The following is a 225269-nucleotide window of genomic DNA, read 5'->3' as shown; positions in this document are numbered from 1 at the left end:
CCCGGGCGCGATCCGCGACCTCTACCGGACCGGCCACCAGAACCTCGAGGGCCGGGCGGTCTTCACCCGGGGTCCCGAGGGTGAGCCGGACGCGGCGGTCACGCAGGTGAACGACCCGCGGGGCGCGAACCAGGCAGAGATCCAGCGGCTGGTGTCGAAGGGGTACCTGATCCGGACCCGGTCGGACGAGCCGATGGCAACGATCCGCGACAAGGACTACGGCCGGCTCGGGATCGCCCTGGCCAGTGGTGCGCAGGTCGTGACGACGGACTGGCCGGTCGCCGGCATGGCCGCGCGGTACGACAGCGACTTCGTCGCCAAGCTGCCCGGGCACACCGCTGTACGATGCAACCCTGTGACAGCACCAAAGTGGTGCCATGGAGATGTCGTCGGAAGGTGATCTGAGTATGTCGGAGCACGTGGTTGACGTGAGCTGGAGCCGTGGTGAGCACGAGTTCACCTATGACACCTACGACCGCGACCACGAGTGGCGCTTCGACGGCGGCATCACGGTGCCGGGCTCGGCGAACCCGAAGTACCTGGGCAACCCGGGCCCGGTCGACCCGGAGGAAGCGTTCGTGGCGGCGCTGTCGTCCTGCCACATGCTGACGTTCCTGGCGATCGCGGCCCGGAAGCGGATGGTGGTCGACGCGTACGACGACCACGCCGTCGGCGTGATGGCGAAGAACGCCGCCGGCCGGCTGGCGATCACCGAAGTGACGCTGAACCCGAAGATCGTCTGGAACGGCGCCGAGCCGGACGCCGAGACGCTCGAGCGGATCCACCATCTCGCGCACCAGGAGTGTTTCATCGCGAACTCGGTCACCACCGAGATCACTGTTGCTACCAGCAAATAAAACCACCCGCCGACCGGCCTGAACCTCGCGCAAACGGTGTCAGGACGGTCGGCGGGTGGTCTGGTGCACCTCTGTGGCGGTGCACCGGTAACGGATCCGGCGGCGCCTCGCACGAGGGCGCCTCTGCGTTTGATGTGCGACTTCCGTGCGGTCTGGCTCGGTGGGCCAGACCGTCCGGGTGCGCCGCCCGGGTCCGTTCGTCCGGCTGGCGCCTTACTGCTCGGCGGCGGCGTCGGTCCGGTCGTCTGTGGTCTGGGTGCTGTCGACGGCCAACAGGTCCTCGAGCTGGCGGACCTGCTCGGTGGCCATCGTGCTCATCAGTCGGTGGATCGTCATGCCAGTGAGACGCCCGGGGCCCGAAGGTATGACGGGAATCCGCGTTGTGACCTGAGTCACTACGTCTCGTCGAGTCCGTCCAGCCGCAGTGGGACGAGTTTCCGGGCGTCGTCGTACGACGTCCCGGTCAGTTCGAGCAGGTCGATGATCGTGGAGCGGAGCTGACCGAGGACGACGACCGCGGACAGTCCGATCGGCAGCGGCATCTCCGCCGTACGACGGCCGAGCTCGCCCAGCACGCGGTGCGCCGCGACGTCGGCGGCCGGTTCGAACAGGGACTCGCCGATCAGACGGGTGCCGTCGGCGAGGCGTTCGAGCAGCATCGGGAACTCGTCGGGCATCCGCTCGTCGCGCCACACCGACACCGCGCACCGGCGTACCAGGACCCGCGTGTTCCGGATCGCCCGGTCCAGCGGTACGACGAGATCGGCGATCTCCTGGACCCGCCCGCGGTGCCGGCGGCGGAACGGGGACAGCCGGACGACCGCGACCCCTTCCTCGGCGGCGCTGCGGAGGTCGTCGAGCCGGGACTCGCTCGCGCGGGCGCGGCGGAGCGCGTCGGTGACGGCCTCCTCGTCACGTTCGCGCAGGCCGTCGGCGGTCTCGACCAGGATCTCGGCCAGCTCGTTCAGGACGCCCGCCGCCTGCTGCCGAGGGCGTCTGATGGCCGCGGCCGGAGCGATCGTTGCGGCCGCCAGCGCGACCAGCCCGCCGAGCGCCGCGTCCTGCCAGCGGCTGAAGCCGGCGCCGGGGTTGGGCAGCAGCGTGGTGACGATCGCGGCCTGGACGCCGGCCTGGGTGGTCATCAGGTTGCCGGCGCCGAGCAGTACGGCGACGCTCATCGCGAGCGCGATCACGAAGATCAGCTGGGTGATGCCGGTGCCGAAAGCCTTGACGAACAGGTCGCCGACGCCGACCCCGACCGCCACCCCGACCATCACCTCGGCGACCCGGCGGAGGCGCTGGCCGAAGCTGAATCCGAGGCAGACCATCGCGGCGACCGGCGCGAAGAACGGCTGCTTGTGGCCGACGACGTACCGCGCGATCGCCCACGCCACCCCGGCCGCGAGCGCGCACTGGGCGATGAAGAAGGCCCGGCTGCGCCAGCGTTCGATCCGCCGGTGGATCGAGGCACGGGACCGCCGTGCGGCCTGCGGCGCGATGTCGTCGCGCAGCTCCCGCAACTGGTCCAACGTCAGCCTGACCGGATCCACGGGCCCCATTCTGCGCGATGGGTGCGCCAGCTTGATTCATCGGCGCTCTGCGGTTCACTGTTGCCTCATGACCGACAAGAACCGCGAGGACTACGGCAGCTACTCCGTCGACGACGAGGATCAGCTGCAGCCGGGTGACACCCTCAACGACCGTGGCGTGGACGACCTGCTCGACGAGGGGTACTCGCCGCCGGAGAAGTGGTCCGCGGGCGAAGGCTTCGGTACGACGGCCGACGAGGCGCTGCAGGGCGAGACACTGGACCAGCGGATCGCGCAGGAGGACCCGGACCCCGACCCGTACGCCGAAGAAAGTGAGGACGTCGGCGGCCCGCAGGTCGGCACCGAACGCTCCGGTCGCCTGGTCGCCTCCGACGAGGGCGCGCGCAGCGACGACGACAGCGAGCTGTACGCCGAGGACGTCGGCATCGACGGCGCCGCGGCCGGCGCGGAGGAAGCCGCCGTACACGTCGTCGACGAAGAGTTCGAACTCGAGGACGACGACGAGACGGATCTCGAGACCTACCGCGACGTCGACCTGGGAGACGTCGGCGACCTGGAGGACTGACCGCTACCTGCGGGTGACGAGGATCTCGGCGCCGTGGCGGGGGACCAGGGTGACGTTCTTGGCCTGGGCGGGTTCGGGTTTGGGGTGTGGGGCCTGGAAGTTGTAGGTGGCGAGGGCGGCGCGGAGGATCTCGGTGCCTTCCATCAGGGAGAAGCCGGCGCCGATGCACCGCCGGGCCCCGCCGCCGAACGGCATCCAGGTGCCGGGCGCGGGCGGATCGTCGGACAGGAAGCGTTGCGGGCGGAACTGCTGTGGCTGCGGGAAGTGTTCCGCATCCCGGTGGACCAGGCCGATCGCGGCCATGATGGTCGTGCCCCGGGGAAGCCGGTAGCCGGCGACGTCGGTGGTCTCGGTGAGGCGCCGGCCGACCTGGTAGACGACCGGGTGCAGCCGCAGTGCTTCCTTGAGGATCGCCTCGAGTTCGTCGTCGGAGCCGGCGTCGGCGGCGCGTTGACCGAACTCCAGATCCGCCGGGCGGCGCGCCAGCTCGTGGAACGCCCACGCCAGGGCGGTGGCCGTCGTCTCGTGCCCGGCCAGCAGCAGCGTCACCAGCTGATCCCGCAGCTCCACGTCCGACCAGTTGCCTGCGGCAAGCAACCGCGAGAGTACGTCGGTGCGCCCGGCGAACGTCTCGCGCCGGGCGGCGATCTCATCGTACAGGATCTCGTCGACCTGCTGCTGCGTGTCCAGGTACGTCTTCCACGGCCGCACCCGGAGCAGCGGCGGGTAGAACCCGCCGAGCATGATCACCGGCGACACCGACACGATCTTGTCCATCAACGGCCGCAGGGTGTTCAGCCGGTCGACGTCGGTGACGCCGAAGACCACCTGCAGGATGATCTCCAGCGTCAGGTTCCGCATCCGGTGATGCACCTTGAACGGCTTCCCGACCGGCCACTTCGCGACCTCGGCCTGGGCGAGTTCGAGCACCATCGCGGCGTACCCGCGCAGCGCCGCACCGGAGAACGCGGGCATCAGCTGCTTCCGCATCCGCACGTGGTCCTCGTCGTCGAGCAGCAGCAGCGAGTGCGAACCCATGATCGGCTCGAGCACCGTGTTCCCCTCGCCGGCGTGCATCACCGACGGCGGGCTGCCGAACACCTCCCGGATGTGATCGGGCCGGCTCAGGACGACGCACACGCGGCTCGACGGCACCAGGCGGATCGTGAACACGTCGCCGTACTTGTCCCGCATCCGCGGGAAGAACGTCCTGCGGTGACTCGCGAACAGCACGGTCTGCGCGAGGGTCGGCAGCTTCGGCCCGGGCGGCAGTGTGCGGGCCGTCTGCCGGTCGAGCGTCCGGGAACCGAGCAAAGGTGTCGGAGCCATACCGTTCACGCTACGTCAGCCGGGTGAACCGTTGTCGATCTCTGGGCGTCGAACGCGACAAGCGCTGCGACGATCCTCGGCAGCTGGTCGTCGCGGACCGGATCGAGCCCGGTCAGGCGGCCGACCTGACGGAGCCGGTAGTCGACGGTGTTCGCGTGAATGTGCAGGTCGGCCGCGGTCTGTCGCCGGTTGCGCGCGTTCCCGAGGTAGCACCGCAGCGTCGCCATCAGGTCGTCGCGGTCCGCCACCACGGAGCGCAGTACGTCGACCTCCGCACCCCGAGCATCGGCCACGACGCCTGCGCCCCCATCACCCAGCGCTGGCTCGAGGGCCTCATCCCGACCTCGGCAGCCGCCCCGCTCCACCCCAGCGCCCGCGGCATGCAGGCGTTCGGCGAGCTGGTCGCCGCCGCAGCCCACTGAGTCCCCATTTCCCTGGCCCACCCATCAAATCGGGGGTTCCGGACCCATTCTCAGGGTCAGGAACCCCCGATTTGCCTGGCAGGCCAGGCAAATTCCTGGGTCTGCCAGGCAAATGGGACGGCCCGCCCAGGGGGGATGGGCGGGCCGTCGGGGGGGGCGGGCGTCAGGAACGCTTGAAGCGCAGCGTCAGGATCTGGAAGGGGCGGAGTTCGAAGGTGACTCCGTTGTCCTGCAGCTCCCGGTCCGCCAGGCGCCGCTCGAGCAGGTCGACCTCGGTCACCGACGCCGCCGCGAAGGACGGCGTGACGGTGGCGCGGGAGCGGCCGCCGCTGGACTCGTACAGCCGGACGACCACGTCGCCGGACTCGTCGTCGGCCAGCTTGAGCGCCTCGACGATCACGTTGTCGTTGTCGATGGCAACGATCGGCTCGACGCCCGCGGCGCCGCTGACGACCCGCTCCGGCAGGTTGATCCGGTAGCCCTCCTCGATCGCCTCCGGGATCCCGGCGCCGACCACCAGCGCGTGGTTCACGGTGTGCACGCCCTGGTCGGTCAACGGGTCGGGGAACCGCGGCGCCCGGATCAGCGAGGTGCGGATGGTGGTCGTCGTACCGCCGTCCTCCCGCGCGGTCCGGTTGATGTCGTGGCCGTACGTCGAGTCGTTGACCACGGCAACGCCGTACCCGGGCTCGCCGACGTGCACCCAGCGGTGCGCCGCGATCTCGAACTTCGCCGCGTCCCACGAGGTGTTCTGGTGGGTCGGCCGGAAGATGTGCCCGAACTGCGTCTCGGACGCCGACCGGTCCGCGTGCACGTCGACCGGGTACGCCGCCTTCAGGAACTTCTCCGCCTCGTGCCAGTCCATCTCGGTCTCGATGTCGACCCGCTTCGTGCCCGGGCGGACCCGCAGCGTCTGGGTCACCGTGGACCGGTTGAAGGACCGCTTCACGACCACGGTCGCGACCCCGTCCGCGGTGCTGAAGTCGACGCTGTCGACCTCGGTCACGTCCCGGACGTTGTTCTTGTAGAACGAGTCGACGTCCCACGCGTCCCAGTGGTTCGGGGTGTCCACGTGCAGCTGCAGAAGGTTGCCGACGGCACCCGGTGCGATGACCTCGCGCTGCGCCTCGACGTCGTACAGCGAGGTGATCAGGCCGCGCTCGTCGACGGTGACCCGGATCAGGCCGTTGTCCAGGACACCGTTCTCGACCGTGACGGCCTGGCCCTCGACGGCCGCGACGCCCGCGCCGAGACCGGCGACACCGCTGCGGCCGTGCGGAGCGGCGTTGAAGACGATCTGCTCCGAACCCTCGCCGGCCAGCGCCTGCTGCGCCTTGGCGATGATCGCGTTCAGCTCCTCGGCGACCCGGGCGTACGTCGCCTCCGCCTCGCGGTGCACCCACGAGATCGAGGAACCCGGCAGGATGTCGTGGAACTGGTGCAGCAGCGCGACCTTCCACAGCCGGTCGAGGTCGTCGTACGGGTACGTGTCGAGCTTGCCGGCGACGACGGCCGCCGCGCTCCACAGCTCGGCCTCGCGGAGCAGGTGCTCGCTGCGCCGGTTGCCCTGCTTGGTCTTCGCCTGCGAGGTGTACGTCGCCCGGTGGATCTCCAGGTAGAGCTCACCGGACCAGACCGGCGCGTGCTCGCGGTACTCGTCCTCGGCGGCGGCGAAGAACTCGGTCGGGGACTCGATGGTCACCTTCGGCGAGGACTCCAGGTTCGCCACCCGGCGCGCGGTCGCGACGAACTCACGGGTGGGGCCGCCACCGCCGTCGCCGTACCCGAACGGGACCAGCGACCGGGTCGCGGCGCCGTTCTCCTGGAAGTTCCGCTGCGCGTGCGCGAGCTCGCGACCGGACAGGTCCGAGTTGTAGGTGTCGATCGGCGGGAAGTGGGTGAACACCCGGGTGCCGTCGAGACCCTCCCACCAGAAGGTGTGGTGCGGGAACTTGTTCTCCTTGTTCCAGGAGATCTTCTGGGTCAGGAACCACTTCGAGCCGGACAGCTTCACCAGTTGCGGCAGCGCCGCGGTGTAGCCGAACGAGTCCGGCAGCCAGACCTCCTGGGTGTCGATGCCGTACTCGTCCAGGAAGAACCGCTTGCCGTGCACGAACTGCCGGGCCAGCGCCTCGCTGCCGGGCAGGTTGGTGTCGGACTCGACCCACATGCCGCCCACCGGAACGATGGTGCCCTCGGCAACGGCCTTCTTCAGCCGCTCCCAGACCTCCGGGTAGTTGTCCTTCACCCAGGCGTGCTGCTGGGCCTGCGAGAACGCGAAGACCAGCTCCGGGTACTCCTCGGCCAGGGTGGCAACGTTGGACACCGTCCGGGCCACCTTGCGGCGGGTCTCCCGGAGCGGCCAGAGCCAGGCCGAGTCGATGTGCGCGTGCCCGACCGCGGACAGCTGGTGCGCGCTCGCGTGCGCCGGCCGGCTCAGTACGTCGGTCAGCTGGGTGCGGGCGTCCGCGGCGGTGCCGGCCACGTTCTCGTAGTCGAGCGCGTCCAGCGAACGGCTGAGCGCCCGCAGGATCTCCTTGCGGCGCGGGTCCTGCAGCGACAGCTCACGCTGCAGGCCGTCGAGCGCCTCGAGGTCCAGGATCAGGTCCCACACCTCGGCGTTGAACACGGCCAGGTCGGCGCGGGTGAGCTGGTAGATCGGGGTCTCACCGAGCTTGGCGCCGATGTCGACCTTCGCGTAGGCGTTGTCGAGCGGGATCTCCGGGTTCGCGGCGCCCTCGACGTAGAACTCGATCCGGTCGCCGGGCGAGGCCGCCGAACCGTCCGGGCCGAGGATCGACAGCGGGGCGTAGGTCTGCCGCGGGTGCAGACCCTTCATCGGCCGGCCGGACGTGGTGTGCACCAGGCCCTCCGCGGAGAACCCGGGGCCGCCGCTGAAGCCGAGGTCGATGACCGCCTCGATCTCGCGGCCGGCCCACTCGGCCGGCACCTGACCGCTGAACTTGAACCACGCGGTGCCCCAGGCGGGACCCCACGGCAGCCCGATCTCGGCCGGTTCGTAGGTCTGGGCGAGCGCCTCGGCGGGGGACACCGGCTCACCGGGTGCGTGCCACACCTCGATGTCCAGCGGGACCGCCGCGCCGTAGATCGCGGGGCGGAGCCGCTCCCGCAGGGCGCGCTGCAGCCGCTCCTCGATGAGTTGACGGTCGTCGTGCACGAAATCAGCCTCCGGGAAAATGATCCTCACGCGGCCGATAGGACCGCACCGATGACAACGCTGTCACACCGACCCCGGATGCGTCCAGACGCAGTTTGTCTCTTGCTGTGTGAATCTCTGTCAGTAGCGGTTGGATTGCGGGGCGCCGACACGGCTACCCCCGAGGCCTCATTGTTGTCTAGGTTGTCTGCATGGATCGCCCCCGCCTGCTGCCCCCTGCCCGGCCGACTGGGATGACACGGACCGGAATGACGCGGCGCAGCGTGCTCGGCCTCGGTGCCGCCGCCGCGTCCGGACTGCTGCTGCCCGGCTGCTCGCGCGGCCGCGCGGACGAACCGGCGCCCTCGGAGGCCGCGGTGTTCTCGACCGGGAACCTGAACGGTGTCTACAACAAGTTCGGTACGGCGCTCAGCGCACTGGTCAGCGAGGTCACCGGCATGGAGCTGAAGCCGATCGTCAGCGACGGGTCGGTGGACAACCTGATCAAGGTCGCCCACCGACCCGTCGCTCAGGCCGACCTCGGATTCTGTACGTCGGACTCCGCGCTCGCGGCGTACGAGGGCACCGGCGACTTCAGCACCGGCCCGCTGCGGTTCTCGGCACTCGCCCGCGTCTACGACAACTACGTGCACGTCGTCGTACCGATGGCGTCGAAGGCGAAGAGCCTCGACGACCTGTTCCCGAGCAAGGCCGACCCGACGCGGAAGATGGTCGTCGGTGTCGGCCCGAAGGACTCCGGGACCGAGATCGTCGCGAACCTGATCCTGAACAAGGCCAAGGCCGACCTGATCCAGAAGAACCCGGACCTGGACCCGGCCAAGGTCGACGTGATCCGGAAGAACCTGTCCCTCGAGCAGATGGCCGCTGCCGTGCAACCCCGCGGCACCGCCACCAAGGGTTCGATCGACGCGTTCATCTGGAGCGGCGGCGTCCCGACCGATCCGATTGCCGCCCTGCAGAAGAGCATCGGGTTCCGGCTGCTGGACATCGGCGCGGTCGCGCAGGACATCGCGCTGAAGGAGTTCGGCGGCTTCCTGGTGTCCGCGATCCCGCCGTCGCAGTACGGTCTGGCCAGCTCGGTGCCGACGCTCGCGGTCCCGAACCTTCTGATCGCGAAGGCGAACCTGTCGGACTCCTGGGCGTGGTGGACGGTGAACACCCTGTTCCGCCGGCAGAACGACCTGATCCCGAAGCACCCCGAAGCCGGTGCGCTCGACCCCCGCTCGGCGATCGCCACCATGCCGGTCCCGCTGCACCCCGCCGCGGAACGCTGGTACCGCCAGAATCACATCTGAGCGGTACTGCGCACCAGCTCAGACGTCGTAGTCGTCGATCAGGGGGACGCGGACCTCGATGACGAGGCCGCCGCCGATCGGCGGGCGGGCGACCACACGGCCACCGACCCGGGCCGCCTCGGAGCGGACGATCGCCAGGCCGAGACCGGTACCCGGCATCTCCCGGTGGTGCGCGCTGCGCCAGAACCGCTCGCCGACCTTCTTCAGGTCCCGGGAGCCGAGCCCCAGACCGTGGTCGCGCACCGACATCACCACCTCGGTGCCGTCCCGGGTGACCGAGACCTCCACCGGCGGAGCGCCGTACTTCGACGCGTTGTCGAGCAGTACGTCGAGGATGTCGTCGACCTCGAGCTCCGGCGCGACCCCGCCCGGAACCATCTCGCCGATGATCAGCTCCAGGTCGTCGGCGGAGTACACGGCCTTCCAGCCGACCAGGCGCTCCTTCACCGCCTGGGCGAGGTCCAGCGGCTCCTCGTTGCCCTCGGCATCGGCCGACGGGCGGTCGGAGCCGGCCAGCCGGGACAGCCGCTGGACGATCCGGCCGAGCCGGTCGATGTCGCTGAGCGCGAACCGCGCGGTCGGCGACAGCCGGGACAGGCCCTCGATGTGGATCCGGGCCGACGTCAGCGGCGTCCGCAGCTGGTGCGACGCGTCCGCGACGAACTCGCGCTCACGCTGCCGTGCCTGATGCAGGCTCAGCGCCATCGAGTTGAAGCTGTCGCCCAGCCGGCGCAGCTCCGGCGCACGACCGTCGGTCGAGACTCTGGTGTCGAGCGCGCCGCGGGTGATCTGGTGGGTGGCGTTGTCGAGGTCCTGCAGCGGCCGCAGCACCCAGCGGGTGATCGGCCGGACGATACCGATGATGATCGCGCCGATGCTGATCAGCAGGCCGCCGAGGAGCAGCAGCAGACCGCGCTGCACCTGGTCGCGGGCATTGTCCGTCGGCACCCGCAGTACGGCGGCACCGAGCACGCTGCCGTTGTTGACGACCGGGCGGGCCACGATCATCTCGCCGGAGGCCCACGGCCACAGCGCCGGCGGCTCGGGTGGGAGGCGCCCGGCCAGTGTGCTGTGCAGGGCGGTCGCGATGTCGTCCTCCTTCACGTCCACACCGGAAACCGAGGTGGCGATGACGCGGGAGTCGACGTCGACGACGAAGACAGGGGTGTTGTAGAGCTCCTGGTACCGGACCGCGAGCTCACGCAGGTTCGCGATGTCGCCGGTCTGCAGCGGGGACTCGGCCATCGCGGCGAACCAGTCCGCGTCGTTGCTGCGGGACAGGAAGAGCGTGCGCGAGTTGCTCGTGGCGATGAAGTTCGCCAGCGGGATCACAGCGACGATCGCCAGCGCGACGACCATCGGGACGAGGGACTGCAGCAGTCGACGGCGCAACGGTCAGTCCGAACCCAGGCGGTAGCCGACGCCGCGGATGGTCTGCACCAGTTCGGGCCGGCCGAGCTTGGCGCGCAGGCTCGCGACGTGCACGTCCATGGTGCGCGACGACGCCTCGAAGACCGACTGCCAGGCGTACAGCGCGACCTGTTCACGGGGAACCACCCGGCCGTGGTGAGCGGCCAGCACTGCGAGCACGTCGAACTCCTTGCGGGTCAGACTGATGGGCTTGTCCGCCACCTGAACCGTCCGGGCCTCGATGTCCACGGTCAGGTCGCCGACGGTCACCCGGGGGCGGGGCTGCAAGAGACCGGTACGCCGTAGTACAGCATCGATGCGGGCCAGGAGCTCGGATATCGCGAACGGTTTCACCACGTAGTCGTCGGCGCCGCTGCGCAGGCCGCGTACGCGGTCGGCCGCCTCGCCGCGCGCGGTCACCGCGATCACCGGTACGTCGGACACCGTGCGGATCTGCCGGCACACGTTGATGCCGTCCCCGTCAGGCAGTCCGAGGTCCAGCAGAACCAGGTCGCCGGGATCCGCCGCCAAGGCGTCCGCGGCCGTGCGGACGTGCGTCACCATCAGGCCGTACCGCCGCAAAGCAGGTATCAGGGCATTGGCGATATCGAGATCGTCCTCGACCAGCAGAATCCGTACCGCGCCACTCATGCGGTGATCGTAGGCCAGGTCACGACCCGATGTGTCAGATCTTGGTAAAGACGTAATCACGCGACTCCACGCAGTGTTCGGCAACATTAGCCTTCCGGACACAGGAGGGAACCGGTCGATGACTGTCGGTGCTGGCGGGGGCGGCGTAACCGTGCCCTCTGAGGAAGAACTGGCCGAGTACGAGCAGGAACGCCCCGCTCGGCGGCTTCGGCCTGCCCTGGATCTGGTCATTTCGGTCTGGTGCGCAATCATCAGCGTCGGCGTCCTAGCGCAAGTGTTTGTCCCACTACCACAGGGCACGCAGTTCTACTTGGTGATCTTTCTCGCAGCGGTTCTGCCGATGACGTTGCTGTGTTACCGCGGTTTTCGCGTGCCCGCGTTCATCAATCCGTTCAAGGCGCGGTCGCACGACGACCCGGGCGTGGCGGACTGGATCCTGGCGCTCGTCGCGCTGGCGGTGTGCGTCTACCCGCTCTTCGACTTCGACGGCTTTCTCGAACGCAGCCAGGTTCCGACCACAGCGGATGTCGTGGCGGGCGCGCTCCTGCTGATCCTGTTGCTCGAAGCGTGCCGACGTACCACCGGCTGGGTGTTGCCGGTGATCAGCCTGGTGTTCATCGCCTACGCGTACTACGGCGGATTCCTGCCCCAGACCTGGTTGCTCTCCCACAAGGGCTTCGACTTCGACGCGATCATCGCGCAGTTCACGATGGGTACGGCGGGGTTCTACGGGACGCCGTTGGCGGTCGCGGCGTCGTACATCGTGCTCTTCACCATCTACGGCGCGGTGCTCGACTACTCGGGCGCGGGCAAGTTCTTCATCGACCTGTCGTTCGCCGCCTTCAAACGCAGCCGGACGGCGCCCGGTCGTACGGTCACGATGGCAGGCTTCCTGCTCGGTAGCGTCTCGGGCTCGGGTACGGCGACCGCGGTGTCGCTCGGCACCGTGTCGTGGCCGATCCTGCGCCGGGCCGGGTACCCGGCCGAACCGGCAGGCGGAATGCTCGCCGCGTCAGGTATCGGCGCGATCCTGTCCCCGCCCACCCTCGGCGCGGCCGCGTTCATCATCGCGGAGCTCCTGCAGGTCTCGTACCTGAAGGTCCTCGGGTACGCCGTGATCCCGACGATCCTGTACTACCTGGGCATCCTGCTCGCGATCGAGATCGACGCCCGCAAGCACGGGACGACGTCGGGGGAGACCTCTCAGCAGTCCGCGTGGCGGTTGCTGCTGCGGTTCGGGTACCACTTCCTGTCGTTGTTCGTGATCATCGCGTTCATGGCGGTCGACGTACCGCCGTTCAAGGCCGTGGTCTACGCGGTGATCATCCAGTTCGGGTTGTCGTTCCTGGACCGTGAGCACCGGCTGACCGGGAAGCGGTTGTTCAAGGCGCTTGCCCAGGGCACCCGTTCGGTGCTGCCGGTGGCGGCGACCTGCGCGACCGCGGGCGTGATCGTCGCGGTCACTACGCAGACCGGTCTCGGGCTGAACATGGCGGACATCATCGTCAACGGGGCGCGTGGGCTGTCCGACAACCACACGGTGGTGCTGATCCTGACCGTGGTGCTGTCCGGGTTCGCCGTCCTGCTCCTCGGGCTCGCGGTGCCGGTGACCGCGTCGTTCATCATCGCGGCGGTGATCATTTCGCCGGCGCTGGAGAACCTCGGGGTGGCGAAGGCCGAGTCGTACATGTTCATCTTCTACTACGCCGTCCTGTCCGAGGTGTCGCCGCCGACCGCGCTGGCCGCGGTGGCGACCGCCGCGATCACCGGCGGCAAGGTGATGCCGACGATGTGGCAGGCGTGGAAGTACACGCTGCCGGCGTTCCTGGTGCCGTTCGCGTTCGTGCTCACCGACAACGGCGCGCACCTGCTCGGGCAGGGATCGTTCGTCGGCATGGTGTGGACCACGGTGGTGTCGATGCTGGCCGTGGCCGCGCTCGCCGTGGTCACCGGCGGCTGGGTGTTCGTCCGGGCGACCTGGCTCGAGCGGGCGATCTGCGTACCGGCCGCCGCGCTGCTGCTCTACCTCGCGCCCGTAACCATCACCGCCGGAATCTGTTTGCTACTTGTTGCCGTCGTCATCAATCTGGTCCGGCGGCAACGCCAGACCTCTGCCGAGGAAGGAACCCTTGCCTCATGAGACTCCGTCGCCTCCCCACCGCCGCGGTGGCGCTTGTTGCCCTCGTCTCGCTCGCTGCCTGTGGCGGCCAGCGGGAACCGTCCGGCTCCGGAACGGAATCCGGTGGCCGGCTGACGATTGCCACCGGCAACACGACGGGGGTGTACTACCAGCTCGGTGGTGCGCTGGCCTCGGTGATCTCGCAGAAGATGTCGGGTTATCGGGCGACGGCCAGCGAGACCGGTGCCTCGGTGCAGAACATCCAGGGCCTGGTCGGCGGGAACTACGACATCGCGTTCTCGCTCGGTGACTCGGCGGCGGACGCGGTGAACGGCGTGAACAGCTTCAAGGCCAAGCAGGACGTGGTCGCGCTCACCCGGCTGTACAACAACTACACGCAGGTCGCCGTACGGACGTCGGCAGGAATCAACTCGATCGCGGACCTGAAGGGCAAGCGGGTCTCCACCGGTTCGCCGAACTCCGGCACCGAGGTGATCGCGCGCCGGCTGATCGAGGCGGCCGGACTCGACCCGGCCACCGACGTCACCGCGCAACGGCTCGGGCTGCCGGAGTCGGTGGACGCGATGAAGTCCGGGTCGATCGACGCTCTGGTCTGGTCCGGTGGGTTGCCGACCGGCGGCATCACCGACCTGTTCACCAGCCTGGGCAAGGGCGTCAAGCTCTTGCCGATCGCGGATCTGCTGCCGAAAATGCAGGAGAAGTACGGCTCGATCTACTCGCAGGCACCGATCCCGGCGGCGACGTACAAGCAGCCGGCCGACGTGGCGACGATCATCGTGCCGAACGTGCTGCTGGTCCGCAAGGACATGAAGGACGAGCTCGCGGAGCAGCTCACGAAGGTCGTCTACGACAACATGGACGCGCTGGTCGCGGTGAACGCAGCCGCCAAGGGCATCAAGCTGGAGAACGCCGAGAAGACCGATCCGGTGCCGCTGCACCCCGGCGCGAAGAAAGCGATCGACGGCCTGAGATGACTACAAGCTGGGTACCGGTAGCTGTTGCGGCGACCCAGCTCACAGACCGTCCTCCCCCGCACACCAGGCGCAGCGGGGGAGGACGCAGGGCCCCGGATCCGCACACCAGGCGCAGCGGCGACGGGACCCGCACGCCGGCTCCCACAACCAGGCGCAGTGAGAGCCGGCAGACCGGGCCCGGTCTCGGCGGAGGCATCCGCCGGGGCCGGGCCTCTTTTCGTCCAGTTCGTCCCGTCCAGTGCGGTCTGTCTAGTGCGGTTCTTCCTCGTGCGGCATCGGGGTGCCGTACAGGTAGTGGGAGAGCGCGGAGTCGCGCTTCGGGTGCGCGTGGTACTTGCTCGGCACGACGCGTCCTTCGGCGCTGTCCCAGGCGGTGTCGGCCATCCGCCACATGCGGTGCGCCAGCCGCCCGGCCTTGCCGGTGTGCGGGGAGTACGGGTGCGCCCTGGTCGGCGCTACCTCCTCCGCCTCCAGCAGGTCCTCGGTCAGCGTGTTCACGTCCGGGTCATCGAGCTGCTCCGAGATCTGCCGGCTGTACGTCGTCTCGATCGTCTCGTGCTCGCCCAGCAGCCGGTCGATCTGCTGCCACAGGTCGTCGTGGTGGAGATCCACGAACCGGCTGTCGCCGTACTGCCGTCCTTTGAGGAAGCGCAGTGAGCGCTCCAGTTCCTTCGCGTTGCCGACGTACCTGGTGACCAGGTCACTCCCGTCGGGGAGCTGGCGGACGTGCGGGAGGAGCACGTCCTCGGCCGCGGCCAGATGCTGGGCCGCGATCGCGTAGAACCAGTCCGTCTGATGCCGGTGTTCAGGATGCGCAGCGTCCGGATGGTGAGCCGGCTCGGCCAGCTCCCGAATCCGTGCGTGTTCGTAGGTCAGGGCCATTTCGAGCGTCGAAGCGGTCATCTCAACCACCTCCAGGAGGTCTCTTCCCAGCGTGTGCCCATCCCACCCGAACCGCAACCGTTCCACCCCGCTCCGTAATCATCCCGTCTCGCGCCGGTACCGTTTCGCGCTGCCGTCTGCCGCTGCCCTGCCGTCTGTCACTGGAGTCTGTCGCGGGCGGCAACTGGCGTCTGTCGCGGTCGGCAAAGGGAAACGCCCGTCGCACGTGGGTGCGGCGGGCGTTTCGTGAGGCGTGGCTGTCAGGCGTCAGAGCTCTTCTTCCACAAGTTGATGCCGGCTTCCACGGCGTCGGCGTCGATCGCCTTGAGTTCCTCATCGGTGAACCCGAGGTTGCGCACGGTGGCGAGGTTGTCCTCGAGCTGCGCGACGCTGGAGGCGCCGATCAGCGCGCTGGTGACGCGGTCGTCGCGGAGGGTCCAGGCGAGCGCGAGCTGGGCGACGGACTGACCGCGCTCCTTCGCGATCTCGCTCAGCGCGCGGACGTGCTTGAGCGTGTCCTCGGTCAGCGAGTCCGGGTTGAGCGACTTGCCCTGCGCCGCGCGCGAGTCGGACGGAATGCCGCCCAGGTACCGGTCCGTGAGCACGCCCTGCGCCAGCGGCGAGAACGCGATCACCCCGACGCCGAGCTCACCCACCGCGTCCAGCAGGTCCTCCTCGATCCACCGGTTCAGCATCGAGTACGACGGCTGGTGGATGAGCAGCGGCGTACCGAGCTCCTGCAGGATCCGCGCCGCCTCCCGGGTCCGGTCCGCCGAGTACGACGAGATGCCGGCGTACAGCGCCTTGCCCGAACGGACCGCCGCGTCGAGCGCGCCCATCGTCTCCTCGAGCGGCGTGTCCGGGTCGAACCGGTGCGAGTAGAAGATGTCGACGTAGTCCAGGCCCATCCGGCTCAGCGACTGGTCGAGCGAGGCGAGCAGGTACTTCCGCGAGCCGCCGCCCTGACCGTACGGCCCCGGCCACATGTCGTACCCGGCCTTGGTCGAGATGATCAGCTCGTCGCGGTACCGGGTGAAGTCGCGCGCGAAGTGCGTCCCGAAGTTGGTCTCGGCCGACCCGTACGGCGGGCCGTAGTTGTTCGCCAGGTCGAAGTGCGTGACGCCGAGGTCGAACGCCCGCCGCAGGATGTCCCGCTGCGTCGTGAACGGCTTGTCGTCGCCGAAGTTGTGCCACAGCCCGAGCGAGATCGCCGGGAGTTGCAGTCCACTCCGGCCCGTCCGCCGGTAGGTCATCTGATCGTCGTACCGGCCCGCAGCCGCCTCGTAGTCAGTCACGGAACCCCAGTCTGCCTCATGTCACAACAAGTGCAAACCCCCTTGTTTTCAAGCAGAAACCGCATCACTGACTTCAAGAACCCCGCCTTCTTGATCGCTAGGGCGCGTCTCCTAGGTGAGTCCGGACCATGGCGCCGGTGGAGCGGTGGTGAAGAAGTGCAGGATGTTGAGCAAGCGGCTGGTGGTGGGAGCTGTCCAGTGACGTTGGCCGGGCCAAGGAGCGGCGGGGAGTTTGCCGAGACCCCAGGACAGGTGGAACCAGAGGACAGCCGCGGCAAGCTCCTCCTCGGACTCTGGTGACTGGGAGTGCCGAAGGTAGTCCGGAAGCAGCGCGGCGACCTGGGTCAGGGGGAGCTTGGCGAAGTCCATCGCCCGTGGCGCCCAGGCCGCGTCGCCCCAGTCGATGAGCGCGCGGAGGTCCCCGTCCGGCCCGGCGAGAAGGTTGTGAGCGGCAACATCTCCGTGGATCAGCACCTTCGGCCTGCTCCCGTCGATGCGCTCCGCAAGCCGCGTGAACCACCCGGTCAGCCAACTCGCCGTCCCCGGATCGACGTACCCACCCTCGGCGAGCTCCTCGATAGTCCGCCACGGATCCCCCCACCCGTCCTCACCCATCCCGGAGAGGTCCAGCGCGGAGAGGTCCCGGGCTGGCAGGTCCTGCGCCGGGAGGTCCTGCGCCGGGAGGTCCTGCGCTGAGAGGTCCAGCGCTGAGAGGTCCAGCGCCGGTGGTTTGCCCTTCGCGTCGGCTGGCTTCGCGTGGCTCGGGGCGGATCCTGGACCTCGCTCGAGTTGGTGGAGGCGGGCGAGTTGCTCGGCGAGTCCGGTGGGGAGCTCGGTGGGCTCGGTGCCGTGGACCCGCTCCATCAACGCGTACGGCGCAGCGATCAGGCGGCCGCTGTCGTCGTACTCCACGATCGCGGGTGTCAGCACCCCGACGGACCGGGCGGCCGGCACGACGTGGGTCTCCTTCAGCAGGTCGGCCTCGAACCCGGGCCGGCAAACCCGCAGGAACAGGTCGTCCCCGAGCACGAAGCCCCGGTTGGCCACCCCGCCGGCGACCTCCTTCAGCTCACCGGGGTCGACGCCGTGACGCCGCGCCACAGCGGTCACTTGGTCCAGGAAATCGAGCTCTGCAGCCAATCCACATCTCCGTCGTCCGCGCGAACCGCCGCCCGGATCCGCGAGGCGGGGTACGGCGGCATCCACCGAGTTTGATGTACTTCGGGCGTGCGTGTCGATGTGAATCCGGAGACCGTCGGGCGACGGGAGTTCTATGCGTTGCTGAACTCGGTGGTCGTGCCGCGCCCGATCGCCTGGGTGTCGAGCCGATCGGCCGACGGCGTGCTGAACCTGGCGCCGCACTCGTTCTTCACCGTCGCGTCCGTGCAGCCGCCGATGGTGCAGTTCACCTCGGTGGGGCGCAAGGACAGCCTGAACAACGTCGAGGCGACCGGCGAGTTCGTGGTGAACTTCGCCGCCGAGCACCTCTACGAACAGGTCAACGCGTCCGGGACGAACTTCCCGGCGGAGGTCTCCGAGTTCGAGGCGATCGGGGTGACGACCGAGCCGTCCCGGACGGTCGCCGTACCGCGGGTCGCGGAGTCGCCGGTCGCGATCGAGTGCACGCTGCACACCACCCTCGAACTCGGTGACTGCACCCTCGTTATCGGTCAGGTCCGGCACATCGCGATCGACGCCGCAGTGCTGGACGACGGCCACCCGGATGTCCGGCGCCTGCGCCCGCTCGCCCGGCTCGGCAAGGACGAGTGGTCCACCATCGGCGAGGTCCGCTCGATCTCCCGCATCCGCTACTCCGACTGGCCCGGGCATTTCACACCTCCTGGTGACTAGTCGTCCTGGTGAGTAGGTCCTGGTAGTTGCTCCGGGCATCTGTCATCGGCGGGACTCGGCTGTTGCCTCCCGCGTCGCGAGGAGCTTGGTGAGGGTCTCGAGCTCGGGGGACAACCGCAGTGGTGTGTGGTCGGGTAGTGCGGTCGTGGCGGAGTGCCAGGTGAAGTCGGGAGTCACCAGGTAGACGTCCGGCGACAGCGGGCCGGGATCATGGGCGTGGCAGCGGGCGGCGACATTCAGCAGGACGCCTAGTGCCGGGATGACGGTCAGGCCCTCGATCACATGGAGCAGCAACGTGTCCCGGGCCGGCACTGCGGCGAGCACACCGTATGGCGCGTGCTCGACGTGTAAGGACTTACGCAGGACGGTGTCGAGGACGAGCGCGCGGGAGGCCGCGAATGCTGTCCCGGAGACGAAGGCGATGCGGAGGTCGTCGTGATCGACGTACTCGACCTGGTCCTCGAGGCGGCGGAGGTTGGCGAGGCCGAAGCGTTCGGCGTCCGACCAGGTGAGGCCCAGGTCGGCCGGCTCGAGGTACATGGTCACGATGCCGTCGGTCTCCGCGGACGGGACGGAGATCAGGCCGGGGAGGAAATCGGGGCGGTCCGCGGTCCAGTCGGGCGGTAGGGCGTCGCGAGGGACGAGCCGCTGGATCAGCTCGCGCTCGGGGTCGTGCGGTGGATCGGGTGGACCTTGGCGGAGCTGGTCCAGGAGTTGGCGGAAGTGTTCCTCGACGAGCAGCGGCCAGCGGTCCTCGTCGAAGTGGGCGAGGATGCGCGCGAGATTGCTGAGTCCGAGCACCGGTTTGCCGGCGGAGCTGTCGGTGGGCACGAGCGCGGCACCGCCCTGGTAGCTGACGGCGAGACCGAGGTCGGCGGCCGTGCGCAGCGCGAGGTGCACGAGCCGATCGGCCTGCCGCCTGGACAGCGGCGGCAGCACCAAGTCGGGAGAGCTGGAGTGAGGGGAGTTGTTGCCTTGGGCATGTTCGGTGGTGTCGATGGGCATCGTCGGTCCTCCTTGTCGGCAGAGAAAGTACGAGGATCGGCCCGTCTCCGAGCACGCCAATCCGAACCTGTGGACAAGTGGGACTCTCGTGATGGCCGCCCGCGGCTGAAGTCACCCGGCAGACAGGAGCTGGCCGGCGCCCAGGCAGAACGCGACCAACACCGCGGGCAACAAGACCGGTTATCCCCTCGCGTTGGGGGTTCTCCCCTGGTGTACGAGCAGAGAACCCACAACACGAGGGGATAACCCGCGCTGTGACTGGGCTCCGACGCCGGGGTCGGAGTGGATCAGGTGCGGCCGGCGGGTGGCAGTGGCGCAGGTAGCGGTGTCCGTCGAGTCGTGGGTTTTGGCGGTCAGGAGCAGCCTCGATCCACGACTCGCGGTTTCGAGGGGCAACCAAACGCCACGACTCGGCGTGAGACCGCACGGGCGGCGGGAGCTGTCGTGGCGGGGAAAGGAATCGTCGCTATGTGCAATTTTGTTTCCCCGCTCTTTGCGTCGGCTCGGTTCGGGCAGGAATCCCCGGAAGGTGGTAGCCGTCACCCACACATCGGGCCGGGCGCCACAAGTGGCGGGATACGCTGCCGCAGACCCAGCCGGAGTGACTCAAGGAGTTGTATGACCAGCAGCCGGTCGGCGCGGCCGACCTCGGAGACGCGGCTGTCGCTGTCGCACATCACCGCGCAGAACGAGACGAACCTGCTCGGCACCGTGCACGGCGGCGTGATCATGACGCTGGTCGACTCGGTCGCCGGCGTGGTCGCGGCGCGGCACTCCGGCGGGCCTGCGGTCACCGCGTCGATGGACGAGATGGTGTTCCTGGTTCCGGTGCGGGTCGGTGATGTCGTGCACTTCAGCGCGCAGGTGAACTGGACCGGTCGGAGCTCGATGGAGGTCGGCGTACGGATCACCGCCGATCGGTGGGACGCGGTCGGTCCGCAGGTGCACGTTGCGTCGGCGTACCTGGTGTTCGTGGCGGTCGACGAGGACGGGAAGCCGCGGCAGGTGCCGCAGGCGGTTCCGGAGACGGACGAGGACCGCCGGCGGTTGCGCGAGGCCGAGATCCGCCGAAGTCACCGGCTGGCCCGCCGAGCAGCGATCATCGCCTCCCGCGAGGAGGCTGCACACGAGGAGGCTGCGCACGAAGAGGCTGCGGCAGCGGCTGAGGGTGGTGGGCGGTGACGGTCGTCGGTAGTGCCCGGCGGAATCCGTCGGCGGTGCTGCTGATCGTGCAGTTGCTCGGTGTGCTGATCTATCCCGCGATGGAAGGGTCACGCTCCGGCCGCGTCGCGTTCGAGATCCTCGGCATCGTCGTACTCGTGCTCGCGGTCTTCTCCGTCCGCGCGACCCCAGGACTCACCTGGGTCAGCGTCTGCCTGGGCCTCCCGGCGGTGGCGCTGTCGTTGGTCGACGCGTTCAACCCGACCGAACCGGTCGTCGCGATCTCCGGCGCGCTGCATGCGGCCTTCTACTTCTACGCGGCGTACTGCCTGCTCCGCTACATGCTGTCCGACCATGAGGTCAGCGTCGACGAACTCTTCGCGGCCGGTGCCACTTTCACCTTGGTGGCTTGGGGTTTCGCCTACCTGTACGTGTTCGTCCAGGTCCTCGTCCCCGGCAGCTTCACCGCAGCCGTTGACCCAGCCAACGATCGCACCTGGATGGAACTGCTGTTCCTGAGCTTCACCACACTGTCCAGCACCGGCCTGAGCGACATCGTCCCGATCACGTCCTGGGGACGCTCGGTCGTGATGCTCGAACAGCTCGCCGGCCTCGGGTACGTCGCCATGGTCGTGTCCCGCCTCGTCGGCCTGACGATCGCCAAGCGGAGCAACACCTAGACCCGGGGCCACCCGGCCAGCAGATCCGCGGCCGCCCGGGCCGCGACCTCCGGCGCCGAGGTCATCGCCGCGACCCGGTAACTGACCAGTGCGCCCTCGTGAAGCAACAGCAGCCGATCGGCCAACTCACCCGCGTCCGCGAGTCCCGCCGCCTGCGCCTGCGCCTCGAACTCGGACCGCATCCACCGCTTCTGGCCGACGATCACCGGCATCGCCGGGTGGTCCGGCGCGGCCAGCTCCACGCTCGCGTTGATGAATCCGCACCCGTTGCGCGATCCGGCCAGCCAGTCCGTCAGCGCGGCGAACAGCACCAGGATCACCGCCTCGGGCGTGGCCGGCTTCCGCGCGGCCAGCTGTTCGTCCAGGAACAGGTGCCAGGTCCGGTCCCGCTGCTCCAGGTACGCCGCGATCAGCCGATCCTTCGACCCGAACCGGTCGTACAGCGTTTTCTTCGTCACGTCCGCCGCCGCGGCGATCGCATCGACGCCGACGGTCCGGATCCCCTGCTCGTAGAACAGCGTCGACGCGGCCGCGAGGATGCGCTCGCCGGCCGGGGTCAGCCGGGGCGCCGCACGGACCTCGCGGTCCACGATCAGTCTCACCTGTTGGTCGAGCATACTGACAGTATACCGACCGGTGTGGTTACCGTCTTCCATGACCACGCACAAGGCGCTCACGCTGGCTGCCGGAACCGGGTTCGTCGTGTTCTGGAGCTGCGGCTTCATCGGTGCGCGCTGGGGGACGCAGTACACGAACGCGTTCGACCTGCTCGCCTGGCGATTCCTCGTCGCGGGCGCGATCGCCGCTGTGGTGCTGGCGATCCGGCGGCCGCGGATCTCCCGCCGGGACCTCGTGAGCCAGGTGTGGATGGCGGTCCTCACCCAGTTCGTCTACCTGGGCCTGATCTTCACCGGTATCGACCACGGCATCACGGCCGGTGTCACCGCGCTGATCGGATCGCTCCAGCCGATCCTGATCGCGACCGTCGCCGGGCCGCTGCTCGGCGAACGCGTCAGCCACCGCCAATGGCTCGGACTGCTCCTCGGTCTGGTCGGCGTCGGTCTGGTTGTGGCCGACGACCTCGGGGCCGGCCACGGTTCACCGCTCCTCTTCCTGATCCCGGTCGGCGGTCTCCTCGGACTGGTAGCGGGGACCTGTCTTGATCGCCATCGAAAGCCGGCGACGACCTCGCTGGACGCGCTGGCAGTCCAGAGCCTCGTGTCGGCAGTCCTGTTCACCGCGTTGGCCGCGTCGACCCATCGCCTCACCGTGCCCGAGCAGCCGGGCTTCTACGGCGCAGTCGTCTGGCTGGTGCTGCTGGCAACCGGCGGCGGCTGGGGGCTGTACCTGGTCAACCTCAAACTCTCCGGCGCAACGCGCATCAGTTCACTGCTCTATCTGGTGCCGCCGACCACGATGGTGTTCGCGTTCCTGCTGTTCCACGAGACGATCGGCGCGCTCGCCGTCGTCGGCATGCTGGTGTGTGCTGCCGCCGTACTGCTGATCCGGATCGGTGAACAAGTACGCTGCGGGAATGGCGGAACCCCGGTGGCTGAACCAGACAGAGGCGCAGGCCTGGCGTGCGTACATCGCGGCGCAGCGCGTAGTGAGCAGCCGGATCGAGCAGCAATTGCAGCGCGACGCCGGAATTCCGCACACGTACTACGAGATTCTCGTCCGGCTGTCCGAGGCGCCTGCCAACCGGCTGCGGATGAGTGAACTCGCGGTCGCCACGCAGGGCTCCCGCAGCCGGCTCTCGCACGCGGTCAACCGGCTCGAGCAGAACGGCTGGGTGAAGCGCGAGGGCATCGAGTCCGACCGCCGCGGCCAGGTCGCGATCCTCACCGAACTCGGCCGGCAGAAGCTGGTCGAGACGGCCCCCGGTCATGTCGAGGAGGTCCGCAAGTCGATCTTCGACGCACTCAGCCCCGAGCAGGTCGAGCAGCTGTACGACGTCTGCGCGACACTGGCCCGGCATTCCGGTGACACCATCGACCGCGCGGCGTGGGAGCGAAACTGAGATGAGGCGTCCGGTCGCGCTGATCGCGCTGACTGCCCTCGCTGTGACCGGCTGTGGTGACAGTGGCTCCCCGACCGCGGGACCGAGCACCGTGCCGTCGTCCTCGATCCCGGTGACCGACGGCCCGAGCTCCCCGGCGACCACACCAACCGATACGCCCACCGACACGCCGAGCGAGACCCCGGCCGAGCCGCCGACCTCGAAACCGCCGACCAGCGCGGCGGGCTGTGTCGACCAGAAGCTGCAGGCCCTGACGCTGCGGGAGAAGGCCGCACAGCTCATCATGACCGGGATCAACTCCAGCGGCATGACGTCCGCCCAGCGGGCCGTCGTACAGGAGCAGAAGTCCGGCAGCGTGTTCCTGATCGGCAACGGCGGCAGCCTCTCGCACACTCGTACGGCGATGGCCGACGTGAACACGGCCGCGACCCTGAAGGGCGTCCGCCCGTTGATCGCCGCGGACCAGGAGGGCGGCCAGATCCAGCGCCTCAAGGGCCCCGGCTTCGACCGGATCCCGGCGGCCACGGTGCAGGGCACCTGGTCGAGTTCCAAGCTCACCGCACAGGCCCAGGAGTGGGGCAGCCAGCTCAAGCAGGCCGGCGTCAACGTCGACCTCGCGCCGGTCGCCGACGTCGTACCCAGCTCGCTCAAGTCGCAGAACGCACCGATCGGCCAGCTGGATCGCGAGTACGGCGATACGCCGGAGGAGGCCGGTCAGGGAGTACGGGCCTTCGTCCAAGGCATGCGCAACGCGGGCATCGCGACGTCGGTCAAGCACTTCCCGGGGCTCGGGCGCGTGCGCGGCAACACCGACTTCTCCTCCGGGGTCGTCGACAACGTCACCGTCCGCGGCGACGCCGACCTGCAGCCGTTCACCGACGGGATCAAGGCCGGTACGTCGATGGTGATGATCTCGACGGTGACGTACACGAAGATCGATCCGAAGAACCGCGCGGTGTTCTCGCCGACCGTCATCCAGGGCATGGTGCGTGGCGATCTGGGCTGGCGTGGGGTCGTGATCACCGACGACGTGGGCGCCGCGGCGGAGGTTGCCGCGGTGCCGGCCGGCGACCGCGCGACCCGGTTCGTGGCGGCCGGTGGCGACATCGTCATCAACGCGAAGGCCGGGCTGACCGCGGAGATGGTGGCCGCGCTGGTCGCCAAGGCGCAGCAGGACAAGTCCTTCGCCGCGCAGCTGACGAGTAGCGTGCGCCGTGTGCTGACACTCAAACAGGACCACGGACTGGTGAGCTGCGGATGACCGAGGAGGAGCCCGACTACCGGTTCACCCTGGCGAACGAACGCACCTACCTGGCCTACCTGCGGACCTCCCTCGCCTGTTACGCCGGCGGGCTGTCCGCGGTCCAGTTCCTCGATCTCGGACCGGACCGCTGGCCGGCCCGGGTGATCGGCATCGTCCTGGTGATCGCCGGGATCGTCACGACCGCCGGTGCGTTCCGGCGCTGGCAGCTCAACCTGACCGCGATCCGTCGCGGCGGCGCGCTCCCGGTGACCAGGCTCCCGCTGATGCTCGGAGCAACGATCGGCGTGATCGGTCTGATCGGCCTGCTGTTCTCGCTCTGGCGGTGAGTGTGGCGATGAGCACACCGGATCCAGGCCGCCAGCCGGAGCGGACCCTGCTCGCGTGGCGGCGTACGGCGCTCGGCCTGATCGCGAACGGTGTCCTACTGCTTGCCTCCGGCCACGGTTCGTCGGACGTCCGGACCGGTCTCGGGATCGTCGTTCTCGTGCTGTCGATGGGCTGCTGGGCGGCGGTGAGCGCCGTCTACCGCCGTACCAAGGGCGGTGCGGTGCATGCCCTCGGCCACCAGAACGTGCTCCGGACCGCGGCCGGTCTGGTGCTCGTGGTCGGGCTCTTCGACCTGTACGCCGTGATAACACGCTGAAACCGATCAGTTACCGACCGTGCGCGCCTGAAAACGCGATTTACCGCGACGCGCTACGTTGATCGGGGCGGATGCCGCGTCAACCGGTGGTTCCCCCTAGCATGTTCACGGTTTGTCCCTCGTTCATCCGGAGCTTGAAGTGCCGTTACGTCTGCGTCCGAACGACCCGACGTTCTACGACCTTTTCACCGAGTCCGCCAACCACCTCGTGGAGGGATCGCGGATCCTGGCGGAGCTGCTCGGCAGTACGGCGGGGACCGGACTGTCCTCGAGCCATCAGATCGCCGCCCAGATGAAGGACGCGGAACACGCGGCCGACGAGACCACCCACTCGATCATTCGCCGGGTGAACTCGACCTTCGTCACCCCGTTCGACCGTGAGGACATCTACCGGCTGGCCTCCGATCTGGACGACGTCATGGACTTCATGGAAGAGGCGGTCGACACGATCCACCTCTTCAACCTGGAGAAGCTGCCGGAGGAGATCGCCGAGCAGATCGAGGTACTCCAGCGGGCCGCGCAGTTGACCGCCGAGACAATGCCCCGGCTGCGGACCATGAAGGACCTGGCCGAGTACTGGATCGAGATCAACCGCCTGGAGAACACCGGTGACGCGGTGCACCGGCGGCTGGTCGCGAAGCTGTTCAGCGGTGAGTACGAGGCGCTGACGGTGATGAAGCTCAAGACCGTGGTCGACCTGCTGGAGGCCGCGATCGACGCGTTCGAGCACGTCGCCAACACGGTCGAACAGATCGCCGTCAAGGAGAGCTGAGCGTGGAGCTCACGCTCGTCATCGCCGTCGTCGTCATCGCGCTGGCCTTCGACTACACCAACGGCTTCCACGACGCCGCCAACGCGATCGCGACGTCGGTGTCGACCCGCGCGCTGACCCCGCGGGTGGCGCTGGTGATGGCCGCGGTGATGAACTTCCTCGGCGCGTTCCTCGGCACCGAGGTGGCCGAGACCGTCGGCAAGGGCATCATCAACACCCCGGCCGGGCAACACGGTCTGGTGGTCGTGATCGCGGCCCTGATCGGTGCCATCACCTGGAACCTGATCACCTGGTACTTCGGTCTGCCCAGCTCCTCGTCGCACGCGCTGATCGGCGGTCTGGTCGGCGCCGGCCTGGCCTCGAGCAGCGTCGTGCTGTGGTCCGGCATCGTCGACAAGGTCGTCATCCCGATGGTGCTGTCGCCCGCGGTCGGTTTCGTCGGCGCGTTCCTGCTGATGACCGCGATCCTGTGGATCTTCCGGAACCGCAACCCCGGCAAGACCACGCGCGGGTTCCGGCTGGCGCAGTCGCTGTCGGCCGCCGCGATGGCGCTCGGGCACGGCCTCCAGGACGCTCAGAAGACGATGGGCGTCATCTTCCTGGCGCTGCTCACCACGGGCCACGCGGATGCCGGCGACGGCATCCCGACCTGGGTGAAGCTGTCCGCCGCGACCGCGATCTCGCTCGGCACGTACTCCGGCGGCTGGCGGATCATGCGGACGCTCGGCCGCCGGATCATCCACCTGGACCCGGCCCGCGGGTTCGCGTCCGAGGCGGTCGCCGCCACCGTGCTGTACGTGATGGCGATCGGCCTGCACGCCCCGGTCTCCACCACCCACACGATCACCTCCGCGGTGATGGGCGCCGGCGCCACCAAGCGCCTGTCCGCCGTCCGCTGGGGTGTCGCCAAGGGCATTGTCACGGCGTGGATCCTGACCATCCCCGCCGCCGGCATCGTCGCGGCCGGCGTGTACGGAGTAGCCCACCTGATCCTCGAGTAAGGTCCCGAACCGGTTCATTTCGAGTTCACTCACCCGACCTACGGTCGATCGACGCTGCTGATCGTCCGCCTAGGGAAGTGGTCGCTATGGACCTTTCGTTCCTCGTCGTCGTGGTGATCATCACCGCGCTGGTGTTCGACTTCACCAACGGGTTCCACGACACCGCCAACGCGATGGCGACGTCGATCGCCACCGGTGCCCTGAGACCGAAGATCGCGGTCGCACTGTCCGCCGTCCTGAACCTGGTCGGCGCCTTCATCTCGACCGAGGTGGCCAAGACGATCTCCAGCGGCATCGTCGACGATGCCAAGGTGACCGTGCCGGTGATCTTCGGCGGGCTCGTCGGAGCGATCCTCTGGAACCTGCTGACCTGGTACCTCGGCCTGCCGAGCTCCTCGTCGCACGCGCTGTTCGGCGGCCTGATCGGCGCCACCTGGATCGCGTCCGGGAGCAGCGCCGTACATTTCGGCACCGTGGTCCAGAAGATCATCGTCCCGGCGATCGCGGCCCCGATCGTGGCCGGTGTGATCGCGCTGCTCGGGACCTTCCTGGCCTACAAGATCACCGCGCGGGCGCGGAAGAAGTCGGTCGACGACGGCTTCCGGTTCGGGCAGATCGCGTCCGCGTCGCTGGTCTCGCTCGCGCACGGCACCGGTGACGCGCAGAAGACGATGGGCGTCATCACGCTGGTGCTGATCACCTCCGGCAGCCTCGCCTCCGGGTCCCGCCCGCCGCTGTGGGTGATCCTGGCGGCCGGCCTGGCGATCGCGGCCGGCACCTACCTGGGCGGTTGGCGGATCATCCGGACGATGGGCAAGGGCCTGGCCGAGATCGAGTCGCCGCAGGGCTTTTCCGCGGAGACGAGCTCGACCGCCGTGCTGCTGGCCTCCTCGCACCTGGGCTTCCCGCTGTCCACCACCCAGGTCTGCTCCGGCAGCATCCTCGGCGCCGGCCTCGGCAAGCGGCTGGCCGAGGTGCGCTGGACGGTCGCCGGCCGGATGGCCGTGGCCTGGCTGCTGACGCTGCCGGCTGCTGCGATCGTCGGTGCGCTGGCCGGTCGGGTCGCCGACTCCGGCAACCTCGGTGTGGTCATCATCGCGGTCCTTGCGGTCGCGGCCGGTGGCGGAATCTACGCCGCGTCCCGGCGTCGCCCGGTGACGTCGGAGAACGTGAACGAGTACCCGAGCTCCACCACCCCGTCCACCACCGCTGCGGCGGCCTGAGAGGAGTACGGCGATGCACATCAACTGGAGTGCCCTCGGTGAGGTCGCACTGGTCAGCCTGCTCTTCGGCGTCGGCCTGGCGGTGCTGTTCGCGCTCGGTGTGACCGCGATGTCCCGGCGAGCCGTGGCGATCGACGAGAAGCGGCAGCCGTCCTTCGTGGACACAGGTGCGGCTGCACTGTGTTTCGCAGCCTGCCTGGCGGCAGTGCTCTACGGGCTGTACCTGATCATCCCGCAGTTCCACTGAGCTGTACGACGGGCGGTCTGGCGGCTGCCCGCCGTACAGCGGTCTCTAGCGGTTCCAGCGCCGTACAGACTTGGCCACGTCCTTGGCGCGGATGGAGCCGAGGTTGTACTCCCAGGCGGCCAGAAGGCGGTCGCCGAGGACCTCCGCGTCCAGGTATGTGCGTGGGCGGACAGCGACCGCCCAGGTGGCCGCGGCCGCGTGGCCCTGCTGGTGGAGCAGGTGGTCGACGGTCGCCTCGATGCGGTTCGACTGGTCGCCGCCGAGGCCGTCCGTGGCCCACTCCTGCAGGATCCGCGCGTCGTCGGCCGTCATCCGGGCCAGGTAGGTCAGCGGACCGCGCCAGAAGCCCTTGCGGCCGATGCTGTCCAGCGACTCGAGCGGGAACCAGCCGTTCTGGTTGCGCCGGCCGTTCACCGCGGACTCGATCTCCCGGGCACGCTCCGCGGACAGTCCCCGGGTCGCCCAGTCGACGAAGAACGCCCCGGCGTCCGGGATGTGCTCGGCCACGTGCGGCGCAGGCGTCAGCGCCCCCGGGTCGAACAGGTGCAGCTCTTCCGGTGAATCGAACAAAACCATCCCCGCCCGCTCTCGTACGCGAGCCACCGCAGCCGCCCGCCGCACAGGGACCCCCCAGGTTCCTGTTCTGTCAACGAAAGACTTCGTACCCTCGTACCGGGTCGAGGGTCAAGGTCTGGTCCGGTTACTGACGTTTGGCTGCCCGCCGGGCGAGCTCCTCCAGGTCCAGCTGTTGGGCCTCTTCGGGAGTCGGCGCGCTGCCGCCGTACGCGGCCGGCAGCCACCAGGCCCCGGCCGGTTGCTCGGGATAGGAACGGATCGTCTCGTCCAGCATCCCCGACATCGTGGACCGCAGGTGCGTGGTCGCCTCGGTCGGGTCGTCGTCGGGTGTCACCGTGATCGGCGCGCCGATGCTGATCGAGATCGGCCGGTGCCGGGTGAAGTCCCGCGGGTGGTCCTTGGTGAACATCCGCTGCGTGCCCCACAGGATCATCGGCAGCACCGGTACGCCGGCCTCCGCCGCCATCCGCACCGTGCCGGACTTGAACTCCTTGAGCTCGAACGACCGGCTGATCGTCGCCTCCGGGAACACGCCGACCAGCTCGCCGGCCGCCAGGTGGTCCAGGGCCTGCTGGTACGACGCGGCGCCCGCCTCCCGGTCGACCGGGATGTGGTGCATCCCGCGCATCAACGGACCGGAGTACCGGTTGCGGAACAGCACCTCTTTCGCCATGAACCGGACGAGCCGCTTGGCCGGCAGGGCGCCGTACCCGCCCAGGATGAAGTCGACGTAGCTGATGTGGTTGATCGCGATCAGCGCCCCGCCGGTGCGCGGCACGTGCTCGGTCCCGGTACGCCGGATCTTCAGGTCCAGCACCGTGAACGCGGTCTTCGCGAAGGCGACGACGGGCGGATAGACGAGGTCTCGCATCTCTAGAACTTACAGGCCCCGTCCAGAGCATGGCCTAGGGTGTGCGATGACAACTGGAGATCGCGGGAGCTCGCACCGTAGTGGGCTGAGAGGGCGGCTGGGCCAGTGAATCAAACACTGGGAACCCGGCGCCGCCGACCGCCGAACCTGTCCGGGTAATTCCGGCGTAGGGAGCAGCAGCATGGTGAATGTCAGCACGATCCGTCCGGCCGTCACCACGGGCCCGATCTCGGGCTCGGAGAAGATTTATCGCGGAGAGCTCGGGGTACCGGCGCGCCGCGTGAATCTCACCAACGGCGAGCACTTCGACCTGTACGACACGTCCGGTCCGTACACCGACGCGTCGGCGCAGATCGACGTCCAGGCCGGTCTGCCCGCGTTGCGGCGCGAGTGGATCGCCGGGCGTGAGTCACGGACCCAGCTCGGGCACGCGCGGGCCGGGGAGATCACCGAGGAGATGCGGTACGTCGCCTTGCGGGAAGGGCTCGATCCGGAGTTCGTCCGGGCGGAGGTGGCGCGCGGGCGTGCCGTGATCCCGGCGAACCGGCGGCACCCGGAGAGCGAGCCGATGATCATCGGGAAGAAGTTCCTGGTGAAGGTGAACGCGAACATCGGCAACTCCGCCGTCAGCAGTTCGGTCGAGGAAGAGGTGGAGAAACTCGTCTGGGCGACCCGGTGGGGCGCGGACACCGTGATGGACCTGTCCACCGGGAAGAACATCCACGAGACGCGGGAGTGGATCCTGCGGAACTCGCCGGTGCCGATCGGGACGGTGCCGTTGTACCAGGCGCTGGAGAAGGTGAAGGGCGATCCGGCGGCGCTGTCGTGGGAGGTGTACCGCGACACCGTGATCGAGCAGTGCGAGCAGGGTGTGGACTACATGACCGTGCACGCCGGCGTACTGCTGCGGTATGTGCCGCTGACCGCGCGACGGATCACCGGGATCGTGTCGCGGGGCGGGTCGATCATGGCCGCGTGGTGCCTGGCCCACCACCAGGAGTCCTTCCTCTACACGCATTTCGCGGAGCTGTGCGAGATTCTCCGCGAGTACGACGTGACGTTCTCGCTTGGGGACGGACTGCGGCCGGGATGTATCGCCGACGCGAACGACGAGGCGCAGTTCGCCGAGCTGCGGACGCTGGGGGAGCTGACGCGGATCGCCTGGGAGCACGACGTACAGGTGATGATCGAAGGCCCCGGACATGTGCCGATGCACAAGATCGCGGAGAACGTCCGGCTCGAGGAGGAGCTGTGCGGGGAGGCGCCGTTCTACACCTTGGGGCCGTTGGCAACCGATGTGGCACCGGCCTACGACCACATCACGTCGGCGATCGGCGCGGCCCAGATCGGCTGGCTGGGTACGGCGATGCTCTGCTACGTCACGCCCAAGGAGCACCTTGGTCTGCCCGATCGTGACGACGTGAAGACCGGCGTGATCACGTACAAGATCGCGGCCCACGCGGCCGATCTGGCCAAGGGGCACCCGGGCGCGCAGGACTGGGACGACACGTTGTCCAAGGCAAGGTTCGAGTTCCGCTGGGAGGATCAGTTCAACCTCTCGCTGGATCCGGACACCGCCCGGTCCTTCCACGACGAGACGTTGCCGGCCGAGCCCGCGAAGACCGCGCACTTCTGCTCGATGTGCGGCCCGAAGTTCTGCTCGATGCGGATCACCGCCGACATCCGCGCGTACGCCGAGGAACACGGCCTGACCTCCACCGACGCCATCGAGGCCGGCTTCGCCGAGATGTCGGAGACGTTCAAGGCCGGCGACCAGAAGCTCTACCTGCCGATCACGGACTGAGTCGGTGCCCGTCCGGCCCGGCGTGCGCCGCACTCCGGGCCGGATACGGGGAGTAACTGGCTGAACCGATTCAGGTTTTGGCCTTCACTCTACGTGAATAAGACTGTAGCCTTAATCCCGTTCGGAAGGAGGTGCAGGGCAATGGTCTTCGTTCTCACGGTAGATCAGCGCGGCAGCCGAAGCACGAGCGATCTCGTACCTGAGCTACTCAACTCCCTGAACCGCCGGCCGCGGCGGGCCGGACTGCTGCGGAAGTTCGAGCGGACCGCCGGCGACGAGGTGCAGGGCGTGCTGTCCGAGGCCCGGCCGACCGTCGACGTGATCGTCGAGCTGCTCCGGTCGGACAATTGGTACGTCGGACTCGGCGTCGGTGAGGTCACCGAGCCGCTGCCACGCAGCACCCGGGCCGGAAGCGGCGACGCGTACGTGTTCGCGCGGGAGGCGGTCACGCGGGCGAAGTCCAGCCCGCACCACGTGAACGTGGTCGGAGCCGACCCGCGGCGAGCAGAGCAGGTGGAGACGGTGCTGTGGCTGATGGCGTCCGTGCTGCGGCGCCGCAGTGACCGTGGCTGGGCAGTGGCGGACCTGTTGGGCGAAGGACTCACAAGGCGGGAGATCGGCGTGAAGCTCGGCATCAGCCAGTCGGCGGTGACGCAACGGGCCCAGGCCGCGGGCTTCGCCGAGGAACAGCGCGGACGGGTGCTGGCCGCGGACCTCCTCGGCGCCGGGGCTGCTGCGTGACGGCGCTGGTCCTGTCGCTGACCGGTGCCGCACTGGTCCTCGCCGTACTCGCGTGGGTGCCCAGGTCGTCGGGCTCCAACCTCGAGATCGTCATCAGTGCAGTCATGCTGGCTTGTCTGACCGCAGTCGGCGTGCTGCTGCTCGCCGGGCACGGGGTGTCCGGCTGGGCCGAGCGCTGGTGGAACGTGCTGCTCCTACTGGCTGGAGCGTTGGCAGTCACCGGTGGCGGGCCGTTGACGACCTCAGTGATGGCTCTGGCCGACCGGAGGAGCACACGCGCCCAGTCGACGCAGAAGGCCGGTGAGGTACTGCGTGGCGGCGCTCTGATCGGTGCCCTCGAGCGAATGGCCATCTACGCTTCGCTGGTCGCCGGCTGGCCGGAAGGCATCGCTGTGGTGCTGGCGATCAAGGGACTGGCCAGGTACCCGGAGCTTCGGAGCCCGGACCAGCCTGCCTCGGTCACGCCACAAGCCGTTGCCGAACGCTTCATCATCGGCACCTTCAGCAGCGTGCTGTGGGCAGTGGCCTGCGCCGGTCTTCTACGTTCGCACTGACGTCAGGTGCGCACCACGTAGGTGTTCATGACCTTGTCGTGCCACGTCTGCTTCTGGTCGTCCCACAGGGGCCACAGGACGTTCAGGAAGCAGGCGTTGTTGAAGATGCCGCTGAGGAAGTCGCGGAGGAAGGACCGGCCGGCGCCGATCGGCTCTCCGGTCACGGCGTCGACCAGCTTGATGTGCAGCGCGCTCTTGCCCACGCTCCGGCCGGTGCGTCCCTGCCGGAAGACCCGGTTCCACAGGCTGAGCGCGATGGTGGCGACGAGGCACACTAGGAAGAGGATGATCGCCCACCACTGCGGATTGTCGTACGGGTAAGGGTTGTCGCGGCGCGCGACGACGTTCGCGATCAGAGCGCCGTACCCGATCAGGAGCGGCCCCAGCACGATCAGGCTGTCGATAAGCGACGCAGCGACCCGAGGGCCCCAGTCGGCCAGGGGAGGCATCGGAGCGCCGTAGCCGTAGCCGTAGGGCTGCTGGCCGTATCCCGAGCCGTAAGGCTGCCCGTAGCCCGGCCCGTACGGCGCCTGCTGAGGATGCTGCTGCGGGTGCTGTGGCTGCTGACCGTACCCGTACCCCGGCTGCTGACCGTATCCGTACCCCGGTTGCGCGTCTCCGTACGGCCGGTCCTGTGGCCGGTTGTCGTCGGGCGGCGTCGGCGTGCTCATCGGAATCAGTCTCCCAGTCGATCGATGCAATCAGTATCGGGGTTACCGTTGCTCCGTGACCTTCGCGGTGATGTCCCGTCCACAAGGACCGGTGAAGCCTGTCGATCGCCGCGTCTGGGGCCTCGCCGGAGTGGGGATCGGTGGCTTCGCGCTGGCCGGGATCTACCGGCTGTCCGGCCTCGGCATCCCGTGCCCGCTGCACACGCTCACGGGTCTCGACTGCCCGTTCTGCGGCGCGACCAGAATGGCCGCGGCACTCCTTGACGGCGATCTGAACGCCGCTTGGCACTTCAACGCCGCGATCCTGATCCTCGGCCCACTCATTGGTGTTGCCATCGGCTACGAGGTTGTCGCCTGGTCGCTGTCCCGTGCCGGCTGGCTCAGCCTGCCACGGCCGCGCCTCAGCCCACGGGCGGTCGCAATCCTCACGAAGGTTGCTCTGGGCGCCTTGCTGATCTTCGGCGTACTACGGAACTTCTGAACGCCGGCTACCTGATCAGGCCGGCGCGCTGCCACGCGGCCTGCACGAAGGGCGGGACGACGAGATCGATCCGCCGGCCGAAGGCGACGTGGTTCAACATGACGTCGAACCAGACCGGCCGCGGCACCCGCAGCTTGTACTGAGTGTCCCCGTAGGCGAGGACGGTCCCGTCATGCTCGGTCCACATGCGGGTCACGGCAGCCAGGCCGAAATCCTGCTGGCCGTAGCGGTTGAGCAGCACCACCCGGTGCCGCGTCAGGACCGCCGTACCGTTGTCGATGGTGCGCCACTGCGCGGCCGCCGCGTAGCCGTCGGAGTTCCCGAAGGCGAGCCGGACGCCGTCGAACCGTTGCACCTCGCAAGGTTCGACCGCGTGGGCGGCCTCGCCGGGTTCCAGCGGTACGGGCGGCGGGAGAGGCTGCAGCTGAACACCCTGGCCCAATGCGCTCCACAGATTCCACGCATCCCACCAGTCCTGCTCAAACGGATTCAGCACAGCCCCTCCCCAATCCTCAGCTGACTACCGAAGCCCGATCACCAGCGTGTTGGCGGCCTTGTCGTGCCAGCCCTGCACCCGGCCGGAGCTGTCGAACAGCGGCGACAGGTAGACGAGCAGCGCACCGACGTAGCAGAGGAACGAGCCGATCATCGGCAGCAGCCAGCGCATGAAGGCCGGACCGAAGCCGGGGACCTGACCGTCCGCGGAGCGAACGACCTTGATGCCCATGACCATCTTGCCGACCGTCTGGCCCTTGAACGCCGTCAGCAGCAACTCGTACAGCACCGTGATCAGTACCGAGATGCCGAGGAAGGCGAAGAACCCGCCCAGAATGCCGGCGGTCTCGCCGTCGGAGACGGTGCCGTCGTTCGTCGCCGCAGCGGTACCGCCGATGAAGACGAAGTACAGGATGCCGACGATCGCGTACAGGATGACACTGTCGATGATGCGCGCGAGCGCACGCGATCCGATCGTCGCCACCTTCACGGTGCCCATGCCCGGGATCTGCACGAGGCCGCTCTGGGCCTGCGCCACCTGGCCGTAGTCAGGACCCTGCGGGTAGCCGCCGGGCTGACCGTAGCCGGCCTGAGCCGGCTGCTGGCCGTACTGGGGCTGGCCGTAACCCGGCTGCTGGGCGTACTGCGGCTGGCCGTAGCCAGGCTGGCCACCCTGACCGGGCTGCTGGCCGTAACCCGGCTGACCAGGCTGTCCGCCCGGCTGGCCCGGCTGCTGGCCGTACTGACCCGGAGCGCCGTAACCAGGCTGCCCCGGCTGACCGGGCGGTGTCGCACCGGGGTTGCCGTACGGGTTCTGTCCGGGGCCTTGGGCGCCCTGTCCATAGGACGGCTGCCCACCCGGCGCGCCCGGTCCCTGGTTCCGGCCGTCCTCCGGTCCGGTGCCCGGGGGGAGGTTCTGGTCGCTCACGATGGTCCTTTCGTCACAGTTCACCCGCGTTTACTGGGCAAAGGCTAGCGGTCGGAGGGCCACTCGGGTGGGCACGGCAGACGCGAAACGCCGATCTGTGGACAGTTGCACCAATTGACACCAAATACAGCTGCGGACCGGCGAATCGCCGGCCCGCAGCTGTGGATAACTCGTACGACGGACTAGCCGAAGCGGCCGGTGATGTAGTCCTCGGTGGCCTTCTCGGCCGGATTGGAGAAGATCTGCTTGGTCGGGGCCATCTCGATCAGCCGGCCGGGCTTGCCGGTCGCGGCCAGGTTGAAGAAGGCCGTCTGGTCCGAAACCCGTGCCGCCTGCTGCATGTTGTGCGTGACGATGACGACAGTGAAACGGTCCTTGAGCTTCTCGATCAGGTCCTCGATCGCCAGCGTGGAGATCGGGTCCAGGGCCGAGCAGGGTTCGTCCATCAGGATCACCTCGGGCTCGACCGCGATCGCCCGGGCGATGCACAGCCGCTGCTGCTGACCGCCGGAAAGGCCCGCGCCCGGCTTGTCCAGGCGGTCCTTGACCTCGTTCCACAGGTTGGCGCCGTGCAAGGACTTCTCGACCACCTCGGTGAGCTTCTTCTTGTCCTTGACGCCGTTCAGCTTCAGGCCGGACGCGACGTTGTCGAAGATCGACATCGTCGGGAACGGGTTCGGCCGCTGGAACACCATGCCGACAACCCGCCGGACCGCCACCGGATCGATGCCGGAGGCATACAGATCCTGCTGGTCCAGCATCACCTTGCCCTCGACGCGGGCGCCGGGGATCACCTCGTGCATCCGGTTCAAGGTGCGCAGGAACGTGGACTTGCCGCAGCCGGACGGGCCGATGAACGCGGTGACCGAGCGGGGCTCGACTGTCATCGACACGTCCTCGACGGCCTTGAAGTCGCCGTAGTAGACGTTGAGGCCGCTGACCTCGATGCGCTTCGCCATATCGACTCAGAACCTCTCGACTATTTCGACTTGATGGTGCTGAACCGGGCGATCAGCCGGGCCAGCAGGTTGAGGGCAAGAACCAGCAGGATCAGGGTGAGCGCCGCCGCCCAGACCCGGTCCGCGGCATTCGGCAGCGCCAGCTCGGTACGGTCCTGGTTGATCATCGTCGGCAGCGCACCCATGAAGCCGTTGAACGGGTTCAGGTTGATGTTCTTGGAGTAGCCGACCAGGATCAGCAGCGGCGCGGTCTCACCCATCACCCGGGCCAGACCGAGCATCACGCCGGTGATGATGCCGCCGAACGCCGTCGGTACGACGACCTTCAGGATCGTCTTCCACTTCGGTACGCCGAGCGCGTACGACGCCTCACGTAACTCGTCCGGCACGAGTTTCAGCATCTCCTCGGTGGACCGCAGTACGACGGGAAGCATCAGCAGCACCAGCGACAGCGACACCGCGAACCCGACCCGGTTGAAGCCGAACACCGTGATCCAGACCGCGTAGACGAACAGCGCGGCGACGATCGACGGCACACCGGTGAGGATGTCGATCATGAAGCTGACGACCTTGGCGGCCCGGGTGCCCTTGCCGTACTCGACCAGGTAGACCGCGCCGAGGATCGCGATCGGGACCGCGACCAGCGCGGTGATCAACGCCATGATCAGCGTGCCCATGATCGCGTGGTACGCGCCGCCGCCGGCCCGCCGGACCGTGATGCCACGCTGCGACTGGCTCCACCAGTCCGCGCTCAGCAGCAGGTGATAACCCTTGCTGACCACGGTCCACAGGATCCACAGCAGCGGGATCATCGCGACCGCGAAGGCCAGCACGATCAGCACGGTGGCCAGCGTGTTCTTGAAGGCCCGGGCGCCGGACTTCCCGGTCAGGTCCAGGACCTTCCCGTCGTACGCCGGCGTGTTCTCTGCGATCGCGGTCATGCGGAGGCTCCTTCCGCTGCTCTCGTGCGGCGGTTGCGGCGGGGGCGCTTGGTACCGGGCGTGCTGCGGTCGACGATGATCCGGGCCGCAGAGTTGACCAGGAAGGTGACGACGAACAGCACCAGGCCGGCCGCGATGTACGCGCCGGTCTTCTCCGGCGAGTCGAACTCGGCGGCGTTGTTGGCGATCTTCGACGCGAACGTCTCGCCACCGGCGAAGATCGACGAGTTCCACGGGTCGTTGCCGTTCGGCACCGACAGGATGATCAGTACGGCGACGGTTTCACCGAGCGCCCGGCCGAGACCGAGCATCGAGGCGCTGACCACACCGGAACGCCCGTACGGCAGCACCGACAGCCGGATCATCTCCCAGCGGGTCGCGCCGAGCGCCAGCGCGCCTTCGCGGTGCGTGGTCGGCGTCTGCGCGAAGATCTCCCGGCTGATCGCGGTGACCACCGGAAGGATCATGATCGCCAGCACCACCGACGCGGTGAAGACCACGCCGACGTTGTCGCCCGGCGGCTTCTCGAACAGCGGGATCCAGCCGAGCGCCGTGGACAGGCCGTTGATCACGGGGCGCAGGATCGGGGCGAAGAACAGGATGCCCCACAGGCCGTAGATGATCGACGGTACGGCGGCCAGCAGGTCGACCGCGTGCGCCACCGGTGCGGCCAGCCGTTTCGGGGCGTAGTACGTGACGAACAGCGCGACGCCGATCGCGATCGGGACCGCGATGAGCATCGCGATGATCGAGCTGATCACGGTGGTGTAGAAGAGCGCCGCGATGCCGAACCGCGGCTGGTCGCCGCCCGGCTCCCAGATCCGGGAGAACAAGAAGTTGCTCTTGTCATCGACCAGCGCCGGAATCGCCAGCGCCAGCAGGAAGATGCCGACGAACGCGACGATCAGGACCACCAGGCCGCCGGACCCGCGGGCGAGCCCACCGAACAGCCGGTCACCGAGATGACCGACCGGGCCGAGGTCGAGCTTGCCGTCGGTCTCGGTCGTGGCCGTCGTACCCGCAGCCTCGACGCCGGACTCGGTCATCACCTCGGCGGCCGGTTGCGCGGCCTCGTGGTCAGCGTGTTCGGAGGCCAGGCCGCCGAACTGCGGGGTCGTGCCGGCGTCCTCGTGGACCAGATCCTCGATCTTCGGTTCTTCGGCGGCTGTGCCGTCCGGCCGGTCGGGCGGTGCCGTGCCGTCTGGACTACTCATTTCGATGCTGCTCCAAGCGCCTGAGTCGTGATGTCACGTCTGGGTCTGACGAGGCGAGCCCCGGCGTCCTCCGATGACTCGGGTCGGCCGGGGCTCGCATCAGTACTGCGTCTCGGTCAGCTGATCGCCTGGATGGCGGCCTCGACCTTGGTCTGGATCTCGGCCGGGAGCGGCGCGTAGTTCAGGTCGGTCAGCGACGCCTGGCCGTCCTTGCTGACGAAGTAGCTCAGGAAGCTCTTCACCAGCGCGGTCTTCTCGGCCGGAAGGCCCTTGGTGCAGGCGATTTCGTAGGTGACCAGGATGATCGGGTACGCACCCGGGGCCTTGGTCGCGTAGTCCAGCTTCAGGGCCAGGTCGGACCCGGTGCCGGCCGGCTTCGCGGCGGCCAGCGCCTTGCCGGCGGAGTCGGCGGACAGCTCGATCGGGGTGCCCGAACCGGTCTCGATCTGGGCGACGCCGAGCTTGTTGTCGACGGCGTACGACCACTCGACGTACGTGATCGAGTTCTTGCTGCTCTTCACGCCCTCGGCGACACCGGCCGACTTCTCCTTGCCGGCGCCGGTGCCGGTCCACTTCTTGGCCGGCTCACCGGTCCAGGCGCCGCCACCGGCCGCCTTCAGGTACTTGGTGAAGTTCTCGGTGGTGCCGGACTCGTCGGAACGGAAGAACACCGAGATCGGTGCCGACGGCAACGTGACGCCCGCGTTCAGCTTGGCGATCGCCGGGTCGTTCCAGGTCTTGATCGTGCCCTGGAAGATCTTCGCGGCGGTCGGGCCGTCGAGGACCAGCTTGGTCACACCGTCGACGTTGTAGGCGATCGCGACCGGGCCGATGACCATCGGCAGGTCGACGGCCGCGTTACCCGCGCAGCGCTTCGTGGCGGCGGTCATCTCGTCCGGCTTCAGGGCCGAGTCGGAGCCGGCGAAGTCGACCTGGCTCGCGTTGAACTGCTTGATACCCGCGCCGGAGCCGGTCGGGTTGTAGTTCACCGTGACGTCGGCGCACTTCTCGTTGTACTTGCTGATGACTTCCTCGATGGCGTTCTTCTGCGCCGAGGAACCTTCGGCGTTCAGAGTGCCCTTCGGGCACTCGGCGCCGGCGGACGACGTCGAGGAGTCGGGGCTCGACGAACCGGCCGGCTCGGGGTCACTGCCACAGGCACTCAGGGCGAGGACGCCGAGGGAGGCCACGGCGACGGAGCCGACGCGGAACAGGCGATTGACGGACACGAGAGTGTTGCCCTTCTGCGGGAATCAGACTTCTGAACTTCCACAGACGTTAGGGAGACCAGATGACCGACCGGTCCGTCACCGGTGAACGAGCGGTGAACGGTTCCGGTAGCGTGCGCGACGCCTGGCGTGCCGACAGGCAGCCATTAGGTGAACTGAGTTAAGAGCCGTCACTCTCCGTCGATATAAACGGCTGTTTGCTCACGTTTCGGTAACGCACAGCGCACCATTAACGTGAACGGTAGTACCTCGGCGTGCCATCCGGCGACGCGGACGTCAGCTGGAGAAGTCCTCCGGGGCAACGCCGTCGAGGAACTGCCGGAAGCGTTCCAGCTCGGCCTGTTCCTCCTCGGGGGTCGCGACGCCGGCTTCTCGCAGTACCTCTTCGGTGCAGCGGATCGGCGTACCGAGGCGGACCGCGAGCGCGACCGAGTCGCTCGGGCGGGCGGAGACCCGGGCGCCGTTGGCCAGCACGAGTTCGGCGTAGAACACGGCGTCGCGCAGCTCGACGATCTCGACGGCTTCGATGTGGACGCCGAACGCCTCGATCAGGTCGCGCATCAGGTCATGGGTGAGCGGCCGCGACGGACGCAGGCCCTGTTCCTCGTAGGCGATCGCGGTCGCCTCGACCGAGCCGATGGAGATCGGCAGGTAGCGGTAGCCCTCGGTCTCGCGCAGCATCATCACCGGGGCCCGGTTGGGCGATTCCATCCGGATCCCGATCAGTGTCAGTTCTCGCATCATCGTCATGGTGCGCCCCGAACCTCTCCTCAGACCGGCACCCGGTGGGGCGCCGGTTCCTCGGGTAGGAACATACCCGTCACCTCCAGTGTCACCCGGCCACCCCGTCGGCTGTGCCTTGATCGTCACCGAGCCGTGTCGCGGCGGCTACGGTGCGCTGAATCGTTCGTGCACCAGGCGGCCGTCGGCCAGCCGGTGTGCGACCAGAAACGCACCTGTGGAGAACTTGCCGACCTTCAGGCCCAGCTCCCGCGCCAGCGCCGGCAGGACCGGCCGGTGCGAGCAGACGACCGTCACCTTGCCCGGCTTCCACACCCGCTCCGCCAGGCCGCGCAGTCCGTCCGGGTCGGCGTCGTACCCGCGTTCGGAGATCTCCGGCCACAGGTGGATGTGCCGATCGATAGAGGCGGCGTACGGCGTGACTGTCGCGACACACCGCTCCGCGTCGCTGCTGATGATCCGGTTGGCGCCCAGTGCGGCCAGTACGCCGATCAGTCGCTGCGCAACCGCCGTACCGTCGCTGGTGAGTGGACGGAGCGTGTCCTTGCCGTCCCAGTCCTTCCGCTTCACAGCCTCCGCATGCCGCACCACGACCACGGTGGCGACGACCGGCGCCTCACGGTCCAGTGCGTCCAGGATGTCCACGTCACGCGGGTAGCTGAGCTGGCCGCGGGCCTTGTCGACCGGGAGCCAGCTGATCTGGTCCACCTCGTCGTTCGGCTCGAACTCGCTGCCGTTGACCGGTACGGCGGACCAGTAGTGCACCAGCTTCTCGGTGGTCCCGCCGTTCTTGCGGATCGGGTACCGCTGCACGCCCAGGGGAGGGCCGAGGACGACCTGTAGTCCGGTCTCCTCCTCGATCTCCCGCCGCGCACCGAGCAGCACGTGCTCGTGCGCGTTGAGCTTGCCCTTCGGCAGGGACCAGTCGTCGTACCGGGGACGGTGCACCAGCAGCACCTGCCGGGTGCCGCTGCGCTCTCGCCACACAACACCACCCGCGGCGATGACGGTCGCCGGGTTGCTCATGGACTCACCCTAAGACGTGACTAACTGATCGGTTCGGACGCCCGCCGTCGGCCGCGGGTTGCTATCAGCCGCTCCTGCATGTCCCGCAGCGGCTCACCGTCCGGCCCATTGAGCCGGGCCTGCCACGTGTCGTCCGCCTGCAGCCACCAGGAGCCGGTGCCGTCGTCCAGCGCCAGGTCGAACATCTCACCGAGCTCGTTGACGTGGTCCTGCTGCTTCAGCTGCACCAGCACCTCCACCCGGCGGTCCAGGTTGCGGTGCATCAGGTCGGCCGAGCCGATCCACACCTCCGGCTCACCACCGTTCTCGAACAGGAACACCCGGCTGTGCTCGAGGAACCGGCCCAGGATGCTGCGGACCTGGATGTTCTCCGACAGACCGGGTACGCCGGGCCGGATCGTGCAGATGCCCCGGATCCACAGGTCAACGGGTACGCCGGCCTGTGACGCCCGGTAGAGCGCGTCGCACAGGGCTTCGTCGACCAGGCTGTTCACCTTGATCCGGATCCGCGCCGGGCGGCCGGCGTGATGGTGCTGCACCTCGCGGTCGATCCGCTCGACGAGCCCCCGCCGTACCGACTGGGGAGCGACCAGGATCCGCCGGTACCCGGCGCTGCGACCGAAGCCGGACAGGTGGTTGAAGAGCAGTGCGACGTCCTCGGTGACCACCTTGTCGCTCGTCAGCAGACCCAGGTCCTCGTAGAGCCGGGCCGTCTTCGGGTGGTAGTTGCCGGTGCCGATGTGCGCGTAGCGGCGCAGACCGTCCGGCTCATCACGGACGACCAGCGACAGCTTGCAGTGCGTCTTGAGGCCGATCACGCCGTACACGACGTGGCAGCCGGCATGCTCGAGCTGACGGGCCCACTTGATGTTCGCCTGCTCGTCGAAGCGCGCCTGGATCTCTACCAGGACCAGCACCTGCTTACCCGACTCGGCGGCGTCGATGAGCGCGTCGACGATCGGGGAGTCACCACTGGTCCGGTACAGCGTCTGCTTGATCGCCAGCACGTGCGGGTCCGCGGCCGCCTGCTCGATGAAGCGCTGGACGCTGGTGGAGAACGAGTCGTACGGGTGGTGGACGAGCACGTCGCGCTGCTTGAGTGCGTGGAACATGTCCGCCGGGTTGGAGGTCTCCACCTCGGCCAGGTGCGGATGCGTCGACGGCACGAACGCGGGGTACTTCAGCTCGGCCCGGTCCAGGCTGGCGATGGTGAACAGACCACGCAGGTCCAGCGGGCCCGGCAGCTCGAACACCTCCGCCTCGGTGACGCCCAGCTCGGACAGCAGCAGCGCCTTCACCTGCGGGTCGATCGACTCCTCCACCTCGAGCCGGACCGGCGGACCGAACCGGCGGCGCAGCAGCTCCTTCTCGAGCGCGGCCAGCAGGTTCTCGGCGTCGTCCTCCTCGACCTCGAGGTCCTCGTTGCGGGTCACCCGGAACGTGTGGTGCTGGGTGACCTCCATCCCCGGGAACAGCTGGCCGAGGTGGGTGGCGATGACGTCCTCGAGCGGCACGAACCGGCCCTCGGCGACCTTCACGAACCGCGGCAGCAGCGGCGGCACCTTCACCCGGGCGAAGTGCTCACCGCCGGACTCCGGGTTGCGGACCACGACCGCGAGATTCAGGCTCAGGCCGGAGATGTACGGGAACGGGTGCGACGGGTCGACCGCCAGCGGGGTCAGGACCGGGAACACACGGTCCCGGAAGAACCGGGTCATGTCCTCGCGCTCGCCGTGCTCCAGCTCGTCCCAGCGCAGAATGTCGATGCCCTGCTCGGTCAACGCCGGCTGCACCGACTTCCGCCACGTCTCCGCCTGCCGGTCCATCAGCTCCCGGCTCCTCGCCAGGCTGCGGTCGAGAACCTCGCGGGGGAGCAGGCCGCTGGCCGCCTTCACCGCGACCCCGGCCGCGATCCGGCGCTTCAGACCCGCGACCCGGACCATGTAGAACTCGTCCAGGTTGCTGGCGAAGATGGCGAGGAACTTGGCCCGCTCGAGCAGTGGGATCCGTTCGTTCTCGGCGAGCTCCAGGACCCGCTGGTTGAACGCGAGCCAGCTCAGCTCCCGGTCGGAGAACCGGTCCGCGGGGAGGTCACCGGCCGCACTGATGTCGTACGGCGGTTCAACGTCGTACTCCCTGTTGTGCGATGCCAGCAAATCTCCAGCCACACCGCTCAGCATCCCACCCTTTGGTGAACAACGGGTAGCCGTCCGCGCGTTGCCTGATGTGACGTTTTCGTTGCCCGGCGACCGCTTCCCGGAGCCGTTCTCACTCGCTGCTTGCTAGCCGGTTGCTAGCGTCACCTCTTGTGAACCTACGACTGGACTCGGTACTGCGTGACGCGGTGACCGCCGTACAAGCGAACGCCCTCAACCCGCTGTACGCGCTGCCCGCCGCCGTCCGCCGACGGCTGGCCGGCGCCCCGATCCAGATCGACGGCAACACCCTCGACCCCGACATCCAACTGCTCCTGCGGGTCGACAACCTGTTGCCGCATACAACCAAAACCGACGCCGCGACCGCCCGGACGCACTTCCGCAACCTCTGCAAACTGATCACAGGCACCCCCGCCGAGTTACTCCGAGTAACCGACTTGACCGTCCGCGGTGCCGTGGGGCAACTGGGCGCCCGCCTCTACATCCCGCGTGGGGACGCAGGCCGTGGGCTGCTGGTGTACTTCCACGGAGGCGGCTGGGTGGTCGGCGACCTCGGCACCCACGACGCACTCTGCCGCGCGATCGCCGCCGACTCCGGCGTACGGGTCCTGTCCGTCGACTACCGCCTCGCCCCCGAAGCCCCCGCCCCGACCGCAGCCGAGGACGCCATCGCCGCGTTCACCTGGGCCGTCGACCACGCCGAGGACCTAGGCGCGGATCCCGCCCTGGTCGCCGTCGGCGGCGACAGCGCAGGCGGCAACCTGGCCGCCGTCGTCGCCCAGCAGACCGTCCGCCGCGGCCTCCCACAGCCGGCCCTCCAGGTCCTGCTCTACCCAGCCGTCGACCTGGTCGCCCGCCGCCCCAGCCGAGACCTGTTCTCCGAGGGCTTCATCCTCACCGAGGCCGACATCATCTGGTACCGCGACCTCTACACCCCCGACCCGACACTCCGCCCCGACCCGATCGTCTCCCCCCTCCGCGCCGAAGACCTCACCGGCCTCCCACCCACCTACCTCACCACCGCCGGCTTCGACCCCCTCCGAGACGAAGGCGTCGAATACGCCGAGGCCCTAACCACCGCCGGCAACCCCCTGACCCACATCCGCCACAACTCCCTCCCCCACGGCCACGCCAACCTCCTAACCGTCCCCGGCGCCACCCGAGAGGCCCACACCCACCTAACCAACCACCTAAGAGCAACGCTGCATTAGCAACCTGTGGACAACCGGCCCGCTGCCGAGCAGTCGCGCCCCCTGAGCCGGGTTGGGGAGGATTTCCTACCCAAATCAGGCAGAAATCCTCCCCAACCCGCCATGGGGTGGTCTAATCCGAGACCGGCGCCACGTAGTCCTCACCCGAATCTCATTGTGCGACCAGACTCATCGCGGCCATGGTCCATGACCCCTGTTGATCGATGAGCGTGAATTCGCGCTTGTACTTCTGTGCTGTGCTCGTCACGGGTTTTGCCGACGGGGTGTCCTTCGAGGTGTACGCGCCGATCGTCACGAGTGCGTATCCGCCTACACGTCCGCCTTCTCCACGGAAAAGGTCCGGTACGTCGTTGACGCGTTCGAAGTACTCCCCGGTCAGGCCTCCGTTTGCGGCGTTGACCTTCGCCACGTAGTTCGCATAGGCCTTGCATTGTTTACAGATTGTCGCGGTGACGGACATCATCGGCGCGACGTCACCCGTTTTCGAGGCGTAGTTCATGAGGCTGACGTAGTACCGCACGAAGGCCCCGCCCGCGGACAAACTCAGGCCTACGGCCGCGCTCGGTCGCTGGAGTACGTCGGCCGTAGTTGTTGAGGGTGTCGGCAGTGAAGTTGTTTGAGGTGCGTTCCTGGATGTCGATACCGACGGTGGGGCCGCGTTGGGGCTGCCCGCCTCGGGGCCCTCCTGACCGCAGGAAGTCAGCAGTGTGATGGTGACCAGGCAGGCCAGGAGGGCACCGGGTCGCCCGTTGCGGTGTGCCACGAGTGTCAGCCCTCCGTAGTTGACGCGATCGTAACGACCGGGACGACTTCGCGGATTGGTGTGGAGTGGCGGTGTCGGCGATGGGTCCGGTGCCGTTCATCGATACCGCTGTCGCCCTTCTTCGTCTCACCTACGACGACGGCAGGGCCGACGTCATTGCTTCTTGAGCTCCATTTCGTACATAACCCAATTTCCGCCCTGCGGGGACAATGCGAACTCTCGGGTGTACTTCGCGGCTTTTAGGCTGATCGGGGTGGCACTCTTCGAGTGCCGGCTGACATAGGCGCCGACGACCACGGCGGCTGAACCGCCCAAGCGTCCGCTCTCGCCACGGTACAGTTCTGGGACGTCGGTGACCTTCTCGAGGTAGTCGCCTTTGAGTAGACCGTTAGCGGCGTTTGCCTTAGTTACGAACTTCGCATATGACTTGCAATTCTCGCAGCCTGCCTCGCTCTCAGCGAGCATCGGCGAGGTATCGCCTGTCGCAGCAGTGTAATTCAGCAAGTCGCTGTAATAGCGAACGAACTGGTCGGCCGCCGCGAGCGTGAGTCCCTTGGCGCCCGTGGGGCGCTCGGGTGGCTCGCTCGCGGCCGTCGATGGAGTCGGCTTGGAGGGTGGCTGACTCGCTATGCCCGTCGATGTGTCTGCGGCCGTGGCCGTCGGCGGGACTGTGTTGGGGCGGCCTGCTTCGGAGCTGCCTTGGCCGCAGGAGGCTAGTAGTGCGACGGTGCTTAGGCAGGCCAGGAATGGGCCAGTCGGCCGGTTGCGGCGTGTCACGTGTTCAGCTCTCCGGGTTGACGATCTAACAGGCCGGTCGGGCAGGGTTCGGTGTCAAGAGCTGCAGATCGGCGTCCGAGGTCATGGGGCGATTCGCCCCTGCTGCTGGTGGCTTCCCTCGGGGGACCGAGATCAGCGGTCTGGGTCTACGAGGACGGGGACGGCTTCGCGGACTTGGAGAGGGGTGGCAGGGCCGGTGATGGGGACGGTGCCGTCGATGTACTGCCAGCCGGTGTCGGCGACGTTGAAGCGGGCGGCGTAGTTGGTTGTCAACGTGAGGCTGACGGCGCCGCGCTTCATGTACTTGTGGGTGATGTCCTTCGACGGGTACGGCTTGCCGGGCGTGCTCGTGGTGAGCGCCGGGCTACCGTCCCCGAAGCGCCAGGTGTAGCTGATCGGCGTCGCCTCGACGACCACCGGGAATCCGAGCAACGTGACGGTGGTAGTCGACACCTTGCTGTCATCTGTGTAGACGATGGTGTCCAGATTCACCAGCGTCCGCCCGTTCGGCTGCACCTTGACCGAGAGCCCTGGGAACATGACGTTCTTGGTTTCCGAACGCACCTGCCCCCAGGTGATGTCCTCAGGCCGCGGACGCACCACCTCAGGCGGCGTCGTGGTTTCCGTGATCTTTCGGCCAACGCCACCAGGGTGGCACCGATTCGGACCAGGCACAGTCCCGTCCGTCTGCACGCGACCACAGATACCGAGGTTCATTCGGATCTCTCGCCGAGAGTCGACGCTCTGCGGCTTGCGGAACCGCGTTGGCTTCGCGGATTTGGTGGCCGCCTTAGGGGTCCGTGTGTTCGCTGAGCCCTTCCGCTCCTGGCGACCGCGCTGCGTGGTCGACGCCTTCACCGTGCCGCCCCAGCGTCGGGGTTTTCCGGTTACCTTCGGGACGGGCTTCGACGATGCTTCGGCCACAGGTGCGGCTGGAGTCGCGTTTGCCGCGTTCACGTCAACGGCGAGCATCAGCGTCGCGGAAACGCCGGCGGTCAGGGCCAGCGTCGCGAGAGACGCGCACGCACAGCGGACAAGATCCGGATTCATCTATTTGATTTCCATCTCGTACATCACCCAGTTCCCGCCGCTTGGCGACAGGGTGAACTCCATCGTCCCCGTGTCGCCTCCCTGGGGAACGGGGGACGCGCTAGGTGAATCCCTCTCGGTGAATGTCCCCGACTTGAGGATCGCCGAGCCGCCGAGTCGTCCGGAACTGCCTCGAAAGATCTCTTTGACGTCTATGAGGCGATCTCTGTAGTCGCCTTCAAGGGTGCCGTTCTTGACGTTGATCTTCTGGACGTAATCTGCGACGGCTTTGCAACCGATACAACCCTTGTCGCTCGCCGTGAGGAGTGGGCCGGAGTCGCCTGTTCCGTAAGAATAGTTGAGCAGATCTACGTAATATCCGATGAAGGCTTCGCCAGCAGCGAGGCTTGCCCCGGCCGCGGCCTGCGGACGCCCGGGCGGGGCCGTAGGCAGATTTGCTGCAGGTGTGCCGACAGTGTTGCTTGGGCCGGAGGTCGCCGACGTCTCGTTCGTGGGGACCGTTGACGTGGCCGTTGGTGGGGCCGTGTTGGGGTGGCCTGCTTCGGGGCTGCCTTGGCCGCAGGAAGCGAGTAGCGCGGTGGCGCTTAGGCAGGCCAGGAGTGTGATGGTTGGCCTGTTGCGGTGTGTCACGTGTGTCAGCCCTCCGTAGTTGACACGATCGTAACGGCGGGGTGGGGCTGGGTTCGATGTCAAAAGATGCAGTTGTGGATAACGGGGTTGAGGGCCAGGAGCCGCCCGGCTGGGGGGTTAGAGGCTCGGACGGCTCCTGGTTGATGGTGTGACGGGGCTGGGTGGGGTTTATGACGTGGAGTGAGCGGGTGGCTTCGTTGTGATGTCGTTCACAGGGAGTGCCGAGGCTGGCTGACGTGTGAGGGGTGTCAACTGGAGGGCGACGGGTTGCGTGCTCCGGTTGGTGCGGTTCTGGGGGCTTGGGCGGCGGTGTGGTGGCTGGAGACCTGGTATTTCAGGTCTCGCGGCACCAGTTCCTGTCTCAGGCCCCCGCAACACTGCCTGTCTCAGGCCCGCAACACTGCCTGTCTCAGGCCCTGCAGCCTCGTGGCTCGGGTTAGGCGGGGGCGTATTGGACGTCCAGGGCTGCGGTGGTGAAGGCGAGGGATTTGTAGAGGGCTCGGGCTGGGGTGTTGGTGCCGTCTACGTAGAGGACGATCTCGTCGAGGTTGCGGGTGGTTTGTAGGTGGTGGAGGCCTTGGAGGGTTAGGGCCTTGCCTAGGCCTAGGCCCTGGTGGGTGGGGGCGACACCTACTACATAGACCTCGCCTACGCCGTCCTCGACCTTGGTCCAGTGGAAGCCGGCGACCGCTCCGGTGGTGGAGTCGACGGCCAGGAAGAAGCCGTTGGGGTCGAACCACGGTTGCTGGAGGCGTTCGGCCAGGTCGGCGGTGGTCCAGCTGCCCTGCTCGGGGTGGTCGGCGAAGGCGGCCGCGTTGACCTTCAGCCAGGCGGCGTCGTCCTGTCCGGGGACGAACGTGCGTACGGCGATGCCGTCGGGCCACACCGGATCAGGCAACGAGGCCCTGGTACGGCGGAGGAAGTAGAGCTCCCGGGTGACCTCGAGGTTGAGGCGGTGGGCCAGATCGTCGGAGCCGGGCAGGCGGCCGTGGGCCCAGACGCGGGTACGGGCGCCGCCGTGGTCGAGGAGGATGCGGAGGAGCGCCGTACCGAAGCCTTGGCGGCGGGCGGACGGGGCGACGAAGAGTTCGGCGGAACCGTCGGGGGACAGGGCGCCGTACCCGACCAGATTGCGGGCGCTCTGCAGGCCGCTGACCTCGATGGTGCCCGGATCGCCTTCGTAGGCGAGGACGTGGACGTCGCCGGGGTGTTCGCCGTCGAGGTGCAGGAGGGTGCGTTCGGAGAGCGGGTTGACGCCGTCGCTGTGTGCTGCGGCGCGGGCGAGTTCCGTGACGGCGGCGGCAGTGGCCGAGGGCAACGGTGAGGGAACGGCTTCGAGGGTCACCTGAATACCGTAAAAGGTCCGGTTGAGTTCACGCTCAGGTCCTGGCGAGGGCGCGTCGTCACGGGTAACTTTCGCGGAACCGCGGAGGATTTCGCGGCACCGCAACAGCGGTGACCGAGATGACGGAGAAGAGATGGCCATCACAGGACGAGGCAGGGCACGGTTGGGGGGACGGCGGGCGGTCGGACTGCTCGTCACCGGGACGGCCGTGGCGCTCGCGTTGGCCGCGGGGGGATCCGTGAGCCAGGCCGGAGCCGCGACACAGGACGCGACTCAGGGCACGGCGACTCAGGACACAGCGACGCAGGCGAAGAAGCCGAAGCCGACGCACACACAGATCCAGCTGCTCGCGATCAACGACTTCCACGGCAACCTGGAGCCCGCGACGGGGTCCAGCGGCAACATCAACGGCATCCCGGCGGGCGGCGCGGCGTACCTCGCCACTCATCTGAAGGACCTCCGGGCCGCCGCGAAGGCGAAGGGCCAGGACACGGTCACGGTCGCCGCCGGTGACCTGATCGGCGCCTCGCCGCTGCTGTCGGCCGCGTTCCACGACGAGCCGACGATCGAAGCGCTGAACGGGATGGGACTCGAGGCTGCGTCGGTGGGCAACCACGAGTTCGACGAGGGCTGGCACGAGCTGCTCCGGATGCAGACCGGCGGCTGCCTGCCGGACGGCGACGGGGCGAACAACCAGAACTCCTGCCCGGACGCGGCGCACCCGTTCGAGGGCGCGAAGTTCAAGTACCTCTCCGCGAACGTGTTCTTCGAGAACACCCGCAAGACCCTGTTCGCGCCGTACACGATCAAGACCTTCAAGGACGGCAAGAAGGTCGGCTTCATCGGTATGACGCTGGAGAACACGCCGAACATCGTCACCAAGTCCGGCGTCGAGGGGCTGACCTTCAAGGACGAGGTCGACACCGCGAACGCGCTGGTCCCGGTGCTGCAGAAGAAGGGTGTGGAGTCGATCGTCGTGCTGCTGCACGAGGGCGGTTTCCCGGCCGACCCGAAGGCGTACAACAGCTGCCCGGGCATCTCCGGCCCGATCATGGACATCAACGCCAACCTGAACCCGGCGATCGACGCGATCATCTCCGGCCACACCCACCAGGGGTACAACTGCTCGCTGCCGGACAAGGCCGGTAAGCCGCGGCTCGTCACCAGCGCCTCGTCGTTCGGCCGGCTCGTGACCGACGTCCGGTTGAGCATCGACAACGCGACCGGCGACGTCGACCGGGTGAACACGCTGGCGAACAACCAGATCATCACCCAGGACGTCGTGCAGGACCCGAAGACCGCGGCCCTGATCGCGAAGTACAAGGCCCTGGTCGCCCCGATCGAGAACAAGGTGATCGGGCACATCACCACCCCGTCGGTGGTGCGGACACCTGACGATTCGCTCGAGTCGCCACTGGGCAACCTGATCGCCGACGCGCAGCTGGCCGATCCGAGCGTCGTGACCGGTGGGAAGACACCGGTCGTGGCCTTCATGAACCCGGGCGGCATCCGCGCCGACCTGGCGTCCAACGCCGGTGAGGTCACCTTCGGGAAGGCCTTCACCGTGCAGCCGTTCAACAACTTCCTGGTCTCGATGGACATGACCGGGACGCAGATCAAGGCCCTGCTGGAGCAGCAGTTCTCCGGGGTGAACGGCCCGGACGCACCGAAGTTCAAGGTGCTCCAGGTCGCGGGCATCACCTACACCTGGAACCCGGCCGCCGCGGCGGGCTCGAAGGTGGTGGCCGGCTCGATCAAGATCGGCGGGCAGCCGCTGGTCGACGGTACGACGTACCGCATCGTCACGAACAACTTCCTGTCGGACGGCGGCGACGGCTTCCCGGCCTTCACCACCGCGACGAACAAGTTCTTCGGTGGCCTGGACATCGATGCGTTCGCCAACTACCTGACCGCGCACGACCCGTACACGCCGGTCGCGACCGACCGCATCTCCGTCGGTTCCTGACCGCAACGGCCGACTGAACGAGAGCCGGTACGTCGCCTCACAGGCGGCGTACCGGCTTTTTCTTCTGGTCAGTGATCCTGGTACCTTGCGTACTCAGGCACTTACGGAAGGTGAGCGATGTCGCACGTTGCTCCGACCTCGCACCGGCGGGCTCCCAGGGCTTCGCATCGCGGGCATCGCAGCGCGGACGGGCCGGTGCAGATCACCAGCTGGCTCGGGTTGACGGTGGCGTTCGTCGTGGGGCTGCTTCTCACGGCGCAGTCGCACATCGGCGTTCACGCAGCCGGGGTCACCCTGCTGGTGATGCTGGTGCCGGTCACCGTCGGGGTGTTCGTGGCGGCGTTCCGGCAGGGCGTCGGGTCCTGGAAGGCGGCCGTGGTCACGGCGGCCGCGCTGGCCTTCACCCTGCTGAAGTTCTTCTTCTGAGAACTCAGGAGTTCACGTCGGCGGTTTCGCGCGCGGCGGGCGCCGGCGGGACCACGAAGCGGTAGCCGACGTTCCGGACGGTGCCGATCAGGGCCTCGTGCTCGGGGCCGAGCTTGGCGCGCAGGCGCCGTACGTGCACGTCGACCGTCCGCGTACCGCCGAAGTAGTCGTAGCCCCAGACCTCCTGGAGCAGCTGCTCCCGCGTGAACACCCGGCCCGGGTGCTGCGCGAGGAACTTGAAGAGCTCGAACTCCTTGTACGTCAGGTCGAGCGCGCGGCCGTTGAGCTTCGCGGTGTACGACGCCTCGTCGATCACGACGTCGCCGCTGCGGATCAGCGTGGACTCGGGCTCGTCGTTGCGGGTCGCGGCGAGGCGGCCGATGACGAGCCGCAGCCGGGCCTCGATCTCGGCCGGGCCGGCGGTGTCGAGCAGCACGTCGTCCGCGCCCCAGTCGGCGTTGACCGCGGTCAGGCCGCCCTCGGTGACGACCAGGATCAGCGGTACGTCGATACCGGTCGTGCGGATCAGCCGGGAGGCGCTCCGGACCGCGACCAGGTCGCGGCGGGCGTCGAGCAGCACGGCGTCGGCGTCCGGGGCATCGACCAGCGCGGAGACCTCCGCGGGGAGGATGCGGATCTGGTGGGGGAGCAGGGCGAGCGACGGCAGGACCTCGGTGGAGGCCTGCAGGGCGTTCGTCAGCAGAAGCAACGTGCTCACGCCGTCTCCTTGTGCTGATCATCGGATCCAGTGGTCGCGATCCGGGCCTCGTGCACGGCAGGCCCCGGCGGCGTCGTTGCCGGGGGCCTGGGACACACTGGGTCTAACAGCAAGCTGACATAATAGCCGAGACTTAACCGATTAGTGAGGCGCGGACCAGATGCCGGAAGTGACCATCAGGTACTTCGCTGCCGCACGCTCGGCCGCCGGGGAGTCGTCGGCGACCGCCGAGGCGGGCTCGATCCGCGACCTGGTCACGACCGTTTCGACCGATCGGCCGGAGTTGGCGCGGGTGCTGTCGATCTGCACGTTCCTCCTGGACGGCGAGCGCGCCGAACCGGGCACACCGCTCACCCAGGGCGCGCTCGTCGACGCCCTCCCACCCTTCGCAGGCGGCTGACCAGCACCAGGCTCGAGGACTCCTCGCCGGGTACATTCGTCGCCGTGGCGATGGAGTCGGGGACGCTGCTCACTACGGTGGGTCGCGCGGGGGTCCTGTTCGGGAAGGCGTGGCCGCGCCTTCTGGCGGTGTTTCTGGTCGCACAGCTGGCGCACCGAGGCCTGCAATGGGTAGCGGTCCAGGCAGGCGCCAGAGCTGAGGCGGCCGGCATCGCCGTACTGGCGCTGCTCGTGGTCGTCTCGCTGGCGATGTACGTGACCATGTTCCTGGTCCTCCGCGGCGAGCTGCCGTTCCACCGCAGGGCAGTTGCCGAGGGCATGCTTGCCCCGGACGGTGTGGAACCCGGCCGTGAACACCGGGCGCTCGACGCGCTCGCTGCGGCGCTCCTCCCGTTCCTGGCCTTCTACGCCGCGTACAAGTTCCTGCAGAACGAGGCGCTCGACTACGAGTACCAACTGGCCGTCCACAAGGTCAACGAGACAGTGGCCACCGTCCTGGGCGGCGGTACGGTTCCGCAGCCGTCGGAGGGTTTGCAGTCGCTGTCCACCTGGTTGTTCCTCGGCCTGGGCGTCACGGCGTACCTGCTCCGCTTCGCGTTCAAGAAGTGGCGGAAGGACAAGGAAGGCCCGGTCCGCAAGCTGTTCGTCACGTACCTCGAGGCGCTGTGGATCTTCGTCGTCGCGTACCAGGCCACGTCGGTGATCCCGCCGCCGATGACCTGGCTGAAGGAGCGCCAGGTCTGGCAGTGGCTGCACGACGGGTACACGTGGGTGCTCGACCACGTGCTGGGCGTCAACCAGGTCCGTGAGGTGTGGGACGCGGTCACCGGGTTCCTCACCGCCGGTATCGCGGACCTCTGGGACGCCGCGGTGCTCCCGCTGATGTGGATCACCATGACCGCGATCATCTACGGCCGCGTCGTGCAGAAGCTCGACAAACCGCGCTGGCGGTTCGACCGCATCACGCACCGCTGGCAGCAGACGCCGCGGATCGTCCGGGTCGCCGGGAACTCGGTCATGGCCGACTGGAAGGACCGCTGGACCCCTGTCCTGGAGGCGTTCCGGCTGGTGATCCGCTCCGGCCTGCGGCCGATGCTCGGGTACTTCCTGGCGTGGGCGGTCGTCACGTTCGCCGCGAGCGCCGTCTGGATCGCCCTGAAGGTGTGGGTCCTCGGACCGCACACGCTGCAGTTCTGGATGGTCATCGACGAGCCGCTGAACCTGATCACCGACGGCCTGAAGATCATGCTGCAGGTCAGTCTGCTCGCCGCCGCCTACGACCGGATGATCGGCGGCCTGGCCGGCTACCTGACCCCGCGGACCCGTGCGGTGCACGAGCAGTCGGCCGGCGACCACGGTGTCACCGATCTCAGCGCCGCTACCTCGGGAATGCCAGGTACTGAGGCAGCCTCGTCGCCCAGGTGATCGTCGGCTGCACGCTGCCGGCGACGGACGACGGTACGACGAACACCGCGACCGTCTCGAACGGCTTCCCGGCCACCGGCTTCAGGTAGTACGGCGCTGCTGTGCCACGCCAGCTCGACGGCTTGTCGTCGGAGCCGCCGCTGCACCCGGTCGGACGGTCCTGGTAGTCGTCCGCGATCGCGTCCTCGTCCCAGATCCGGCCGTCCGGCGCCCGCAGATGGACACGGCAGCCGCCGAGCCCTTCGAGCGCGGACAGGTTGTCCACCTGCAGCCGGAAGTACACCCGGACCCGCGTGGTCCCTTCGGGCAGCGCGTCCTGTTCAAGGCCCTTCTCGGACGGCTGCGGGCTCTCCTCGACGTTGGCGGCGTACCAAGTGGCCCCGTTGTACGACGTACCGCCCGCCGACACCGTGACGGGATCGCGGGGCTCGTCGTTGTACCAGGACTTGTGGTCGCTGCGCGTGGTCCACCACCCGGCGAGCGGGATCGCCACCACCAGCGTCGCGAGCGCGGCCGTGTTCTTCCGGAACCAGCCGCGGCGGGCCCGGCGCGCGCCTCTCACGTTTCGCTCGCAGCCGTCAGGGTCACGACGTCTTCGAGCGTTGGCTCGTCCCCGAGTGGCACGGTGACCTGGGGCTCGAGGTCGTTCAGGATCGACTTCTCCATCACCAGAAAAGTTGCCCCGGGCACCTTGTCGGCCGGCATCTCGACCACGAACGAGCCGCGGACCGGAATGTCCGGCGCGAACTCGGTCCCGGTCAGGTCAACCCGGTCGAGACCGCTGCGGTTGGAGCCGAGGTACGTGATGCCGTCGGCGGACCGGATCCGGACGTCGAAGATGTGCATCGGCTCCCGTTTGGCGGTGACGCTGGCGTCGACGACCACGAAGGCGGTCAACGAGTCGCGGTCCGGCGTGGACCGCGGGATCCGGAGCTTCTTCCCGACCCGTACGTCGTCGACGGTCAGGTCGAAGCGCGGCGTCTGCACCGCGCGCCCGACGATGCCCTTCACCGAGGTCGGCTGCTGGATGTCCTTCTGCGTCGGCGTGAACCGGTAGAGACCGACGATCGCAACCAGTACGGCGAGGGTGAGACCAACGTTGAGCAGCTTCCGCCCGCTCATTTGGTGTTGTCCTTCACCTTGACCGTGCTGTCCGCGGCGATCTTGTCCGGGAGCCACTTCTCGTGGTGGTCGAGGATCGACTCGTCCTCGTGCTCGTAGCCCTGCACGGTCAGCTTGACCTCGGTCGGGAACTGGCTCGCCTTCGGCAGCTTCCACACGTACGCGATGTCCTCGGCGGCGTCCGGGGTGAGCACCGGGTTCATCGTCGCGTCGCGGAGGTTCGTGGTGCCGAGCGGCGGGTCGGTGTCTTTCACGCCGGGCACGCCGATCAGCCGGATCAGGTCCGACGGCGGTGTCGTGCCGGTGTCGTCGGTGACCTTGAGCTTGGTCACGACCCCGATCAGCACTCCGCCGTCGTCCGGGGTGAACAGTGGCTTCAGGTCCTTCACGGTGACGACCCGCTGGACGGTCACCTCGAACTGGCCGGCGTCGATCGCCGTACCGGCCTCCACCTGCGGAGTCTCGTCGCCGGCCTTCTTCAGCCCGCCGAAGGCCGCCGAGACCACCAGCAGTACGGCGCCGGCGCTGATCGCCCACGTCCGGACCGAGCGGCCCCGCACCTTGAGATCCTGGAACTCCGGGAGCTCCTCCGGCTCCGTCCCCCCGCTCCCCGTTTCCTGCACGCGGGCAAGCGTATCCAGCCAGAGGGCCGTGTGTAGGGGTGTCCCTAGTCGTCCGGTCGTCCGCGGAGCCGCTTCGTCTCGCCGCGGCGCTTCTTGGCGTCCAGCCGGCGTCGTACGGACCCCTTGCTCGGCTTCGTCGGGCGCCGCTTCCGGGGCGGCGGAGCGATTGCCTCCCGGATCAGCACGGCCAGCCGTTCCCGCGCGGCCTCCCGGTTGCGCCACTGCGACTTGTACTCCGACGCGGCGATCGTCACCACCCCGTCGACCAGCCGCGACTGGAGCCGCTCCAGCGCGCGAGTCTTCAGTACGTCGCTCAACGCCGACGTACCGGCCACGTCGAAGCTCAGCTCGACCCGGCTGTCCGTGGTGTTCACGGACTGCCCGCCCGGACCGCTCGACCGTGAGAACCGCCACGTCAACTCCGCCTCGGGAATCACCACCCCCGACCGCACGGTCACTCCACTCTCCACAGCTCTATTAGGGCATGACTCGCGATCCCACGCCTACTGCGCGGCACTCGGCACGGCACCTCGCCGCACGGGTGCAAAGGCCACGATGCTCCGCATCGAGACCTTCGCCCCCGCACGCCGAGGCACCGCACCGAGCACCTGCTCGCGACGGCGTGGGATCGCGAGTCATGCCCGACCGGAGCACAATCACCAGATGGATGCCTGCGTCTTCTGCGGCCTGATCTCCGCCGACTCGGCCCGCTGGATCGCCAAGGAGGACGCGGCTGTCGCGTTTCTCCCGCTGCCCGCTGAGGAGATCGCCCCGGGGCACACACTGGTGGTGCCGCGACGTCACACCACCGCAGGTCTCCTGGACGCGCAGCCGGGTGACCTGGCGCTGGTGATGGACCTGGCGCAGCGCATCGCGCAGAAGATGGTGGCGAGGCTCGGGGCGACCGGTGTGTGCCTGCTGAACGCCAGTGGGCCCGGCTCCGGCCGCAGCGTCGACCATCTCCACCTGCACGTGGTCCCTCGGTACCCGGGGGACGGCGACGACTGCCTGCCCTGGCCGACCGGGCGTTCGGGCCACCGCCTCGCTGTGGATCCGCAGGTGCTTCTCAGCACGTGAAACGGCCGGTTGAATTGTGAACGGGGCGTCGTACCGTGGGTAGCTGTGAGCCTGGGGCTGTGGGTACTCGTCGCGGCGGTAGTAGCCGGCGTGGGGCTCAGTGTGCTCAAGGCGTGGGTCGACGGGCGGTTTCGCGGGAAGAGCGAGGACGACGTGGAGCGGGTGACGGCCGCTGAGTTGGGCGGGGAGCTGGGCGAGCGGGCAACACTGCTGCAGTTCTCGTCGGCGTTCTGTGCGCCGTGCCGGGTCACTCGGCGGACGCTGGCCGAGGTCGAGGGCATGGTCGACGGCGTGCGCCACGTGGAGCTGGACGCCGAGTCCCACCTGGAGCTGGTACGCCGGCTGGACATCCTGCGTACGCCGACCACGCTGGTGCTCGACAGCACCGGAGCAGTGGTGAAGCGCGCCAGCGGAGCGCCGCGGAAGCCGGACGTGATTGCCGCGCTGGCCGTCGCGATCGACCGCCAACCGAGCTGACAGCGTCCGGTACGCGCTACCGGATGGCCAATGAACCGGGACTTAGGCAAGACTCTCCCGGTGAGCTCCCAAGTAGCAGGTTGGTACGACGACCCTGAGGACCCGACCCAGCAGCGGTACTGGGACGGCAGCGCCTGGACGGATCAGCGCCGGCCGCAGGAGGGCCCACCCCCGTTCCAGGGGCAGTTCGGCCAGTCGAAGACGCAGGACTTCCCGAAGTACGGGCAGACCGCGGAGCACGGACAGGTGTACGGCGGTGGCGGACCGGCTCAGCCGGCCTCGCAGTTCGGCCAGCAGCCCCCGCAACAGGGCGGCTACCCGGCGTACCCGCAGAGCGGCCAGGGCTTCGCCTACCAGGGGCAGGGGCCCGGAACCACTCCGGACGGTCAGGTGCTCTCCGGCTGGTGGCGCCGTGCCTTCGCGCGCATCCTGGACGGGATCATCGCCTGGTTCCTCGCGCTGCCGCTGACCGGGTACTTCTACTACCAGTCCAGCAAAGTGATGAACTCGTGGATCGAGGACGTCCTGGACGCCGCCCGTGCCGGTAGTTCGACCCCGGTCTCGATGCCGCCCGAGGTGTTCAAGTGGGCCATCCCGGCGTCCCTGCTGGGGGCACTGGTCATGTTCGTGTACGAGTACCTGTTCCTGGTCGCGAAGGGCCGCACGCCCGGCAAGATGGCGACCGGGATCGCGGTCCGGCTGCGGGACGTTCCGGGCAAGCCGCCGCGCGGCGCCGTGGCGAAGCGCTGTGGTCTCGACCTGGTGCTGAACATGGCCGGCTCGATCCCGGTCGTCGGCCTCTTCGCCTCCCTGGCGCTGCTGCTCAACTACCTCTGGCCGCTCTGGGACGACAAGAAGCAGGCGCTGCACGACAAGGTCGCCGGCACCAACGTGGTTCGCGTCTGAATAACCACCGGCTGTCCACAATTTGATCAGTTGTCTCACGGGATGGGACCACGGGTGGCGTGCCCGCCCAGGTTCCGTAGTCTCGTTGCGTGGTTTACACGACATGGCTGACGAAGCGACGGGCAGTGGACAACTGCCGCGTCCGCTCTTCGCTGTGTCGTCGCCGCTGACCAGGCGGCGTCCAGAGCGCTGCGGAACCGGTCGCTGAGCACGGTTCCGCGTACGTCGCCTCCCCGCACACCCGGGCGGGTTCCGGCTCGACATCCTCCTTCACCGGGAGTCGTCATGTCCGAACAACAGGCGGCACAGCAGGTCGATCCGCGCGGTCTCCGGTTCGCAGCCGGCGTGACCACGGTCGTCCTGGCGCTGACGCTCGTACTGAACAGCCCCTGGCCGCTCGCGGTACAAGCTGTGGTGTTCGCGATCTCGGTCGCGTTCGGCGTGAGCGCGTCGCCGTACGGGTTGCTGTTCAAGCGGCTGGTCCGGCCCCGGCTGGGCCCGCCGAAGGAGCTGGAGGACGCGGCCCCGCCGCGGTTCGCCCAGCTGGTCGGCCTCGTCTTCGCGGTCGTCGGTCTGATCGGGTACCTGACCGGCGTCACCGTCCTGGGAGTGGTCGCCACCGGATTCGCCCTGGTCGCCGCGTTCGTGAACGCGGCGGTCGGGCTCTGCCTCGGCTGCGAGGCCTATCTGCTGATCCACCGCATTCGTACGCCAACCACCGCTACCAACTGAGAGGCAGCACACATGAGCAGGGAATCCGCGCTCGTCTCGGCCGACTGGGTCGAAGAGCACAAGAACGACGCCGGTGTCGTCCTGATCGAGGTCGACGAAGACGTCTCGGCGTACGACGCCGGCCACATCGCCGGTGCGATCAAGATCGACTGGCAGGACGATCTGCAGGACCCGGTCCGTCGCGACTTCGTCAGCAAGGAGCAGTTCGAGGCGCTGCTGTCCGACCGCGGCGTGAAGAACGACGACACGGTCGTGCTGTACGGCGGCAACAACAACTGGTTCGCGGCGTACGCGTACTGGTACTTCAAGCTCTATGGCCACGGTGACGTCCGCCTGCTCGACGGCGGCCGCAAGCGCTGGGAGCTGGACAGCCGTGAGCTGACCGACGAGGTCGTCAAGCGCGAGGCCACCGAGTACTCCGCGCAGCCGCAGAACCTGGAGATCCGCGCCTTCCGCGACGAGGTCAAGGACGCGATCGGCGTGAAGAACCTGGTCGACGTGCGCAGCCCCGACGAGTACGCCGGCCGGCTGCTCGCCCCGGCCCACCTGCCGCAGGAGCAGGCGCAGCGGGCGGGTCACATCCCGACCGCGGCCAGCATCCCGTGGAGCAAGGCGGCCAACGACGACGGCACGTTCCGCGCCGACGACGAGCTGAAGACCCTGTACGCCGACGCCGGTGTGGACTTCGGCAAGGACACCATCGCGTACTGCCGGATCGGCGAGCGCTCGGCGCACACCTGGTTCGTGCTGCACGAGATCCTCGGCCAGGCGAACGTGAAGAACTACGACGGATCCTGGACCGAGTGGGGTTCGCTGGTCGGCGTACCCGTTGCTCTCGGCGACGAGCCCGGAAAGGCCTGACACATGTGCGGAGCGAAGCAGGGCGGCCTCGACCTCAAGGGTGTCGACGTCGACAAGGAGGCCGTGATCCAGGGCCAGGTGCTGCGCGGCGAGGAGCCGGTCGGCGGCGCGTACGTGCGGCTGCTGGACTCCACTGGTGAGTTCACGGCCGAGGTGCCGACCTCGGCGACCGGGCACTTCCGGTTCTTCGCGGCGCCGGGCAGCTGGACGCTGCGCACGCTGGCCCCGAAGGCCGACCCGGTCGACCGTCAGGTGGTCGCGCAGTACGGCGAGGTTGCGGAAGTGGCCGTCACCGTCTGACCAGTCGTTCGTTACTGATGGTGCCACCACCACCCGACGGTGGCCCACCCTGAAGTAAGCACCGAGGGGCCCGGACCTTGCGCGTCCGGGCCCTTTGGCATGCCCGAAATCGCTTACCGGGCAGGGGTTCCGGGTCATCGCAGCCGAGTTACGGGTGCGAGCCGGAAATCTCGTGGAGCGAGCGGCAATGTAACGGTTCGGTCTCGGAGCGCGGTCAGCTCGTCACCTACCGCAATCGGCTGAGTTGTGTCTGTGTCCTGACCCGCACTTCGGGTCACGTCATCACTCAGGGAGGAGGGGTCAATGCGACCCCGCATCGGATACAAGAAGCTCGCCGCCGTCGGAGTTGCGGCGGTTGTCGGCGTGGCTTCTACGATTGCGCTGACGTCGGGTTCCGCGTCCGCCTCGCCGGTTTTCGGCTACAGCGGCTACGCGTACGGGACCGATGTTCAATCCGGGCTGGCGAACAGTGGCCCGCAGGTGATCAGCAAGTTCGGTTGCACCACGGACGCCAACAAGGCTGACAAGAACGACATCGCCACGGCGAACGTGAACGGGCAGGCGATCGCGCGTTCGGTCAAGACCGACACGCACGGCTTCAACAACGCCAGCGGTACCGGCGTCACCAGCACCGCGGTGGCCGCCGACGTCCGCGTCGGCACCCTGCTCACGCTGACCGGCGTGAAGACCACCACCACGTCGAAGTACTCGAAGGGCAAGCTGTCCTACACCGGCAGCACCACCTTCGCGGGCGTGCGGATCGGCGCGATCTCGGTGCCGTCGCTGCTGAACCCGAAGCCGAACACCAAGGTCGCCGTACCGGGCCTGGGCTACATCGTGCTGAACCGTGTCGGCGGCGTGAAGACCGCGTCCGGCATCTACTCGTACGCGCAGGCGGTCGTGCTGCACGCGACGGTGAAGAACCAGTACATCCCGCAGGGCGTCGACGTCGCGGTGCTGAAGACCCGCGCCGAGATCTCGAAGCCGGCGACCGCGCTGGTCATCGGTGACGCCTACGGCACCAAGGCCACGGCCGACAAGCTGGTCGTCTCCGACGCCACGTCGCTTCAGACCACCTGCCAGGGCACTGAGGGCAAGACGGTCCGGGTCGCGGTCGGCGAGCTGAACATCCCGAAGGTCGCCTACGTCGGCGGTGTCTACACCACCAAGAACGGCGCCATCGGCGAGGGTAAGTCCTACATCAACTTCACCTCGCACGTCGCGGGCGTGAAGGTCGGCTCGCTGTCCGTCGGCGCCATCGAGTCCTCGGCCTCCGCGTGGAAGACCAAGGACGGCAAGGGCGGCGTGAGCTCGTCCTCGACGATCGCCTCCATCAAGGTCGGCGGCAAGTCGTACGCCGTCCCGACCGGCGAGAACAAGACCCTGGACATCCCGGGTGTTGCTCGCCTGACCTTCAACCAGGTCCTGCGGCAGAAGCGCTACATCTCGGTGAACGCGCTGGTCGTCGACGTCTACAGCCTGAACACCAAGGTTGTCGTCGGTCACTCGGCCGCCGGCGTCGTCAGCTGATCGCAGCAGACACTCTCTGAGTCGAACCTCATAGACCCAGAACCCCCGGCCCCCGGATCCCGCACGGATCCGGGGGCCGGTCTGTTTGCGGGTGAGGCGTTGACTCGCTCGGCCGGGCGTGCACAGGCTGGCCGAAGCGTCCTGGGGCGTGGGTGACGCCAAGCAGGAGGGGGAGTCATGTCCCGCATCACACGTTCGATTGCATTGCTGGCGGCCGTGCTGGGCAGTTGTCTTGTCGCGGCCGAGCCGGCACAGGCCGCACCGCCGGTTGTACCCAACGGTGAGCCGTTCGAGATCTTGTCGCCCGCCGGGGAGTACTGCTCGTTCGCACTCCGGATCTTCGGCGACAGTGCTGCAGTCGTCCGGCCCGGATCGCCGAACGGCGATCTGATCATCACCGGTGCGCTCGCACTGACGGCGACGAACCTCGCCTCCGGTGAGTCGCGCAGCTACAACGTGTCCGGGCCGACGTTCATCGATGCCCAGACCGGTCTTCAGGTGTACGTCGGGCCCGCACTGATCGGGCAACCGGCCAGTGTGAACACCGACGACACGTTCCTGATCATCACGCGGGGCCGCTGGACCTTCGACCCATCGACGACCGCCCACACTTTCAGAGGCAAGATCGCGCACGACATCTGCGCGGAGCTTGCCTGACACCGGGCAGTCTCTAGCGGTCGCGTCAGGTGTCGAGGATCAGGGTCACCGGGCCGTCGTTGGTGAGGGTGACGTCCATGTGGGCTCCGAAGATGCCTCGTTCTACCTTGGCGCCGAGGGATTCGAGGGCGGTGCAGAAGGAGTTGTAGAGGGGTTCGGAGACGGGGCCGGGGGCGGCGGCGTTCCAGGAGGGGCGCCGGCCCTTGCGGGTGTCGGCGTACAGGGTGAACTGGCTGATGGCGAGGATCGGGGCCTGTTCGTCGGCGGCGGAGCGTTCGTCGTGGAGGATGCGGAGGGTCCAGATCTTCGCGGCCAGCGCGGCGGCCTTCTCGGGGGTGTCGTCGTGGGTGACGCCGAGCAGGACCAGTAGCCCGGGCCCGTCGATCGCCCCGACCACCTCCCCGTCCACGGTGACCGACGCCTGACTGACTCGCTGTACTACGGCTCTCATGGGAAACATCCTCTCGTGCGGGAGATCGTCCGGTCATCGAACCCTCCGACCGGCAAATATCCGTTTCGGGGCGCGATCTGGCAGGATTCGTCCATGGCGTCGACTCTGATCACTGTTGCTCCCACCGGTGCCGAGACCGCGAAGGCGGACTACCCGGCGTTGCCGACCACGCTCGACGAGCTGGTCGAGACGGCGAAGCGCTGCGAGGCCGCGGGAGCGGCGATGATCCATATCCACATCCGCGACGGTGAGCACAAGCCGACGCTGGACCTCGGCCGGCTGACGGACACCGTTGCGGCGGTCCGGGAGAACACCGCGCTGATCGTGCAGCTCTCGACGGGCGGTGCCGTCACCGACCCGTACGAGGATCGTCTGCGAGTGCTGGACGCCGTACCCGACTCCTGCTCGCTGACCATGGGCACGGTCAACTTCGGCGACGACGTGTTCATGAACCCGTGGCCGTTCGTGACGCAGCTCTTCCAGCTCACCCAGGAGCGCGAGGTCGTTCCGGAGTTCGAGCTGTTCGACCTCGGTCACGTCGCCGCACTGCACCGGCTCCTCGACAAGTACGGCCTGCCGTACGGCGGTCGCGTGCACTGCGATCTGGTGATGGGCGTCCCCGGCGGCATGCCCGGTACGGCGGACGCACTCGTCGCCGCCGTCAACGCGCTCCCCGACGCCGTCACGTCCTGGTCCGCCACCGGCATCGGCCGTACGTCGTTGACGGTCGCGCTGGCCGCACTGTCGAAGGGCGGCAACCTCCGCGTCGGCATGGAGGACACGCTGACACTGGCGAAGGGCCACCCGGTCACGCACAACGCCGAGCTCGTCGAACGCGCCGCCGCGCTGGCAACCCTCGCTCAGCGGCCGCCGATGTCCCCTGACGAGGCCCGCGACCTCCTGAACGTGAAGCGCTGAACCAGGTAGCCGGCCACGCCGCCCGCGATGATCGTTGCCTCCAGCAATAGCCAGTCGCGGAGGTAGTCGCGGGGGAGCACGGTCGGGTTCACACCCTTGCCCTGTCGCAGGAGCAACGGCAGCGCGATCAGGGTGGTGATCCCGACGTACAGCATCGTCGTCCGCACTGCGCCGACAGCGCGGTGCCGATCGGGCCGGGCCGACCAGCGAGCGACGATCCAGCCGACCCCGATGGTCAGCGGCACGAGGAAGAAGTCGTCAGCCACCACGGCCCCACCCAGCCAGATCGGCAGCCGAATCAGCGCTGGTGGGTCCAGGGTGCTGAGCAGCAGCCAGAGTCCCCACAGTCCGAGGCCGACGCCGGCGACGGCCAACCCGATCCGTGTCTTCACGAGATGACCTCCAGCCGGTGGACCCACTTGGTCTGCAGGACCCCGGGACGGTTGGGCGCGATGATGCGGGCGGGGAAGCCGTGGTCCAGCGCAAGCTCGCCGCCGTTCAACCGGAGCGCCAGCAGCGTCAGCGGATCAGCGGCGAAATCCGGCGGCAGCTCACTCGTCGCATAGAACCCGCCCTTCTCCATCGAGACGACCCGAACTCGTGACTGCATCGAGGCGCCGCAGAGTTCGAGCAGATCCCGGATTCGGACGCCCTCCCACCGAGCGCCCTGACTCCAGCCCTCGACACAGGCGATCGGCAGCTCGGAGCGGCTCTGCGGCAGCGCCCGTAACTCGTCCAGCGTGTAGGACAGCTGCTGCGGTCCCATGATCATGAAGCGCCAGTTCTCGTCGATTCCGGTGACGCCGGCCGCTTCCGCCGTACGGTTCACCGGCAGGCCTTGTGGTCCGATGTTCGGCTTCCGCGGCGCCAGTACGGCGACGGGACCGAAAGCCGGGGCCGATTGCCCGACCGACGTGATGCCGACGAGCGTCGCGGCGCCGGCCACGGTCCGGAACAGCCCGCGCCGGGTCAGCCCGGTGATTGCCGGCGGCAAAGAGTCCGGCACCTTCTCGGCCGTCCGCCGCCAGTTCGCCCGGATCAACGGGAGCTTGACGGCAAGGTGGACCAGCAGGGCGCCGACGATGATCCACGCCAGCGCGTAGTGCGTCTGCCGGAACGGGAACGGCCAGGGGTACCACTGCAGGGTGTTCAGGAACCCGATGAACAGCTCGAGAGCCATCGCCGAAACCAGCACCAGGATCGACGCGCGCTCCAGCAGCGTCCCGAGCGCCTGCCGGGTCGGCGGCCACGGCAGCTTCGCGAACAGCTTCGGATAGACCGTCCACAGCTTCGCCAGCAGCAACGGGACAGCCACGGTCCCGCTCAGCACGTGCAGCCCCTGAGTCACGCGGTACAGGGAGGCCGGCCGGCTGGGGATCGGCAGCCAGCTCGGGGTGTCCTGGAGGAAGTGGCTGTAGAGGCCGGTGAAGAAGCAGATCGTTACGGCGGTCGCGAGCCAGCGGCCGACGACCGTCGCCACCCGCGGGTGGTGCAGCGGCGACGGGAACGCTTTCTCCGTCGGAGGGGCCGGGAGCTTCATGTTTCTACTACAACTCAGCTGGAGACGTGTGTACGGCGTACTTCGGTTACTGCTCGCGAACGGCGTACCCGGAACCAGTTATCCACAGGTCTGCGTCTGTACCCCAGTTGGTGGCACCGGTCGGGGCATACTCTGGGCAAACTTGACGGAAGGAGTGTGGCGGAGTGAAGACGCAGGAGCGGTCGTTCGACGATGACGAGCGGGCGATGGCCGATCTGGCCGAGGTCGTCGACTGGCGACCGATCTGGGGGCCGCCGGCCACCGGCATGGACGCGATCCGTGCCCTGGTCAACCGCGTCACCGACGCCACCGGCTGGCTTCCCTGGGCGCCCGGCAACATCGATCCCGATCGGTACACCTGGGGCCTGGTCACCCAGCGCGAGACGGTGATGCTCGTGCTGCCGGACGCCGTGCTGCCGGAGTCGCCGCGGAGCGGCTGGTCGGCGTTCGAGATCGGCGCGTCGGAGCTGCCGCAGGCCGAGGAAGGCCTCGACGCGCACTGGCCCGGCCAGCTCGAGATCGCCCGCCGCTACTGGGGCCCGCCGGTGTACGTCGGTCCGGGCGACGACCTGCGCATTCCGCCGGAATGGCGCGGCCGCCGGCGGCACTTGGCGGTCTGGCTGCGGCCGGGAGCCGAGTTCCACCTGTATGCGTCCCAGCCGGGGCCGGAGGACACTGCGGTCGGGTTCGGATATTCCGTCTATGCCAGCGAGGTGGCCTGATGGCTGAGGAACTTGAAGCGGAAGACCTCCTGCGGATCCTGGTCAGTGAGTTCAGGCGCCTCAAGAGCATGGGGCAGAACCTCTGGAACCGCCTGACTTCGCAGCAGCGGCGCCGGGCGGGGATCGAGCGGGGAATCCTCCAGGACCGCTGGGGCCCCGAGCGTGACTCGAACGTCGACGTGCGCGATCGCACCGCGCAACTGGAGCGCGACGCCGCGCAGGCCGAGGCACAGGTCCAAGATCTCAGGTCGGAGAACGAGAACCTGCGCGGCGACGTCGACAGGTTGCGCCGGGATCAGGACCAGGACCTGAACAACGACCGCGACCGGGACGGGATCGACGACAGAGACATCAGGGAACTGTCCGACGTCGACAACGACCGCATTCCCGATCAGCGGGAGAACGACGTCCAGAACGACCAGCAGAACGAGAACGACCGCGCCCTGGACGAGGCGGACCAGCGGCGGCAGGACGAGCAGGCGCGGGCGGACGACGAGCGGCGGAAGCGGGAAGAGCAGGACAGCCAGAAGGACCGCGAGGACGGCATCGACCCGGTCACCGCCGGGACGGCTGTCGGTGCGGCGGCTGCGGCCGACGAGATCGCCGACGAGCAGGACGAACGGAACCCCGAGGATCGGCAGGAGGACGCCGAGGCGGACCAGGAGTCGACGGTCGACGCGGACAGCACCGTGGACGACCCGTCGGCCGAGGCGGACAACGAACTCCAGACGGAGCCTGCCGCGGAGCAGGAGGGCGTCAACCCGTACGTGGCCGAAGAGGGTGCGCTCGACCCGAACGACCGACTCAACGAGAACGACGGTCAGCAGACGGATCCCGCGCTCGACGCCGACGGCGAGCCGAAGATCGACGCGGACAACGCGGTAAATGACCCGACGGCCGAGGCGGACAACGCGCTGGAAGACCCGTCGGTGGATGCGGACAGCGCGGTGGAAGACCCGTCGGCCGAGGCGGACAACGTGCGCCAGACGGAGCCTGCCGCGGAGCAGGAGGGCGTCAACCCGTACGTGGCCGAGGAGGGTGCGCTCGACAACGACGAGCGGTTCCAGCAGAACAACGTCGAGCAGCAGGACTCCGCGCTCGACGGGGACGAGGTGGACAGCTCGGAGCTGGACGACTCGGGGCTGGACGCGAACGACGGGCAGCACACCGACGTCACCGCGGAGCAGGAGGGCGTCAACCCGTACGTCGCCGAGGAGACCGGCGTCGACAACGATCTGCAGAACGACGGCACCAACCTGGGACAGGACGGCCAACAGGCCGACCCGCAGCAGGTGGACTCACCGCAGGTCGACGGGCAACAGGTCGACGCCCAGCAGGTGAACGGCCAGCAGGTTGACGCTCAGCAGGTCGACAACCAGCAGGTCGACGCGCAGCAGGTGAACGGCCAGGAGGTTGACGCTCAGCAGGTTGAGGCGCCGCAGGCTGATGCGCAGCAGGTGCAGGCTTCTGGGCAGGGCGTGGAGGCGGGTCAGGACGGCGCGCAGCCTCCGCAGCCGAAGGGGCCGAACACGCAGCAGATCGCCAACGCCTCGCAGAATGCCGTCGACGAGACCGCGGGACTTGGTCAGGAGGACGGCCAGAGCCCGGGCAGCCAAACCGAGGGCCCTTCGACCAGCCAAGCGCAGGGCACGCAGTGGCGTCCGCCGGAGCAGGCGGCCGAGGACCCAGCGATCGCCGAGGCACGAGCCACCCAGGGAAACAAGCAGCAGAGTGGTCCCGGCAAGGAGCTCCCGCCCGACGAGAGAGCGCAGTTCGACCACACTCGGGGAGACCAGGAGCCTCTCAGCAAGGTCAAGGTCGACAGCGCAGGTGTCGCAACCAATGATCGCCCCGGCACCCCGGCCGCACAGCGCGGCCAGGACCGCAACCGTGGCCAAGGCAACGACGGCCGAGGCGACGACGGCGGCCGCGGACGCTAACCACTGTCTACAACAACCAACAGCACGGTCCGCGGGCTTTCGGAGCCGCGGACCGTGCTGTTGGTAGGACCGTGCTGTCAGTAGACGATTGCTTGGGTGTTCTCGGTGAGGATTTCTTCGGTGAAGGCGGGGGCGCCGGCTATGCGGGTGCCGGGACGGAGGTCCGGTTCGGTGAGGTCGCGGCGCTTGGCGCACTGGGTGCAGACGGTGAGTTGACCACCTTCGAGGACCGCAGTGAGCAGGTCGGCGAGCGGTGCCGCGTGCGGGAGTTCGAAGGCCTCCGCGCGCCCGGGTACGGCGAACCAGACGGCCTCACCGGTGAGCCACAGGGAGACCGTGGCACCGGCCGCGACGGCGGTGGCGGCGACGGTGAAGGCCTGGTTGGCGCGCTCGGGTTCCTCGGCGCCTGCGGTCAGTTTGATCACCAGCGTGCGGGACATCACGCCACCGTAGCCGAAACCGCCGTACCCATCCTCTAGACTGACCAACGTGCTGCACGTCGTCTTCACCACGCTGCTGGTCCTGGTCTGTGTGTTCATGGGCTGGTTCTCGGCGTTCGTCGTCTACCGGCTGTATCGCGGCCGTAGTGCGAACTGAGTGACCTCATGGTGTTCGAGATTCCGCAGGACCTGCACCCGGATGTGATGCCGCTCGCGTGGCTGCTCGGTCGCTGGGAGGGCCGCGGGCACGGTGACTACCCGACCATCGAGAAGTTCGAGTTCGGGCAGCAGATCGACTTCACCCACAACGGCAAGCCGTACCTGCACTATGTCAGCCAGACGTTCGTGGTCGGCGAGGACGGCACCAAGGAGCGTCCGCTCGCCGTCGAGACCGGGTTCTGGCGCCCGCAGCCGGACAACAAGATCGAGGTCATCCTCGCCCACCCGACCGGCTTCGCCGAGATCTGGTACGGCGACATCGACGGCGCGAAGATCGAGCTGCAGACCGATGTGGTGGCCCGCACCGTCACGGCGAAGGAAGTCACCGCCGGCCACCGCCTCTACGGTCTCGTCAACGGCGAGCTCCTGTGGGCCTACGACATGGCCGCCGAAGGCCAGTCCCTGCAGCCCCACCTCTGGGCAACCCTCATCCGGTCCTAGACGCGAAGTTCGAGGCGGATCCAGAACGGTTCGTCCCGGTCGACGGTCTTCCGGCAGAAGCCCGGGCCAGGGAGCTGACCTGGGCTTCTGCCGCTGTCCTGTGCTCAGACCTTGGGGTGGCCCGGGGTGATCCGCGTCGCGACCGAGGTCCAGCTGATGACGTCGCCGCTCTTGATCGGCATCGGGTCACCGTCGCCGTTGAGCGGTGCCGTCACCGTAGCGACCTCACGAAGACCGATGAACTGGCCTGTCTTCGAGTCGATGATCAGCTCCTTGCGGATACCCCACAGCTCCACCAGGCCGATCGCCCGGCCGGCCTTCCCGTCCAGGTTCACCGCATCCGGAAGGAGCTGGATGCCGTGGATACCGCGCAGTGCCTTGTACAGCGTGGCCCGCTGCTCCGACGTCGCGAACCCGGACACCAGGATGCTCCCGGCGCGCTCGAACGCCCGGTAGTCGCCCTGCGCCGGAGCATTGCCCAGCCCCGGCCAGGAGTGGTCGTTCTTCCGCAGCGCCGCGAGCAAGGCGGCCGGGTCCCGGGGCAGCCGGGCGATGAAGTCGGCCGACGGGCTGATCCAGCCGGCCTTGCAGCTGCTCGTCGTGCCCTTCGTCTGCACCATGATTCCACCGCCGGTCATGACGGCGCAGGCGTCCGCGGTCTTGATCTTCTGCGGCTTGATGTTCAGTGGGTCGATCCGGTGCCAGAGCTGCTCGGCGACCTTGCTGGAGAACTCCTGCTTGGCGCCGAGCACCGAGATCGCGGTGAACGGCGGCGTTTGGCTGGACGGGACCCACCAGTCGCTGACCGACAGGCGAGTGCCGTGGTACGCGTTGCGCGGACCGAAGTTCCATCCTTCCTGGCTCCGCTGGGTGACCTGCCGGTACTGGCCGGCCGGGATCGGTGCGTCCGGGGCACTGGTCGACTGGTCGGCGGCGGTCGCCAGGAACGTGCCGGCGTCGGCTATCGCGCCAGGCGCCACCGTCCCGTCGGTCTTGGTGACGACGTCGTTGACGAGGAAGCCGACGGCCAGCGTTCCGGCGAGGGCACCCGCGAGCACCATCCGGCGGCGTCCGGTGGAGCGGCGCTCGGCAGGCTGCGGGGTCAGCACCCGCTGACGGGCGCGGGCGAGGGCCAGCGGGGTGGCCGGCGGTACGTCGTCGTTCAGGCGCTTGAGTGCGTCGATCTCGGTCATGAGCGGTTCTCCTGGAAGTCTGAGCCGAGCGCCGCGCGCAGGACTCGACGGGCACGGTGCAGGCGGGACGCAACCGTCCCGGCGGGGATTTTCAGGGCGGCGGCGATCTCGGGATAGCTGAGGTCTTCCCAGGCGTAGAGCAGGAGGACATCCCGGTCGGTCTGCCGGAGGCCGGCCAGTACGCCGGCCAGGGCGCGTGAGGTCGTCTCCGCGTCGACCCGGTCGACGACCTCGGCGGAGAGCGTGTCCGCGCCGGCCGGCGCGGCGCCCGGGTCGGAGCGCGAGTACGCCCGGTACTGGCGTATCTCGTCGCGTCGTCGGCGGCGGATCAGATTGGTCGCGATGCCGTACAACCACGGCAACGGACCGGACGGTGACTCACGGTAGCTGTCTCGACGCTCGAACGCGATCAGGAACGTCTGAGCGACCAAGTCGTCCGCCTCGCCGGTACCGAGTCGGCGAGCGATGTACCGGTGGATCGCGGGAGCGTGCAGGTCGAACAGCACCGCGAAATCTTCCGGCGTCTGACCGCTCGCGGCCGGCCCCGGAGCTGGTATCCCGTCCGGTATCGAGGGCGGGCTATGGATCTCAGGTATGCGTTCGCGACTGAGCGACGCTGTCCGCGGTGGGTTCATACCTGCTATTGCCCGATTCCCTTGCAGCGCTTCTCAGAAAATCCGGTCCAGGTCGACCTGGGCTGATCTGCACCCGCGGCCAGCCGTTTGCGCGGCTCACCGAGCTCGTCCGAACTCTACTTGCCGAAACGGCTCGTCGTAGTGCGAGGTGAGCGATACCACTGTGCAAGCGGTCAGCTCTCGGACACCCAGGAGTACTCGACTTTCGGGCGGCCGCTGCGGCCGTCGTAGCGTTGGGTTCGGAGGGCTTGGCCCTGGTCGGCGAGGTGTTCCAGGTAGCGGCGGGCGGTGATCCGCGAGGTGCCGAGCGATGCCGCCACCTCCTCCGCGGTCCAGCCCTCGCGGTCGGCGAGGAGCTGTACGACGCGGTCGAGCACACCGCCGGCGAGACCCTTCGGCACCGACGAGACTGTTGCTGGATGCAACAGCCGGTCCACCTCGTCCTGGTCCGCGACGACCTGGCCGGCTTCGGCGGCGCGGCGCTGGCGGGCGTACGCCGACATCCGGTCGCGCAATGTCTCGAACGCGAACGGCTTCAGCACGTACTGAACGACCCCGATCCGCGCGGCTGCCTGCACTGCCGCGACCTCGCGCGCCGACGTCACCGCGACCACGTCCGTTTGGTTGCCGAGAGCCCGCATCCGGCGGACGATGTCCAGCCCGTGCCCGTCGGGCAGATGCATGTCGAGCAGTACGACGTCGACGTTGCCCCGCGCAAGCACCTGCAGCGCACGCCCCGCAGTACCAGCGATTCCGACGCACGTGAAGCCGGGTAGGCGTTCGACGTACGTGCGATGCGCCTCCGCGGCGACGGGGTCGTCCTCGACGACGAGTACGCGTAGGTCAGGCACTCGCGCCCACCGCCCGCGGCAACCGCACCCGCACGGTCAGCGCCGGTACTTCGTCCAGCTCGGAATCCGGATCGACCATCAGCGAACCCTGCCACCGCTCGACGGTGCTCCGCACCAGCACGAGCCCCAGCCCGTGCCCCGGCTCGGCCTTCGTCGTCCACCCGCGCTCGAACATGTGCGCCAACTCCACCGCCCCCAACTCGGCACCCGTGTTCGTCACGATCAGGTCCACGGCGTCCGCGGTCGTCGCCGCCCGGAACTCCACCTTCCGCGGCGCCGGACCGCCCCGCGCGGCCTCGATCGCGTTGTCCAGCAGGTTCCCGACCACGGTCACCACATCCTGCGCCGGCAGCCGCGTGTTCAGTGTCTCGTGCCCGAGATCGAGGGTCAGTACGACGCCACGCTCCTGGGCCTGCGACAGCTTCGCCAGCAGCAGCGACGCCAGTACGGGATCGCCGACCGTGCCGACGACCCGATCCGTCATCGCCTGTGCGAACTGCAGCTCCGACACCGCGAACTCCCGTGCCCGTTCCGGCTTCCCGATCTCGATCAGGCTGACCACGGTGTGCAGCCGATTCGACGCCTCATGATTCTGTGCCTGCAGCGATTCCGCCAAACTCCGTACGGCGTCCAGCTCGCCGAGCAGCCGTTGCAACTGGGTGTGGTCTCGCAGCGTGACGATCCGCCCGCGTCCGGATGGCTGCTGGTTCACGACCACGACTCCGCGCGCGCCGAGGTGCAGCTCGTCGTACGCCGTCCGCCCTGTCGCCAGCAACTCGGCCAGTGGTGCGCCGAGGCGGAGCTCCTCCAACGGCGTACCGGGAACAACGGAGCGCAACCCGAGAAGGGCCAGCGCCTCGTCGTTCGCGAGCTGTACCCGGCCGTCGAGGTCCAGCAGGATCAGCCCTTCGCGCGCCGCGTGCAGTACGCCCTCGTAGAAGTCGAGCATCCGGGCCAGCGACTGCGTTCCGACGCCGCGCGTGGCCCGCCGTACCCGCCAGGTGACGAGTGCGTTGCCGGCGATCGCGACCCCGAGCATCAGGCTGGCGATGCCGAGCATCGAGCGCAGGTCCAGCCGGACCAGCTCCGACCAGCTCGGTGCGGCCAGGCCGGTCGCCGCCGCGTCCCGCAGCGCCTGCGCCCGCGATCGGCTGATCATCACGATCCATGCCATCGCGATCAGGACCAGGACCGTGACCGTCTGTATCCAGAGCACCTGGCGGCGCAGCTCCCACGGCCGGCCCCTCATGAACACATCCAACTCCGCATGCCGAACAGTTTGCCCCTAGTTTGCGCAGCGAACGATATGAACGAAATGCGCGCTTCTCCTGTGCGTCACGTCACAGTTACCCAAAACCCCCTCCGCCAGGCCGATAAGGGAGTCCCACCAATGTCGAGCCCGACCGAACCCCGCCCGACTCCGGTCCGCAACGACCGGACCCATTTCCTCTACATCGCCGTCATCGTCGCCGTCCTGCTCGGCATCGGTGTCGGATTCCTGTTCCCCGATTTCGCGGTCGAGCTGAAACCGCTCGGCACCGGCTTCGTGAACTTGATCAAGATGCTGATCAGCCCGATCATCTTCTGCACCCTGGTGCTCGGCATCGGCTCGGTCCGGCAGGCAGCCAGCGTCGGCAAGGTCGGCGGTCTCGCGCTCGTCTACTTCCTGGTGATGTCGACGGTCGCGCTCGCCATCGGCCTGCTGGTCGGCAACATCGTGCAGCCGGGCTCGGGCCTGAACCTGACCGACAAGCTCCGCGAGGCCGGCCAGAAGCAGGCCGCCGGCGCGCACGAGACCACGACGGACTTCATCCTCGGCATCATCCCGAAGTCGCTGCTGTCCTCGCTGACCGAGGGCGAGGTGCTGCAGACCGTGCTGGTCGCGCTGCTCGTCGGGTTCGCGCTGCAGTCCATGGGCTCCGTGGGCCAGCCGATCCTGACCGGCATCGGTCACATCCAGCGGCTGGTGTTCAAGATCCTGTCGATGATCATGTGGGCGGCGCCGGTCGGCGCGTTCGGTGCGATCGCGGCCGTCGTCGGCGCGACCGGCTGGGACGCCTTGGTCAGTCTCGGCAAGATCATGCTGGCCTTCTACATCACGTGTCTGCTCTTCGTGATCGTTGTCCTGGGCACCATTCTTCGGCTGGTCGCCGGGGTCTCGATCTTCCAGCTGCTCCGCTATCTCGGCCGCGAGTTCCTGCTGATCGTGTCCAGCTCGTCGTCGGAGACCGCCCTGCCCCGGCTGATCGGCAAGATGGAGCATCTCGGCGTCGACAAGTCCGTCGTCGGAATCACCGTCCCGACCGGGTACTCGTTCAACCTCGACGGTACGGCGATCTATCTGACGATGGCGTCGCTGTTCATCGCGGAGGCGATGGATACGCCGTTCTCGCTCGGCCAGCAGATCTCTCTGCTGCTGTTCATGATCGTCGCGTCGAAGGGCGCCGCCGGTGTCACCGGTGCGGGTCTGGCGACGTTGGCCGGCGGTCTGCAATCGCACCGGCCGGAGCTGGTCGACGGCGTCGGTCTGATCGTCGGCATCGACCGGTTCATGTCCGAGGCCCGGGCGCTGACGAACTTCGCCGGCAACGCGGTCGCGACCGTCCTGGTCGGGCACTGGGTCGGCGAGTTCGACAAGGACCAGGCCGAGCAGGTGTTCGCCGGCAACGACCCGTTCGACGAGGTCGCCTTCGCCGCCGGTGACACCCACGCCGGCGACGTCCCGGCCGCCGTCACGAGCAGCCCCGTCGACGCCCGAACCACCGACGTCTGAACCACCTTCCCACCCCTCAGGCGCTGCCCGCCGGACCACAGACCGGCGGGCAGCGCTGTGCTACTTCCCGTCCAGTAGTTCGATGACGGGGGCGAAGTCCTCGAGGTAGCCGGAGTTGACGCTGATGTAGCTGGCGCCGATCTGGTCGCGGCGGCGCAGGAGTTCGTCGGCCATCTCCTGCGGAGTGCCGCGGAGCAGCATCAACGAGTCCATCGCCTCGAGTTGGTCGGGGTCGACGCCGGACGCACGCTTGGTCCAGGGCGGCAGCGGGCGGGTGCCGGCGGCGAGCAGGTTCATCGCGAGCTCGATGTCGTCGGCGCGAGACCCGGCCAGGTCCCGCAGCTGACGAGCCACCGCCGCGACCTCCTCGCGAGGAGTGGTCGCGTCTTTGGCCAGCGAGACGATGTCGGCCCGCTCGGCCGCAAGCGCGAGTGCCTTCGGTCCACCGGCGGCCAGCATGATCGGCGTACGGCGTTCGCCGTCGAGCTCGCGCAGCAGGTCGAGGGTCTCGATGACCTGCTCCCGCCGCTCCCGAGCCGTTCCCCACCGCAGGCCGATCTCGGCCGTCTGCTGCTCCGCGACGGGACGCCCGGTGCCGATGCCGAACTCGAACCGCCCATCGGTGAGCACGGTCAGCGTGTGCGCCTCCCAGGCGGTCTGTCGCGGCGTCCGCAGTGGCGCGGCCGCGACGAAGGTGCCGACCCGGATGTCGGCGACCGCGGCCGCCATCGCCAGCGAGGAGAACGGCGCGGGGAGCTGTAGTCCGTCCGGCATCAGCACGGTCTGGAACCCAAGCTCCGCCGCCTGCCGGACCGTCTTCACCCACTCCTCACCGGTCGTCGGACTTCCCGCCACACCGAACCGGAACTGCCTCGCGTTCATCGCCCTGCTCCCTCCGTCGTTTGATGACTCCAGACTGGTCGTAGACGGGGTCTGTCCACATCCCACGAGGGGAGGCGTTCGCCGTACGCCGACCGACGTACTCTGGTGACATGTCACGCATGCGCAGCCCCCTGCTGGACCGGCCCGGCGCGGTAGAGGCCGACGGACTCGACGCTGGCGTCGCCGCGCACTACGGCTCCGACCTGCGCGAGCAGCGAGCCCTGCTCGCGGGTGAGGCGTTCGTCGATCTGTCGCACCGCGACGTGGTCACGATCACCGGCCCGGACCGGTTGACCTGGCTGCACGCACTGACCACGCAGTACTTCGAAGGCCTCAAACCCGGTACGTCGACGACCGCGCTGCTGCTGTCTCCGACCGGGCATGTCGAGCACGTGATGTACGGCGTCGACGACGGCGAGACGTTCTGGCTGCACACCGAGCCGGGCGCGGCGGCCGCGTTGGTGGAGTGGCTGCAGAAGATGGTGTTCATGTCCCGCGTCGAGATCGCGGACGTGACCGACGACTACGCGATCATCTGGCGTCCGGGAGCCGCTTCGGGCGAGCACCTGACGCGTAGCGGCGATGACTCGCTGGGTGGGCACGAGGTGTTCCTGCCGCGTGCCGAGCTGGCTGGGCTGGAGGGCGCCGCGGCCGGGATCTGGGCGTACGAGGCGCTCCGGATCGAGGCGGGTTCGCCGCGGTTCGGGCTCGACACGGACGAGCGCGCGATCCCGAACGAGCTCGGTTGGCTCGGCGTCGGCGTACATCTGGACAAGGGCTGCTACCGCGGCCAGGAGACCGTCGCGCGGGTCCACAACCTCGGCCGCCCGCCGCGCCGCATCGTCCGCCTGCTGCTCGACGGTTCCGTCGACCACCTGCCGGCGCACGGGTACGTCGTCCGCGCGGGGGAGAAGCAGGTCGGCATCATCGGCTCCGCGGCCCGTCACCACGAGCTCGGCCCGATCGCTCTCGCCCTGATCAAGCGCAACGTCGACCCCGGCGCCGTACTGGAAATCGTGGCCGAAGATCAGCCCACAGTGACCGCGACCCAGGACCTCCTGGTCGACCCCGAGGTCGGCCTGCACGTCCGCTCCCGGCTGTGAAGCCGCGACGCTAGACGGGCGAGCGCAGGCGACGGCCGGGCGGCGGGACGCTGGCAGGGCTGGCCAGGCCTAGAGTGCAAAGGAACCGTTCGAGACTGAACGCAGCCATGCCCAGGGCGACCGGGTTGCCGGGAACCCGGGAAGCCTCGACGGTGAGGTTGGGGAGGGATCCCGGCAGGACGTGATCCGGCAGCTCTGTGCGGACCGCGGGGATCAGCCAGTCGCCCAAGGCCGCAGTGGTCCACCCGGTCAGCGTGATGTTCGCGATGTTCAACAGGTTCACCAGGTCGCCGAGCGACGCCGCCAGGTAGTGAGAGGTACGACGGGCAAGCTCGGCCAGCGCACTGTCACCGTGCGCCAGCCCTTCGGCCACGGCGTCCACGAACCCGCGCTGCTGCGGCTCCCGCAGCGCGGAATGAACCTCGTCGATCTCTGACAGCGTGGTCTGCAGTCCGTGCACGCCCAGGTACGCCTCGACGCAGCCGAGCCGGCCGCACCGGCAGGGCCGGCCGTCCAGCTGGAGCAAGGTATGTCCCCACTCGCCCGCGTTGTTCGCCTCGCCGCGGAGCAAGGACCTGTCGATCACGATGCCGGCGCCGACCCCGGTGCCGAGATTGACCACCGCCATGCTCTTGGTCACCCGGCCGACGCCGAACCACAGTTCCGACAACGCGACGGCCTTGAGCGGGTTGTCGACGTACACCGGCAGGCCGAGGCGTTCCTCGAGCAGCGCCTCGATCGTGACGTCGTGCCAGTCCCAGTTCGGCGCGAAGACCGAAACTCCGGCGTCCGGCCGAACCTGGCCGGGCATGCTCACGCCAGCCCCGATGATCTGATCGCGCCCGATGCCGGCGGCCCCGATCGCCGCGTCGACAGCGCGGACGATGCCGTCGACGACGTACTCCGGACCGCTCTGGTGCTCGTCGAGTACGACCTGGCTCTGTGCGAGCGGCTGGAGCGTGACGTCGTACACGGTCGCGTCGACATACGTCTCGGCCACGTCGATTCCGAGGATGCGGCCGCGGTCGGGGTCGATGGTCAGCCGCTCGTACGGGCGGCCGACCGTGTTCTGCTCGACCGTCGCGATCCGCAGCACCCCCTCGGCGAGGAACTGTGTGACGAGGGTGGCGACGGTCGCCGGACTCAGCCCGGTGTGCCGGGAGATCTCCTGCCTGGTCGAAGGCCCCAGGGCGAACAGGGCGTGCAACACCTCGAACCGGCTCTCGTTGCGCAGGTCACGAGACGTCTGCCGCGGCACGTTCATCCCCCTAAGTGCTCTCGATCCGTACTGTCCGAAGCTCCGGCCTGGCCGGTCCGTCGACGCCCCGCACCAGCAGCGTCAGCCCGGACCATCCCGGCGGGATCCACAGTACGTCTGGATCGCCGCCGGAGAACGCCGGTCGGTCACCGAGCCAGACGCGTCCGAGACACTCCCCGGCGGCCCAGCCGGTGATCCGGATCTGAGTCCCTTCCGGCCGCACCAGCAACCCATTCTCCAACGTTGGAAGCTCCACGTCGAGCCAGGCCTCCTCGCCCGGCGCGAGGGTCAACGGGAGCTCGATCCCGGGTCCGGACTCGCGGCGGAGCGCGAACGCGGTCAGCAGTTCGTCGTCCTGTACGGCGCAGGTCCAGTCGCGGATCGGGTCCAGTACGAGCAACTCGGCGCGGAGGCCGCCGCCGCTCGGATTGTGCGGAACCGTGACCGAGATCTGCTTGGTCCCCGCGGGCAGGATCACCCACGGGTCCTCGGAGTGGACGGTGCGTGGCTGACCGTCGTCCACCGTCACGGCGACGGGCTCGCGAACGCCTTCCAGATGCAGGGCGGTCGGCGTTTCGGTGTCGAGGTGGCGCGTGTACGTGATCGGCGTACCGACGCGGGTGCTGCTCCAGCCGGTGAGGCTCCGCAGCGGGGCCGGGTCGCCGGCCCAGTGCCCGTCGACCGTCCAGAGCGCGGAGATGTCCTGCGCCTCGACGACGTTCCACAGCGATCCGAGGCCGCGCAGCGCGCCGAGCCGCAGGGACGGCAGCCGAGTGTCGTCGAAGTTCGCGTGGCCCCAGATCTCGACGGTTGCCTGGATCTGTCCGGTGAGCCCGCGGACGTCGATGCGTTCCGTCGCACCGAAGCCCGCCAGCGTGTGGACGCGACCGCCGATCGACAGGTCCACGATGTCGGCGGCGCCCACGAGCAACAGCTCGCCGGTCAGATCGGTGGTCGTCGTGTAGGTTCCGCGCCCTCGGTAGACGCCGAGGGATTCCAGCGTCGGCGGCAGCTCGTGGGTACCCGCCGGCGTCGAGGGTGCGGCCGACGTACGTCGCCGGATGGTCCCTTGTGCCGCATCGCCGACCTCTGGGGCGTCGACCTCCGGTGGCGGCTCCACGGTGACCACGACACCTTCGACGATCCGCGACGACCCGACCGGGACCTCCTCCGTGGTGTTGCCGATGGCAACAGTCACCGGCACGGAGGAGCAGAACAGCAGGCCCTGCTTCGTATCCATCAGGTCGGCGGACGCCAGCCGGAGCGTGGTGTCGCCGAGCGGCAGATCGAGCAGCATCAGCGGGCACGAGTCCGCCGCCACCGCGACCGGGACACCTTCGACGATCGCCTGTCCGTCCTCGGCGCCGAGGTTCGGTACGGCGACCAGTCGGCCACCGCCCTCCAGGTCCAGCACCGAGTGCGACGAGCTGGTCGGAAAGTCGGTGGTCACCGTGATCGGCTCACCCAGCGTCGCTGACGCCAGCCGTGGGCCGAGGGCCTCCAGCACCCAGGCCAGCGCCTGCGCCTGCGCGAACTCCGGCCGCTCCGCTCCTGTGGACGACACGTATCCACCGAAGTCGTAGCCGTGGCTCATGAAGTTCCCGGGCCGGCCCCAGTTCCCGCTCGACGGGGTGTAGCCGAAATTCCATCCCGACGACTGCAGGTAGGGCGCGATCAGAGACGCGCCACTCGCCAGCAGGCGCCGCAGCGTCCGGTGCCGCCGGTTCGTCTCGGTGATCAGTAGCGGCAGCCCTCGATCAGCGAGCAGCCGCGCGTACCGCCGTACCTCTTCCTCGATGAAAGGCGAATCGTCGTCGGGGTAGAAGTTGCACGCCGGTACGACGCCCTCCACGTCGCCGGTGGCGCCGAAGACATCTCCTTGCCCGGAGCAAGCAACCAGCGGTACGTCGAGATTGTGCGCAATCGCCTGGTTCCGCAACGCGGTCAGGTATCCGGGCCGGTCCTCGCAGTCGAAGAAGTCGAGCTCGTTCTCCAACTGGACCATGACGACGGCACCACCTACGCCGTACTGACGCGCAGCAAGGATCGGCAGGACCTGATCGAACCAGTCCGTCACCTGAGCGAGGAACCGCGGCTCGTTCTGCCGGACGCGCAGCGCGGGGTCCAGCCCCAGCCACGCCGGCAGCGCGCCGCCGTCCCACTCCGAGCAGATGTACGGACCGGGCCGGGCGATGACGTGCAGGCCGACCTCGAACGCGAGATCCAGGAACGCGGCGACGTCACGGCGGCCCTCGAACGACCAGCGCCCCGGGGAGAGTTCGTGAAAGTTCCACGGCAGGTACACGTCGACACACGTGTACCCGGACCGGCGAACCTGCTCGAGCCGCTCCCGCCACTGCTCCGTCGGCAACCGGAAGTAGAACAGCGACGCGCACAACAGCACTCGCGGCTCGCCATCTATCCGGATCCCTCGCGCGTCCATTTCGACTGTCACTTGACCCCCGCACTCCCGCCGCTGATGTCCATCTCGTACAGGTACCGCTGGCCCAGGTAGTACACCAGGATCATCGGCAAGGTGAGCAGGATCGACCCCACCATCACCAGGTTCCACGGTGGTGCCTGCAGTGCTTGCGACGTACTGGTGATGTACTGCACGCCCAGCGCGAGCGGCATCTTGGTCTCGTCGTTGAGGTAGATCAACGGGCCCATGAAGTCACCCCAGGTCGCGGTCAGGGTGAAGATCCCGATCGCGATCAGCACCGGGCTGAGCATCGGCAACATGATCCGGCGGTAGATGCCGAAGAAGCCGAGGCCGTCCACCATCGCGGCCTCGTCGATCTCGCTCGGCAGCCGGGACACGAACTGCCGGACCAGGAAGACGTTGAACGCGTTGGAGAAGAAGTTCGGCACGATCAGCGGCAGGAACGTGTTCACCCAGCCGAGTTCCTTGAACAGGATGAACTGCGGGATCATCGTGATCTGCGCCGGGATCATCATGGTCGCCAGCACGATGATGAACAGCGCGTTCTTGCCCGGCGCCCGCAACCGTGCGAACGCGTAACCGACCAGCCCGCTGGACAGCATCTGCCCGATCACCGCGCCGGTCGAGATGATCACCGAGTTCAGCAGGAAGCGCTGCATCGGCAGGTCGGTGCTGAACACCCGGGTGAAGTTGTCCCAGTGGAACTCGCGGGGGAGGATCGTGAAGGTGTTCGCGTTGACGGTCTGGTCGCTGGACAGCGCGATCGACACCACGAACACCAGCGGTACGCACAGCACCGCCGACACGATGATCAACGTGGCATAGGTGAACGGCGTCGCCCGGAACACGCCCATCACCCGATCGCGGCTCGGGGTCCGCTCCGGTCCCGGCTGCGGCTCCTGCTGCGGTGGTGCGGCTGCGGAGATAACGGTGGCCATCACTTCACCTCGGTCTCGTAGAACACCCAGCGCCGGGCGGTGCGGAAGGCGAGCAGCGTGAACACCAGGATGACGGCGAACAACAACCACGAGAGCGCCGACGCGTAACCCATGTGGTAGAAGGAGAACGCCTCGTTGAACAGCAGCGGAACCATCATCTGGCTGGCGTTGTCCGGCCCGCCCTTGGTCAGGATGTAGACCTGGGAGAACACCTGGAACGCCCCGATCAGCCCCATGATCAGGTTGAAGAAGATGATCGGGGTCAGCTGCGGGAAGGTGATGCTCCAGAACTGCCGGAACGGTCCCGCGCCGTCGACCTCGGCCGCTTCGTAGAGCTCCCGTGGAATGCCCTTCATGGCCGCGAGCAACAGGACGGTCGCGCCGCCGGCACCCCAGACGGACAGCAGGATCAGCGCGGGTTTCACCCAGATCGACTCCAGCAGCCACGACGGGCCCGGGATGCTGAACACCCCGAGCACGTCGTTGAGCGGACCCGACGGCGCCAGCACCATCTTGAAGATCATCGCCGTCGCGACCAGCGGCACCAGCGTCGGCAGGTAGATCAGCGTCCGGAACACCTTGCGGAGGCGAACCTGCTTGTTCAGCAGGTTCGCCAGCCACAGGCCGATCCCGAGGCCGAGCGGCACCGAGATCGCGGCGTAGAAGAACGTGTTCCACAACGCCTTCCAGAACACCGGATCCTCGGTCAGCAGCCGGGTGTAGTTCTCCAGCCCGACGAACTTCGGCGGGGTGAAGGAGTCCCAGTCGGTCAGTGAGATGTAGACCGACGCGATCATCGGCCCGAGCAGGAACACGACGAACCCGATGATCCACGGCGACGCGAACAGGTAGAACCACAACGCCTCGCGGCGGCGTAGCTTCGACATCAGGCCGGCTTGACGATGGACTCGAGTCGCTTCTGGACCGCGGTCAGCGCGGTGCGCGCGTCCTGCTTGCCCAGCCAGAAGTCGGCCAGCCCGTCGTCGAACGCCTTCTGCATCTCGTTCCAGGCCGGGATGAACGGTGCCCGGTAGACGAAGTCGCTGGACTCGCCGAACACGTTCATGTTGACCGGCTTGGTCATCCAGGCCGGTTTCAGGAACGCCTGGCTCTTCTGCACCTCGATGTTGGCCGGAACGTCCTGGCCGGTGGCGATGATCTGCTGCTGCGCCTCCGGCGAGGTGAAGAAGTCGATCGCCTTGAGGGCGGCATCCGGGTTCTTCGCCGTCCGGGAGACCGCCAGGCCGCTGCCGAACGCGGTCACTGCCTGCTGCTTGCCCTTCCACAGCGGCGCGATGTCCCACTCGATCTTGCTCTTGGCCAGACCACCGATCGCCCAGAAGCCGGTGGTGTTCACCGCGACCTTGCCGTTGGCGAACGCCGCGTCACCGCCGACGTCGGCGCCCATGTCGGCGTACTGCTTCGGGGTCGGGACCACGCCGTGCTTGAACACCAGGTCGCCGGTCCACTGCAACGCCTCGATCACCTCGTCGGTGGCGACCGCGGGCTTGCCGCTGTCGTCGATGATCTTGCCGCCGTTCTGGTACACGAAGCTCCACCACTGGGCCCACCAGCCGCCGCCGGAATAGCCCCACTGCTTGCCCGGAACGGTCAGCTCCTTGAACGCGCTGAGCGTGTCGTCCCAGGTCCAGTCCGCGGTCGGCGCCTTGATGCCCTTGGCATCGAACAGCGTCTTGTTGTAGTACACGATCATCGCGCCGGAGCGGTCCGGGATCGCGTAGACCTTGTCCTGGTAGGAGTACAGCTTGCCGATCGAGCCGAACCGCTTCTCCAGGTCGATCCCGGCCTTCGACGCCAGGTCGTCCAGCGGCAGGAGCTGGTTCTTGCTCGAGTAGACGTTGACGCTCTCGGCCACCTGCATGATGTCGGGGCCCTTGCCGCCGGCAATCATCGTCTGGACCTTCTGCGCGTACCCGTCGCCCGGGATCAGCTGGAGCGTCACCTTCAGCTCCGGGAACTTCTTGACCAGCAGGTCGATCCGCTTCTGGTACGCCGTCTTGTCGGCGTCTCCGCCCCACACCGCCATCACCAGGTTGGCGGCGGTGGCGTTACCCGACGTAGCGCCCTTGTCGTCATTGTCCGAACCGCACGCGGTGAGCGTGATGACACCCGCGGCCAGACTCATCCCGAGAAATCCCCGCCGCGAAACCTGCGCCTTGTCCATCGCCATCGCGCTGACCTTCCCGTGCGTGTTGAACCCTGAGGATTTGTGTTCATCCCTGAGGGTTTGGGTGGCGGTTAAACTAACCATTGGAATAATCGTTGGCAAGACCTAGGTCGCCGAAAAGCCAAACCGTGACCACCCCGACCGCTGGTCTCACGGTGCCGTGCGCGGGCCTGTGAGGGGAATCATTCGCAACACGGCGTTTTGCACCTGTACAGTTCAGCCGTGACCGAACCTGTGATCCTGGCCGACGTCGTCCGTAGCGACTTCGTCGAAGGCCACCACCGCGGCTCCGTCGTGGTGACCAACCCCGACGGCACCGTCGAGTGGTCCGCCGGCATCGTGGACCAGCCGATGTTCCCGCGCTCGTCCAACAAGCCCATGCAGGCCCTCGGCATGCTCCGCAACGGCCTCCCGCTGACCGACAAGCTGCTCGCGCTCGCGGGTGCGTCGCACTCCGGCGAGCAGTTCCACGTGGACGGCGTACGGGAGATCCTCGCGACGGCCGGCCTCGACGAGACCGCGCTGCAGACGCCGGTCGCGTACCCGCTGGACGACGACACCCGGGATGCCTGGGTCAAGGCCGGCCACGGCAAGGAGCGGATCGTGATGAACTGCTCCGGCAAGCACGCCGCGATGCTGCTGACCTGCACGCTCAACGACTGGGACCTCGAGACCTACCGCTCGCCGGATCACCCGCTGCAGAAGGAGATCCGCACCGCGATCGAGGACGTGGCGGGCGAGAAGGTCTCGTACGTCGCGATCGACGGCTGCGGCGCGCCGATCTTTGCGCTCACGCTCTCCGGCCTGGCCCGGTCGTTCGGCCTGTTCGCGGCTGCGGCCACGGACACCCAGGAGGGTCGGATCGCCCAGGCATTCCGCGCGTACCCCGAGTACGCCAGTGGGAGTACGCGCGACGAGGCCGAGCTGATGCGAGCGGTCAACGGCCTGTTCTGCAAGGCCGGCGCCGAGGGTGTGTACGCCGTCGGTCTCGCGGACGGCACCGGGATCGCTCTGAAGCTCGAGGACGGTACGCCGCGCGCCCGCAAGGTCGTGATGGCGGCGACTCTCCAGCGTCTCGGCATCACGAACGGGACGATCGAGAACCACCTCCACTTCGACCTCACCGGCGGCGACAACGTGGTCGGCGCAGTCCGGCCGCACGCACCGACCTTCAGCTGACCAGCGGGTGGGTCGGCGTGACTGCGCGGGTGTGGACTACGACGTCGAACCAGTCGGCGAGGCTGTCGCCGGTCAGGTAGGACGACGGGCCGGCGTCTGGGAAGCCGCGGGTCTTGGTGGTCTGGCGTAACCACGCCCGGACCGCTGCGGGCTGCGGGTGCGTGCGGAGGTCGAGCATGAAGTTGTCCAGGCCTGTCGCCGTCAGTTGGTGCTCGAACCAGTCGGCCGGTGCGGTCGGCAGCGTGAGCGAGCCGAGCGACGTACCGTGGTCGAACGTGCAGCCGATGGAGCGGTAGCGGTCGCCGTACCAAGCGCGGAGGTACGAGCCGGCGCTCCGGAAGGCGACGGGTGGTTCGCTGACCCGCAGGTGCGGAGCGTTGGCGGTGTGCGCGCTGGCCGCCCAGTAGATCACCTTGTTGCGGGTGAAGCTGTGCCACCAGCGGACGTTCTCCGCGGCGCGGGCATCGCGGTACACCCAGTTCTGGTCCTCCGGCAGGCTGAACGCCGTGTAGAACGAGCGGATCTGGCGCGCGTGGTGCTCGGTGATCGCGTAGTCGCGGTCGTTCGGCCGGTGCGGTAGGTCGCGCACCAGCGAGTAGACGGCGCGGGCCTTGGCTACGTACGGCGCTTTGTCCTTGACCTCCTGCCAGTACCACCGGACGTACGCGCCCATGTCGTCGGTGGTCGGGCGGATCGGGTCCAGACTGCGGTGGAGCTCGGCCAGCCGGTGCGGTACGCGGCGGGCGACGTACTCGGCGACGGCGTCGTACGAGATACGCCGGGTCGCGAAGTACTCCGAACCGGCGAACCGGACCTTGTCGCGATGCGTGGCGTTGTACGCGCGGAGGTACTCGAAGAGCTCGGCGTTCTCGTGCGTGCGGGCCTCGGTGCTCAGCTGACCCATCAACGCGTACAGGTCGCCGCAGCCGGTCAGGACGTAGTCGTTCAACTGGGTGCCGAGCGACCAGTCGTCCTCGAACGCGATCGCGCGGAAGCCGTGGTGCTCGACGAGATTCCGGATGATGCGGAGCTTGAGCTGGGTGATCTCGGCGGTCGCGTGGACAGCCTCACCGAGACCGACGATCTGCGCGTTGCCCGGCTTCAGGTCGGTGATCGGCCTGGCGTTCTGGGAGATCCAGCGGGTGATCGGGTCGTCGGTTGCGGAGGCGGTTGTGCTGCCCAGGCCGGCTGCGGCGATGCCCATCGCCGAGCCGGCCAGCAGCGTTCTGCGAGAGATGGTTTCCATGCGATCTCACCCTGTCGTCCAGGCTCGGTCCGGGCATCCTCCAGCGGAGGGCTTCGGAGATACGCCGTCTGTCGTACGCGCTTGGCCGTCTGCGTTCCTAGGGTGAAAGGCATGGACGAGGCGATCGTGATCGGGGCCGGGATCGGTGGGGTCGCAGCTGCCGCGGCGTTGGGACGGGCCGGGTGGCGCGTGCGCGTGTTGGAGAGTGCCCCGGAGCTGGGGGAGGTCGGCGCGGGCCTCGTGGTGACCGTCAACGGACAACGGGCGGCCGAGGAGCTCGGCGCCGCGGAGCGGATCCGGCGGAGCGGGTACGTCGTACGCGCGGCCGGGACCCGGCGGTGGGACGGGAAATGGTTGCTCAAGGCACCTGATAGTGGTGGCACCGGGATGATCGGGATCCACCGGCAGCGGCTGCACCAGGCGCTGGTCGAGGCGCAGGACGCCGATCTCGTGACCGGTGCTCGCGTCAGTGCGGTCGAACCGGGGGCGGCGGGTGGTGAGCGGGCCCGCGTGACGTGGGAGTCGGCGGACGGTACACACAGTGCGCGGGCCGATCTGGTGGTCGCCGCGGACGGGATCCGCAGTACGACCAGAAGCGCCTTGTTTTCCACGGCCCTGCGCTACAGCGGCTTCAGTTGCTGGCGTGCGGCGACACCGGGCACCACGGTCGACAACCGGTTCGCGATGACGTGGGGGCCGAACGCCGAGTTCGGGGCGCTGCGGATCAGCACCGACGAGGTCTACTGGTACGGGTACGTCGCGATGCCGAGCGGCCGACCGATCGAGGACGAGGTACGGGCGGTCCGCGAGTACTTCGCCGCGTGGGCTCCCGACGTACGGGCGCTGACCGAGGCGACGGACGAGGTGATCCGGCACGACGTGTGGGTGCTGGATCGGCCGTTGCCGCGGTACACGGTCGGGCGGACCGTGCTGATCGGGGACGCGGCGCATCCGATGCTGCCGACGCTCGGGCAGGGCGCGAACTCGGCACTCGAGGACGCGGTGACGCTCGGGCTGGTGATTCCTGCCGGTGGCGAGTTGGCGGCCGGGCTACGGGAGTACGAGTCGCAGCGGTACCGACGTACCCAACGGATCGTCAGCCGGTCGGCGTGGATGGGGCGGACCGGGGCAGAGGTCGGTCCGCGTGGTCAGTGGCTGCGGAACGCGATGTTGCGGATCACTCCGCCGCGGGCGGCGCTCAGGAACGGTACGCGGATCTTCGACTGGACCCCGCCCGGGTCATTTGGCACGCAAGCGGTCGACCGCGGGTGACACGATCGGGAGCGGTACGGTCGGTGCGGGCAGGTCGTAACCGGCGTACAGGCGGGTACGGATCGCTTCCAGGGGGAAGGTCTCGCGGTAGATCGCGAGCTTGACGGTCACCCCTTCCAAGGTTGCTCTGAGCAACATCTCCTCGACGGCCGGGTCGGCGGCGCCGCGGGCCGCGAACACGTCCCGGATCGCGTCCTCGACCAGCGAGAGGCGGGCGGACTTGGCCTGCTCGACGCGGGCGAACACGTCGTGGGTGGTCGGCTGCATCATCAGCGTGATCGCCAGCCGCTGGATCGGGAGCGTGGTCGCGGCCGCCATCAGGGCGCCATCGATGATGCCGGCCAGCCGTTCGTCCGGAGTTCCCGGGATGTTCAGAATCCCCGCGATGCCGTCCAGCCAGCGGTCCAGGAGTTCGGCCGCCAGTTGCTCCTTGGTGGCGAAGTAGTACGAGACCAGGCCGCGGGAGACGCCCGCGGCGGCGGTGATGTCGGAGATCGACGCGGCCTCGTAGCCCTTGGCGGCGAAGGTCTCCAGCGCCGCGGCCAGGATGCGTTCGCGGGAGCGCTCCCGCAGTTCCTGGTTGGCGGTCGCCGATCGCGGCACGGATTTCCCTTCGGGACGGAGTCCATGACACCGCCGGTCAAAGCCTGAAGCGCCGGGCGACCCCTACTCCTTGTGCCCGGCGCCTCGGGCTGACCCCCCGTGGTTTCGGCCCCTCCCCAGGCGCCTCCTATAGACTGGACGTCCAGTCAACAAACGTCAAGAGCCTTCCCGTTTTCTGGACACGAGCGGTGACGGGTAGAATGAAAGGGCTGCGCCCTGTGTCGAGTGGCACGTGAAACCAGCCGTAGCCACCGCCTACACACCCTCTGATGACTGGAGCGCTCCTTCATGCCTGTCCGTAACGACCTGCGCAACGTCGCGATCGTGGCCCACGTCGACCACGGGAAGACCACCCTCGTCGACGCGATGCTGTGGCAGTCCGGCGCCTTCGGAGCCCATCAGCACGTGGATGAGCGGGCGATGGACTCCGGCGACCTGGAACGTGAGAAGGGCATCACGATCCTCGCCAAGAACACCGCCGTACGGCACAAGATGGCCAACGGCGAGCAGATGACGCTCAACATCATCGACACCCCCGGTCACGCCGACTTCGGTGGCGAGGTCGAGCGCGGCCTGTCGATGGTGGACGCGATCGTGCTGCTGGTGGACGCCTCCGAGGGCCCGCTGCCGCAGACCCGGTTCGTGCTCCGCAAGGCGCTGGCGCGGCAGATGCCGGTCATCCTGGTGGTGAACAAGGTCGACCGCCCCGACGCCCGGATCTCCGAGGTCGTCGACGAGACGTACGAGCTGTTCCTGGACCTGCTCGACCACGACGCCGACCAGTCCGCCCTGGACTTCCCGGTCGTCTACGCCTCGGCCCGGGCCGGTCGCGCCTCGCTGAACCAGCCCGCCGACGGCGGTATGCCGGACTCCGAGGACCTCGAGCCGCTGTTCGAGACGATCCTGAACAACGTGCCGGCCCCGGAGTACACCGAGGACGCGCCGCTGCAGGCGCACGTCACCAACCTGGACGCCTCGCCGTTCCTCGGCCGGCTCGCGCTGGTCCGCGTGCACGAAGGCACCCTGAAGAAGGGCGCGCAGGTCGCCTGGTGCCGCCACGACGGCTCGATCCAGAAGGTCAAGATCACCGAACTGCTGGTCACCGAGGCGCTCGAGCGCGTCCCCGGCGACTCGGCCGGCCCGGGTGACATCGTCGCGATCGCGGGTATCCCGGAGATCATGATCGGCGACACCCTGACCGACCCGGAGAACCCCAAGCCGCTGCCGCTGATCACCGTGGACGAGCCGGCCATCTCGATGACGATCGGCACCAACACCTCGCCGCTGGCCGGCCGCACCAAGGGCACCAAGGTGACCGCGCGGCTGGTCAAGGACCGGCTCGACCGCGAGCTGGTCGGCAACGTGTCGCTGAAGGTGCTCCCGACCGAGCGCCCGGACGCGTGGGAGGTGCAGGGCCGTGGTGAGCTGGCGCTGGCCATCCTGGTCGAGCAGATGCGCCGCGAGGGCTACGAGCTGACCGTCGGCAAGCCACAGGTGGTCACCCGCGAGATCGACGGCAAGCGGCACGAGCCGGTCGAGCGGCTGACGATCGACTGCCCGGAGGAGTACCTCGGCACGGTCACCCAGCTGCTCGCGGTCCGGAAGGGCCGGATGGAGCAGATGACCAACCATGGCACCGGCTGGGTCCGGATGGAGTTCCTGGTCCCGGCCCGCGGCCTGATCGGGTTCCGCACCGAGTTCCTCACCGACACCCGCGGTACGGGGATCGCGCACCACGTCTTCGAGGGGTACGAGCCGTGGTTCGGCGAGCTGCGCACGCGGCCGTCCGGTTCGCTCGTGTCCGACCGGTCCGGCGCGGCCACGTCGTACGCGATGATCAACCTGCAGGAGCGCGGCACCATGTTCGTGGAGCCGACCACCGAGGTGTACGAGGGCATGATCGTCGGCGAGAACTCGCGCTCTGACGACATGGACGTCAACATCACCAAGGAAAAGAAGATGACGAACGTCCGCTCGAACGCGGACGAGTTCGAGAAGCTGGTGCCGGCCCGCAAGCTGTCGCTGGAGCAGTCGCTGGAGTTCTGCCGTGAGGACGAGTGCGTGGAGGTCACGCCGGACGCGATCCGGATGCGCAAGGTCGCTCTCACCCAGATCGAGCGCGCCAAGCTCGGCCGCAAGTCGAAGAGCTGATGGTCGACCGGGCGGCGGTAGACGGGCTCTTCCCGGCGGATCTTCCGGAGCCGGGGCACTGGGAAGAGCGGTATCCGGCGCGAGAGCTGCCGGAGGGAGCGAAGGTCACGCGGATCGGCCCGTCGCCGACCGGGTTCATCCACATCGGCGGCATCTACGTCGGGATGATCGACCGGGACGTCGCGACGGACTCCGGCGGCGTGTACCTGGTGCGGATCGAGGACACCGACCAGGCGCGTGAGGTCGAGGGGGCGCTGGAGCAGTTCGACCGCGCCTTCGACTACTTCCACATCAGCGCGGACGAGGACCGAAACCGTGGTTCGTACGGTCCGTACGTGCAGTCCGAGCGCGAGCAGATCTACCTGACCTACGTGCGGCACCTGCTCCGGCAGGGCAAGGCGTACCTGTGCTTCGCGACGAAGGACGAGCTCGCCGACATCACCTCCCGCCAGCAGGCGTCGAAGGTCCCGACCGGGTACTACGGCAAGTGGGCGATCTGGCGCGACGCCGACCCGTCCGCCGTCGCCGCGAAGCTCGCCGAGGGTGCGCCGTACGTCGTGCGCTTCCGGACGCCTGATGACGCCGACGGGCAGCGGACCAGCTTCGTCGACGCGATCCGCGGCCGGCTCGAGCACGAGGCGAACCGCAACGACGCGGTGATCCTGAAGTCCTCGGACCAGTCGCCGCGACTTCCGACGTACCACTTCGCGCACGCGGTCGACGACCACCTGATGCGGGTGAACCTGGTGATCCGCGGCGACGAGTGGATCTCCTCGGTGCCGCTGCATCAGCAGCTGTTCGCGGCGCTCGAGTTCGAGCCGATCACCTACGCGCACATCGCGCCGCTGATGAAGCAGATCCCGGGCGGGAAGCGGAAGCTGTCGAAGCGCAAGGATCCCGAGGCGGGCGTCGACTTCTACATCGGCGCGGGCTACCCGGCCGACGCGGTCCTGTACTACCTGCGCGGCCTGGCCAACGGCCGGCTCGCGGAGCTGCCGCTGGCCGAGGCGCTGACGACGCCGCTCGACCTGAGCCTGTGCGGGGTCGCCGGTCCGTTGGTCGACCTGGTGAAGCTCGAGGACATCAGCGCCGACCACATCGCGACGCTGAGCGGACAGCAGATCCTCGACGCAGTGCGCGCCTGGGCCGTCGAGTACGACGCGGAACTCGTTCCCGTGCTCGACAACGAGAAGGACCTGGCGCTGCGGGCGTTGGCGGTCGAGCGTGACGGCGTCGAGAACCCGCGCAAGGACCTGCGCAAGTGGTCGGATTTCCGGCCGGCATACGGCTTCTTCTTCACCGAGCTGTTCGTCCCGGTGGACGGTCCGGCCGACGAGCGGCTGGCTCCGCTCGGTGTCGCGGCAGATGTCGTCACCGCGTTCGCGGCGGATCTCGTCGCGAACTACGAGCATCTCGACGACCCGCAGGAGTGGTTCGACCAGATCCGTACTCTGGCCGGCAAGCATCGGTTCGCGCCGAACGCCAAGGAGTACAAGAAAGATCCGGACGCGTACGTCGGCTCGATCCGCGAGGCCTCGCAGCTCGTGCGGGTCGCGATCACCGGCGCCACCCGCAGCCCCGATCTGCACGCGACCGCGCAGGCGCTGGGTGCTGACGAGGTACTGCGCCGGCTGCGGGCGCTCTCCTAGGGCACGAACTGGAAACGGTGGTTCACGGAGCGTGCCCCGGGCTCTCTCGGTGTGATACACCATTTCTCGGCCAGTGGTGAGGCCAGTGGTCGGGGGGTCAGTGGTGGGGAAAGAAAGTTTTGATTCGTTACCAACCAGACGTGAAGTAGCGACGTCTGTCTTGTGGAAGCACTCTTTGGGGGAAGGACAAGGGAAACATGGGCATTCTGCGTAAGTTCGGCGCTACCCTGACGGCCGCCGCGTTCGTGGGCGTTGGCGCACTGTCGGCGACCACTTCGGCCGAGGCCGCGCCTCAGGTTGCGGCGTCGGCGCAGAAGTCGACGACGGCACCGGCTCCGCACGGTCTGCCGCCGAAGGCCGCAGCGGCGAAGCCGAAGGCGACCTCGAACAGCAAGCTGATCGCCAAGTACCGCATCGACCGCAGGTGCATCACCAAGGGTCGCGTGCTGTGCATCAACAAGAAGACCCGCAAGCTGGTCTACATGGTGAACGGCAAGCCGGTGCAGGTGATGGACGTCCGGTTCGGCTCCAGCCGGACCCCGACGCGTAACGGCGTCTTCCGCATCTACCGCAAGTCGAAGAACCACGTGTCGTCGCTGTACCACACCAAGATGCCGTACGCGATGTTCTTCAGCGGCGGCCAGGCGGTGCACTACTCGTCGGACTTCAAGGCCCGCGGCTACAACGGCGCCTCGCACGGCTGCGCGAACATCCGCGACAAGAAGAAGATCGCCTGGGTCTTCTCCCGGGTGAAGGTCGGCGACAGGGTCGTCGTCTACAGCAAGTGAGCTGACGTTCGGGCAGCGGCCGGGGAGCTACTCCCCGGCCGCTGTCGCGTTCCGGAACGCCTTGTACAGCCGCGGTTCCACCAGACAGAAGGTGCCCTTGGTGACGTTGGTCGGCGTACGGCGCAACGTCCTGACGGCGATGTCCGCGGCGGACTGTGCGGGCCACCCGTAGATGCCGGCGGAGACCGCGGGCAGCGTCATCGTGTGTACGCCGAGCTCGTCCGCGATCCGCAACGCGTTGCGGTAGCAGGACTCGAGCAGCGCCGGATCCCGTTGCCCGGCGTTGTAGTTCGGCCCGACCACGTGGATCACGTACGTCGCCGGTAGCGCGCCGGCCGTGGTCCACACCGCCGTACCCGTGGGAGTGCCGTTCGGGTACCGCTCGATGAGCTCCGCGAGGATCTCCGGGCCACCCGCCCGATGAATCGCACCATCGACGCCACCCCCACCACGCAACGCGTGGTGAGCAGCGTTCACGATCGCGTCCGCGGGCACCGTGGTGATGTCCGCCGTGCTGAGTGCGATCTCGATGGTGTTCTCCTTCAGCAGGTCGGGATCCAGTCGAGGAGGGCGGCGGCGATCGCGGGGGCCGAGTCCTCGGGCAGGAAATGCAGTCCGGGGACGGTGACCTCCCGTTGGTTCGGCCAGCGCCGGCACAGCTCGCGCAGCGGTCCGGTGAGGAGCGCACCCGGATCTCCGTTGATGAACAGCTTCGGTACCCGCGACTCTGCCATCCATGCCGCGTTGGCCGCGACGATGTCGTGCACGTCCGCCGGAGTTCCGTCGATCGGGATCTCGCGCGCCCACGTCAGCATCGGCCGCCGACGCTCCCCGGGCTCGACGAACGGAGCCCGGTACGCCGTCAGCTCGGCGTCTGTCAGCCTGCGCATCGTGCCGCTCGGGAGGACCAGGTCGATGAAGACATTCTCCTCCAGCACGAGCTGCTCACCCTCCGGGCTGCGGAGCCGACGGAACAGCTCAGGAGCTGGTGCGTTCGGGCTGTCCCAGGTGACGGGACTGACGAGTGTCTCCAGGTAGGCGATCCCGTTGACGGCATCGGGATGCCGGCGGGCCCAGTCCGTCGCCAGGACCCCACCCCAGTCGTGACCGACGAGGATCACGTCGCTGGTCAGGTCGAGCGCCTCGAAGAACTTGTCGACGTACCGCCTGTGGTCGACGAACCGGTAACTGTTGCCGGTCGACGGACCCGATGCGCCCATCCCGGCCAGGTCCGGTGCGATGCAGCGGGCGATCGCCGAGACCGGGCCGAGGACGTCACGCCACAGGTACGACGATGTCGGATTGCCGTGCAGGAACACGACCGGCGGGCCGCTGCCCGCCTCGCGATAGGCGATCCGGGCGCCTGCCTCGGCTGATCGTTGAACGATCGGCATCCAGGGTTCCTCCGGTACGCTGAGCCAACCAGATGGCCGGTGAGGACGTCCTACAAGTGTAGGGACGGGGTCTATCCAAAGGGGTCTCGATGCGCGGGCTGTTAATTCGCAAGTTGTTGAGCGGGCTGGTTGCCGGGGGCGCGGTTGCTGCACTCCTGAGTACCGGAACGAGCGCGACCGCGGCCCCGCAGGACCTGAAGACGGTGCCGTTCGAGGTGAGCGGGGAGCTGCCGATCTACCCGAAGGCGCTGTGGAAGAACGGCTCCAGCGGGACGAACGTCCGCAAGGTCGAGGCGCGGCTTGTGCAGCTGAAGCTGCTCGAGAAGCGCTACCTGGACAATGAGTTCGGGACCATGACCCGGTCCGCGGTGAAGAAGTTCCAGAAGTCGAAGGGGATTCCCCAGCTCGGGTACGTCGACCAGAACACCTGGGATCAACTGGCGAAGGTCACCCACGAGCCGACCCAGACCGAGCTGTACCCGCCGGTGCCGGTGGTGAACGGCAAGAAGCTCGACGCGCGCTGCGCGACCGGTGTGGCGCTGTGCATCGACAAGAGCACCCGCAAGCTGCGGTACGTCGTCGACGGTGTGGTGAAGATGCAGCTGGACGTCCGGTTCGGCGCGGTCAAGACCGCGACCCGGGAGGGCAGCTTCACGGTCGGCTGGAAGAGCCGGAACCACGTCTCGAAGCTGTACGACTCGAAGATGCCGTACGCGATGTTCTTCAGCGGCGGCCAGGCGGTGCACTACTCGTCGGACTTCGCGGCCCGCGGCTACAACGGCGCCTCGCACGGCTGCGTCAACGTCCGCGACCTGGCCAAGATCAAAATCCTCTTCGACCAGATCCACGTCGGCGACAAGGTCATCGTCTACCGCTCGTAGCTACAGCTGCCGGTTACAAGGGGTGAGTTACAGCGGGCGGGGGCCTCTGCGGCGGCGGACGCCCCAGCCGCCTCGGCCGCGGCCGGTGGCGGCGCGTAGAGCGGGGCGGGCGTCCACGAGGTACACGGCGGACGCGACGATGCCGATCAGGCCGAAGAAGCTCAGCCAGCCCTGGAAGATCTGACTCAGCGAGAACACGACCAGGATCAGCACCCAGCCGGGCTTGGTGAGCTTGTCGGCGGCGATGAACACCGCCCGTGGCCGGAAGACCGCGTCGGCGAGCGCGACCAGCTTGATCGCAAGCAGCACCCACCAGATGACCGACAGCGGATCGTCGAACCCGGGGATCAGGCTCCGGAAGGTGATCATGCTACGAGCCTAACGGACAGACCGGGCGGCCACCTCTGCTCAGTCGCAGCTGTGGACCGCCCGGTCGCAGGATTCACCCGGAGGTGGGTGAATCGTCACCGTCTGTGGTGGCCAGGAAGATCAGTCGCCGACCTTGTCGGCCGCGGCCTCGGCGGCCTTGGTGGCGGCCTTCGCGGTCTTGCGGGCGCTGGTCGCGGTCGCCTTGACGTTGCGGGTCGCGCTCGTGGCGGTCTTCTTCGCGGTGGTGCGGGTGGCCTTGGCCTTGCTCACCGTGGTCTTTGCGGTGCTGACCAGGTCCTCGGTCGCCTGCTGGTGGCGGATCCGCTCGACCAGGTCCTTGCCGCGGCCGGCCAGGTCCTCGTAGGTCTCCTCGGCCTGGCCGAGGACGGTGGTGAAACCGGCCTGCGCGGACTTCGGCAGCTCGCGGAGCTTGGCCGGGGCGGTGCGCGCATCGGCGACGATCGCCTCGAAGCGCTTGGCCAGCTCGGCCTGCGCCTTGGTCAGCTCCTTGGTGAGCTCGGTCTGCAGGTTCTTCTGGTCGATCTTCGCGAACCGGGCGGTCACGTCCTCGCCGACGGCGCGGACCTTCTCGACCGCGAGGTCGCCGGCGCCGGCGATCGCGTAGAACGGGGTAACAGGCGTACGGGTAGCCATCAGGCTTCTCCTCGTGGTGTTTTCAGCAGGTTCAGTCGGTGCTGCGCTTGCGAGCCGTGGGCTTCTTCGCTGGGGGCTCTTCAGGGGTGTTCTCGCGGACGAACGACGTGTAGACGTCCAGCAGGACGCGCTTCTGGCGCTCGGTCAGTGCGGGGTCGAGCAGGACGGCGTCGACCACGCCCGTGCCCTGCCGGCCACCTTCGGCGTCGTCGTCCGGATCGAGGATGCCGGCCCGTACGTAGAGGGTCTCCGCGGAGATCCGCAACGCCTTCGCGAGCTGCTGCAGTACGTCGGCCGACGGTTTCCGCAGGCCGCGCTCGATCTGGCTGAGATACGGGTTCGACACTCCGGCCAGGTCGGACAACTGCCGCAACGACAGCTGGGCGTGCCGCCGCTGCTCGGCGAGGTACTCCCCGACGGAGCCCACCGCCCCAGCTGCGCGATCACTCAACTTGGCCATGCCCCCAGTGTGCTAGCAAGCTGCTTGCAATTGCAAGCACCAACCCCGTGAGCCGCCTCACTCACAGCGAACGTCCGAAGAAGTGTGGGCGCACCCACACTTCTTCGGACGTTGGCGAATCAGGACTCGCGGTGGACCTTGTGCTGGGCTGCTTGGGCGCGGGGGCGGACCGTGATGCGGTCGAGGTTCACGTGGGCGGGGCGGGTGGCGACGTACGCGACGATGTCGGCGATGTCGTCGGCGGTGAGCGGTTCGCGGACACCGGCGTACACGGCGTCGGCCTTGGACTGGTCGCCGTTGAAGCGGGTCAGGGCGAAGCCTTCGCTCTGGACCATGCCCGGCGCGATCTCGGTGACCCGGACCGGCTGGTCCCACAGCTCCAGACGGAGCGTGTCGACGACCGCCTTCGCGCCGTGCTTCGCGGCGACGTACCCGCCGCCGCCCTCGTACGCGACCTGGCCGGCCGTCGATCCCATCACGATGATCGTGCCGCGCCCGGCGATCAGTGCCGGAAGCAACGACTTGGTGACCGCGGCGACCGCGATCACGTTCACCTCGTACATCCGCCGCCAGGCGTCCAGATCGGCGTCGGCCACCGGCTCCAGGCCGAACGCGCCGCCGGCGTTGTTCAGCAGCACCTGAAGTTCGTCCCCGACCGCCGCGGTCAGTGCGGCGACGTCCTCGGCGGACGTTACGTCGCACTGCACCGCGCGGCCGTCGATCTCCTTGGCCAGCGCCTCGATCCGGTCCAGCCGCCGCGCGGCGCAGATCACCTCGAACCCCGCACGGGCGAGGTACCGCGCCGACGCGGCCCCGATCCCACTGCTAGCACCCGTCACCACGGCCAGAGGACGATCGCTCGAAGTCATACTCCAAGTTTCTCAAAGCCCTCGGCGCGCTCGGCGGGCCGTCTCACGTCCGCCTGCCGCCGAGCGGCCGCGACCACCCCGAAGAGCGCAGCCAGGCTCACCGCCAGGAACCCACCCAGCATGCCCAGCGTCTGTACGTCGGGGTGGATCAGCGCCTGCCCGCGGAACGCCTGGACAGTGACCGTGATCATCACGCCGGTGTACCCGAAGGCCGCGACGCCGACCAGGCGGTGGCGGACGCGCTCCGGCCGCAGCCATTCGACCCGCGCGGTGAGGAGGCTCAGCGCGAGGACCGTGAGCAGCAGGAAGTGGATCGCGTGCAGCCCGACAAAGTGCGGGATCCGCAGGTCGCCGCCGACTGTGCTCCAGTTCGTCAACGGCATCCCGGGACCACCCGCCTCGACGCCGATGCCGTGGCTGCCGGCCAGCGTGACCGGGTGCCCGTACGCGTCCGTGACGTCCTGCCGCTGACCCTGCGAGCCGACCAGGTAGAAGGCGAGCGCCATACCGGCGACCGCCAGCCCGAGGCCGACCCGGATCGCCCGGTTCAGCGGGGCGTCGCCGATCCGCTGGAACAGCAGCATGATCGCGACCACCAGACTGGCCCCGAACAGCCCCATGACGCCCGACATGAAGACCTTCTGCCCGACCTGGTTGAACGTGTCGGAGTTGTCGTTGAAGTGGCTGAACGTCCCCCGCGCGGCCTGTACGGCGATGAACCCGACGTCGACGATCCCGGTGATCGCGAACGCGGTCCCGGTCCACCAGCCGAAGCGTTTCGCCTTGCGCAGCTTGGAAAGCAGCCACGCGAGCGTCGCGCCGTACAGGACGAACGACAGGCCGAACTTGAACGGCTTGAGCCACACGGACTCGTTGAGGATCTCGCGGCCGTCGACCGCGAGACCGATGCCGGCGGTCAGGACGAGACCGGACATGGCGAGCACCATCAGCATCAGCGGGCGATGCCAGGACCTGACTTCTTCGAGGACTGTACGCATGTCCTCAATGCTTTCGGCGGACGGCCCGGACCACAGTGGGCCGAGTCCGCCAATGGGGGTGGAGGTAGACCCACCAAACGTCACGCCTGGCGGGTCGGCAGCGCGATGATCTGGCGCAGATTCAGCTCCCGCCGGCGGCTCACCGCGAACGTCACGAGGTCGGCGATGTCGTCCGCGTGCAACGGCCCGATCTGTTCGTTCATCGAGGCGATCAGGTCCTGTCCCGGGCTGTCCAGGTGCGTCGCCAGTTCGGTGTCCGTCAGCCCGGGCTCGATGTTCGTCACGCGGACGTCGTACGGCGAGAGGTCGGCGCGCAGCGATGCGGACAGATGGGTCAGCGCCGCCTTCGTCGCGCCGTAGACGGCGTACCCGGGGAAGACGACGTGCGCCCCGATCGACGAGATGTTCACCAGGTCGGCGGTCCGGCCGGCGCCGGCTGCCGCGATCAGGTCGGGCGTGAACGCCTGGACCAGTCGCAGTACGCCGGTCAGGTTGGTGTCGATCATCCGGGTCCAGTCGTCGAGCCGCCCGTCGGCGATCGGCGCGGCCAGCATCACGCCCGCGGCGTTCACGACCAGGTCGACGGTGCCGAGCCGCTCGTGGATCCGTGCGACTCCGGCGTCCACCGAGTCCTGCGACGTGACGTCCAGGCCGACGCCGAAGGTCCGCGGTCCGAGCTTGCCGGCCAGGTCGTCGAGGCGGTCCTGCCGCCGTGCGACCAGCGCGACCGCGGCGCCGGCCTCGGCCAGTTGGGTGGCGATCGCGGCTCCGATACCGCTCGCGGCGCCGGTGACGACAGCATTGCGAATCTGTAGATCAGTCATGTCACCGATCCTGGAGCGGTCGCGGCGGCTTACCCAGGTGTCTGCTGAGCCTGGTTCTGGCAGGACCAGGTTGCGGTTCGGGCCGGCCTGGATACTGGAGGGCATGGATCGTCGCGCGGAGCTGACCGAGTTCCTCACCTCGCGCCGGGCGCGGGTGCGGCCCGAGGACCTCGGCATCAAGGTGTACGGCGGGCGACGCCGAGTCCCCGGACTGCGCCGCGAGGAGCTCGCCCAGGCGGCCGGCGTCAGCGCCGACTACTACGTCCGCCTCGAACAAGGCCGCGCCGATAACGTCTCGCAGGAGATCCTGGACGCCGTCGCCGATGTCCTCAAGTTGACCGAGGACGAGCAGAAACACCTTGCCCTGTTGGCGAAACCGGCTCGTCGGCGGACCAAACGGCGTACGACGCAGCGGATGCGACCCGGCCTGCAACGGCTGCTCGACTCGATGACCGACGTACCGGCGTTCGTCCTCGGCCGTCGGATGGACGTCCTGGGGTGGAACCGGCTCGCCGCGGCCCTGATCGCGGACTTCGACACCTTGGACCTCAAGGACCGCAACATCCCGCGGATGGTCTTCCTCGATCCGGCGTCGCGCGACTTCTACCCGGACTGGGAGTCGGTCGCGGAGGAGACCGTCGGCTACCTGCGGATGTACGCCGGCCGCTACCCGGACGACCCGGAGCTCGCCGAGCTGATCGGGGAACTGTCCATCCACAGTCCGGAGTTCCGCGTGCTTTGGGCCCGGTACGACGTGAAGGACAAGACCTTCGGGACGAAGACGCAGCACCACTCGCTCGTGGGCGACATCACCGTGGGGTACGAGACCCTGCAGCCTCCCGGCGAGCCGGACCAACTGCTGGTCACCTACACCGTGGAGCCCGGGTCGCCGTCCGAGCAGAATCTGCGGCTGCTGGCCAGCTGGACGGCTGCGGATAGGGAGAAGTCCCGATTCCCGGCCGAAGCCCCAGAGTTACCCTGACGTCGTGAACAAACCCCTCCGGCGGGTCGCGATGATCAGCCTGCACACGTCACCACTCGACCAGCCGGGGACCGGGGACGCCGGCGGGATGAACGTGTACGTCGTGGAGCTGTCCAAGCAGCTGGCCGGCCTGGGGATCGAGGTCGACGTCTTCACCCGGGCGACGGCGTCGGTGCTGCCGGCCCGGGTCGAGCTGATGCCCGGCGTGATGGTCCGCAACGTCGCCGCCGGCCCGTACGAGGGCCTGACGAAGAACGAGCTCCCGGCCCAGTTGTGCACGTTCGCCCGCGCCGTCCTGCGCGCCGAGGCGATCCACGAGCCCGGCTGGTACGACGTGATCCACTCGCATTACTGGTTGTCCGGACAGGTCGGCCTGCTCGCCCGTGATCGTTGGGCGGTCCCACTGGTCCACACCATGCACACGATGGCCAAGGTGAAGAACGCCAGCCTCGCGGACGACGACGTACCCGAGCCGCCCGCGCGGCTGATCGGTGAGGAGCAGGTCGTCGAGGCCGCGGATCGCCTGCTGGCCAACACCGACGACGAGGCCCGCGAACTGATCGACCTGTACGGCGCCCAGCCGGCGAAGGTCGGTGTGGTGAATCCGGGGGTGGATCTGGAGCTGTTCAGCCCGGGCTCGCGGATGGCCGCGCGACAGGCGGTGGGGTTGCCGGCCGATGCCGTCGTACTGGCATTCGTCGGCCGGATCCAGCCGTTGAAGGCGCCCGATCTGCTGCTCCGGGCGGCGGCGCGGATGGTCGAACGGGATCCGTCGCTGCGGTCGCGGCTGGTGGTCGCGATCATCGGCGGGCCGTCGGGCAACGGCATGGAGCACCCCGAGTCGCACGCCGAGCTGGCGAGGGCGCTCGGGATCGACGACGTGACCCGGTTCGTGAAGCCGATGGAACGCGCGCGGCTGGCCGACTGGTACCGCGCGGCGTCCGTCGTGTGTGTTCCGTCGTACTCGGAGTCCTTCGGGCTCGTCGCGCTGGAGGCCCAGGCCTGCGGCACGCCGGTGGTCGCGGCGGCCGTCGGCGGCCTGAGTACGGCGGTGCTGGACGGGCGGACCGGGTTCCTCGTGCGCGGGCACGGGGTGGACGACTTCGCCGACGCGCTGGCGCGGATCGCGACGGATCCGGCCGTCCGCGAGAGCATGAGCCACGCGGCGGTCGGGCACGCACGGGGATTCGGCTGGGAGCTGACCGCCCGGAAGACGCTGGCGGCGTACCGGACCGCAGCGGAGACGATGGCGACCGAAGTGTCCAGTGTGTGGTGACGCTTGACGCTATCGGTGCCCAGGCACGCACCTCGCGGCACTTGGCCAGCGCCCACGATGCTCCGCATCGAGGCCACTGACCAAGCACCCCGATGCACGCACCTGGACACCGCTATCGTTCAAGCGTCACCACACACTGGACACACATCGCCGCGGAGGTAGCCGGGTGAGAGTTTCTGCGGCGGACGTGATCCGCCAGGTGCTGACCGAGAACGAGCTCGAGTTCACCGAGAGTGAGCCGGGCGTCTTCAGCGCGGACCTGCCGGGGGAGCGGAAGCTGAAGACCACGGTGTCGCTGACGGTCGGCGCGCAGGCGGTCCAGGTGCACGCGTTCGTCGCGCGGCACCCGGACGAGAACCACGCGGCCGTGTACCGGTGGCTGCTCGAGCGGAACCTGAAGATGTACGGCGTCGCGTTCGCCGTCGACCATCTGGGCGACATCCACCTGGACGGGCGGGTCCCGATGCACGCCATCACACCTGGTGAGGTCGATCGGTTGCTCGGGGCGGTGCTGGAATACGCCGACTCGTCATTCAACACGATCCTCGAAATGGGGTTCGCGTCGTCGATCCGCAAGGAGTACGAGTGGCGGATCTCCCGGGGCGAGTCCACCCGAAACCTGGACGCGTTCAAGGGCTGGCTGGAGCCTCGATAACATGCGGGTATGACCTATCGCCTGATCCTGCTCCGCCACGGCCACAGCGACTGGAACGCCAAGAACCTGTTCACCGGCTGGGTCGACGTCGACCTGAACGCCCAGGGCGTCGAGGAGGCGGTCCGCGGTGGCCAACTGCTGCTCGAGCGCGGGCTGCTGCCCGAAGTACTGCACACCTCGGTGCTGCGCCGCGCCATCCGGACCGCGAACATCGCGCTGGAGGAGGCCGGGCGCCAGTGGATCGACGTACGGCGCTCCTGGCGGCTGAACGAGCGGCACTACGGCGGCCTGCAGGGCAAGGACAAGAAGCAGACCCTGGAAGAGCTCGGCGAGGAGCAGTTCATGCTGTTCCGCCGCTCGTACGACACCCCGCCGCCGGCGATCGAGCGCGGCTCGGAGTACGACCAGGCCAGCGACCCGCGGTACGCCGCCCTCCCGCCGGAGCTGCTGCCCGCGACCGAGTGCCTCAAGGACGTCGTCGAGCGGATGCTTCCCTACTGGTACGACGCGATCGTGCCGGACCTGCGCGCCGGGAAGACCGTCCTGGTCACCGCCCACGGCAACTCGCTCCGCGCCCTGGTCAAGCACCTCGACAACCTCGACGAGCAGACCATCGTGGGCCTCAACATCCCCACCGGCATCCCCCTCTACTACGAACTCGACGAAAACTTCCAGCCGCTGACCCCCGGCGGCGAATACCTAGACCCCCAAGCAGCCAAAGACGCCATAGAAGCCGTCAAAAACCAGGGCCGCTAACCCCCTACCCCGCACGCCCCACCTCCAACGGAGCCAGCTGGAGCTGCGCCTGAACCACGCGCCTCCAGCGCGGCCGGCTGCCGGCTTCACCGCCGCGCGGACTCGGGCTGTTGAGCGCACGTCCTGGCGCGGCAGCCGGCGCGGCGGCGTGGTTGAACAGGTTATTTGCTGTTCAAGCCCCCGCTTTCCTGGGAGTCGGCCGAGGCTGGGCGCGGATCGTGCGACGAGCGCAACTCCAGCGAGACCAGCTGGAGTTGCGCCGGAAGGACGCGCCTTCGGCGCAGCTGCCTGTTGCCGGCTTCGCCGGGCGCGGAGTGGGCTGTTGGGCGCAGGTCCTGGCGGGGGAGCCGGCGTGGCGGTGGGGTTGAACAGGTTATTTGTTGTTCAAGCCCACAGTTTCCCGGGTGTTGGCCGCGGCCGGCGCGGATCGTGCGACAGGCACGCGCGGCGCAGAGTGGGCCGTTGGGCGCGTGCCCTGGTGCGGTGGCCGGTGTGGCGGTGGGGTTGAACAGGTTATTTGTTGTGCAAGCCCACGGGTTCCTGGGCGTCGGCCGAGGTGGGCTCGGATCGGGCAACGAGCACGCGTTCAGGTGAGATCAGCTGCAGTTGCGCTGAAAGGTCACGCCTTCGGCGCGGCTGCCTGTTGCCGGCTTCGCCGGGCGCGGACTGTGCAACGAGCGCACGCTGCGGCGGGATCAGCCGTAGTTGCGTCTGAAGGACACGCCTGCGGCGCGGCTGGCTGTTGGCGGCTTCGCCGGGGGCGGAGTGGGCTGTTGGGCGCACGTTCTGGTGGGGTGGCCGGTGTGGTGGTGGGGTTGGACAGGTTATTTGCTGTTCACGCCCACGTGTTCCTTGGCGCACGTCCGACTTGTGACCGGGGGAGCCGTCAGGTTGGCGTCGGCGGGTTCTCGAGGGGTGGGGTTTCGAGGTTCAGGGTGCGGAGGTGGGCTAGTTGCGCTTGTAGGTCGGGGCTTTGGGCGACGATCTCCGGACTGCCCTCTAGGAGGGCGAGCTCGGTTCTGCGCAGGTTTCTCAGGTGCTGCTCGACCGCGTCGAGGTGTGCGAGCAGCTCAGGGCCGGTCATGCCTGACACGTCGGCGTTGACCAGTTGGTTGGTCACAGATTCGTCCACGGCACGGAAGCTACCGGAACGCGCCGCGCACAGACAGTCCGGACCGCCAGGCCATCACAATTGGTCCTCGCGGCGCCGCCGCCGCTGGCCGCCCCTCGAACACCGCGATTGTGATGGCCTGGGGATCCGCAACCTCCGGCCCCGGGGAACAAAAAGAAGCCCTCGGCAACCAGTTGGTTGCCGAGGGCTATGAAAGGGTCAGTTGCCGTTGGGGTTGGGGGTGGAGGCGCCGGCGCCGGAGCCGGCGGCGGTGCCGCCGATGGCTACTGGGAGTTCGCCGGTGACGAGGTAGACGACGCGGCGGGCCATGGCGACCGCGTGGTCGGAGATGCGCTCGTAGTAGCGGCTGAGGAGTGCCATGTCGACGGCGACCTCGACGCCGTGCGGCCAGTGCTCGTCCATCATCAGGCGGAACTGGTTCGAGCGCAGCTTGTCCATCTCGTCGTCGCTGGCCTCGAGCCGTCCGGCGGCGTCGACGTCGCGGGTCGCGATCACGTCGCCGGCGGCGTCGACCATCTTGCCGGCCACGGATCCCATCGACTCGATCACGTCGTGCAGCTCGGCCGGGATCGCCGGCGCCGGGTAGCGCATCCGGGCGATCTTCGACACGTGCGCGGCCAGGTCGCCCATCCGCTCGAGGTCGGCGACCATCCGCAGCGCGGCGACCAGCATCCGCAGCTCGTTGGCGACCGGCGACTGCCGTGCCATCAGTTCGAAGACCTTCTCCTCGACGCCCTCACCGGCGGCATCGAGCTGGATGTCGGCCGCGATGACCTCTTCGGCCTTGCGGATGTCCGCCTCCAGCAGGGCCGACGTCGACCGGCGTACGGCGGTGGACACCGTCCGCGTCATCCGCTCCAGCTCGGCGAGGATGTCGTCGAGCTGCTCGTGGTACGTGTCACGCATGGTGTTCGAATCCGATCTGTGGTGTCCGGTGCCGCGGCGAGGCACCACCTGGGTGCCTGCCCACCGGCGACCGTATGCCGTCGAGGTTGCCGGACGGCGACGAGTGGTGAACGACCGATGAACAGTTAGGTCGTGTCCCGGTCATCCGGTGCTCATTCGGTCTTTCCCTGCTGGTCGCCCGCGTAGCATCGTTGCCGTGGACCCCACGCTGGCTGCGGTGCTGGGCGGCGTCATCGGCGCGGCCCTGGCCCTGCTTTCGCTCGGCGCGATGATGCTCTCCGAGCGGGCCCAGCGCAAGATCCCGGAGTCCCCGGAGCCCGCCGTGCCGTCGGGTGTTGCCACGGTGCTGTCGGTACTGCGGTCCTCGGCGGTCGTGATGGGCCCCGAGGACCAGGTGCTGCAGGCCAGCGCCCCGGCGCACGTGCTCGGCATCGTCCGCGGTGAGCGGCTCGTGGTCGACGACATCCTGACCATGGTCCGCCAGGTCCGCCGCGACGGCGAGATCCGCCAGCAGGACCTGGAGATCGTCCGGGGCCGGCTCGGCGCCACGCAGTACGTCAGCGCCCGGGTGGCGCCGCTGGGCAGTCAACTCGTGCTGGTGCTGGTCGAGGACCGCACCCGCGAGCGCCGCCTGGACGCGATCCGGCGGGACTTCACCGTCAACATCAGCCACGAGCTGAAGACCCCGGTCGGCGCGCTGATCCTGCTCGCCGACGCGGTCTCGGAGGCCTCCGACGACCCGGAGGTGGTGCAGCGGTTCTCGGACCGGATGCGGATCGAGGCGTCCCGGCTGAGTCGGCTGGTCAAGGAAATCATCGAGTTGTCCCGGCTGCAGGGCGACGACCCGCTGGAGAACCCGGGCCCGGTCGACATCAACGGGGTCATCGAGACCGCGGTGGATCGCTGCCGGATCGACGCCGAGGACCGCGACATCAAGATCGTGGTGAAGACCGAGCCCGAGCTCGAGGTCCTCGGCAGCGAGGACCAGCTGGCGATGGCGATCGGCAACCTGGTCGAGAACGCCATCAACTACAGCCCGGACGGCACCCGGGTCGCGGTCGCCGCGCACCCGATCGGGGACCTGGTCGAGGTCACCGTGTCCGACCAGGGCGTAGGCATCCCGAGCAGCGACCTGGAACGCGTCTTCGAGCGCTTCTACCGGGTCGACCGGGCCCGCAGCCGGGAGACCGGCGGCACCGGTCTCGGCCTCTCGATCGTCAAGCACATCGCCTCGATCCACGGCGGCGACGTGCGGGTCTGGAGTGTCGAGGGCCAAGGTTCCACCTTCACCGTGAGACTCCCGCTGCGGCTCGAACCCGCAGTGGGTCAGACCGACTCCGCCAGCCAGGAGGAGGCGGCCGTAAACCTGACGCCTACCCCGTCAGGTCAGATCGCAAAGGAGACAGCTTCGTGACCCGAGTGCTGGTCGTCGAAGACGAAGAGAGCTACAGCGACGCGCTGTCGTACGTGCTGCGCAAGGAAGGGTTCGAGGTCGCCGTCGCGGAGACCGGGCCCGATGCGCTGGACGAGTACGACCGCGCCGGTGCGGACATCGTCCTGCTCGACCTGATGCTGCCGGGTCTGTCCGGCACGGAGGTCTGCCGGGCGCTCCGCAGCCGGGGCAACGTCCCGGTGATCATCGTCAGTGCCAAGGACACCGAGGTCGACAAGGTCGTCGGGCTCGAGCTCGGCGCGGACGACTACGTGACCAAGCCCTACAGTCCGCGGGAGCTGCTGGCCCGTGTCCGCGCCGTACTGCGTCGCGGTCAGGACGTCGAGCTGCTGCCCGACACCCTCGAGGCCGGCCCGGTCCGGATGGACGTCGAGCGGCACGTGGTGACGGTGTCCGGGACCGAGATCCGGCTCCCGCTGAAGGAGTTCGAGCTGCTCGAGATGCTGCTGCGGAACACCGGCCGGGTGCTCACCCGCGGTCAGCTGATCGACCGGATCTGGGGCGCCGACTACGTGGGCGACACCAAGACCCTGGACGTGCACGTGAAGCGGCTGCGTTCCAAGCTCGAGAAGGATCCGTCGAATCCTGCCCATCTGGTCACGGTGCGTGGACTCGGCTACAAGTTCGAGTCCTGAGTCACACCCCCGCAGGTCGCGACGGCCGGTGGGGTTAGCTTAGGCTCTCCTTAGTTGAGGCAATTGGTCTAAGGAGAGTTCACCATGTCCTGGTCCCGTACGCGGGTCGTCAGTGCGGTTACCGCCGTACTGCTCGCCACGACCACGCTGGCCGCCTGCGGCAGTGACGGCGACAAGCAGGCCGAGAGTTCGGCCGGCACGGCGTCGTCCGGGTTCCCGGTCACGCTGAAGAACACGTTCGGCGACACGACGATCACCAAGAAGCCGGAGCGGATCGTCACGCTCGGCTGGAACGCCCAGGACGTGGTCTACGCGCTCGGCGAGACCCCGGTCGGGATGCCGAAGGTCACCTACGGCCCGACCGCCGACGGTGTCACCGCGTGGGACGCGGACAAGTTCGACAAGTCGAAGACGACGTTGCTGGACACCGGCGACAAGTACCCGTTCGAGAAGATCGCGGCGCTGAAGCCGGACGTCATCCTGGCCCCGTACGAGGGCTTCGACGAGGCGACGTACAAGACCCTGAGCGGGATCGCGCCGACCGTCGCGTACCCGGGGGCGCCGTGGCAGACCACCTGGCAGGACCAGACCCTGCTGGTCGGCGAGGCGCTCGGCAAGAAGGCCGACGCGGAGAAGCTGATCACCGGGATCTCGGACAAGATCAAGCAGGTCGCGGCCGAGCACCCCGAGTTCAAGGACAAGACCATCACGGTCGGCTCGTTCGGCGCCGAGAACTACGTCTACATGCCGGGTGACCCGCGGGTGCAGATCCTGAACGAGATGGGCTTCAAGAACGCGCCGGGGGTGGAGGCCCTGGAGAAGACCAACACCAAGAAGGAGTTCTCGCTGACGATCAGCAAGGAGAAGGTCGCGGACGTCGACGCCGACGTGCTGGTCGCGTACGTCGACGGGATCGGGACTCAGAAGTTCCTGGCCGACCCGGTCTACTCGTCGCTGAAGGCGGTCAAGAGCGGCGGTGTGTATGCGATGCAGGACCAGCAGGTGATCTCCGGAATGAGCGCGGTGAGCGTGCTGAGCGTCCCGTGGGTGCTCGACAAGGTGCTCCCGGGCCTCTCGAAGGCTGCCTCCGCGAGCAAGGGCTGAGAGCCGGTACGGCGAGCCACGGCCACTGGCTCGCCGTACCAAGCAGAACGGGCCGTCCCGCGCCGGGGCGGCCCGTTCTGTCGTTCAGGGGATTACTCGCCTGCCACCGGGGACGGCGTGTAGTGGTCCTCGGTGAGGACCGGGATGTAGGCGGAGACCGGCGCCGCGGTGCCGAAGGTGATGGTCACGTTGACCATCTGGCCGGGCTTCGCGCCAGTCACGATGATCGCCGGACCGGCCTCCTCGGCGCCCGGGGTCGGGGCCGTCGGGGTCTCGGTCGGGGCCGGGCTCGGCGTCGTGCTCGGGGTGGTCTCGGCGGCCGGTGCCTCGGTGCCCGAGCCCGGCAGGACGAGCGCGGTGTGCGGCTCCAGATCGAGGGGCTCGGTGAGCCCGGTGAACTTGACCTCGCCCGGCTGGTCGGAGCCGGCCTGACCGTCCGCCGTCCCGGGCGCGGCCTGCAGGATGCTGACCAGGGTCTCCGGGGCGTCGCCGTCGTTGACGATCACGCTGTGCAGTTCGCCCTTGCCGTCGGCATCGGCCAGCACCAGCATGTTGCGGACCTTCAGCTGGCCGGACTCGATGTTGGTCCCCTCGGCGGCCTGGTACGGCTGCAGGGTCGGCGCGGAGAAGCTCGCGCTGCACGCCGCCAGCGCGATACTGAGAGTGGCGGCGGCACTCGCCAGCGCGGTACGCCGGGCGAACCGCGAGGACAACGTGATCGGCACTGGAATCCCTCTCGTGCAAGCTGTTTCGACCTGTCGCCGCACCTTTGTGCGGCAACTGTGGACACCGTCAGGCAGCGGCCTCCGGCGCCCCACAGCGTAGCCCTCGGGGTCGGCAAGGCGGACGCCGGGATGCCGCCGGAGCGATGTCCAGAGCAACGGTGCGCGCGCGCACGAGGCATGCGATTGAGCGTTTGTCAAGGCAGGAAATGGGCCCTGACCAGCGCAAACGCCCCAACCGGACCACCGACCGCGTGGTAGGATAGGACTCGGAAAGGGGCACGTGACATATGACTTTCACAGTCGGCGAGACGGTTGTTTACCCCAACCATGGTGCGGCCGTCATCGAGGACATCGAGACCCGTCAGATCAAAGGTGAGGACAAGACCTATCTGGTCTTGAGGATCGTCGCTCAGAACGACCTGGTCGTCCGGGTCCCCGCGTGCAACCTCGATCTTGTCGGCGTGCGTGACGTCGTGGATCAGGCTGGCCTGGAGCGCGTCTTCGACGTGCTGCGAGCTCCGCACACGGAGGAGCCGACCAACTGGTCGCGACGCTACAAGGCGAACCTGGAGAAACTGCACTCCGGTGACGTGCTGAAGGTGGCAGAGGTCGTCCGCGACCTGTGGCGCCGTGAGCGTGACCGCGGTCTGTCCGCCGGTGAGAAGCGGATGCTGGCGAAGGCTCGCCAGATCCTGGTCTCCGAGCTGGCCCTGGCCGAGCACACCAACGAGGACAAGGCCGAGGCCATCCTCGACGAGGTTCTCGCTTCCTGAAGCAGCCTGCATGAGTAGCGCGGTCGTGATTCCCGCGGCCGGGCTAGGGCTGCGACTGGGTGGTGAGACCCCGAAGGCATTTCGAGAGGTCGGTGGCGACTCGCTGTTGGTCCACGCGGTGCGTGGGCTGAAGGCAGCGACCGCCGCCGACCTCGTTTGTTTTGTGGTCGCCGTACCGCCCGGCTCCGAGGAGACGGTCGGCAAGGAGCTCACGCCGTACGTCGGGGACGCGCAGCTGATCGTGGTGGCCGGCGGTGCGGAGCGGCCTGCCTCGGTGCGGGCGGCGCTGGACGTGGTGCCGGTCGACGGGATCGACTGCATCCTGGTCCACGACGCGGCGCGGGCGTTCGTCCCGGCCGCTGCGATCGAGCGCGTGGTGGCGGCGGTGCGAGCCGGCGCCGAGGCCGTCGTACCGGTGGTGCCGGTGACGGACACGATCAAGCGGGTCGGGCCGACCGGCGATGTCGTCGACACGCCCGATCGGTCGACGCTGGTCGCCGTACAGACGCCGCAAGGGTTCGCTCCCGACGTACTGCGGCGCGCGCATGCGGCCGGTGCCGACGCGGGCGTGACCGATGACGCGATGATGTGTGAGCGGCTCGGGGTGACGGTGCGGACGGTCGAGGGTTCGCCGGACGCGTTCAAGGTGACCCGGCCGCAGGACCTGCTGCTCGCCGAGGCGCTGCTGGCGGAGCGGAGGATCTCGTGAAGGTTCCACGGGTCGGCAACGGCATCGACGTACACCCGCTGGAGGAAGGCCGCCCGATGTGGCTGGCCGGCCTGCACTGGCCGGAGGAGCCCGCTGGGTTATCAGGGCATTCCGACGGCGACGCGGCCGCGCACGCGATCTGTACGGCATTGCTCACCGCCGCGAAGCTGGGTGATCTGGGTTCGAACTTCGGCACCGCCGAGCCCGAGTGGGCCGGTGCGGCCGGGGTCGCGCTGGTGGCAGAGGCCGCGCGCCGGGTGCGGGCCGCCGGGTTCGAGATCGGGAACGTCGCGGTGCAGATCGTCTGCAACCGCCCACGGATCGGCGCCCGCCGTGAGGAGGCGGAGAAGGTCCTCTCCGCCGCCTGCGACGCCGAGGTTTCGGTGAGCGCCGCAACAACTGACGGCCTCGGCTTCCCCGGCCGCGGCGAAGGCATCGCCGCGATCGCCACCGCCCTCATCTACTGACCCACCCCTCTTTGAGCCCCCACCAACCATCCGCCTCGTCTTTGAGCACCCACCAACCGTTTTTCGGTCCGATTTATGGTTGGTCGGGGCCCAAAGACGTCACTGGATCCGGGGAGAAGCGCGCTGCGCGGGGGTCGAGTTCGTTGCCGAGGCGCTGGGTGAGTAGGCCGTAGAGCTCGGGGCGGCGGCCGCGGAGCCAGCGGCGGCCGGTTGCCAACGGCACCAACTCCAGGTCGAGGTCGCCGATCACCACAGCCTCGGCGGGGACCGGCGTCTCCGCGACGATGCGGCCGTACGGGTCGAGGATCATCGCGTTGCCGGTGCGGAGTTCGTCGTCGTCCCGGCCGACGCCGTTGCTGAACAGGACGAACATCCCGTTGTCGTGCGCCCGCGCCGGCAACCACCGCATCAACCATCCCCGCCCGCTCGGCCCGTTGAAGGCCTCCTCGATCGCCGCGCGGTCCCCGCTGGTCCACACCTCGAGCGGGATCGGTTTCATCCCGTGCGGGCTGCGCGAGTTCGTCCCGCCGGTCTGGTGCGGCGCGATCAGGACCGTTGCACCGAGCAACGCGGTGATCCGGACGTTCTCCACCAGGTTGTTGTCCCAGCAGATCAGCACCCCGGCCCGGAAACCCCACGGCGTATCGAACACCGTGTACGACGATCCGCTCGCGATCTCCTCGTGCTCGAACGCATGGAGCTTCCGGTGCACGTGGACGGTCCCGTCCGGCAGGCAGACGGCGTACGCGTTATAGAGCGTGCCGTCGACACCGGCCTCGAGGAACCCGACCCCGATCCCGGCCGCCAGTTCCTTGGCGAGAGCAACGACCTGGCTGACCAGCGGTCCGTCGGCCGGCTGGGCGAGCTCGTGCAACCGTGCGGGAGTGTGCCGCCGGAGATGCCAGTAGCCGAGCAAGCACATCTCCGGGAACACGACCAGCCGAGCACCGTCGCGGACTGTCTGCCGGGCGAGCCGATCGACCATCGCGAGATTGGCGTCGGGCTGGTCAGGGGTCGGCTCGAACTGGACCACGGCGGCGCGGAAGGACGTCATACGACCATCGAAACGCCGAGGCACCTATGACGTCCAATAGCGGTTCGTGGCGATTCCATATCCTGGGGTTATGGATCTCCGTTTGCTTCGGGCGTTCGTCACGGTGGCCAGACTGCGGAACTTCGGGGCCGCGGCCGCGGAGTTGTCGACCAGTCAGCCCGCGCTGACCAAGCAGATCCAGGTGCTGGAGCGCCGGGTCGGCTCGGTGCTGTTCAGTCGCGGCAGGCACGGCGCGCGGCTGACGTCGGCCGGGGAACTGTTGCTTCCTGACGCTCTGGAGTTGCTGGAGCGGTCCGAGGCCTTCGAGCGACGGGCCGTCCAGGTGGCGTCCGGGACCGAGGGATCGCTGGCGATCGGGTTCGGGTTGTCGGGGATCGAGCTGGCGCCGCGGGCGGTGGCGCTGTTCCGGAGCCGGTGGCCAGGAGTGACGATCTCGCTCGAGGACATGTCGTCGGCGGTGCAGTGCGAACGCCTGCTGGCGGGGAGCCTGCAGATCGGATTCGTACGGTTGCCGGTGCCGGTCGGCCTCGAGCACCTCCGGTTACGACGGGACCGCCTCACCCTCGCCGTACCGGCCGATCAGCAGTTGCCGCGTGATCTGGTCGGCTGGATCGACGCCCGGCCGCTGGTCCGTCTGACACCGGACCGCGGGCCGGGGCTGACCGCCCAGATCAACACGCTGTACGCCGAACTTGGTTGCCACCCGCAAATACTCCAGGAGGCCGGGGACCTGCAGACCGTCCTCGCCCTGACCGCAGCCGGAGCCGGGCCGGCCGTCGTACCGCAGACCGCCCAACGGATCGCGCCGCCCGAGGTCCGCCTGGTCCCGCTCCCCGGCCGCGCCTCCACCTGGTGGACCGGCACCGCCTGGGCCACCAGAACCCCGCTCACCGAACGCTTCGTAAAAGCCGCCGCCGAGGTAGCACGCACCGGCTGATCAGCGGCGTCTGGGGAGGGGTGGGAGTTCGTAGGAGTCCAGCCAAGCGGCGAACAGGTGGCGTAGTGCCTCTTCGTCGGGGCTGAAGGTGGTGGCGAGGGCGATGAAGTCGGCGGTGGTGACCGACCCGTGCCGGTGCGTCTTGGTCCAGGTACGGAGGAGGTCGAAGAACGCGTCGTTGCCGAGGTGCTTGCGCAGGACGTGCAGGGTGACCGCGCCGCGCTTGTAGAGGCGGTCGTCGAACATCAGGTCCGGGCCGGGGTCCGACAGCATCAGGTTCTGCGGCAGGCCCTTCAGCCGCGTGTGTGCCTTGGCCGCCTGCTGGTCGGCGGTGAGGCCGCGTGACTCCTCCGACCACAGCCACTCGGAGTAGCAGGCGAAGCCCTCGTTCAGCCAGATGTGCTGCCAGTTCGCCGGAGTCAGGCTGTTCCCGAACCACTGGTGCGCGAGTTCGTGCGCGACCAGCCGCTCGGACCCGTTCCGGCCGTCGACGTGGTTGCTGCCGAACACCGAGATGCCCTGCGCCTCGAGCGGGATCTCCAGCGGGTCGTCGGTCACAACGACCGTGTACCCGCCGAACGGGTACGGCCCGAACTGCTTGCAGAACAGCTTCATCATGTCCTGCTGGCGCCCGAAGTCGTGCCGGAACTCGCGGCTCCGCCCGGCCGGCAGCACGCCGCGGATCGTCACGGGCGATGCGGCCAGGTCCACCTCGTCGTACCGCCCGATCTGCACGGTCGCGAGGTACGTCGCCATCGGCGCGGCCTGGTCGAACACCCACGTCGTACGGCTCGCCTTCACCCGGCGCGACACCAGCCGCCCGTTCGCGACGACCTGGTACGGCGAGTCCGTGGTGATCGAGATCCGGTAGTGCGCCTTGTCGCCGGGGTGGTCGTTGCACGGGAACCAGGTGGCCGCACCGCTCGGCTGGCTGGCGACGATCACACCCTCGGTGAGCTCTTCCCAGCCGAGCTCGCCCCACGGGCTGTCCTCGGGCCTCGGGTTCCCGTTGTACTGGACGTCGACCGAGAACTCGGCGCCGTCCGGGATCGTCGATGCCGGGGTGATGTGCAGCTTGCCGCCGCGATGGACGTACCGCTGCGGCCGGCGGCCGTTCACCGACACCTTCGACACCCGGAGCCCGGACAGGTCGAGGCTGAAGCGTGACAGCGCTTGGGCGGCGAACGCCGTGATTGTCGCCTTGCCGGTCAGCCGGTTGCTGCTGACCCGGTAGTCGAGGTCCAGCTCGTACGACTCGACCTTGTAGTCGATGCTTCCGTGGCTGGGCACATAGGGGTCAACCATCAGCCCTGCCAGGGACCGATCGGGTTCCCCGCCCAGCGCGTACCCGCAGGCACACCTTCACCACGCATCACGAGAGACACCGGCCCGATGGTAGCTCCTGCTCCTACCTCGGCCGCCGGGAGGACGATGCCGTGCGGGCCGAGGGTTGCCCCGGCCCCGAAGGTGACTGTGTTCATGGAGAGAACTCGATCATGAAATAGGTGCGTTTGCAGCACGCAACCGCGATTCACCGTGGCACCGTCGCCCAGGGTGACCAGATCCGCTTCCGGTAACCAGTACGTCTCGCACCAGACGCCCTTGCCGATCTTCGCTCCGAGTGACCGCAGCCAGAGCGTGAGGACCGGCGTACCGGCGGCGGCGTTCGCGAACCAGGGCGCGGCGACCAGCTCGACGAAGCTGTCGACCACCTCGTTGCGCCAGACGAACGAGCTCCACAGCGGATACTCGACGGCTCTCGTCCGGCCCACGATGACCCATTTGGCGACCGTCGCCATCCCGCCCGCGACGGCGCCGGCAGCGAGGATGACCGCGCCGGACAGCAGCATGGTCCACCACGGGCCGAGCCAGAGGTCGAGCGCCTGCAGCGCGAACAGCACGCCGAGGGCGATCAGCACCGTGCACATCATCGGGACGAACCGGCACAGCTCGACCAGCGCGCGGGCGACCTTGAGCTTGTACGGCGGGTTGAACGTGCGGCTCTGATCACCCGAGACGGCCTGGCGGCGGAGCTTCACGGGCGGTGAGCCGAGCCACGACGTACCGGCCTTGGATTTCTTCGGGGCCGCGGACAGCACCGCGACCAGGCCGTTCTTCGGAACGCTCCGCCCCGGCGCGGTCATCCCGGAGTTGCCGAGGAAGGCGCGCTTGCCGACCTTCGCACCGGCCACGTGCAGCCAGCCGCCGCCGAGCTCGTACGACGCGATCATCGTGTCGTCGGCCAGGAACGCGCCCTCGCCGACGGTGGTCATCTTCGGCAGCAGCAGGACCGTCGACGCCTCGACGTCGCGGCCGATCTTGGCGCCCAGGGCGCGCAGCCACCACGGGGTCAGCAGGCTCGCGTACAGCGGGAACAGCAGGGTGCGCGCGGAGTCGAGCAGCCGCTCGGTCGCCCAGACCTGCCACCCGATCCGGCTGCGGACCGGGAAGTGGCCGGGCTTGATCCCGATGCCGAGGAGCCGTACGCCGATCAGCGTGAGGATCGCGATGGTGGCGAACCCGACCAGCGTCATCAACGGGATCGCGGCCAGCGCGTGCAGCGCCGCGTCCGGCAGCGTCTGGGTGCCACGCACTGCGTACCCGAGGACGACGAACGCCGCGGCGGCCCCAGCGACCGGGATCAGGGACATCAGTGCGGACTGGGCGCCGTACGCCGCAACCCACCACGGAGCGCGCGCGGGACGGTGGTCCGGCCACGGGTGCCGCGCACGGCCGAGCCTCGCCGCTGGCGACCCGGACCAGCGCTCGTTTTCGGGGACCCTGCCGGAGACGGCCGAGCCGGCCATGATCTCGGCGCTCCGGCCGATCTCCGCGCCGGGGAGCAGCGTGCTGCGGGAGCCGACGACCGCGTCGGGGCCGACGGAGATCTGTCCGACGTGCAACCGGTCGCCGTCGATCCAGTAGCCGGCCAGGTCGACCTCGGGCTCGATCGAGGCGCCGCGTCCCATGGTGAGCATCCCTGTCACCGGCGGCAGCGTGTGCAGGTCGACGCCCCGGCCGATCTTCGCGCCGAGCGCGCGGGCGTAGTACGCGATCCAGGGTGCGCCCGCCAGGTTGGCGGCGCCGGCCGCGTCGGCGAGGTTCTCGGCGGCCCACAGCCGGACGTGGACGCTGCCGCCGCGCGGGTACGTTCCCGGTTTCAGGCCGCGCAGCAGAGTGCGGGCGCCGACGACCGCGATGCCCATCCGGCCCGCCGGGCTGATCAGGATCAGCCAGCCGGCCAGGATCCACCACCAGGACACGGTCCGCGCCCACGGGAGCGGCTCGATCAGCGCGGCGAGGAGGTTGTTCAACGTGAAGACGTAGACCAGCCAGCGGACGCCGACGACGGTCTGCAGGATCAGTGTCATCGCGGTCTGCAGGAGTTGCGTGCTCTTCGGGGTCGGCCGGATCTCCCGGAGCTCGGCCGGTTCGAGGGCTGCGGGCTTGAAGTCGTCGAGCCGCTCGGCGAGCGCGCCGAGCCGCGGGTACTCGTAGATGTCGCCGACCGTGACGTCCGGGAACCGCTCGCGGAGCGCGGAGACCAACTGGGCCGCGGCGAGGCTCCCGCCGCCGTGCAGGAAGAAGTCGTTGTCGGGCCCGGTGACCTTGGCGCCGAGGATCTTCGTCCAGCGTTCGGCCAGCCAGCCCGCGGTCCCGTCCAGTTCGGCGGCCGGGCCGTCGCTGTCCATTCCGGGCAGCGGCCAGGGGAGTGCGTTGCGGTCGACCTTGCCGGAGGTCCGGGTCGGCAGCGTGTCGACGACCGCCAGCAGCGGTACGAGCGCGGCGGGCAGTGCCTCGCGGAGTCGCTCGGTGGCCTTGGCCGTCTCGAAGCCCTCCGGGTCGTCCGGTACGACGTACCCGACGAGGAGCTGATTGCCCGCGGCGCTGTTGCGTACGGCGGCCGCGGCGCCGGAGACACCCGGGAGGGCCTGCAGCGCGGCGTCGACCTCGCCGAGCTCGATCCGGCGGCCGCCGAGCTTGACCTGCTCGTCGGCGCGGCCCTGGAACAGCAGGCCCAACGGGTCGGACCGCACCAGGTCGCCGCTGCGGTACGCGCGGTCCCAGCCGAGGGTCGGCATCGGGGCGAACTTCTCGGCGTCCTTGACCGGGTCGAGGTACCGGGCCAGGCCGACGCCGCCGATGATCAGTTCACCGATCTCGCCGTCGGCGACTTCGTTGCCTGCGGCATCTACAACGGCGAGGTCCCAGCCGTCCAGCGGGAGACCGATCCGGACCGGGCCTTCGCCGGTGAGCTGTGCGGCGCACGCGACGACGGTGGCCTCGGTCGGCCCGTAGGTGTTCCAGACCTCGCGGCCCTCGATCGCAAGGCGTTCGGCCAGTTCCGGCGGGCAGGCCTCGCCGCCGAAGATCAGCAGCCGAACCTGGTCGAGGGCGTCCGACGGCCAGAGCGCGGCCAGCGTCGGCACGGTCGAGACGATAGTGATGCCCTGGGCAACCAACCACGGGCCGAGGTCCATACCGGTGCGAACCAGCGAACGTGGTGCAGGCACGAGGCAGGCGCCGTGCCGCCAGGCCAGCCACATCTCCTCGCAGGACGCGTCGAACGCGACGGACAGGCCGGCCAGGACCCGGTCGTCGGGCCCGATCGGCTCGTCCTGAAGGAACAGACGGGCCTCGGCGTCGACGAACGCGGCCGCCGATCGGTGTGTGACGGCGACACCTTTCGGTACGCCGGTCGAGCCCGAGGTGAAGATGATCCACGCGTCGTCGGTCGGCTCCGGGCCGGTGGTGCCGCGCGGGGAGTTCGTCGTACTGGTGGTGTCCATGCGGGCCGAGTACGGGTAGTCGAAGGCGCCGTTGGCCGCGTCGTTGTCGGACATCGGCGCCTGTTGCGGGCGGGTGACGGTGAGCTCGAGTTCGTCGCCGACCGTGGCCGCGACGGCCGCCTCACCGAAGACGAGTTCGGCGCGCTCCTCCGGGTCGTCGGCGTCGACCGGGACGTACGCCGCACCCGCCTGCAGGGTGCCGAGAATCGCGACGTACAGATCGTTGTGCCCGGAGGAAATCCGGATCCCGACCCGATCGCCGGGCCCGATGCCGGCCGCGTTCAACCGGCCGGCGAACTTGGTCGTCTGCACCAGCAGCTCGCGATAACTCAGGCTGACGCTGCCGTCGTCCAGTGCCGGTTCGTCCGCATACATGGCGGCCGTGTCCTCGAGGACATCGACCAGCGTCCGCGAGGGCGTCACCAGGTCCCCGCGTCGCAACGTCACGGGCGGATAATACGCCGCCTGGTTGCCGCTTGGATAACCCGAAGCAAACACGTGGGTGCACCCATCAACCGCTTGTTCACACCCAGTGCGCGTCCGCGGCGAAGGTCTCGAAGGAACGGGCGGGGCGGCCGAGCGCTTGCTGTACGCCGGTCGTCGGACCGGAGGCGGTCCGCGATGCGACGGCCGGTGGTTCCGGTACCGCCGAGGCCTTCAGCGCTGCCTTCAAACGCACCTACCGACAGTCACCGACGACCTGGCGCCGGGCGATCACACGGGAACGTTGATTGAGTTGTCGCGGGTGAGGAGTTTGGTCATGTCGGCGACGGTAAGTCTGGTCGCCGGGGACCCCTCCCGAACTCAGTCCAGTACGTCGAGATCCGCCGGGACCAGCGTGGTTGTCAGCAGCAGCTCCCGGAACATGTTGTCGTTCAGCGCGTTGCCGACCGGCTCACCGACCTCCTCACGAGTCAGCCCGGGTACGCCGTCCCGCGACAGCCGACTGCGGACGTTCGAGACCAGATGCTCGACTCGCTTGGCGGTCCAGCCCTCAGTCGGCTGTAGCTCGGCCAGCTGGTCCGCGGCCTGTCGCCATGACAGCGGCAGCGGGTGCAGGTCGTGCAGCAGGTACCGCTGGCCGACCACGATCAACGCCAGCTTCTCAGCCGGTGAGAGCCGCCAGATGCGCGGTGGGTGCGTTGACTCACGCGGCCGCGGTACGGGGCGAGTGCCGCTGTCGCCGACGACGTACACCTCCAGGAGGTGCTCGCGTCCGCTGGAGCCCTGTACGAAGAGCGGTGTGTAACCGGCCGCGAGAGGTATCGGGTCCTCGCCGGCGAACAGCGCCCGCTGATGTGGGAACCGCACGGGCAGCCGACCGGTCACGGCGACGTTCCACTGGCCGCCGCGGTAGCTGATCGAGCCGTGCATCCGGCTGACGCGCGGATCGTCCTCACCGATGCAGACGTGCACCTCGGGACGGTTCCGTCCGAACAGGATCGTCCGGTGTGCCCCGGCGTCGACGCTGACGCCACCTGCGACGCTCAGCACGAAGATGGTGCCCGGCTGGGCGTCAGGTACGCCGCGTGCCAGGCTGGTCTGGTTCGGGGGGAGACGCTCCATGTCAGGCCTTCGGCAGCTTCGCAGCGACTGCCTGACCGAGCTTCGTGGCCAGTCCGCACAATGTGGTCTGCGTACCTGGCCCTCTCGCGATGACCGTCACCAACTCGACGGTATCGGCGTACTGCCGGAACACGATCAGCGCCGCACAGGTCCCTGGACCGTCGTCCTCGCTCGAGATGAACGCGGACCGGCCGGACATCGTCACCGGACGCCCGTCCGACGCGTCGAGCGGCTGGTCCCGGTCGAACCGCACATCTACCGACAGATCGCTGGTCGTACTCTCCCAACCGCACGACCACCCGCCGAACGACGTGTCCGGATGCTTCGCGTCCACCGCGGGGATCAGCTCGAGCGCCTGGTTGTCCAGCAGTGTGCAGGCGTCGAGATGCGCCAGCGACGCGGCCGGCAACGGCTGCGTACGGCGGGGGATCGGCCCGGCCTTCAAAACACCGATCGCCTTCTGCGTAACGGCTTCCGCCATCGCACACACGTCCATCCCGGACCCGTCGGTGTGCCGGGCCTCGACAACTACGTGCGTACCGTCCGACAGCACGAGTACGCGCTCGCAGTCGCCGTCCCCGGCCCTCGCACGGACGACCTTGTTCAGGTTGCCGGTGAGCTTCTCCACCGCACCCTGAGGCAGTTCGTTGTCTGCTTCGTCGAGTTCCGCCCGTACGTCGACCTGCTGGCCGCCGCTGCCGTTCACCACCACGTCACACCGGTCGAAGTTCCCGTACGCCGGTTCCAGCGTCGCGTCCCCGAACTTGCTCAACGACGCCTCGTCGATCAACGCACAGGGGTCCGCCGTCAACGGATCACCTACCGGACCGGCAACAGCCGTCGTGGGCGCGGCCGACGGCTCGGAAGGTCCTGATACCGCCCGTCCGATCAGCACACCCAGTACGGCGACCACTGCAACGCCGGCAGCCGCCACCGGGATCACCCAGCGCTTGCGTCGCCTGCTTGCGGGTGCGGCCGCCGTACCGCCGAGCTCGTTCACGACCTCAGCGACCGACGGACGGTCACCTGGTTCGACAGCGAGCATCCGCGTGATCAGGGGCGTCAGCTCGCCACCGCGTCGCAGCGGCTCCAGTTCACCGCGTGCGGCGCGCCGCAGTACCGCCAGCGGGTTCGGGTCGTCGCCGAACGGCGAGTGGCCCTCCAGCGCCGTGTAGAGCACCGCGCCCAACGAGAACACGTCGGACGCGGTCGTCGGTTCGTTGCCGTTGGCCACTTCCGGTGCGAGGTGGGCCGGCGTACCGACCGTCGAGCTGTCCGTCAGCGTCGCCTCGGCCCACAGTCGCCGCGAGATGCCGAAGTCCGCGAGCTTCGCCGTACCGTCCGCAGTGACCAGGATGTTGGCCGGCTTGAGGTCCCGGTGGATGATGCCCGCCGCGTGCACAGCCTGCAGCGCGGACGCGATCTGTACGCCGATCCGCGCGACCTGGTCGGGTGGCAGCTTGCCCAGTTCGTCCAGGCTCCGCGACGGTAGGTACTCCAGGACCAGCCAGTGCTCGTCCCCGTCCGTCACCACGTCGAAGATCGTCACCACGTGCGGGTCGTGCAGCCGGGCACCGGTCCGCGCCTCACGGCGCAGCCGGCGCCCGTCCGGGTCGTCCACACCGGGGTGCGCGCGTTTCAGCGCGACCACGCGGTCCAGTTGCTGATCGTGGGCACGCCAGACCGAGCCCATACCGCCCGAGCCGAGCGGTTCCCCCAACAGGTAGCGGCCCCCGATCAGCCGGGCCGTCACTTCACCAGATCCGCCGACACCGCGAAGGTGTCACAGGCCTTGTTCTCGCCGATGTTGAAGCCGTTCTGGATCCAGAAGCCCTGGCTGGTCGCCAGACCGTGCGTCCGCTCGTCCTCCGGCGTGTCAGCCGACTCACCGAAGCTGTTGCTCGACTGCTCCTTGAACTCACCCAGCCGATTCGTCAGCGGGTACGACTTCGCCACGGCCTTGCTGAACACGCCGGCGAAGCAGGAGGCCTGCAACTCGTTGCGGCGCGAACTCTCGAGCTTCTGCTCCGGGTGGTCCTGCAGGTAGACGGCACGTGCGTAGAACAGTCCGCTGACACCCTGGACGTGGTGGCCGTACTCGTGCGCGATCGTCATCAGATACGCCAGGTCGTGGGCCGGACCGAAGGCCCGGTTCATCTGCTTCACGTCGACGTACATCACCTGGTTGCCGTAGCAGTAGAACGCCAGTACCCGTCCGGACAGCGGCTGGAAGTTGCCGCACGCGGTCGTCACCGGCTGGTCGAACACAACCAGGCCCGGGTCCGGCTTCTCCTCGCCGAGCTCCTTGAAGATCGGGCGCCACGCGTCGTTCAGGCACTTGAAGAGCCGCTGGTAGTAGACCTTCTGCGACGCCAGGCTGCCGCTGCCGAGATTGGCAGCCGGGCAGTTCTGCCCCGGCAGCGGACCGGTGCGGTAGACGTCGGCGTTCAGCAGGAAGTCCTCGGCGGTGCCCTTCTCGGGGTTGGTCGTCGGCGTCGGCACGATCGACGGACCGGTCACCTTGGGCTCGGCCGTGTTCTCGGTGCTGTTGGAGCCCAGCAGCGCGGCCACCACGGCCACGGACACGCCGATGAAGGTCAGGAAGATGAAGCTCACCAGGACCAGTCGCAGCGCCCCGCCCCGCTTCCGCGGCGGCTGGAACCCGTTGAACTGGCCCGGACCGCCGTAGTACGGCTGGAACTGACCTGGGTACGGCTGGCCCTGGTACTGCGGAGCGGGGTATTGCTGGCCCGGGTACGGCGTACCTTGCATCGGACCCTGTGGGTACTGACCCTGCTGCGGCGGCCACGGCGCGGCCTGCGGCGGCGGCAACACACCAGGCGGCGGGCCGAGTGGCCGGCCCTGCGGTGCGCCCTGCGGCGGGCCGCCGTACCCGTACGGGCTGCTCACAGGTCTGGCCTCCATGTGGTCGGGTCACGCGGTCGGTCGAGTTCGCTGCACGAACCGGCACGAGACTACTCTCGACCCATGTCACTGAAGCGCCGCCTCCTCCCGGCTGCCCTGCTGATGTCCCTGACCGCCCCGTTGTTCGTTGCCTTGAGCACTGTGGCTGCCGAGGCGGTGGCCCCGATGGCAGGGGACCAGATCACCGCGTACTCCGCGGACGCGACGCTCACGAAGGACGGTGAGCTACAGGTCAAGGAGACGGTCGACCTGACCGCAGGCGGTACGACGTTCAGCCGCACGCTGACGACCCGGGTCCGCTCGGACGCCGAGCGGGACCGCACGTACGAGCTGAAGGACGTGTCCGCGACGGTGAACGGACAGCCCGCCCAGGGCTTCCAGAACGAGAGCACCGACGACGGCCGCAAGCTGACGCTGAACGTGTCCGGGCAGTCGAAGGTCGTCTACAGCTACACCGTGGACAACGTGGTCGCCGACTCGACCGAGGGCCGCCAGGTGAGCTGGCCGATCGTGCAGGGCTTCTCCCCGTCGATCCCGAAGGCGACCCTGAGCATCGGCGTCCCCTTCGCGACCTGGGTGACCTGCTTCGCCGGCCGCACCGGCTCGAGCCTTCCGTGTACGTCGTCGCAGCTGGGCGAGTCGGCTGCGCTGGAGATCGAGCAGAACGGCGTACCCGCTGGTGGCCGGGTGACGTTCCTGACCGGGCTGAGCGACCAGGCGACCGTGCAGGCGAACGCGCAGTACTCCACCCGCTGGACGCTCGGGAGGGCGTTCACGGTCGACAAGACCACCGTCGGGCTGGCAGTGATCGTGTTCGGGCTCGGACTGCTCGGTGCAGTTGGCCTGTGGTTCTTCCGCGGCCGGGACGCCGCGAAGGTCGGCGAGGGCGCACCGGAGCGGCCGGTGCTCGACGGCGCCGACGGCCCGCAGTTCGCCGCTCCGGACGGCATCCGGCCCGGCCAGGTCGGCACCGTGGTGGACGAGACGGCCGACGTCGTCGACATCACCGCGACCCTGCTGGACCTTGCCGTGCGCAACTACCTGACGATCGTCGAGCAGCCGCGCGACTCGCACTTCGGCAAGCTCGACTGGGAGCTGCAGCGGCTGCACCCGGGCGGTCCGGAGCTGCTGGCGTACGAGAAGGCCTTGCTGGACGCGGTGTTCGCTGACGGCGACTCGGTGCTCGTCTCCGCGCTCGGCCCGTCGCTGCGGCCGCGGCTCAACCTGGTTCGCGAGCAGCTGTACTCCGACGTCGTCACGCAGGGCTGGTTCAACAACCGTCCGGACGCGGTCCGGAACCGGTGGACCACCGCAGGTGTGGTGCTGCTCGGTGCGGGCGTCGTACTGACCATCGTGCTCGCGATCGTCAGCAAGTTCGCCCTGGTCGGTTTCGCGGTCATGGCGGCCGGTCTGGTGCTCGCACTCGTCGGACAGGCCGCACCGGCCCGCACCGCGCGTGGTGCCGCCGTACTGGGCCGGGTGGCCGGTCTGCAGCACTACCTGGCCAACGAGACCTCGTCCGACCTACCGCAGAGCCACCGGCTCGAGTTCGCGTCCCGCTGCCTGCCGTACGCCGCTGTGCTCGGGCTGACCGAGAAGTGGGCCCTGGAGATCGCCGCGACCGATGACGACGACGACCCCGACGCCGGCATCGGCTGGTACTCCGGTCCGGAGAACTGGCACCTGTCCGACATCGGGGAATCGCTCAGCAACTTCGTCACGTCGTTCGGCGGCTCCCTGACCACCGCCCGCCGCCTCTTCGGCTGAGAGCGGTGGCCGCCGCCACCACGGTCTTAGGTTCTGCCTAGTTCACCCGAACGTCGGCTGCGGTGAAGGTGTTGCAGGAGTCGGGCTTCTTGCTGTTGTAGCCGGTGATCGACCACTGGTAGTTGCTGACCCGGTTGCCGTGGTCGTGGACCCGCGGCCGGGCGTAGTCGTCGCCCGAGTGCGAGATCAGGAACTTCCAGTTGTTCAGCAGTACGCCGTTCATCGGGATGTACGTCGCGTTCGCGCCGAGGTAGACCGCGCCGAGACAGGTCGCCTGCAGCTCGCGCCGGCGGCTCTCGGTCAGCTTCTGGTTCGGCGTCATGCTCTTCTGCCGGGACATCGACGAGGCGAGGATCCCGCTGAGCTTCTGGATGTGGTGGCCGTACTCGTGCGCGAACGTGTTCAGCATGATCGCGCGGGCGTAGACCGGATTGGTCGTGTAGTACCGGTTGTCGACGCTGAACGGCAGGTAGATCGTCTCGTTCGCACCGCAGTACGCCGCCCGCACGCTGCGCTGCATGCCGCAGGGCGAGGGCACCTTGCCGACGTACACGACGGCCTTCGGGTTGCGGAACGGGAGGGTCGCCTTCTTCATCGCCAGCCACCAGGTGCGGTTCAGGCAAGGCAGCAGGCGGTTGTAGTACTGCTGCGCGGCCGGGACGGTGACGGGTGCGAACGGCGGCTCCGCGCACTTCGACGCGGCGACCGGGCCGATCGTGTAGAGCCGGCTGCCCTTCACGACCTCGTCGGCCGTCGGGCCACGCGGCGTGGACGGGGACGGTGACGTGGACGGGCTCTCCGACGGGGACGGGGACTCCGAGGTCGAGGTCGTCGGAGTCGTCTTCGCCTCGGGCTCGCCGCCGCCGAGGCCGCGGATCAGCAACGTGACGCCGGAGCCGACCACGAGGACCGCCAGCACCACCAGACCGATCAGGAGAGTGCGGGACATCTTCTTCTTGCGCCGGCGACGGCCACCCGGCGGCTGCGGGATCGGGATCGGCGGGTACTGCCAGGTGGGTGCCTGTTGGACAGGCTGACCCATCGGGCCGATCTGACCGCCGTGACCGCCCTGGGGGGCGGCGTGGCGGGCGCCGGTCTGCTGCGGCGGGAGCGCGTTGCTCCAAGGGCTGGACTGCTGCTGGCCTTGTTGCTGGTCCTGTCCGCCCTGCGGGCCCCACAGGTACGAGCCCTCGGAGTGCGGACCGCCCTGCTGCTGGCGGGGCTGCTGCTCCGACGGCGACGACTGCCAGGCGCTCGACTCGGACTGTCCCGTGGCCGACCACCCGCCCTGCACAGATGCGGGCGGGCCGGACTGGCCGGAGGTGGATGCCTCCGAGTCAGTCTGGAGAGGCCACGACTGAGTCCCCCAGGACGCTCCCGACTCAGGAGCGTTCGGCTGGGACGGGTTGGGCTGCGAAGGGGCAGACGGGCTCGCACCGGACTGACCAGACTGCGGCCCCTGCGGACCGCGCTGCTGCGGACCGGGCTGCTGGGGACCGGACTGCCACGGGCTGGGCGTGGTGGCGCCGGGCTGAGGTGCCGGCGGGCCGGACTGCCAAGAACCAGGCTGGTTCACACCCGACTGACCGCCACCGGACTGTGCCGGGCCGGGCTGGTTCGGGCGTGACTGACCGGGCCCGGATTGCGCCGGGCCGGGCTGGTTCGGGCCTGGTCGACCAGGACCAGGCTGGTTCGGGCCTGACTGTGACGGACCTGACTGCGGCCACCCGGACTGCGGGGGACCCGACTGTGAGGGACCGGGCCGGTTCGGGCCCGGCTGCGGGCGGCCGGGCTGGGGCTGGCCGGGGGCGGGCTGGTCGGGGTGTTCCCGGCGGTTCGGGTCCCAGCCGCCGTCGAACCAGCTGCTGGCGGGCTGCTCGGACTGGGCCGGGTTGCTGAACTCCCGCTTGGCGTCGGAGTCACCCGTCCACCACGTGGCCGGCTGACCTTCGCCAGGGCTCTGCTCCCCAGGACCACGAGGACCGGCCTCGTTGTCCCGGGATCCGAACCAACCACCACTACGGGGTCCTTGGCCAGCGGGCGGCTGGCCGGGAACGGGCTCCTGCGGGCGGTCCGGCTGATCGTCAGCCGGGTCGCTCCCCGGGGGCTGGTTCCTGTTGTCCGACATCGATGCTCCTCACGACCTTGCTGGGTATTGCTCTGCAGCTCGTTGGTGGGGCGCCGAAGCCGCCTCCCCCTACGTATCCTCCGCGACATACTTTGCGCGATACGGGACCCACCAGGCTAGCTACCCCGGCCAGTCGTTTCGAAGTGGACCAGTGACGGCCCTCACTGCACCTTGGCGGCGGATGCGGCGAACGTGTTGCAGACGCTCGGGTTGCGGGAGTTGTACCCGCGGGTGGCCCAGTACTGGTGGTTATTCGCGTCGCCGTGGTCGTTCGCGTTGTCGGTCACGTGCCCGATCAGCCAGCGCCACTGGAACAGCGACTGCCCGGAGATCGGATAGGTCCGCCGGTTCGCGCCGATGAAGATGTCCGAGAAGCAGGACGCCTGCAGCTCCAGCCGCCGGCTGTCCTGCAGCTCCATCGCGTAGTTCGGCCGCTCGTACCGGATCCGCGCGTACGCCTGCAGGATCCCCATGTTGTTCTGGATGTGGTGCCCGTACTCGTGCGCGAACTGGTGCAGCATCCACATCCGCGCCCACACCTTCTGGTAGGCCTGCGGGTAGCGGTTGTAGTTGCCGATGTCCTCGGTGAGGTTCATGTAGATGGTGTCGGTGGTGCCGCAGAAGAACGGCGGCCCGGAGTCGCTGTGGGTCCCGCACGGCGTCGTGACCGTACCGCTGAAGATCCGCACGGTCGGTGCCCGGAACCGCCCACCGGACTTGGCCACGAGCGGGGCCCACGCCCTGTTCAGGCAGCCCAGCAAGTTCTTGTAGTTGGCCCGCGCGCCGGCCACCGTGCTCTGCCGCGCCTTGGACTCCCGGCAGCTCACCGACGCCATCGCACCGGCCTTGTACAGCCTGTTCCGCAGCACCAGGTCGCTGTCGGTCGGACCCGGCTTGGCCGTCGGCTTGGCGGTCGCGGTCGCAGTTGACCGGGTCGCTGTCGGCCGCGGCGCCTGTGTGGTCGGCTGGGCGGTGGGCTTGGTCGTCGGCACGTTGTTGGTCGGCTGGCCGGACGGTTCCTTCGTCGGCTGGTTCGTCGGGCTGTACGACGTGGTGGTGGTCGGACTCGCGTACGACGGGTCGCCGTCACCCTTCAGCGCCGACGAGACGATCTTCAGCGCGGTGACGCCGACCAGCAGCACACCGACCAGCACCAAGACGGCGATCAGACCGCCGCGGCCCTTCTTCGGCGGCTTCGGTCCACCAGGTGGAGCGCCCCAGCCGAACTGCGGCTGCCCAGGACCCGGCATCGGCTGGCCCTGGAACGAGTGCCCGTGGAAAGGCTGCCCAGGCCCCGGCCCCTGAAAAGGAGGACCGCCAGGAGGCGGTCCGTAAGGCGGTCCCGAGGGCGGACCGGTGGGCGGGCCCTGCGGTGGGCCAGGTGGGCGACCAGGAGGTGGCTGGCCGCCGTACCCCGGCCCCTGCTGCCAGGGCGGAGGCGGCTGCTGCGGCGGGTACTGCTGCCCGGGAGGAGGACCCCATTGGTTGCCAGACACACCCAGGACGCTACCGGAGCCAGGGCTCAACTTACCCGGGCAGGTGACGCCGACCAGGTGTTGCAGCTGGCCGGATTACGGCTCTGGAAGGCTGCGCGGCTCCAGGCCCCGTGGTTGGTGGTGCTGCCGTGGTCCCGCGGGTACGGCGGACGGTCGCCGCTGTTGTTCACGTCGTACAGCCACATCTGGTACGCGTACCCGGTGATGCCGTAGCTGTTGCGGTTGGCACCTAAGAACACGTTGCCGAGACAGGAGGCCTGCAGCTCGAGCCGGCGACTCAGCTGCAACGCCCCGGCGGCGGAAGCGTCGTACCGGAGCTTCGTGTAGGCGACACCGAGTCCGGTCATCCACTGCACCGAGTGCGCGTACTCGTGGGCCATGGTGAACGTGCCGACCATCCGGCCGAACGTCGGGTTCTGCTTGTAGAACGAGACGATCGACGGCGACTCCATATAGATGGTGTGCGTCGTCGGGCAGTAGAACGAGCGCCCGACGCCACCGCCGCACGGTGTGTTCACCGAGCCGCCCCAGACGACCAGGCCGGGTGATCGGAACCGGCCGCCGGACGCGGCGACCTGCGTGGGCCACGCCCGGTCCAGACAGGCCTTGATCGCCTTGAAGTACGCCAGCGCCTGTGAGCCGTTGCCGAGACCGGTCTTGGCCTGTTTGCAGTTCACGGTCCGCATCACGCCGGTCTTGTAGAGCCGGTGGGCCGCGTTGTACGTCGCCGGGTTCACGGTCTGCACCGGCTTCGGCGGAGTAACAGTCGTGGTCGTCCGCGTGGGCCGCGGAGCAGCAGTCGTCGCAGGAGGCGGGACGCTACTGGGAGCCAATGTCGGCTTAGCCGTCGCGGACTCCGTGGCGACCGGTGCGGTGGCAATAGGTCCGTCGCCGCCCTGTGTGAGCTTCACGGACAGGAACACGCCTCCGGCCGCGACCACCGCGAGCAGCGCGACGACCAGCAGCGCCGTACCGCCGGACTTCCTCCGCGGCGGCTGAGGCGGCAACGGACCCCACCCGTACTGCTGGCCAGGGGGCAGCGGAGGAGCGTAGTACTGCGGGGGCACGGAGTACTGCGGAGGCGGGGGACCACCCTGGTAGCCCTGCTGCGGCGGCGGGCCGAATTGTCCGGGTCCCGGTCCCCATTGGTTGCCTGACACTCCCCAGACGCTATCGTGCCCCGTGTCAACCTGACCCTCTCTTTACGGTGTGATTGGGCGATGCGTCTACGTCTCCTCGGGCTATCCCTGTGTGCCCTCGGCCTGCTCGGCCTGTCCACTGTCCCAGCCGGTGCGGCCGGCGCGGACGCAACCAGCGCTGCTGCGGACCCGGTGGTGACCAACTACGACAGTCAGGTCCGCGTCGAACGTGACGGCCTGCTCCGGGTCGCCGAGACCTGGAAGCTCAGCGACGTGAACGGGACCTTCACCCGGTTCATCGTCACGCGCGACCACCTGCCGGACGACATCGACCACATCCAGGAGATCGGCGACCTGCAGGTCAAGGCCGGCGGCCAGGACAAGAAGGCCGACGTGAAGGTCGAGGGCGACGTCACGTCGATCGCCGTACCGGACGTCAGCGGCGGTACGACGCAACTCGACGTCACGTACACCGTGAAGGGCGCGGTCGCGAAGACCCTGGACGGCACCGAGGTGCGGTTCGCGCCGCTGACCGGGATCAACCTCCCGATCCAGACCGCGAACATCGTCTTCAGCGTCCCCGAGGTCTCGCACGTCGCCTGCTTCGCCGGCCCGATCGACAGCAACATCCCGTGCTCGCTCGCGCAGGTCGGCGAGACCTCCGGCCCGACCTTCCAGCAGACCGCGCTGCCGCCGGGCAACACGGTCAAGATGGCGGTCGGCTTCCCGAAGGGTCAGATCGCGGACAACTCGATCATCGAGTACCGGCACACCTTCAAGCGCGCCTTCTCCACCGACGCGGCCCAGCTGATCACGGCGCTGGCGGTGCTGCTGCTCGGCGCGATCGCGCTGTTCGCGCTGTACCGGCTGCGCGGCCGGGACCAGGTCGACCCGCGGCGCGTCGTACCGGCGTCGCTGTTCAGCCTCGGTACCGACACCCGGATCGACTTCACGCCGCCGTCCGACCTGCGGCCCGGTGAGGTCGGCACGCTGATCGACGAGCGGATCGACCCGGTCGACGTGACCGCGACGATCATCGACCTGGCCGTCCGCGGTCACATCCAGATCGTCGAGCTCGAGCACAGCACCGAGTTCGCGCGGCCGGACTGGGAACTGCGCCGGGTCTCGAACGCTCCCGCCGAGGAACTGCAGCGGTACGAGAACGTCCTGATCCGCGCGATCTTCGGCGACGCCGACTCGGTGCTGGTCTCCGAGCTCGGCAAGCAGGTCCGGGCGAACCTCGCCCAGGTCCAGGACGCCCTGTACGACGGTGTCGTCAAGCGCGGCTGGTTCACCGAGCGCCCGGACCGCACGCGGTCGCTGTGGGCAACGATCGGCATCGTGACCACCGTGGTCGGTGTCATCGCGACCGTCCTGCTGGCCCTGTTGTCGACCTGGGGCCTGCTGGGCCTCGCGATCACGCTGGTCGGTGTCGGTCTGCTCGTGGTCGGCCGCTACATGCCGGCCAAGGCCCCGGCCGCCGGCCGTGTGCTCGGCCAGGTCGCCGCGATCCGCGGTGAGCTGCTGGAGATGGACGTCAGCGAGCTGCCGACCGACCAGCACGCCGAGCTCTGCTCCCGCGCTCTGCCGTACGCCGTCGTACTCGGCGGCTCGGAGCGCTGGATCGACGCACTGGTCGCGACCGACTCCACGCCGGACGAAGCGGACGAGGGCTTCACCTGGTACCGCGGCCCGAGCGGCTGGCACCTGCAGTACCTGCCGGACTCGCTCCGCAACCTCACCACCAACCTGACAGGCGCACTTTTCGCCCGCTGAGGTTTACAGAACAGGGCCCGCCACGCCGCCCCGGCGTGGCGGGCCCTGTCGTCTGTCACCAGTTGTGCTGCGGATCCGTTGGCGCCGGCAACGGTGTGCCCTCGGGGTGGATCACGTAGACGAGCCCGCCGGAGTGCGGCACCCACGCGTTCTCGAACGCCTCCCGGTCGTACGTCGTCCGCACCTGGTCGTTACTCGCGATCAGGTGGGAGGCAGGGTCGTTGACGACCACGTTGCCGTTCTGGTCGAACCCGACGATCACCATCAGGTGCCCGTTGGTCCCGTAGCCCGCACCGGGTAGTTCGCTCTTCTTGAACGACAGCGACGCGACCAGTGGGATGCCGGCCTTGATGAACTGTTCAGCCTCGGTCAGCGACCGCAACCGCGTGACGAAGGCGTCGAGCCCGCGGGTCCCGGCGTACGCCGTGTTGAACGGCCAGTTGCCCGCGCCGTCGTACGCGTAGTCGAAGACGGACCGTGCCGAGTGGTCCACCTGCGGATCGGAGTAGGACGGATCCACCCACGCGGTTTCGGCCGCGGTCGGCCCGGCACCCCAGTAGTCGAGCACCATCGCGGTCGACGTCGCCGAGCACCACGCCTCACCGCCGCCGTCCCACTGCGGGTACTGCCCGATATGCGTCTCCTGCGAGTACCTCGGTACGTCGAGGACGATGCCTTCCGCGCCGCCGAGGGGGCTGACGGCAACCTTCTTGTCGGACGGCAGCCGGGAGGCCATCGCGCCGACGGACCGGACCACGGGCGACTGCGTCGTACCGCTCAGCCGGTACAGGGTGACCTTGAGTTGCCAGCGGTCGAGCCATTGACCTGTGGCGGACTGGAAGGTGTCGACGGCAACGGATCCGTTGGCATCGCCCTGGCTGGGGACCGAGGTCCGGTGGATGTCGCCGGCCGCGGTGTCGTCGCCACCGGACCAGCGACCGAGCACGTACCACTTGGTGGCCGTGCCGAGGTTCGTCGTACCTGCCATCGAGACCTCGACCCAGGTCCCCGGTGGGGTGGTCGCGTTCCAGGAGGCGACCAGCTCGGTCAGCCCGAAGCCGGTGCTGACATGCGGCGAGACCCAACTGGTCTGGTCGTAGGACTTGGCGGTGCCGTCGCCGAACGGGTCGACGTACGACATGGTGCCGGCCGACGTACCGAATGTCAGGGCGCCGTCGGCGACCGTGGTGCCGAACTGCTGGCCGGCCAGGAAGTCGGCGTTCGACGTCCACGTGCGATAGGCGATCTGCCGTGCCGGTGCGACCTTCACGGCTTCGCTCGGCAAGCTGCCGGCGCTGAGCACAACCACACCGAGAAGCAGCGCGGTAACAGAACGGGCGGAAGTCATACTCAGACGGTAGACCGGACGACAGTTGCTGTCATCAAGACGGCGTGCCGCGGCAAAAACTTACGAGCCCATCTTCTATGAGTTACGGAGCTCCCATTCGCTGTACAGCATGGCGAAAACCAGTTCGTCGGTCCATTCGCCCTTGAGGTACTCGTTCAGCACGAAGTGCGCTTCCTGCCGCAGACCGAGCCGCTCCAGCAGCTTCACCGAGCCGGTGTTGCGGGCGTCCAGCCGCGCGATGATCCGGTGCAGGCCGAGCTCCTCGAACCCGAGCCGCAGCAGTTCGACCGACGCTTCGGCGGCGTACCCGTGGCCGTGCGACTCCGGGTGGAAGACGTACCCGAGCTCGCCGGTGCGGTGCTCGACGTTGTTCATGAACAGCGTCACCTCACCCAGGTGCTGACCGGTGTCCCGCAGGACCACCGCGACGGTGAGCGCTTGACCGTCGCTGTCCATCGGGACATCGGCCAACCGGCCGGTGAGGGCCTCCTTGACCTGCTCCGGCGTCCGCACGTCGTACAGCAGAAAACGTGTGACGTCAGGGTTCGACTGCAGTTTCAGCAGGTCGTCGTAGTCGTTCTCGACGTAGCGTCGAAGGGTCAGGCGGTCGGTCTCGATCGGCAGCGAGTAGCTCACCGATCGAGACTATGCGACCGCGGCAACAGATTTACCCGTTCGCGAGCGCCGTCAGTCGGGACATGTCGCCGTTGAAGTGGCTCTGGTCGATGGGCGACGAGGTGAACTGCCAGAACGTGTAGAACGGCCAAGCGCCTGGCAGCGTGCCCACGGTGGAGGAGTAGCGCGCGACCCAGAGCGGGTTGGTCGAGTTGAACGCGGTGCTGTTACCGGTGCAGGTGCTCCACCAGTTGTAGTTGGTGTAGATCACCGCGTCGCGTCCGGTGCGGGACTTGTAGGTGTTGACGAAGTCCCGGATCCAGCTGACCATCGCGGACTGGCTCAGTCCGTAGCAGGTCGCGCCGTACGGGTTGTACTCGATGTCGAGCGCACCCGGCAGCGTCTTGCCGTCCCTGGACCAGCCGCCACCACTGCTGGCGAAGTAGTTCGCCTGCGTCGCGCCGCTGGAGTTGTTCGGCAGCGCGAAGTGGTACGCACCACGGACCATGCCGACGTTGTAGGACCCGTTGTACTGCTGGGCGAAGTACGGATTCTTGTACGACGTGCCTTCGGTGGCCTTCACATACGCGAACCGCTTGCCTTGGCCCCACCAGTAGGCCCAGTCGACGTTGCCCTGGTGACTGGACACGTCGATGCCTTCGACGGTCGCCGTGATCCCCATGTCGGCGGGCGCGGCGGCACTGCTGGTGGTGGTCGTGTTCTGCGTCCAGCCCATGTAGGCGTCGCCGGCCTTGTCGATGCCGTGCTGGCGGGCCTGTGCGGTGGGCTGGGGAGTGCTGCTTGCTTGGGCGGAGCCGGTCGAGGCCAGGATCAGGCCAAGAGCGACGGCGGCACCCGTGAAAAGGGCGGACTTCACGGTTTCCTCCAGAGCGATGAGGGGCGGACAGAGCGCTCGGCGATGGTCTTACCCGCATCCGGCAAGAACCAACCCTTGCCCCGGTTTGTTCGGTGATTATTTACCGGCGTCACCTCCCGTTACCCTTGACCGGTGACACTTCGCTTGTACGACACCGCAACAGCAGCAGTGCGTGATTTCGAGCCGGTCCATCCGGGCAAGGTCGGGATCTACCACTGTGGGCTGACGGTGCAGGGTGCCCCGCATGTCGGGCACATCTACAAGGAAGTGGTCTTCGACGTCCTGCGGCGCTGGCTGGAGCGGTCCGGCTACGAGGTCACCGTGATCGCGAACGTCACCGACATCGAGGACAAGATCCTCACGAAGTCGGCCGAACGCGGCATCCCGTGGTGGGCGCACGCCTACGAGTTCGAGCGCGAGTTGCACTGGGCGTACGACGTGCTCGGCTGCCGCCCCCCGACGTACGAGCCGCGCGCCACCGGGCACATCCCGGAGATGCTCGAGATGATCGCCGACCTGATCGAGCGCGGGCACGCGTACGTCGCGCCGGACGGGTCCGGCGACGTCTACTTCGACGTGAAGTCCTGGCCGGCGTACGGCGCGCTGTCGCACCAGCGGATCGACGACATGGAGGCCGCCGAGGACGCGGACCCGCGCGGCAAGCGGGATCCGCGCGACTTCGCCCTCTGGAAGGGCTACACCGAGGCGACACCGCGGACGGCGTCCTGGCCGGCCCCGTGGGGTCGCGGCCGCCCGGGCTGGCACATCGAGTGCTCGGCGATGGCGGGCAAATACCTCGGCGACGAGTTCGACATCCACGGCGGCGGGCTGGACCTGCGGTTCCCGCACCACGAGAACGAGCTGGCCCAGTCGACCGCGGTCGGGCAGAAGTTCGCCCGGTTCTGGATGCACAACGCGCTCGTCACCACGGCCGGCGAGAAGATGTCGAAGTCGATGGGCAACAGCGCCGTCGTGCGGAACGTGGTCGAGCGGGTCCGCCCGATCGAGCTGCGGTACTACCTGGTGCAGTCGCACTACCGCTCGGTCGTCGAGTTCTCGTTCGAGGCGCTCGACGAGGCGGCGAAAAGCTTCCAGCGGATCGAGGGCTTCGTGACCCGGGCCGCCGAGGTGACCGGTGGCGTCGAGCCGGACGCCGAGCTGCCGGGTGACTTCGTGGCCGCGATGGACGACGACCTGGGTACGCCGGCCGCGATCGCCGTACTGCACAACACCGTGCGCGACGGCAACAAGCTGGTGGCCGACGGAGACTCGGAGGCGCTGCGCGAGGTGCTGGCGTCGGTGCGCGGGATGCTCGGCGTGCTCGGGCTGGACCCGCTGGCCGAGCCGTGGGTGTCGCGGGCCGGCGGCAGCGACGAGCTCACCGAGGTGGTCGACGGCCTGGTGAAGGCGCTGCTCGAGCAGCGGCAGGCCGCACGTGCACGCAAGGATTACGCCGCCGCGGACGACGTCCGCGACCGGTTGAAGGCGCTCGGCGTCGTCGTCGAGGACACTCCGCAAGGGCCCCGTTGGGCTCTCGCGACAACTACGACTGACGAGGGAAACTGACGTGCCAGGCAACAGCCAGCGCAAGGGCGCCATCCGGAAGAAGCCGCGGGGGAACCCGACGGCCGGGTCCGGCGGCCGGGTCCGCCGCGGACTCGAGGGCAAGGGGCCGACGCCGAAGGCCGTGGACCGGGTCAAGCACCCGGCACACAAGCGGGCGAAGGCGGCCGAGCGGGCCAAGGATCGCGAGCGTACCCGCCGCCCGGCGCGCAAGGACAACGACTCCGCGGTCGAGTGGGTGTACGGGCGGAACCCGGTGGTCGAGGCGCTGCGGGCCGGCGTACCCGCCGCAGCACTGCACGTTGCCGAGGGCACCGAGCGTGACGCCCGGCTGCGCGAGGCCTTGCTGGTCGCGGTCGAGACCGGGGTGTCGGTGCTCGAGGTGCCGCGCGCGGAGCTCGACCGGGTCACCGCGGGCGGCTCGCACCAGGGCGTCGCGCTGCAGATCCCGCCGTACGAGTACGCGCACCCCGACGACCTGCTCGACCGGGCGCACGCGGCCGGTGAGGTGCCGCTGATCGTCGCGCTCGACGGCGTGACCGATCCCCGCAACCTCGGCGCGATCACGCGGTCGGCCGCGGCCTTCGGGGCGCACGGTGTCGTAGTACCGGAACGCCGTACGGCGTCGATGTCGGCCTCGGCCTGGAAGACGTCGGCCGGCGCCGCGGCCCGGATTCCGGTCGCCCGCGCGGGCAACCTCAACCGGGCGCTCAAGTCCTACAAGGACGCCGGCCTCCTGGTCATCGGCCTCGACATGGACGGCGCCGTGGACCTCCCGTCCTTCGAAGCCGCCACCGAGCCGATCGTCCTGGTGATCGGCTCCGAGGGTAAGGGCCTGGCCCGTCTGGTCCGCGAGAACTGCGACCTGATCGTCTCGATCCCGATGACCAGCGCCACCGAGTCCCTCAACGCCGGCATCGCCGCCGGCGTCACCCTCTACGAAATCTCCCGCCGCCGCGCGAGCTGAACACGAGTGTGGGGCCGGGGAAATCTCCCCGGCCCCACAGTCATGTCTGGATCAGTAGACGCTCACGCCGTAGCGGGAGAGTACTTCGGTGACGGGCTGGAAGTAGGTGGTGCCGCCGGAGGAGCAGTTGCCGGAGCCGCCGGAGGTGAGTCCGAGGGCCACCGAGCCGGCGAACAGCGCGCCGCCGGAGTCGCCGCCTTCGGCGCAGACGTTGGTCCTGATCAGGCCGGAGACCGAACCCTCGGCGTAGTTCACCGTGGCGTTCGTCGCGGTGACCGAACCGCTGTGCACACCGGTCGTGCTACCACTGCGCTTGACCGCCTGCCCCACGGAGGCGTTGCCGGCGGTCGTGATGTCCTGCGAGGAACCGTTGTAGAGGTCCACGGTCCCGGGGTGGTTCGTGTACGACGTGCTGTACTTCACGATCGCGTAGTCGTTACCCGGGAAGCTCGACCCGTACGTCGTGCCGAGCAGCGTGGTCTTGCTGGAGTTCGAGTACCAGCTGGATGCGATGTTCCCGCAGTGTCCTGCGGTCAGGAAGTAGTACGTGGTGCCGCTGCGCACGTTGAAGCCGAGCGAGCAGCGGTACTGCCCGCCGTAGATGGCGTCGCCGCCGGCGATGTACTTCGTCAGCTTGCCGGACAGCTTCTCGAGCTTGATCCGGTCGCCGTACTGCTTGGTGACACCGGTCAACTTCGACAGCTTCGTGCCGGTGACGGTTTCGTCGTACGACACGATGATCCGGCCGTCCGGGTCGGTCTGCCACGCCGTACCCGGGATCGTCGCGTTCTCGGCCAGTGCGGACGAGATCGCGGCGGCGGACAGGGTGGACGGGTTGACCGGTGCGGCCGAGGCCTGCGTTGCCAGAAGTCCGGCGGCAGCAAGCCCGGCCGCGGCCAGGAGTGCGGTGGTACGGCGGAATGGGGACATGTTCACGGTTTCAGCCTCCTCACGATGAGGACGCCTTCGGGGCGGGGCGTCCTTGACTTCAACCGTGACGAGTCCTACCCATAATCTCCGTGAGTATTCAGACAAGTTCGGAGCGTAGGGGAAACCTCCGCTCAGTAGATGGAGACCCCGTACACGTTGAGGGCTTCCACGACCGGCTGGAAGTAGGTCACGCCGCCCGAGGTGCAGTCGCCCGAACCACCGGAGGTCAGACCGAACGCATACTGCCGGTAGAACAGCGGACCGCCCGAGTCACCCGGCTCCGCGCACACGCTGGTCCGGATCAGGCCGGCCACACGCCCGTCGCCGTAGTTCACGACCGAGTTCAGCCCGGTCACGCGACCGCTGTGCAGGCCGCTGGTGGCGCCGGAGCGGTAGACCAGCTGGTTGAGGCCCGGATTCATCGCCGTGGTGATGTCCTGCGAGCGCCCGTTGTACAGGTACACGCTGCCGCCCGGCACCTTCAGCGGGATGTCGGTGCGGTAGACGACCAGGGCGTAGTCGTTCCACGGGTAGCTGGCGTGGTGCACCGCGCCCGTGAACACCTTGTGGGCCGGGTCCTGGTACCAGCGGGCCGCGTCGACACCGCAGTGACCGGCAGTGAGGAAGTAGTACTTGCCGCGTCGCTGCACATTGAAGCCGACGCTGCACTTGTACTCGCCGCCGTACGTCGCCATGCCGCCGCTGATGTACTTCTGCAGCTTGCCGGGCAGCTTCTCGAGCTTGACGTTCGTCCCGAGCTGCTTGGTCAGGCCGGTCAGCTTGGTCAGCTTCGTGCCGGTGACCGTCGGGTCGTACGACACCAGCACGGTGCCGTCCGGCTGCGTCATCCACGCCGTACCGGGAGTGTGGATCTGGTCGTTCAACGTCGCGGTGATCGCCTTGGCGGACAGACGGGGCGGCTTCACCGGATCAGCCCCGGCCGGCACAGCGGCGGTGAGGGCGAGAGCGGCGGCCGCCACCATGGCCGCAGTTCGTCGGAGAGTCTTCATATCCATCAGCCTTCCGGGGCGTTCGGCTCTGATGCGCGGTGTGGCAGCAAGAGGACGGGTCCCCACCCTAAGGGGCCGGGTGGTTCAGTCGAGCCGCAGGGAGTGCAGGACGAACGAGGCCAGTTCGCGGTACGCCTCGGCGTCGTTCAGCCCGGTCCGCCGGGCGATGTCGCCGCGCTGGATCGCCTGCATGGTGTGCGCGATCATCTCGGCCGCGAACGCGATGTCGACCTGCCGGAACATCTTGTTGTTGATGCCGTCCTCGATCAGCGTCCGGACCCGCTCGGCGGCGATCCGCGTGTTCCGCTCGTACACCGACCGGGCCGGCGCGAACGTCGCCACGTCGTCGAGGAAGGTCCGGCTGGCCGGCCGCAGCGCGTCCGCGACCGCGTTCAGGTACGCCGCGATCCGCCGGTCGTGCCGGGTCTGCCGAGCCACCGCGGACTCCACCTGGGCGGTGGCGTTCTTGAAGTAGTGCTTCACCACCTCGACGGCGAGCTGCTCCTTGCTCGGCGCCAGCGCGTACAGGGTCGTCTTGCTGCAGCGCAGCTCGGCGGCCAGGTCGTCCAGGGTGAACCGGCTGAACCCCTGCTCGAGGAACAAGGACAGGAGCCGGTCGAGCAGCTCGGACTGCCGGCGGGTCCGCCGCCCGGGAACGACTGTTGTCATATCGAGACAGCATAGAACGATACTGAGTTGCGTGCTTCAGTATCGTTACTAGTATCATTTCGTCAGCTGTTGAGAGAGGTGCCTGATGGCTGTCGATCGTCTCCTGCCTACTGACGAATCCATTGATCTGCTCGCCCTGGTCCGGGACCTGTGCGAGCACGAGCTCGCTCCGCACGCCGCGCAGGCGGAGGAGAGCGAGACCTTCCCGCGGGACGCGTTCCGGACCCTCGGCAAGGCGGGCCTGCTCGGCCTGCCCTATCCGGAGCAGTACGGCGGCGCCGAGCAGCCGTACGAGGTGTACCTGCAGATGCTGGAGGAGATCGCCGCCGCCTGGATGTCGGTCGGCGTCGGCGTCTCGGTGCACACGATGACCAGCTACGGCCTGGCGACGTTCGGGAGTGACGAGCAGAAGGACCGGCTGCTGCCGGACATGATCGGCGGCGAGTTCCTCGGGGCTTATGCACTGTCCGAGCCGCAGGCCGGCTCCGACATCACCGGGATGACCACGCGGGCAGTCCGCGACGGCGACTCGTACGTCCTGAACGGGACGAAGGCGTGGATCAGCCACGGCTCGCACGCCGACTTCTACACCACCTTTGCCCGGACCTCCGACAGCCGGACGCACGGCATCTCAGCGTTCCATGTGCCCGCCGCGGCCGAGGGGCTGAGCTTCGGTGCGCCGGAGCGGAAGATGGGGCTGACCGGGTCGACGACCACGCTGGTGAACTACGACGACGTCCGGGTGCCGGCCGCCGACCTGATCGGTTCCGAGGGCGACGGGATGCGGATCGCGCTATCCGCGCTCGACTCCGGCCGGCTCGGGATCGCGGCCTGCGCGGTCGGCCTGGCGCAGGCGGCCCTCGACCTCGCCACGGCGTACGCGAAGGAGCGGCAGCAGTTCGGGCAGTCGATCGCGGACTTCCAGGGCATCCAGTTCCTGCTCGCCGACATGGCCGCCGCGGTCGAGTCCGGGCGGGCGACGTACCTGCACGCCGCGCGCCGCCGTGACCTGGGCCGGACGTTCGTCCGGGAGGCCGCGATCGCGAAGCTGGTCTGCACGGACGCGGCGATGAAGGTCACCACCGACGCCGTGCAGGTGCTCGGTGGGTACGGTTACACCCGGGAGTTCCCGGCCGAGCGGTACATGCGCGAGGCCAAGGTGACCCAGATCTTCGAAGGTACGAACCAGATCCAGCGGCTCGTGATCAGCCGCGACCTGCTCAGGAGTGCTACATGAAGTTTGGCCCGTCCGATGTCGCTCTGGTCACCGGTGGTGGTTCCGGGCTCGGAGAGGCGACCGTACGGCGGTTGGCTGCGGACGGGCTGGGTGTCGTGATCGTCGACCTGCCGTCGTCCGCGGGCAAGGCGGTCGCGGACGAGCTGGGTGATCGCGTGGTGTTCGCGCCGACCGACGTCACCGACGAGACCGCGGTGACCGCGGCGCTCGACGCGGCCGAGGCGCTGGGCACGCTGCGGGTGGTGGTGAACTGCGCCGGCGTCGCGACTCCCGGCCGGGTCGTCGGACGGAAGGGTCCGTTGCCGCTGGCCACGTTCCGGCAGGTGATCGAGATCAACCTGATCGGCACCTTCAACGTGCTCCGGCTGGCCGCCGAGCGGATGATCGCCTCCGAACCGGCCGCGGACGGCGACCGCGGCGTCGTGGTGATGACCGCGTCGATCGCGGCGTACGACGGTCAGGTCGGGCAGGCGGCGTACGCGTCCAGCAAGGGCGGCATCGTCGCGCTCACGCTGACCGCCGCGCGCGACCTCGCCGACAAGGGCATCCGGGTCGTCACGATCGCGCCCGGCACCATGGAGACCCCGATGCTCGCCGGCCTCCCCGAGGAGACCCGCACGGCCCTCGAGCAGCAGGTCCCACACCCGTCCCGCCTCGGCAAGCCGTCCGAGTACGCCGCCCTGGTCCGCCACATCGTCGACAACCAACTCCTGAACGGCGAGGTCATCCGCCTCGACGGCGCCCTCCGCATGCCCCCGCGTTGATGCGCTTCCGCGCCCTCCTGCTACGTGCGGGCTCGCCGTTCGCCCAACTCTGGTTCCGAATCCGCAAACCAACGACGTTCGGCGTCAAAGCCCTGGTTCGTCAGGCGGACGGCCGCTTCCTGGTCGTCCGCCACTCGTACGCCGACACCCGCCGCTGGGCACTACCGGGCGGCGGTTACAAACCGCCTCGCGAAACTCCAGCCCAAGCGGCCGCCCGCGAGATCCACGAGGAACTAGGCCTCGCCGTACCGCCCGAAGCCTTCACCGTGGTGGACACCACCGTCACCACTCTGGAAGGCAAGCACGACACTCTGACGATCCTCACCGCGGTCGCCACCGCGCACCCACTCAGACTGTCACCCGAGATCGCCGAAGCCCGCTGGATCAACACCCTCGACGAACTCGGCGACGCGCCGATCTCCCGTTGGTTGACCAGAGCAGTGGACTGACTCCTGGTCCGAAGGAGGCAGCCGCTCCGGCGCCCCCGATGGCGTTCATTGCAAGGGAGAACCGGCTCTCCTCTCCGATGCGTGGGGGAACTGTGGGGCCGTGTGACAGGTTCTGGTGGGCTCGCACCTGATATTCCCTGTCCGCAGTACCCGGAAGGTCTCTCTTGCCCCGGCAATGGGCTGACCGCGCACAGGTAGCTGCAGTCCGCCGGAGAACCGCAGTTCGACAGGACGTATAGGTGTACTACCTGCTTCCTCGCACCGGGGCCGAGCGGGACTGAGGTGAGTGGGGAGCATTCCTGCCCGATCAGGGCAGAACATCCTCCCCAGTTCCCCAGTTCCCCAGTTCCCCCGTTCCCCAGTTCCCCAGTTCCCCAGTTCCCCGGTTCCCCAGTTCCCCGGTTCCCCGGTTCTTCGGAGCCCCGGAGAGTGTGAGCTGTCGTTGCGGGGAAAGAAATCGTCGCGATGTGCACATTTGTTTCCCCGCTCTTGGGAGCGCGGATCGGGCATGGATCCTCCGTACTCGGCTCCGTGCCGCGTGGGCGAGCCGCCTGGCCGGCGGCTGGTACGGCGACGATGGTCCGGAGACAGGAACTGGTGGCCTCGGACAGGAACTGGTGACAGGAGACACGCAGCAACCTGTTCAAGCCCCCGCGAGCCCCGGCCCCGGCCTCCGCGCACCAGTCACCGCCCACACATCCGTCACAAGAGCCGGATAGCCCCTTGAATATGAAGACCCGGAGCTTGGATCCTCGGCTGGGGTGGTCAGCTGAATTTCAGCCAGCGCACGCCGTGGGCCGGGACCTCATCGGTAACTGAATCGCCCCAGAGGTCGCGTGGTGCGCCCTCGGCGGCGAGGGATGCCAGGGGGATTGTCACCTCGCGTGGGGTGGAGCCGGTCCAGAAGATTGCTGCGTAGGAGCAGTTCTGGCCCCGGGCGGTCCAGACGATCAGTTCGCCGTCGTCGACTGGTTCGCGGATAACCTCGCGGCCGTCGTACGAGGTGGTGAGGACCTCGGCGAGGGCCGGGTTCTTCAACAGGGCAAGGGTTTCCGGGGACGTGGTGGGAAGGTCGCCGCCCATCATCAGTGGGGAGCGGGCCATCACCCAGAGCGTGAGCAGGGTCTTCTGTTCGTCGACGGTGAGGCGGCTGTCGCGGTCGTCGCCGCGTTCGGCGCGGATGCCGATGTGACCGAGGGGCAGCATGTCCGCGTCCGCCCAGCCGCCGGCCTGCTGGAACGGCGCCCACCGGGCCAGTCGCGCGAACTGCGCGTGCACGTCCTCCCACCGGTCCCACAGGTCGTCGGAGATCCGCCACAGCTGCGCGTTGGCCCGCAGATGCTCGACATGATGCGTCGACAACCGGGTGCCGGGCGACAAGGACAGCACGATGTCCCGACCGCTCCGCGCGATCGCCTGCGCGTACGCCGCGATCTCGCGATCGTGGTACGGCGCGAGCATGTCGTCCGCCTTCACGAAGTCCACACCCCACTCGGCGAACTGCGCGACCTGGGCGTCGTAGTACGCCTGCGCGCCGGGATGATCGTGGTTCAGTCCGAGATTGTCCGGGTTCCACGCGCAGACGTGATCGGGGTCCGCGATCTCCCGCGCCGTCCAGTGCGTCCCGTACACCGGCAGGTCGAGCTCGACCGCCCGCCGCGGGATGCCGCGCATGATGTGCAGCCCGAACTTCAGTCCGAGCTCGTGCACCTTCGCGGCCAACGGCTTGAAGCCGGCGCCGCCCGCGGCTGAGGGGAATCGCAGCGGCGCCGGCAGTTGGCGGCCGTAGTCGTCCAGGACGACCGGCGCGTTCTCGTTGTAGCCGTGCGAGCGGGCGGTCGGGTCGTACCAGGCGATGTCCACGACCACGGTGTCCCACCCGAACGGCAGCAACTGGTCGTGCATCACCTGCGCGTTCGCGAGCACCTCGGCCTCGGTGACCGTCGTACCGAAGCAGTCCCAGCTGTTCCACCCCATCGGCGGGGTCGGCGCACTCACCATTCCGCGAAGGATCCGTCGTCGTGCCGCAGCACGGGCGACCGCCAGCGGTGCGGCTCCGCGGCCGCAGCGCGTACGACGTCCTCGTCGACCTCGATGCCCAGGCCGGGACCCTTCGGGCGTTGCACATGCCCGTCGGTGAACGCGAACACGTCCGGATCCACCAGGTAGTCGAGCAGCGCGTTGCCGCCGCCGTACTCGATGCCGAGGCTCTGTTCCTGGATCAGGAAGTTCGGGATCGCGAAGTCGAGTTGCAGGCTTGCGGCCAGCGTGATCGGCCCGAGCGGGCAGTGCGGCGCGACGCTCACGTCGTACGCCTCGGCCATGGCGGCGATCCGGCGCACTTCGGAGATGCCGCCGGCGTGCGAGATGTCCGGCTGGGCGACCGCGATGCCGGTGGTCAGCACGTCGCGGAAGTCCCAGCGGGAGAACAGCCGCTCGCCGGTCGCGATCGGGATGCTGGTCGATTCGGTGATCCGGCGCAGGTCGCGGGCGAACTCCGGCAGCACCGGCTCCTCGACGAACATCGGCAGCAGCGGCTCGAGCAGGGGCAGGATCTGCCGCGTCGCCGCCGTACTGAACCGGCCGTGGAAATCGAGTGCGATGTCGACGCCGTCGCCGAGGGCACCGCGCAGTGCCTCGACGCGGCTCACCGCGGCGTGGAGCTGAGCGGGCGACGGGATCGGGGGCAGCGCCTCGGACAGGTTGAGCTTGAGGGCCGTGAATCCCTTCTCCACCTTGGCTTTGGCCTCGTCGACGAGCTGCGCGTTGTCGCGGCCGTGGACCCAGGTGTAGACGCGCGCCCGCTCCCGGACCGGTCCGCCGAGCAACTCGTGCACCGGGACCTCGTGGTAGCGGCCCTTGATGTCCCACAGCGCCTGGTCGATCCCGGCCAGCGCACTCGACAGCACCGGACCGCCGCGGTAGAAGCCGCCCTTCGCCATCACCTGCCAGTGCTCCTCGATCCGCAGCGGATCCGCGCCGACCAGGTACTCCATCAGGGCCGCGACCGCGCCCTGGACGGCCTCGGCACGTCCCTCGACGATCGGTTCCCCCCACCCGCTGATCCCTTCGTCGGTGTCGATCCGCAGGAACTGCCACCGCGGCGCCACCAGGAACGTCTCGTATCCGACGATCTTCACACTGCCTCATTCGGTTGCCGGTCAGGAGCGGACAGGAGCGCGGCGACCAGTTGGTCGGTCTGGCGGAGCACCAGGGCAGCGGCGCCGGACGCACCGGCGCGGGCGCCGAGGTCGAGCTCGGCGGCGACGACGTCGACGTCGCGCGTGAGTGACATCGCCGTACGGCGCAGGGTGGCGCGGATCGGATCCAGGATCAGATCGCCCGCCCGCGCGAGCTCGCCGCCGACGATGATCCGCTCCGGGTTCAGCAGGTTGCAGATGTTCGCGAGCACCCGACCGGTCAAATCGCCGGCTTCCCGCAGCACCTGCAAGGTTTCCGGCTGACCGTCGGCGGCGGCTGCGAGCAGCTCGTCGAGGCCGGCGTCTTCACCGAGCACCGGCGCGAGAGCCGCGAGGACGGCCTGCAGCGACGCGTACTGCACCAGGCAGCCGCGGTTCCCGCACGGACAGGCCGCGCCGTTCGAGTCCGCGGACAGGTGGCCGATCTCGCCGCCGCCACCGCGCGCGCCGCCGTGATGAAGGTTGCCGTCGACAAGCAGTCCGGACCCGATTCCGGTCGACAGCCCGAGATACAGCACGTCGCGGACATCCCGCCCCGCACCCCAGGTGAACTCGGCCACCGCCTCCAGCCGCGTGTTGTTCTCCACCAGCACCGGTACGTCGAGACGCCGGCCGAACTCCGCCGCGACATTCACCCCGGCCCAGGCCTGTCCCGGGAGCGACGGACCGACCACACCGGTCTGCAGGTCGATCGGCCCGGGCACGCCGATCGCGACGCCGACCAGGTTGTCGCGACCGCGACCGGTCTGCTCCAGCAGGCCGTCGAGCAGCTCGATCCCGGCCGCAAGCCGCTCCTGCCACGGGGTGTCCCGACCCACACGGACCCCGTCGCTGGCCAGGGTCGCGCCGGACAGATCGGTGAGGTGGCACCAGACGCGCTCGAGCGTGAAGTCGAGGCCGGCGGCCGCGCCGGCCGCCGGGTTGGCGCGCAGGAAACCGCGGGCCCGGCCGTCGACCTCGGACGCGTCGATACCGGCCCGGGCGACCTGGTCGCCGACCACTTCGATCACCACGCCGCCGGTGATCAGGTCGGCCACGATCGTCGACACCGTCGTCCGGGACACACCGCAGATCCGCGCCAGCTCCGCGCGGTGCAGTGCTCCGTGCTCCATCAGCGCGGACAGCATCCGTTCGGAGTTGGTGCGCCGCAGCGCTCGCAGAGATCCGGTGTCCTTGGCAGCCACGTCGAAAAGTATTGACGAACTCCGAACCGCCGTCAACAAAACTGACAAACTGCGTTCACACTCTTGACACAAACCGCGAAGTGCTCGAACAATTCCTGCCACAGCTCGGGGATCGCCCCGGGCCCGGCGACCGGAAGAACGACATGGACGCTGAGCTGAGCAATGCGCCGCTGGTGGTGGTGACCGGCGGGCTGGGGCGCGTCGCCACGGTGGTGCTGCCGTGGCTGCGCAAGCACTACCGGGTGCGGCTGATCGACAGCGCCGTACGGGCGCAGCGAACCGCCGGGCTGGTGCAGGCCGACCTGGGTGATCCCGAGGAGGCCCGCGACGCCTTGGCCGGAGCGGACGCAGTCCTGCACCTGGCGGGGAACAGCAGTCCCTGGCAAACGTGGGACAGCGTGTACGCCGCCAACGTGTGGACGACCCAGGTCGTGCTCGAGGCCGCTGCGGCGCACGCCGTACCGAAGCTGGTGCTGGCCAGCTCGCTGCACGCGTTGGGTGAGTACAACCGGCCGCAGTACTGGCCTGTCGATCCACGGCTCGACCCGCGCCCGTGCTGTCCGTACGGACTGGGCAAGGTCGTCCTGGAGGCGCTCGGCCGGACACATGCCGAGCGCACCGGCGCATCGGTCACCTGCCTGCGTCTCGGCCTGACCGGTTGGCCGCCGGCCGAACGCCGCTACCTCGGGCAGTGGCTGTCCGACGACGACGCCGGCCGGCTGATGCTCGCCGCCCTGCAGTCGCGGGAGCGGTACGGCGCGCACTTCGGCGTCTCCGCGAACACCCGCAACTACTGGGACATCACCTCCGCCCGGCACGAGCTGGGCTACCGACCTGAAGACGACAGCGAAGCCCTGGCGGACCGGGCCGGCCCCTCCTCCGGCCCGGTCTGCCGGCTGTTCGACCCAGAAACATCCGATTGAGAGGCTGGCCATGACCACAACGAACGCAGGGCTCTCCCGCCGCCGGTTCCTGGCGCTCGGCAGCGCGGCCGCCGGCGGTGCGCTGGCGGTGGGCTGCTCACCCGCGTCCTCCACGAACACCCCAGCCGCCGCCCCCGGCACGGGCTCGGCCGCCAAGGGCACTGTGACCGTCATGTCGCAGTCGGGCGAGTTCGGCCCGAAGGAGGCGAAGGCGGCCTCGCAGGCGCTCGGCCTCACCGTGAAGACCGTCGAGTACGACCTGACCAAGCTGACCGCGATGCTCGCCAGCGGCAACCCGCCGGACGTGGTCCGGGGCATGGGCGCGACGGACACGCCGTACCTGGTGGCCAGGCAGGTGGCGGAGAACCTGGATCCGTACTTCGCGAAGAGCACGCTGATCAAGGCCGACGACATCGACCCGGTCAACGACCTCTGGCGGTACGACGGTGAGAAGCAGGGCAGTGGCCCGCGGTACGGCTTCGCGAAGGACTACTCGCAGGACTGCACGATCTGGTTCAACAGCGCGCTGTACGACGCGGCGAAGGTGACCCATCCGAGTGCGACGACGCCGCTGCTGCTCGACGACCTGCTCGAAGAGGGCAAGCGGCTGGTGAAGCGGCAGGGCGCCAAGGTCAGTGTCTACGGCCTGAATCCGAACGGCTTGGGCCTGTTCACGCAGCTGACCTGGCTGACCGACCTGGCCGGAGGGAAGCTGACGTCCGACGACCTGGCGTCGGTCGACTTCAGCAGCTCAGAGGCGCAGCGCGCGCTCAGCTGGTACCTGGACTACGCGAAGGCGGGGATCGGGCCGACCGTGCTGAACCCCGATCCGAACGGCTGGGACGGCCCGACCTTCCAGGCCGGCCGGATGGCGACCACGCTCAGCGGCTACTGGCTCGGCGGCCTGTTCGCCGGCGACCCCAAGTCCGCCAAGGTGGCCGGCTTCGCGCCGGCGCCGCAGTTCGACACCGGCCGGCGGGTCAGCCCGTGCTTCGGCGCGACCGGCCTGTGGATGCCCAAGGCGAGCAAGAACAAGGACGCCGCCTGGGCGGTGATGGAGTGGTTCCTGGCCGGCGACCCCGCGAAGGCGCGCGCGACCGGCGGCTGGGGCATTCCACCGCTCAAGTCGCTGCAGAAGCTGATGCCGCAGAAGCTGCCGTACCAGAAGCAGGCCTACGAGGTGCAGATGGCGGAGCAGCAGCACTTCTCGGTCACGTCCTTCACGCCGTACGTCCGGCAGGACGCGATCAACGCGATCATCACCCGTGAGTTGCCCAAGGCAATCAAGGGCTCGATGACGGCCGGTCAGTTCGCCGACACGCTGAACTCGCAGATCAACCCGCAGCTCGCGGACGGAAAGAAGCGGTTGCGGTGAGCTCCGCTGCGACCGAGGTACGGCGTTCCACCGTCGCGGAGGCCGCGGTGGAACGCCCGGACCGGAAGAAGAAGCCGCCGACGCTGCGCAAGGCGCGCACCTTCTACCTGTTCGTCGCGCCGTGGGTCCTCGGGTTCATCGGCCTGACCGTGTTCCCGCTCGGGTACGCGTTCTGGCTCAGCCTGACGGACTCCGACGGCCTGTCGCCCAGGACGCACTTCGTCGGCTTCCAGAACTACATCGACATCTTCCACGACCCGCTGACCCTGAGCTCGCTCGCCAAGACCGGAATGTTCGCGCTCGTCACCGTCCCGTTGTCGATCCTCGCCGGGCTGCTGCTGGCGGTGATGGTGAACCAGCCGATCCGCGCGAGGGGGTTGTACCGGGCGCTGATCTATCTGCCGGCCGTGGTCCCGCCGGTCGGAGCAGCGCTGACGTTCCGGTTGATCTTCGACCGCGACGCCGGCGCGGCGAACGGCATCCTGAGCACCTTCGGTGCGAACCCGATCACCTGGCTGGTGGATCCGAACGCCCGTTATGTGCTGTATGCCCTGGTGCTGTGGGGCTGCGGCGGATCGATGATCATCTCGCTGGCGGGGTTGCAGGACATTCCGCGGGAGCTGCTCGAGGCGGCGCAGGTCGACGGCGCGTCGTACTGGCAGTCGTTCACCAGGATCACCATCCCGCTGCTGTCGCCGGTGATCCTGTTCCAGGTGATCACCGGCATGATCGGCTCGCTGCAGTCGTTCGCGCCGTTGCTGTTGTCGTCGGGCTCGCTGAGCGGAGCCGGGGCAGTGCCCCAGGGCAACTACCTGTACATGATCCACGTGTTCGCGCAGTACTTCAGCGCGTCCCGCTTCGGCTACGCGTCGGCGATGTTGTGGCTGCTGTTCGCGGTGATCCTGCTCGTCACGCTGCTGATCATCAAGGTGAGCGCCCGGACCGTCTTCTACACCGTCGAGCCGGAGGGGGCGAAATGACCCGGACCTACCGGTGGGCGCTTTCCCTTGTGCTGTTGGCTGTCGTCCTGGTGATGATCAGCCCGATCCTGTGGCTGGTGTCGAGCTCGCTGAAGTCGTCGGCCGAGATGGCGTCGTTCCCGCCGACCTGGTGGCCCTCGCAGCCGCGGTTCGCGAACTACACCGAGGCGATCACCAGTGTGAACTTCCTCGGCGCCGCGCAGAACTCGCTGACCATCGCGTTCATCAGTACGACGTTGACCACGCTGAGCTCGGCGTGGGTCGGATTCGGGTTCGCCCGGTTGACCGCTCCCGGGAAGAAGCAGCTGTTCGTCGTGCTGCTCGCCACGATGATGTTGCCGGGGATCGTCACGCTGGTCCCGACGTACCTGATCTTCGCGAAGCTGCACATGGTCAACACGTACTGGCCGTGGGTCGCGTGGGGACTGGGTGGTAGCGCGTTCCTGATCTTCCTGTTCCGGCAGTTCTTCGCCGGCATCCCACGGGAGATGGAGGAGGCCGCGATCATCGACGGCTGCGGGTACGTCGGGATCTTCTGGCGGATCTTCCTGCCACAGTCCTGGCCGGTGATCGCGGCCAGCGTGATCCTCTCCTTCACGCACGCCTGGGGCGACTTCGTCGGCCCGGCCATGTTCCTCAGCCAGGACAGCACGACCCTGGCCGTGGCGATGGCGACCGGCTACGTCAACGACAAGGGCCTCCCGCTGAACAACCTGGTCGCCGCCGGCGCCGTGATGTACGTCCTCCCCGTCCTGATCCTCTTCCTGTTCATGCAACGCCGCTTCGTCAGCGGCTTCTCGACGTCAGGGATCAAATGATGAGACTACGAATCTTCGGCGCTGCCGCGTTGTTGCTCGCGGCAAGCCTCACCAGCGTCCCCACCCAGGCACAGGCGACGAGTCCCACGTGTACGTCCTCGCCGCAGCGACCTGCTGGCATGCAGTTGAGTTGGCACGACGAGTTCGGCGGCCGGGCGTTGGACCGGCGGTCGTGGAGCACAGTGATGGACTTCCCCGGACGGGCGGGAGGGCATTACCACAACACGTCGTACGGGAGTTATGCCGTCGACGACAACGTCGTGCTGTCCGGTGGGAAGTTGCGGCTGGTGACCGACAACAAGCCGGTGGTCGGCACGGATCCGGCCGGGACGTACCAGTACACCGAAGGGTTCATCTCTTCGCACGACAAGTTCTCCCAGACCTACGGGTACTGGGAGATCTGCGCGAAGTTCCCGGCCGGCAAGGGTTTGTGGCCTGCGTTCTGGCTGATTCCGCAGGACCGCAGCTGGCCACCGGAGATCGATGTCGCCGAATGGTTCGGCTCCATCGAGAGCATGCACAGCGGCCTCGCGTCGGGAACCTGGCCCGACGTCCGGTGGGACAGCCATTGGGCGACGGGACTCAATCCCACGACCGGTTGGCACACGTACGGCGTGCTGTGGTCACCCGGCCACATCACCTTCACCGTCGACGGCAAACCGACCTCGACCATCACCGGCGCCCAGGTCCCCGACAAACCCATGTACGTCGTCCTCAACAGCGGCACCTGGGCCAACGCGGACCGCGGCGGCCCACCCGACGCCACGACGCCATTCCCGAACTCCTTCGACGTCGACTATGTCCGCGTCTACTCAGCGCGGTGACGGAGTCAGGGGGCCGGCTGGGTCGAAGAGGTCGCTGGGTTGGTTGGGTTTGTGGACGCCTTGCTTGAGCAGGTCGAGGGTGATGGCGTCGGCGCGGCGTACGGTGCTGCCGTCGTCGGTCGGGAAGGTGTGGTCCACGGTGCAGTAGTCGGCGATGAGCGAGACCGGGTAGGACTTCTCGCGGCCGTGCAGCGTGACGACGTAGGTCCGTTGATCGGGCTGTCTGCACCCCTCGAAGCGGGCTCGCTGTGGACCTTCCGGTGAGGCGTTGATTCGCTGCGCGAACGCGGCGGCGGGCTTGGCGGCGAGCTGGGATGCAGCGATCAGCGAGCCCTGCCAGTACTCACAGATGGTGGCCGAGGTGATCGGGTCCTTCGCATTCAGGCCCGTGCCGCGCGGTCCGAGGTCGGTCGGCGGGCAGCCGTAGTAGTCCGTGCCGGTGATCGGGCGGGCCGAGTCCAGGATGCGGCGGCGGAGTGCGTCGTCCTGGGTCAGCACGCTGATCTTGGTGCCGCCGACCAAGCGGGTCTCCTCGGTCCAGCCGGCGTCGTACTGCTTGGTCCCGGGCGCCTGGACGTCGTTGAACCACAGGTACGGCGCACGCCGCCCCAGCGGGAGTACGGCGTCCTCACACGTGTAGCCGTTCTTCCCGAGCCAGTCGTTGAACCGCCCGATCGTGGGGAGAGCCGTATTGCCGAACGTCGTACAAGGTGCTGGTCCGGAGATGTACTGCGTCCACGAGTCCGGGACCTGTACCTGCGCGGTCTTGTACGACTCCCAGTGCCAGCCGGAGTCGGGTGTGCCCGGGCGGGCGACCTGCGGGTCGGTCCGGAGTTCGCCCGTGAGCGAATGGGCCGCGGTGATCGCGGTCGCGACAGCCGCGCAGGCCAGCACGGCGGCTCCGATGGTGCGACCGGTACGGCGGCGGTGCAGGCGGTGCTGGACAGTCGACAGCAGGTGCTCGTCCGACGGCGCGTCCGCTGCGTGCTGCGACAGGCTCTCCGCGATCAGGTCTTCGGTGGCGTCCATATCAGGTGGCCTCCCCGGCCGTGGTCAGCGTGGTCCGCAGAGTGGCCAGCGCCCGATGGACCTGCGAGCGGACGGTGGCGGGCGAGCAGTCGAGGATCTCGGCGATCTCGGCGTCGGGCAGGTCCTCGTAGTACCGCAGGATGACGGCGGCGCGTTGCTTGGTCGGCAAGGTCGCGCACAGCGTCCAGACCGCGTCCTGCTCCGCCTGCGCGTCGGCATGGTCCGGCCGGGACGAGGTCTGCACCGGATCCGCGGTCGGTGTCTCGTGCCGGCGGAAGCGGCGCCAGCGGGAGATGTCGGCGTTCACGATCGAGCGCCGGACGTACGCCTCGGGATCCTGACCGCGGCAGATCCGGGTCCACCGTGAGTAGGCGGCGATCAGCGCGTCCTGCACGGCCTCCTCGGCGCGCGCGTGGTCGCGGGTGAGCAGATAGGCGAACCGCAACAGCGCGGACCCCCGCTGCGCCACCCACTCGTCGAACTCCGGCGTCTCCATCCGGCACCTCCCACCCACATCACGCCGGTGAGCCCCGGAACGTTGCAGGGATTTAGGTCCTGTCTGGTGATCCATCGCCTACTGCGGGGCACTCGGCACGGCACCTCGCCGCACGGGTGCAAAGGCCACGATGCTCCGCATCGAGACCTTCGCCCCCGCACGCCGAGCCACCGCACCGAGCACCTCCTCGCTACGGCGCTGGATCACCAGACAGGACCTAGTCAGGTTCGGGAAGCGTCGGCGTCGGCAGTGCCAGTTTCTCGTCCGGCTTCGCGGCCAGTACTTCGTCGACGTACGAGCGGGCCGCTTCCATCGTGTCGACCTCGTGACCGGCTTGTTCGGACAGGAACCAGCGGTGTTCGAGGACCTCGTGGAAGACCTCGGCGGGCTCGAGTTTGCGCTTCAGGTCGCGGGGGACCGCGCGGACGACGGGTTCGAAGACCTCGGTCAGCCACTGGTGGGCGACGATCTCCTCGTCCTCGTTCTGCTGGTCGGTCGAGGCGGCGAACGAGTCCAGGTCGTTCAGCAGCCGGCGGGCCTGGTTCTCCTCGACGTCCAGCCCGGTCAGCCGGAGCAGTCGCCGCGAGTGGTGCCCGGCGTCGACGACCTTCGGCTGGATCCGGACCTGGCTGCCGTCCCAGTCGGTGATGATGTCGATCTCGGCGACGTCGAAGCCGAGTTCGTTCAGCCGGCGGATCCGCGAGTCCAGCCGGTGCATCTCGTCTCCTCCGAACTCCTCCGGCGCGGTCAGCTCGGACCACAGCGCCTCGTACCGCTTCTGGATCGACTCGACCGTCTCCTGCGGGTCGATCGACTCGTCGAGCAGACCGCCCTCCTGCAGGTCGAGGAGCTCACCGAACAGGTTGATCTCCGCCGTGTAGAGGTCGTGCGCCCGCTGCCCGTCCGAGATGTCCTGGTGCAGCTCACCGGTCTCGGCGTCCACCAGGTACGCCGCGAACGCGCCGGCGTCGCGCCGGAACAGGGTGTTCGACAGCGAGCAGTCGCCCCAGAAGAAGCCGAGCAGGTGCAGCCGGACGATCAGCGCGACCAGGGCGTCGATCAGCCGGTTGACGGTGTCGGGGCGCAGCGTGCTGGAGAACAGCGCCCGGTACGGCAGCGAGAACTGCAGGTGCCGGGTGATCAGGATCGAGTCGATCGGCTCACCGTCGCGGTCGATCCGGTCGGTGATCACGCCGACGGGTTCGACGGACGGGGCCTCCAGCCGTTCGAGGTCGCGGAGCAGGCGGTACTCGTGCATCGCCAGGTGCTCGAGGACCTCCTTGATCGCGTACACGCTGCCGTTGACCCGGACGAAGCGGACCACGTGCCGCGAGATACCGCGCGGCAGCGCGACCAGCTGGTCTTCGGGCCAGTCCTCCAGCGGGACGTCCCACGGGAGCGACAGCAGACCGGTGTCCGGGCGGGTGGCGACGAATCGAGGCACGGCTCCCAGTGTGTCAGGAATCCTGAGAGTTCAGCGAGGTACGCAAGTCTTTGCAAATTCTTGCGTGAATAGGCGTAGAGTTTGCGTCATGACACGACGACTTGCAGAGGTGGCGAAGAAGGTCGGCGTCAGCGAAGCCACCGTGAGCCGGGTGCTGAACGGGAAGCCCGGGGTCTCCGAGGCTACCCGGGAAGCCGTCCTGACCGCGCTCGACGTGCTCGGGTACGAGCGGCCCACGCAGCTCCGGGGTGATCGCGCCCGACTGGTCGGCCTGGTGCTGCCGGAGTTGCAGAACCCGATCTTCCCGGCGTTCGCCGAGGTCGTCGGCGGCGCCCTCGCGCAGCAAGGTTTCACGTCGTTGCTCTGCACCCGAACCGTCGGCGGCGTGTCCGAGGCCGACTACGTGGATCTGCTCCTCCAGCAGCAGGTGTCAGGGGTTGTGTTCGCCGGTGGGTTCTACGCGCAGGCGGACGCACCGCACCAGCACTACGAGCTGATCCAGGAGCGCAAGCTGCCGACCGTACTGGTCAACGCGGCCGTCGATCACCTCGGCTTCCCGCAGGTGTCGTCGGACGATTACGTGGCCGCGGAGATGGCCATCGGCCACCTGCGAGCCCTTGGGCACCGGCGGATCGGGATGGTTCTCGGCCCGCGCGACCACATCCCGTCACGGCGGAAGCTGGAAGCGTTCATGGCCGCGGAGGAGGCGGATCCGGGGCTGGTCGAGCACACGATGTTCTCGCTCGAGGGAGGGCACGCGGCTGCGACCAAGCTGGTGAACGCCGGTGTCACCGGCATCGTCTGCGCCAGCGACATCCTCGCCCTCGGTGCCATCCGCGCCGTACGCAGAGCCGGCCTGAGCGTCCCCGACGAGGTCTCGGTGATCGGGTACGACGACTCCGCGATGATGAACTGCACCGACCCGCCGCTGACCACCGTCCGGCAGCCGATCGACGCGATGGGCCGCGCCGCCGTCGACATGCTGGTCGCCCTGATCGAACGCGCTGTCGTCCCCGCCGACGAACTCCTCTTCGAGCCCGAGCTCGTCGTCCGCGCCTCCACCGCACGGGCGCGCATCTAGTCCCACGCAGTACCGAGCAGCCGCTGACCGATGAGGTCGGCGGCTGCTGTCGTTTGCCCTCCGGCAGATAATCTTCCACGTGAAGTCATGTTTTTGCAATGCCAGATCGAAGTATTGCGCTCACGCGTCCAGTTCCCTACGGTGTCGGCACCAGGAAAGGGAGAGGGTGGAGATGACCACAACGCGCCGCGGGCTCAGCCTGCTGCTGGTGATGGGACTCGGGCTGGTGGCCGCGTCCTGCGGATCGGACGACAAGGAGCCGTCGGGGGCGGCCGACGGTCCGGTGACGATCACGGTCGGCTGCGAGCCGCCGAAGAGCAACCCGAAGGAACGTGAGGCGTGGGAGGCCGATGTCGCCGCGTTCCAGAAGGCGCACCCGAACATCACGGTCGAGGGCAAGGACGCGTTCCCCTGCATCAACCCGGACACCTTCCAGGCGAAGCTGGCCGGCGGGACGCAGGAGGACGTCTTCTACGTCTACTACACCGACGTCCGGAAGATCATCGAGAAGAAGCAGGCCGCGGACATCAGCCAGTACGTCGGCAGCGTGAAGCCGGTGAACGACCTGCGCAAGGACGTGATGAGCGTCTTCAAGGACGGCGACCAGACGTACGGCCTGCCGCGGAACAACTACAACATGGGCCTGGTCTACAACCGGAAGCTGTTCACCCAGGCCGGTCTCGACCCGGCCAACCCGCCGAAGACCTGGGACGAGGTCCGGACGGCCGCGAAGAAGATCGCCGCGCTCGGTCCGGGGTACGTCGGCTTCGGTGAGTACTCGGCCGGCAACACCGGCGGCTGGCACTTCGCCGCGGAGCTGTATGCGCGCGGCGGGTCGATGGTCAGCGACGACGGGAAGACGGCCGCGTTCAAGAGCGACGAGGGCAAGGCCGTCCTCGAGAACCTGAAGAGGATGCGCTGGGACGACAACTCCATGGGCAGCAAGCAGCTGCTGCAGTGGGAGGATCTGATGCGCATGATGGGCGGCGGCAAGCTCGGCATGATGGTCGGTGCGCCGGACGTTGTGCAGTCGGTGAACAACGACTTCAAGGGCAAGTTCGACGACTACGGCGTCGCCGCCGTACCGGAGTCGGACGGGAAGTCGTCGCTGAGTGGTGGCGACGGGTACATGTTCAACCCGAAGGCGTCGCCGGAGAAGATCAAGGCGGGCCTGCTGTGGCTCGAGTTCCACGAGCTGACGCCGGGCCAGGGCCAGTTCGACTACGCGCGGTCGAAGGAGCAGGGCCGGCCGGTCGGTCTGCCGATCCCGGACCTGTACGGGAACAGTGCCCCGGGCAACGAGATCAACTCGCTGCGCAAGAAGTACGCCACCGTCCCGGTCGACAACTTCACGCCGTACGTCGACGCCCAGGGCAACATCACCAACAAGCTCGAACCCCCGAAGGCGCAGGAGCTGTACGCCGTCCTCGACGTGGCGATGTCCGCGGTGCTGACCCGCAAGGACGCCGACATCGACAAGCTGCTGAGCGACGCGGAAGGCAAAGCGAACAAGATCCTGGCGAAGAACACGTAATGACGGTGACCGAGGAGTGGGTCCGTCGTGCCCAGTCGGGGGCGACGGACCCGCGATCCCCCGACGACCACGGCGCTCTGCGGAGGGCGGTGGGGCGAAACCTCACGGCGTACGGCTTCCTGTGCGCCGCCCTGATCTGTTTCGCGTTGTTCTCCTGGTATCCGATGATCCGGGAGATCGTGCTGAGCTTCCAGCAGAACAACTTCGTCGATCCGGGGGAGTGGGTCGGGTTCGACAACTTCCGGACGGTCGTCGCGGACCCGGCGTTCCGGTCCGCGTGGCTGAACACCGCGGCGTTCAGCGGGCTGGCACTGGTGATCGGGTACGCCGTACCGTTCGTGCTGGCCGTGGTGCTCAACGAACTCAAGCACGCGAAGGCGTACCTGCGCTTCGTCGTCTACCTGCCCGTGATGCTCCCGCCCGCGGTCGCCGTACTGCTGTTCAAGTGGTTCTACGACCCCGGAGCCGGCCTGTTCAACCAGGCGCTCGACGCGGTGCATCTTCCGGCGTTGAGCTGGCTGGACTCCACGAGTACGGCGCTTGTCAGTCTGGTGATCGTGTCGACCTGGATGAACCTCGGCACCGGCACGCTGATCTACCTCGCCGCGCTGCAGAGCATCCCGGGCGACCTGTATGAGTCGGCGGAGCTCGACGGTGCCGGACTGTTGAAGCGGGTCTGGCACGTGACGATCCCGCAGACCAAGCTGATCCTGCTGGTGATGCTGCTCCTGCAGGTCGTCGCCACCATGCAAGTCTTCATCGAGCCGTACCTGCTGACCGGCGGCGGCCCGGAGAATGCGACCGTCACTGTCGCGTACCTGATGTACCAGTACGCGTTCAACTTCGGTGACTTCGGCGGCGGCTCCGCTCTCGGCCTGATGCTGATGATCGTCCTGCTGGTCTTCTCCACGATCTACCTGCGCGTGTCCCGCGAGGAGGCCGAGCGATGAGAACCCTGGTGTCACCTCTCGCGCTTCGCACCCCGCACGGCCGGATCATCTATTGGACGATCCTGACGGTGACGGTCGTCGGCTTCACCGGCGCGTTCGTGTTCCCGTTCTACTGGATGGTGAGCGGCGCACTCAAGTCGCCCGACGAGCTCGCGCAGATCCCACCCAGCTTCTTCCCGAAGTCGGTCGACTTCAGCGTCTACAAAGAGGCCTGGGACCAGCTCCAGTTGGGCGTGTTCCTCAAGAACACCGCCGTGTACGCCGGTGGCGCGTGGCTGTTGACGCTTGCGGTCGACGTGTCGGCGGCGTACGCGCTGTCGAAGCTGCGGCCCGTGCTCGGGAAGCTCGTGCTCGGCGCGATGCTGGCGACGTTGATGATCCCGCCGATGGTCCTGCTGCTGCCGACGTACCTGGTGGCGAAGGACCTGCCGATCCTGCACCTGGACCTGCTGAACACCCCGTGGGCGATCTGGTTGCCGGCGGCAGCGAACGGGTTCTTCGTGTTCCTGCTCAAGCGGTTCTTCGACTCGATCCCGAAGGAACTGCTGGAGGCGGCCGAGATCGACGGCGCGTCACCGTTGCGGATCCTCTGGTCTATCGTGCTGCCGGTCTCCCGGCCGATCATCGGCGTGGTGTCGATCCTGTCCGTGGTCACGGTCTGGAAGGACTTCGTCTGGCCGCTGCTGGTGCTGCCGGAGACGGACAAGATGTCGATCAGCGTCGGCATCGCGTCGCTGTCCGCCCAGATGCCGCAGAACGTCCTGATCGCCTCGCTGGTGATCGCCAGCCTTCCCACGATCCTCGTGTTCTTCGTGTTCCAGCGCAGCATCATGGCCGGGCTCACGGCCGGAAGCCTGAAAGGTTGAGGAGATTCGATGGCCGACGAATGGTGGCGTGGAGCTGCGATCTACCAGGTGTACCTGCGGAGTTTCGCGGACGGCAACGGTGACGGTATCGGTGACCTGGCCGGTCTGCGCGCGAAGCTGCCGTACCTGGCGGAGCTCGGGATCGACGCGATCTGGCTGAACCCGTGGTACCCGTCGCCGATGGCCGACGGCGGGTACGACGTCGCCGACTACCGCGCGATCGACCCGGCGTTCGGCACCCTCGCCGAGGCGGAGGCGTACATCGCGGAGGCGCACGCCCTGAACATCCGGACGATCATCGACATCGTGCCGAATCATGGGTCCGACCAACAGGACTGGTTCGTCCAGGCGTTGCGGGCCGGCCCGGGATCACCCGAGCGGCAGCGGTTCCTGTTCCGGCCCGGCCGCGGTGATGGACCGCCCAACGAGTGGCAGTCGATCTTCAACGGACCCGCTTGGTCCCAGGTCGAGGACGGCGAGTGGTACCTGCACCTGTTCGCCCCCGAGCAGCCCGACTTCAACTGGCGCAATCCCGAGGTCGTCGAGGAGTTCCAGGACATCCTGCGGTTCTGGCTGGACCGCGGCGTCGACGGCATCCGGATCGACAGCGCCGCCGTACTGTTCAAGGACCTGGACAGAGTCGAGGAGTCGTACACCGACCACGACGAGGTGCACGAGGTGTACCGCGGCTGGCGGCGGATCTCCGACTCCTATGACGGCCGGTTCTTCGTCGGTGAGATGTGGATGCCGGACCAGGAACGGTTCGCGCTGTACCTGCGGCCGGACGAGATGCAGACCGCGTTCAACTTCGACTTCCTGTCCCGCCCTTGGGAAGCCGCGGAACTGAAGGCGTCGATCGATCTCACGCTCGCCACCCATGTCCCGATCGGCGCACCGCCGACCTGGGTGCTGTCGAACCACGACGTCACGAGACCGGTGACGAAGTACGGGCGCGCGGACACCTCCTTCTCGCACCAGGACCGCAAGCACGGGATGCGGACCGATCTCGTGCTCGGGGAACGTCGTGCGCGGGCCGCGGCGCTGTTGGCGATGGCGCTGCCGGGCGGTTTGTACGTGTACCAGGGCGAGGAACTCGGGCTGCCCGAAGTGGAGGATCTGCCCGACGAGCTGTTGCAGGACCCGATCTTCACGCGCTCGAAGGGCGCCGACCGCGGCCGAGATGGTTGCCGCGTGCCCCTACCGTGGTCCGGCAAGGAGCCACCCTTCGGTTTCGGCACCGGTACGCCGTGGCTCCCACAACCGCCCGACTGGAAGAACCTCACCGTCGAGTCCCAGTACAACGACCAGAACTCGATGCTCACCCTCTACCGCACCGCCCTCCACCTCCGCCGCACCCTCCTAGGCGACGGCACCCTCACCTGGCTCGACTCCCCGCGGGATGTCCTCACCTTCCGCCGCGAGACCCTAACCTGCATCACCAACCTGAGCCCCACCCCCGTACCCCTCCCGCCGCACGAGGAGGTCCTGCTAACCAGCGTCCCCCTGGACAACGGCGCCCTCCCACCAGACACCACCGCCTGGGTGCGGTGAACAAGAAGCGGGGGCCTCGCACAGGCAATAACCTGTGCAAGGCCCCCACTTCCTGGACAAATTTCAGCTGAGCGGGCGGAACCTCCGCAGCCGCAGGCTGTTCGACACCACAAACACCGAGCTGAAGGCCATCGCAGCCCCCGCGAGCATGGGGTTCAGCAGCCCGGCAGCGGCCAGCGGGAGAGCGGCCACGTTGTACGCAAAGGCCCAGAACAGGTTGCCCTTGATGGTGCGGAGCGTACTGCGGGAGAGCCGGATGGCGTCCGCAGCCGCGCGCAGATCGCCGCGCACCAGCGTCAGGTCACTCGCCTCGATCGCGACATCGGTGCCCGTACCCATACTCAGCCCGAGGTCAGCCTGGGCGAGAGCGGCCGCGTCGTTCACGCCGTCACCGACCATCGCGACCACGCGGCCCTCGTCCTGCAGCTTCTTCACCGCGTCGACCTTGCCGGCCGGCAGGACCTCGGCGATCACCTCGTCGATACCGACCTCACCGGCCACCTTCGTCGCCACCGCTTCGTTGTCACCAGTCAGCAGTACCGGACGCAGGCCCAAAGACTTCAGCTGAGCGATCGCCTCCACCGAGGTGGGCTTCACGGTGTCTGCGACGACCAGCACAGCCCGTGCCTGCCCGTCCCAGCCGACCGCAACCGCCGTACTGCCCTCGGCCTCGGCGTGCTCCTTCGCATGCGCGAGCTCCTCCGGCAGGTACTGGCTCCACTCCTCCAGCAACCGCGTCCGCCCGACGAGTACGGCGTGCCCGTCGACGATCCCCTGCACACCAAGGCCTTCGACGTTCCCGAAGTCCTCGACCTCGGGCAGCTTCCCCGCCTCCAGGGCGGCCCGTGCCACGGCCTGCGCGATCGGGTGCTCGCTCGAGTGCTCGAGCGCCCCGGCCAACCGCAGTACCTCGGCCCGATCCTGATCCGGAGCGAGCAGTACGTCGACCAACTCCATCCGGCCCGTGGTGACAGTGCCCGTCTTGTCCAGTACGACGGTGTCGACCCGCCGCGTGGACTCGAGCACCTCAGGCCCCTTGATCAGGATGCCTAGCTGCGCGCCCCGACCCGTCCCGACCATCAACGCGGTCGGTGTGGCCAGACCCAACGCACACGGGCAGGCGATGATCAGTACGGCGACCGCGGCCGTGAACGCGACCTCCAGCGGCGAACCGTTACCCAACCAGAAACCTAGCGTCGCTAGCGCCAGCCCGATCACGATCGGCACGAAGATCCCGGACACCTTGTCGGCCAGCCGCTGTACGGCGGCCTTCCCGTTCTGGGCGTCCTCGACCAGCCGCGCCATCTGCGCCAGCTGCGTGTCCGAGCCGACTCGCGTCGCCCGCACCACCAGCCGGCCACCGGCATTGACGGTCGCGCCAACGACCGCGTCGCCCTCGCCGACCTCGACCGGCACGGACTCGCCGGTCAGCATCGACGCGTCGACCGCGCTGCTGCCGGTGACGACCACGCCGTCGGTGGCGATCTTCTCGCCCGGCCGGACGACGAACTCGTCACCCACGACGAGCTGGTCGGCCGGGATCCGGGTCTCGGTCCCGTTCCGCAGGACGGCGACGTCCTTCGCGCCGAGTTCGAGCAGGGCCCGCAACGCGGCCCCCGAGCGGCGCTTTGCCCGCGCCTCGAAGTACCGGCCGGCCAGGATGAACGTGGTGACGCCGGCCGCGACCTCGAGGTAGATCTCCTCCGCGCCACTGCCGCGGGACGGGATCAACGTGAACGGCATCTTCATCCCGGGCTCGCCGGCCGAGCCGAGGAACAGCGCGTACAGCGACCACAGGAACGCGCTCACCACGCCCAGCGAGATCAGCGTGTCCATCGTGGCGGCGCCGTGCCGCAGGTTGGTCCAGGCGGCCTTGTGGAACGGCCACGCCGCCCACGTCACCACCGGGAACGCCAGCGTCAGCGACGCCCACTGCCACGACTCGAACTGCAGCGCCGGGATCATCCCGAACGCGATCACCGGGACCGCGAGCGTGATGCTCGCGATCAGCCGCTCCCGCAGGGGCTTCAGCTCGTCGGGTTCATCTGATGAGGCCTCGACGGCCGGCGTCGGCAGGCTCGCGGTGTACCCGGTCTTCTCGACCGTGGCCACCAGGTCGTCGGTGGAGATGCCGTCCACGTACGTCACCTTCGCCTTCTCAGTGGCGTAGTTGACGGTCGCGGTGACACCGTCCATCCGGTTCAGCTTCTTCTCCACCCGGGCGGCGCACGAGGCGCACGTCATACCACCGATGATGAGTTCGACGGACTGACCGGGATCGGTGCTGGTCATGATGATGTGCCTCCTCTCAGTGGCCGTGGGGCGTTTCGGCGTGCCCCGGGGTCTTGGTAGCGGTCGGTACGACGGTCGGCGGGACGATGGCGGTCCCGGTGGAACCCACCTTCACGGTGAACTCGGCGGTGTGGACCTTGCCCGCGTGCTGGAAGTCCAGGAACAGGCTGTACGTGCCGGCGGTGGGGAACGTCGTACCGAAGGTGATCGACGGTCCGCCCTTCATGCCCGGCTCGGCGTGCTGCGACGGGTGGTTGTGCAGGTAGGCCAGGTCGCCGCCGCGCAGCGAGACCAGGTGTCCGAAGGCGCCCAGGTACGGCTGCAGGTCGGTGAGGGGCTTGCCGTTACGGTTCACCGCGAACGTCAGCTCGGACTCCTTGCCGGCGACCGGGGTGCCCTGCAGCGTCACGTCGTACCCGTCGAAGCTGTAGACGCTCGCCGGTTCGGCGACCGGGACCGGGACGTACAGCCCGGTGACGTTCACGTCCGTGCCGAGGGTGATCGTGCTGTCGTGGCCGGCCGGCTGGAAGTCGGCGTACAGCCGCCAGGTCCCACCGGCGGTGAACGTGAACGGGATGCTCCACGTCCCGTCCGCCGCCAGCGTGGGGTGCACGTGGTGGAACCCGGACAGGTCCCGACGGACCACGATCAGGTGCAGGTCCTTCTCGTGGGTCTTCGTGTACTTCGTGACCGGTTTGCCGTCCGGTCCTTGGATCGTGAAGCGCAACTCGGTCTTCGGACCGCTGGTGAAGAATGTCTTCGCCGGCGCGAACGTGTAGCCCGCGTCGGACACCGCCAGTCCGGGCAGTTGCCCGGCCGACTCGTGTCCACCGTGTTCCGAGGTGCCTGCAGGCTGCTCCATGCCACCCATCTCCTCTCCGTGGGCCGGTGCCGCGGAGGTGTCGTCGGCCGCCGCGATCGGGTCGATCGCGGAGCCGATGCCGTACGCCGCCCCGAAGGCGAGCGCCACCGCACCGGCGAACGCGCCGAGCCGGAGCGCGACGGCCCGGCTCACGACGCCGCCAGTTCGTAGCCAGCCTCGTCGACGGCGTCGCGTACGGCGGCCTCGTCGAGAGCGGACTCACTCGTCACGTGCACCGCGGAGGTGCCGCCCGCGACGAGGTCGATCTTCACGTCCTGGACACCGACGAGCTTGCTGAGCTCCTCGGTGACGGCCGAAGTGCAGTGGCCACAGGTCATACCGGCGACGGAGTAGGTCGTGGTGGTGCTCATATCGATGCTCCTTGCTCGAAACGGGGTGATTGTTCTGAGATGTGGTTCAGCTGCGGACTAGGCGGGCGATCGCGTCGGACGCCTCGCGGACCTTCTCTTCGGCCTCGGGGCCGCCCTTCTGCGCGGCCTCGACCACGCAGTGCGAGAGATGCTCGTCGAGCAGCTCCAGCGAGAACGACTGCAACGCCTTCGTGGCCGCCGACACCTGCGTCAGGATGTCGATGCAGTACTTGTCCTCCTCGACCATCCGCTGCAGACCACGAACCTGCCCCTCGATCCGCCGCAGCCGCTTCAGATGGCTGCTCTTCTCGGCGGTGTACCCGTGCACGTGTCCCTCATCGGTGGTCATCTCGCGCCCTCTTCTCGCCTCAGCTACCCCCACGGGGTATCTCCACGCCTCAGAAGTTACCCCCTATGGGTATAGAACGCAAGTCCTCCCGCAATACCGGTTGGGGGTATCTGGCAGAGGCGGTCGCAGGGCACCCCCGCCGACGACGCACAACCGCCGTACGCCGGGTCTTGAACAGGGGCCTGGTGGGGCAGCACAGGTTATTTCCTGTGCACCGGCTCCGCCGGGGGTGCACTCCCACCCGCCACGCCGTGCTTTGCGTGTGGTGCGTGTGCGCGGGTGGTGAACAAACCTGTCACGCTGTGCGTCTGGTCAGGGACGGGATGGATGAGAGGGGTGTGGATGTCCGACGTGGCCATCAGTACGCGGGGGTTGCGCAAGACGTACCGGACCCGGCGGGGGCGCAAGGTGGTGGCGGTGCAGGGGCTGGATCTGGAGGTTCCGGCCGGTGGGGTGCACGGGTTCCTCGGGCCGAACGGGTCGGGGAAGACCACGTCGATCCGGATGCTGCTGGGGCTGATCCGCGCCGACGCGGGGACGATGACGGTGTTCGGCCGGCCGGTGCCGGCGCAGTTGCCGGAGGTGGTCGGGCGGATCGGCGCGATCGTCGAGTCGCCGAAGTTCTTCCCGGCGTTCACCGGGCAGAAGAACCTGGAGCTGCTCGCGGAGGCGATCGGTGCGCCGCGTGCCCGGGTCGGTGAGGTGCTGGAGCAGACCTCGCTCGGCGAGCGGGGGAAAGACCGGTTCCGGTCCTACTCGTTGGGCATGAAGCAGCGGCTGGCGATCGCGGCCACGCTGCTCAAGGAACCCGACCTGCTGATCTTCGACGAGCCGACCAACGGCCTCGACCCGGCCGGTATCCGGGAGATCCGCGAGACCATGCGCGGACTCGGCGAGCAGGGCAAGACGGTCCTGGTCAGCAGCCACATCCTGGCCGAGGTCGAGCAGGTCGCCGACACCGTGTCGATCATCGGCCACGGCCGCCTGCTCGCGTCCGGCACGGTCGCGGAAGTGATCGGCGGCGGTACGGCGCCGACGGTAAAGGTTGCTGTCAACAACCACGAGGCCGCGACCCGCGTCCTGACCGCGGCCGGTATGACTGTTCGTGCCGACGGCAACTATCTGCTCGTCGAAGGCGCACCGGATCCCGCCGACGTGACGCGGCGCCTCGCCCATCAGGAGCTGTACGTGTCCGAGCTGACCCCGGTCCGTGCCGACCTCGAGTCGGTCTTCCTCGAGCTCACCGAGGGCGAGGGGTTGTGATGATCCGCCTGACCAAGGTCGAGCTCCGCCGGCTGGTCTCGCGCCGTTTGACGGCGGTCGGACTCGTCGGCCTGTTCCTGATCACGATCCTGCTCCTGGTCGCCACCTACTTCGACGCGAGGCCGTTGTCCGCCGTCGAGCAGCAGCAGGCCCAGCAGCAGTACGAGATGGCCCACAAGGACTGGGTGGACCACGCGGAAGAGATGCGCACGCAGTGCGAGGCGGACTGGAAGACGCAGCCCGACCCGAAGCCGAAGCTCGAGGAGATGTGTGTCTACTCCGAGCCCAAGCCCGAGGACTTCGGCAAGCCGCCGACCGTGTTCGCCCAGATCATGCCGGACCTGTTGCAGGGTTCGTCGTACTTCCTGGCGTTCGCGGCGTTCCTGATCGGGGCCAGTTTCCTCGGCGCCGAGTTCAGTTCCGGTGCCATCGGCAACTGGTTGACGTTCGAGCCGCGCCGGCTCCGGGTCTACGGCAGCAAACTACTCGCGGCCGCGACCGGTTTCGTGCCGATCGCCGCGGTGGTCCTGGCCGTCATATTGTTCGGCACGTTCCTCATCGTCGACAAGCTAGGTGACACTGCGAGTACGACGGGGAAGGTCTGGAGCGACCTGTCCGCGATCGGCGGTCGCGCGGTGGTGACGTCCGCACTGGCCGCGGCACTCGGCAGCGTCGTGGGCCTGCTGCTCCGGCACACCGCTGCCGCGATCGGTGTCGTGATGGCGTACCTGGTTCTTGCCGAGGGCGTGTTCGCCGCGTTCCTGGAGAAGGCACAGCCATGGTTGATCAAACTCAACTTCGACGCCTTCGTCCGGCACGACGCGCAGTACTACGTGACGGAATGCAAGACCGGCAGCGACGGCAGCTACGCCTGCGACTACGTGCAGAAAACGCTTTCGTTCGAGCACGGTGCCTGGTACCTGGCGATCTTCACCGTGGTCGTGGTCCTACTCGGCGGCTGGGTCTTCCACCGCCGAGACGTCAACTAGCTTCCTGCTGCGCCGCCGCCGTACCGCGCCGATCAGTGCGATCCCGAGCGTGGCTGCGGCGGCGGCCGCACCGACCGCCAAGCCGCGGCGCAGCCCCGGCGGTACGAACGTGCAGTCCACCCGGTCCGCCGTACCCGTGAGCGGGACGGCGATCAGGCCGCCGAAGCTCCGCGGGGTCTGCGGCTTGCCGCCGGCGACCTTGCAGGTCCAGCCGTCGATCTTCGGTACGCCGACCACCGCCCAGCCCTTGCTGCCCGCGGGCAACGTCGCGTGGAGGGAGTGACCGGTCGTCTCCACGTCCGTCGCCCCGGTCGCCCGCAGCTTCTTGACCGCGCTGCGCAAGGCCTGCTGGTCGAGGCAGCCGAGGGCGTTCCGCGGCGGGATGCCCTGCGGGGCCTCGCCGAAGTTGACCTCGACCACCACGATCCCGGTCGCCGGCACGGTACCGAGACCGATCATCGCGCTGCTGGTGTTGATCCCGGGCCGGCGCGTCGAGCTCAGTTCGTGCCACTCGCCGTCGGTCAGCCGGGCGCGGCCGCCGACCCGCGGCATGAACAGGTACGCCGTGCTGCCCGGCTTACAGGCCGCGACCAGCTTGACGTCGCCGGTCGCGAACCGGGTGCCCTTGTACTCCGGGACTTCGTACACCTTGGTCCCGAGCAGGCGCTCCTGGGCCGCGTACGCGTTCGGGGCGTTGGTGTCGACCGGGACCGCTGCATCGAGCCGGCGCCGTACCGTGACCAGCGGCGGGACCGTCGCTCGGGTGATCTTCGGATTGCCGTCGACGAGCCGCATCCGGGCGCCGACCGAGAAGATCGTGTCGGTCACCGGGTTGTCGAGCGTGCGCGCCGCGCGACCGTACCCGGACCAGCCGAAGCCGAGTCCCGTCATCATCTCGTTCACTGAGTGCGGCAACAGGCTGCTGTACAGGCCGGCGCCCTGCCCGCCGAGCAGAATCGGGTCGTTCGGCGTGACGGACGTTCCCGGCTCGGTCCGGTACGTCGGCCAGCCGTCGGCTTCCCGCAACGCGTCGTACCGCGCGGTCTGCTTGTCGTCCCACGCCGCATTCGACGCGCTGAGCACCTTCGAGCGCTGCTCGTCGGTGATCACCGCGGTCCAGGTGGTCTCCACCGCCACGACCACCAGCAGTGCGGCGAACGCGGCGACGACCGGCCACTTCACCCGGCGCGTCCTCGGGAACCGGCGTAACGTCCAAATGGTGCCGAACGCAATCAGCGTCACCGCCCCGGACGCGATCAGCACCTCCATCCAGTGCTCGGTCAGCAGCGGACTGCCGTCGGACAGTACGGCGATCAACGCCAGCAGGGCCGCACCGCCCAGCAGGGCGATCGGACCGGGCAGCTTGTGGGCGACCGAGACCCACGCGACCGCGACGAGGATGCCGCAGAGCACGAACGCCTCGCGGTACTGGCTGCCGTTGGGGGTATCGAACGCGTGCCAGAACTGCTGCGTCGGCGCCCACCGGAACGACAGCGCCACCAGGACGGTCGTGATCGCCCAGATCGCTTTCGTCCGCCAGGGGACGAACTTGTTGAACGGCATCGTCAGCGCGAGCAGCAGGGCGATCGTTCCGACGTACAGGCTGGCAGTCCGGCCGACGCCCTCCGACAGCGGCAGCAGCCGGGAGAGGAACAGGTCCATCGCCGAAGCGTGGAAGATCCCGGACGGGGACGGCGTTGCGGCGCGGTTGGTGGTGACGATCGGTAGCAGGATGGGCGCGACCAAGGCCATGCCGAGCACGAACGAGACGCCGTGCCGGACGACCGACCGGAGGCGCAGCGACCAGCTCAGGTCGCTGCTGAGCAGCCGGGCGAGCAGGTAGATGCCACCCCCGATCGTTGCCATGTAGGCGGTGTAGAAGTTGGACAGCCAGAAGACGGCGACCACCAGCACACTCAGCACCCGGTTGGTCCGGCGCAGTGACCACTCGGCGACCAGGAAGAACATCGGCAGGGCGATCAGGCCGTCCAGCCACATCGGCACGTAGGATCCGTCGTCGAGCGCCCAGCCGCAGACGCCGTACGAGACTCCCAGAATCGCTGCAACCCAGCGGGGTCCTGGACGCATCTTGAGAAGTACGGCGGCCATCGCGGCCGCGGCCAGGCTCAGCTTGAGCGTGGTGACGACGTAGACGGCGAGGTCGATCTGGTCGCGGGGGAACAGACCCACCAGCAGGGACAATGGGCTGCCGACATCGACCCCGACGTCCGCGAGGAAGCCGACGCCGAAGGCGCTCTGCCAGTTGAACAGCAGGTCGCCCTGGCCCTGGCCGTGCAGGACGTCCCAGAGGTGGGCGAAGAAGGGGATGTACTGGGTGCCAAGATCGTTGGTACTGCGGGACAGCGAACCGAAGGGAAAGGTACCGCGGATGATTCCGGAGGCGGCGAACACAGCCGCCACCACGACAGCGGCGACGGCGGCCGGCAAGAGTGCCGAGCGCCGTCGAACAGCCCCTTCGTCAGCGCCGCCCTCAGCACTGTCCTCGGAAACCATTGGCCGCCCCTTCGTTCCGCTCACCCGGTCGCCAAAGCTAGCGGGTAGTTCCGGTCTGGACAAGAATCGCATCATGGTCGACGTACGGGGCGGATGGGGACAGCGATGCGGTTGAGTCTGGTGGTGCCGTGTTACAACGAGGTCGAGGTGATCTCGCGGTTCCATCAGGCGCTCAGTCGCGAGCTCGAGGAGACCGGGCGGCCGTACGAGATCGTGTACGTCGACGACGGCTCCTCTGATGGGACGCTCGAGGCCCTGGTCGAGTTGGCATCGACCGACGAATCGGTCCGGTACCTGTCGTTCAGCCGGAACTTCGGCAAGGAGGCCGCGATGCTGGCCGGCCTGCGGTACGCGACCGGCGACGCCGTGGTGATCATGGACGCGGACCTGCAGCACCCGCCGGAGCTGATCGGCCGGATGCTGAAGGAGTACGAGCGCGGCTTCGACCAGGTGATCGCGCGCCGCAACCGGACCGGGGACCCGGCGAGCCGGACGCTGTTCGCGCGGGCGTACTACTGGCTGATCAACAAGTGGGCCGACGTCGAGATGATGGACGGGGTCGGCGACTTCCGGTTGCTGTCCCGGCGCGCGGTCGACGGGCTGCTCGAGCTGAACGAGTACAACCGGTTCTCGAAGGGGCTGTTCGCCTGGATCGGGTTCGAGTCGCTCCTGTTCGAGTACGACAACGTGAAGCAGCCTGCGGACCGGAAGAGCCGGTGGACGTTCCGGCGCTTGCTGGAGTACGGCCTGGACGGGCTGCTGTCGTTCAACAACAAGCCGCTGCGGATGGCGATCTACGTCGGCCTGCTGCTGACCGCGGTGGCCGCCGGGTATGCGATCTGGGTGATCGTTGCCGCGATCCTGCACGGTGTCGAGATGCCCGGGTACGTCACGCTGATCGCCGCGATCACCGGGCTCGGCGGACTGCAGATGGTGATGCTCGGCGTGATCGGCGAGTACATCGGCCGGATCTACTACGAGACCAAGAAGCGCCCGCACTACTTGCTGAAGCAGACCAACATGGACCCCGCGGACCGGGTGGAGCGGAGTCACTAAACGGGACCGGCCCCAGGTGGAGGAACCACCCGGGGCCGGTAACAGCTACTGCTTGCCGATCAGGCGGTGATCCGCTCGTCGGTCGAGGTGGAGAACAGGTGCAGCTTCTCCGGGACGGCCGCCAGGCGGATGGTCGAACCCTTCTCGACCGTCATCCGGGCGTCGATCCGGGCCACGATCTGCTGGTGCTCGCCGTTGTGCTCCGACGTGCCGTACAGGTACGCGTCCGCGCCGAGCTCCTCGACCACGGCGACCTTCACCGGCAGGCCCTCGTCGGCGACCTTGAAGGCCTCCGGGCGAACGCCCACGGTCAGGGTCTTGTCGCTACCGGCCTTGGCCAGCACGTCGCGCGCGATCGGGATGGTGTAGTCGCCGACCTTGGCGCCACCGTCGGAGATGTCCGCGGTGAGCAGGTTCATCGCCGGCGAGCCGATGAAGCCCGCGACGAACTTGTTCTTCGGGTTGTCATACAGGTTCAGCGGGGTGTCGACCTGCTGGAGCAGACCGTCCTTGAGCACCGCGACCCGGTCGCCCATCGTCATGGCCTCGACCTGGTCGTGGGTCACGTAGACGGTGGTGACGCCGAGGCGCTGCTGCAGCTCGGCGATCTGGGTGCGGGTCTGGACGCGCAGCTTGGCGTCGAGGTTCGACAGCGGCTCGTCCATCAGGAAGACCTGCGGGTTACGGACGATCGCGCGGCCCATCGCGACGCGCTGGCGCTGACCACCGGACAGTGCCTTCGGCTTGCGGTCGAGGTACTCCTCCAGGCCGAGCAGCTTGGCGGCCTCGCCGACCCGCTTCGCCCGGTCCTCCTTGGAGACACCCTGCATCTTCAGCGCGAAGCCCATGTTGTCCGCGACCGACATGTGCGGGTACAGCGCGTAGTTCTGGAACACCATCGCGATGTCCCGCTCTTTCGGCGGACGGTGCGTGACGTCGCGGTCGCCGATGTAGATCGAACCCTCGTTGACCTCTTCGAGGCCGGCGAGCATCCGGAGCGAGGTGGACTTGCCGCAACCCGACGGGCCGACGAGCACCATGAACTCGCCGTCCTCGATCTCGAGGTTGAGCTTGTCGACGGCGGGGGTGTCACCACCGGGGTAGATCCGGGTTGCCGCCTTGAACGACACAGTAGCCATGACTGATCTTTCCCTTCACCGGCAGGAACGTGCCGGACGATCCGAGTAAAGGTTCCCCCCGAGCGGGGGAGTCCGCCTATCCTCGCCCGGCGCCGCTCGTCCTGACAAGGTGTACGGCGTGTGACGTGTCCGTTCTGTTCACGGAGTGGACACCTGTGTGCAGTCTGCAAGTTCTTGCAGGATCTTGCTGAAAAGTCAGGGGCGCCTCGGTACAGTGCCGGGCGTGAGCAGCAGAGCACGGCTGGCGGACATCGCGGCCAAGGCGGGGGTCAGTGAGGCGACGGTCTCGCGGGTGCTGAACGGGAAGCCGGGGGTCGCCGAAGACACGAAGCAGTCGGTCCTGACCGCCCTCGACGTACTCGGGTTCGAGCGGCCGTCGCGGTTGCGGCGCCGGTCCGCAGGGCTGATCGGGCTGGTGATGCCGGAGCTGATCAACCCGATCTTCCCGGCGTTCGCCCAGGTGATCGAGTCGGCGTTGTCGCAGCGCGGGTTCACCCCGGTGCTGTGCACCCAGTCGCCGTCCGGCGCGACCGAGGAGGAGTACGTCGAGATGCTGCTCGAGCGCGGCGTCTCCGGGATCATCTTCGTCTCCGGCCTGCATGCGGACACCGGTGCGGACCACGAGCGCTACCAGGCGCTCGTCGAGCGCCGGCTGCCGGTGGTGTTCGTGAACGGCTGGCTGCCGTCGGTCGAGGCGCCGTTCGTGTCATCGGACGAGTACGCCGCGATGGAGCAGGCGGTCACGCATCTGGTGGCCCTCGGGCACCGCCGGATCGGTTTCGCGTCCGGGCCCGAGCGGTTCATCGTCGTGCAGCGGAAGCTGGCCGGGTACCGGACCTCGATGAAGGCTCAGCTCGGCCTGTCCGACGAGGACCTGAACCCGCTGGTTGCCTTGAGCATGTTCGGTGTGGAGGGCGGTGAGGCGGCCGGTCGGCAGTTGCTGGACGCCGAGGTCACCGCGGTCGTCTGCGGCTCGGACATGATGGCGCTCGGCGTCATCCGCGCCGCACGGCAGCGGGGTCTCTCGGTTCCCGGTGAGTTCTCGGTGGTCGGGTACGACGATGCGCCGATGATGGAGTTCACCGACCCGCCGATGACGACGATCCGCCAGCCCGTGCACGCGATGGGGCTGGCCGCGGTCCAGTCGCTGCTGGAGGAGGTCCGCGGCCACGCCACACCGCACACCGAGTTCCTGTTCCGCCCGGAACTCGTCGTTCGCGGTTCGACAGGCCCGGTCAGAATGGGTATCTGAGCCGCAGACCGAGGGCCGAGGTCGAGTTGGTCGTGTAGATCGCGGAGACCTCCGCCGGTGTGAGTGCACGGGTGTAGAGGCGGAAGTCGTCGAGTGCGCCCTTGAGGTTCTGCAGGCCGTCGAGGCGCTGACCGAGATGGATCTGGAACGGCCGTTTCGGGCTGACCGATCCGATGCTGCCCGTGGTGGTCGCGGCTGCCACGCTGTCGACGTACAGGGTGAAGGTGCTGCCCTGGCGGCTCAGTGCGAAGTTGTGCCAGGCCTGGTCGTTGTAGGACTTGGTGGTTGCGAGGGTGATCGCGGTTTCGCCGCTCTGCGCGAGGGCGCGGAGGCGGTTCTTGGACGGTTCGGCGCGGAGCCAGAGTTGTGAGTAGACATCGCCTTGGTTGTAGGCCCAGAGGAGCGGTTGGTCGGCGGTGCTGGCGCCGTACTTGAACCATCCGGTCCAGGTGAAGTCGCCGCTGCTCACCGCGAGCTGTTCAGCGAACGGGAGCTGCACGTAGTCGTCGGTGCCGTCGAGCGAGACCGCCGTACCGAACTTTCCGGCGACCGAAACCGGGCCGCGCAGGTAACCGTGCAGATTGTTGCCGGAGGCATCGGGTGTGGTCGGTACGCCGGTCGTGTCGCCGTCGGGCAGGCCGAGATCGGATTCGGTGAACCTCGTGAACCAGATGTAGCCGTGCGACCAGTTGGCGGCCCGTTCGTAGACGAGCGCGACGGTGCTGTCGTTGATCCGGGTCATGTCCGTGTACGCCGACATGCCGCTGTAGATGACCGTGCCGCCACCGGGATCGACCCATTCGGTGCCGCCCTTGAACGTAGAACGGATCGTCAGGTTCTCGCGGGTCGTGCCGAGGCGGGTCGGGGAGGCGAGCAGGACGCGGTTGTAGCGATCGCCGCGGTCCGTCGCTCGGAGCTCGAGGGTGGAGGCCTGGACTGTCGGTACGGCGAGACTCTGCTCGGCCGCGTCGGCGTGGAATCCGGTGGAGAACGTCTGGCCGGCGTCGCTCGAAACGGCTGACGCGACGGTCGACGGGTTGGTGCCGCCCTCGTCGCGCGCGAAGGCGAAGAGGGAACCGTCGGGGCGCTCGAAGACGGACAGTTCCTGTACGCGGAGCGCCGGATCCGCGGAGTTGTCGTGCGCTCCGAGCTGCCACGTCGTACCGCTGTCGTCGCTGTAGACCAGGGCGCCGCCTTTGTGGTCGCCGTCAGTCGTGGAGTAGTGCGTGCCGACGACCAAGCGGCCCGCATGCGGTCCGCGTTGCAGTTGGATGCCGTGCGAGGGACCGGTCGCGTAGCTGCTCCACTCGGGGAGCTTCACGCTGCTGGTGATCTCGCGCGGCTCGGACCAGGTCGCCCAGTTGTCGTCGCTGTACTGCGCCCAGACCGTGTTGTACTCGCGCGTCGTCAGCAACGCGATGCGGCCCGTCCTGGTGTCGACGACCGGAGCCGGGTTGTGTGCGGTCGCGTCCACGCCGGCATGCACGACCTGCGGCGCGCTCCAGGTCACGCCGCCGTCCGTCGACCGCACCATCACCACGTCGTGCGTGCCGACATCCCCGCAGCTCGGTTTCCGGCCCTCCGCGAACAGCACCAGCGTCCCGTCGTTCCCGCGCACCAGAGCGGGAATCCGGAAACACGTGTACCCCGCGGTCCCCGGCGACAGGATCGCCTTCCCTTCCAGACCTGCCCCGTACGCCGGAGACGTCAAGCAGGCCGTAACCACCACCAAGAGCGCAAGCAGTACTCGGCGGAATCTCATGACCGCAAGTCTTCGCGACCCCGACACCCCAAGCGCTCCCCGACGGCGTGTCGTAGTACGTCCTATGTCCTCCGCGAAAGGCTCCGGCCCGGGACCGTCCCCTGCCGGGCGGCTCCGGGCCGGAGGATCGTGTACCTGCACGCAGGCAGAACCCCCGATTCGGGGTGGTTCGTGCGCCGAAAGGCGGGTTCTGCCTGCGCGGCGGTCCTACTTGGACGTGTGGAAGGCAGCCAGCGGAAGCGACGTCTTCCCGTTCGCCCAAAGCTGGTTGACCTTGGAGCGCTCGGTCGAGTCCGGGTACGCGTTCGTGCAGGACGGGCCGGGGCCGCCGCCGGACATCAGTTCGGAGCAGGGGCCGGAGTAGTGGTCGGGCAGGCCGAGGACGTGGCCGGTCTCGTGGGCGACGATCCGGGTCTTGTCGTACTGCTCCGACTGGGCGTAGTCGATGAAGATGTAGCCGCCTCCGTGCCCGTCGGTCGACGCGTACGAACCACGCGAGTCGTTGCCCTCGGTGTAGTAGAAGTCGTAGTTGCTGCCCTCGACGAGCTTCACGTTGCTGACCGACGAGTTCCAGATCTGCGTGCTGGACGAGATCTGGGACGCGAACGTCGGCGCGTCGACGGCGTACGTCACGGTGACCGCGGTGACCTTCCGGCCGGCCTTGGTCTGTTGCGCCATCTTGGCCTGGGCGGACTTCATCACGGCGTCGTAGAACGCCTTCGTGGCGGCTTCGTCCTGCGGCGAGCCGACGTACGCCGCGCGGGTGGTGGCGGTGGAGACGTGCGAGTCGACGGCGGGCGCGGCAGTCGAGGGGGACGCTGCCAGCGCGGGTACGGCCAGCGCGGCGGCTGCGAGCCCCGCGAGGCTGGAGAGGATACGGCGATGCGACATGGAGGGCCTCACTCCGAATCGGTGGCGGATAGCGACGGGCGGATTACCGATCGCCACCTTCGGATGCTCCCAAGACTCCCGATTTTCCGCATCGCTTCCCGCAAAACCCTCGGGTTAACCCGCGAATCCGATCACCCGTTCTATGCCGGACATAACGGTCGGGTTATGGGTTCAGCGGTCGCGCGCCGTGAGGAACGTCCGGAGATCACTCGCGATCCGGTCCGGGTACTCGCCGTTGACCGCGTGCGACGCGTCCGGATACAGCACGACGGTCTTCGTCCGGAGCGCGCGTTCCGCCGTGCTGCGGGCCTTCGGCGGGTCGTGCATCACCGAGCGCCCGGCGATGATCGCGAGCACCGGCATCGGCAGCGCGGCCAGCTGCGGCTCGGTGATGCGCTGCGGCTGTGGCTGCTTCATCGTGTAGTTCTTCATGCCGGCCTCGATCATGTCGGCGACCGGGACGTGCTCCACGGGCGCGCCGCCGGCGGTGTACGAGTTGAAGCTGTCCCGCCACGACCGCGGTAGCCACTTGACCGTGGCCGGGAGTGAACGAATCACGGTCTCCAGTGGCAGGCCGTCGTACACCAAGGGCGCGTCCAAGGTGGTGACCGTGGCGATCCGGTCCGGCCGGCGTACGGCGAGATTCATCGCGCTCCAGCCGCCGATCGAGAGCCCGAGCAGGTTGAACCGCTGCTCCGGCAGGGCCGCCAGGGTCTGGTCCAGCCAGGCCGCTTTGTCCTCGTCGGAAGTGATCGGTTTGCTCTGGATGCTCATCCCGGACTCGCCGAGCAGGTCGATCGCGTAGACGTCGGTGATCGCGAGCAAGGACTTCAGGTTGTCGGCCCAGACCGGCGTTCCGGACGACGTACCGGGCAGCAGTACGAGCGGGTCCAGGCCGCTCTTGGCGCCGGAGAACTGGTACACGCGGACGACGCCGTAGTCCGTGCGGATGTCGCGGACCGCGGTCGGGGCGGGGAGGTCGCGCATCGCGGCGTCGTACTTGGAGCGGTAGTCCTCGTAGCCGGCCGCGCTGTTCCAGTGGCCGACCGGAGACGGCGTCCGCAGCACGAACGCCGTGGCGGCGACGAGCCCTCCGGCGACGCCGAGTGCGATCAGCAGGCGCCGGGCGGCGTGGATTCTTGGGCATGAGGTTCTCCTAACCGGTTGGTAGGTGATCTAACCATACGGTAGGTTGGGGGCATGCCTTCAGCGCGCGGCCGGAACCTGACGTTCACCGAGGAGGCTCGCCGGGCGCAGTTGGTCGACGTCACGATCGAGCTGGTCGCCGAGCGTGGGTACGCCGCGACGTCGCTCGGGCGGATCGCGGAGAGTGCCGGAATCACGAAGGCGGGAGTGCTGTATCACTTCCCGTCGAAGCAGGCCCTGGTCGAGGCTGCCTATGAGCACGTCCTGTCCGCGATGGTGGCGACGGTCGGCGCGGCCGTCGATGCTGCGGGGCCGGCGGGCGGTCCGGCGGCGTACATCCGGTCGATGGTCGGACACTTCCGGGAGCGGCCGCGGCATGTGCGGATACTGATCGAGGCGATCACCTCAGGTGCGCCGTTGGCCGACTCGAAGGCGCGCTGGTCGGTGGTCGCGGGGCTGGTGTCCGCGGCCCGGGGCGCGCGAGGGCTGACGGCTGAGGTGGATCTGCGGTCGGCCGCGTTGCTGATCGGTGGCGGCATCGACGCGATCGTGGGCGAGTCGCTTGCCGATCCGGAGTATGACGCCGCCGCGGCCGCCGACCTGCTTGTCACGGTGGTAGAGCGCGGCCTGCTGTCCTAACGGTGGTTAAGCCTCGCCGGGGATGCCGACGTTGAGGAGGCGGGCGCCGGGGCCTCGGGTGGAGAGGCGGTCCTCCTTGTTGTAGAGGTTGCAGCGCTGGAGACTGAGACAGCCGCAGCCGATGCAGGAGTCGAGGTCGTCGCGGAGGCGTTCGAGCTCGTCGATGCGTTCGTCGAGGCGGCTGCGCCAGGTCTTCGACAGCTTGCTCCAGTCGGCGCGCGTCGGCGTACGGTCCTCGGGGAGCGAGTCCAGCGCCTCCTTGATCTCCGCGAGCGCGAGACCGACCCGCTGCGCCGCCTGCACGAACGCGATCCGCCGGAGCGTGCTGCGCTGGTACTGCCGCTGGTTACCGGCTGTACGCCGGGACGCGATCAGGCCCTGATCCTCGTAGAAGCGCAACGCCGATGCCGCCACCCCGGACCGATGCGCGATCTCCCCGATCGAGAGCCAATGCTCCTTGCTGGGGACGTTCTCCTCACCCATACCCGCCACCCTAGAACCCCGTCCCAAAAACTCAACCACCCTTGAAGTGCGGGGAAAGACCAGTCGGGTGGGTGGTCTGGCGGGCGGGGTGCGTGGACGGGTGCATGGTCGGGGGTGCGGTCACGATCGGTTATACTTTTGGGGTGTCGGTGCGCGCGTCGCGTCACCAGAGATGTTCCCAGGCGCTCCGACCCGTCGGTTTCGGCATCCGCTGAAAGTCCGGCGACATGGGTGCAACGCGATAGCACCCGCAGGTCGATGCCCGTCTCCTGCTGAGCACGTTGCTGTCCGGTCATGTTCGTGACCGGCGCTCGCGTGCGGCTGCGATCCGGCAATTCGTCCGTGAATCCGAGAGAGAGTTTGCGTGACCCAGCACGACCCCGAGTCCGCCGACGGGCGGATCAAGAAGCCACGGCACAAGAAACACCAGAACCAGTCGTACGGTGAACGCCTCGCGGCGGACCCGGCCTATGTCGCACCACGCACGGACAGCACGCCGGTCAAGGGGTACCGCTCCGAGCAGCCCCGCTCCGACCGTGGCCAGCGCTCGACCGACCGTAACCGCGACGAGCGGAACGACCGGCCGTACAACCGCGACGACCGCTCCGGCGCGCGCAACAACCGCGACGACCGTCCGGCGTTCCGCCGCGACGACCGCGCCCAGGACAACCGCGCGCGCTACAACCGCGACGACCGTCCGCAGTACAACCGCGACGATCGTTCGTCGTACAACCGGGGCGACCGCCCGTCGTACAACCGCGACGAGCGTCCGTCCTACAACCGTGACGACCGTTCGCAGGGCAACCGCGACGACCGGCCGCAGTACAACCGGGACGACCGGTCGCGCTTCAACCGCGACGACCGTTCCCAGGGCAACCGCGACGAGCGTCCGCGCTTCAACCGCGACGACCGCTCGCAGGGCAACCGCGACGAGCGTCCTCGGTTCAACCGGGACGAGCGCCCGTCGTACAACCGCGACGACCGCCCGTCGTACAACCGCGACGACCGTTCGTCGTACCGGCGTGACGACCGTTCGCAGGGTGAGCGGACCGAGCGTCCGCGCTTCAACCGCGACGACCGGCCGCAGGGCAACCGCGACGACCGGCCGCAGTACAACCGGGACGACCGGTCGCGGTTCGATCGCGATGAGCGTTCGCAGTACAGCAAGGATGACCGTCCGCGGTTCGGGCGGGACGACAAGAGCTATCGGAGGGACGAACGAGTGAACAACCGGGACGACCGGCGGAGTGAGCAGGCGGAACAGCCGGTGGATCTCGGTACTGTTGCTGACGACAACCAGTTTGCGGCCCTCGGGCTCGCGCCGCGGCTCGTGCAGCGGCTGGCCCGGGACGGGATCACCACGCCGTTCCCGATCCAGGCCGCGACCATCCCGGACGCGCTGGCCGGCAAGGACGTGCTCGGCCGCGGTCAGACCGGCTCCGGCAAGACGCTCGGCTTCGGTCTCCCGACGCTGATGCGGCTGTCCGGCGGTCACACCGAGTCCCGCCGCCCGCGCGGCATGATCCTGGTGCCGACCCGTGAGCTCGCGATGCAGGTGCACGACGCCCTCGAGCCGCTCGCGCACGTGATGAACGTGTCGCTGAAGCTGATCGCCGGCGGTCTCCCGTACCCGAAGCAGATCGACGCGCTTCGTCGCGGTGTCGACCTGCTGATCGCGACCCCGGGCCGCCTGATCGACCTGTGCGAGCAGGGCGCGGCCGACCTGGGTGCCGTGGAGGTCGCGGTACTGGACGAGGCCGACCACATGTGCGACATGGGCTTCATGCCGGCCGTCACCACGCTGCTCGACATGACGCCGCCGGAAGGCCAGCGCCTGCTGTTCTCGGCGACGCTGGACAACGACGTCGACAAGATCGTCCGTACCTACCTGAAGGACCCGGTGCAGCACTCGACCGAGTCGGGGCAGGCCTCGGTCAGCACGATGGAGCACCACCTGCTCGTGATCGAGCCGGCGCACAAGCAGTCGCTGACTGCCGAGCTGGCCAGCCGGGACGGCCGGACCATCGTGTTCGTCCGGACCAAGCTGGGCGCCGACCGCATCGCAACGCAGCTGCGGGACCGCGGCGTGATGGCGGCGGCTCTGCACGGCGGCCTGACCCAGGGCATGCGGAACCGGACGCTGGACCAGTTCAAGGACGGTTCGGTTCCGGTGCTCGTGGCAACGGATGTCGCGGCCCGCGGTATCCACGTCGACGATGTCACTCTGGTCGTCCAGGCTGACCCGCCGGCCGAGCACAAGGACTACCTGCATCGCGCCGGTCGTACGGCGCGTGCCGGCGGCAAGGGCGCGGTCGTCACCCTGCTTCTGCCGCACCAGCGCCGCGGGATGATCCGGATGGCCGAGTCCGCCGGCGTCAAGGCCGATCCGGTTCGGGCCCGTCCGGGCGACGAGCTGGTCACCGAGCTGACCGGCGGCAGCAAGCCGTCCGGCTACCCGGTGAAGCTTCCGGCCCCGAAGCCGCAGCGCTTCAACAAGGGCGGCGGCGGCAAGCGCTACGGCAGCACCCGTCCGGGGCGCGGCCACGACAGCCGGGGCGGCAACGGCCCGCGTCGCAGTGGCAACGGCGGCCGTCGTACCGACGGAAAGTCCTACCAGCACTGATCCGACAAACGGTGGGCTGACACAGGAAATAGCCTGTGTCAGCCCACCGTTTTGTGTGTAGCGCCTCAGGTGAGGACGGCCCACAGGCGGGCTAGGACGGTTGCGATCTCCTCGGCGTCGAGGGGGATGAGCTCCAGCGTCAGCTCGTTGTCGGCCATGCGGTCGGTCATCACGTAGATGGGCGGCGTGCCGGCCTCGAGCTCGGTGGCGAGGCGTTTGGCGTCGGGGACCCTCAGCAGGGCCCGCGATACCTGGAGGCCGGTCGGGTCCGGGACCACCTCGGCCGTGACACCGGGGATCCGCGCAACCGCGGCGACGAACTCATCCACCTTGGCGAGCTCGTCGGCCTCCCACTTCACCCGGTCGAAGGCCTGCCATTCCTCGAGCGCCGCGAGGACGCCGACGATCGCTTCCTTCGTCGGCTTCATCACCCGCCCGATGCCCTTCTCCTGCGCCCGCAGCGCCTGCACCAACGCCCAGCTCCCGGCCGCCATCCCGGCGGTCGGCGAGCCGAGGTACTTCTGCCCGCTGACCAGCACCAGATCCGCGCCGGTCGCGAGCAGGTCCGCGATCCGCGGGAACTGCGCCGCCCCGTCGATGATCGCCGGTACGCCGCGACGGTGCGCGGCCCGGATCGCGGCGACCAGGTCGATCGGCTCGCCAGCCGTCAACCGCGACGACACCAGCATCAGGCAGGCGATGTCGGGCCCGTCGAGCTCGGTCTCCAGGTCGGCGATCGTGCAACCGTCCTCGTCGCCGGCCAGGTCCACCTGCGCACCGGCCAGCCGGATGCCCTGCAGGTTGGAGTGCCCGTAGTCGACCACGTGGCAGGCCGGCAGGACGACGCGGTTGTGCATGTCCGTTGCGTCCGGCAACGCCGCCGTACGTCGTGGGTCGCCGCCGGTCATCGTGGCTGCGACTGCGAGGGTGATGCCGGCCGCGGTGCAGTGCACAACGGCGCCCGCTTGGGCGCCGGTCACTTGGGCGATGGCTTCGCTGGCGCGGTCTCCGAGCTCGTCCATCACGAAGAACTCAGGCAAGGCCTGTGCGACGGCTGCCGCCACCCCGTCGGAGCTCCTCGACACCCCCAGCGGGGTGTACGTCCCCTTGGCGTTGATCACCACACTCAACCGATAACGATCGTGGATGCTCATTGTGTTGCCGAGCGTAGTGGTGACGGACAGCAATTGGCGAGAGTCTGAGAGCAGTCGAGATCTTGACCCGAAGCTACTCGTGAGTCATTCTCACTTTTACCGACCTGAGGAGGGAACCGTGCCCCGCCCCGCACTCCGAACCCGCCTTCGTACGACGCTTGCCGCGGCAGCTGTCACCGCCGTCCTCGCGGCCGTGCCCGCGCCCACCCAAGCGGCCCCGCAAGCCGTTGCCGCGAGCCCCGGTGACTATTGCCTGGAGCAATGTCGCGACATCCTGCCGCCGGGTCAGAACGGCAACGCGACGTTCACGGATCTCCTTGCTTTCAAGGCGTTAGGGGTCCGGCCGGCCCACTTCAGCGACACGGTGAAGCCGTACCAGGACCTGGTCTGGAACTCGCAGGGCATCACCGATGCCGGCCTCGCGCCGTACTACGACGACTCGTCGTTCGGGGTGAAACCGGATGACGTGGCAAGCACCGTCAAGCCGCGTAGTGATGTCACGATCGTCCGCGACAAGTCGCGCGGCATCCCGCACATCACCGGCACCACCAGGCTCGGCACGATGTTCGGCGCCGGGTACGCCGGCGCGCAGGACCGGCTGTTCGTGATGGACGTGTTCCGGCATCTCGGGCGTGGCCAGCTGACCCCGTTCGCGGGTGGTGCGGCGGCGAACCGCGAGTTCGAGCAGGAGTTCTGGCGGACCGCGCCGTACACCGAAGCGGATCTGCAGCGGCAGTTCGACGACGCGGACGAGTTGTACGGCGCCGACGGCCTGAAGATGCAGCAGGACATCCAGGCCTGGGTCGACGGCGTCAACCACTACATCGACACGGTCGGCATCGCGTACCCCGGTGAGTACGTCGCCCTCGGTCTCGACTGGCCGACGCCGCACTGGAAGGTGACCGACGTGGTGGCCACTGCGGCCGTGGTCGCGGGTATCTTCGGCACCGGCGGCGGCGCCGAGGTCACGTCCGCGCTCGCGCTCCTCGAGGCGCAGGCGAAGTACGGCGTTGCCCAGGGCACCAAGGTGTGGGAGTCGTTCCGTTCCCAGAACGACCCGGAAGCCAGTACGACGGTGCACAACGGCGCGACCTTCCCGTACGGCACCACCGGCCCGAACCCGGCCGGCCGGGCGCTGCCGGACCGCGGCTCGGTCACCCCGGAGCCCGAGGTGGTCGACCAGACGGCCGACAAGACGGCGACCGCGAAGCCGGCGCCGAAGGGCTCGGACAGTCTGCGCGGAATCTTCGACGGCGGACTCTTTCCGGAAGGTTTCGGAAAGAAGGGCATGTCGAACGCCCTCCTGGTTTCCGGCGCGCACACCCAGTCCGGCAACCCGATCGCCGTCTACGGCCCGCAGACCGGGTACTTCGCCCCGCAACTGCTGCTCCGCCAGGAACTGCAGGGTCCTGGGGTCAGCTCGCGCGGGATCGCGTTCGCGGGCCTGAACTTCTACACGCTGATCGGCCGCGGGCCCGACTACTCGTGGAGCGCCACGTCCGCCGGGCAGGACATCACCGACACGTTCGCCGTACCGCTGTGTGAGCCGAACGGCGGGACGCCGACCAAGACTTCGCAGTACTACGTTTTCCGTGGCCAGTGCGTGCCGATCGAGCGGCTCGAACGGCACAACGCGTGGTACTCCAGCCTCGGCTCGTCGGAGCCCGCCGGGTCGTACACGTTGGTTGCCCTGCGCACCAAGTACGGCATTGTCACGCACCGCGGAACGGTCGGCGGAAAACCGGTGCTGTTCACGAAGAACCGGTCGACGTACGGCAACGAGGCGGGGTCGGCGCTCGGGTTCATGCAGTTCAACGATCCCGACAAGATCCACTCGCCCGCCGACTTCCAGAAGGCCGCGGCGAACATCGGGTACACGTTCAACTGGTTCTACACCGACAAGAACTCGATCGCGTACTTCAACTCCGGCGACAACCCGGTCCGTGCGGACGGCGCCGACCCGAACCTGCCGAGCTGGAGCTCGTACGAGTGGCAGGGCTGGAACCCGGTCACGAACCGTGCGACGTACACACCGCCGGCCCAGCATCCGCAGGTGGTGAACCAGGACTACCTGACCAGCTGGAACAACAAGCAGGCGCCCGGGTTCTCCGCGTCGGACGGGCAGTGGGGCTACAACGCGGTCTACCGGAGTCAGCCGCTCGACGACCGGATCAAAGCGGTCATCGACAACGGCCAGAAGTTCACCCGCGGCAAGCTGGTCGAGGCGATGGAGGATGCGGCCACGGTCGACCTCCGCGGCGACCAGGTCCTGCCCTACCTCCTGAGAGTCCTCAAGTCAGCACCGATCACCGATCCGGCCGTCGCCGATGCGGTCGCGAAGCTGACCGCCTGGGAACAGGCCGGCGCGCACCGGAAGACTCCGAACGCGTCCTCGAAGACGTACGGCAACGCCGACGCGATCCGGATCCTCGACGCCTGGTGGCCGCTGCTCGTCCCAGCCGAGTTCAAGGACCTCGGCCCCGACCTGTACGGCGCCCTGGTCGCGAACCTGAAGATCGACGAGCGGCCGAGCGCGCAGGGATCCGCGTTCCAGAGCGGCTGGTGGGGCTTCGTCCAGCGGGATCTCCGGAAGGTGCTCGGCGACCCGGTGCAGGCGTCCCAGCCGGTGACGTACTGCGGTGGTGGAGCGCTGGCCGCGTGCCGGTCGGTCCTCACCGAGACTTTGCTGGCGGCAACCAAGGTGCCGGCCTCGACGACGTACCCGGCGACCGCGGACTGTGCGGCGGGCGACCAGTTCTGCGCCGACCAGATCGCGCACAACCCGATGGGAGGCATCACCCAGGACCGGATCGCGTGGGTGAACAGGCCGACGTACCAGCAGGTGGTCGAGTTCCCGGCGAAGCGGGGTGACGACGTCAGCAACCTGGCGGCCGGGAAGACGGCGACCGCGAGCAGCTACGAGAAGGGCTGGTACAACTCTCCGCCGGCCCAGGCGGTCGACGGGAAGCTGGACACCCGGTGGGCCAGTGACTGGTCCGATCCGCAGTGGCTGAAGGTTGACCTCGGCAACGAGCAAACCGTCAGCCGGGTGGTGCTGCGGTGGGAGGCGGCGTACGCGAAGGGCTACCGCGTTGAGGTGTCGCGGGACGGGTCGACCTGGCAGCAGGTGTACGCGACGACGGCCGGGGACGGCGGGGAGGACGTGGTCCGGTTCGGCGCCCTGCCGGCCCGGTATGTGCGGGTGACGGGGACGCAGCGCGCGACGTCGTACGGGTATTCATTGTTTGAGCTGCAAGTCTTCAGATGGTGATACCCCAGGGCCTGTCAGGATTAGGGCATGAACCAGAACTTTCCCCCGAACCAGCCGTATCCGCCGCAGCAGCCCGGTTACCAGCAGGGCCCGCCGCCCGGATACCAAGGTCCGCCGCAGCAGCAGGGGTACCAGCAGGGCCCGCCGCCGCAGCAGGGGTACGGACAGCAGGGCGGCTACCAGCAGCCGGCCCAGCCCACGGCGCCGCATGTCGCTCCGCAGGGGTCGCCGTACCCGGTGCTGGTCTCGACCATGAACGACCTGCCCGGGTACACCGCGGAGCAGGTGTTCGGCGAGGTCTTCGGGCTGACCGTGCGGAGCCGCAACATCGGGTCGAACTTCACCGCGAGCTTCCGGTCGCTGGGCGGTGGCGAGGTGCCGGAGTACACCCAGATGCTGGCCGAGTCGCGGCACGTCGCCGTGATGCGGATGTGCCAGATGGCGCAGCAGATGGGCGCCAACGCGATCCTCGCGATGCGGTTCGACTGCAACGAGATCGCGCAGACCATGAGCGAGGTGGCCGCCTACGGCACGGCGGTGGTCGTCCGGAAGAACGAGCCGCCGCGGCCGACCGACACGAAGCCCGACGAGGATGATGCGAATGACAGCTGACCTCACGTTCCCATCCGGATTCCGGTGGGGGGTGTCGACGTCGGCGTACCAGATCGAGGGTGCCGTGGCCGAGGACGGCCGCGGTCCCTCCACCTGGGACACGTTCTGCGCCGAGCCCGGCCGGATCCTCGACGGCGACACCGGCGCGGTCGCGTGCGACCACTATCACCGGTACGCCGAGGACGTCGCGCTGATGCGTGAGCTGGGGGTGGACACCTACCGGTTCTCGTTCTCCTGGCCGCGGATCCAGCCGTCGGGGAGCGGGCCGGGGAACGCGGCCGGCCTGGACTTCTACGACCGGCTGATCGACACGCTGCTCGGCGCCGGGATCCAGCCGGCGCCGACGCTGTACCACTGGGACACCCCGCAACCGCTCGAGGACGCCGGCGGCTGGCTGTCCCGCGACATCACCGACCGGTTCGCGGAGTACGCCGGGATTCTGGCCGCGCACTTCGCGGACCGGGTGCCGATGTGGATCACCATCAACGAGCCGATGGTGCTGACGTTGATGGGCTACTCGCTCGGTGCGCACGCCCCCGGCAAGGAGCTGCTCTTCGACGCGCTCCCGGTCGCGCATCATCAGCTGCTCGCCCACGGTCGCGCGGTGCAGGCGCTGCGGGCGGCCGGCGCCACGACCATCGGCATCGCGTCCAACCACGCGCCGACCTGGCCCGCGAGCGACAGCGCGGAGGACAAGGAAGCGGCCGTGCTGTACGACAACCTGATCAACTGGTTGTTCGCCGATCCGATCCTGCTCGGGGAGTACCCGTCCGGCATGGGCGACGCGATGCCCGGCCCGGTCGCCGATGATCTCGCGGTCATCTCGACACCACTCGACTTCTTCGGCATCAACCACTACGCGCCGGTCTCGGTCGGCGTCGCCACCGGGCAGGCCGACACCGCGGCCACCGACGGCGTGCTGCTGCCGCCGGGCCTACCGTTCGAGCCGCGGACGTTGCCCGGGTACCCCACCACGGACTTCGGCTGGCCGATCGTGCCGGACGCGTTCGGCGAGACCCTGCGGATCTTCAAGGAGCGGTACGGCGACAAGCTGCCGCCGATCTACATCACCGAGAACGGGTGCGCGATCAACGACGAGCCCGTCGACGGAGTGGTGTCCGACCAGCGCCGGATCGACTACCTGGACGGGTATCTGCGGTCGTTGAAGGCCGCGATGGACGACGGGATCGATGTTCGCGGGTACTTCCAGTGGTCGTTGCTGGACAACTTCGAGTGGGCGGCCGGGTACTCGCAGCGGTTCGGGCTGGTGCACGTGGACTTCGAGACGCTGCAGCGGACGCCGAAAGCGTCGTACCACTGGTTGCGTGATGTGATCGCTCAGAGCCGGCCATGATTCCCGAGCCGGGCGTGGTGCCGTCCGCGTTGGCGGAACCGACTGTCCGGGTGCGGGGTGGCTGGACCGCGGCCGTCGTACTGGCGAACGTCGGGGTGTTCGCGGCCTGGCTGGGGCCGATCCAGGTGCTGCTCGCGAAGCAGTCCGAGGCTGTTGCTCCAGGCAACAAGGAATTCGTTTTCGGGTTGGTGACCGGAGTCGGCGCGGCGGTTTCGGTGGTCGCGAACCCGGCCTTCGGCGCGATCTCCGACCGAACCACGTCCCGCTACGGGCGCCGGGTGCCGTGGGTGGTCGCCGGTGCGGTCGGTGGCGCGATCGGCCTCGGCATCCTGTCGGGCGCGCACGTGATCGCGTTGATGCTGATCGGCTGGTGCCTGATGCAGCTCTTCGGCAACGCATTGCTCGCCGCGGCCACAGCCGTCGTACCCGACCGTGTCCCTGTTGCGCAGCGCGGCTCCGTCGGCGGATGGGTCGCCATCTCCCAAGTCCTGGGCGCATTGGTCGGGACGGCGCTCGCGGCGGCCTTCAACAGCATCACACTCGGGTACGTCGCCTGCGCCGTCTTCCTGTTGCTGTCGGTCGTGCCGTACGTGCTTCGGAGCGGCGATGCGACGTTGACGGAGCGACCGGCCTTTGTGTTCGGCGAATTCGTGAAGAGCTTCTGGATCAGCCCGCGGCGCTACCCGGACTTCGGGTGGGCGTGGCTGACGCGGTTCCTGTTCAACGTGGGCAATGCGTTGGGGACGCTGTACCTCTTCTACTACCTGCAGGACGAGGTCGGCATCGCCGACGCGGACACCGGCGTACTGATCCTGACGGCGATCTACAGCGTGTGCGTGCTGGTAACCGCGATCACCTTCGGCCGTTGGTCGGACCGATCCGGACGGCGCAAGGTGTTCGTCACCGCGTCCGGGTGGGTGATGGCCGCGGCCGGCGTCGTACTCGCCTTCTGGCCGACTTGGCCGGGTGCGATCCTCGGGGCGATCATCCTCGGCGCAGGCTTCGGCGTGTACCTGTCCGTCGACTTCGCGCTGCTCACCGAGGTACTCCCGAACGCCCGCAACCGCGGCAAGGACCTCGGCGTCATCAACATCGCGAACTCCCTGCCCCAGGTCCTGGCCCCAGCCATCGCCGCCCCGATCGTGAAACACCTGGGCGGCTACCCGGTCCTCTACCTCCTGGCCTCCTCAGTAACCCTCCTGGCCGGCGTACTCGTCACCCGAATCCGCTCCGTCAGCTAGGACAACCGGACCCTGGCGTGCGGCCGCGCGCTCCTGTCACGATGAGAGGCGTGACCGGACCATGACGAACCGCCGGGAGCGATCGCCGCTGATCCAGCGGCTCGCAGCGCTCGGCACCGTCGACGGCGACGCCGAGGACGAACGCCTCCGGCGATCGACGCTCGTGTTGTCGACGTCCCTCATCTGCGTCCTCACGCCACTGTGGGTGGTCACGTACCTCGCTCTCGGTCTGCCGATCCCGACGTTGATTCCCGCGGGCTATCTCGTCGTGACGATCGCTTCGCTGGTCTGGTTCGCGCGGACGCGGCGCTACGTCCCGTTCCGGACGTTCCAGCTGACGCTCATGCTTCTGCTCCCTTTCGCCCTCCAGTGGTCGCTCGGCGGGTTCGCCGCCTCGAGCGCCGTGTCGCTCTGGGGTCTCTGGCCGTCGCTCGGCGCGGTCCTGTTCGTTGGAGGCCGCGGAGCGGTGGGCTGGTTCGCCGGATACCTCGCCCTGTTGGCCGTATCTGCTGCCATCGATCCGCTGCTCGAGCCGACCGCGATTCCCGATGGCGTGCAGACCGCGTTCTTCGTCGCGAACGTGACGGGGCCGTCGCTGGTCGCCTACTTGCTCCTGCGGTACTTCGTCCGAGAGCGCGATCGAGAGCACGAACGGTCGGAACGCCTGCTTCTGAACGTCCTGCCCGCCGCTGTCGCGACCCGTCTCAAGCGCCACGACGGGGTCATCGCCGACCGGTTCTCCGAGGCGACCGTGCTCTTCGCCGACATCGTGGACTTCACGCCGCTGGCGGTCCGGCTACCGCCGGAGGAGGTGGTGAAGCTGCTCGACCAGGTCTTCACCGCCTTCGACCGGCTTGCCGATGATCACCGCCTGGAGAAGATCAAGACCATCGGCGACGCCTACATGGTGGCGGGTGGCGTTCCGACGCCGCGGGACGATCATTGCGAGGCTGTCGCCGAGATGGCGCTCGCCATGGTGGAGGTCAGCCAGAGGCTGACCGGCCTCGACACCGTGAAGTTGCGGATCGGCATGGACACCGGTCCGGTCGTCGCCGGCGTCATAGGGCAGCGCAAGTTCAGCTACGACCTGTGGGGTGACACGGTCAACACCGCGAGCCGGCTGGAGAGCCATGGTGTGCCCGGCTCGATCCAGGTCTCGTCACGGGTCTACGACCGCCTGTGTGATCGGTACCGCTTCGAGGAGCGCGGCGTGATCGACCTGAAGGGCAAGGGCCCGACGCCCGCCTGGCTCTTACTTGGCCCGCGGGCGTGACCGGTTCTGAGTTGCGCCGGAGAGGGCCTGGCCCAAAGCGCGGCCGACAGGGCCGGTGGCGGTGATCCGGATGTGGTCGAGGTCGAGCCAGTCCGCCATCAGGTGGAGTTCGGTGGCTAGTTGCTCGGTGAAGTCGGGGGCGTCTGGTTCGGGGGTGAGGGTGGGGACGACGAGCGTTGAGGTTTGGCGGTCGGCTTTGAGGTCTACTCGGGCGACCAGTTGGTCGCCGAGGAGGAACGGCAGGACGTAATAGCCGTGGATGCGTTGTGGGGCGGGGGTGTAGATGCTGATCCGGTAGAAGAAGTCGAACAGGTGATCGGTGCGGTCGCGGTTCCAGATCAGTGGGTCGAACGGGGAGAGCAGCGCCTGCGCATCGATCGGGCGGTCCTTCGCTTCGTGCCAGCGGTACGCCTGCTGCTTCACGCCCTCGACGCGGACCGGGACCAGGTCGCCCGCCTCGACCAGTTCACCGATCACCTCGCGACCGGTTGCTGCAGGCAACGGAAAGTGCGCCTGGCCGCTGCCGCCGCAAAGTTCCTTCAGCGTCGCGACCCCCAGACCGCGCGCCGCGATCCGGACCAGCTCCCGGCGAGCCTCGGCGGCGGTCGGCTCCGGAGCGTTGAGTACGTCGGCGGGCAGCACGCGTTCGGTCAGATCGTAGATCCGCTCGAAGTGCCGACGACCCGCGATCGTCACCTGGCCCGTGCAGAACAGGTACTCGATCGCGATCTTCGCGTCCTGCCAGTTCCACATCTTGCCGGTCGTCGGATCCGGATCGGCATCGGTGCGCTTGCGCCGTACGCCGTCCGGACTCGCCTCGCCCGCGGTCAGCGGCCCCTGCTCCGTCACGAGCTGCAGGACTTGGTCGACGTACCCGGGCCGCTCCGCCGTCAGCCGGCGCATTCCCGCGACGACCGACCACGGCGCGGTCACGTCCGGGCTCAGCTCCTCGTCCCACACCTGCCGCTCAGCCGCCCGCATCCGCCACCGCATCAACGGGTACGTCGTCAACGGGAGCAACGCAGCCTTGTGACCCCAGAAGTACTCGAACAACTCCCGGTCCGCGCCCCAACTCATCTCGTCCAGGGCCGCCCGCGAATAGTTCCCCACCCGCGAGAACACCGGCAGATAATGCGATCGGCACAACACATTCACCGAGTCCAATTGCAGTACGCCGACCCGCCCGATCGCCCGCCGCACATCACCACGCCCGCGCGGCTCCCCAAACCCCTGCGCACCCAACGCAATCCGCCGCGCCTCAGCCCGCGAGACCTCATCTCCAACGGCCGCCATTCGTCGAACATAGCGCGACACTGGGCCTATGAAGTCCATCACGATCGGAAAGCCAGACGAGTACCTCCGGCTGACCGCCGTTCGGTGGCCGTCGGACAGAGCCCCGGAGCACTTGCGTCGAGAGAAGCGCCGGTACCTGCAGGCCGAGCTTCGGATCCGGCAACTCACCGCAACCAGCAGGCTCGACCTCCACCAGGACTACGCCGGCTTGGTTGAGTTCTTCGACCAGGCTGTCGCGACCTGGCGTGACTGGAACAACTCCTCCGCAGTCTGGGGGTTGTCCAGCGGGATGCGGCTCGAACTCGTCCGTGGCCCCCGACCGGCGCTGGGCCCGGACCACTTCGTCCTCTGGATCAAACTGCAGGACGGTGGTGGTTTCCGGCACCGGCCCTGGACGGTCGAGACGACGTTGGTCCTCTCGCCGGAGGACCTCGACGCCTTCGCTCGGGATCTGCATGCGCTCACCGACTAGGCAGGCACCAGTTGGGACTCGTAGCTGAGGGTTAGGCGGCGATAGGCGGCGCTCAGGAAGGCCAGGAGTACGACGATCAGCATCAGGAGGCTTGCGGCGACGAAGGCGAGGGCGATGCCGCGAGCCTGGCCGTCGCCGAGCAGCCAGCCGAAGGTGGTGCGGCCGGCCGTGGAGTCCATGTAGGGGATGAGCAGGAACTGCGCTGCCGGGCCGATGGCGAAGGCGGCGATCGGTGTGGACGCGGTCTCGATGCTCTGCGCGAACCCGAACACGCGGCCCTGCTTCTCGAACGGGACCATCCGCTGCAGGATCGTCTGCTCGGCCGCCTCGGCGATCGGGATCACCAGCATGAAGCCGAACATGCCCAGTACCAGCAGCGACTGCCACTCGCGCGCCGCCGTACCCAGACCGACCACCGCGATCCCCACGTTCGCCAGCATCAGCAGCCGCAGCGGGGAACGGCCGAGCCCGAAGCGGGCCACGAGCGCACCGCCGGCGATGAATCCGATGCTGGTGATGCCGAGCACAAGGCCCCAGGACTGGACCGAGAACAGGTTCAGGCCGTACGGGTCCATCAGCGCCATGAAGACGCCCATGATCAGGTTGTTGAACGTGCTGAACAGGACCAGCGGAAGCAGTCCGGGTACGGCGCGCATCGTCTGCCACGCGCTCCGGATGTCGATCCGGGTCCGCTCGTGGTGCTCGGGCCGCGGCTCGTCGAGGTGGATCGCGAGCAGCAGGTGGACGAGTACGGCGGCGGTGAACACGACCGCGATCGCGACCGTGCCGCCCATGCCGACGAAACCGACCGACAGGCCGCTGAGGACGCTGGTGATCAGGTGCGCGACGCCGTTGACCGTGCCGACGAGACCGTTCGCCTTGTCGCGGCGGTCGGCCGGGACGAGCAACGTGACGGCGGTCGAGAGCGCGATGCTGCGGAGTTGGCCGGCCGTGCTGCCGATCAGGACCAGCAGCGTGAACGCCCAGAACCACGGCCCGTGCCAGTTGGTGAGCTGCCGGCCGACGGCGACGTACAGGATGCCGGCGAGTGCGAAGGCGACGCCGGTGATCGAGGTGGACAGCGCCATCGCGGTCTTCTTGCGGTGCGAGTCGACGACCGCGCCGAAGATGGTGCCGGAGGCGGCGCCGATCAGCATCGAGACGCCGGAGACGAGCGACGCGGCGAGTACCGAATGCGTCACCAGGTAGACCCAGAAGGCGAAGCCGAAGCTCAGGAACGTGGTCGTCACGTTCGCCACCAACGTGTTGATCAGCAACCGCCTGAATGTCGTCGTCATACCCCTACGTCGGACGCGACCTCACGAAATTGACATGACCTCCCGAAGCGCCTCGAAATCGTCCGGTTCGAGCGGGACCAGGCCGCGGCGGAGCTGGTAGCCCCAGTTCGGCGCCCGGGTCAGCTTCAGATCGACCTCGCGGAGCGCCGCGCGGTGGACGGGCAGGAACTCGATCCGCCGCCGCCACGGCTGGATCGTGCCGCGTTCACCCATCGACATCGGCTCGGCCTGGTACGGCGCGTCGTCGGCGACTACTCCGAGTGCTGTGAACGCCCGGAGCGGTGTCTTGTCGCGATACTTCTCGGTCGGCGAGTAGATCGCGAACCCGTCACCCTGGCGCAGCCGCGCGACGCCGTACCGCTTGCCGTGGTTGAGCTGGATGAAACCGCCTTCGACGGCCCGCTGGGTGTGGTCCGCGGAGACCACACCCAGCCAGGCTCTGTGCAGATCGTTCATGGATCTACTGTCAGCCGGTATATACGACATCTTTCGTCATAATTTTCCGGCGGAGTCTGGCGATCAGCGGCCAGGCGATCATCAGCAGGATCACGGCGTAGATCACGTACGCGACCGGACCGCCGATCAGCCCCGAGACGTCGCCGTTGGACAGCTGCAGCGCCATCCGGGCCTGCCGCTCGGCGATCGGTCCGAGGATCACGCCGATGATCAGCGGCAGCACGGGCAGCCCGAAGCGGCGCATCGCGAACCCGAGCAGACCGAGCACCAGGAGCAGCAGTAGGTCGAGCGGCTGCGCGTTCACGGCGTACGCGCCCATCGAGGCGAAGAAGATGATCCCGGCGTACAGGTACGGGCGGGGGATCTGCAGCAGCTTCGCCCAGGCCGGCGCGAGCGGCAGGTTGAGCAGCAGCAGGAACAGGTTGCCGATGAACAGGCTCGCGATCAGCGCCCACACCAGCTTCGGCTCGCGCTGGAACAGCAGCGGTCCGGGCTGGATGCCGTACGACGTGAACGCGGCCAGCATCACCGCTGCGGTCGCATTCGTGGGCAGACCGAGTGCGAGCATCGGGACGAGCGTGCCGGCGGCCGACGCGTTGTTCGCGGCCTCCGGTCCGGCCACGCCCTCGATCGCGCCGTGCCCGAACTCCTCCGGGTGCTTGGACAGCTTCTTCTCGGTCGCGTACGAGAGGAAAGTCGGGATTTCCGCACCACCGGCCGGCAGCGCACCGATCGGGAAGCCGTACGCCGTACCGCGCAGCCACGGCTTCCACGAGCGACGCCAGTCCGATTTGCCCATCCACGGACGCCCGACCGGGATGACCGTGCCCGGGTTCCGCCGCAGATGCGCCGCGACCCAGAGCGCCTCGCCGACCGCAAAGATGCCAACGGCAACCACTACGACATCGATGCCGTCGGCAAGCTGTGGGATCCCGAGCGTCAGCCGCTGCTGGCCGGTGACCTTGTCGATCCCGACCAGCCCGATCACCAGCCCGAGCAGCAGCGCCGCGAACCCGCGGATCCGCGACGACCCGAGCACCGAGGTGGCACCGGCGAACGCGAGCAGCATGATCGCCAGGTAGTCCGGCGCACCCAGACTGATCGCGAACTTCACCACCTGCGGCGCGACCAGCACCAGCAGCAGCGTCCCGATCGTCCCGGCCACGAACGACCCGATCGCGGCCGTCGCCAGCGCCTGCGCAGCCCGTCCGGCTCGTGCCATCTTGTTGCCCTCGATCGCCGTCACCACCGATGACGACTCGCCGGGCGTGTTCAGCAGGATCGAGGTGGTCGAGCCGCCGTACATGCCGCCGTAGAAGATGCCGGCGAACATGATGAACGCCTGCACCGGCTCGAGTCCGTACGTGATCGGCAGCAGCAGCGCCACCGTCATCGCCGGCCCGATCCCGGGCAGTACGCCGACCGCCGTACCGACCGTGACTCCTAGCAGTGCTAGCAACAGGTTGATCGGCGTCAAGACGTCGCCGAACCCGTTCAGCAGGTTCGTCAGGTTGTCCATCAGAGAATCCCTTGCAGTACGCCGGCCGGCAGGTTGACCCCGAGCCCGATCGCGAACGCGTAGAACGTGATCAGCGACAGCGCGACGGCGATGAACACGTTCCGGATGTGGTGCCGGCTGCCGAGCGCGAACGCCGAACCCCAGAACAGCAGGGTCCCGCTGATCACCCAGCCCAGCGGCTCGATCAGCACCAGGTTCACCACGAACGCGGCGATCAGCAGCAGTACGGTGCGCCAGTCGACGGCCGACGTGACGTCGACGTCCTCACCTTCCTCGGCCGCACCGGTGCCCCCGCGGGCGACGTCGACGGCGTACAGCACGGCGACCACGAGCAGCAGTACGCCGAGCACGATCGGGACCGGCTTCGGGCCGATCGGATCGTTGCTGTTGGCAATGTGCTGGATCCGGGCGGCGTCGACGATCACCAGGACGCCGACCACCGCCAGGAACCCGCACACTCCGTACTGCGCTGTGTCCCGCCGAGCCTCTTGGGGAGCCTCGGCGGTACTCATGCCGCCAGACCCAGTTTCGTCAGGATCTCGGCGACGGCCTTGTCCTGTTCGGTGAGGAACGTGCCGAACTCGTCACCGGTCACGAACGCGTCGGTCCAGCCGTGCTTCTGCAGTTCGGCCTTCCACTGCGGCGAGTCGTGCATCTTGGTCAGCGCGTCGATCCAGACCTTCTTGTCCGCGTCGCCGATCTCCGGCGGCGCCACGATGCCGCGCCAGTTGGTGAACACCAGGTCGATCCCGGAACCCTTCAGCGTCGGCACGTCCTTGAGTGCGTCGATCGGCTTCTCGCTGGTCACCGCGAGTACGCGGACCTGACCGCTCTCCACCTGGTCCAGGAACTCGCCGAATCCGCTGGCCCCGAACGCGATCTTGCTCCCGAGCAGCGCGGGCAGGAGCTCGCCGCCACCGTCGTACGAGACGAAGTTGACATCCTTCGGGTTGATGCCCACGGCCTGTGCGAGCTGCATCGGCAGCAGGTGGTCCGGTCCACCCGGCGACGAGCCGCCGCCGACCGCCAGCCCCTTCGGGTTCGCCTTCCAGGCGGTGACGAGGTCCTGGATCGTCTTGTACGGCGAGTTCTTCGGCACCACGATCGCGCCGGCCTCCTCGATCATCTTGGCGATCGGGGTGGTCTGGGTGAGCGTCGCCTTCGACTTCGACGTGTACGTCGCGCCGACCACGCCGAGCCCCATCTGCATGGCGAGCTTGCCGTTGCCCTTCTCGTTCACGATCCGCTGCAGGCCGACCGTGCCGCCGGCGCCGGGCAGGTTGAACACCTGCACACCGGTCGCGATCTTCGCGTCCTCCATCACCTTCGCGGCGGTCCGGGCGGTGGTGTCGTACCCGCCGCCCGCGGTGTTCGGCACCATCAGCCGCAGGCCGGTGGCCGGCTTTCCGCTGTCGGCGTTCGATGTGTCGGATTTTTCCGCGGTCGCACCACAGGCGGTCGCGGTCACCAGCGCCACCAGCGCCGTGGTGACCCAGAGCATCGGCCTAGACCTCATCGGCGGAGTCCTTTCGGGAGTGGTTCACGTGGCAGTGATCGTGGACCTCCGGTGGTGGGGACGTCTGCGTTGTGGCCGCAGCGGTGGTTGAGTTCATTGTGGTCACGGGCGGAACCTGGTTGAAGTGTGGCACTTGGCCGCTGGAGCGGTGATCATGCGGCAGGACGTGCGAGGAGGTGAACATGGCGGTACGACTAGGACGTAGGCCGACGCTGGCCGGCCAGCTGCTGGTGCTGCAGCTGGCGATTGTGGTGATCGTGCTTGTCGCTGTCGCCGCGGTCTCGCTCGCGCAGTCGGCCGCCACGTTCAACCGGGTCGAAGGCCGCCGGGTCACCTTGCTGGCCGAGCAGTTGTCGTCGAGCCCGGCGCTACGGTTCGGGATCCGGAACCCGGCGCCCGCGGAGATGCTGGCGCCCGCGCTGCAGACCAGCCTCGCGCAGTCCGGCGTCACCTCGATCACCGTCGCCAACTCCGAAGGAAAGGTGATCGCGGCAACCAATCCGACCCTGATCGGAAGCGATCTCACCTACGGTGATCAGGCGGGCGACAAGCGTCGCGGCTGGTCCGGTGAGCTGCGCGGCGACGGCGGGACGGAGCTTGTTGCCCAGGTCCCGGTGCTCAGCGAGGGCCGGAACGCGAACGGCACCCCGGACGGGAGCCTCGGCGACCACATCGGGACCGTGATGGTCGGTGAGCGCGCTCCGTCCGTACTGCAGCGGTTGCGCGGCGCGTCGTCGTACCTGGCGATCTATCTCGGAATCGCCTGTGTACTAGGGCTGCTCGGGTCGTGGTTGCTCGCCCGGCGGATCAAACGGCAGACGCTCGGGCTCGAACCGCGGGAGATCGCGGGGCTGGCGGAGCACCGGGAAGCCATGCTGTACGGGCTTGCCGAGGGAGTTGTTGCCTTGGACCCGCATTTGCGCGTGACGCTGGTGAACGACGTCGGCCGGCGACTGCTCGATCTCCCTTCGAACGCGGTGGGGAAGTCCTTGCGGGAGCTGGGCGTCGAAGGACGGCTGCGGGACGTGCTGGCCGGCGAGGACGAGGCGCGCGACGCGGTCGTCGTACGGCGTGGGCGGGTGCTCGTGATGAACCGGATGAGTGTCACCAAGGACGGGCGGTCGCTCGGATCCGTCACCACGCTCCGGGACCGGACCGAGCTGGCGCAGCTGGAGCGTGAACTCGGATCGTTCCGTTCGTCCGCCGAGCTGCTGCGAGCGCAGACGCACGAGTTCGCGAACCAGCTGCACACGATCTCGGGGCTCATCCAGATTGGTGAGTACGACGAAGTGGTTACCTACGTCGGCGCGCTCAACCGCTATCGTGAATCGCTCGACCTGACCGTGACCCGTCGGGTCCACGACACCACGGTCGCCGCCCTGTTGATGGCGAAGTCCTCGCTCGCGGCCGAACGCCGCGTCGAGCTCCGGGTGTCCGAGCGGACCACGTTGCTGCGCCTCGATCCGGCGCTGTCCGCCGACATCGCGACCGTCCTCGGCAACCTGGTCGACAACGCCGTCGACGCGGCGGCGCAGTCCGGTACGCCGCTGTCGCCCGCGTGGGTCGAGGTCGAGCTCCGGCAGGACGCGACGAGCGTGGAGATCGTGGTCCGTGACTCCGGACCGGGCGTCGCACCCGAGTTGGCGCAGGAGGTGTTCGCGCACGGCTTCACCACCAAGGCCGCGGCCGAGGGGGAGCGCGGCATCGGCCTCGCGATGACCCGCCTGATCTGCCGGCGCCGCGGCGGCGAGGTGGCGGTCACCAACCTGACCGAGGGCGGGGCCGCGTTCGTCGCCCGGATGTCCACCCAACGCACGCCGGAAGGAGCCCGATGATCACGGTCCTGGTCGTCGACGACGACTTCATGGTCGCCCGCATCCACCGCGGGTTCGTCGACCGCGTGGACGGCTTCGAGGTCGTCGGTACGGCGAACTCCGGCGACCAGGCCGTGGCGGCGCTCGGTGACCTTTCTCCTGACCTGGTTCTGCTGGACCTCTACCTCCCCGACGTCTTCGGCCTCGACCTCATCGCCCGCCTGCGCGCCGTCCAGCCCGACGTCGACATCCTCGTCATCACGGCTGCCCGCGAGGCCGACGCGGTCCGCGGCGCCGTCCGGCAGGGCGTCGTGAACTACCTGCTGAAACCCTTCGGTTTTGAGGACCTCCGGGCGCGGCTCCGCGAGTACGCCCGCCGCCGCGCCAGCGTGCCCGACCAGGTCACCTCGCAAGCCGACGTCGACCGGGTCCTGGCCCCTGCGCGGCAGTTGGTCAACCGGCTCCCCAAAGGCCTCAGCCAGGAAACCGCCGACCTCGTCACTGCCGCCCTCCGTGCCACCCCGGACAACCTCTCCGCCGCCGAGTGCGCCGAGAAAGTCGGCATCTCCCGCGTCAGCGCCCGCCGCTACCTCGAGTTCTTGGCCGCCCAAGGCCAAGCCGAAGTAACCCTCCGCTACGGCACCACCGGCCGCCCCGAACGCCGCTACACCTGGCGAAGCTGAGCCCCCACCCCCACCTCAAGCCTCACCCCACCCGCCCTCGGCCACCCCACTCGCCAGCCCAACCCACCCGGCCAACCCACCCGCCCTCGGCCGATCCGAATTTGCTGGGTGGGCCAGTCAAATGCCGGGTTCCACACCCTGAACCAGGGTGTGGAACCCCGCACTTGACTGGCTGACCCAGCAAATTCGGTGGCCTACCCAGCAAATGCGGGGAGCGGCCGTCGGGTTGGTGGGTTCGGGCGGGCCGGGTGGGATCAGCGGGGGCGGGATCAGCGGGATCAGTGGGGGTCGGCGGCTCGGGCGGCGCGTTCTATTCGCGCGCGGTGGGTGGTCCAGTCGGTGTCTGGATCGTTGTTGGTGGTGTTGTCCAGTTGTTCGCGGAGGATGTCGGCGTGGCCTGCGTGGCGGTTGGATTCGGTGAGGACGTGGACCATGACGTTGAACAGCATCACGTCGGGTCGTGGCCACCACGGGACGGTGGCGCGGGCGTCGATCGGGAGTGCGTCGATGGTGGCGTCGGCGTGTTCGCAGGCGCGGCGGTAGCTGGTGAGGATCTGCGCGCGTGATTCGTGTTCGGTGACCCACAGGTGGTCGCGGTTCGCGTAGCCGGGGTCGGTGAAGCTCGGGAGCGGGTCGGCGTACGGGCGGTCGAAGATCTCTCCGAGGTAGCGGGCCTCGGTGATGGTGAGGTGCTTGATCAGGCCGAGGAGGTTGGTTCCGGTATGGGTGAGAGGGCGGCGTACGTCGTACTCGGACAGGCCATCGACCTTCGTCAGGAGCGATTCGCGCACCCACCGCAGGCTGTCGTGCAGGTAACCCTTGGCGAACTCGTCGATCATGAACGTCAGTCCTCGATGAGTTCGACGGTTGCGGCGTGGCGTTCGGCCAGGGCGTGGTAGACGGCGGCGTTGTGGTCGACGAAGAGTTTTGCGGTGCCGTCCAGCGGGATGATCTTCTTCGCAGGACTGCCCATCGCGACCGACTCCGGCGGGATGACCGCGCCCGGCGTGACCGTGGAGCCGGCGGCGACCAACGAGCGTTTGCCGACGACGGCGCCGTCCAGCACGATCGCGCCGTTTCCGACCAGCGCCTGCTCGCCGATCGTGCAGTCGTGGACCAGGCACTGGTGGCCGATCGTCGCGTTCGGGCCGATCTCGCAGCCGTTGTGGCCGACGTGGATGACCGTGTTGTCCTGGATGTTCGCCCCGGCGCGGATCGTGATCGTGCCCAGGTCGGCCCGGATCACCGCGCCGTACCAGATCGACACCCCGGCCTCGACGACCACGTCGCCGACCAGCGTGGCGGTCGGCGCGATCCACGCGTCGGGGTGGACGGTCGGACGCTTACCTTCGAACGAGTACAGCGGCATGCGCCACACCCTAATGCTCAGCTGATCGTGATCCCCGAGATCGGCGTACCGGGCGGCAGGTCGCGGATCTGGCTGTGGATCTGCCCGAGGATGTTGAGCGACACCACGAAGTCCAGGACCTCGACGTTGTCGAGCGTGAGCTCGCCGCCGAGCTGCGGCGGATGGGTGAACGAGTAGACCTGATCAGGACCCGGTACGACGCCCTGGTTCGCGGCGCCGAATACCAGGCCGGCCAGCAGGTACTGATCCTGGCCGTCCTCCGTGTTCAGCTCTTCACGCAACTCGTCGGCGCTCGCCCAGGTGAGCTCCAGCGTCCCCTCGAGCGTGTCCAGCCACCAGAACCCGTCCGCCGCCTGGAAGAACACGTCCCCGAACGGCGACGTGAAGATCGGCACCAACCCGTCGAGTTCGAGGAAGGTCCAGGACTCGAGCGCACGCGCGTACTGCTCGTCCGAGAACGACCGGGTCAGCTCCATGTCATGAGCCTAGGCGCGAACGAGGGCCACCCACGGATCCAACTAGGGTGAGCGGATGCTCAAACCAGTCGCCGGGTTCGCAGCGTTCGGTCTGTTCTGGGGCGCGTGGGGAGCGATCCTGCCCGCGATCCGGGCCGGTGCCGGTGTGAACGACGGTGAGCTCGGTGTGGCGTTGCTGATGATCGGGCTCGGAGCGCTGGTGTCGATGCGGTTCACCGGTTACCTGATCGACCGGTACGGCGGCGTCGTACTTCCCGTGGTGACGGTGCTCTTCGCGCTCTGCGGCGTACTGCCTGCCCTGGCCGGTTCGGTCGGCACGCTGAGTGCGGCGCTGTTGTTGCTCGGAGCAACTTCTGGCGCGACGGACGTGGCGATCAACGCGACCGGATCCCAGGCCGAACATGACACCGGACGGCCGGTGATGAACCTTGCGCACGGCATGTTCTCGGTCGCGGTCGTGGTGGCGAGCCTCGGTACGGCGGGGCTCCGGGCGGCCGGTGTGGGAGCACTGCCGGTGCTGGCCGGCGTGGCGGCGCTGATCGTGATCACGGCGGCTGCCGCCCTCGCGCCGGGAGCAACCAAGGTCACCGGGACCCCCAGGACGCCCACCGGAAAGCCGAGAACCAGGCTCGAACCGGTGCTCCTCGTGTTCGGCGTGCTGTGTGCGCTGGCCTACCTGGTCGAGAATGCGTGGCAGAGCTGGAGCGCAGTACATCTCGACACCTCGCTGAACGCCGCGGCCGGCCTCGCGTCCAGTGCTCCCGCAGTCTTCGCCGCAGCGGCCGCGACCGGCCGCTTCGCGGGCAACGCTCTGCTGGCGCGGGTCCGCCCGGTGCAGCTCCTGGTCGTCGGCGGCGCCGTCGCCGCTGTCGGCTCGCTCGTCGCGGCCACCGCGAACAATCCCTGGACGGCACTGATCGGGATCGGTGTCGCCGGCCTCGGTACGTCGGTCTGCGCGCCGACCATCATCGGGATGGCGGGCGCCTGGGCAGGTCCCGAGCGGCGCGCGGGCGCGATCTCCACGGTGACCACGATCGCGTACGTCGGTTTCCTGATCGGCCCGGCAGCGGTCGGCGCGGTCTCGTCCGCCTGGTCGCTGCCGGTCGCCCTGGGCGCTGTCGCCGTCATCGCGGTCGTCGTCGCCGGCCTCGCACCGGTCGCCGGCCGTGTCGCCAGGCCCCGAGTCAGCCGCCAACTGGGCTGAGTGCGGCCCGTCGACGTACGTCGAAAGGGATGTGAAAGGCCCTGGTGCAACCGTTACGGTGTCAAGGTCGATCGAGGAGGGTGGCATGGCGGAGATCGCGAAATCTGGGGCTGCGGTGATCAACCGGGCCGATGGGCGGGACGACGGCGAGGAGTGGACCGAGAACTACACCGAGCTGCCGGGTGGCGCCGGTGTCTCGTTGATTCTCGAGTCGACCACGCAGGAAGGCGTCGGGCCGCGGCTGCACCTGCATCCGTACGCCGAGACGTTCATCATCCGGCGTGGTTCGGCGACGTTCACCGTGGACACCGAGGAGATCGTCGGCAAGGCCGGCCAGATCCTGGTCGTCCCGGCCGAGACCCCGCACAAGTTCCGCACCGGCCCGGGTGGCTACGAGGCAGTGCACATCCACGCCAACGCGACCTTCGAAACCACCTGGCTGGAGTAACTACTCAGGCTTCGGGGGAGTGAACGCGGCCAGCAGGGTCGCGGTGATGTACGGCGCTGCTTGCTCGGACGTGATGCGGCCGGCCTGGATTTCGCTCGCGGCACCGTGCATCACGTTGTGCATGACGCTGACCAGCCATGACGTCGGCAGGTCGGTACGGAAAACGTTTTCGGTACGGCCGCGTTCGAGAAGGCGCTCCACGCGCGCCATCGGATCGGCGTGCAGCTCGCGCACCCGTCCGGGTGGCAGCGCGTCCTGAGCCGCGAGCAGCAGCGCCCGATACTGGTCGACCAGGTGCCAGCTCGACTCGATCAACCGGGTCAGCGCGTCGCGCGGATCACCGGTCAGATCGACCTGTCCCAGCGTCTCCTCACCGGTCGCGATCGCCTGGACGAAGACAGCGTCGACCAGCTCGGCCCGGGACGGGAAATGGCCGTACAGGGTGACTCGCCCGACCCCGGCCGCCTTCGCGATCTCCGACGTACTCACCGCCGGATCACGGCCCAGGCACTCGGCCGCGGCGGTCAGGATCGCCGCGATGTTCCGTTGCGCGTCCGCGCGCCGGGTGGTGACAGCCATCGGCCCTCCATGATCTCGAACACCACTGTACGAATTCCTCTTGTCGAACACCAGTGTACGAGTTACCGTACCGAAGATAACCCGTACACGGCTGTTCAACTTAAGGACGAGACCATGACTCAACCCGACCCCCGGCGGTGGCGGCTGCTGGGGCTGCTCGCCGTCGCGCAGTTCATGCTGATCCTCGACGTCACCGTGGTGGCGATCGCGCTGCCGAACATCGAGACCGACCTCCACCTGCAGCGCGAGACGCTGACCTGGGTGGTCAGCGCGTACACGCTGATGTTCGGCGGTCTGATGCTGCTCGGCGGTCGCGCTGCCGACCTGTTCGGCTCCCGCCGCGTCGTACTGACCGGCCTGCTGGTGTTCACGCTGGCCTCGCTCGTCACCGGTCTCGCCAATGGGCCTGAGGTCCTGCTGGGCGGCCGTGTCGCGCAAGGCATCGGTGCCGCGATGCTCTCGCCGGCGGCGCTGTCCGTCGTCACGAAAACGTTTTCTGGCGAGGAGCGGAACAAGGCGCTCGGCATCTGGTCCGCGATGGGCGGTGGCGGTTCCGCGATCGGCGTACTGCTCGGTGGTCTGCTCACCGCAGGCCCCGGCTGGCAGTGGGTGTTCTACATCAACCTGCCGATCGGCCTGGTCGTGTTCGCGATTCTGATCCGGATGCTTCCCGCCGACAAGCCGAGCGAGCAGCCGGGGCGTCTCGACGTACCGGGTGCGCTGCTGGTCACGGCCGGCACGGGTACGGCGATCTACGCGCTGATCAACGCCGGCGATCGCGGCTGGCTCTCGCTCGCGACTCTCGGAACGCTCGCCGGGGCCCTGGTTCTGTATGGCGTCTTCGCCTGGCTCCAGCGCACCGTACGGTCACCGCTGATGGACCTGCGGATCTTCACCCGCCGGCCCGTCACCGCCGGCATCTTCATGATCCTGATCGCGACCGCACTGATGATCTCGATGTTCTTCCTGGGCTCGTTCTACCTGCAGCACTTCAAGCAGTACGGCGCTCTGCGCACCGGGCTGCTGTTCCTGCCGGTGGCGATCGCGGCGATCGTCGGCGCCCAGATCGCCGGGCATGTCGTCGGCCGGGTCGGCGCGCGGCCGATCGCGATCGCCGGGTTCCTGATCACCGCGGCGGGCGTGGCTGTCCCCGCGATCTGGGAGGGTGCTGCCGTGGTCGTGATCGGGATGACTGTGGGGACGGTCGGGCTGGGCGCCGCCTTCGTGGCGTCGTCGACCACGACGTTCGCGCAGATCGACCACCGGGAAGCTGGTCTGGCGTCCGGGCTGCTCAGCACGTTCCACGAGTTCGGCGCGTCGCTCGGGGTCGCTGTGGTGTCGAGCGTCGCGGCGGCGAGTCTTGCGGGGACCGTGTCGACGGGATTCACTCGTGGGTTCACGTTCGCCGCGGTCACTGCCGCGGTGGCGGCCGCCCTCGCGCTGGTCGTCGTACCGGCGTTCAAGCCTTCGACTGGAGAAGTACATGCCCATTGAGATTCGCCGCGCGGTGGTCGCGGATGCGGAGATCGTGCTGACCATGTTGCGTGAGCTGGCCGACTACCAGGACCAGGGCGCGTACATGACGGCGAGCATCGAGGACTGGCAAGGATTTCTCGGGCGCGAGGATGTGATCGTGCTGATCGCGGAGGCCGGCGGCGACGCGGCGGGGTACGTTTCCGCGCTGCGGCGACCGTACCTGTGGGTCGGCGGGGATCAACTGGCGTTGGACGACCTCTATGTCCGAGAGCATTTCCGCGATGCAGGCGTCGGACGGAAACTCATGCTGGAGCTGGCCCGGCACGCGTTGCCGGACCGGCTGCCGATCGGCTGGGGCCTGCGCCTGGAGAACACGGCCGGCTACCGCTTCTACGAACGCCTCGGCGCAAAGCTGGTCACCAAGACCGCGGCCGGCTGGGCTCCCGAGGCGTACGAGGCCCAGCTGACCGACGAGGTCACATAGCTTCGGTTGCCAGGTCCTGCCAGGCTTCCCAGGTCTTCAGGCGGTCGGCGTAGACCTGTTGCAGCATCGGGTAACCCTGGGTCCCGAAGAAGATCCGGAGTGGTGGGTTGGGGGTGTCGGCGAGTTCGAGGATCGCGCGGCCGGCCGCGGCGGGGTCACCGAAGTCGGCCGACGCCACGTACGCCGACAGGGCGTCGCGCAGGTCGTCGTACAGCGGGTTCGGATCGGAGCGGACTCCGCCGGTGACGCCTTCGGTCGCATAGCCGCCGGGGGCGACCACCGTGACCTTGATGCCGAAGCCGGCGACCTCTTGGGCGAGCACTTCGCTCAGCCCTTCGAGGGCCCACTTCGACGCGCAGTAGGCGCCACCCATCGGGAGCCCCGTCAGGCCGGCCACCGAGGAGATCTGGATGATGCGGCCGTCGCCCTGCTTGCGCAGGTAGGGGAGCGCGGCCTGGGCGACCCAGAGCGGACCGAAGAAGTTCGTCTCGAACTGATCGCGCAACTGCGTCTCGTCGAGTTCCTCGACCGCTCCGGACAGGCCGTACCCGGCGTTGTTGACGATCACGTCCAGGCGGCCGAAGTACGCGTGCGCTTGTTCGACGGCCTCGAAGACAGCTGTCTTGTCGGTGACGTCGAGGGTGAGTGGCAGTACTGCGTCGCCGTACGTCGCGGTCAACTCTGTGAGGCTCGTGCGCGCCGTCGCGGCCACCCGGTCCCCGCGGGACAGGGCGGCCTCGACGAAGCTGCGGCCGAGGCCGCGGGACGAGCCGGTGACGAACCAGACCTTGTTCATGCCGGCCGCACGTTGTGGTTGCCGGCGAAAACGTTTTCCGGATCGTACTCGCGCTTCACTGCCGCGAGCCGCTCGTAGGTCGTGGCGGGGTAGACCGCGGCGACATCGGCGTCTCCGGCCTCGGACAGGAAGTTCGCGTACGCGCCGCTCACGTGCGGGCTCAGGGTGTCCCACAGTTGTTCCCGCGCCGGACGCGTCGCCTCGATCACCGGCGGCGGCCCGACCGTCATGGTGACGAACATCAGCTCCGCCTGGCGGTGCGCGTACGCCGTCGCGTCGTCGGCGACCTGTGCCACGGCCCCGCCGACGCTGCGGACAGCGATGATCGGAGCGCCTTGGGAGGTGCCGGCCGCGGCGAGGATCCGCAGTACCTCGGGCACGGAATCCTTGTCGACAAAGGCACTCCGGGTGACGAACTGGATGCCGGGCGGCGGTACGGCGCCGTCCACGAGCACCTCGGCGTACGGCGTCAGCGTGACGTCGTCGGCGAGCACGGTGCCGAGTGCGCGGATCGGGTCGATCGCCTGCGCCGCGAGTTCCGCGTCGTCACCGTCGTACGCGACCTGGATCTCCAGCGGCGCCTCGGGACCGCCCAGGAACGGATTCGCGAACGACGCGATCGAGGTCAGCTCCGCGGGCGCGGTCCGCAGGTACTCCGCCCAGCGCGGCAGCACCTCGGCGATCTCGTTCGCTGCGAAGACCACCTTGCCGAAGTGGATGTCGGTCGTCGGGTGCGCCGCGAACTCGAACGCGGTCACGATCCCGAAGTTCCCGCCGCCACCACGGATCGCCCAGAACAGCTCCTGGTTCTCGTCGGCGGACGCCCGTACGACGTCGGCGTTCGCCGTCACGACCTCCACGGCGACCAGGCTGTCCAGTGCGAGACCGTACTTGCGCACCTTCCACCCGATGCCGCCGGTCAGCGTCAACCCGCCGACCCCGACGCTCCTGGTGTCACCCGACGAGATCGCCAGCCCGTGCGGCGCCAGCGCGGCCGCGACCTGCCCCCAGGTGGCGCCGCCGCCGATCCGGACGACGTGCTTGTCCTTGTCCACGATCTCGATGCCCGCCAGGTTGACGAGATCGATCACCACCCCGCCGTCGTTCGTCCCGAATCCCGGGAACGCGTGTCCACCGCCGCGCACCGCGAGCGGCAGTCCGCTGCCGGCGGCGTACCCGACGGCCTTGCGGACGTCCTCGACACTCGCCGGCCTGAGGACGTACGCCGGGCTGCCCCCGACCAGCACGGTCCGGCTCGCGGCGTCGTACCCCGGGTCCTCCGGTCCGACGATCTCTCCAGCGAATCCTTCGACTACTGCGCTCATGACGTTCCTTTGCGTTTGCCCTCATCCAACAAACACCTGACGCCTGCCGAGCGGCCCGTGTGACGTGAACAACGCCACATCACAAAACCCGGGGCTATTTCGTCTGTGCGTTGGTCTTGTGGCTGAACGCGCACCGCCAACCGTCCGCCGTCTGCACCCAGACCTGGCTGATCCACTCGTCCGCGAAGTACGACGTACCGTCCCAGGAGCCTGTGCTGGTCTTGCGCGCCGTGAGCACGACGGCGTCACCGGCGCGCGCCACGCGCTGCTCGCCGACCACCTGCATGCTGTGGTGGGCAAGCCGTCCATTCGAGATCCAGCCGAGGATGTCGGCCCTGGCGACCGGGCCGGTCGAGTCGACGTACACCCAGTCGTCGGTCATGAAGGATCCGACCTCGTCGGCGTCGTTGCCGACGACGATCCGGTCCCACTCGGCCGCCGCCGCGCGTACCTGCTCTTCGATCGTCATCCGTCCGTCCTTGCTGCGGACTGGTCGCGGTATGCGTAGTACTGCAGGAACATGTCGACGCCGGTGTCGATGAGCTGGTCGGTAGTGCTCGCATCGAGGGTGGCGCCGTACGTGCTGTGGACCAGGTGCGGGTAGAGGACCAGGGCGTACAACTGGAGAATCGCCGTGTCCACGTCGGGCATGGTCAGGCGGCCGGCCGCGATCAGGCGCTCGAACGCGGCGGCAAGGGCAGGACGCGCCCGATCCGGCCCGTGCCGGCGCCAGGCGGTGCCGAGCTCCGGAAAGCGCCGCACCTCGCTGGTGACGAGCTGGCGCAGCGCCAGCATGTCGGGCTGGGTCATGCTGGTGACCCAGGCGGACGCGGTCCACTTGAGCGCGGCGCGCAGGTCGTCGGACTCTGCCAGACGGTGCGCCGTGCCGGCGATGACCTCGGCCAGTGCGCCCTCGAGCGCCTCGCCGACGACGGCCATGAACAAGGTTTCCTTGTTGCCGTAGTGGTTGTAGACGGTCACCTTCGACACGCCGGCCTCGGCCGCGATCGAGTCCACCGCGGCGTCGAACCCGTCCCGGATGAACGCAGCGCGCGCCGCCGGGATGATCGCTTCCCTCTTGCGCGCCGCCCGGTCGCCGGTGAGCTCGCGCGGAGCTGCCTTCGTCATGGTCCAGGAGTCTAGCAAGAATCTGAACTGAACGGTTGAGTTCATCTGAACTGTTCTGTACAGTTCGGTTCAATCGAGGAGGAATCATGGATCGGAGGAAGTCCGCGGCCCTTGCGATGCTGTCGTTCGCGATGCTGATCGTGTCGCTGGACCAGTACATCGTCGTCGTCGCTCTCCCGGAGATCGGGCGCGAGCTCGGCTACTCCGCGCACACCCTGCAGTCGGTGATCAGCGCCTACGCGATTGCGTCGAGTGGCTTCCTGCTGTTCGGTGGTCGCGCCGCCGATGTGCTCGGACGGCGGCGAATGCTGATGACCGGCCTTGTCCTGTACGGCGTTGCGTCGCTGGCCGGCGGCCTGGCGACCGGACCGGCCTGGCAGCTGACTGCTCGGGCGGTCCAGGGACTTGGCGGCGCACTGGTGTTCCCGAGCACGCTGGCGATCATCAACACCATGTTCTCGGAGGGCCGGGACCGGAATCGTGCACTGGGCATCTGGGGTGGATCCGGGGCGGCGGGCCTGGTCATCGGCGTGCTGCTCGGTGGCGCGCTGACTCGGGTGTTCGGCTGGGAGGCGGTGTTCTTCGTCAACGTGCCCTTGGTCGCCACGGCGCTGGTTCTCGCCGTACCGCTGCTCGATCGGGGGCGTCCGGAGGTACGTCGGTCGTTCGACCTGCCAGGGGCCCTGACGGCGACTGGTGGGATCACCTTGCTGGTGTTCACGCTGGTGCAAGGTCCGGCGCTCCACTGGAGCACCATCGTCGGGACCTCCGCTGTTGCGGTTGTCCTGCTCGTGTCCTTCATCGGGATCGAACGGCGCAGTCCGGATCCACTGGTCCCCCCGAACCTGCTGAAGAACCGGGTGCTCGTGGTGGCGATGGTGATCGCGTTCCTGTTCATGGCAACGTTCGGGTCGCTGCTCTACTTCCTGTCCCTCTACTTCCAGGACGTGCGTGGGTACGACCCGTTGCAGACCGGTCTCGGCTTTCTGGTCCCCACTGCGGTGGTGGTGACCGGATCGACGGTTGCGGGGCGGGCGGTGACTCGATTCGGGTTGCGTCGTACGTTGCTTGCGGCGCTGGTGATCGGAGCTGTCGGAGCGGTGACTCTGGGGCTGGGCATGTCGGCCGGTGGGTCGTACGTCGCGCTTGTACCGGGCCTGGTGCTGGTGAGCGTCGGCGACGGCGCGGTGTTCACGATGATGTTCATCGCCGCGGCCACTGGGGTGTCCGATCGGATGCAGGGGGTCGCGTCGGGCGTGGTGTCGACCAGTTCGGGCATCGGTGCGTCGGTGGGGCTCGCCGTACTGGTGCTGGTAGCCAACGCCCACACGTCTGGGCTCGTTGGCGAGGAGCTGCGCGCGGCGGCCGCCGAGGGGATCCGTACCACCGTTTTCGTTATCGGTGCGGGGATCCTCTTGACGTTGCTGTTCGCTTTACGGCTGCGTAGACCCGTGACCGCGAGTTGCCACTAGGGCAGACGGATCGTCACCAGCGTGGTCTCGATGTCGCTGTCGACCAGGTTGCCGTCGGCATCGAACGCTTCCGGTCCGTCGGTCATTCCGAAGTCGTTGTCGTTGATCACGACGAGGGTGTTGTGCGGCAACAGCGCGACACCCTCGATCTTCTTCGGTGCGCCCTTGACCGTGTTCAGGTCGAGGAACAGTTTCTTGGCGAGCACCGGTACGCCGGTCGCATCCGCTTCGTACGACGGTGTGGTCGCGACGTCGTCCCACTTGGAGCCGAGGATGTTGGCGGACGGCCGCAGTACGACGCGCTGCAACCGGGCGGCGTTGTCGGTCCGTTCCTCGACCAGCAGCGTTTCAGGGCCTGCGGCAACGATCGACGAGATCTTCAGCTCACTGGTGTCGTCCTCGCCCGGGTCGACCACGCCGACCGGGTCGAAACGGTACGCGTACTCCGCCGTCACCTTCCCGGCCCGCGGCGAGAACCTGAGGAGTCGCGTGTTGAGCGAGGCTTCGCCGACCTTCTTGCTCGGGTTCGACAGCGGGCTCTGCAGCGCGAGCACCAGGTCGCCGCCGGGCAGCTGCGCGAGTCCCTCGAAGCCGCGGTTGATCTTGCGGGTCAGGAAGATCGCCGGCAGCGACTCGATCACCGGGTAGTCGGCCCCCTGCAGGTTCAGCCCCTTCGGCACGTACCGCGCGAGCACCTGGCCGCGGCTCGAGACGTGCACCAACGAGGGGCTGTACTCGTCGACGAGCCAGAACGTTCCGTCGTCCGCCCGGACGATGCCCTCGGTGTCGAGACCGTTCGGGTTGACGGGGAGGCGCGTCGAGGCGTCGTACGTGTAGGGGAGTTCGTCGCGGCTTTCCTGGTTCGAGAGCCCGGTCACCGGCTTGCCGTGCCGGGTCGTGATCGGGATCGCGTCGATCACCTTCAGCTTCTTGCCGGCTACCTTGACCTTCACGATCGCCGGGTTGAACCCCGGCACCGGGAACGTCCGGCGGTTCGTGCCGTCGACCTTGATCTGCCCGTTCGGCCCGCGGTCCGTGACAGTCCAGAACTCGCGGCTCTTCCCGGCCGGGAAGATGTCGCTCCCGATCCCGCCGAGATCGACCTTCCGATCGTCGTCCACCGACCCGCGGATCAGCCCGTTCGAGAACCCCTTCAACGAGATGTCCGGCAACGTCGCCGTACCAACGACCCGCGCGCCCCGCTCATCCGCGGTCGCCGCCTGCACCGTACTCCCCACCAACGCAGCAACCCCCACAAGAGAAGCCGCCACCACCAACGCACGCCGAGACATTCCCAACTCCCCTCAAACCGGTCCCCGCGACCCTCACCCGACGAAATGAACACCACCACCCCATCCCATGAACCCCCGGAAAACGTCCCCGCCTACCCCCACCCCACCGCCCCGCACCCACCGCCCCGCACCCACCGCTCTGCCACCGACCGCGCCGCCGAGCACACGACGGGATATCCCCTGCCGTGGTGGGTTCTCCCCTGGCATGCGAGGGGAGAACCCTTAACACCAAGGGATATCCACTCGAGTTGGACGGGGGCCTGCAGCCGAGGTGAACGCGAGGGGTAGGTCGCGAAGGAACGTGGGAGGCGTGGGGTGACGGGAGGCGCGGGCGATGGGTGACTGGGGGGAGGCGAGTTGGTGTGTGGGAGGGCGGGGGTGTGGGAGGGCGGCGTACAGGTGAGGGTGGTGGGAGGGTGGGGTGATGATCTATCGGTTCTCGGTTGGGCGGTTGGAGTGTGTGGTGGTGAGCGACGGCCAGCCGGGGCCGCCGTTCGAGCCGCAGCTGGGGGAGTTCTTCACGCCTGAGTCGGGTGTGCCTGACGACGTACTGCGGGATGGGTGCGAGGGGCGGTCGACGCTGACCTGTGGGTACAACTGTCTGTTCGTGAGTACGCCGGACGGGACGGCGGTGATCGACACGGGGCTGGGGGCGAGCTTCCTCGGGTACGGCGAGTACATCGAGCCGCTCGTCGGACAGTTGGACGGCGGCATGACCAGCGCCGGACTGTCACGGTCGAACTTGGCTGCGGTCGTGTTCACGCATCTTCATCAGGATCATGCGCGCGGCGCGATCTGGTCGGGCGAGCTCACGTTCCCCGCGGCGACCGCGTTCGCACATGCGTCGGAGGTCGCGTTCTGGTCCGGCTCCGTCGACCTTCCGTCGGCGCAGCCGCACCTCGAGGCTGCTCGAGAAACCATCCGACTCTTCGGCGAGAAGCTGCAGCCGTTCGAGTACGACGCCGAGATCCTGCCCGGCGTACACACACTGTCCGCCCCCGGTCACACCCCCGGCCACTCCGCCATCCTCCTGCAGTCCCAAGGCGAACGCCTGCTCTGCGTGGGCGACACGTTCTACGACCCGCTCCAACTCATCAACCCGGCCTGGGCCACCCCGTGGGACCTGGACGCGCCGGCCTCCATCACCACCCGCCGCCAACTCCTGTCCCGCGCCGCCGACGAACACCTCCTGATCCACGCCTACCACCTCCCGTTCCCAGGCCTCGGCCACGTCCAACGCAACGGCCCCACCTACACCTGGCACCCTCTCGGCGTACCGAACAACGGGTAGTGCTCCACCGCGGACGCCCCCGCCCGCCGTCCTGCCGACTGGCGGGTGTCCCGGAAGCTGCACCACTACCCGTTCTTCGGTACGCCTCTCGCCCACTCTCCGCGGCTACCGCACCGCGCCCACAGCACACCCCGCACCCGTCGGCACGCGACGGGATATCCCCTGCGGTTGTGGGTTCTCCCCTGGTATTAGAGAGGAGAACCCACAACACCAGGGGATATCCACCCGAGTTGACGGGGTGGGCGTCGGCCGAGCCGAGCAGCGAGGGGTGAAACAACCCGGCAGTGGGTTAGTGGAGGCAGGTGCGGAGGGCGGTTATCAGGTGGGCGGCTCGGGGGTCGCCGTGGCCGAGCATGCGGTTGGCGGTGTAGGCGAAGGCGACGCCGTACTCGTCGTCGCCGAACGCGAACTGGCCGCCGGCGCCGTCGTTGCCGAAGCTGCGTGGGCCGAGTGTCGGCCGGAAGGGGGAGTCCAGCAGGAATCCGGACCCCCAGCGAGCGCCGGCGTCAAACCCCAGGAACCCCGCACCGGAGGAGACCTCGCGCACCGCATCGCCGACCGTGTCCGGAGTCAGCAATCGTGTCGAGCCGTCGATGCCCGTGATCGCGGCGGCGTACACCCCGGCCAGACCGCTCGCGGACGCGACCGCGCCCGCCCCAGGCAGTTCCATCGCGAGCAGGTCGGGGTCGTTCCAACCGTGAGGTACGTCGAGGCCGGGGAACTCGAGCGCCCCGTTCATCGTCACGATGCGCATCAGCAGATGCTCGGGGTCCAGCGCCGGCGGCCGCCCCTCGGCCTCCTCCAACCGCGCGAGCGTCGGCAACTCCGCGGCCGGCAGTCCGATCCATGCCCGCAGTCCGAGCGGATCGCCGATGACGGTACGGAAGTACGCGCCGGGCAGTTGCCCCGTGATCCGCCGTACCACTTCACCGAGTACGAACCCGAACACGTGCCCGTGATACTCGTACGTCGTCCCCGGCTCCCACATCGGCGCCTGCTCTTCCAGGGCTGTGATCACCGGTGTCCACGCCGCGATCTCGTCGAACGTCAACGTCTTGTCCAGCACCGGGATCCCGGCCCGGTGCCCGAGCACCATCCGGCACGTGATCGCGTCCTTGCCCGCAGCAACAAACTCCGGCCAGTACGCACCGATCGGCGCGTCCAGGTCGAGCCGCCCTTCCTGCGCCAGCAGGTGTACGACGACACTCACCAGCCCCTTCGCACAGGAGAACACCGGTACGACGGTCTCCCGCGTCCACGGCCGCCCCGGCGCCGCCTCCCCGTCCCAGAGCTCGACCACCTGCCGCCCACCGGCGTACAGGCTGACCGCGGCGCCCAACTCCGGAAACAACGAGAAGTTCTCCGCGAAGGCATCCGCGACCGCCCCGAACCCCTCGTCCACCCAACCCTGACTCATGGGCACGACGATAGATCCGAGGCAGCTGCCCCGACGATCGAATTACGGAAGGACCCACTTCTGGTTGAGGGCGCTGTTGCAGGTGTTGAGGATCAGTTTTGTGCCGTTGGCGGTGGATCCGCCGGTGGCGTCGAGACAGAGTCCGGCGGCGGCGTTGACGAAGGCTCCGTTTGCTTGAGGTATCCACCGTTGGCCGGGGGAGTTGTCGCAAGTCCACAGGACCGCGGGGGTGTTGAGGGCGGTGCTGCGCGCGGACAGGCACTTGCCCATCGTGCGGATGGTGCCGTCTTCGGTGGACGGCGTCCACTGCTGATTGACCGCGCCCTTGCAGGTGTAGAGCGTTGTCGGCGTACCGTCGGCGGTGGACGCCTGGTAGACGTCGACGCACTTGCCTCCGATTCCGGTGGCCGGCCCGGTGTCCTGGTACACCCCGAACTCCCAGAACGAGTAGTAGCTCCCGGCAACGGCTCGCTTCGTCGCGACCATCCGCACGTACCGCGCATAGTTCGGTGTGAACGTGACGAGATCCGTCCCGCCGTCCCCGCTCACCGTCGACGACACGGTCTTCCATGTACGTCCGCTCCCGGACACCTGGAGCTGGTACGACTTCGCGTACGCCGTCGACAGCCAGTTCATCATCACCCGATTGACCACCTGGACGGACCCCAGATCGACCTGGAACCACTGCGGATCCGTGCGCGCACTCGACCATGCAGTGCTCATCGAACCGTCCACGGCCTTCGTCGCCTCGCGCCCGGCCAGATAGGTGCTGGAGGCAACAGCGGGCCGACTCCGGGCGAGGTTCCGTTTCGTGCCGAAGGCGGCCGTGTACGTCGCCGGCGTCGCCGGCGCAACCAGGTTGTGGTCACGCGCCCCACGGTCCGACCACAACCCGAACCGGTAGAGCTGGTTCGCCACATTCGCTACCGGATCCGTCGACACCGAAACGCTCGACCCGACGATCGTCGTGACCCCGAGCGGACCCTTCCCGCTCTTGTCGAGCACCGTGACCGGCAACCCGGTTGGCGTGGTCGCAAACGTCATCCCGACCGTCTTCGGATCGAGCCGCACTCTCTTCGAGTCCGTCAGCCCTTGAGCATCCCGCGCCGTCAGCTTCAGCTCGAGGTACGACGGATACTCGTGATCCGGTGCCGTGAACGAGCCGCTCGCCCCGGTCAGCGTCGTGATCGTATGCGTGTGGCAGTCACTCGGGCAGTGATGCATGATCAGCGACCACGTCAACGCGGACCCCGGCAACGTCCCCTGTTCGGGGTCGGTCGCCGAACCCGAGAAGTTGATGGTGTCCCCAACCTTCCACGTCGTCGCCGGACCGGGGGACGTGATCGTCGCGGTCGGTGCCGTGTTCGCGACATTGATCTGCGTGGTCGTCGTACTGCTCGCCGTCCCGTCGGACACCCGCAATCGCGCGGTCACCGTGCCGGTGGTCGTGTACGTGTGCTGCACCACCGCGGCAGTCGAGTCGTCGTACGCCCCGTCGCCGTCGAGGTCCCACGCGTACGTGAGCGCATCGCCATCGGCGTCGTCGGACGCGGTCCCGTCGAACGTCACCGTCAACGGCGTCGGACCGCTCGACGGGTCGGCCTGGATCACGGCCGTCGGCGGATTGTTCGTGCCGTTGTAGACGTAGCGGAGGATCCGGCCGTTGTCGTAGTCGACCGTGAACAGGTCGCCACCGGGACCCGTCTGCAGGCGAGTGGCGCCGTACCCCGAGGCGAAGAGTTGGATGTTCGCGGGATCCGGAAGGCCGTTGCTACCCGGCAGCATCGCCCACACGCACCTGCGGCTGTAGTCGCTGAAGAACAACGAGCCGTCGTACGACGACGGGTAGTTGCCGCCCTTGTAGAAGGTGAGCCCGGAGATGGAAGAACTGCCGGTGGAGCAGGTCCCGGCGACCTGATCGCTGTGTTTGTAGGTGTAGTACGGCGCCGCGACCGCGGACGGGCCGGCCGCGTAGAGGTTCTCGCAGATGTTGACGTTCGCGCTGTCGTACCCGGGCTGGCGGCCCGCCCCTTCGTAGCACGGCCAGCCGAAGTTGGTGACGCCGCTGGTGGGCGCGACGACGCGGTCGATCTCTTCCCAGCTCGAGTACCCGACGTCACCGATCCACAGTTCGTTCGTCCCGGGCCGGAACGTGAACCGCATCGGGTTGCGCAGACCTTGTGCGACGATCCGGCGGGCGTTCAGGTCGGGGCTGCTGATCAACGGGTTGTTCGGCGCGGCCTGCCCGGTGTCGGGGTTGATGCGGATGATCGAGCCGTCCAGACCGGTCGGATCGCTTGCTGTGCGTAGATCCTGCGCACGCAGCGCGCCACCTTCGGCGGTCGGCGGAGTGAGCGTCGCGCCAACCGGAGCCGTCCCGTCACCACAAGGGTTGTCGGGCGTCAGATCGGAAGTGGGGAAGCTGTCCTGCCCGTAGTCGACGTAGTTGAAGCTCCCGCCGTCACCGCCGCCGGCGTACAGGAATCCGTCCGGGCCGAACTCGATCGAGCCGATCGAGTGGCTCGGGTACACCTGGCACCAGTCTTCGACGAGCACCTGCTCGGCGCCGTTCGCGTTGAGCACTGAGAGTCTCGCACTGGCCTGGCATCCGTCACCGGTCGGACCGGGCGGCGACGGGCACGGGTCGGCGTCGGTGTTCGGCGTACCCCACTTCGGCGTCGGCCCGCCGATCAGGCCGTCGTGCGTGTACAGCACGTAGATCCTTGGATCTGCAGGGAAATCGGGATGCAGCGCCAGCCCGAGCAGGCCGCGGTCCCAGTAGTTGTAGACCTCGGTGCGTAAGTCCGCGAACACGCTGGGCGTCGGATCGTCGAGCGAGTCGAAGACCTTGATCAGCCCGCTCTTCTCGGCGACGAACACCCGGCCGTCCGGCGAGAACGCGACGTTCGTCGGACTGTTGAGTCCGGTGAACGCCACTTGCTCACTGAAACCGGTGGGCGTGACAGCAGCGCGTGCTGGCGTGATCGCGATCAACGGCAGTAGCAGTACGACGCACATCGTGGACAGCGCGTAGCGCAGCCACTGGGAAGAAATCCTCACAAAGCCCCCCAGGCCAGAAGCCCGGCACCCGTCACCTCACAACCCCCTGCGGGTACTCAGACCGCGCCAGGATGACCGCCACGCGGATCAGGCGCAAGCCCCGGCCGGCATTCGTTTCAAACTATCCACCGCACCTCTACCCGCAGTCAGATCACCCTCGCTCTCTGTGCGACGAACGTCGGCCAGAGGCGCAGACGAGCGAGGAGAACCACGCGCGGAATCGAGGGTCCAGCAGGTCGTCCCGGAGCAGTGTCGCGGCACGTTCCAGATCGTTGCCGACGGCATTCTTTCCGTCGGTGACCAGCGTCTCGAACCGCTCGGCGTCCAACTCCCAGGAGCACGCTCCATCTTGGGCCAGCAGCCGCCGGCAGCGTAACGTGAGCGGGTGGCATACCCAGTGCGAGCGAGCCTGCGCGAACTGCCGGCCGCGCCGGGGGTTTACCGCTTCCGCGACGACGCCGGGAAGGTGCTGTACATCGGCCGGGCTCGCAATCTGCGGCGGCGTGTGCAGTCGTACTGGGTGAATCTCGGCGACCGGCCGCATCTGCAGCGGATGGTACGGCGGATCGCCCGGGTGGAAGGTGTTTGGTGCGATTCCGAACACGAAGCGGCATGGCTCGAACGCAATCTGCTCGAACAGTCCAAGCCGCGCTGGAACCGTACCGAGGGCGGCGCGGAGGTCGTCGGCTACATCCGGCTCGCCGACGGATCCAAGCCCGGCCTGCGTTTCGAGCACACGGTCAGCGGTGGCGGGCCGCATTTCGGGCCGTACCTCGGTGGGTTGCGGATCCGGCAGGCGATCTCAGGGCTGCATCGGGTGCTGCCGCTGCAGTACACAGTGGAGGGTGACGGTTCGGCGGAGGAGTTCGGTCGGCTGTTCGGGATCGGGCCGGCGGATCGGGACGCGCTGGCGCGGACCGCGATCGCCGTACTGCAACGGGATCCGGCCGCGCTCGGGGCGTTGCGCGACGAGCTGGTACGACGACGCGACCGGGCTGCGGGCGAGTTGCGGTACGAGTTCGCGGCGAAGGTGCAGGGCGAGATCGAGGCGCTCGAGTGGATCTGTTCTGAGCAGAAGGTTGCGTGGATGGAGCCGCGGGACGCGGACGTGTACGGGTGGGCGGACGGCGTACTCGTGCGATTCGAACTGCGGGGCGGGCGGATGAGCACGTGGACGCAGCGCGCGGTGGGCGAGGCGTCGGCGCGGGAGCGGGTGGCGGCGACGCCTGCGCTGTGGCGGCCGTTCGCCCTTCGCAACGCCGAACTCGCCGCACGCCTGCTCAAGGTGACTTCCTGATTACCTAGCATGTTCTTTCATGACGCAGCCCCCGGTCCCGCCGAACCAGCCGCCCGGTCCGCAGGGCCAGCCTTATCCCCAGAACCAGCCGCCTGTCCCGCCGGGACAACCACCGTTCCCGCCGTACGCGCCGGTTCCTCCCAAGCGATCGAAGGGGCCGCTGCTCATCGTCGGCGGTCTCGTCCTGCTGCTCGTCGTAGTGATCGTCACCGGCCTCGTCCTGTTCTTGAACCGCGGCGACGGCGACGGCAAACCAACCGCGCACGAATCCACACCGCCGGCCCGAACCAAGCCGTCCGACCCCAAGGCAGTCGAGTTCCGTCGCGTGCTCACCTCGAAGCCCGGCCACTGCGCGACTCCATCGCCGGCCGGTACGGCGTGTGACGACCAGGGCAACGTCTACACGCTGGGCAAGGTCGAGCTCGACGGCAGCAACGTGTCCGAGGTGAAGGCAGGTTTCGACCCGGCCAGGGGTACCTCGTGGTACGTGAACCTCAACCTCGACGCGGAAGGCACCAAGCTGTTCGGCCAGCTGACCGCCAGCATCGCGAAGCAGGAGCCGCCGGCGAATCTGCTGGCGATCGTCGTCCACGGCGAGGTGGCCGCGGCACCAGCTGTGCAGTCCGCGATCACCGGCGGCCAGGTCCAGATCTCCGGCGGCTACACCCGCGACACCGCCGAGGCACTCGCCAAGAAGATCACTGGCTAGCCTCAGCGGTTAGTGACCTCGAAGGCGACGACCGCCGCGGCGACGGCGACGTTCAGGGACTCGACGCCGGAGTGCAGCGGGATCTGCAGGTCGGTGTCGGTGGCCACCGTGATCCCGTTGGTCTCGCCGCCGAGCACATACACCGCGCGCGGCGCGAGCTCGGTCTTGAACAGCGAGTCCTGCGAACGCGCCGACAGCCCGTACACGTGATACCCGGCGGTCCGCAGTACGTCGACCGCCGCCTTCGCCGTCGAAGTGTTCACGATCGGCGCCTGGAACGCGACACCGGCCGACGCCTTGATCACGAGCGGCCCGACGTGCGGCGTGCCGGCCCGGGGGAGGATCACACCGTCGAACCCGGCGCCGGTCGCGGTCCGCAGAATCATTCCGACATTGCCGGGATTGGTCACGCCGTCGAGCAGGAAAACGTTGGTCGGCCGTTTTCCGCGGGCCCGCACGAACTCCTCCAGCGGCGTCATCCGCGGCGCGTCCACGTCCGCGACCACGCCCTGGTCGTGCTTGCCGTTCCCGGCCAGCCACTTCACCCGGCTGGCGGTCGCCCGCTCGACCGGCGTCCCGTACCGCTCCGCGGCCCGCAGGATCTCCTGCATCGAGTGGCCGGTCGCGTTGTCGGCGAGCACGACCTTCGCCACCGACAGGCTCGGGTCGTGCAGCGCCTCCAGCACGGGCTTGCGCCCGTAGACGGTGATCCACTTGTCGCGCGGCGATTTCTTCGAATCCACCCGCCTACCGTAGCGCCGGGTTCGTCGCCTTACCGTCCAGCCAGAGCATGTTGCTCGGGTCTCCGTGCGGCCCCGGGCGGCCGACGTGCTTGTCGCTGATCTGCGGGCCGTTCTTGATCACCTGCACCAGCGCCATCCCGTGGCCGCGGCCGAGGTCGTAGTCCGCCTTCAGCCAGTCGAGGATCGTGCCGGCCTTCACCTGTGCGGCGTCGTACCCCCGGCCCTTTGCCTCGTCGACCAGCTCGCGCGGGGTCTTTCCGGTCTTTTCCTCGATCTTGTCCAAGTACGCCTGGAACGACATCGTTTTCCTCCTGGGTGGTCGTCGTACACCACTGCGTCGGGCGACCACCGCGGAAATCGACACCGACGATCAGGAAAGTTTCCGCAACACCGCGAGCACAGTTTCCGCGGAGCGGTCGATGTCGGCCGGCCCGGTGGTCCAGTTGGAGACCGAGATGCGCATCGCCGCCCGGCCCTGCCAGGTGGTGCCCGACATCCAGCAGGTGCCCTCGTCCTGGACACCGGCGACCACGCGCCGGGTGACAGTGTCGTCGTCCCCGAAGCGAACCAGAACCTGGTTGAGGACCACGTCGTTCAGCACCTCCACGTCGTTGGCAGCGAGGATGCCCGCGAACCGCTGCGCCATCGCGTGGCAACGGTCGACGATCTCGGCGATACCGGTGCGGCCGAGTGCGCGAATCGCGGCGTACACCGGGATGCCGCGGGCTCGTCGCGAGAACTCCGGGTTGAAGTCGAGCGGGTCCCGTTCGCCGTTCTCGTCCTGGATCAGGTAGGCGGCGCGGATCGACATCGCGGCGCGGTGGGCCTCGGGGTGCGCGCACAGGACGAGGCCGGAGTCGTACGGCACGTTGAGCCACTTGTGCGCGTCGGTCGCCCACGAGTCGGCCAGCTCGATCCCGTCGACGAGTGCGCTCAGTTGCGAGCTGACCGCTGCCCAGAGGCCGAAGGCGCCGTCGACGTGTACCCAGGCCTGATGTGCGTGCGCGAGGTCGCAGATCTCGGTTATTGGGTCGAATGCCCCTGTGTTCACGTTTCCGGACTGCGCACAGACGATTTGCGGGCCGTCGTCCTCGAGGGCCTCAGCGAGCGCGTCGGCGCGCATCCGGCCCTGGTCGTCGACCGCGATCGGCACGATGCAGTTCGTCCCGAGCCCCAGGAACCGCAGTGCCCGGTCGATCGTGTCGTGCCGCTCCGCCCCGGCCAGCACGCGGATCGGCGGCGCACCGATCAGGCCGTCTCGTTCGACGTCCCACCCGGCTCGCCGCAGTACCTCGTGCCGCGCGGCCGCCAGCCCGGTGAAGTTCGCCATCTGCGCACCGGTCACGAAGCCCACCGACGTACTGCGCGGGAGCCCGAAGAGCTCGACCAGCCAGCCCGCGGTGATGTCCTCGATCACAGCGGCTGCCGGTGAGGCGGCGTACAGACCGGCATTCTGGTCCCACGTGGTCGTGAGCCAGTCAGCCGCCAGCGACGCCGGCGTCGCGCCGCCGAACACGAACCCGAAGAACCGGCCGCTCCCGCTCGGCAGCAGCCCGTCCTCAACCCCCTCCGCGAGCCGCGCGATCACGTCCCGCGGATCCGTCGGCCCGCCCGGCAGCGGTCCCCCGAGCGTCTCGTGAAGCTCTTTGGAGCTCGCCCGCGGCCCAACCCGCCGCTCCGGAAGACCGTCCAGGTACGCCGTCGCCCGCTCATACGCCTCTTTGAGCGGCCCCTCCCAATCAACCATTCCTCATTTCTACGCCTAGGGGCCGTAAAGTGCGCCCATGCAGATCCGGAGCCGATGGTCGGCGATCGTCGGCTACTCCCTGGTGGGTGCAGCGACCCAGCTGGTCTGGCTGAACTTCGCGGGCGTCACCACCGTCGCCGCCACCCGGTACGGCGTGTCCGAGAGCGCGATCGGGTGGCTCGCCCAGGTCTTCCCGCTGCTGTACGTCGTACTCGCGATCCCGTGCGGCCTCGTGCTGGACCGCTGGTTCCGGGGCGGGCTGATCGCGGGCGCCGTACTGACTGCTGTCGGCGCCGCGGTGCGGCTGATCGGCGACGACTTCGGATGGCTGCTCGCGGGGCAGATCCTCGCGTCGATCGCGCAGCCGCTGGTCCTGAACGCCGTCACGGGCATCACCGGCCGGTACCTGGAGGAGAAGGACCGACCCACCGGCATCGCCATCGGCACCGCCAGCATCTTCGCCGGCATGGTGATCGCCTTCCTGCTCTCCGCCGTCTTCACGACGTCCTCGTCCATTCCCGCCATGCTCACCGTCAGCGCCATCTTCTGCGTCCTGGCAGCAATCGTCCTGGCCGCTGCCATCCGCGGCCCCGTCGAATCCCACACCACCGCAGCTCCACGTCCGGACCGTGGTGCGTTGGCGGCCGCGTGGGGCGACCCGTTGATCCGCCGGCTGTGCGTTCTCGCGATCTTCCCGTTCGGCGTCTTCGTTGCCATGAGCACCTTCGCCCAAGCGCTCCTCGAACCGGCCGGAGTCAGCGGCGGCACCGCGAGCACGATCCTCCTGCTGCAGGTCATCGCCGGCGTCGTCGGCAGCGCGACCATCCCGATCCTCGTCGTACGCCGACGTGCCGAATCCCGCCTCCTCGTCGTCAGCCTCACCATCACCGCGGCAGCCTGCGTACTACTCGCCCTCGCCCCAGGCGCGATCACTGGCTTCGTTTCGATCACCGTGATCGGCCTGCTCCTCCTCCCGGCGCTGCCGATCGTGCTCGAGCTCGTCGAGCGCCGTACCGGAGAAGCCGAAGGCACCGCGGCCGGCCTGATCTGGATGGCCGGCAACCTCGGCGGCCTGGTCGTCGCGGTCGTCGTCGGCCTGCTCGTCGATCACCCGACGGCGGCGTTCCTCGTGATGGCCGTGATCGCGCTCATCGCCGTACCGGGGGCTCGCGCTCTTCGTGGCCCGATCGCCGAACTCCGATCGCAGCCGCAACCGTAGCGATCAACCCACCGGCGCCTGCGACGACAAACGTCGCACGGGCGTCTGTGTGCTGCAGGAGCAGCCCGCCGCACACGTACGAGATCCCGGCCGCGAGACCGATCGCGCCGTACAGATTGCCGAAGACGCGGCTGCGCAGCTGCGGCGGTACGACGCGTTGCAGGTGGGTGTTGACGCCGACGTCGACGCCCGCGATCCCGAGCCCGCGGATCACCTGCAGCGCCAGCGCCGCCCAGATCGCCCACGCGAGACCTGTGACCAGATTGCCGACGCTGCTCACGGCGAACCCAAGAAGGATGAGGACCGGCATCTTCAGGCGGCCGGCGTACCGTGCGAGGATCGCGAACCCGACGAGCAGCCCGATGCCCACCCCGGCGTACAACGTCGCCGACGCCGAATCGCTCCCGTGCAGCTCGTCCTTCGCGAGGAACACCATCGCGACGTCGTCCACCCCGTTGAACGCGACCGTGGCGAAGAACCCGATCCCGATGACCCGGATCTGAGGTGTTCTGAGGATGTAGCCCAGCCCGTCACGCGCGTCCTTGAGCACACTGTTCTTGGTCGGCTCGGACGGCGGGATCTTGGGCAGCCTGGCGAGCAGGCCCGCGGAGATGAAGAACGTCGCCGCGTCGATCAGCAGGATCCCGCGTACGTCGGTGACCAGGAACAACGCCGCCGCGACGATCGGACCGACCGCCTCCAGCCCGTTCGTCCCCGCCCCGAGCGCCGAGTTGGCCGCCTCGAGCTGATCGTCCCGCACCAACGCCGGCATCGCACTCCGCGAAGCTGCCTGAAACACCTGCGCCGTGACGCTCCTGACCGCCACCATGACCAAGAGCACTGTGAGCGGCGGAAGGATGAGGGCCATGGCGACCGTCAGCACGCCCTGGACGAGGTCGCACGCCACCATCACCCGCCTGAGATCGAACCGATCGCCCACCACCCCCGCGAACGCCCCGAACAAGCCCGGCACAAAATCCCCCGCCAACAGGAGGAGGGCTACCGCGAACGCGGCCCCGGTCGACGCCTGCACATACAGCAGCAACGCCACCAACCCCAGCGAGTCCCCCAAGAAGGACACCGCCCGAGCCCCCCAAAGCGCCCCAAACGCCCCCGACCCCCGCAGCACCCCCCACACAATCCTCTAGTATGTATCCGCACACCGGCCGGTGTGGCGCAACTGGCAGCGCACCGCTCTTGTAAAGCGGGGGTTAGGGGTTCGAGTCCCCTCACCGGCTCTCTGACCTGGCCATATAACCCGGAAGTGATGAACCTCCGGGCCTCAACCCACCGGTTACCCACCGCTTTGCGACTCTCGGCCGCCGCGCGGTGCCACTAGATCGCAGGTCCTTCCGGCGTTTGCCGCCCCTGCTCGTGGATGTCGCGGAGAGCCTGTTCGAGATGGCTAGCCGCCTCAGGGTTTCGGGCCCGTCGACCGACGTAGTCATCCATCGTCGTTGTCATCTGCGCGTGACCCAGCTGGTCTGCGATCTGTCGCGGCGACTGGCCGGACTCCTCCAGAATGGTCGCCGTGGTCTTCCGGAAGACGTGTGCCGTGACCCAGCCGAGTTCGTCCGCCAGCGAGCGCATGCCGGCGAGCTCGGTCAGTTCCAGAAGCGAGGTCCGGTCGGCCCGGGACAGCCTGTAGAGGTCAGCCAGAGCTGAGCGCCGAAGAAGATCAGAGTCCGGTGTGGACGTTGCGCCGGCGGGGCCAGTCGATGTTCAAGGCCCAATCCCGGTTGGGCGCTTCGAGAGCTCCGGCTGGCGCATGATCGCCCTCGCGAACTCCGACCCGTAGTCGGGGAAGGTGTGGTCGACGGTGTCGTTCCACGGCCGGCCGTTGGACCGGATCTCGCACGGCAGCCGGATCGGGCGCCCGACGACTTCGCTGGCCTGGAAGACCCATAGACCGCACCTGACGGTGGTGCCGGCCGCGGTGGCCGGGAAGTCGAACGTCGGGCTGCACTCCCAGCGATCCGGATCGTCCGGCCCGAGACCGAAGCCGGCGAACATCTCGTTGGTGTACTCCTGCGGCAATGTGAGTGTGGCTGAGTCGAACTCGACCGGGCAGCACAGCTCGACGGAGATTCAGCCTTGTTCATAACCGGCGTGTGCACCGGGCTCATCGTCACTCGGCGTTGTCCTCGGTGCAATAGCAATCTTCAGCCTCACCCTCCAAGGCCAGCAGACCGCTCGTTAGCGGGCTTCTTGAAGGAAGGCGCGTCAGATCTGTCGCGGCCTAGGTTCGCGCAGCGGTTCATGCGCTTTGGCGGCCTAGGGTTGAGTGTTGGTTTGTAGTGGGTGTTTGGGTACGGTGACGCGGATCTTGGCGGCTGTGGTGTCGGCCGGTACGGCGATGGTGCCGCGGGAGACCCATTGGGTGATGTTGGCGACGATCGTGGCGACTGCTTTCTGTGAGGCGGCGTCGGGGGAGGGGACTGTCCAGTTCGAGGGGCAGCGGCCGACGAGGAAGCAGCCGTAGGCGAAGGTGGAGCCGTTCAGGACGCGGGCGCCTGAGGGGGCGGTGTAGGCCGTGACGTGCATGGGTGCGGCGCGGCCGTTCGAGCGGCATGCTCCGGTGCCGGCGGCGAGGGTTGTCAGGCCCGGTTGCTTGTAGAGGTCGGGCCAGACGTAGTCGACCTCGCCGGCGATGAATCCGGGAAGCGCCGTACCGTTGGGGACACCATCGAAGATCCATCCGCTGCCGGTTGTCAGTGTGTTGCCCAGCACCGGGCAGATGTAGTCCGCGCCGAGGAGCGGTTGCGACGCATAGGCATCGCCCTGGTAGCGCCACGTCGTGGAGTTGTAGCCGTCGGTGTACCGGTCGATGTCCCAGGCGCGACGGGTCTCGTCGGTGAAGGTGATCACGCGGTAGGCCGTGTTCGCGCCGAGGTTGGCGACGTTCACACCGTGGGCGATCGCCTGGCTGAGCGCGGCCCGCATCCGCAGCGAGTAGTACTCGTCGTGTCCGGGCAGGAAGAGCGTCCCGGCTCGGGTCGGCAGTTGACCGCCGTACTGGTCGAGGTCGTTGTCGGTCCAGTAGGTGACGTCGAGTCCCTTCGACTCGGCCCAGAACACCAGTCCCTGTTCGAGTGTGAGGTACTGCCCGGAGCCCTGGCCCTCGTTGTACGGCCGGTCGAACGTCAGCCGGCCGGACCCGGTGTCGAGACCGGTGTAGAAGCTCACGCCGCCGTAGCTGTTGTACGCCTGCCAGGTCGCGGTCGCCTGCTGGATCATCAGGGCGTGCTTGGTGCCGGTGTCGTCGCGGACCGTCAGTGGCGCGTACGTCGCGGAGGTGCCGTCGCTGATCTTGATCAGATAGGTTCCCGGGACCCAGTTCTTGTCCACGGGGATGCTGAGCGTCTTGGACCAGGTCGCCGCAGATGTCATCCGCAGCGGTTTGCCGTCGGCTGACGCTCCGCCGGTTGTCGGTGCTTCCTGAAGCACAGTCGGTACGTCGTCCTGCCGCCAGATCTCTCGCGCGCCGAGTCCGGCGTAGTACCCCATCCGGTAGGCGACGACGCTGACCGGGTTGCCGGAGGTGACCTTGAGGTCGACGGAGTCGCCGCAGCTGGCCGAGACCTGCGTCAGGTAGGCCGCGAGAGTGCCGTTCATGCTGGTTGGGATGACCCAGTCGCCGGTGCCCGGCTTGGCGTTCTCGGCGCTTGTTGTCGGCCAGGTGTCGGGGCATCCGGCAGGTGGCGAGGCGAAGCCCGCGGCCGCGAGGACGGGCATCTCGGCGGGTGGTGCGATGAACGCGATGGTGGCGGCGCCGGTGCTCAGGACGGTGCCGGTTGGGGTGGTCGCGGAGACGGTGAGGCTCATCGTTCCGCCGTACCGGGAAAGCTGGACGCCGTTGACCGGGATCGCGAGGCGTGCACCGGTTGCGACGTTGAGTGGTGACTTCGGTTTCCAGGTCGCGTAGCCGGCGTCGACAGTGAGCGTGCCGTTGATGGTGCTGTAGGTGCCGGTGGCGCCGGTCGGCAGTTGCATGCGCACGGCGGCCAGGGTGCCCGCCTTGGTGACTGTCGCCTGGTACGTCAGATTCGTTGTCTGGGCGGGAATCGGGTTCGTCGCCTTGACCGCGACGGCGGCGGTGTAGGTCTTCAACGGCTGCAGTACGCCGGCACCGGACGTGATCACCTGGCCCGCCGTGCCGATCGACTTGAATCCCAAGGTCCACGGGCCGCCCGCGGGCAGCTTCAGGCCGTACAGCGGGATCGCGAGGCGTGCGCCGACGGCAACGTTCGTGACGCGGGTGGGTCGCCAGCGCAGCACGGTGCGCGTGACCGAGCTGACCGTGCCGTTGATCGACGTGACCCGGCCGGTGGTCCCGGCCGGGATCGCCATGGTGACCTCGCGGATCGCGCCCGCCTTGAGGACGGTCGCACGGTACGTCAGCGTGGTCGTGCCGTTCGACGCCTGCGTCGCGGTGATGCTGACACTGGCCGCGGCCGCGTCGGCCGCCCGGTCGATGAACACGATCGCCGCGGCTGCGACAACCAATGCGGCAGCCGAGGCCAGAAGCCTCCGAAACATGGGTTCCCCCCAGGTCGTTCCAATGCATCCCCGGAGGGAGAGTACGAGATCAAATGCCGTTGCAGTGAAAATGTTGCCGATCAGTGATGAATTGGCCTAGATCACAACTTTGAGTGGTCGCCCGGTCGCTGAGAGCGCATCACGGGGAGTGAACGGCAGAGTCACAAGCCGGGACCTTACACGCTACTCAGGGGTCATGTAGGACTCTCCAACGAGTTGCCTGGTTCGCCCTTGTTGCTAAGGATTTCCTAACTTTGCAACAAGCTGCAATGGGGTTGCGTCGGTGCGTGTTGGAAGGATAAAACTCTCCTGCCTTTCTTCGCCGGTGTCGCTCGGGGTGCGCCGGATTCCGCCCGATCTTGGAGTGTCGATGCGCCGCACCCGCAGGTTGCTGACGTATGCCCTCGTTCTGTCCCTCCCGGCATCTCTGGGAGTTCCCGCCACCGCGCTCGCGCATCCGCAGCAGGTTGCGCAGGTCGCCGTACCGCAGGTGGCTCGTGCGGCTGCTGGTCCGTTGGCGGCACCGTTGCCTGCGCGGGTGAAGAACGCGTCGACGGTCGCGGCTGCGGGCGGGAAGCCGGCGCGGGTGCGGGAGCTCGAGGAGCGGCGTACGGCGTCCTCGACGAGTTACCGGATGTCGGACGGGACGACGCAGGTGGAGTTGTCGACGGAACCGGTGCACTACAAGGACTCCAAGGGCAAGTGGC

Annotated in this window: 217 protein-coding genes and 1 tRNA gene (2 of these 218 cut by a window edge); 100 read left to right on the top strand and 118 right to left on the bottom strand. The window is 68.3% G+C overall.

The genetic code is table 11. The annotated features are described in order from the left end of the window. Both E0H45_RS34365 and E0H45_RS34360 read left to right on the top strand, forming a co-directional pair. Positions 1-400 carry the 3' end of a phosphatidylinositol-specific phospholipase C1-like protein gene (locus E0H45_RS34365; RefSeq protein WP_131345192.1) on the top strand. 761 nt of this gene lie to the left of the window's left edge, so only the last 400 of its 1161 coding nucleotides appear in the window; the start codon falls outside the window, past its left edge; it ends in the stop codon at positions 398-400. Positions 401-407: 7 nt separating this feature from the next. Further along, positions 408-857 (top strand): OsmC family protein, encoded by a 450-nt coding sequence (locus E0H45_RS34360; RefSeq protein ID WP_131345190.1) that lies wholly within the window; start codon positions 408-410, stop codon positions 855-857. A gap of 213 nt (positions 858-1070) precedes the next feature. Here the strand turns inward: E0H45_RS34360 and E0H45_RS43715 are convergent, their stop codons facing one another. Both E0H45_RS43715 and E0H45_RS34355 read right to left on the bottom strand, forming a co-directional pair. Beyond that, positions 1071-1193, bottom strand: coding sequence for a hypothetical protein (locus E0H45_RS43715; protein WP_255512232.1), 123 nt, complete (start codon positions 1191-1193; stop codon positions 1071-1073). Positions 1194-1252: 59 nt separating this feature from the next. Then, complete coding sequence (locus tag E0H45_RS34355) at positions 1253-2407, bottom strand: FUSC family protein (protein WP_238155501.1); 1155 nt, start codon at positions 2405-2407, stop codon at positions 1253-1255. Positions 2408-2474: 67 nt separating this feature from the next. Between E0H45_RS34355 and E0H45_RS34350 the strand changes: the two genes are divergently transcribed. After that, positions 2475-2972, top strand: coding sequence for a DUF5709 domain-containing protein (locus E0H45_RS34350; protein ID WP_131345186.1), 498 nt, complete (start codon positions 2475-2477; stop codon positions 2970-2972). A gap of 3 nt (positions 2973-2975) precedes the next feature. Here E0H45_RS34350 and E0H45_RS34345 read toward each other — a convergent pair whose 3' ends face one another. The 3 genes from E0H45_RS34345 to E0H45_RS34335 form a co-directional block, all read right to left on the bottom strand. Continuing rightward, complete coding sequence (locus tag E0H45_RS34345; RefSeq protein ID WP_131345184.1) at positions 2976-4301, bottom strand: cytochrome P450; 1326 nt, start codon at positions 4299-4301, stop codon at positions 2976-2978. A gap of 5 nt (positions 4302-4306) precedes the next feature. After that, the gene (locus E0H45_RS43810; RefSeq protein WP_131345973.1) at positions 4307-4528 is read right to left on the bottom strand and encodes a helix-turn-helix domain-containing protein; all 222 of its coding nucleotides are present in this window, start codon (positions 4526-4528) and stop codon (positions 4307-4309) included. A 358-nt stretch (positions 4529-4886) separates the two neighbouring features. After that, positions 4887-7901: an alpha-mannosidase gene (locus E0H45_RS34335; RefSeq protein WP_131345970.1), complete on the bottom strand. Its 3015-nt coding sequence runs from the start codon at positions 7899-7901 to the stop codon at positions 4887-4889. Positions 7902-8092: 191 nt separating this feature from the next. Here E0H45_RS34335 and E0H45_RS34330 point away from each other — a divergent pair, with 191 nt between their 5' ends. Then, complete coding sequence (locus E0H45_RS34330; protein ID WP_238155498.1) at positions 8093-9196, top strand: TAXI family TRAP transporter solute-binding subunit; 1104 nt, start codon at positions 8093-8095, stop codon at positions 9194-9196. Positions 9197-9214: 18 nt separating this feature from the next. On the opposite strand, the gene E0H45_RS34325 is transcribed toward E0H45_RS34330, so the two are convergent. Both E0H45_RS34325 and E0H45_RS34320 read right to left on the bottom strand, forming a co-directional pair. Next, positions 9215-10588, bottom strand: a complete 1374-nt coding sequence (locus tag E0H45_RS34325; RefSeq protein WP_238155497.1) for a sensor histidine kinase — start codon at positions 10586-10588, stop codon at positions 9215-9217. Between the two features lie 3 nt (positions 10589-10591). Then, positions 10592-11257, bottom strand: coding sequence for a response regulator transcription factor (locus tag E0H45_RS34320; protein ID WP_012918592.1), 666 nt, complete (start codon positions 11255-11257; stop codon positions 10592-10594). Between the two features lie 118 nt (positions 11258-11375). Between E0H45_RS34320 and E0H45_RS34315 the strand changes: the two genes are divergently transcribed. Together E0H45_RS34315 and E0H45_RS34310 are read left to right on the top strand one after the other, a co-directional pair. Then, positions 11376-13397: a TRAP transporter permease gene (locus E0H45_RS34315; protein ID WP_131345180.1), complete on the top strand. Its 2022-nt coding sequence runs from the start codon at positions 11376-11378 to the stop codon at positions 13395-13397. Further along, on the top strand, positions 13394-14371 hold the full coding sequence (locus E0H45_RS34310; protein WP_131345178.1) for a TAXI family TRAP transporter solute-binding subunit: 978 nt from the start codon (positions 13394-13396) through the stop codon (positions 14369-14371). Before E0H45_RS34315 ends, E0H45_RS34310 begins: the two co-directional genes overlap by 4 nt. A 249-nt stretch (positions 14372-14620) precedes the next feature. Here the strand turns inward: E0H45_RS34310 and E0H45_RS34305 are convergent, their stop codons facing one another. The 3 genes from E0H45_RS34305 to E0H45_RS34295 all read right to left on the bottom strand — a co-directional run bounded on the left by E0H45_RS34305 (position 14621) and on the right by E0H45_RS34295 (position 17658). Further along, on the bottom strand, positions 14621-15274 hold the full coding sequence (locus tag E0H45_RS34305) for a hypothetical protein (protein ID WP_131345176.1): 654 nt from the start codon (positions 15272-15274) through the stop codon (positions 14621-14623). Between the two features lie 239 nt (positions 15275-15513). Beyond that, complete coding sequence (gene mgrA / locus E0H45_RS34300) at positions 15514-16548, bottom strand: L-glyceraldehyde 3-phosphate reductase (RefSeq protein WP_131345174.1); 1035 nt, start codon at positions 16546-16548, stop codon at positions 15514-15516. A gap of 111 nt (positions 16549-16659) precedes the next feature. Next, entirely contained in the window at positions 16660-17658 is a 999-nt protein-coding gene (locus E0H45_RS34295) for a phosphotransferase family protein (protein WP_165546686.1), read from the bottom strand. A gap of 117 nt (positions 17659-17775) precedes the next feature. Between E0H45_RS34295 and E0H45_RS34290 the strand changes: the two genes are divergently transcribed. Continuing rightward, positions 17776-18399 (top strand): flavin reductase family protein, encoded by a 624-nt coding sequence (locus tag E0H45_RS34290; RefSeq protein WP_131345170.1) that lies wholly within the window; start codon positions 17776-17778, stop codon positions 18397-18399. A 42-nt stretch (positions 18400-18441) separates the two neighbouring features. Here E0H45_RS34290 and E0H45_RS34285 read toward each other — a convergent pair whose 3' ends face one another. Continuing rightward, entirely contained in the window at positions 18442-19404 is a 963-nt protein-coding gene (locus E0H45_RS34285; RefSeq protein WP_131345169.1) for a DUF1444 domain-containing protein, read from the bottom strand. 618 nt (positions 19405-20022) lie between these two features. Here E0H45_RS34285 and E0H45_RS34280 point away from each other — a divergent pair. Beyond that, positions 20023-20586, top strand: a complete 564-nt coding sequence (locus E0H45_RS34280) for an acyl-CoA thioesterase (protein WP_131345168.1) — start codon at positions 20023-20025, stop codon at positions 20584-20586. Next, positions 20583-21245 carry a potassium channel family protein gene (locus E0H45_RS34275; RefSeq protein ID WP_131345167.1) on the top strand — a complete coding sequence of 221 codons (663 nt, stop codon included), beginning with the start codon at positions 20583-20585 and terminating at the stop codon, positions 21243-21245. The genes E0H45_RS34280 and E0H45_RS34275 overlap by 4 nt, the downstream gene beginning before the upstream one ends. Here E0H45_RS34275 and E0H45_RS34270 read toward each other — a convergent pair. Further along, positions 21242-21862 (bottom strand): TetR/AcrR family transcriptional regulator, encoded by a 621-nt coding sequence (locus tag E0H45_RS34270; RefSeq protein WP_131345166.1) that lies wholly within the window; start codon positions 21860-21862, stop codon positions 21242-21244. The genes E0H45_RS34275 and E0H45_RS34270 overlap by 4 nt on opposite strands. A gap of 37 nt (positions 21863-21899) precedes the next feature. Between E0H45_RS34270 and E0H45_RS34265 the strand changes: the two genes are divergently transcribed. From E0H45_RS34265 to E0H45_RS34225, 9 genes are all read left to right on the top strand, one after another. Further along, complete coding sequence (locus E0H45_RS34265; RefSeq protein ID WP_165546685.1) at positions 21900-22964, top strand: DMT family transporter; 1065 nt, start codon at positions 21900-21902, stop codon at positions 22962-22964. Further along, on the top strand, positions 22852-23265 hold the full coding sequence (locus tag E0H45_RS42645) for a MarR family winged helix-turn-helix transcriptional regulator (protein WP_238155496.1): 414 nt from the start codon (positions 22852-22854) through the stop codon (positions 23263-23265). The genes E0H45_RS34265 and E0H45_RS42645 overlap by 113 nt, the downstream gene beginning before the upstream one ends. A gap of 1 nt (position 23266) precedes the next feature. After that, entirely contained in the window at positions 23267-24526 is a 1260-nt protein-coding gene (locus tag E0H45_RS34255; RefSeq protein ID WP_131345163.1) for a glycoside hydrolase family 3 N-terminal domain-containing protein, read from the top strand. Continuing rightward, the gene (locus E0H45_RS34250; RefSeq protein ID WP_131345161.1) at positions 24523-24855 is read left to right on the top strand and encodes a YidH family protein; all 333 of its coding nucleotides are present in this window, start codon (positions 24523-24525) and stop codon (positions 24853-24855) included. The genes E0H45_RS34255 and E0H45_RS34250 overlap by 4 nt, the downstream gene beginning before the upstream one ends. An 8-nt stretch (positions 24856-24863) precedes the next feature. Next, positions 24864-25172, top strand: a complete 309-nt coding sequence (locus E0H45_RS34245; RefSeq protein WP_131345159.1) for a DUF202 domain-containing protein — start codon at positions 24864-24866, stop codon at positions 25170-25172. Between the two features lie 139 nt (positions 25173-25311). Further along, positions 25312-25944 (top strand): DUF47 domain-containing protein, encoded by a 633-nt coding sequence (locus E0H45_RS34240; RefSeq protein WP_131345157.1) that lies wholly within the window; start codon positions 25312-25314, stop codon positions 25942-25944. Positions 25945-25946: 2 nt separating this feature from the next. Next, positions 25947-26945: an inorganic phosphate transporter gene (locus tag E0H45_RS34235; RefSeq protein ID WP_131345155.1), complete on the top strand. Its 999-nt coding sequence runs from the start codon at positions 25947-25949 to the stop codon at positions 26943-26945. An 86-nt stretch (positions 26946-27031) separates the two neighbouring features. Further along, on the top strand, positions 27032-28168 hold the full coding sequence (locus E0H45_RS34230; protein ID WP_131345154.1) for an inorganic phosphate transporter: 1137 nt from the start codon (positions 27032-27034) through the stop codon (positions 28166-28168). A 13-nt stretch (positions 28169-28181) separates the two neighbouring features. Then, positions 28182-28415 carry a hypothetical protein gene (locus tag E0H45_RS34225; RefSeq protein WP_131345152.1) on the top strand — a complete coding sequence of 78 codons (234 nt, stop codon included), beginning with the start codon at positions 28182-28184 and terminating at the stop codon, positions 28413-28415. Between the two features lie 45 nt (positions 28416-28460). Here E0H45_RS34225 and E0H45_RS34220 read toward each other — a convergent pair whose 3' ends face one another. Both E0H45_RS34220 and E0H45_RS34215 read right to left on the bottom strand, forming a co-directional pair. Beyond that, positions 28461-28991: a hypothetical protein gene (locus E0H45_RS34220; RefSeq protein ID WP_131345150.1), complete on the bottom strand. Its 531-nt coding sequence runs from the start codon at positions 28989-28991 to the stop codon at positions 28461-28463. Positions 28992-29115: 124 nt separating this feature from the next. Beyond that, positions 29116-29862: a lysophospholipid acyltransferase family protein gene (locus E0H45_RS34215; protein ID WP_131345148.1), complete on the bottom strand. Its 747-nt coding sequence runs from the start codon at positions 29860-29862 to the stop codon at positions 29116-29118. 181 nt (positions 29863-30043) lie between these two features. Here E0H45_RS34215 and thiC point away from each other — a divergent pair, with 181 nt between their 5' ends. From thiC to E0H45_RS34200, 3 genes are all read left to right on the top strand, one after another. Continuing rightward, a complete protein-coding gene (thiC, locus tag E0H45_RS34210; protein ID WP_131345146.1) occupies positions 30044-31666 on the top strand; it encodes a phosphomethylpyrimidine synthase ThiC in 1623 nt (540 codons plus the stop codon). Positions 31667-31807: 141 nt separating this feature from the next. Next, on the top strand, positions 31808-32407 hold the full coding sequence (locus tag E0H45_RS34205; protein ID WP_131345144.1) for a transposase: 600 nt from the start codon (positions 31808-31810) through the stop codon (positions 32405-32407). Beyond that, positions 32404-32961: a hypothetical protein gene (locus E0H45_RS34200; protein ID WP_131345142.1), complete on the top strand. Its 558-nt coding sequence runs from the start codon at positions 32404-32406 to the stop codon at positions 32959-32961. Before E0H45_RS34205 ends, E0H45_RS34200 begins: the two co-directional genes overlap by 4 nt. 2 nt (positions 32962-32963) lie before the next feature. Here the strand turns inward: E0H45_RS34200 and E0H45_RS34195 are convergent, their stop codons facing one another. Then, positions 32964-33632, bottom strand: a complete 669-nt coding sequence (locus E0H45_RS34195) for an RDD family protein (RefSeq protein ID WP_131345140.1) — start codon at positions 33630-33632, stop codon at positions 32964-32966. Between the two features lie 55 nt (positions 33633-33687). On the opposite strand from E0H45_RS34195, the gene E0H45_RS34190 reads away from it, so the two are divergent. Further along, positions 33688-34113, top strand: a complete 426-nt coding sequence (locus tag E0H45_RS34190) for a DUF2752 domain-containing protein (RefSeq protein WP_238155494.1) — start codon at positions 33688-33690, stop codon at positions 34111-34113. Positions 34114-34120: 7 nt separating this feature from the next. On the opposite strand, the gene E0H45_RS34185 is transcribed toward E0H45_RS34190, so the two are convergent. The 9 genes from E0H45_RS34185 to E0H45_RS34145 form a co-directional block, all read right to left on the bottom strand. Beyond that, positions 34121-34609, bottom strand: a complete 489-nt coding sequence (locus E0H45_RS34185; protein ID WP_131345138.1) for a hypothetical protein — start codon at positions 34607-34609, stop codon at positions 34121-34123. Positions 34610-34633: 24 nt separating this feature from the next. After that, a complete protein-coding gene (locus E0H45_RS34180) occupies positions 34634-35536 on the bottom strand; it encodes an RDD family protein (RefSeq protein ID WP_131345136.1) in 903 nt (300 codons plus the stop codon). A gap of 182 nt (positions 35537-35718) precedes the next feature. Further along, on the bottom strand, positions 35719-36495 hold the full coding sequence (gene pstB / locus E0H45_RS34175; protein WP_131345135.1) for a phosphate ABC transporter ATP-binding protein PstB: 777 nt from the start codon (positions 36493-36495) through the stop codon (positions 35719-35721). Positions 36496-36515: 20 nt separating this feature from the next. Beyond that, positions 36516-37436 (bottom strand): phosphate ABC transporter permease PstA, encoded by a 921-nt coding sequence (pstA, locus tag E0H45_RS34170; RefSeq protein ID WP_131345133.1) that lies wholly within the window; start codon positions 37434-37436, stop codon positions 36516-36518. Next, on the bottom strand, positions 37433-38482 hold the full coding sequence (pstC, locus tag E0H45_RS34165; protein ID WP_131345962.1) for a phosphate ABC transporter permease subunit PstC: 1050 nt from the start codon (positions 38480-38482) through the stop codon (positions 37433-37435). Before pstC ends, pstA begins: the two co-directional genes overlap by 4 nt. A gap of 284 nt (positions 38483-38766) precedes the next feature. Beyond that, positions 38767-39879 carry a phosphate ABC transporter substrate-binding protein PstS gene (gene pstS / locus E0H45_RS34160; RefSeq protein WP_131345131.1) on the bottom strand — a complete coding sequence of 371 codons (1113 nt, stop codon included), beginning with the start codon at positions 39877-39879 and terminating at the stop codon, positions 38767-38769. Between the two features lie 276 nt (positions 39880-40155). Next, complete coding sequence (locus E0H45_RS34155; RefSeq protein ID WP_131345129.1) at positions 40156-40629, bottom strand: bifunctional nuclease family protein; 474 nt, start codon at positions 40627-40629, stop codon at positions 40156-40158. Positions 40630-40767: 138 nt separating this feature from the next. Continuing rightward, positions 40768-41646, bottom strand: coding sequence for an NUDIX hydrolase (locus E0H45_RS34150; protein WP_131345127.1), 879 nt, complete (start codon positions 41644-41646; stop codon positions 40768-40770). A 20-nt stretch (positions 41647-41666) separates the two neighbouring features. After that, the gene (locus E0H45_RS34145) at positions 41667-43826 is read right to left on the bottom strand and encodes an RNA degradosome polyphosphate kinase (protein ID WP_131345125.1); all 2160 of its coding nucleotides are present in this window, start codon (positions 43824-43826) and stop codon (positions 41667-41669) included. A 128-nt stretch (positions 43827-43954) separates the two neighbouring features. Between E0H45_RS34145 and E0H45_RS34140 the strand changes: the two genes are divergently transcribed. Then, complete coding sequence (locus E0H45_RS34140) at positions 43955-45013, top strand: alpha/beta hydrolase (protein ID WP_238155493.1); 1059 nt, start codon at positions 43955-43957, stop codon at positions 45011-45013. A 151-nt stretch (positions 45014-45164) separates the two neighbouring features. On the opposite strand, the gene E0H45_RS43805 is transcribed toward E0H45_RS34140, so the two are convergent. From E0H45_RS43805 to mshD, 5 genes are all read right to left on the bottom strand, one after another. Next, on the bottom strand, positions 45165-45776 hold the full coding sequence (locus E0H45_RS43805) for a DUF6318 family protein (protein ID WP_337590429.1): 612 nt from the start codon (positions 45774-45776) through the stop codon (positions 45165-45167). Positions 45777-45929: 153 nt separating this feature from the next. Beyond that, positions 45930-46553 carry a DUF6318 family protein gene (locus E0H45_RS43480; RefSeq protein WP_238155492.1) on the bottom strand — a complete coding sequence of 208 codons (624 nt, stop codon included), beginning with the start codon at positions 46551-46553 and terminating at the stop codon, positions 45930-45932. A 132-nt stretch (positions 46554-46685) separates the two neighbouring features. Further along, entirely contained in the window at positions 46686-47153 is a 468-nt protein-coding gene (locus E0H45_RS34125) for a PKD domain-containing protein (protein WP_131345119.1), read from the bottom strand. A gap of 450 nt (positions 47154-47603) precedes the next feature. Beyond that, positions 47604-48233, bottom strand: coding sequence for a DUF6318 family protein (locus E0H45_RS43935; protein WP_420323355.1), 630 nt, complete (start codon positions 48231-48233; stop codon positions 47604-47606). Between the two features lie 436 nt (positions 48234-48669). Further along, positions 48670-49578 carry a mycothiol synthase gene (mshD, locus tag E0H45_RS34120; protein WP_202872647.1) on the bottom strand — a complete coding sequence of 303 codons (909 nt, stop codon included), beginning with the start codon at positions 49576-49578 and terminating at the stop codon, positions 48670-48672. Positions 49579-49711: 133 nt separating this feature from the next. On the opposite strand from mshD, the gene E0H45_RS34115 reads away from it, so the two are divergent. Next, on the top strand, positions 49712-51544 hold the full coding sequence (locus tag E0H45_RS34115; protein ID WP_131345115.1) for a bifunctional metallophosphatase/5'-nucleotidase: 1833 nt from the start codon (positions 49712-49714) through the stop codon (positions 51542-51544). A gap of 117 nt (positions 51545-51661) precedes the next feature. Further along, complete coding sequence (locus E0H45_RS34110; RefSeq protein ID WP_131345113.1) at positions 51662-51970, top strand: hypothetical protein; 309 nt, start codon at positions 51662-51664, stop codon at positions 51968-51970. Between the two features lie 4 nt (positions 51971-51974). On the opposite strand, the gene E0H45_RS34105 is transcribed toward E0H45_RS34110, so the two are convergent. Continuing rightward, positions 51975-52688 carry a response regulator transcription factor gene (locus tag E0H45_RS34105; protein ID WP_131345111.1) on the bottom strand — a complete coding sequence of 238 codons (714 nt, stop codon included), beginning with the start codon at positions 52686-52688 and terminating at the stop codon, positions 51975-51977. Positions 52689-52848: 160 nt separating this feature from the next. On the opposite strand from E0H45_RS34105, the gene E0H45_RS34100 reads away from it, so the two are divergent. Both E0H45_RS34100 and E0H45_RS34095 read left to right on the top strand, forming a co-directional pair. Then, positions 52849-53088 carry a MoaD/ThiS family protein gene (locus tag E0H45_RS34100; RefSeq protein WP_131345109.1) on the top strand — a complete coding sequence of 80 codons (240 nt, stop codon included), beginning with the start codon at positions 52849-52851 and terminating at the stop codon, positions 53086-53088. 50 nt (positions 53089-53138) lie between these two features. Continuing rightward, positions 53139-54512: a hypothetical protein gene (locus E0H45_RS34095; RefSeq protein ID WP_238155551.1), complete on the top strand. Its 1374-nt coding sequence runs from the start codon at positions 53139-53141 to the stop codon at positions 54510-54512. On the opposite strand, the gene E0H45_RS34090 is transcribed toward E0H45_RS34095, so the two are convergent. From E0H45_RS34090 to arfB, 4 genes are read right to left on the bottom strand one after another with little or no spacing between them, the layout of a single operon-like run. Continuing rightward, on the bottom strand, positions 54466-55074 hold the full coding sequence (locus tag E0H45_RS34090; protein ID WP_131345107.1) for a hypothetical protein: 609 nt from the start codon (positions 55072-55074) through the stop codon (positions 54466-54468). The genes E0H45_RS34095 and E0H45_RS34090 overlap by 47 nt on opposite strands. Continuing rightward, positions 55071-55634, bottom strand: coding sequence for a DUF4352 domain-containing protein (locus E0H45_RS34085; protein WP_131345105.1), 564 nt, complete (start codon positions 55632-55634; stop codon positions 55071-55073). The genes E0H45_RS34090 and E0H45_RS34085 overlap by 4 nt, the downstream gene beginning before the upstream one ends. Beyond that, on the bottom strand, positions 55631-56257 hold the full coding sequence (locus E0H45_RS34080) for a hypothetical protein (protein WP_131345103.1): 627 nt from the start codon (positions 56255-56257) through the stop codon (positions 55631-55633). The genes E0H45_RS34085 and E0H45_RS34080 overlap by 4 nt, the downstream gene beginning before the upstream one ends. A 44-nt stretch (positions 56258-56301) precedes the next feature. Then, positions 56302-56715: an alternative ribosome rescue aminoacyl-tRNA hydrolase ArfB gene (gene arfB, locus E0H45_RS34075; protein ID WP_238155491.1), complete on the bottom strand. Its 414-nt coding sequence runs from the start codon at positions 56713-56715 to the stop codon at positions 56302-56304. A 205-nt stretch (positions 56716-56920) separates the two neighbouring features. Here arfB and E0H45_RS34065 point away from each other — a divergent pair, with 205 nt between their 5' ends. The 8 genes from E0H45_RS34065 to E0H45_RS34030 all read left to right on the top strand — a co-directional run bounded on the left by E0H45_RS34065 (position 56921) and on the right by E0H45_RS34030 (position 62797). Continuing rightward, positions 56921-57334 (top strand): HIT family protein, encoded by a 414-nt coding sequence (locus tag E0H45_RS34065; protein WP_165546684.1) that lies wholly within the window; start codon positions 56921-56923, stop codon positions 57332-57334. 45 nt (positions 57335-57379) lie between these two features. Continuing rightward, positions 57380-57811: a TlpA family protein disulfide reductase gene (locus tag E0H45_RS34060; RefSeq protein ID WP_131345096.1), complete on the top strand. Its 432-nt coding sequence runs from the start codon at positions 57380-57382 to the stop codon at positions 57809-57811. A gap of 60 nt (positions 57812-57871) precedes the next feature. Further along, positions 57872-58717, top strand: a complete 846-nt coding sequence (locus tag E0H45_RS34055) for an RDD family protein (protein WP_165546712.1) — start codon at positions 57872-57874, stop codon at positions 58715-58717. Positions 58718-59002: 285 nt separating this feature from the next. After that, positions 59003-59449: a DUF4395 domain-containing protein gene (locus E0H45_RS34050; RefSeq protein ID WP_131345092.1), complete on the top strand. Its 447-nt coding sequence runs from the start codon at positions 59003-59005 to the stop codon at positions 59447-59449. 12 nt (positions 59450-59461) lie between these two features. Continuing rightward, positions 59462-60310 carry a sulfurtransferase gene (locus E0H45_RS34045; protein WP_131345090.1) on the top strand — a complete coding sequence of 283 codons (849 nt, stop codon included), beginning with the start codon at positions 59462-59464 and terminating at the stop codon, positions 60308-60310. A 3-nt stretch (positions 60311-60313) separates the two neighbouring features. Beyond that, positions 60314-60610, top strand: coding sequence for a DUF1416 domain-containing protein (locus tag E0H45_RS34040; protein ID WP_131294190.1), 297 nt, complete (start codon positions 60314-60316; stop codon positions 60608-60610). 303 nt (positions 60611-60913) lie between these two features. Next, entirely contained in the window at positions 60914-62140 is a 1227-nt protein-coding gene (locus E0H45_RS34035) for a choice-of-anchor P family protein (RefSeq protein ID WP_131345088.1), read from the top strand. A gap of 177 nt (positions 62141-62317) precedes the next feature. Continuing rightward, complete coding sequence (locus E0H45_RS34030) at positions 62318-62797, top strand: hypothetical protein (RefSeq protein WP_131345086.1); 480 nt, start codon at positions 62318-62320, stop codon at positions 62795-62797. Positions 62798-62822: 25 nt separating this feature from the next. Here the strand turns inward: E0H45_RS34030 and dtd are convergent, their stop codons facing one another. Next, positions 62823-63248, bottom strand: coding sequence for a D-aminoacyl-tRNA deacylase (dtd, locus tag E0H45_RS34025; RefSeq protein WP_131345084.1), 426 nt, complete (start codon positions 63246-63248; stop codon positions 62823-62825). A gap of 93 nt (positions 63249-63341) precedes the next feature. Here dtd and E0H45_RS34020 point away from each other — a divergent pair, with 93 nt between their 5' ends. After that, complete coding sequence (locus E0H45_RS34020) at positions 63342-64166, top strand: beta-keto acid cleavage family enzyme (protein ID WP_131345082.1); 825 nt, start codon at positions 63342-63344, stop codon at positions 64164-64166. On the opposite strand, the gene E0H45_RS34015 is transcribed toward E0H45_RS34020, so the two are convergent. Further along, positions 64109-64558, bottom strand: coding sequence for a hypothetical protein (locus E0H45_RS34015; RefSeq protein WP_131345080.1), 450 nt, complete (start codon positions 64556-64558; stop codon positions 64109-64111). The genes E0H45_RS34020 and E0H45_RS34015 overlap by 58 nt on opposite strands. Further along, positions 64555-65706, bottom strand: coding sequence for a molybdopterin-dependent oxidoreductase (locus tag E0H45_RS34010; protein ID WP_131345078.1), 1152 nt, complete (start codon positions 65704-65706; stop codon positions 64555-64557). Before E0H45_RS34010 ends, E0H45_RS34015 begins: the two co-directional genes overlap by 4 nt. Before the next feature lie 164 nt (positions 65707-65870). Here E0H45_RS34010 and E0H45_RS34005 point away from each other — a divergent pair, with 164 nt between their 5' ends. Further along, complete coding sequence (locus tag E0H45_RS34005) at positions 65871-66428, top strand: hypothetical protein (RefSeq protein ID WP_238155489.1); 558 nt, start codon at positions 65871-65873, stop codon at positions 66426-66428. Continuing rightward, the gene (locus E0H45_RS34000) at positions 66428-68368 is read left to right on the top strand and encodes a coiled-coil domain-containing protein (RefSeq protein ID WP_131345076.1); all 1941 of its coding nucleotides are present in this window, start codon (positions 66428-66430) and stop codon (positions 68366-68368) included. The genes E0H45_RS34005 and E0H45_RS34000 overlap by 1 nt, the downstream gene beginning before the upstream one ends. Before the next feature lie 77 nt (positions 68369-68445). Here the strand turns inward: E0H45_RS34000 and E0H45_RS33995 are convergent, their stop codons facing one another. Continuing rightward, positions 68446-68808, bottom strand: a complete 363-nt coding sequence (locus tag E0H45_RS33995) for a DsrE family protein (protein ID WP_131345074.1) — start codon at positions 68806-68808, stop codon at positions 68446-68448. A 165-nt stretch (positions 68809-68973) separates the two neighbouring features. Here E0H45_RS33995 and E0H45_RS33990 point away from each other — a divergent pair, with 165 nt between their 5' ends. Then, a complete protein-coding gene (locus E0H45_RS33990) occupies positions 68974-69468 on the top strand; it encodes a heme-binding beta-barrel domain-containing protein (RefSeq protein WP_131345072.1) in 495 nt (164 codons plus the stop codon). Between the two features lie 104 nt (positions 69469-69572). Here the strand turns inward: E0H45_RS33990 and E0H45_RS33985 are convergent, their stop codons facing one another. From E0H45_RS33985 to E0H45_RS33970, 4 genes are all read right to left on the bottom strand, one after another. Then, positions 69573-70661 (bottom strand): CU044_5270 family protein, encoded by a 1089-nt coding sequence (locus E0H45_RS33985; protein ID WP_131345070.1) that lies wholly within the window; start codon positions 70659-70661, stop codon positions 69573-69575. After that, on the bottom strand, positions 70658-71167 hold the full coding sequence (locus E0H45_RS33980; protein ID WP_238155487.1) for an RNA polymerase sigma factor: 510 nt from the start codon (positions 71165-71167) through the stop codon (positions 70658-70660). Before E0H45_RS33980 ends, E0H45_RS33985 begins: the two co-directional genes overlap by 4 nt. Positions 71168-71469: 302 nt before the next feature. Further along, the gene (locus tag E0H45_RS33975; RefSeq protein WP_131345066.1) at positions 71470-72147 is read right to left on the bottom strand and encodes a response regulator; all 678 of its coding nucleotides are present in this window, start codon (positions 72145-72147) and stop codon (positions 71470-71472) included. Further along, complete coding sequence (locus E0H45_RS33970) at positions 72140-73396, bottom strand: sensor histidine kinase (protein WP_131345064.1); 1257 nt, start codon at positions 73394-73396, stop codon at positions 72140-72142. Before E0H45_RS33970 ends, E0H45_RS33975 begins: the two co-directional genes overlap by 8 nt. A 141-nt stretch (positions 73397-73537) precedes the next feature. On the opposite strand from E0H45_RS33970, the gene E0H45_RS33965 reads away from it, so the two are divergent. Next, a complete protein-coding gene (locus tag E0H45_RS33965) occupies positions 73538-74920 on the top strand; it encodes a cation:dicarboxylate symporter family transporter (RefSeq protein WP_131345062.1) in 1383 nt (460 codons plus the stop codon). A 60-nt stretch (positions 74921-74980) separates the two neighbouring features. Here E0H45_RS33965 and E0H45_RS33960 read toward each other — a convergent pair whose 3' ends face one another. Next, complete coding sequence (locus E0H45_RS33960; protein ID WP_131345060.1) at positions 74981-75802, bottom strand: LLM class flavin-dependent oxidoreductase; 822 nt, start codon at positions 75800-75802, stop codon at positions 74981-74983. 110 nt (positions 75803-75912) lie between these two features. Here E0H45_RS33960 and ygfZ point away from each other — a divergent pair, with 110 nt between their 5' ends. After that, positions 75913-76905, top strand: coding sequence for a CAF17-like 4Fe-4S cluster assembly/insertion protein YgfZ (ygfZ, locus tag E0H45_RS33955; RefSeq protein WP_131345058.1), 993 nt, complete (start codon positions 75913-75915; stop codon positions 76903-76905). Between the two features lie 10 nt (positions 76906-76915). Here ygfZ and E0H45_RS33950 read toward each other — a convergent pair whose 3' ends face one another. From E0H45_RS33950 to E0H45_RS33930, 5 genes are read right to left on the bottom strand one after another with little or no spacing between them, the layout of a single operon-like run. Continuing rightward, the gene (locus E0H45_RS33950) at positions 76916-78169 is read right to left on the bottom strand and encodes an ROK family transcriptional regulator (RefSeq protein ID WP_131345056.1); all 1254 of its coding nucleotides are present in this window, start codon (positions 78167-78169) and stop codon (positions 76916-76918) included. Between the two features lie 4 nt (positions 78170-78173). Next, positions 78174-80618, bottom strand: a complete 2445-nt coding sequence (locus E0H45_RS33945) for a beta-galactosidase (protein WP_238155486.1) — start codon at positions 80616-80618, stop codon at positions 78174-78176. After that, on the bottom strand, positions 80615-81544 hold the full coding sequence (locus tag E0H45_RS33940) for a carbohydrate ABC transporter permease (RefSeq protein WP_131345052.1): 930 nt from the start codon (positions 81542-81544) through the stop codon (positions 80615-80617). Before E0H45_RS33940 ends, E0H45_RS33945 begins: the two co-directional genes overlap by 4 nt. Further along, entirely contained in the window at positions 81544-82431 is an 888-nt protein-coding gene (locus E0H45_RS33935) for a carbohydrate ABC transporter permease (protein WP_131345050.1), read from the bottom strand. Before E0H45_RS33935 ends, E0H45_RS33940 begins: the two co-directional genes overlap by 1 nt. Continuing rightward, entirely contained in the window at positions 82431-83735 is a 1305-nt protein-coding gene (locus E0H45_RS33930; protein WP_131345048.1) for an ABC transporter substrate-binding protein, read from the bottom strand. Before E0H45_RS33930 ends, E0H45_RS33935 begins: the two co-directional genes overlap by 1 nt. Positions 83736-83954: 219 nt before the next feature. Between E0H45_RS33930 and E0H45_RS33925 the strand changes: the two genes are divergently transcribed. Continuing rightward, positions 83955-84911 carry an asparaginase gene (locus E0H45_RS33925; protein ID WP_131345046.1) on the top strand — a complete coding sequence of 319 codons (957 nt, stop codon included), beginning with the start codon at positions 83955-83957 and terminating at the stop codon, positions 84909-84911. On the opposite strand, the gene E0H45_RS33920 is transcribed toward E0H45_RS33925, so the two are convergent. Further along, positions 84904-86157, bottom strand: a complete 1254-nt coding sequence (locus E0H45_RS33920) for an erythromycin esterase family protein (RefSeq protein ID WP_131345044.1) — start codon at positions 86155-86157, stop codon at positions 84904-84906. The two genes, E0H45_RS33925 and E0H45_RS33920, sit on opposite strands and share 8 nt — an antisense overlap. A gap of 111 nt (positions 86158-86268) precedes the next feature. On the opposite strand from E0H45_RS33920, the gene E0H45_RS33915 reads away from it, so the two are divergent. Beyond that, a complete protein-coding gene (locus tag E0H45_RS33915; protein WP_131345042.1) occupies positions 86269-87429 on the top strand; it encodes an FAD-dependent oxidoreductase in 1161 nt (386 codons plus the stop codon). On the opposite strand, the gene E0H45_RS33910 is transcribed toward E0H45_RS33915, so the two are convergent. Further along, entirely contained in the window at positions 87397-88032 is a 636-nt protein-coding gene (locus E0H45_RS33910) for a TetR/AcrR family transcriptional regulator (RefSeq protein WP_131345040.1), read from the bottom strand. The genes E0H45_RS33915 and E0H45_RS33910 overlap by 33 nt on opposite strands. A gap of 288 nt (positions 88033-88320) precedes the next feature. Here E0H45_RS33910 and typA point away from each other — a divergent pair, with 288 nt between their 5' ends. The 3 genes from typA to E0H45_RS33895 all read left to right on the top strand — a co-directional run bounded on the left by typA (position 88321) and on the right by E0H45_RS33895 (position 92620). Continuing rightward, on the top strand, positions 88321-90183 hold the full coding sequence (typA, locus tag E0H45_RS33905) for a translational GTPase TypA (RefSeq protein WP_131345038.1): 1863 nt from the start codon (positions 88321-88323) through the stop codon (positions 90181-90183). Beyond that, a complete protein-coding gene (locus tag E0H45_RS33900; RefSeq protein ID WP_131345036.1) occupies positions 90183-91832 on the top strand; it encodes a glutamate--tRNA ligase in 1650 nt (549 codons plus the stop codon). Before typA ends, E0H45_RS33900 begins: the two co-directional genes overlap by 1 nt. Positions 91833-92029: 197 nt before the next feature. Continuing rightward, complete coding sequence (locus E0H45_RS33895) at positions 92030-92620, top strand: L,D-transpeptidase (protein ID WP_131345034.1); 591 nt, start codon at positions 92030-92032, stop codon at positions 92618-92620. 27 nt (positions 92621-92647) lie between these two features. Here the strand turns inward: E0H45_RS33895 and E0H45_RS33890 are convergent, their stop codons facing one another. Continuing rightward, complete coding sequence (locus tag E0H45_RS33890; protein ID WP_238155485.1) at positions 92648-93097, bottom strand: macro domain-containing protein; 450 nt, start codon at positions 93095-93097, stop codon at positions 92648-92650. A gap of 65 nt (positions 93098-93162) precedes the next feature. Then, a complete protein-coding gene (locus E0H45_RS33885; RefSeq protein WP_131345032.1) occupies positions 93163-94014 on the bottom strand; it encodes a haloalkane dehalogenase in 852 nt (283 codons plus the stop codon). Positions 94015-94103: 89 nt separating this feature from the next. On the opposite strand from E0H45_RS33885, the gene E0H45_RS33880 reads away from it, so the two are divergent. After that, the gene (locus E0H45_RS33880) at positions 94104-94895 is read left to right on the top strand and encodes a L,D-transpeptidase family protein (RefSeq protein ID WP_131345030.1); all 792 of its coding nucleotides are present in this window, start codon (positions 94104-94106) and stop codon (positions 94893-94895) included. Between the two features lie 27 nt (positions 94896-94922). Here the strand turns inward: E0H45_RS33880 and E0H45_RS33875 are convergent, their stop codons facing one another. The 6 genes from E0H45_RS33875 to E0H45_RS33850 all read right to left on the bottom strand — a co-directional run bounded on the left by E0H45_RS33875 (position 94923) and on the right by E0H45_RS33850 (position 99069). Then, on the bottom strand, positions 94923-95264 hold the full coding sequence (locus E0H45_RS33875) for a DUF2516 family protein (protein WP_131345028.1): 342 nt from the start codon (positions 95262-95264) through the stop codon (positions 94923-94925). Positions 95265-95384: 120 nt separating this feature from the next. Next, a complete protein-coding gene (locus tag E0H45_RS33870) occupies positions 95385-95918 on the bottom strand; it encodes a hypothetical protein (RefSeq protein ID WP_131345026.1) in 534 nt (177 codons plus the stop codon). A 31-nt stretch (positions 95919-95949) separates the two neighbouring features. Next, entirely contained in the window at positions 95950-96378 is a 429-nt protein-coding gene (locus E0H45_RS33865) for a helix-turn-helix domain-containing protein (RefSeq protein ID WP_131345024.1), read from the bottom strand. 119 nt (positions 96379-96497) lie between these two features. Then, the gene (locus E0H45_RS33860) at positions 96498-97247 is read right to left on the bottom strand and encodes an SDR family NAD(P)-dependent oxidoreductase (RefSeq protein ID WP_131345022.1); all 750 of its coding nucleotides are present in this window, start codon (positions 97245-97247) and stop codon (positions 96498-96500) included. Then, positions 97244-98245, bottom strand: coding sequence for a hypothetical protein (locus tag E0H45_RS33855; RefSeq protein WP_131345020.1), 1002 nt, complete (start codon positions 98243-98245; stop codon positions 97244-97246). Before E0H45_RS33855 ends, E0H45_RS33860 begins: the two co-directional genes overlap by 4 nt. A gap of 80 nt (positions 98246-98325) precedes the next feature. Next, complete coding sequence (locus E0H45_RS33850; protein WP_131345018.1) at positions 98326-99069, bottom strand: SDR family oxidoreductase; 744 nt, start codon at positions 99067-99069, stop codon at positions 98326-98328. Positions 99070-99172: 103 nt separating this feature from the next. Here E0H45_RS33850 and E0H45_RS33845 point away from each other — a divergent pair, with 103 nt between their 5' ends. The 4 genes from E0H45_RS33845 to E0H45_RS33830 all read left to right on the top strand — a co-directional run bounded on the left by E0H45_RS33845 (position 99173) and on the right by E0H45_RS33830 (position 102738). Beyond that, the gene (locus tag E0H45_RS33845; protein WP_131345016.1) at positions 99173-100051 is read left to right on the top strand and encodes a helix-turn-helix transcriptional regulator; all 879 of its coding nucleotides are present in this window, start codon (positions 99173-99175) and stop codon (positions 100049-100051) included. A 31-nt stretch (positions 100052-100082) separates the two neighbouring features. Further along, a complete protein-coding gene (mshA, locus tag E0H45_RS33840) occupies positions 100083-101327 on the top strand; it encodes a D-inositol-3-phosphate glycosyltransferase (RefSeq protein ID WP_131345948.1) in 1245 nt (414 codons plus the stop codon). 166 nt (positions 101328-101493) lie between these two features. Continuing rightward, positions 101494-101982, top strand: a complete 489-nt coding sequence (locus E0H45_RS33835) for a type III secretion system chaperone family protein (RefSeq protein WP_131345014.1) — start codon at positions 101494-101496, stop codon at positions 101980-101982. A gap of 9 nt (positions 101983-101991) precedes the next feature. Continuing rightward, positions 101992-102738 carry a phosphoglyceromutase gene (locus E0H45_RS33830; RefSeq protein ID WP_131345012.1) on the top strand — a complete coding sequence of 249 codons (747 nt, stop codon included), beginning with the start codon at positions 101992-101994 and terminating at the stop codon, positions 102736-102738. A gap of 886 nt (positions 102739-103624) precedes the next feature. Here the strand turns inward: E0H45_RS33830 and E0H45_RS33825 are convergent. Together E0H45_RS33825 and phoU are read right to left on the bottom strand one after the other, a co-directional pair. Beyond that, on the bottom strand, positions 103625-103870 hold the full coding sequence (locus tag E0H45_RS33825) for a hypothetical protein (RefSeq protein WP_131345010.1): 246 nt from the start codon (positions 103868-103870) through the stop codon (positions 103625-103627). A 198-nt stretch (positions 103871-104068) separates the two neighbouring features. After that, the gene (phoU, locus tag E0H45_RS33820; RefSeq protein WP_131345008.1) at positions 104069-104776 is read right to left on the bottom strand and encodes a phosphate signaling complex protein PhoU; all 708 of its coding nucleotides are present in this window, start codon (positions 104774-104776) and stop codon (positions 104069-104071) included. Between the two features lie 196 nt (positions 104777-104972). Between phoU and E0H45_RS33815 the strand changes: the two genes are divergently transcribed. From E0H45_RS33815 to E0H45_RS33805, 3 genes are all read left to right on the top strand, one after another. Beyond that, positions 104973-106190 (top strand): sensor histidine kinase, encoded by a 1218-nt coding sequence (locus E0H45_RS33815; RefSeq protein ID WP_131345006.1) that lies wholly within the window; start codon positions 104973-104975, stop codon positions 106188-106190. Then, positions 106187-106864 (top strand): response regulator transcription factor, encoded by a 678-nt coding sequence (locus tag E0H45_RS33810; RefSeq protein WP_130383318.1) that lies wholly within the window; start codon positions 106187-106189, stop codon positions 106862-106864. The genes E0H45_RS33815 and E0H45_RS33810 overlap by 4 nt, the downstream gene beginning before the upstream one ends. Before the next feature lie 84 nt (positions 106865-106948). Next, positions 106949-107968: an iron-siderophore ABC transporter substrate-binding protein gene (locus tag E0H45_RS33805; protein WP_131345004.1), complete on the top strand. Its 1020-nt coding sequence runs from the start codon at positions 106949-106951 to the stop codon at positions 107966-107968. Between the two features lie 92 nt (positions 107969-108060). On the opposite strand, the gene E0H45_RS33800 is transcribed toward E0H45_RS33805, so the two are convergent. Next, positions 108061-108693 carry a hypothetical protein gene (locus tag E0H45_RS33800; RefSeq protein ID WP_131345002.1) on the bottom strand — a complete coding sequence of 211 codons (633 nt, stop codon included), beginning with the start codon at positions 108691-108693 and terminating at the stop codon, positions 108061-108063. A gap of 287 nt (positions 108694-108980) precedes the next feature. Here E0H45_RS33800 and E0H45_RS33795 point away from each other — a divergent pair, with 287 nt between their 5' ends. Genes E0H45_RS33795 through ispF form a run of 3 tightly spaced genes read left to right on the top strand, consistent with a single transcriptional unit; the run spans position 108981 to position 110642 of the window. After that, positions 108981-109466, top strand: a complete 486-nt coding sequence (locus E0H45_RS33795; RefSeq protein WP_130446326.1) for a CarD family transcriptional regulator — start codon at positions 108981-108983, stop codon at positions 109464-109466. Between the two features lie 10 nt (positions 109467-109476). Then, the gene (gene ispD, locus E0H45_RS33790) at positions 109477-110175 is read left to right on the top strand and encodes a 2-C-methyl-D-erythritol 4-phosphate cytidylyltransferase (RefSeq protein WP_131345000.1); all 699 of its coding nucleotides are present in this window, start codon (positions 109477-109479) and stop codon (positions 110173-110175) included. Further along, the gene (ispF, locus tag E0H45_RS33785; protein WP_131344998.1) at positions 110172-110642 is read left to right on the top strand and encodes a 2-C-methyl-D-erythritol 2,4-cyclodiphosphate synthase; all 471 of its coding nucleotides are present in this window, start codon (positions 110172-110174) and stop codon (positions 110640-110642) included. The genes ispD and ispF overlap by 4 nt, the downstream gene beginning before the upstream one ends. Positions 110643-110715: 73 nt before the next feature. On the opposite strand, the gene E0H45_RS33780 is transcribed toward ispF, so the two are convergent. Further along, positions 110716-111696: a nitrilase family protein gene (locus tag E0H45_RS33780; protein WP_131344996.1), complete on the bottom strand. Its 981-nt coding sequence runs from the start codon at positions 111694-111696 to the stop codon at positions 110716-110718. Positions 111697-111766: 70 nt separating this feature from the next. Between E0H45_RS33780 and E0H45_RS33775 the strand changes: the two genes are divergently transcribed. Further along, entirely contained in the window at positions 111767-112633 is an 867-nt protein-coding gene (locus E0H45_RS33775) for a LysR family transcriptional regulator (protein WP_131344994.1), read from the top strand. On the opposite strand, the gene E0H45_RS33770 is transcribed toward E0H45_RS33775, so the two are convergent. From E0H45_RS33770 to E0H45_RS33750, 6 genes are all read right to left on the bottom strand, one after another. Further along, complete coding sequence (locus tag E0H45_RS33770; protein ID WP_131344992.1) at positions 112634-113938, bottom strand: M1 family metallopeptidase; 1305 nt, start codon at positions 113936-113938, stop codon at positions 112634-112636. Continuing rightward, positions 113938-117870 carry a Pls/PosA family non-ribosomal peptide synthetase gene (locus E0H45_RS33765; RefSeq protein ID WP_202872645.1) on the bottom strand — a complete coding sequence of 1311 codons (3933 nt, stop codon included), beginning with the start codon at positions 117868-117870 and terminating at the stop codon, positions 113938-113940. The genes E0H45_RS33770 and E0H45_RS33765 overlap by 1 nt, the downstream gene beginning before the upstream one ends. 76 nt (positions 117871-117946) lie before the next feature. Further along, positions 117947-118102 carry a hypothetical protein gene (locus E0H45_RS42640; protein WP_165546683.1) on the bottom strand — a complete coding sequence of 52 codons (156 nt, stop codon included), beginning with the start codon at positions 118100-118102 and terminating at the stop codon, positions 117947-117949. A 125-nt stretch (positions 118103-118227) separates the two neighbouring features. Further along, complete coding sequence (locus tag E0H45_RS33760; protein ID WP_131344990.1) at positions 118228-118989, bottom strand: FHA domain-containing protein; 762 nt, start codon at positions 118987-118989, stop codon at positions 118228-118230. 1 nt (position 118990) lies between these two features. Then, positions 118991-120742, bottom strand: coding sequence for a serine/threonine-protein kinase (locus tag E0H45_RS33755; protein ID WP_131344988.1), 1752 nt, complete (start codon positions 120740-120742; stop codon positions 118991-118993). Then, entirely contained in the window at positions 120739-121899 is a 1161-nt protein-coding gene (locus tag E0H45_RS33750; protein ID WP_238155483.1) for a neutral zinc metallopeptidase, read from the bottom strand. The genes E0H45_RS33755 and E0H45_RS33750 overlap by 4 nt, the downstream gene beginning before the upstream one ends. A 78-nt stretch (positions 121900-121977) precedes the next feature. On the opposite strand from E0H45_RS33750, the gene E0H45_RS33745 reads away from it, so the two are divergent. Continuing rightward, positions 121978-123681 (top strand): DUF2207 domain-containing protein, encoded by a 1704-nt coding sequence (locus E0H45_RS33745; protein WP_131344985.1) that lies wholly within the window; start codon positions 121978-121980, stop codon positions 123679-123681. Between the two features lie 37 nt (positions 123682-123718). On the opposite strand, the gene E0H45_RS33740 is transcribed toward E0H45_RS33745, so the two are convergent. The 3 genes from E0H45_RS33740 to E0H45_RS33730 form a co-directional block, all read right to left on the bottom strand. Next, positions 123719-124975: a neutral zinc metallopeptidase gene (locus E0H45_RS33740; protein WP_131344983.1), complete on the bottom strand. Its 1257-nt coding sequence runs from the start codon at positions 124973-124975 to the stop codon at positions 123719-123721. A 995-nt stretch (positions 124976-125970) separates the two neighbouring features. Beyond that, positions 125971-127059 (bottom strand): neutral zinc metallopeptidase, encoded by a 1089-nt coding sequence (locus E0H45_RS33735; RefSeq protein WP_131344981.1) that lies wholly within the window; start codon positions 127057-127059, stop codon positions 125971-125973. A gap of 272 nt (positions 127060-127331) precedes the next feature. Then, complete coding sequence (locus tag E0H45_RS33730; RefSeq protein WP_131344979.1) at positions 127332-128312, bottom strand: neutral zinc metallopeptidase; 981 nt, start codon at positions 128310-128312, stop codon at positions 127332-127334. A 213-nt stretch (positions 128313-128525) separates the two neighbouring features. Here E0H45_RS33730 and E0H45_RS33725 point away from each other — a divergent pair, with 213 nt between their 5' ends. Then, complete coding sequence (locus tag E0H45_RS33725) at positions 128526-130220, top strand: DUF2207 domain-containing protein (protein ID WP_131344977.1); 1695 nt, start codon at positions 128526-128528, stop codon at positions 130218-130220. Between the two features lie 55 nt (positions 130221-130275). Here the strand turns inward: E0H45_RS33725 and E0H45_RS33720 are convergent, their stop codons facing one another. From E0H45_RS33720 to E0H45_RS33710, 3 genes are all read right to left on the bottom strand, one after another. Then, positions 130276-131568 (bottom strand): peptidase C39 family protein, encoded by a 1293-nt coding sequence (locus E0H45_RS33720; RefSeq protein WP_131344975.1) that lies wholly within the window; start codon positions 131566-131568, stop codon positions 130276-130278. A gap of 75 nt (positions 131569-131643) precedes the next feature. Beyond that, positions 131644-132204: a GNAT family N-acetyltransferase gene (locus E0H45_RS33715; RefSeq protein WP_131344973.1), complete on the bottom strand. Its 561-nt coding sequence runs from the start codon at positions 132202-132204 to the stop codon at positions 131644-131646. Positions 132205-132235: 31 nt separating this feature from the next. Then, entirely contained in the window at positions 132236-133060 is an 825-nt protein-coding gene (locus tag E0H45_RS33710) for a lysozyme (protein ID WP_238155482.1), read from the bottom strand. Positions 133061-133192: 132 nt separating this feature from the next. Here E0H45_RS33710 and cysS point away from each other — a divergent pair, with 132 nt between their 5' ends. Then, entirely contained in the window at positions 133193-134626 is a 1434-nt protein-coding gene (gene cysS, locus E0H45_RS33705) for a cysteine--tRNA ligase (RefSeq protein ID WP_131344971.1), read from the top strand. A gap of 1 nt (position 134627) precedes the next feature. Beyond that, positions 134628-135590 (top strand): 23S rRNA (guanosine(2251)-2'-O)-methyltransferase RlmB, encoded by a 963-nt coding sequence (rlmB, locus tag E0H45_RS33700; protein WP_131344969.1) that lies wholly within the window; start codon positions 134628-134630, stop codon positions 135588-135590. 51 nt (positions 135591-135641) lie between these two features. Here the strand turns inward: rlmB and E0H45_RS33695 are convergent, their stop codons facing one another. The 3 genes from E0H45_RS33695 to E0H45_RS33685 form a co-directional block, all read right to left on the bottom strand. Then, a complete protein-coding gene (locus E0H45_RS33695) occupies positions 135642-136520 on the bottom strand; it encodes a S1 family peptidase (RefSeq protein WP_131345939.1) in 879 nt (292 codons plus the stop codon). A gap of 131 nt (positions 136521-136651) precedes the next feature. Beyond that, positions 136652-137530, bottom strand: a complete 879-nt coding sequence (locus E0H45_RS33690; protein ID WP_238155481.1) for a S1 family peptidase — start codon at positions 137528-137530, stop codon at positions 136652-136654. 84 nt (positions 137531-137614) lie between these two features. After that, entirely contained in the window at positions 137615-138199 is a 585-nt protein-coding gene (locus tag E0H45_RS33685; protein ID WP_130383294.1) for a TetR/AcrR family transcriptional regulator, read from the bottom strand. 85 nt (positions 138200-138284) lie between these two features. On the opposite strand from E0H45_RS33685, the gene E0H45_RS33680 reads away from it, so the two are divergent. From E0H45_RS33680 to E0H45_RS33670, 3 genes are read left to right on the top strand one after another with little or no spacing between them, the layout of a single operon-like run. After that, the gene (locus tag E0H45_RS33680; protein WP_131344965.1) at positions 138285-139436 is read left to right on the top strand and encodes an acyl-CoA dehydrogenase family protein; all 1152 of its coding nucleotides are present in this window, start codon (positions 138285-138287) and stop codon (positions 139434-139436) included. Beyond that, positions 139433-140200, top strand: coding sequence for a 3-hydroxyacyl-CoA dehydrogenase (locus E0H45_RS33675; RefSeq protein WP_131344963.1), 768 nt, complete (start codon positions 139433-139435; stop codon positions 140198-140200). The genes E0H45_RS33680 and E0H45_RS33675 overlap by 4 nt, the downstream gene beginning before the upstream one ends. Next, positions 140200-140649, top strand: coding sequence for an NUDIX domain-containing protein (locus E0H45_RS33670; protein ID WP_131344961.1), 450 nt, complete (start codon positions 140200-140202; stop codon positions 140647-140649). The genes E0H45_RS33675 and E0H45_RS33670 overlap by 1 nt, the downstream gene beginning before the upstream one ends. Positions 140650-141414: 765 nt before the next feature. On the opposite strand, the gene E0H45_RS33665 is transcribed toward E0H45_RS33670, so the two are convergent. From E0H45_RS33665 to E0H45_RS33655, 3 genes are read right to left on the bottom strand one after another with little or no spacing between them, the layout of a single operon-like run. Then, positions 141415-142650 (bottom strand): glycoside hydrolase family 27 protein, encoded by a 1236-nt coding sequence (locus E0H45_RS33665; RefSeq protein ID WP_202872644.1) that lies wholly within the window; start codon positions 142648-142650, stop codon positions 141415-141417. Next, a complete protein-coding gene (gene dgoD, locus E0H45_RS33660) occupies positions 142644-143789 on the bottom strand; it encodes a galactonate dehydratase (RefSeq protein WP_131344959.1) in 1146 nt (381 codons plus the stop codon). Before dgoD ends, E0H45_RS33665 begins: the two co-directional genes overlap by 7 nt. Beyond that, a complete protein-coding gene (locus tag E0H45_RS33655; RefSeq protein WP_131344957.1) occupies positions 143786-145033 on the bottom strand; it encodes an ROK family transcriptional regulator in 1248 nt (415 codons plus the stop codon). Before E0H45_RS33655 ends, dgoD begins: the two co-directional genes overlap by 4 nt. 143 nt (positions 145034-145176) lie before the next feature. On the opposite strand from E0H45_RS33655, the gene E0H45_RS33650 reads away from it, so the two are divergent. The 5 genes from E0H45_RS33650 to E0H45_RS33630 are packed head-to-tail and all read left to right on the top strand — an operon-like array spanning position 145177 to position 149953. After that, positions 145177-145956, top strand: a complete 780-nt coding sequence (locus E0H45_RS33650; RefSeq protein WP_131344955.1) for an NAD-dependent epimerase/dehydratase family protein — start codon at positions 145177-145179, stop codon at positions 145954-145956. 10 nt (positions 145957-145966) lie between these two features. Next, positions 145967-147331 (top strand): extracellular solute-binding protein, encoded by a 1365-nt coding sequence (locus tag E0H45_RS33645; protein WP_131344953.1) that lies wholly within the window; start codon positions 145967-145969, stop codon positions 147329-147331. Next, positions 147328-148311 (top strand): carbohydrate ABC transporter permease, encoded by a 984-nt coding sequence (locus tag E0H45_RS33640; RefSeq protein WP_131344951.1) that lies wholly within the window; start codon positions 147328-147330, stop codon positions 148309-148311. The genes E0H45_RS33645 and E0H45_RS33640 overlap by 4 nt, the downstream gene beginning before the upstream one ends. Further along, complete coding sequence (locus E0H45_RS33635) at positions 148308-149129, top strand: carbohydrate ABC transporter permease (protein ID WP_131344949.1); 822 nt, start codon at positions 148308-148310, stop codon at positions 149127-149129. Before E0H45_RS33640 ends, E0H45_RS33635 begins: the two co-directional genes overlap by 4 nt. After that, on the top strand, positions 149126-149953 hold the full coding sequence (locus E0H45_RS33630) for a glycoside hydrolase family 16 protein (protein WP_131344947.1): 828 nt from the start codon (positions 149126-149128) through the stop codon (positions 149951-149953). Before E0H45_RS33635 ends, E0H45_RS33630 begins: the two co-directional genes overlap by 4 nt. On the opposite strand, the gene E0H45_RS33625 is transcribed toward E0H45_RS33630, so the two are convergent. From E0H45_RS33625 to E0H45_RS33615, 3 genes are all read right to left on the bottom strand, one after another. Continuing rightward, on the bottom strand, positions 149942-150982 hold the full coding sequence (locus tag E0H45_RS33625; RefSeq protein ID WP_131344945.1) for a hypothetical protein: 1041 nt from the start codon (positions 150980-150982) through the stop codon (positions 149942-149944). The two genes, E0H45_RS33630 and E0H45_RS33625, sit on opposite strands and share 12 nt — an antisense overlap. A 1-nt stretch (position 150983) precedes the next feature. Next, the gene (locus E0H45_RS33620; RefSeq protein ID WP_131344943.1) at positions 150984-151478 is read right to left on the bottom strand and encodes a SigE family RNA polymerase sigma factor; all 495 of its coding nucleotides are present in this window, start codon (positions 151476-151478) and stop codon (positions 150984-150986) included. A gap of 217 nt (positions 151479-151695) precedes the next feature. Then, positions 151696-152943 (bottom strand): DUF4032 domain-containing protein, encoded by a 1248-nt coding sequence (locus E0H45_RS33615; protein ID WP_420323356.1) that lies wholly within the window; start codon positions 152941-152943, stop codon positions 151696-151698. 67 nt (positions 152944-153010) lie between these two features. Here E0H45_RS33615 and E0H45_RS33610 point away from each other — a divergent pair, with 67 nt between their 5' ends. The 5 genes from E0H45_RS33610 to E0H45_RS33590 all read left to right on the top strand — a co-directional run bounded on the left by E0H45_RS33610 (position 153011) and on the right by E0H45_RS33590 (position 158904). Next, positions 153011-154003: a LacI family DNA-binding transcriptional regulator gene (locus E0H45_RS33610; protein WP_131344939.1), complete on the top strand. Its 993-nt coding sequence runs from the start codon at positions 153011-153013 to the stop codon at positions 154001-154003. Between the two features lie 172 nt (positions 154004-154175). Beyond that, positions 154176-155537, top strand: coding sequence for an ABC transporter substrate-binding protein (locus E0H45_RS33605; protein WP_131344937.1), 1362 nt, complete (start codon positions 154176-154178; stop codon positions 155535-155537). Further along, positions 155537-156487: a carbohydrate ABC transporter permease gene (locus E0H45_RS33600; RefSeq protein ID WP_131344936.1), complete on the top strand. Its 951-nt coding sequence runs from the start codon at positions 155537-155539 to the stop codon at positions 156485-156487. Before E0H45_RS33605 ends, E0H45_RS33600 begins: the two co-directional genes overlap by 1 nt. After that, on the top strand, positions 156484-157353 hold the full coding sequence (locus tag E0H45_RS33595) for a carbohydrate ABC transporter permease (RefSeq protein ID WP_131344934.1): 870 nt from the start codon (positions 156484-156486) through the stop codon (positions 157351-157353). Before E0H45_RS33600 ends, E0H45_RS33595 begins: the two co-directional genes overlap by 4 nt. Before the next feature lie 9 nt (positions 157354-157362). Beyond that, positions 157363-158904 carry a glycoside hydrolase family 13 protein gene (locus E0H45_RS33590; RefSeq protein WP_131344932.1) on the top strand — a complete coding sequence of 514 codons (1542 nt, stop codon included), beginning with the start codon at positions 157363-157365 and terminating at the stop codon, positions 158902-158904. A 63-nt stretch (positions 158905-158967) separates the two neighbouring features. Here the strand turns inward: E0H45_RS33590 and E0H45_RS33585 are convergent, their stop codons facing one another. Genes E0H45_RS33585 through E0H45_RS33570 form a run of 4 tightly spaced genes read right to left on the bottom strand, consistent with a single transcriptional unit; the run spans position 158968 to position 162778 of the window. Beyond that, positions 158968-161196: a heavy metal translocating P-type ATPase gene (locus E0H45_RS33585; RefSeq protein WP_131344930.1), complete on the bottom strand. Its 2229-nt coding sequence runs from the start codon at positions 161194-161196 to the stop codon at positions 158968-158970. 16 nt (positions 161197-161212) lie between these two features. Continuing rightward, positions 161213-162211, bottom strand: coding sequence for a hypothetical protein (locus tag E0H45_RS33580; RefSeq protein WP_131344928.1), 999 nt, complete (start codon positions 162209-162211; stop codon positions 161213-161215). Further along, positions 162208-162429: a heavy-metal-associated domain-containing protein gene (locus tag E0H45_RS33575; protein ID WP_131344926.1), complete on the bottom strand. Its 222-nt coding sequence runs from the start codon at positions 162427-162429 to the stop codon at positions 162208-162210. Before E0H45_RS33575 ends, E0H45_RS33580 begins: the two co-directional genes overlap by 4 nt. Positions 162430-162475: 46 nt before the next feature. Then, positions 162476-162778, bottom strand: a complete 303-nt coding sequence (locus E0H45_RS33570) for a metal-sensitive transcriptional regulator (protein ID WP_131344924.1) — start codon at positions 162776-162778, stop codon at positions 162476-162478. 342 nt (positions 162779-163120) lie between these two features. Between E0H45_RS33570 and E0H45_RS33565 the strand changes: the two genes are divergently transcribed. Continuing rightward, the gene (locus tag E0H45_RS33565) at positions 163121-164041 is read left to right on the top strand and encodes an ABC transporter ATP-binding protein (protein ID WP_131344922.1); all 921 of its coding nucleotides are present in this window, start codon (positions 163121-163123) and stop codon (positions 164039-164041) included. Further along, complete coding sequence (locus E0H45_RS33560; RefSeq protein WP_131344920.1) at positions 164041-165030, top strand: ABC transporter permease subunit; 990 nt, start codon at positions 164041-164043, stop codon at positions 165028-165030. Before E0H45_RS33565 ends, E0H45_RS33560 begins: the two co-directional genes overlap by 1 nt. Here E0H45_RS33560 and E0H45_RS33555 read toward each other — a convergent pair. Beyond that, positions 164989-167544, bottom strand: a complete 2556-nt coding sequence (locus E0H45_RS33555) for a YfhO family protein (RefSeq protein WP_165546682.1) — start codon at positions 167542-167544, stop codon at positions 164989-164991. The genes E0H45_RS33560 and E0H45_RS33555 overlap by 42 nt on opposite strands. Positions 167545-167649: 105 nt before the next feature. On the opposite strand from E0H45_RS33555, the gene E0H45_RS33550 reads away from it, so the two are divergent. After that, on the top strand, positions 167650-168600 hold the full coding sequence (locus E0H45_RS33550) for a glycosyltransferase family 2 protein (RefSeq protein ID WP_131344917.1): 951 nt from the start codon (positions 167650-167652) through the stop codon (positions 168598-168600). Between the two features lie 59 nt (positions 168601-168659). Here the strand turns inward: E0H45_RS33550 and E0H45_RS33545 are convergent, their stop codons facing one another. Continuing rightward, complete coding sequence (locus E0H45_RS33545; protein WP_131344915.1) at positions 168660-169739, bottom strand: ABC transporter ATP-binding protein; 1080 nt, start codon at positions 169737-169739, stop codon at positions 168660-168662. Between the two features lie 223 nt (positions 169740-169962). Between E0H45_RS33545 and E0H45_RS33540 the strand changes: the two genes are divergently transcribed. Further along, positions 169963-170991 (top strand): LacI family DNA-binding transcriptional regulator, encoded by a 1029-nt coding sequence (locus E0H45_RS33540; protein WP_131344913.1) that lies wholly within the window; start codon positions 169963-169965, stop codon positions 170989-170991. Here E0H45_RS33540 and E0H45_RS33535 read toward each other — a convergent pair. From E0H45_RS33535 to E0H45_RS33525, 3 genes are all read right to left on the bottom strand, one after another. Beyond that, positions 170975-172753 (bottom strand): sialidase family protein, encoded by a 1779-nt coding sequence (locus E0H45_RS33535; protein ID WP_131344911.1) that lies wholly within the window; start codon positions 172751-172753, stop codon positions 170975-170977. The two genes, E0H45_RS33540 and E0H45_RS33535, sit on opposite strands and share 17 nt — an antisense overlap. Positions 172754-172960: 207 nt before the next feature. Then, positions 172961-173644: a snapalysin gene (gene snpA / locus E0H45_RS33530; RefSeq protein ID WP_131344909.1), complete on the bottom strand. Its 684-nt coding sequence runs from the start codon at positions 173642-173644 to the stop codon at positions 172961-172963. A 171-nt stretch (positions 173645-173815) separates the two neighbouring features. Beyond that, on the bottom strand, positions 173816-174712 hold the full coding sequence (locus E0H45_RS33525; protein WP_238155479.1) for an alpha/beta fold hydrolase: 897 nt from the start codon (positions 174710-174712) through the stop codon (positions 173816-173818). A 132-nt stretch (positions 174713-174844) separates the two neighbouring features. Here E0H45_RS33525 and E0H45_RS33520 point away from each other — a divergent pair, with 132 nt between their 5' ends. Next, complete coding sequence (locus E0H45_RS33520; protein WP_131344905.1) at positions 174845-175429, top strand: TetR/AcrR family transcriptional regulator; 585 nt, start codon at positions 174845-174847, stop codon at positions 175427-175429. Positions 175430-175435: 6 nt separating this feature from the next. On the opposite strand, the gene soxR is transcribed toward E0H45_RS33520, so the two are convergent. After that, positions 175436-175912 (bottom strand): redox-sensitive transcriptional activator SoxR, encoded by a 477-nt coding sequence (gene soxR / locus E0H45_RS33515; protein ID WP_131344903.1) that lies wholly within the window; start codon positions 175910-175912, stop codon positions 175436-175438. A 364-nt stretch (positions 175913-176276) separates the two neighbouring features. Between soxR and E0H45_RS33510 the strand changes: the two genes are divergently transcribed. After that, positions 176277-178535 carry a DEAD/DEAH box helicase gene (locus E0H45_RS33510; protein WP_131344901.1) on the top strand — a complete coding sequence of 753 codons (2259 nt, stop codon included), beginning with the start codon at positions 176277-176279 and terminating at the stop codon, positions 178533-178535. A 65-nt stretch (positions 178536-178600) separates the two neighbouring features. Here E0H45_RS33510 and E0H45_RS33505 read toward each other — a convergent pair whose 3' ends face one another. Beyond that, positions 178601-179689 (bottom strand): aminotransferase class V-fold PLP-dependent enzyme, encoded by a 1089-nt coding sequence (locus E0H45_RS33505; RefSeq protein WP_131344899.1) that lies wholly within the window; start codon positions 179687-179689, stop codon positions 178601-178603. A 118-nt stretch (positions 179690-179807) separates the two neighbouring features. On the opposite strand from E0H45_RS33505, the gene E0H45_RS33500 reads away from it, so the two are divergent. The 5 genes from E0H45_RS33500 (at position 179808) to E0H45_RS33480 (ending at position 187440) form a co-directional block, all read left to right on the top strand. Next, positions 179808-182960 (top strand): penicillin acylase family protein, encoded by a 3153-nt coding sequence (locus E0H45_RS33500; RefSeq protein ID WP_238155478.1) that lies wholly within the window; start codon positions 179808-179810, stop codon positions 182958-182960. Positions 182961-182987: 27 nt separating this feature from the next. Beyond that, a complete protein-coding gene (locus tag E0H45_RS33495) occupies positions 182988-183572 on the top strand; it encodes a YbjQ family protein (protein ID WP_131344895.1) in 585 nt (194 codons plus the stop codon). After that, a complete protein-coding gene (locus tag E0H45_RS33490) occupies positions 183562-184926 on the top strand; it encodes a GH1 family beta-glucosidase (protein ID WP_131344893.1) in 1365 nt (454 codons plus the stop codon). The genes E0H45_RS33495 and E0H45_RS33490 overlap by 11 nt, the downstream gene beginning before the upstream one ends. Further along, positions 184923-186167 carry an MFS transporter gene (locus tag E0H45_RS33485; RefSeq protein WP_131344891.1) on the top strand — a complete coding sequence of 415 codons (1245 nt, stop codon included), beginning with the start codon at positions 184923-184925 and terminating at the stop codon, positions 186165-186167. The genes E0H45_RS33490 and E0H45_RS33485 overlap by 4 nt, the downstream gene beginning before the upstream one ends. Positions 186168-186228: 61 nt before the next feature. Further along, positions 186229-187440: an adenylate/guanylate cyclase domain-containing protein gene (locus E0H45_RS33480; RefSeq protein WP_131344889.1), complete on the top strand. Its 1212-nt coding sequence runs from the start codon at positions 186229-186231 to the stop codon at positions 187438-187440. On the opposite strand, the gene E0H45_RS33475 is transcribed toward E0H45_RS33480, so the two are convergent. Then, a complete protein-coding gene (locus tag E0H45_RS33475) occupies positions 187420-188733 on the bottom strand; it encodes a winged helix-turn-helix domain-containing protein (RefSeq protein WP_131344887.1) in 1314 nt (437 codons plus the stop codon). The genes E0H45_RS33480 and E0H45_RS33475 overlap by 21 nt on opposite strands. Before the next feature lie 28 nt (positions 188734-188761). On the opposite strand from E0H45_RS33475, the gene E0H45_RS33470 reads away from it, so the two are divergent. Next, on the top strand, positions 188762-189205 hold the full coding sequence (locus tag E0H45_RS33470; protein ID WP_131344885.1) for a hypothetical protein: 444 nt from the start codon (positions 188762-188764) through the stop codon (positions 189203-189205). Here E0H45_RS33470 and E0H45_RS33465 read toward each other — a convergent pair. From E0H45_RS33465 to E0H45_RS33445, 5 genes are read right to left on the bottom strand one after another with little or no spacing between them, the layout of a single operon-like run. Beyond that, positions 189202-190503 (bottom strand): MFS transporter, encoded by a 1302-nt coding sequence (locus E0H45_RS33465; RefSeq protein WP_131344883.1) that lies wholly within the window; start codon positions 190501-190503, stop codon positions 189202-189204. The two genes, E0H45_RS33470 and E0H45_RS33465, sit on opposite strands and share 4 nt — an antisense overlap. 21 nt (positions 190504-190524) lie before the next feature. After that, positions 190525-190959 (bottom strand): EVE domain-containing protein, encoded by a 435-nt coding sequence (locus tag E0H45_RS33460; protein WP_131344881.1) that lies wholly within the window; start codon positions 190957-190959, stop codon positions 190525-190527. Positions 190960-190969: 10 nt separating this feature from the next. Continuing rightward, positions 190970-192478: a tripartite tricarboxylate transporter permease gene (locus tag E0H45_RS33455; protein ID WP_131344879.1), complete on the bottom strand. Its 1509-nt coding sequence runs from the start codon at positions 192476-192478 to the stop codon at positions 190970-190972. Further along, complete coding sequence (locus E0H45_RS33450) at positions 192478-192990, bottom strand: tripartite tricarboxylate transporter TctB family protein (RefSeq protein WP_131344877.1); 513 nt, start codon at positions 192988-192990, stop codon at positions 192478-192480. The genes E0H45_RS33455 and E0H45_RS33450 overlap by 1 nt, the downstream gene beginning before the upstream one ends. Then, positions 192987-193994: a Bug family tripartite tricarboxylate transporter substrate binding protein gene (locus E0H45_RS33445; RefSeq protein WP_131344875.1), complete on the bottom strand. Its 1008-nt coding sequence runs from the start codon at positions 193992-193994 to the stop codon at positions 192987-192989. Before E0H45_RS33445 ends, E0H45_RS33450 begins: the two co-directional genes overlap by 4 nt. A gap of 182 nt (positions 193995-194176) precedes the next feature. On the opposite strand from E0H45_RS33445, the gene E0H45_RS33440 reads away from it, so the two are divergent. Together E0H45_RS33440 and E0H45_RS33435 are read left to right on the top strand one after the other, a co-directional pair. Continuing rightward, complete coding sequence (locus E0H45_RS33440) at positions 194177-195829, top strand: sensor histidine kinase (protein ID WP_131344873.1); 1653 nt, start codon at positions 194177-194179, stop codon at positions 195827-195829. Continuing rightward, positions 195826-196491 (top strand): response regulator, encoded by a 666-nt coding sequence (locus tag E0H45_RS33435; protein ID WP_131344872.1) that lies wholly within the window; start codon positions 195826-195828, stop codon positions 196489-196491. The genes E0H45_RS33440 and E0H45_RS33435 overlap by 4 nt, the downstream gene beginning before the upstream one ends. 278 nt (positions 196492-196769) lie before the next feature. Here the strand turns inward: E0H45_RS33435 and E0H45_RS33430 are convergent, their stop codons facing one another. From E0H45_RS33430 to E0H45_RS33420, 3 genes are read right to left on the bottom strand one after another with little or no spacing between them, the layout of a single operon-like run. Next, positions 196770-197330 carry a DinB family protein gene (locus E0H45_RS33430; RefSeq protein WP_131344870.1) on the bottom strand — a complete coding sequence of 187 codons (561 nt, stop codon included), beginning with the start codon at positions 197328-197330 and terminating at the stop codon, positions 196770-196772. A 5-nt stretch (positions 197331-197335) separates the two neighbouring features. Continuing rightward, positions 197336-197860 (bottom strand): gamma carbonic anhydrase family protein, encoded by a 525-nt coding sequence (locus E0H45_RS33425; RefSeq protein ID WP_131344868.1) that lies wholly within the window; start codon positions 197858-197860, stop codon positions 197336-197338. Between the two features lie 17 nt (positions 197861-197877). Continuing rightward, positions 197878-198336: a T6SS immunity protein Tdi1 domain-containing protein gene (locus tag E0H45_RS33420; protein WP_131344866.1), complete on the bottom strand. Its 459-nt coding sequence runs from the start codon at positions 198334-198336 to the stop codon at positions 197878-197880. A gap of 55 nt (positions 198337-198391) precedes the next feature. Between E0H45_RS33420 and E0H45_RS33415 the strand changes: the two genes are divergently transcribed. Beyond that, the gene (locus E0H45_RS33415) at positions 198392-199540 is read left to right on the top strand and encodes an MFS transporter (protein WP_131344864.1); all 1149 of its coding nucleotides are present in this window, start codon (positions 198392-198394) and stop codon (positions 199538-199540) included. A gap of 85 nt (positions 199541-199625) precedes the next feature. Further along, entirely contained in the window at positions 199626-199988 is a 363-nt protein-coding gene (locus E0H45_RS33410; protein WP_131344862.1) for a cupin domain-containing protein, read from the top strand. On the opposite strand, the gene E0H45_RS33405 is transcribed toward E0H45_RS33410, so the two are convergent. After that, complete coding sequence (locus E0H45_RS33405; RefSeq protein ID WP_131344860.1) at positions 199989-200567, bottom strand: TetR/AcrR family transcriptional regulator; 579 nt, start codon at positions 200565-200567, stop codon at positions 199989-199991. It lies immediately after the preceding gene. 114 nt (positions 200568-200681) lie between these two features. On the opposite strand from E0H45_RS33405, the gene E0H45_RS33400 reads away from it, so the two are divergent. Beyond that, positions 200682-202061, top strand: coding sequence for an MFS transporter (locus tag E0H45_RS33400; protein ID WP_131344858.1), 1380 nt, complete (start codon positions 200682-200684; stop codon positions 202059-202061). Further along, on the top strand, positions 202051-202527 hold the full coding sequence (locus E0H45_RS33395; RefSeq protein WP_131344856.1) for a GNAT family N-acetyltransferase: 477 nt from the start codon (positions 202051-202053) through the stop codon (positions 202525-202527). The genes E0H45_RS33400 and E0H45_RS33395 overlap by 11 nt, the downstream gene beginning before the upstream one ends. Here the strand turns inward: E0H45_RS33395 and E0H45_RS33390 are convergent. The 4 genes from E0H45_RS33390 to E0H45_RS33375 form a co-directional block, all read right to left on the bottom strand. Next, the gene (locus tag E0H45_RS33390; RefSeq protein WP_131344854.1) at positions 202520-203323 is read right to left on the bottom strand and encodes an SDR family NAD(P)-dependent oxidoreductase; all 804 of its coding nucleotides are present in this window, start codon (positions 203321-203323) and stop codon (positions 202520-202522) included. The genes E0H45_RS33395 and E0H45_RS33390 overlap by 8 nt on opposite strands. Further along, a complete protein-coding gene (locus E0H45_RS33385) occupies positions 203320-204648 on the bottom strand; it encodes an FAD-binding oxidoreductase (protein WP_131344852.1) in 1329 nt (442 codons plus the stop codon). The genes E0H45_RS33390 and E0H45_RS33385 overlap by 4 nt, the downstream gene beginning before the upstream one ends. Positions 204649-204742: 94 nt before the next feature. Continuing rightward, the gene (locus E0H45_RS33380) at positions 204743-205117 is read right to left on the bottom strand and encodes a nuclear transport factor 2 family protein (protein WP_131344850.1); all 375 of its coding nucleotides are present in this window, start codon (positions 205115-205117) and stop codon (positions 204743-204745) included. Further along, positions 205114-205776, bottom strand: coding sequence for a TetR/AcrR family transcriptional regulator (locus E0H45_RS33375; protein ID WP_131344848.1), 663 nt, complete (start codon positions 205774-205776; stop codon positions 205114-205116). Before E0H45_RS33375 ends, E0H45_RS33380 begins: the two co-directional genes overlap by 4 nt. An 86-nt stretch (positions 205777-205862) precedes the next feature. On the opposite strand from E0H45_RS33375, the gene E0H45_RS33370 reads away from it, so the two are divergent. After that, positions 205863-207248 (top strand): MFS transporter, encoded by a 1386-nt coding sequence (locus E0H45_RS33370; protein WP_131344846.1) that lies wholly within the window; start codon positions 205863-205865, stop codon positions 207246-207248. On the opposite strand, the gene E0H45_RS33365 is transcribed toward E0H45_RS33370, so the two are convergent. Next, on the bottom strand, positions 207245-208540 hold the full coding sequence (locus tag E0H45_RS33365; protein ID WP_131344844.1) for an esterase-like activity of phytase family protein: 1296 nt from the start codon (positions 208538-208540) through the stop codon (positions 207245-207247). The genes E0H45_RS33370 and E0H45_RS33365 overlap by 4 nt on opposite strands. A 424-nt stretch (positions 208541-208964) precedes the next feature. Here E0H45_RS33365 and E0H45_RS33355 point away from each other — a divergent pair, with 424 nt between their 5' ends. Further along, the gene (locus E0H45_RS33355; protein ID WP_131344842.1) at positions 208965-209831 is read left to right on the top strand and encodes an MBL fold metallo-hydrolase; all 867 of its coding nucleotides are present in this window, start codon (positions 208965-208967) and stop codon (positions 209829-209831) included. A 289-nt stretch (positions 209832-210120) separates the two neighbouring features. Here the strand turns inward: E0H45_RS33355 and E0H45_RS33350 are convergent, their stop codons facing one another. Then, positions 210121-211248, bottom strand: coding sequence for a serine hydrolase domain-containing protein (locus E0H45_RS33350; protein WP_131344840.1), 1128 nt, complete (start codon positions 211246-211248; stop codon positions 210121-210123). 42 nt (positions 211249-211290) lie between these two features. Beyond that, entirely contained in the window at positions 211291-214308 is a 3018-nt protein-coding gene (locus E0H45_RS43710) for a PQQ-dependent sugar dehydrogenase (protein ID WP_131344838.1), read from the bottom strand. A gap of 385 nt (positions 214309-214693) precedes the next feature. Between E0H45_RS43710 and E0H45_RS33340 the strand changes: the two genes are divergently transcribed. Both E0H45_RS33340 and E0H45_RS33335 read left to right on the top strand, forming a co-directional pair. Further along, positions 214694-215605 carry a GIY-YIG nuclease family protein gene (locus tag E0H45_RS33340; protein WP_131344836.1) on the top strand — a complete coding sequence of 304 codons (912 nt, stop codon included), beginning with the start codon at positions 214694-214696 and terminating at the stop codon, positions 215603-215605. 19 nt (positions 215606-215624) lie between these two features. Continuing rightward, positions 215625-216314 (top strand): SecDF P1 head subdomain-containing protein, encoded by a 690-nt coding sequence (locus E0H45_RS33335; protein WP_131344834.1) that lies wholly within the window; start codon positions 215625-215627, stop codon positions 216312-216314. A 2-nt stretch (positions 216315-216316) separates the two neighbouring features. Here E0H45_RS33335 and E0H45_RS33330 read toward each other — a convergent pair whose 3' ends face one another. The 3 genes from E0H45_RS33330 to E0H45_RS33320 all read right to left on the bottom strand — a co-directional run bounded on the left by E0H45_RS33330 (position 216317) and on the right by E0H45_RS33320 (position 218804). Further along, complete coding sequence (locus tag E0H45_RS33330) at positions 216317-217057, bottom strand: TrmH family RNA methyltransferase (protein ID WP_131344832.1); 741 nt, start codon at positions 217055-217057, stop codon at positions 216317-216319. Positions 217058-217061: 4 nt separating this feature from the next. After that, positions 217062-217358 (bottom strand): DUF4287 domain-containing protein, encoded by a 297-nt coding sequence (locus E0H45_RS33325; protein WP_131344830.1) that lies wholly within the window; start codon positions 217356-217358, stop codon positions 217062-217064. Positions 217359-217427: 69 nt separating this feature from the next. Further along, entirely contained in the window at positions 217428-218804 is a 1377-nt protein-coding gene (locus E0H45_RS33320; RefSeq protein ID WP_131344828.1) for a pyridoxal phosphate-dependent decarboxylase family protein, read from the bottom strand. 37 nt (positions 218805-218841) lie between these two features. Between E0H45_RS33320 and E0H45_RS33315 the strand changes: the two genes are divergently transcribed. After that, positions 218842-220023 carry an MFS transporter gene (locus E0H45_RS33315; RefSeq protein ID WP_131344826.1) on the top strand — a complete coding sequence of 394 codons (1182 nt, stop codon included), beginning with the start codon at positions 218842-218844 and terminating at the stop codon, positions 220021-220023. Here the strand turns inward: E0H45_RS33315 and E0H45_RS33310 are convergent. Then, on the bottom strand, positions 219953-221152 hold the full coding sequence (locus E0H45_RS33310; protein ID WP_337590428.1) for an MFS transporter: 1200 nt from the start codon (positions 221150-221152) through the stop codon (positions 219953-219955). The two genes, E0H45_RS33315 and E0H45_RS33310, sit on opposite strands and share 71 nt — an antisense overlap. A gap of 36 nt (positions 221153-221188) precedes the next feature. Here E0H45_RS33310 and E0H45_RS33305 point away from each other — a divergent pair. Then, a tRNA-Thr gene (locus E0H45_RS33305) sits at positions 221189-221261 on the top strand. Between the two features lie 97 nt (positions 221262-221358). Here the strand turns inward: E0H45_RS33305 and E0H45_RS33300 are convergent. The 3 genes from E0H45_RS33300 to E0H45_RS33290 form a co-directional block, all read right to left on the bottom strand. Next, positions 221359-221613: a tyrosine-type recombinase/integrase gene (locus E0H45_RS33300; RefSeq protein WP_131344824.1), complete on the bottom strand. Its 255-nt coding sequence runs from the start codon at positions 221611-221613 to the stop codon at positions 221359-221361. Positions 221614-221745: 132 nt separating this feature from the next. Next, complete coding sequence (locus E0H45_RS33295) at positions 221746-222060, bottom strand: hypothetical protein (protein ID WP_131344822.1); 315 nt, start codon at positions 222058-222060, stop codon at positions 221746-221748. Positions 222061-222297: 237 nt separating this feature from the next. Continuing rightward, complete coding sequence (locus E0H45_RS33290) at positions 222298-224562, bottom strand: N,N-dimethylformamidase beta subunit family domain-containing protein (RefSeq protein ID WP_131344820.1); 2265 nt, start codon at positions 224560-224562, stop codon at positions 222298-222300. A gap of 370 nt (positions 224563-224932) precedes the next feature. Between E0H45_RS33290 and E0H45_RS33285 the strand changes: the two genes are divergently transcribed. After that, positions 224933-225269, top strand: partial view of a golvesin C-terminal-like domain-containing protein gene (locus E0H45_RS33285; protein WP_131344818.1) — the 5' portion only. 8318 nt of this gene lie beyond the right edge of the window; 337 of the gene's 8655 nt are visible here — the first part of the coding sequence; its start codon is at positions 224933-224935; the stop codon falls past the right edge of the window.

The organism is Kribbella soli, assembly GCF_004331345.1.
In the GTDB taxonomy this organism is placed as follows: Bacteria; Actinomycetota; Actinomycetes; order Propionibacteriales; family Kribbellaceae; genus Kribbella; species Kribbella soli.
The sequence above is the reverse complement of the archived record's forward strand: the minus strand, read 5'-3'. Positions and strand labels throughout refer to the sequence as shown.

Coding starts and splice junctions, on each gene's coding strand:
- E0H45_RS34360 (WP_131345190.1), top strand. CDS start 408: ATGTCGGAGCACGTGGTTGACGTGAGCTGGAGCCGTGGTGAGCACGAG.
- E0H45_RS43715 (WP_255512232.1), bottom strand. CDS start 1,193: ATGACGATCCACCGACTGATGAGCACGATGGCCACCGAGCAGGTCCGC.
- E0H45_RS34350 (WP_131345186.1), top strand. CDS start 2,475: ATGACCGACAAGAACCGCGAGGACTACGGCAGCTACTCCGTCGACGAC.
- E0H45_RS34345 (WP_131345184.1), bottom strand. CDS start 4,301: ATGGCTCCGACACCTTTGCTCGGTTCCCGGACGCTCGACCGGCAGACG.
- E0H45_RS43810 (WP_131345973.1), bottom strand. CDS start 4,528: ATGGCGACGCTGCGGTGCTACCTCGGGAACGCGCGCAACCGGCGACAG.
- E0H45_RS34330 (WP_238155498.1), top strand. CDS start 8,093: ATGGATCGCCCCCGCCTGCTGCCCCCTGCCCGGCCGACTGGGATGACA.
- E0H45_RS34320 (WP_012918592.1), bottom strand. CDS start 11,257: ATGAGTGGCGCGGTACGGATTCTGCTGGTCGAGGACGATCTCGATATC.
- E0H45_RS34315 (WP_131345180.1), top strand. CDS start 11,376: ATGACTGTCGGTGCTGGCGGGGGCGGCGTAACCGTGCCCTCTGAGGAA.
- E0H45_RS34310 (WP_131345178.1), top strand. CDS start 13,394: ATGAGACTCCGTCGCCTCCCCACCGCCGCGGTGGCGCTTGTTGCCCTC.
- E0H45_RS34305 (WP_131345176.1), bottom strand. CDS start 15,274: ATGACCGCTTCGACGCTCGAAATGGCCCTGACCTACGAACACGCACGG.
- E0H45_RS34285 (WP_131345169.1), bottom strand. CDS start 19,404: ATGCCCATCGACACCACCGAACATGCCCAAGGCAACAACTCCCCTCAC.
- E0H45_RS34280 (WP_131345168.1), top strand. CDS start 20,023: ATGACCAGCAGCCGGTCGGCGCGGCCGACCTCGGAGACGCGGCTGTCG.
- E0H45_RS34270 (WP_131345166.1), bottom strand. CDS start 21,862: ATGCTCGACCAACAGGTGAGACTGATCGTGGACCGCGAGGTCCGTGCG.
- E0H45_RS34265 (WP_165546685.1), top strand. CDS start 21,900: ATGACCACGCACAAGGCGCTCACGCTGGCTGCCGGAACCGGGTTCGTC.
- E0H45_RS34255 (WP_131345163.1), top strand. CDS start 23,267: ATGAGGCGTCCGGTCGCGCTGATCGCGCTGACTGCCCTCGCTGTGACC.
- E0H45_RS34250 (WP_131345161.1), top strand. CDS start 24,523: ATGACCGAGGAGGAGCCCGACTACCGGTTCACCCTGGCGAACGAACGC.
- E0H45_RS34245 (WP_131345159.1), top strand. CDS start 24,864: ATGAGCACACCGGATCCAGGCCGCCAGCCGGAGCGGACCCTGCTCGCG.
- E0H45_RS34230 (WP_131345154.1), top strand. CDS start 27,032: ATGGACCTTTCGTTCCTCGTCGTCGTGGTGATCATCACCGCGCTGGTG.
- E0H45_RS34225 (WP_131345152.1), top strand. CDS start 28,182: ATGCACATCAACTGGAGTGCCCTCGGTGAGGTCGCACTGGTCAGCCTG.
- E0H45_RS34220 (WP_131345150.1), bottom strand. CDS start 28,991: ATGGTTTTGTTCGATTCACCGGAAGAGCTGCACCTGTTCGACCCGGGG.
- E0H45_RS34215 (WP_131345148.1), bottom strand. CDS start 29,862: ATGCGAGACCTCGTCTATCCGCCCGTCGTCGCCTTCGCGAAGACCGCG.
- thiC (WP_131345146.1), top strand. CDS start 30,044: ATGGTGAATGTCAGCACGATCCGTCCGGCCGTCACCACGGGCCCGATC.
- E0H45_RS34205 (WP_131345144.1), top strand. CDS start 31,808: ATGGTCTTCGTTCTCACGGTAGATCAGCGCGGCAGCCGAAGCACGAGC.
- E0H45_RS34195 (WP_131345140.1), bottom strand. CDS start 33,632: ATGAGCACGCCGACGCCGCCCGACGACAACCGGCCACAGGACCGGCCG.
- pstB (WP_131345135.1), bottom strand. CDS start 36,495: ATGGCGAAGCGCATCGAGGTCAGCGGCCTCAACGTCTACTACGGCGAC.
- pstA (WP_131345133.1), bottom strand. CDS start 37,436: ATGACCGCGATCGCAGAGAACACGCCGGCGTACGACGGGAAGGTCCTG.
- pstC (WP_131345962.1), bottom strand. CDS start 38,482: ATGACCGAGTCCGGCGTCGAGGCTGCGGGTACGACGGCCACGACCGAG.
- E0H45_RS34155 (WP_131345129.1), bottom strand. CDS start 40,629: ATGACGATGATGCGAGAACTGACACTGATCGGGATCCGGATGGAATCG.
- E0H45_RS34150 (WP_131345127.1), bottom strand. CDS start 41,646: ATGAGCAACCCGGCGACCGTCATCGCCGCGGGTGGTGTTGTGTGGCGA.
- E0H45_RS34145 (WP_131345125.1), bottom strand. CDS start 43,826: ATGCTGAGCGGTGTGGCTGGAGATTTGCTGGCATCGCACAACAGGGAG.
- E0H45_RS34115 (WP_131345115.1), top strand. CDS start 49,712: ATGGCCATCACAGGACGAGGCAGGGCACGGTTGGGGGGACGGCGGGCG.
- E0H45_RS34110 (WP_131345113.1), top strand. CDS start 51,662: ATGTCGCACGTTGCTCCGACCTCGCACCGGCGGGCTCCCAGGGCTTCG.
- E0H45_RS34100 (WP_131345109.1), top strand. CDS start 52,849: ATGCCGGAAGTGACCATCAGGTACTTCGCTGCCGCACGCTCGGCCGCC.
- E0H45_RS34095 (WP_238155551.1), top strand. CDS start 53,139: ATGGAGTCGGGGACGCTGCTCACTACGGTGGGTCGCGCGGGGGTCCTG.
- E0H45_RS34085 (WP_131345105.1), bottom strand. CDS start 55,634: ATGAGCGGGCGGAAGCTGCTCAACGTTGGTCTCACCCTCGCCGTACTG.
- E0H45_RS34065 (WP_165546684.1), top strand. CDS start 56,921: ATGGATGCCTGCGTCTTCTGCGGCCTGATCTCCGCCGACTCGGCCCGC.
- E0H45_RS34050 (WP_131345092.1), top strand. CDS start 59,003: ATGTCCGAACAACAGGCGGCACAGCAGGTCGATCCGCGCGGTCTCCGG.
- E0H45_RS34045 (WP_131345090.1), top strand. CDS start 59,462: ATGAGCAGGGAATCCGCGCTCGTCTCGGCCGACTGGGTCGAAGAGCAC.
- E0H45_RS34040 (WP_131294190.1), top strand. CDS start 60,314: ATGTGCGGAGCGAAGCAGGGCGGCCTCGACCTCAAGGGTGTCGACGTC.
- E0H45_RS34035 (WP_131345088.1), top strand. CDS start 60,914: ATGCGACCCCGCATCGGATACAAGAAGCTCGCCGCCGTCGGAGTTGCG.
- E0H45_RS34030 (WP_131345086.1), top strand. CDS start 62,318: ATGTCCCGCATCACACGTTCGATTGCATTGCTGGCGGCCGTGCTGGGC.
- dtd (WP_131345084.1), bottom strand. CDS start 63,248: ATGAGAGCCGTAGTACAGCGAGTCAGTCAGGCGTCGGTCACCGTGGAC.
- E0H45_RS34020 (WP_131345082.1), top strand. CDS start 63,342: ATGGCGTCGACTCTGATCACTGTTGCTCCCACCGGTGCCGAGACCGCG.
- E0H45_RS34010 (WP_131345078.1), bottom strand. CDS start 65,706: ATGAAGCTCCCGGCCCCTCCGACGGAGAAAGCGTTCCCGTCGCCGCTG.
- E0H45_RS34000 (WP_131345076.1), top strand. CDS start 66,428: ATGGCTGAGGAACTTGAAGCGGAAGACCTCCTGCGGATCCTGGTCAGT.
- E0H45_RS33995 (WP_131345074.1), bottom strand. CDS start 68,808: ATGTCCCGCACGCTGGTGATCAAACTGACCGCAGGCGCCGAGGAACCC.
- E0H45_RS33990 (WP_131345072.1), top strand. CDS start 68,974: ATGGTGTTCGAGATTCCGCAGGACCTGCACCCGGATGTGATGCCGCTC.
- E0H45_RS33985 (WP_131345070.1), bottom strand. CDS start 70,661: ATGACCGAGATCGACGCACTCAAGCGCCTGAACGACGACGTACCGCCG.
- E0H45_RS33970 (WP_131345064.1), bottom strand. CDS start 73,396: ATGAGGGGCCGGCCGTGGGAGCTGCGCCGCCAGGTGCTCTGGATACAG.
- E0H45_RS33965 (WP_131345062.1), top strand. CDS start 73,538: ATGTCGAGCCCGACCGAACCCCGCCCGACTCCGGTCCGCAACGACCGG.
- E0H45_RS33960 (WP_131345060.1), bottom strand. CDS start 75,802: ATGAACGCGAGGCAGTTCCGGTTCGGTGTGGCGGGAAGTCCGACGACC.
- ygfZ (WP_131345058.1), top strand. CDS start 75,913: ATGTCACGCATGCGCAGCCCCCTGCTGGACCGGCCCGGCGCGGTAGAG.
- E0H45_RS33950 (WP_131345056.1), bottom strand. CDS start 78,169: ATGAACGTGCCGCGGCAGACGTCTCGTGACCTGCGCAACGAGAGCCGG.
- E0H45_RS33940 (WP_131345052.1), bottom strand. CDS start 81,544: ATGGCCACCGTTATCTCCGCAGCCGCACCACCGCAGCAGGAGCCGCAG.
- E0H45_RS33935 (WP_131345050.1), bottom strand. CDS start 82,431: ATGTCGAAGCTACGCCGCCGCGAGGCGTTGTGGTTCTACCTGTTCGCG.
- E0H45_RS33930 (WP_131345048.1), bottom strand. CDS start 83,735: ATGGCGATGGACAAGGCGCAGGTTTCGCGGCGGGGATTTCTCGGGATG.
- E0H45_RS33920 (WP_131345044.1), bottom strand. CDS start 86,157: ATGGAAACCATCTCTCGCAGAACGCTGCTGGCCGGCTCGGCGATGGGC.
- E0H45_RS33915 (WP_131345042.1), top strand. CDS start 86,269: ATGGACGAGGCGATCGTGATCGGGGCCGGGATCGGTGGGGTCGCAGCT.
- typA (WP_131345038.1), top strand. CDS start 88,321: ATGCCTGTCCGTAACGACCTGCGCAACGTCGCGATCGTGGCCCACGTC.
- E0H45_RS33900 (WP_131345036.1), top strand. CDS start 90,183: ATGGTCGACCGGGCGGCGGTAGACGGGCTCTTCCCGGCGGATCTTCCG.
- E0H45_RS33895 (WP_131345034.1), top strand. CDS start 92,030: ATGGGCATTCTGCGTAAGTTCGGCGCTACCCTGACGGCCGCCGCGTTC.
- E0H45_RS33885 (WP_131345032.1), bottom strand. CDS start 94,014: ATGCCGATCGTTCAACGATCAGCCGAGGCAGGCGCCCGGATCGCCTAT.
- E0H45_RS33880 (WP_131345030.1), top strand. CDS start 94,104: ATGCGCGGGCTGTTAATTCGCAAGTTGTTGAGCGGGCTGGTTGCCGGG.
- E0H45_RS33875 (WP_131345028.1), bottom strand. CDS start 95,264: ATGATCACCTTCCGGAGCCTGATCCCCGGGTTCGACGATCCGCTGTCG.
- E0H45_RS33870 (WP_131345026.1), bottom strand. CDS start 95,918: ATGGCTACCCGTACGCCTGTTACCCCGTTCTACGCGATCGCCGGCGCC.
- E0H45_RS33865 (WP_131345024.1), bottom strand. CDS start 96,378: ATGGCCAAGTTGAGTGATCGCGCAGCTGGGGCGGTGGGCTCCGTCGGG.
- E0H45_RS33860 (WP_131345022.1), bottom strand. CDS start 97,247: ATGACTTCGAGCGATCGTCCTCTGGCCGTGGTGACGGGTGCTAGCAGT.
- E0H45_RS33855 (WP_131345020.1), bottom strand. CDS start 98,245: ATGCGTACAGTCCTCGAAGAAGTCAGGTCCTGGCATCGCCCGCTGATG.
- E0H45_RS33850 (WP_131345018.1), bottom strand. CDS start 99,069: ATGACTGATCTACAGATTCGCAATGCTGTCGTCACCGGCGCCGCGAGC.
- E0H45_RS33845 (WP_131345016.1), top strand. CDS start 99,173: ATGGATCGTCGCGCGGAGCTGACCGAGTTCCTCACCTCGCGCCGGGCG.
- mshA (WP_131345948.1), top strand. CDS start 100,083: ATGATCAGCCTGCACACGTCACCACTCGACCAGCCGGGGACCGGGGAC.
- E0H45_RS33830 (WP_131345012.1), top strand. CDS start 101,992: ATGACCTATCGCCTGATCCTGCTCCGCCACGGCCACAGCGACTGGAAC.
- phoU (WP_131345008.1), bottom strand. CDS start 104,776: ATGCGTGACACGTACCACGAGCAGCTCGACGACATCCTCGCCGAGCTG.
- E0H45_RS33805 (WP_131345004.1), top strand. CDS start 106,949: ATGTCCTGGTCCCGTACGCGGGTCGTCAGTGCGGTTACCGCCGTACTG.
- E0H45_RS33795 (WP_130446326.1), top strand. CDS start 108,981: ATGACTTTCACAGTCGGCGAGACGGTTGTTTACCCCAACCATGGTGCG.
- ispD (WP_131345000.1), top strand. CDS start 109,477: ATGAGTAGCGCGGTCGTGATTCCCGCGGCCGGGCTAGGGCTGCGACTG.
- E0H45_RS33780 (WP_131344996.1), bottom strand. CDS start 111,696: ATGACGTCCTTCCGCGCCGCCGTGGTCCAGTTCGAGCCGACCCCTGAC.
- E0H45_RS33775 (WP_131344994.1), top strand. CDS start 111,767: ATGGATCTCCGTTTGCTTCGGGCGTTCGTCACGGTGGCCAGACTGCGG.
- E0H45_RS33770 (WP_131344992.1), bottom strand. CDS start 113,938: ATGGTTGACCCCTATGTGCCCAGCCACGGAAGCATCGACTACAAGGTC.
- E0H45_RS33760 (WP_131344990.1), bottom strand. CDS start 118,989: ATGGAGCGTCTCCCCCCGAACCAGACCAGCCTGGCACGCGGCGTACCT.
- E0H45_RS33745 (WP_131344985.1), top strand. CDS start 121,978: ATGTCACTGAAGCGCCGCCTCCTCCCGGCTGCCCTGCTGATGTCCCTG.
- E0H45_RS33735 (WP_131344981.1), bottom strand. CDS start 127,059: ATGCCGGGTCCTGGGCAGCCGCAGTTCGGCTGGGGCGCTCCACCTGGT.
- E0H45_RS33725 (WP_131344977.1), top strand. CDS start 128,526: ATGCGTCTACGTCTCCTCGGGCTATCCCTGTGTGCCCTCGGCCTGCTC.
- E0H45_RS33720 (WP_131344975.1), bottom strand. CDS start 131,568: ATGACTTCCGCCCGTTCTGTTACCGCGCTGCTTCTCGGTGTGGTTGTG.
- E0H45_RS33695 (WP_131345939.1), bottom strand. CDS start 136,520: ATGTCCCCATTCCGCCGTACCACCGCACTCCTGGCCGCGGCCGGGCTT.
- E0H45_RS33690 (WP_238155481.1), bottom strand. CDS start 137,530: ATGAAGACTCTCCGACGAACTGCGGCCATGGTGGCGGCCGCCGCTCTC.
- E0H45_RS33685 (WP_130383294.1), bottom strand. CDS start 138,199: ATGACAACAGTCGTTCCCGGGCGGCGGACCCGCCGGCAGTCCGAGCTG.
- E0H45_RS33680 (WP_131344965.1), top strand. CDS start 138,285: ATGGCTGTCGATCGTCTCCTGCCTACTGACGAATCCATTGATCTGCTC.
- E0H45_RS33675 (WP_131344963.1), top strand. CDS start 139,433: ATGAAGTTTGGCCCGTCCGATGTCGCTCTGGTCACCGGTGGTGGTTCC.
- E0H45_RS33670 (WP_131344961.1), top strand. CDS start 140,200: ATGCGCTTCCGCGCCCTCCTGCTACGTGCGGGCTCGCCGTTCGCCCAA.
- E0H45_RS33665 (WP_202872644.1), bottom strand. CDS start 142,650: ATGGTGAGTGCGCCGACCCCGCCGATGGGGTGGAACAGCTGGGACTGC.
- E0H45_RS33650 (WP_131344955.1), top strand. CDS start 145,177: ATGGACGCTGAGCTGAGCAATGCGCCGCTGGTGGTGGTGACCGGCGGG.
- E0H45_RS33645 (WP_131344953.1), top strand. CDS start 145,967: ATGACCACAACGAACGCAGGGCTCTCCCGCCGCCGGTTCCTGGCGCTC.
- E0H45_RS33635 (WP_131344949.1), top strand. CDS start 148,308: ATGACCCGGACCTACCGGTGGGCGCTTTCCCTTGTGCTGTTGGCTGTC.
- E0H45_RS33630 (WP_131344947.1), top strand. CDS start 149,126: ATGATGAGACTACGAATCTTCGGCGCTGCCGCGTTGTTGCTCGCGGCA.
- E0H45_RS33625 (WP_131344945.1), bottom strand. CDS start 150,982: ATGGACGCCACCGAAGACCTGATCGCGGAGAGCCTGTCGCAGCACGCA.
- E0H45_RS33620 (WP_131344943.1), bottom strand. CDS start 151,478: ATGGAGACGCCGGAGTTCGACGAGTGGGTGGCGCAGCGGGGGTCCGCG.
- E0H45_RS33610 (WP_131344939.1), top strand. CDS start 153,011: ATGACACGACGACTTGCAGAGGTGGCGAAGAAGGTCGGCGTCAGCGAA.
- E0H45_RS33605 (WP_131344937.1), top strand. CDS start 154,176: ATGACCACAACGCGCCGCGGGCTCAGCCTGCTGCTGGTGATGGGACTC.
- E0H45_RS33600 (WP_131344936.1), top strand. CDS start 155,537: ATGACGGTGACCGAGGAGTGGGTCCGTCGTGCCCAGTCGGGGGCGACG.
- E0H45_RS33595 (WP_131344934.1), top strand. CDS start 156,484: ATGAGAACCCTGGTGTCACCTCTCGCGCTTCGCACCCCGCACGGCCGG.
- E0H45_RS33590 (WP_131344932.1), top strand. CDS start 157,363: ATGGCCGACGAATGGTGGCGTGGAGCTGCGATCTACCAGGTGTACCTG.
- E0H45_RS33585 (WP_131344930.1), bottom strand. CDS start 161,196: ATGACCAGCACCGATCCCGGTCAGTCCGTCGAACTCATCATCGGTGGT.
- E0H45_RS33575 (WP_131344926.1), bottom strand. CDS start 162,429: ATGAGCACCACCACGACCTACTCCGTCGCCGGTATGACCTGTGGCCAC.
- E0H45_RS33570 (WP_131344924.1), bottom strand. CDS start 162,778: ATGACCACCGATGAGGGACACGTGCACGGGTACACCGCCGAGAAGAGC.
- E0H45_RS33565 (WP_131344922.1), top strand. CDS start 163,121: ATGTCCGACGTGGCCATCAGTACGCGGGGGTTGCGCAAGACGTACCGG.
- E0H45_RS33560 (WP_131344920.1), top strand. CDS start 164,041: ATGATCCGCCTGACCAAGGTCGAGCTCCGCCGGCTGGTCTCGCGCCGT.
- E0H45_RS33555 (WP_165546682.1), bottom strand. CDS start 167,544: ATGGTTTCCGAGGACAGTGCTGAGGGCGGCGCTGACGAAGGGGCTGTT.
- E0H45_RS33550 (WP_131344917.1), top strand. CDS start 167,650: ATGCGGTTGAGTCTGGTGGTGCCGTGTTACAACGAGGTCGAGGTGATC.
- E0H45_RS33545 (WP_131344915.1), bottom strand. CDS start 169,739: ATGGCTACTGTGTCGTTCAAGGCGGCAACCCGGATCTACCCCGGTGGT.
- E0H45_RS33535 (WP_131344911.1), bottom strand. CDS start 172,753: ATGAGATTCCGCCGAGTACTGCTTGCGCTCTTGGTGGTGGTTACGGCC.
- snpA (WP_131344909.1), bottom strand. CDS start 173,644: ATGTCGCATCGCCGTATCCTCTCCAGCCTCGCGGGGCTCGCAGCCGCC.
- E0H45_RS33520 (WP_131344905.1), top strand. CDS start 174,845: ATGCCTTCAGCGCGCGGCCGGAACCTGACGTTCACCGAGGAGGCTCGC.
- soxR (WP_131344903.1), bottom strand. CDS start 175,912: ATGGGTGAGGAGAACGTCCCCAGCAAGGAGCATTGGCTCTCGATCGGG.
- E0H45_RS33505 (WP_131344899.1), bottom strand. CDS start 179,689: ATGAGCATCCACGATCGTTATCGGTTGAGTGTGGTGATCAACGCCAAG.
- E0H45_RS33495 (WP_131344895.1), top strand. CDS start 182,988: ATGAACCAGAACTTTCCCCCGAACCAGCCGTATCCGCCGCAGCAGCCC.
- E0H45_RS33490 (WP_131344893.1), top strand. CDS start 183,562: ATGACAGCTGACCTCACGTTCCCATCCGGATTCCGGTGGGGGGTGTCG.
- E0H45_RS33485 (WP_131344891.1), top strand. CDS start 184,923: ATGATTCCCGAGCCGGGCGTGGTGCCGTCCGCGTTGGCGGAACCGACT.
- E0H45_RS33480 (WP_131344889.1), top strand. CDS start 186,229: ATGACGAACCGCCGGGAGCGATCGCCGCTGATCCAGCGGCTCGCAGCG.
- E0H45_RS33475 (WP_131344887.1), bottom strand. CDS start 188,733: ATGGCGGCCGTTGGAGATGAGGTCTCGCGGGCTGAGGCGCGGCGGATT.
- E0H45_RS33470 (WP_131344885.1), top strand. CDS start 188,762: ATGAAGTCCATCACGATCGGAAAGCCAGACGAGTACCTCCGGCTGACC.
- E0H45_RS33465 (WP_131344883.1), bottom strand. CDS start 190,503: ATGACGACGACATTCAGGCGGTTGCTGATCAACACGTTGGTGGCGAAC.
- E0H45_RS33460 (WP_131344881.1), bottom strand. CDS start 190,959: ATGAACGATCTGCACAGAGCCTGGCTGGGTGTGGTCTCCGCGGACCAC.
- E0H45_RS33455 (WP_131344879.1), bottom strand. CDS start 192,478: ATGGACAACCTGACGAACCTGCTGAACGGGTTCGGCGACGTCTTGACG.
- E0H45_RS33450 (WP_131344877.1), bottom strand. CDS start 192,990: ATGAGTACCGCCGAGGCTCCCCAAGAGGCTCGGCGGGACACAGCGCAG.
- E0H45_RS33445 (WP_131344875.1), bottom strand. CDS start 193,994: ATGAGGTCTAGGCCGATGCTCTGGGTCACCACGGCGCTGGTGGCGCTG.
- E0H45_RS33440 (WP_131344873.1), top strand. CDS start 194,177: ATGGCGGTACGACTAGGACGTAGGCCGACGCTGGCCGGCCAGCTGCTG.
- E0H45_RS33435 (WP_131344872.1), top strand. CDS start 195,826: ATGATCACGGTCCTGGTCGTCGACGACGACTTCATGGTCGCCCGCATC.
- E0H45_RS33430 (WP_131344870.1), bottom strand. CDS start 197,330: ATGATCGACGAGTTCGCCAAGGGTTACCTGCACGACAGCCTGCGGTGG.
- E0H45_RS33425 (WP_131344868.1), bottom strand. CDS start 197,860: ATGCCGCTGTACTCGTTCGAAGGTAAGCGTCCGACCGTCCACCCCGAC.
- E0H45_RS33420 (WP_131344866.1), bottom strand. CDS start 198,336: ATGGAGCTGACCCGGTCGTTCTCGGACGAGCAGTACGCGCGTGCGCTC.
- E0H45_RS33415 (WP_131344864.1), top strand. CDS start 198,392: ATGCTCAAACCAGTCGCCGGGTTCGCAGCGTTCGGTCTGTTCTGGGGC.
- E0H45_RS33410 (WP_131344862.1), top strand. CDS start 199,626: ATGGCGGAGATCGCGAAATCTGGGGCTGCGGTGATCAACCGGGCCGAT.
- E0H45_RS33405 (WP_131344860.1), bottom strand. CDS start 200,567: ATGGCTGTCACCACCCGGCGCGCGGACGCGCAACGGAACATCGCGGCG.
- E0H45_RS33400 (WP_131344858.1), top strand. CDS start 200,682: ATGACTCAACCCGACCCCCGGCGGTGGCGGCTGCTGGGGCTGCTCGCC.
- E0H45_RS33395 (WP_131344856.1), top strand. CDS start 202,051: ATGCCCATTGAGATTCGCCGCGCGGTGGTCGCGGATGCGGAGATCGTG.
- E0H45_RS33390 (WP_131344854.1), bottom strand. CDS start 203,323: ATGAACAAGGTCTGGTTCGTCACCGGCTCGTCCCGCGGCCTCGGCCGC.
- E0H45_RS33385 (WP_131344852.1), bottom strand. CDS start 204,648: ATGAGCGCAGTAGTCGAAGGATTCGCTGGAGAGATCGTCGGACCGGAG.
- E0H45_RS33380 (WP_131344850.1), bottom strand. CDS start 205,117: ATGACGATCGAAGAGCAGGTACGCGCGGCGGCGGCCGAGTGGGACCGG.
- E0H45_RS33375 (WP_131344848.1), bottom strand. CDS start 205,776: ATGACGAAGGCAGCTCCGCGCGAGCTCACCGGCGACCGGGCGGCGCGC.
- E0H45_RS33370 (WP_131344846.1), top strand. CDS start 205,863: ATGGATCGGAGGAAGTCCGCGGCCCTTGCGATGCTGTCGTTCGCGATG.
- E0H45_RS33365 (WP_131344844.1), bottom strand. CDS start 208,540: ATGTCTCGGCGTGCGTTGGTGGTGGCGGCTTCTCTTGTGGGGGTTGCT.
- E0H45_RS33355 (WP_131344842.1), top strand. CDS start 208,965: ATGATCTATCGGTTCTCGGTTGGGCGGTTGGAGTGTGTGGTGGTGAGC.
- E0H45_RS33350 (WP_131344840.1), bottom strand. CDS start 211,248: ATGAGTCAGGGTTGGGTGGACGAGGGGTTCGGGGCGGTCGCGGATGCC.
- E0H45_RS33335 (WP_131344834.1), top strand. CDS start 215,625: ATGACGCAGCCCCCGGTCCCGCCGAACCAGCCGCCCGGTCCGCAGGGC.
- E0H45_RS33325 (WP_131344830.1), bottom strand. CDS start 217,358: ATGTCGTTCCAGGCGTACTTGGACAAGATCGAGGAAAAGACCGGAAAG.
- E0H45_RS33320 (WP_131344828.1), bottom strand. CDS start 218,804: ATGGTTGATTGGGAGGGGCCGCTCAAAGAGGCGTATGAGCGGGCGACG.
- E0H45_RS33315 (WP_131344826.1), top strand. CDS start 218,842: ATGCAGATCCGGAGCCGATGGTCGGCGATCGTCGGCTACTCCCTGGTG.
- E0H45_RS33300 (WP_131344824.1), bottom strand. CDS start 221,613: ATGCGCTCGCTGGCGGACGAACTCGGCTGGGTCACGGCACACGTCTTC.
- E0H45_RS33290 (WP_131344820.1), bottom strand. CDS start 224,562: ATGTTTCGGAGGCTTCTGGCCTCGGCTGCCGCATTGGTTGTCGCAGCC.